This window comes from Butyrivibrio proteoclasticus B316 (genome assembly GCF_000145035.1).
GTDB lineage: Bacteria > Bacillota > Clostridia > Lachnospirales > Lachnospiraceae > Butyrivibrio > Butyrivibrio proteoclasticus.
This window is the reverse complement of record NC_014388.1, coordinates 135172-302358: the sequence shown is the minus strand read 5'-3', so window position 1 is coordinate 302358 and position 167187 is coordinate 135172. Positions and strand designations below refer to the sequence as shown.

Sequence of the window (167187 nt, the reverse complement as noted above, 5' to 3'; positions counted from 1 at the left end):
AAGTCCCCCACAATATGCTAGTTCCCTTTTTATGCACCCTTAACAACACTAATCGATTCCTTTTTAGTTCACTTTTATTAAGTAACAGAAAAAATAACATTCCCTTTTTATTTACTTATTCAATATTATATTCCCTTTTTTGTCACTTACAACCTTATTTTGCCTATATTTTGTGGGTTTGTCAAATATTATATACAAAATTGTGTTGACTTATCTAGTCTATATAATTTATTCCCTTTTTGTGCACCTTTCAAATATTAAACGCCCCTTTATTTCTCTTTTGACTTATTTGGTTTGACCGTTTTAGTTATTTATAATCCCTTTTTATTCACTTTTAGCACCCTTTTTATACCTTTTTACCACAAAAATTATTTTTTGAGACATTTCTATCTTATTATGTCTTTTCGTTCCCTTTTAGTTCACCTATATATTCCCTTTTTGTACACCTTTTAAATAATGCAGCTTAAATTTCCGCGATTTTAAGCGGTTTCTCTGCTTCCTCTTTTCAAAATAATTGGTTGCGCCCTTTTATGTCACCATTCCCTTTATAGTCACCTTAATCAGTTATTTATCTTCCTCTCTCTTTTTACATCAACTTAATGTTCTGATCATAATTCATTATTTATTATTGTTTGTGCTTATTATTGACTAATATACTTAATACTTCATATTATTTCTTTCATATATATAAAGAGTAGGAGCATTATACCTGAATAATGCTCCTACTACTGTACTTCTTTCCTCCTGGCCTCCCCAGACTACTGAAACTTAAAAGATATTTATCTTTATCCATTCCCTTTTATTACACCATCTATTCCCTTTTTGTTCACTTTTAATTATTTATTCCCTTTTTAGTCACCCTTTAAGCCTTAATTGGTCTCTTTTGGTACCTAAAACTATAACTTTACATCCAGCATTATTCATGCCCTTTTTGTTAACCTTTCACCCCTATTTTGACCACTTTTCCATCCCTTTTTATTATCTTTATCATCCCTTTTAGTTCACCTAAAAAAACTATAAACGCAGTATTTATCAGCTTTTGATACATGTATTAATTAATAAGCAATTGTAGTTATATATTTTTAAATAAACAACCAGATTTGTTGTTTATAAAACACTGATCTGGTTGCAATATCTTTTTTGTCATCTAAATGTCTTAAATTTATTGCTCTTTTTCTCTTTCTAGTTTTCTTATATTTGACAATTGTAAGTTATTTATCAAAACAAATGTATTATTTTTTGAATTGAGTTTTTTAGATTTGAAGAATCTAGGGATTGCAATGAAATTTTTCTTGCAGAAATGTATTATTTTGAAATAATGATGATTGTTTTACGAATTTTAAGATTTATTTATATTATTTCTATGTATGTTTACAATGGAACACTAATATATTACATATGATATACGAAATTAATTTTAATAATAATATATACATGTACTTCCGATTAATAAAAAGAAAATTAATTACTTTAATATTAAAAAAGCAATAGATATTTTAATAAAATACAATATCTATTGTTCCTCTTTTTATGTTTATAATAATGGCTGATTGTATTTATATGTATTTTTATTGACCTAAATGGTTTATATTTTCTTTATAATATTTTAATTTATTATATAATAACGCATAATATTATAATATGAATTAATTCTTACAGAATATATGCATAAATACTGTAATATTTTAAAACATAATTATCTTTAAATTTATTTGCTGTTTTTTGATTTTGAGATAAATTTTGCAATCATTAATTATTTAATAGCAATAATATCTTATGCTATCATTTAAGTGCTTATTATATGAGGCTTTTTCTTTGAATTATTTCTTAATTCATTCTTGCATTCTTATTTTTGACGATTTTTATAAATTGTTTACAATATAATAATTCTATTTTTATTATTGTTATGTAACCATTTCCCTGTTTTTACTCTTTAAATTACAAACAAACGACTAATGGTTAAATATGCTGCAATTCTTGATCTATATTAATTATTTTTTCTTCTTTTTATATTCTTGACTACTATTATTTTTATTTGTATCCAGAGGCTTGACGATTTTAGATCTTCTGGTTACAAAGTCCTGGTCTTTGGTATTATGTATAGATGAACTTTCTAGAATAAATTACAAAACATATATAACATATTTATAATATATGAATATTTGCTTTATATTTTAAATATATATAATATTACATATTTAATATATGAGTATTATATCATTTATTTATAATGTATTCAATATAATAACTCTATATATTAATTAATATAAATATAATATTATACATATATGCAATAAAGATATTATATTTAATAAATAATGCAATTATAATGAATAATGTTAATAATGTATATGTGAAATTTAATACCGATATAATATATTACATAAATATAATACATAAAACATATTACATATATAATAATAAATATATATGATATATATAATATGCTAGATATATAATTGAGCCATGAGAAATATATGTTATATAAGATATATTAGAGATATATTATCATGCTTTTAATATATCTCTAATAAGATATATTGAATATAACGATTATAAATAATATTTTGCAGATATAATATATATAACATGTATAATAAATATAAGATATTAAGAAATATGATCTTAAATAATAATAAGAGCTATATAATGCAAAAATAAAAATATATAGGGTGTATATAACATATATATGAATTCGTCTCTCTATAACCAGCGCCTAAGAATAAACAAATACAGAATGTACTGGCTCGCATAATATCAAAACTCAAAGCGATACTATATATGTTATATATAATTAGTAAAAATGTAATGATGATATATTAAATAGATCAGCAAAAATAGGGACTTTTAAAAAACAATTTAAATATAGAATATTGAGAAGGTTATATATAATATATAAATATGTACGAATAGAGAACAAGTATTATATGCTTTTAAGCAATGGAGTATAATAAATATATATATATCATATATAACTAAAACAAGTTTCAAAACAGGCATATATATAACATAAATAACAGCATAATTATCACCATATGGTATATAACAAATATATAATATATTAGGTAAATAATAAATATAATACAGCGAGCTGAAACTTAAAAATGATATATGAGCAATAATAAAAATAACATATATAATATATATAAAATGATAGCATATAAATTCAATTATGATATATGATGCATATTAATTATCTATGTTATATAATATATTTGGATTAAATGTTCCTGACAATAATGATTGATATATAACAAATATATGATATACATTAAACAAATATTTATAATTTATATATCAATTATAACATAAATATTAGATATGTAATATTTAACTTAAAGATGATAAATGAATTATATTAATGATATTTATTATTGAAAGTAAATAATAAATAGAATATAATTACTAAGGATATTAAAGAGAGATATATAAGCTATATATAAGTGGGAGGAGTTATGCGTACAATAGCATTTAGCAACCAAAAAGGGGGAGTAGCCAAGACTACATCCAGCTATGCGATGGCAGTTGGCCTTGCCAAAAGAGGATATAAAGTTCTAGTAGTTGATGCAGATCCACAGGAAAACCTGTCAATGTCTGCAGGAATAGATTTAAATGAAATTGATCCTGATCCGGAAGATATTGAGAAACTTACAGAAGAGCAACAGGACTACTTTTATGAGAATGTACCAGCCAAACTGTTTGAGGTTATGGCTAAGAGGAAGAATATCAATGAAGCTATAATACCAATATCTGAGAACCTTGATTTAATAGTTGGCGGTATAGATTTGGCTTCTGCTGATATGTCTTTTGCTGGTCTTGGAAGAGAGAGACTTATCAAGGAAGCATTTGAAGATCTGGATAAAGAGTATGATTTCTGTGTATTTGATTGCAGCCCTGCGCTTGGAGTTGTTCTTATGAATATTCTTACGGTTGCAGATGAAGTAATAATTCCATTGGAACCAGGAGCATATTCATTACAGGGATTATCCAGACTATACAAATTCATTGATCAGATTCATGACTATACAAATGATAAGCTTAGAGTTGACGGAATCCTTGTCACCAAAGTGAGAAACACGGCAAATGCCAAGATTTGGATTGGAGACATAGAGGAGAAAGCTCAGCTCCTTAACACTAAGGTATATAAGTCCAGAATAAGACTTAATGTATCGGTTGAGGAAGCACAGACAATGAAGATGGATCTATTTGAGTATGCTGGTGGATCTTCAGCTGCAAGAGATTATGATGACTTTATTGATGAATTCTTAGAGGAGGATAAGTGATGGCAAGTAAGGCTGACAGATTAAAAGGCGGAGCAAACAGAGCTTCAACTGGTTTGTTTGCGGGTATGACACCTCTTAATAAAGGTGCTGAGAAAAATGAAACTAAATCTAAGATTGAAAAAGTAAAAAAAGTAGAAGAAGTTTCTGAGATACCGGAGAAAGAGCAGGAAATTACGCCATCAGAGCCAGAAAAGGCTGCAGAATCAAATAAAAATATCGAAAAGGTAGTTCAACCTGTTATTGAGGAAGAAAAAACGAATACAGAGGTTTCTGAGACAAATATAGTTCAGGAAGAGGTACATATAGACAGAGATGAAGTACCTGTAATAGCTGAACAGCTTGGAGAGAAGATTGCAATGGTAAATAACGCTGCGGAAGCAAAAGCCCAGCAGATAATGCCTGAATATCAGACAATTCCGGAAGCAGTTCCGGTTCAGCAGTATATACCGGAGCCTTCAGTACAGCCTTATGTGCAGAATATGCAGATGCAGAATGTTCAGACACCACAGTATCAGCCGCAGACATATCAACAGATTCAGCCACAGAGTATTCCGGTTCAACAATATCAGATGCCTAATAGTTATCAGCAACCTGTTATGCAGCAGCCTGTGATGCCATCATATAATGAGCCTAAGCCAGCTAAAGCTACCAAGCAGGATAAGAGCAGATATGAAAAAGAGAAGTTCTTGCTGCTTGATATCAGAGGATATAGGGATTATGTGGAGCATATGGCCAAAGCCTCTAATATGTCTGCAACTAAGTATATCAGAAGCCTGATCGAACAGGATATGGTTAGAAATATGGATATATATCAGCAGCACAAACAGCTTGAAGAAGCGCTTAAAGCTAGAAGATAATTATTGTAGTAGTCTTTCCATTTCGTCCCAATCGAACATGGAAAGACTTTTTTTGAGCTCTTTTACAAGCTCTGCATCTTCGTTAGCCAGCTTATAGTTTTCAAGACCTTCAATAATCATCTCAGCGGAGTCGTAGTCCATTTGCTCAATTGTCTCCCTAAGAGATTCGTAAGCATCATTAAGATCCTGGCTGGATATAGGCTCTAAATCGCTATTTGACTTAGGATCATCACTAAGCTTTGAAAGGCTATCCTTAAAGGAAAGATAATCATTTATGAGCCTCTGATGCTTTTCTTTAATAAGCTCGATATTATTGCTCTTGCCAGCCATTTCAAGCTCTTCTGCAAGCTTGGATAATTTGCTTGCACCAATTATTCTGGCTGATGATTTAAGTGCATGTACTTTTATTGTGTATAGAGAATAATCGGCATCGGTAAAGGCTTTTTCGAGAACATCAGCATTGTAATCAATAGTATCATGGAACATCTTAAGGCTGGTAATGAATAGAGGAAATCCTCCAGAGGCCTGTATACCTTCATCTACGGAAATATTATCAACATCCTTGAGCCAGGAGAAGTCTTCCGCAGGGGAAGGAAGAGGCTCTTCAACCTTTTTATTATCCTCTGCATTGTAGATTTCTATTATGTCTTTGGGCAGATACTCGTATAGTGTCTGCTCTAACTTTTTGTAATCTATAGGCTTGGACAGATAGCCATTAAAGCCTTTTGAGACATAGAAGTTCGTACCACTTGGTTCGACGTTGGCAGTAAGGGCAAAGACTATCTGGTGGGGATTTAGCTCCCTTATTCTGGCTAAAGTCTCGATACCATCCATTCCAGGCATCATATGATCAAGGAGAATGATGTGGAAGGATTCTTTCTGGAGCAGTTCAAGACATTTTTCTCCGCTGTCTGCAGTCGTAATCTGAGCTTTTGTAGCATCGAGAAGGCCTTTTGCGACAACAAGATTCATAGGATTGTCGTCAACGACCAAAATCTTGGCTTTTTCTGCTATAAATGTCGGAACATAAGGTCCAACCTCAGCGTTACCATCATGCTCAATAAAAGCGCCTATAGGCTCAGAATCAACAATTACCTGATCCAAAGTCAGGATAAAGTCTGAGCCCTCTCCGTAGGTGCTCTCACACCAAAGGCGACCATTCATAAGCTCTGCAAAACGCCTGGAAATATCAAGACCAAGGCCGGTTCCCTGAATGCCGCTGTTTTTTTCTTCGTCAAGTCGTTCATAGGCGGAAAAGAGCTTTTCCATATTCTCAGCTTTGACGCCGATTCCAGTGTCTTTTACCGAGAAGCGGAGTGAGCATTTGTCAGCGTTTTTGGAAGTGACGGTAACAGTGAGTGTGAATCCGCCTTTTTCGGTGTATTTTACAGCATTAGTCAGAAGGTTAAGCACAATCTGCTTGATCTTGCCAATATCACCGTATAAACGTTTAGGAATAGATTCATCGATGTTTGTGTCAAAAGAGAGATCTTTTTCACTGCTCTTAACCCTGATCATGGTAATGATACCGCGAAGACATTCTACGGTATCGTATTCCTGCTCAACGAGGTGCATTTTGCCAGATTCAATCTTAGATATATCTAAAACATCGTTAATAAGCCCCAGAAGCGATTCTGCAGCATTTTTGATATCTACACCGTAATTTATCACAGCAGTATAGTAAGAATCAGGAACATTATCATGGGCTTCTCGTAAAAGAAGCTCATCCATACCCATGATTGTATTGATAGGAGTACGAATTTCATGGGACATATTGGCAAGAAACCTTGATTTTGCAGTATTTGCTCTTTCTGCTTCATCTTTGGCTATGGCTATTTCTTTGTACTGCTTTCTGATAATGGTTGATCTTAGAAAAGCCCATACAATCCATGCAATAAATAGTCCAACTAAAACAAATGAACCTATTTTTACACTAATACGTTCAAAGAATCTAGGCTTCTTGATGATCTTATAGGAATCATCCTGTAATACTTCAAGAGTATCGCTGCTAAGAACTTGGATATGAGCAGTGTAATTTCCGTATGGAAGATCAGTATATTCCAGGGATGTCATATAGCTTCGAAGATTTGTTATACCATCGTCGTTAGCACCCTCAAGTGAAACGTGAACTACAGGATTATTAAGGGTATAATCAAGAATTGCTGGTACTATTTTTACACGATTAGAAGAAGGCGGAATAGTATATACGCCGTTTGAATCAGGAAATATTGGCTGATCATCACTGTAAAGAGCCTGAATATCAGTTTTAACATTGATATCTATATCTGAATATTTTCTGATATTGACTCTGTTAACACCATCTGCCGATGAAATAAAAAGATTTCCGTCAGGAGAAAGATCATTATATGCATTTCTGGTAGGGGTGCTTGTAAGACCGTTATCTACGGTATACAAACGATATTCTATGATGTTATTGGAAAGGACTTCATCAGTATGAAGACGGCATAATCCATAGGCAGACAAAAGCCAAAGAGTGTTGTTGCTGCCGTTAAATACATCAAAGCTTCCGGAGAAGGGATATTCTGTTATATTTGTGATCACGCCATCTTTGATATAGGCTACAGAATTTGAAGTGAAAATCCAATTGACCTGATTTTTGGCATCCCTTTTGATCCTGGGCACAACTGTACTGGTCAAGCCCTCTTTGATGCCAATGTAGGTTACTTTTCCATCTTTTATCACGAAAATACCGCCGCCGTCAGTTCCTATGTAATACTCACCATCAAAACCTTCACTTACAGTCAATATAACGGTATCAAAAAGGCCGTCTTTTTCACTATATACTTTGACTATTCTATCGCCATTAATAACCGCTAAACCGTGGCTGGTTCCGACCAGTATTTGGCCGTCAGTAGTTTCGTAAATATTTCGGATTTCTGGGCTTGGAAGACCGTCTTTTACAGTAAAATTCTTGATCTTACCTTCCTTGGAATAGCGAACAAGGCCTAAATCTTCGTTATAAGTGGCTATCCATAAATTCCGCTTAGAATCTCTTTTAAGGCATCGTACACGGCTATTCTTAATTGGTTCAGTCAGCTTGTCATCCTGAACTTCTGTATAAGTCGATAAGTTAACAATGCGGATACCTGTGTCACTGCCTATATACAGATAGTTATCAATAATGCAATTAGAACTGGAGAGGATGTTGTCGAGACCCGCTCTGGTATTAATGTTTACAAAATTGCTGGTGACTATTTTCATTAGTCCCTGTCTGGATGATGCAACCCAGATATTTCCCTGATAATCCGGGATAACCATTTCTATACCAAGAGTGATTGGAAGATATGTGAGAGCAAATACAGAATTATCGTTCTGGATATATCCGATTTTATTGGCTGAGGCGAGCCAAATACGACCGCAGGCGTAGTTGATCCATCTTACAGAGCCTATGCTCGCGGCGTTAATTTGCTTCATTTGTTTGGTGGGTAACCCAAAATCACCATAATAAACATTACCATCGTTTGTGGCAATATATACTTTTCCTGACGCATTTTCATCAGCGTATATTGTTGTAATAGGGGTTTCAGAGATTTTATCTTCAGTGTAAAAAGATGAAATGACACCATTGTCAATTTTGAAAATATTCCCATTTTTAGTATATCCATAAACAGTTTTGTCTTTATCAGTTGTAAGCCGCAAAATACGATCGTGCTGTATTCTGGAATCTTTAATCATTTTAAAGTTATAGCTTTCGTCAGAATAATATACGCCGTCAGTGGTGCCTATATAGATGTTGTTATATTGATCTTCAGAAAAAGAGCGAATAGAAGTAGCAGTAAGGCCTTTCTTGTAACCGTACCGTTTAATATCGTTATCGCCATTATAAACAACAACTCCGTCACCGTTTGTACCAATCCAGATTTTGCCGGAATGATCTTCATACATAGTTCGTGCGCTTGAAAAGCCTTTTGTTGCATCAAATATAGTGATATTCAGGCCGTCATAGCGAATAACTCCGCTATAGGTGCCAATCCATATGTAGCCCTTCTGGTCGCAGAGAATACAGTTAGCATCAATGCTGTAGTCTCCAAGATCATCTAGAAGCAAGGGATAATAATTGGTATTGGCAATTTGCTTGGTAACAGCATAACCTCCGCCCATTTTGGCAGAAGAACTGTCTGTACTGCTTGCAGACGCAATGGTAGTGGGGAAAAGAGATATAGTTAACAGCGATATTAGAAAAAGAGAAAAGAGTCGTCTCTTACTCATAAAAATTCCTCAAAAAATCTGTGGCATTAAATCGCAACTGACTATATTATACAATTTAAAGCAACGGAAATTAGTTAATTAATAAATTTATAAGAAAGAAATAAGAAAATTAATGAAAAAAGATAAAAAGATAGGGAAATAGAGAAATAGAGAAATAGAGAAATAGAGAAATAGAAAGAGAGTTGTTTGAGGAAAATAAAAAAGTGGCGCCGGCAGATGAACAAACATCTGAACGACGCCACTTTGTTTGGTTATGATTAAATCAATTATTTCTTCTTTCCGTTTACAGCATCCTTGAGAGCCTTACCAGCTTTGAACTTAGGAACTGTAGCTGCAGGAATCTTAATAGCTGCGCCAGTCTGAGGATTCTTACCTGTTCTAGCTGCTCTCTTAGCAGTCTCGAAAGTACCGAAGCCTACAAGCTGAACTTTGCCTTTCTTCTTAAGCTCTTTAGAAACAGCCTCTGTGAAAGCCTTAACTGCCTTCTCTGAATCCTTCTTGGAAAGACCAGTTTCCTTTGCAATAGCATCAACAAGTTCTGTCTTATTCATGGTTTAATACCTCCCTCAAATTGAGTATTTTTTACTACCAAGTAAAATTCTACACCCAATTTATGCACCATACAAGTATATAAAAGCGAAAAAGTGCCAAAAATTATAGCGGTTTTTAGTGCATAATTCTTAAAAACCTTAGAAATCAAGACATTTTAAAAACATTACATAGAAGATACAGTCTCTCTGTAGAGTTTTTTGAAGAAGATAGTTGAAAGTATCAAAGATGCAACCTCTGCAATAGGGAATGCCCACCAAACATTGGAAAGTACACCAGTCTGAGCAAGTAAAAATGCTGCAGGTATGAGTACGACAAGCTGACGTCCGACAGAAACTATTAAAGAGTAAAAGCTTCTGGAAAAAGCCTGGAAAATTGAACCCATTGCAATGCAGACACCTGCTACAGGGAATGAAAGACTTATGATCCTGAGGGCAGGAGTTCCTATTTTGACCATATCTTCTGAGGCGTTGAACAATGTAAGAAGCAAGTCGGGGATAGTTAAAAAGCATATAGTACCAACAACCATGATCGTAACGGCAAGCATAAGGGCAAAACGAAGAGCTTCCTTGATCCTGTCTTTATTGCGTGCTCCGTAGTTGTATGCCAAAACAGGTATAAGACCGTTATTAAGGCCAAATACAGGAAGAAAGAAGAAGCTTTGAAGCTTGAAATAAACACCAAAAACGGCAGTTGCGGTAGAACTGAATGACCCAAGGATAAGATTCATAAGATAAGTCATTACAGAACCAATTGACATCATGAGTATCGATGGTACACCGACAAAGTATATTTCTTTGATAATACGGGCCTTTGGAGCCAAAATCTTCTTAAAACTAATATGAATATCGGTATTAAACTTGAGATTGCAAAACAGTCCGATAGATGCACCTGCAAGCTGACCAAGAATAGTAGCATATGCGGCGCCTGCGACACCGAGAGCCGGGAATGGTCCTATGCCAAAGATGAAGAGCGGATCAAAAATTATATTGATAATTGCACCAGTAGACTGAGAAATCATGCTATAAAAGGTTTTGCCGGTAGACTGCAGGAGTCTTTCAAACATAACCTGGAAAAATACACCAAAGGAGAGACAACAGATAATAGTTAAGTATTGTCCTCCATATATGCGAATAACCTCATTATCTGTCTGAGTTGCGATAAAAGCAGGTGCAGCAAAAAGACCGATAAGAAGAAAAGCTAAAAAGTTAAAAAATGTAAGTAAAAGACCTGTATTAGCAGCTGCATCTGAATTCTCAAATTTCTTTTCCCCAAGGGATCTTGATAACAGAGCGTTAACACCAACACCTGTACCGGAAGCAAGAGCAATCATGAGATTCTGCATAGGAAAGGCGAGAGTAACTGCAGTGAGCGCATCTTCACTGATCTTAGCTACGAAAACGCTGTCAACAACGTTATAAAGCGCCTGCACAAGCATGGAGACCATCATTGGAAGTGACATTGATACAATGAGCTGTTTGACGGGCATTACACCCATTTTGTTTTCTTTTGTGTTCATAAATAATCCTTTTCTAAGTAAATAAGCGATACGAGTCAAAAGTATACCATGAATTGGAATTATAAGCCATAAACGCTAATTAGATAACAATAACATTGTATAACAAATACGGATTAAATATAGGAAATTATTGATTAATATCTGCAGGTCAACTATAATTCCATAAGTTAAAAGAGAGGTAATGATATGTCAATTTACAAATTAAAACCAGCCTGTAAGGATTATTTATGGGGTGGACATAAGTTAGTGGATAATTATAACGTTGATTATGACGGAGAGATATGTTCAGAAGCATGGGTTCTATCTGCACACAAGGATGGATTATCAATAATAACAAATGGTATTTATGAAGGAAAGACTATTCCAGAGGTTATTGCTGCAAAGGGCGCTGAAATTCTTGGAACTGACTGTCAGAAATATAAAGATTTTCCTATTTTGATCAAGTTAATAGATGCAAAAAAGGCTCTTTCTATTCAGGTTCATCCTGACGATGCTTACGCTCTTGAGCATGAGAATCAGTATGGAAAAACTGAGATGTGGTATATTCTCGAGGCAGAGGAAGGCGCATACTTATATCAGGGATTTGAAAAAGAGATTTCGAAAGAAGAATTTGAGCAGAGAATTAAAGATAATACTTTGACTGAGGTTCTACATAAAGAGTACGTTAAGCCGGGAGACGTTGTATTTATTTCTCCGGGAACACTTCATTCAATTGGAGCAGGTCTTGTTATAGCTGAAATTCAGCAGAGCTCAAATGTAACCTATAGGATATATGATTTTGGCCGAGTTGGAGCAGATGGTAAGCCGAGGCAGCTCCATATTCAGCAGTCTATAGATGTAACAAGGCTTGAAAGACCGGAGAAGTACAAATCTCCTGATGAGCATATGGTCAGCTGCGAATTTTTCTGCGTGGACAGCGCAGAAATAAGTGCTTTAAAAGAGTATACATTTGATGTTGATGATAAATCTTTTACCAATATTCTTGTTACAGACGGAGAAGGCACAGTAACATCAGCTGATGAGAGTTTTGTAGTAAGAAAAGGAGATTCCTTATTCATCGAAGCATCCACAGGTGAAGTAAAAATAACTGGTGATATTAAAATTGTAAAGACTATGGTACCATAAATTATAGTGCATGCAGATACCTTTAATGGATATCTGAGTGCACTTTTTTTAGCAATGTTAAGTATAATTTAAGAATTGCAGTAATTGTTGGTGTATTGCAAAAGGTATAAAATTGTACTATGAAACGTACATTTGGAATAATGCTGATAATTGCATACATGGCTGTATTCTTCGTTATACCCTCTTCATTTAAGGTAAATGCAGAGGATTCTTTAGAGCGGCAATTTCACATTCTCTTTATCTCTTCTTATGGCTTTTCTACGGATGGTGTTCCCGACACAATTAAGGGCTTTCAGGATGGAGTAGAAGGACTGAATGTCCAGATCAACTATGACTTTATGGAGGCTCAGCAGTTCTATGGAGCTACAGACATCAGCAATTTTGACAAGTACCTTAGATACAAGATTTTCCTTGTCAGGAAATTTGATCTTATCGCAATTGCAGATGATCCAGCACTTAGATATGCTGTAAACAACAGAAGTAAGCTATTTCCGGATATTCCGATGGTGTTTATGGGAGTAAATAACGTTACAGAGGCTACAACAGCAGCTGCAATGAAAAATGCAACAGGAATAGCTGAAAAGCAGGATTTTGAGAGTAACTATCAGCTTATGATAGCTCTTTTCCCAAATAGAAACAATCTGGTTGTGATAACAGATTCCACAGTAACCGGTCAGGGAGATTATGTGGAATTCATGAAATTTAAGGACAAACACGGCGATTTAAAGTGCAAGATAATAAATACCTCATATTATACTCAAAAGGGCCTTAAAAGGGCTTTAAATGCGTTAGGGGCTGATGATATTATTCTCTTTCTGGATTTTGCCGTTGATGGCGACAAAAATAATTATCCATTATCAAACGCAGCAGATTTTTTAAGTGCAAATACTGAAAATGTTCCGATATTCAGGCTGTCTTCGTCAAATGTGGGGCATGGAGTGCTCGGGGGAATATCCTATTCGTATTATGACTCCGGTTTTATAGCCGGAACAGCGGCCAAAGAGATACTCATGGGCGAGGATCCGGATGATATTCCGCTTAATACAGAAATGATCACAACGCCTTATTTTGAGCAGAAAGCGATGGACAAGTACAACATTAAATTCAGGCAGCTTCCGCAGGGTTCGGTAATTGTAAATGAAAAAGAGAGCTTTGCAAAATTTTATCGTGAAAACAAGCTTTTGAGCAATCTTGTGATGATAATTGCGTTTCTTATGATAGTGATAATTGCGCACCTGTATTACTCAAATAAACGAAGATCAAGGGTAGCAAGAACAGATTTTCTGACTCAGCTTCCAAACAGACTTAAGGTTATGGAACTGTTATCTCAGTTCGAGGCAAATAAGACTCCATATGGATTTATAATGCTTGATGTGGATCATTTCAAGGATATTAACGATACCTATGGTCATAAGGTGGGTGATGAAGTGATCAGGATGGTGGCCGGGAGACTACAGAGTCTGACAGGTGACGGTACCATTTTTGCAAGGCTGGGTGGAGATGAGTTCTGCGCTATTTTCCAGGAACCAACCAGTCAGAGCGCAGTAAGGCTGTGTGAGAGCATTATTGATGTGATGAAGCCTGAATTTGCTACATCTGCATGTATATTACAGATTACAGTCAGTGTGGGATGCGCTTTGTATCCTGAAGACGTGAGTGAGCCTGATAAGTTAATGGAATATGCAGATAAGGCGCTTTATGTTACCAAAGACAGAGGACGAAACGGATATACGTTATTTGGCAGCATAGATAAGACCGGCTGAGTTACGTTTGTAATAGCCGGTGTCAAAAAGCCGAGATTCAATGTTATCAGCTGTTACAACAATGGGTTCCAGAAGGTATGAGGGAACAATCTCCTGCCCATTGAAATAGTCAGTTGTGTTGTAAGTGCATTTAAAGCTCCAGTCAGAGTTTGTAATAAGGCTTTCGGAAGGTGTCTGACCATCTAAAATGGCAAGAGCGAGAGTAACTGTTACAACAGATTCCTCAGTGAGGGCTTTGAACACAGTCATGCCCTGAGTTCCATTTAAGATATTATAAATATTGGCAATATCTGCGTCCTGTCCTGTTACAGCGACAGGATTTTTGGATGTGTAGTCAGATTCAAGGGCTCTGGTTGCGCCGAGAGCTGTGGAGTCATTGGCGCACAGAACGGCATCAAGCTGGATTCCTTCAGGATAATAGGAGTTTAGAATAATCTGAAGGCGCTGCTGAGCAATATCTGTAGACCATTGGGCTGTAGAGGTTTCGTAGAAATTGACCTGACCGGACAATGGTATGAGTTTTCCGGAATCAAGGTAGGGCTTAATGGTGTCCATTGCACCATTATAGAAATAACGAGCGTTATTATCGACAGGGTCGCCCGTGACAAATTCTATGTGCCTTGCTGCGTCAGAATGATCGAGGTCTAATATCCTGATTATGTACTTGGCCTGCAAGACGCCAACCTTGTAATTGTCAAAAGAAACATAGTAATCAACTACATCAGAATCCATAATAAGTCTGTCATAGGCAATGATCTTTACATTTGCAGATCTTGCAATTTCCAAAACGTCTGTCAGGGCAGATCCGTCTACAGCAGCAATGACAAGGAGGTCTGCTCCTTCCTGGATCATGTAGAGAATGTCATCTATTTGCGTATCAATGAGGTTATTGGCGTATCGCAGCATGACTTTACAGCCGTTTCTTTCAAATTGGGTACGCAAATAAGCCCCATCCTTATTCCACCTCTCCAAAAGCTTATCAGGCATGGAAATACCTACGGTCGTTTCGCCATCCTGTGAATGAGTATCGACGACAACAAGCTGCTCTGCGGAGTCGGTAACTTCTGTAGTAGAAGTTGAATGTGGCTTAATTACGGCATAAGTGCAGGCAAGTATTAATATAATTGTCAAAAGAGCTGCAACAATTTTTTTCATGTACACTCTCCGAGCTGGGAAAAAACATCCCTATACAAGATGAGTTTACCACATACAGATGAAAACTTATCTAAATAAAGTCTAAAATCTAAGAAGTGCAGTTTTGCGGGGGATATGCTCAAAATATCGTACTAAGATTTTCTAAAAAAATAATAAAATTTCGACAAATTAATTCGATATTGTAATAAAATAATATGAGGGATAGTTTATTTTCTTATTGTGGAGATGTGGTATGAAAAGGCGAGTTGTATCTGTTCTAATTGCAGGAATCCTGTTTTTTTCCAACATTGGAGTAACTTCTTTTGCTGCGAGCAGCGGGGCAAGTGATGCTTCCAGCGCGGCCAGTGAGGCTGGCACTGAAGGCACGACGAATGCTGAGCAGGATAAAATCAATGATGAGATTTATGGCGAAGAAGGAATCAGCTATTTCAAAATAACTGATTTTACTGAACTGCCTGAAGATATTTCCAATCAAAAGATTCGTGTGGGGGGCAAATTAGAAGATCTGGAACTCCCTGATACTCTGGAAGTTACTGTAGAACCAGATTATGAGCATGATGAGCGAATTGAGAGAGGGCTCGCACAGGAAAGAGAGCGAATCAGAAGAGAAGAGCTTGAAGCTGATGAGGGCTCCAGCAGTAGCTCAGATGAAGGTGATGCTGCCTCTTCATCTGATTCAGAGGATGGCGAAAAGATCATTTTCTTTGATGAAGATGGAACTATTTCTGAAGAGGCCGGAGATTTAAGCAGTGATGAAGATGGACTAAATGAAGACAATGACGATGAAATAAGCACTTTGTATGATGAAGTTGTCCCAGAACCGGAAAATGTCGAAGATAGTTCAGACTCAAATACTGACAATGGCGGAAATGATGAGGAAATTAGTTCTCCTATCGAGAGTGGTTCTGAAGAGCATTCAGATGGAAACTCAGAGGAGGCTACTGATGAAGCTACTGAGGGAGGCTTGATTTCGTGGCTCACACACACATTTAGAAATGCTGCAGTTGCCTATGCAGCTGATATTAAGGATAGCAAGACTACAGATGAAGAAGCGAGCGTAGAACTTATATCTGACGTTGAATGGATTTTGGAACCTGAATATAACTATGGTGTTGAGGAGTTTAGCGCAGATGAAGAGGGTGAGATATATCTTTTTACACCGGTTCTGCTGATACCAGACACATATTATGTGGAAGATGAACTTCCAATCATCACAGTAACAGTTACAGATGATTACTACGCATTCGATAAAGAAACGGTTGTTGACGATGTTAAGATTCGTGTAAGAGCTGATAAGGGAGTATTTCCTGAGGATGCAAGGGTAACAGCCAAGAAACTTGCAGAAGAAGACGAGCAGAAAGTAAAAGAGGTTGTTGATGAGCAGGTAGAAACTGAGAATGTTGTAAAAGAGTATACATTCGACATAACAGTTAAAGATAAAGAGGGAAATGAAGTCCAGCCTGATACAGAAAAGGGACGCGTAGTTGTATCTTTTGAGGCTGCAGAAGTAGAAGACGAGAACCTCGAAGCAGAGGTATATCATATTATCGATGAGTCCAAGGACGATAGAGAACCGGAGGAAGTAGTTCCTGTGGCTCTTGGTGGCGAACGCGAAAAAGAGCGTGTCGTAACTATTTTCGATGAGAACTCTGTTCTGAAGGCTGAAAAGCTTGAGGCTGAGGTTGTCGAGATTGAGGACGTTAAGGTGCTGGCAGCGGAGACGGATGGATTCTCGGCGTATAAGGTGGTGTTTACGGCATCGCTTGAAGAAATAATCAAATTTACAGAAACTGAATTAGTTCAAGCAATAAATCTAGAATATTTATTTGACTTGAAATTTGGTAATGCTGGAGATATCAGTAACGTAAGCGTTAATCCAAATGATGATGATTATTTATTATCAAAAAGGCTAAAGGTTGATACTGCTGATACTAAGAGGAAGCCTGACCCGGAGAATGGTTCTTACGTGATTGATGAGGATTCAGGCGAATGGTGTTTGGTAGTAAAAAGACCCTTCGTTGGTATTGATGATAAAGTAATTAAAGTTACTTATGATGGAAAGCTATATACAGTTTTACTAGAGAATGAAAGTAAAACAGGTGCAGATCCTAAAAATAAAAATTTTCCAACAGCTGTTACGCTTAGTAGTAATAAATTTGAACTACTTATGCCGGTAACGTCTGAAGGAGAAGTGCTGTATCAATGGCAAGAGTCGACTGATAGTACTAATGGAGCCGATGGTAATTGGTCTGATATTCCGCTTGCCAACACAAGACAGTATTATTACTCAGAGAAATCTGGACAGGCATTTGAAAAGGCTGGGCATTGGTATAGATGCGTTTATGATGGGAAAACTAGCCTGGGTGTACAGGTTATTACGCCCAAAACTGACTCAAGAACATGGACTGATCCTTGTGGTTCTATCAATCAATGCTATATAAGCAACGGGACAATTGCTTATACGATAGTAAATGAGGGTGGAACACCGGAAAAAGTTCTGTTCGACCTTGTGGGTACGGATAAATCAGGAAAAAACATGCTCCAGACTACAAGTGGTGGAAATGGTTGGAGGATTTTTAGTAATAAATCCTCCGAGATAAGCAGCGTAGGATACGGTGCCTATCAGTATTTGTTTGATCATATGTACTATAGTTTTACAGATAGTAATACTTTACATATCATGGCAAAACCTGATTTGACCAATGACTATAATTGTTTTGCCATAGGTGCTAATTGTAATATTGGGGATATTTCTGGAAATACAGCGTATGTTTCCCTTGATAAGAATGATAAATTACTATCTGTAGGTATAGTTTCAGCTAAGAGTGATTATGATGCTCAATTTAACGTAAATAATGGAATTGGAGTGCCTTCTCTTTTGCTGGAACAGGGGCAACACTCGAACTTCAAATACTATGTTGGTACATCTACTGACAGTAAGCCGTATCAAAGTGTTAGTGTACCTGATGAATCTAAGACAATGGAAGATATTTTGCCAGCTGTCAGATTTGCGTGGACAGATGTAACTGATGAAGTTGGATTTTCTATGTCTTTTGGAGATGCAACTGCAACTGAGATAATTACTCCTGTAACAAAGACTGGTAATTCCAATTCTCTTAGCCTTAGCTCTAATATCAAGAACTTAAAACTGACAAGTGATGATAGTTTGATAAGTGAAGCACATAAACCTGAGCTAGGAGGAGTTTATGATAAAGTTGAGGTACAATTGAGATTTGCGAGTTCTACATCTACAGGTAAAAGTGCGATTTCTAGTCTTTTACCAAAGAACACGCAATCTTCATCATCGCAGACTTCCACTGGTTCAAGCGTAAATACCACAACCGCATCATACACAGCAGATTATTTTGATGTAAACGTAAAGTCACATAAAAATGACGATAAAACAGGCACAACTATAACGGAGTTAGACAGTAATGTTGTAGTTGAAGTTGCTTATAACTTTGATAAGAAAGGTGATATAAAGGTATATAGATACCATGAAGGAAATGCTATTGAATTAAGTAATAGTACTTCTGGAGATGATGGTACATATCGAATTGATAAAGATGCAGGGAAAATCTATATCTATACTAAGAAATTCTCCACTTATGCGGTAGCATACAAACCAGACATAACATATACGGTAACTTTTAACGACGGAACAAATAAGTGGACTGTAGATGTTAAATCAGGCGAAAAAGTAGCTGCCCCTGAAAGTATGCCTACAAAGGATGGCGTTACTGCTCTTTATTGGTACAAAGGAACTTCAACTTCTACAACCAAACCTACGGCGTATGATTTTAACACTCCAGTAACTGCAAATATGACGCTGAACGCATATTATGGAAAGACCTTCACTGTAACCTTCAGTGGTATAAGTCCTTCAACTACAGTCAAGGTTGCAGAGGGAGATAAGGTAGCCAGACCGGCTGATCCGGTTAAGGAAGGCTATACCTTCAAGGGATGGTATTCTGATAAGACTGCTAAGACTCTTTACAATTTTGATACACCTGTAACCAAGGATCTGACTCTTTATGCGGGCTTTGTGGATGCGAATGGCAGAGATGCAGATGATGAGGATGGTGAAGGGGGCGGAAGTTCACGTGCGCCTGGTACCAGGGATACACTTCCTCCAGTTTGGCTGTGGGTACTGGTTCTTATCGGCGGAGTTGTGGTCTTTAGCTGCAATTTATATGCGCGCGCCAAAGAGGGGAAGGTAAAGTTTTCGCAGAACAAGAATATCCGGAAAATTACCAGAGTTTTCCTCCTTATTGGGCTTGTAATTGTCACTGTAGTAAAGTTTTTGATCAAAAAAGTCAATGAAAAAAAGCGTGAGGTTGCTCTTGGATTAAGCGGCGCTGTAATTTTAATTGCTGCAGGGGTTCTCATTTTTACATCAATCGAGTATCATAAATCTGAGCAGGCATATGGGGATGCCAGTAAGACTTATGTGCAGGAGACACAGAAGATTAAAGAGTCTTCAGTTATGACTGAAGAAGTCAAGAGCGATAATAATGTCTGGTGGAATGAGGCCAGTGTAGAAATGGAGACTCTTACAGAAGAGTATCCTGATGTTATAGGCTGGATTTATTTTGAAAATGAGGATATCAGCTATCCGATAATGTACTCAGGGGACAATACTAAGTATCTGAATACTTCTTATGATGGTGAGAAGGCAAGAGCAGGGGCTATTTTTCTTGATGGTGAGTCCACACCGGATTTCTCTGATCCTCACAGCTTGATTTATGGGCACAATATGCGTGATATGACAATGTTTGGTAAGCTGAGATTCTACAAGACAGATGCGTCATACTATGATGAACATCAGTATTTTCAGATCTTTACCAAAGATGGGGTTTACAGATATCAGATATTTGCTTATGAAGAAGTACCTGACAGTCATGACGTTTTTTGGGTTTACGGCAAGGATCCTGAGGGCATGTGGGAAATGCTTCAGGATATAGAGGGTGGTTCATACCGTCAAACCGGCATAGAAGCTACAGAATCAGACCATGTGATCACTCTTGCGACATGCACGTCAAAAGAGGATAGAAGGCTGATCGTAAGCGCTCTTCGCACGGATGAACATGACTACGAATATGTAGCAAGCAACTAAGTAAGGCATAAAGATTGTGGTGGGTATTGGGAGTATTCATTACGATCTAAGGTATGGGAGTATTGGGAAGAGTTATGATGAAGGTGTTTTTGGTTGAGGACGAGTTTGTCGTCAGAGAGGGGATCAAGAATAACATTAATTGGGAAGCACACGGCTATGATTTCTGTGGAGAGGCATCTGATGGGGAGATTGCTTATTCACTGATACAGAAAGAGCAGCCGGATATTGTGATAACCGATATCAAAATGCCATTTATGGACGGTTTACAGCTCAGCCGTCTGATCAAGGCAGAATATCCATGGATTGAGATAATTTTATTAACAGGATATGAAGATTTTCAGTATGCAAGAGAGGCCATTAGAATTGGCGTCTCTTGCTACCTGTCTAAACCTATAAGCGGTGACAATCTGCTCAAAGAGGTGGATGCGCTTGCAGAGAAGGTTGAGGAAAAGAGGCAGGAAAGAGAAGTCGCACTCCGTTACGAGGCTGAAATGCAGGAGAGAACGGAGCTTGATAAGCTTGAGTTTTTCAGAAATCTCCTGACCGGAGGAAAGAGCTTTCCTGAGCTTTTAGAAGGAGCGAAAAGGCTTGGAATTGATATCTCCGGTCCTTATTATAATGTCGTTATGCTTAACCTGTGGTCAAAAAGGCATGATGCATTTGAATATTCAGGCAGTGTCCTTGAGGCGGAGAATAAGATCCGTGAAATAGCAGGAACAGAAGGAGCGATATTTTTTGATCTGAATGTTGAGGGCATAGCTCTTTTGTTCAGAGGGGAATCGGAAGCAAAGATTACTGAAGCAATTAAGAGGTGCGTAAAAAAGATCGAGGAATTCCTGAATGAATATAATAACATGCGTTATTTTGGCGGAATCGGGCAGTGCGCAGGCAGGATAACTGAGATACCGGATTCGTTCAACTGGGCCAGCAGAGCTTATGCACATATTTATCTGACATCTGATAACGGCTTTTTGTGGGGATCGGAAAAAGAGCTTCATCCTGTCAATGAAAACCTGATCTTGTCAGAAATAGATCCTAAGCATATCGACAGAAGGCATATAAAAGAGTTTCTAAGGCGCGGAGATGAGTCTGAAACTGAGGTGTTCCTGGAAGAATTCTTTAACGGAATGGGCAAAAATGCGATAAAGTCGACTATGCTGCGGCAATATATCGCAATGGATCTGTATTTTTGTGTATCTGATTTCGTTGAAAGCGACCTTGGAGTAGACAGGGACAAGATGGACAGAGCCATGGCAATTCCGACGCCGGAAATACTGGCTGATGAGGACAGGACCAGAGAATATCTGGTTGAAACTATCAAAACCGCTATAGGGATCAGAGATAATAACTATTCCGGCAAATATCATGACATGGTAAAAGATTCACTGGCCTATATAGATGAGCATTACTCAGAAGATGAGCTGTCTCTTAATTCATTGGCCGCTCATGTAAATTTTTCGCCTAATCATCTGAGTGCAGTGTTTAAGCAGGAAACAGGCCAGCCATTTATCAAATATCTTACTGACTACAGGATGGAACAGGCCAAAAGGCTTTTGTGTACAACATCCAAGAAGAGCAATGAGATAGCTCTTTTAGTAGGTTATAAGGATCCACATTATTTTTCGTATTTGTTCAAAAAAACACAGGGCGTAACTACAACACAGTATAGAAGTGGCATGCAGATGGAGGCAGCAAGGTGATATTCGGCAAAAAGGCAAAAAAGCATGACTACAAGCTGGCTAATAAGATTCGTATTTCTTATATGATCTTGCTCATACCAAATCTGATCTTTATGATCTATGCTTTTCACAGTTTTTGGATGACTAATGAGAGATATAAGGATATGCTCAGTTCCGTGGTAGCAGCTAGTGAGTTCAGTCTGGATTTTAAAGAGGATTTTGATTACGAGACATATCTTTTGATAGTTGGAAATGTTACCTGGGAGAATTCCAATCTTCCCACCCTTTTGAGCGATGCAAAGGGCGTTGTTGATGGACTCAAGGATTATACGGATAACCATGATAATCAGAAAAGGCTTGCAAGTGCAGAAAAATATCTGAACAATCTGGAGACATATACAGACAGGATCAAGGAAAATCTGGAATATGAGGACAGATATGAAGCAAATATGCTGATTTGGGAGAATGATGTTCAGATCGTCACAGGTCTTTTGCAGGAAACAATTAATGAGTATATTTACTATGAAAATAAACAGCTTCAGGTGACACAGGCTGAGAACAGGGCATTTTTCAGCAGGGCACTTGAAATATCGTTTGTTATCTTTGCATTCCTGTTGGCATGCATAGTCCTGATATCTCTATGGATGCCGCTTTGGATCACGCGTCCTATCGAGGAGCAGGTAAAAGAGGAGCAGAAGCAGCTCAGGAAAGCGGAATTTGAGCTGTTGCAGGCGCAGATAAATCCGCACTTTCTGTATAATACGCTCGATGCGATCGTGTGGTCTGCTGAGTCCGGCAATCAGAAACAGGTTGTGAGCATGGTTGGAAGCTTGTCTGAATTTTTCAGAGCTTCTCTTAATAAGGGAAAAGAGATAGTTTCTATAAGGGAAGAACTTCAACATGTGAAAAGTTATCTGGAAATCCAGCAGATAAGGTATCAGGATATACTTACTTATGAGATAAATGTGGCAAAAGATATTTATAACTACAGCATACCTAAGATAACAATCCAGCCTATCGTTGAAAATGCGCTATATCATGGCATTAAAAATCGAAGAGGCGGCGGCAAGATAACAATTACCGGTGTCGAGACGGCTGATGGAATTACCATAAATGTCAGGGATAATGGTGCCGGTATGGATGAAACAAGGCTTAAAGAGGTCAGAGAGAGCCTTTTGCAGGATTCTACAGATAAGAGCGTTATATATGGTCTATACAACGTAAATGAACGAATAAGGCTGAATTTTGGCGATGAGTATGGCCTTAGCATAGATAGTAATCTGAACTCCGGCACTGATGTAACTATTCATTTGCCGAAAATCTTAACCGAAAAAGTAAAAAAATGAAACGCTATTAAAAAAGAATAAAAAAATCAACTCTTTTTAATTTATAATTCCATGTCTTTTTTCCTCCTGAAAGCTACAATTAATCTAACTAAGGAATAGGCCTTAGCAACAGATTAAGTTTTTAGGAGGATTTTTGTTATGATGAAGAAAGTGTTGTCAATTCTCATGGCATCAGCAATGACACTTAGCCTTGTAGCTTGTGGAAGTGCTGCGCCAGCAGCTAAGTCAGATGGCGGAAGCGCATCAGGCGGACTTATCAAAGTTGGTATTATCAACAACGACCCTAACGAGTCTGGCTATCGTACAGCTAATGACGCAGATCTTAAAGCTAAGTTCACAGAAGCAAACGGATACGAGGCATCATTTGCTTACAGCTTAAAGAATGACGAGCAGATTCAGTACGCTCAGAAGTTTATCCAGGATGAAGTTGATTACCTTCTTCTTTCTGCAGCTGATACAGCAGGCTGGGATTCAGTCCTCAAGGATGCTCAGTCAGCAGGCATTAAGGTAATTCTTTTCGACCGTACAATTGATGCAGACGCAAGTCTCTATGAGGCTTCAATCGTTTCTGATATGGCTAAAGAAGGCCAGACAGCAGTTGATTGGCTTGCAGGCCAGAACCTTTCTGAGTACAACGTGATCCATATCCAGGGTGTTATGGGTAGTGCAGCTCAGCAGGGACGTAGTGGTGCCCTTGATACTAAGGTAGCAGCAGAAGCTAACTGGAACATCGTTAAGCAGCAGACAGCTGAGTGGAACGCAGAGAAGGCACAGCAGATCGTTCAGTCAGTTATCGATGCAGGCACACCATTCAACGTAATCTATGCTGAGAACGATGATATGGCTAAGGGCGCTGTTGCAGCTCTTGATGCAGCTGGTATTTCACATGGTGTTGGTAAAGACGTTGTAGTTATGGGCTTTGACTGCAATAAGTGGGCACTTGAAGAGCTCCTTGCACAGAACTGGAACTATGATGGACAGTGCAATCCTTTCCAGGCTAGCTACATTGATGACATCATCAAGACTCTTGAGAGCGGCGGAACACTTGCTCAGAAGACAATCATCATGGATGAGAAGGGCTTTGATGCATCAACAATCACACAGGACGACGTAGATACATATGGCATCTAAGTGTACGTAGGATTGCGAGAATAACGAAGTTATGGAGCAATCCGTATATCACGGGGCATATAAAAAATATAAGTTATATAACAAATCAGCGCGGTGCGGCACCCTCTTAGAGGAGAACCGCACCGCTATTTAGTGAATAGGGAAGTAAAGGGACTGGATTATGGAAGAATCAAGAGTACTGGAAATGCGGGGGATATGCAAAGAATTTCCAGGTGTTAAGGCTCTTCAGAATGTAGATTTTTCCCTGAATAAGGGCGAGATACATGCTCTTATGGGAGAAAACGGTGCTGGAAAGTCAACGCTTATTAAGGTTCTGACAGGTGTGTACTCCAAGGATGCAGGTACAATAAACCTTCAGGGCCAAGGGGAAGTTCAGATACATTCACCACAGGATGCGCAGAAGCTGGGTATTAGTACTGTTTATCAGGAAATTACCCTTTGCCCTAATCTGACTGTGGCTGAAAATATGTTTATTGGTAGAGGAGAAGGCTCTTTTACCAACTGGAAAATGATAAATAAGGAGGCAGAACTCCTATTAAAGAAGCTGGATATTCCGGCTAAAGCTACTCAGCAGCTTGCAAACTGCTCAATCGCAGTTCAGCAGATGGTAGCGATAGCCAGAGCTGTTGATATGGATTGTAAAGTCCTGATATTGGACGAACCTACTTCATCGCTCGATGAGCAGGAAGTAGAGAAGCTGTTCGGACTTATGCGTGATCTTAAGGAGATGGGAGTAGGAATCATCTTCGTAACACATTTCCTGGATCAGGTATATGAAGTATGCGATAAGATCACGGTTCTGCGCGACGGACAGCTTGTTGGTGAATATGAAATCAAGGATCTTCCACGTGTTAAGCTGGTTGCCAAGATGCTGGGCAAGGAAATGGATGATCTGTCAGATATAAAGGGTGAAGAAGGCTCATATGAAGGAGCTGACAAGGACGAAAAGGTATTTGAAGCAGAACAGCTTCAGAGTAACGCCGGAATAAAGCCATTTGATTTTTATATTAAAAAAGGTGAAGTTAATGGCTTTACAGGACTTCTGGGATCCGGAAGAAGTGAGTGCGTAAGAGCAATATTTGGCGCAGACCGAGTTATAAACGGAACGGTTAAAGTTCATGGCAAGAATGTGAAGATAAGCAAGCCAATCGATGCCATGAAAAAAGGAATAGCTTATCTTCCTGAGGATAGAAAGGTCGATGGAATCGTCGGAGACCTTTCCGTAAGAGATAACATCATTTTGGCATATCAGGTTCTGACAGGTTTCTTTAAACCATTTAGTAAGCGCCAGGCTAACCAGTTTGCAGATGAATACATCAAGAAGCTCAACATTAAGACTGCATCAGCAGATACACCTATAAAATCACTTTCAGGTGGTAATCAGCAGAAAGTAATTCTTGCAAGGTGGCTTTTGATGCATCCTGAGTACCTGATACTTGATGAGCCTACTAGAGGAATCGACGTAGGAACCAAGGTAGATATTCAGAAGCTTGTATTAGAGCTTGCAAAAGAGGGAATGAGCGTAACCTTCATTTCTTCTGAGACCGACGAAATGCTAAGAACGTGCTCAAGATTAGTGGTCATGAGAGACAGAAAGGTAGTTGGGGAACTATCGGGAGAAGATCTGACCCAGAGCAAGATTATGAGCACTATAGCAGGGGAGAGTAACGTATGAAAAATCAAAATATGCTAAAAAGGATCGTGAGCAATCAGCTCTTTATTCCAATAATTGCGCTACTGATTCTTACGCTTATAAACCTGATAAACGATCCTTCTTTCTTTAAAATTACACTTGTAACAAATAATGCAGGCAATCCTATGTTATCAGGAAGCCTTATAACAATCCTGGACTTTGGTTCTGAGCTTGGTATTCTTGCAATCGGTATGACGCTGGTTACTGCTGCTTCAGGCGGACAGGACATTTCTGTAGGAGCGACAATTGCTATCGCAGGATCAGCTATGTTGAGAATCTTATGCGGTAAGGAAGCTCATCCTGAGACAATTCAGGCACCAATAATCCTTGCTTTTCTGGTTGCCTGTCTTGTTGGAATGGCATGCGGACTCTTTAACGGAACTTTAGTTGCTGTGTTCAAAATACAGCCTATGATCGCAACGCTGATCCTCTTTACAGCCGGTCGTTCAATAGGTGCGTGGATCAATCACAATCAGCTTCCAATAGTTCCGGATCCTAAGTTTGCTTATTTTGGAGGCGTTATCCCGGGAATACCGATTCCTACAACCGTGTTCATAGTGATTGCATGTATCATAGTTATGGCGCTTATTCTCAAGTTTACAAACCTTGGGCTATATACACAGGCTGTTGGTATTAACGAGAAATCTGCCAGGCTTAACGGAATCAATCCTACTGCTATCAAGATTCTGTCTTTTGTAATCCTTGGCTTATGCGTAGCGGTTGCAGCACTTATCAAGGTCAGCAGACTTTCAACCATCAACTATTCTGTAATAGCCAAAGATATAGAGATGGACGCGATCCTTGCTGTAGCACTTGGCGGAAATGCTCTTTCAGGCGGTAAGTTTAATATGTGGGCATCAATTCTGGGTGCATATGTTATCCAGTTCCTTACAACAACTCTTTATAAGTTTGATGTTCAGTCAGATGCTCTTGCAGCATACAAGGCGGTTGTCGTAATCATTCTGGTTGTTTTCTCTGCACCAACAGTAAGAGAAGGATGCAGTAAGTTAGTTAAGAAGCTGTCTCCGGCAAGAAAGGAGGCTGCATAATGAAAAAGACAAGTGAAAAAGGCAGTATATTTACAAGGATAAATGACACGAATCTCCTTCTGATCATTACGATAGTAATATTCTTTGCAATGTATTTAGGAGCAATTATTTTCCAGGGAGGCGGTTTTACCAAGCCTCAGATGTTTTTTAACATCCTGAATGCTAATGCGGCTCTTATCATTACGTCAGTAGGGCTCAGCATAGTAATGATATCAGGTGGTATTGATATCTCGGTTGGCGGCGTTGTGGCGCTTGTATCTATGTGCTGCGCTGTATACCTTGATAAACATAATGGAAGCATTCTTGGTTCGGTATGTATCGCACTCGGTATTGGACTATTATACGGACTGGTTCAGGGATTTTTGGTTGCATACCTTGATATTCAGCCATTTATCGTATCGCTTGCCGGTATGTTTTTTGCAAGAGGTATGACAACTATCGTTAATACAGCACCATTTAACGTAGAAAATCCTGAGTTTGTAGCACTCAAGGATACAAAGATAGTTGTTCCGGGCCTTGGATCATACAGCAGAAAAGGGGTATTTATTCCTGCTTATGTTGAAATTGGATTGATTGTAGCCCTGGTAATTGTGATATTATTGTTTGTAGTGCTTCGCTGGACCAAGCTTGGACGTAGCTTTTATGCAGTAGGCGGCAACAAACAGAGCGCACTTATGCTGGGCATCAATGTTAAGAGAACTAAGTTCCTGTCACATGTTATTTGTAGTCTTCTGGCCGGAATTGCAGGATATGTATATTTCCTTCATGTAGGTTCAGGATCTGCAAGCCATGCAATGGGTATGGAAATGAATGCGATTGCATCTTCAATTATTGGCGGAACAATGCTTACAGGTGGTGTAGGTAATCTGATCGGAACATTTTTCGGAGTATTGTCGCTGTGTACGATCCAGAATATTGTTGCATCAGCAGGACTTGATGATGCATGGTGGACTGGAATTACTATTGCGGCTATGTTGTGTATTTTCCTTATCATCCAGAGTGTTGTAATGGTTCAGAAGCAAAAAGCATTAAAGGGTTAGGATAATCTTTTTATGAATAAATTTGCTAAGTTAGCGATGGGGCTGCTCCTGTCAGTGGCAATGATAGCCGGTTGCGGGAGCAGTAGCATTCAGAAGGATAATGGTGAAGAGACAGCCGAAGAAAAGAACCTTATAACAATAGGTTTTTCTCAGTTAGGGGCTGAATCTGACTGGAGAAGTGCAAATACAGTATCGATGCAGTCCGCCTTTGTACCTGAGGAAGGTTATAACCTCATTTACAAGAACGGTCAGCAGAAGCAGGTTAATCAGATCACTGCTATCAGGACGTTTATACAGCAGGAAGTGGACTATATTGTCCTGGCACCTGTTACAGAGAGCGGCTGGGATTCTGTTCTGGGAGAGGCAAGGGATGCAGGAATTCCGGTAATACTGGTTGACAGAAGGGTAGATGTTCCGGATAAAAATCTGTATTCCTGCTGGGTCGGATCTGATTTTGAGCTGGAAGGGCGCAAAATGGCGGCCTGGATACAGAAATATACAGAGACCATCGGTATGAAAGCTGATGAGCTGCATATTGTAAATATTCAGGGGACAATTGGATCAACTGCACAGATCGGCCGAACAAGAGGACTTGCTAATGCAGCCAGAGAAAACGGCTGGGATCTGATGGCGGAGGTTACCGGAGATTTTACCGAGACCAAGGGCAGAGAGGTAATGTCAGGTCTTTTGAAGCGCTTTGATAATATCAATGTTGTCTATTGTGAGAATGATAATGAGGCGATCGGTGCAATTGATGCGATTGAGGCGGCAGGAAAAAAGGCAGGGCCCAATATCAAAAACGGCGAGATCATGGTAGTTTCCTTTGACGGAGTCAATAAAGAGGCGCTTGATTATGCCAAGGAAGGAAAAATATCCTGCATAGCTGAGTGCAATCCGCTTCATGGCCCAAGAGTAAAGGCACTTGTTGAGATGCTTGTTGAGGGAATGAAACCTGATAAGTTCAACTATGTTGACGAAAAGCTTTTTAGTTCTATTGATGATGTGACAGAAGTTGAAATAGACGGCGTCGTATATCCTGTACAGGATATTGGGGAATAACACAATATATTTTTGGAGACATTTTATCAATATTTTATTTGAAAAATAAACGTATTTGTAGCCATAATATATTTGGTAGTATATTCCTTAAGGAGGCCCTTACTTATGAAAAGAAAAATTCTGATAGCTGATGATACGACCTTTATGAGAGAAATGCTGAAATCTGCGCTTGATCCGGAAAAATACCAGATCATCGGAGAGGCTACAGATGGGGTTCAGGCTGTTGAATTCTATAAGGAAAAGAATCCTGACCTTATGATCCTGGATATCAATATGCCTAAAATGAATGGAATTGATGCGCTAACAGAAGTTATCAAGTATGATTCCAAGGCAAATGTTATCATGTGCTCTGATCAGAAGTATGAGAACATGATCGTTATGGCAATTAAAAGAGGAGCCAAGGATTTTGTGATCAAACCTTTTACAGCTTCCGATGTGATCACTGCGGTTAATAAAGTGTTCGACAATGCAGATGAGTAATTATCTGAATAATAAGATATAATAATAAACCTGCCAGGGATTTGATCCCTGGCAGGTTTTTTGGCTAAAAGCTCATTATCATTATTTTTTGATGCGGTATTTGTCTGTCGCTTCCTTTAAAACCTTCTTGTCTATCTTGCCTTCGGCAATTGTGCTGGCCATCCAGAGCTTGAGTGATTCTACAGTAAGATCGATCTGATCAAGCTGTTCCTGGATCCTGACAAAATCAGGAAGCTCATCCTCAGTAATTTCGCCATCAGCTGTAATGTCGATGAGACGGTCTTTCTGTCTATCGAGAGAATTAAGTGCAGAAAGCATTCCCAAAACTATTTCTGAAAGAGAAGCAGCCTTGACTTCTGGAACGGATTCCTGGCCAATCCTGCATTCGTGCGTGCAATAATAGTTACAAAGCTCGGGCTTCTTGTAGGCTGCGGCCATATCAACAACATCCTCAGGATAAATGGCAGTCTTGCCGGTTTCCATTTTTTCAAGTCGGCTCTCGCTGATAGTTCCGATGAGTTCACTGGCCTGTGCTCTGGTAAGTCCTGCTTCCTCGCGGCTCTCGAAGTAAATGTTCTTATTTTCTCTGATTGATCTTTTTCCCATTAATAATCCCCTTAAAAAACTCTAAAATTGCGCGTTTCCATTTTCTGAATCCCACAACACCTATATCTTATCTTATTTCTATGAAAAAATGAAGATTATTTGAATGATTTATATTACAAATGAGATATAATGAAAAAGGCATGTTAGGCCATGATCCATGATGCTCTCAGGAGCACAATGAGAAAGGAAACTATATGATTACAAGGTATTTGCATGATAATTGGGAAATGCGTAGAACAGACCAGGATAAGTGGTATAAGGCAACTGTTCCCGGGACTGTATATACGGACCTGCTTGATAATGGATTGATGGAAGATCCATATTACAGAGATAATGAGGACAAGGCTCTAAGACTCATGGACTATGATTATGAGTACCGCATGAACTTTGCGCTGCCAAAGGGTGATGAGCTTATGGACTGCGATGAAGTCCTGCTCAAATTTGAGATGCTTGATACCGTTGCAGATATTTATCTGAACGGTAATCTGGTGGACAGTGTATGTAATATGCACAGGACATTTGAATATGGTGTAAAAGACAGTTTAAAGGCCCAAAATGAGCTTAGAATTGTTTTCCACTCTCCTAATGCCTTTATTAAAAAAGAATTCGAAAATGACCCCGTTCTTGGCTCTGAGGACTGTTCCAAGGGATTTCCAAAGCTTCGTAAGGCTCATTACATGTTTGGATGGGATTGGGGCCCAAGACTGCCCGATGCAGGCATCATGAGACCGGTAAGCCTTGTCGGAGTGAAAAAGGCAAGACTATATGATGTATATGTTATACAGGATCATGAGGACGGCAAGGTCACACTTACAGTGGATCATAAGTACAGGGCTGCGCATTGTGCCTTTGAGTCTGCAACTGATTACCGTAATTTATTGAATAAATGCATAACAACTGTTACTGTTACTGATCCTGAGGGAAAAGAGATTGCTACTAATGTAGGCGCTCCATATAGCATAGCTATTGAGAATCCTCAGCTGTGGTGGCCAAACGGATATGGCAAACAGCCTCTTTATACAGTAAGAGTTGAACTTAAGGATAGTGAAGGTGAACTCCTTGATGTTTGGGAGAAGAGAATAGGTCTTAGGACAATGACTATCTCCAGAGAAAAGGATGAATATGGCGAGGAATTCTGTCATGTAGTAAATGGCATTAAGATATTCGCCATGGGTGCTGATTATATTCCACAGGACAATATCCTTAGCAGAGTTAATAAGGAACGTACAAGGCAGCTCTTGCAGCACTGCGCAGATTCACATTTTAACTGCATAAGAGTATGGGGCGGCGGATACTATCCGGAAGATGATTTCTATGATATCTGCGATGAACTTGGACTTGTAGTTTGGCAGGATCTTATGTTTGCCTGCGCTGTATACAGGCTTACAGAAGATTTCGAGAAGAATATTATTGAAGAAGTTTCCCAGAATGTTGAGAGACTCCGTCATCATGCGAGTCTTGGCCTATGGTGCGGCAATAACGAAATGGAGCTCTTTGTGGGACAGGAGCATTGGGGAGCTAAGTTTACGCTCAAATCTGACTATGTCAAAATGTACGAATATCTTTTCCCTAAGCTTCTAAAGACTTTGGATCCACAGACTTATTATTGGCCTGCAAGCCCTTCATCAGGCGGAGGATTTGATGATCCTAACGATGAGAGCAGAGGAGATGCCCATTACTGGGAAGTTTGGCATGGTAATCAGCCATTTACAGCATATCGTCAGTTCCATTTCAGATATCTGTCAGAGTTTGGTTTCCAGTCATTCCCTTCAGTCAAGACGATTGAGACTTTCACCGAGCCGGAAGATCGCAATATCTTTTCCTATGTGATGGAGAAGCATCAGCGTAACAACGCAGCTAACGGTAAGATCATGAACTATATGAGCCAGACATTCCTTTATCCTGAAAGTCTTGAGGAACTGGTATATTATTCACAGCTATTACAGGCAGAAGCTATCAGATATGGGGTTGAACATTTCCGCAGGAATAGAGGCAGATGTATGGGAACGGTATACTGGCAGCTCAACGATTGCTGGCCGGTAGCTTCCTGGGCTTCAATTGATTATGAGGGCAGGTGGAAGGCTCTTCAGTATTATGCCAAGAGGTTTTTTGCTCCAATCCTCATATCCTGCGAGGAGAAAGGCTATCTTGACCAGAGAGTAAGCGTTAATGACGAAGCTGATCCAATCAAAAAGTCCATTAGGCTTAATGTTCAGAATGAAACTATGGACAGCCATGAACTTGAGGTCAGATGGCAGCTGAGAAATTCAAAAGCAGCTGTTATTGAAGAAGGTGCAGAAAACATCACAGTAGAGCCTTTATCTACTAAATGGTTTGAAGAAAAAGATATGGACCAGGCTGATCTTCATGAGAATTATGTGAGCTATCAGGTTCTTGAAAATGGCGATGTTATATCAGAGGGAACAGTTCTTTTCTGCCCTCCTAAGCACTTCAAGTTTGCTGATCCTGAGCTCAAGGTAACTGTTGAAGGCGATGAAATTGTAGTCTCAGCAGAGGCCTATGCTAAGAGCATAGAGATTAGAAATGATAATGATGATCTCTTGTTGTCAGATAATTACTTTGACCTTAATGCCGGTACTAAGAGAGTGCGTATACTTGGCGGAAAACCTGAAGGAATAAGGGTTAGATCTGTAGGAATCAGACTATAACTGCAAGCCAAAAATACTATCAAAATATTATAAAAAATTTACGTTTCGCCGTGCGATGTTATGATAAAATCTTCCTGTGAAAGGAGAGATACGTATGGCAGATAGTAGATCAGACTTAATAAATCAGCTCGCAGCAAGTATGGGGGCAGGAGATTATGCCAAGACAAGATTTGAAGAGTCAAGGTATGATCCGGAAACAGGTACATTGTATTGTGACGGATATGTTATTTCTAAATCCGTTATTGATGAGGCTTTGCAACATTTTAAGCTTATGCAGAGTAAATGTGATATGAATGATCCTGCATCCAGACATATGGCGATGATATATAAAACCGCTATTGAAGGTATAAAAAAGCTTCGAGAGGATGATAAAAAATAATTATAAGAGCCATTTAGGAATTTAGAAAAAATTCCCAGATGGCTCTTTTATATTCGGTAGATATATGAACGGTTTAATGATATTATTAATTTGACGCTCAGTTAACCTACATAATATGGGGAGGTTAGATAATGCAGAATTACAATAAGATTGAGTATTCAGGACACAGTGATGTTATTCTCAGAATTACACCCGGACACTTTGTAACACCACATTCTCATGTAAACTACTACATGGATCTGTGTGATACCAAGGCCAGAATGAAGGAAGCAAGAGCGACAGGAGAGGCACTTGCGGAAATGTATCTGGCTTCTGATGTTATTGACACTATTCTGTGTCTGAATGGCATGGAAGTTGTAGGGGCATATATGGCTGATAAGCTGACACAGGCCGGCATTATCTCCATGAATTCACATAAGACAATGTACATTACTGAACCGGAAACTAATGTTAACAGTCAGATGATGTTCAGAGAGAATAATAAGCACATGATTGATGGTAAAAAAGTGCTGATTCTCATTGACTCTGTCACTACAGGAGGAACTCTTCAGGCTGCGCTTGATTCTGTAAGATTCTACAAAGGAGAGGCTGTTGGGATATCAGCCGTATTCTCTATTGCTACTCAGATTGAGAATACTCCTATCAGAGCTCTTTTCACTAAGAGAGATTTTCCTGAGTATGCAAGCTACAGTCATGATAATTGCCCGCTTTGCAAGTCAGGAGTTCCTGTTGATGCTATTTGTAACGGATTTGGGTACTCAACTGTTTAAAGAAAAATCATAAGAAGTCTGATTCAGAAAAAACTGAATTCTATATTTATTTCCTGCCTGCAGATCATTTGATTCGTATAAATATATATCAAAGATCTGCAGGAGGAAGTATTCATGAAAAGAATTATCGATCATTTCCATTTAGCCATACTCTCAATAGTATTTGCAATTGAAATGGCAATTGATGTGCATAAATACTTAAAGGAGGAAGGCTCCTGCGCATAAGCTGTTTACAGCTGACCACTGCTTGAGCGATCTGCTGTGTTATTATCTTCGGTTAAATCCTGTTTGGCAAAGTGATTGTAGATAGCACTTATTGCAAAGCAGAGAATACCGCTGATAAGGAAGCTGAGTGCATGTCCAAGTGTGTTCTCATAGGTTGTATCGATCATAATGAATTTAACAACACAGATCATAGACAGGATAAGTCCGTAAACACGGAGTTCCTTGGCCCCAAATCTTTTGCTGAATCCTATGATGATACAAACTATAGCGTATGCAAGGATCACGACGCTCGCAATGTAACCCTTTGCATCATAGCAGAATAGCGCAGTAATAAGTATAATTCCATATTTGATTCCTGCATAAAGCTTCTCTTCGCCCTTGCCCTCCATATGATGCTTAAGATTAATGCTTGCAAGAGTAACTGTGAATACAAGGCTGATTCCAATTGCGATAGCGTTATCTGATGAAAGCATATCATAAAGGCCGGTAATCATCCCAATGATATTAAAGGCGTTGAGGAGCTTTAATATGCTCAAATCGCTCTCTCCACTATTGTCCCTGTCAAAGTGTATTAACATCATGGCTGCATTCAGAAGGCCTGCAGGAACTGACATCAGAACCAGTCTGTAATCGTCAGCAATCTCATATTTTCCACAAATAGCGTTCATCATAATGAGAAGGTTGACCATGGTAAATATATAGTAGGATAGCTTGAGCTCTTTGGTATTGTTCAAAATAAAGGCTTCGATTACAAATACAAGAACTGTATAAGCAAAGGCCATGATACTGAATATCAAGGTCATTCCGCCCCACATTTCAATAAGGGCAAAAACAGCAGCTAAAGCAAATGCCTGCCATTTGTAGCATTTGTTGCCGGATTTGATTCCCCAAAGAGCAAGTGGTGCAAGCAGCAGATAAACAATGCCTGTATTATAATATGTTTCGACATAGTTAAAGGCAATTATTGCTACGATCGAAAACCATATACTGATCCATATCAAACTGAACAATGCGTCTTCATTATCAGGATTCTTACGGTCGGTCATTATCATTGCAACTTCTGCAAGTACACCTATAACAAGCAAACCACAAACTCTTGCCATGTCAGGAGCACCTAAACCATTCATAAGTCCATAATAAGTTATTGCCAGAGTAGCGGCACCGGCTAAAGCAAAATATGGACTTGAAGCCTTTTCACAGATAAAGTCTCCAAATGTAAAGTACAAAAATGCAGCCAAAGCAAGAATACTCATAATAACAAATGCTATTATATATGCTGCTCCGCCATCAAAATGAACTCTTAGTACAGCTGTATATTGAGCCAAAATGGCGAGGTTAACGCCAAACTGAAGCTTACGTTGCAGACTATTTTTCCAGAAAATAAACTGATGAGCACCACCCATAATGATCAAATATGCCAGAAGGGGGAGGATGAGTTTTTCACTATCAATTCCGAATGCCATAATAGAAGAAATGACAAAACCGGCGTTGCTGATGATCTGGAACAGCCAATTCTCTTTTCTTGCAAGGAAAAGAACTGCAATACCCCATACGAGCATAAGCACATACATTCCTATATCGCCAATAGCTTCAAAGGATATTCTGGTAACGAGAATAGAGATGTAACTACACCCGATTCCACAAGCTAAAAGTGCAGTATAGAAAGTATTGTCGGGTTTTTTCCTGTGCATGAAATATGCAAAGGCTGAAAGCCCAAGGCTTACGGTAAACATCAAAGTAATCTTGATTCCATCACTTAGATAAGGAATGATGAGGCTGGCAAACAGGATAAGAGCGACAAAAATAAGAACACTTGCCATAATGCTCATAAGATGTTTACCAATCCAGGATTCAGCACTTTCTGAAGTATTTGGCTTGCTGCCGGCGTGATTATATGCTCCGGGCTGTACTACAACCTGTCTGTTATTAGACTGCTGCGGTTGAACAGTTCTGTAAACAGGCTGCTGATATTGTGTTGCCTGTGCAGGCCTCGGCTGAGTCTGGTTATATGGCTGATTAGCCTGTTGATACTGCGGATGTACATTTTGGTACTGAGGCTGTGCCTGAGCCTGCGGCTGTACTTGTCTGTACTGCGGTGTTGTTGGCACCTGCTGATACGGTGTCTGTTGTATCTGCGGCTGTGGATTAACCTGCTGATACTGCGGATTAAACTGAGATTGTGGCTGAGCCTGCTGCGGTTGTTGTTTTTGTTGCATATAACGCGACTGCGTTTGCAGTTGTGCCACGTGAGAACTCTGGCTTTGCTTGATAAGACTTACCATGCTTCGGGTCTTATTTAAGCTGGCCTGGATGTTATTGACCTGAGCCTGAATACTACTGAGCTCATTTTCCAACTCTTCTATTTGTCCCATACACTTTTCTCCTCTTAATAATAAGACGCAGGCATCATAAAGAAGATGTCTGTATCATAATAGTATTACGAACAGTAATAGTTATTATATATCAATAAACAGTATAAAGGCTCAAAATGTGGCACAAATTTAATGTATTAATAAAAAAATCCGGGCTGTTGACCCGGATTTTGTAGTGACAGATGATTATTTATGCCATTCAGTGTGTGCTTCGTTAATATATGGAAGATCATTAAGCGTCTTGCATACATCTGTGATTGCTTCATATGAAGCCTCATTAGCTTCAAAACGGAAGCATCTTTCGTAAGGGCGATTTTTATAACTGCTTGCTGTGATAGCTTCTACCTCTGCAATAATATCTGAAGTAATATCAACATCCTCTGTAAATTCAACTACTATATCTCTTTCTATCTCAGAATTAATAGCTGATTGTACATTTACATTTCCGCAACCAGTTAACATAGCGCAACCAATAAGTGTAACAATAAACAATTTATAGTTTTTCATTTTTTCTTTCTCCAATTTTTATAAAAACTTTATAAACGACATTGAGCAATATAACAGACAGGAAACTGTTTGTAAATATCATTATCAAAAAAACAAAAATTCATTTTTGCGCACATAATATGAAATAAAGTACACCCCTTGCCACTGCTGAAATTGCAGTGTTTTCAGAAGGAAAGTAGTAAGAAAATTTTTTTTTAAATATGTGATGTCGATACAGAAACTCGCGCTACGCTATGAGTTTCCAAAGAGAATTGTCGCATTGAAGGAATAAATCTGAAGTGCGAAATGTTATTTTAGATGATAGAATAAATTAATTGATTTTACGTTAAGGAGACAAGTATGAAAATTAGAAGAGTTTTGGGGTTAGTCACAGGTATGATCAGCGCTATGATGCTGTCTACCAATGTTTATGCAGCTACAAATGAGCTGACAGGGCTTGAAATCGGTGATGAGCTCGCAATGCAGAGGCCTGTAGCCATAATGGTTGATAATGAAAAGAAGGCTCTAGCACACTATGGTACTGCTGAAGCAGATATTGTTTATGAGATGATGAACAGCACTGCAAATGGTAGAGTTACAAGACTTATGTGTTTATACAAGGATTGGGCGAATTTGCAGCAGACAGGAAGCATCAGAAGTACACGTACAACTAATGTGGTGCTTACTGGAGAATATAATGCTGTTTTGATCCATGATGGAGGACCTTTTTATATAAAGAGTTATCTCAAACAGCCTTATGCTACGCATTTAAGCGGTGGTTTTACCAGGGTTAAGAATGGAAAGCCTACTGAGTTTACTGAATATGTATTTGGGCAGGAGCTTGCCGGAAGATTTGCCAAAAGCGGAATTTCTACGTCATATACAATGGCACCTGAGAGAGCAACGCATTTTCTTTTTACTCCGGCAGATACAGATCTTGCGGGAGATGCAGTTGTAAATATAGTAGATTTGAGCGGAATCTTTGTTCACAATAAGAGTAAGCTTTTGTTCAATCCGGGATCAAGGACCTATGACTACTATGAATACGATGCTCAGCATTTTGATGCAGAGGATGCACAGCCACTGACATTTAAGAATGTAATACTTCAGAATACATCCTTCAAACAGCTTGATAAGAATGGTTATCTGACCTATAACGTGGTTGGAAGCGGAAGCGGATACTACCTGACTAATGGTAAGGCAGTTCCTATTAACTGGTCTAAAGGGAGCGAGACGGGAATTACTCATTACTATGACGCTGCAGGCAATGAAATTGCCGTTAACAGAGGAAAAACATACATTGGACTTGTACCATCAGATACATGGGATAAGTTGATTTTTGGATAATTATGAGAAAATCTCGGCTATAAGGTTGTTATAGCCGAGATTTCATATGTTCTATGAGCTTGCGTTTACTCTCTGCAAGTTCAATAGATAGTCTCTTTTCAGGAATATATTTTTTCATATTTCCAAGAATACGCTTTTGATTAAGAGACAGCCTTGCGGAGTAATAGGCAATTTTTTCGTAGTTGCCTTGAGCTCTTTCATTAAATTCCTGGTGTATTTCTTCTACATTTTTGAGAAGAGCTGAAAGGCTGGCTTCTGTAAGTGCAAAATCTGCACCAAATATCATAGCAAGAATAAGTGAAAAGAATATTGTGACATAGGGGTTAAAAAAGCTTCTTGTATCTGTAACAAATGGAATCAGATATTTAACGATCAGAACGCCGGCAATTCCAAAGGCACAGCTGATAGGAACGCAGATTCTTCCCTGAATGTTGAGGGGCATATGACTGTAATCCCACCATCTGGCGTGGAATCTTTTCTCCAGAACCCAGGAGGTTCCAAATTCAGCAACAGCACTACCCAGGTAACATATGATAAAGGTTCCCCAAATTGGAAAAGAGGGGTCAGAAAGAGCGGGGATCAAGCTGAAAACTATCGAAGTAACAACTACACAGGAGCCGTAGATCGGACATATCGGACCGAATAAGAAACCTCTGTCAGCCCATTTCTTTTCTTTGACAGTACAATAGATGGATTCCCATATCCACCCAAGGAAACTGTAGAAGATGAATTCTATAAAATATTGAGCAATTATCATAGAAAAACCTCCAGGTTGTTATATAACATATATGTAATAAATAATTAGCGCCATAGCTCGGCCAGACAAACTCGCTGAGTATGGTTCTCAAAATCCCAGGTATGGCAGGCACCACCCATGCAATAATTGCGGTCCTGACAATCTCTGCAGGTATCATTATCAGCGGCTTTATCTCGTCTGAAGACTTTGAATTCGTTCCGCCATATATCAGAAAACCTGCGCTCATGAATGTTTCCCTGAACTACGCTCGGAGTTCGTTCAATATCAAGGCAGCCAGTTACATCCCCGGTACAGGTAATACTGGCAACTGTTGTGCCGGCCATACAGGTAAAGTACCAGTCTCTGACTTCACGTTCATAATCAAGGCCAAGATAGTGACTGCATCCGTAGCTGACAGGCATATTGTCAGCTCTTTTACCACGTATGAAATCAAATAGAGCCCTCTGATCCGCTATAGTCATTGCGCGCTCAGGATATTGAAGAGCTCTTCCGATAGGCTCAACTCCAAGAATTCGCCAGTGGTCGATATCAAGGCCGTTCATGACCTGGAACAATTCGCCTAGTTCGCCGAGGGTTTCGTGGTTAACTACAGTTGTAACCATTATGGCGTCAAAAGAGCCAATGTCTATCAGGTTCTGAATGCCTTCCATTGCACGTTTGTAGGCTCCCGGAAGTCCGCGAAGGCTGTCATGGGTTTCTTCCAGGCCGTCTATACTGACTGAAATAGTATTCATACCGCATCTTGCAAGCATCCTGGCCACTTCAGGGGTGATCAGAATGGCATTGGAAGTCATTCCCCATTTAAAGCCAAGCTCATGAGCATAACTCATAACTTCTTCAAAACCGGGATACAAAAGAGGTTCTCCGCCAGTGACATTTATTTGTGGAAGATGATCGCTAAAATCCTCTTTGACCTGATCAAGGATTTGTTTCCACTCGGAAGCGGTCATTTCCATGGTCTTAACATCACCGCAGCGGGATCCGCAGTGCCAGCAATGTTCATTGCAACGAAGCGTAAACTCAAAGAACAGCTGATGCAGGATCGGCTGTTCAAAGAGCTGTTTATGTACTTGATATTGAATATCTAAATGAGATTTTTTATAGTTTCTGGTGTTCATACCAAGACCTCAATCATCTATCTGTGACAGGAGGCCCATATACAGTAGGAACCGGCATGTCTTTGGGATTGATGTATTCGAAGTCACCGCTTATAAGAGAAGATGAACTTATGGCCTTTTTGGCATCCTGATCAGATGTACCTTCTATTTTGGTAAAAGATACAGATTCAGAAGATGAATCCTGCTCGGAAACGGAAGATGCGCTTGAAGCTGAAGCATTGTCTGTAGTAGCGTCGGCATCAGAAACGCTATTGTTGGAGCTTCCAGCCAGATCCGGAGATGCCTCTGCAGATGAATTCTGAACGTTGGAGTTATTAAAGCTTCCTTCACTTGTGCTAATTGACATAGTTGCTCCCCCTTCTGTGGTGTCTGATGGTACATATGTTGGAGGGCCGTAGGCTCCGCAGGCTGTCAGGAATAATCCTGCAAGCCCGGCAGTAGTACCTATGACCACTTGCTTTTTGAGCTTTTTCATGTTAAACACCGCCTATACATAAATGATGTAGCTGATAACTTATAAAGAGCTTACTTTAGTAACTAAATATTATCACAATTCTATCATTACGGCCAAAAGGTGGCAAAGTATTTTGCAGATAACATTTCTTTTTTATTACTTTACATATGTAAGGTGTAGGAATAAGATTAATCTGAACTTATAGAAACTATTGTTTTCGCAAATAAGGATATGGCCAGATGAATTACAATATTGATAAAAATGCGCAGGAGCCTGCTTATATTCAGCTCTACAGGTTTTTGGTAAAAGATATTGTGGCAGGAGTGTATGAGTACGGAACAAAACTTCCTTCCAAGCGTGTAATTGCAGCTGAAACAGGAATAAGTGTAATAACAGTTGAGCATGCGCTTACTCTTTTAAATGATGAAGGGTACGTAGAGAGCAGGCCTCGAAGCGGAGTGGTTGTGACCTATAGAAACGAGGATTTTCTTGGAGCAAGAGAGCCGGTGAAGGTTCAGATTTCTGAGACTGTAACGGAAGGGCCAAATACAAGTGATTTTCCTTTTTCTGTTCTCACCAAGACCATGAGAAGAGTAATGCTTGATTATGGTGAGAAGATACTGATCAAATCTCCCAACCACGGTTGTCTTGAACTCAGGAATGAATTATGCCTATATCTTGCGAGGAGCAGAGGGCTTTTGGTCAAACCTGATCAGGTTATAATCGGATCAGGAGCAGAGTATTTGTATGGGCTTATAGCGCAGCTTCTAGGTACAGACAGAGTTTATGCACTTGAAAACCCTTCTTATAAGAAAATCAGGGATGTATATGAGGCTTTGGGAGTAACCTGCGATATGCTGTCTATGACAGGTGAAGGGATATCATCAGATGAACTTAACGAGACCAGGGCAGAAATACTTCATGTTACACCCTTTAACAGCTATCCAAGCGGAGTTACTGCCAGCATTTCCAAGAAACTTGAATATATAAGATGGGCCAAGCAAAGGAATGGTGTTCTTATAGAAGATAATTATGATTCGGAGCTTACTGTATCGAGAAAGGCCGAAGAACCGCTTTTTTCCATGGCCTCGGATGTAGCAGTTATATATCTTAACTCTTTTTCCAGGACCATAGCACCGTCAATGCGTATAGGATACATGGTTCTGCCAGAGTCAATGGTGCAGGAGTTCAATGATAAACTGGGCTTTTATTCCTGCACGGTTCCAATATTTGATCAGTATGTGATTGCACAGCTGCTTAAAAGCGGTGACTTTGAAAGACATATAAACAGAGTCAGAAGACAGAAAAGAAGAGGATAATTAAAACAAAAACAGCACTGCAATGCAGGCAAGCGCAGCAAGAGCTGCTGTTATAGACAGGGCTCTTTTTCTTATGACAGAAATATCCACGTATTTGCCGTTGTAATTAATAGTTTCTATAGTTATATGCTTTCTTTTGCAAGGATTGAAGTTTCTAAATGCATTTTCACTCATGAAGCTACCTCCTCATGGATTAAATTTCGCCACTTTCGAAATAGTTTACTCCATGATTATGTTTTATTTTTGTAGCTCAGATGAAAAAAGCATAACTATATTATTAAACTTTTATAAAGACGGGCACTTTAGATAAAAATTAATTTAGTACTTGATAAATATTAATATCGCTGTTATATTATACATAAAAGTTGCATAAATATACATTAATTGCATAAAATTTTTGTCAGGAGGCTATTATGAAAAAGAAAATTATATCTGTTGTACTTGCATCTCTTTTAACTGTTGCATCACTTGCAGGCTGCGGAAGCGCTGCAAAAGCTGATACTAATAACACAAACGGAACACTTGTAGTTGGAACAAACGCTGCATTTCCACCTTTTGAATATGTAGGTGATGATGGAGAACCTGATGGATTCGATATGGCGCTCATCAAGGCAGTTGGCGAGAAGATTGGCATGGATGTTCAGATCCAGGATATGGAATTTGATTCTCTTGTTTCTTCTATTGGTAGTAAGATCGATGTTGCTATTGCCGGAATGACTGTTACAGAAGAGAGACAGAAGACAGTAGATTTTTCTGAATCTTATTATGAAGCTGTTCAGGCTGTTATTGTTCCTAAGGATTCAGCTATTGCCAATGCAGATGATCTTAAGAATCTTACAATTGGTGTACAGCTTGGAACAACAGGTGAATTTATTGCAGATGAAATTGAAGGTGTTAACGTTTCGGCGTACAATAAAGCTGTAGATGCTGTTAATGATCTTATCAACGGACGACTCGACTGCGTGATCGTAGACAAGAATCCTGCAGAGGTATTTGGAACACAGTATTCTGATAAGGTTAATGTACTGCCTGGTACAGACTTTGATTTTGAGCCTGAGTTCTATGCTATCGCACTTCCTAAGGGAAATACAGAGCTTGCTAACAAGATCAATACAGCAATTCAGGAACTGAAGGCTGATGGTACTTATGATAATCTCGTAAAAGAGTATATTGAGGAGTAATTATTTAGAAATGACTTTATATGAACGTTTTATTGCAGCATTCATAACGGGTGAGAGATGGAAGCTATATCTTTCAGGACTGGGAATAACTTTGGAAGTAGCCTTCTTTGCAGGTATTCTTGGTATTTTGATTGGTACCCTGATGGCACTGATGAAGTTGTCAACTACCGAGGATGGAAGGCCTACTATTCTAAACTATATAGCTTCCGTATACGTAGATGTCATTAGAGGAACACCTAGCGTACTACAGCTTCTCATTATGTGGTTTATCATTATGGCTTCATCCAATAATGGTATTCTTGTAGCTTCTTTGTCTTTTGGCATCAATTCAGGAGCTTATGTTTCCGAGATAGTCCGTGCAGGAATCCTGGCTGTCGACAAGGGACAGATGGAAGCCGGCAGAAGTCTTGGATTATCTAAGGCTACAACTATGAGATACATTATTCTTCCACAGGCTATCAAGAATATTATTCCGCCTCTGGGTAACGAGTTTATTACTCTCATTAAGGAGACAGCTATTGTTGGATATGTGAGTCTTACTGACCTTACACGAGTTGCCAATCAGATCGCATCAAGGACTTATGACGCATTCATGCCTCTTATAGGAGCAGCTGTTATTTATTTCGTGATCATCAAACTGCTCTCTATATTCCTTGAAAAGCTGGAAAGGAGGATGCGCAGAAGTGATAACCGTTAAGAATCTGTGTAAAGAGTTCAAAAATACCGATGGAACTACGACTAAAGTTCTCAAGGGAATAAATTATGAGATCAGTCAGGGTGAAAAAATAGTAATTGTTGGTCCATCGGGTTCTGGGAAAAGTACATTTTTAAGATGCCTTAATTTGATGGAAAGACCATCTTCAGGGCAGATTATATTTGATGGAGTAGATATTACTGAGCGTAAGGTGGATATCAATAAGGTCAGAGAGCGTATGGGAATGGTTTTCCAGAACTTTAACCTGTTTAATAACCTTACTATTATGCAGAACATTACACTGGCACCTGTTAAACTTGGAATAATGAGTGAGGCAGAGGCCAAAGAGAAGGCCAAAAAGCTTCTTGAGAGAGTAAATCTTCTGGACAAGGCTGATGTATATCCGATTTCTTTATCCGGAGGACAGAAGCAGAGAATTGCCATAGTCAGATCTCTTTGTATGAATCCTGAAGTTATGCTGTTTGATGAACCTACATCAGCACTTGATCCTGAAATGGTTGGTGAAGTTCTTGATGTTATGAAGCAGCTTGCAGATGACGGAATGACAATGGTCGTAGTTACCCATGAAATGGGCTTTGCAAGAGAGGTTGCAACTAAGGTTCTGTTTATGGATGAGGGAAATATCCTTGAAGAGAACACACCTAAGGAGTTCTTCGAGAATCCTCAGAGCAAGAGATTACAGGATTTCCTGTCTAAGGTACTGTAATCGCCATTACTGTTTGGCAGAGGAATGAATGATGCTGACACAAGGCGTAAGAACAATAGATAAGGTGCTTGCTATGCTAGAAAATAGCAGGGGAGATTTTGTCTCCGGAGCAGAAATGGCAAGCGGGCTTGGAATATCCAGAAATGCTATATGGAAGGCGATAAAAGAGCTGAAAGTTCAGGGATATAGTATTGAGAGCGTGACAAACAAGGGATATAGGCTCTCGAAAGATAATGACATTATTTCCGCGGAAGGCATTAAGTCGTTTATAAATCCCGATTCGATATGTGCATCTTCTAAGCTCCTTATTTATGACAGCATAGATTCTACTAATGATAAAGCCAAGGAACTGGCCTTTAGAGGGGCAGATCACGGTACATGTATTGTAGCAACCAAACAGGATGGGGGACGGGGAAGAAGAGATCACCTTTTCTTTTCACCCGAGGGAGGCATATATATGAGCGTGATACTTATGCCGGATAAAATTCCCTTTAGCAGAAATGTTCTTATTACGCAGTATATAGGTATTTCGGTTTGTGAGACTATTAAGGAGCTGACCGGGATATGCCCATATATTCAGGGAATCAATGATTTGTATGTAAATGACAGGAAGATATGCGGAATTCTCATTGAATCCGGAAGCGAGTTCGATAGTGACACGCTTCAGTGGATCGTAGTTGGAATAGGTATAAATTTTGATCCTGACATCAAAGAGTTTCCTGTGGAGCTTCAGGATATAGTGACAAGCCTATTTAAGCCGGGCGAGGGTACAATATCCAAGAATGAGTTAATTGCCGGGGTTCTCGAAAAGGTCTGTCAGATAGAAAAAGCTGATGAAAGTAGCGTCCAAAACAGATTGTCAACCTATAGAAGATAACAGGTTGACAATCTGTTTTCTCTTTGCTAGACTATCAAAAGTGTTATGTGTATGTTTAAAAGATTGACTACGCAGGGAGGCTTATAAGAGATGGATAACGTTAAATCACAGAGATTACAGAACGGAACAAAAACACTTGATATTGTTTATTGCGCGATTGGAGTGGCGCTTATAGCTGTGTGTTCATGGATTACTGTTCCTATGACAGTACCTTTTACACTTCAGACATTAGCAGTATTTGCGGTGCTTCTTTTACTCGGAGGAGAGAGAGGAACAATAGCAACACTTGTATATGTACTTATGGGAGCTATAGGAATTCCTGTTTTTGCAGGTTTCTCAGGAGGACTTGGAATTCTTCTTGGCAGCACAGGCGGATATATTATCGGTTTCATATTTATCGGCCTTATCTACATGGTAATGACCAAGGTGTTTGGCAAAAAGCTTCATATTGAGATTATTGCACTTGTTCTTGGACTTATCGTTTGCTATGCATTCGGAACCGGCTGGTTTATGTATGTTTACATGAAGAGTTCAGGACCTGTTGGACTTCTCACAGTTTTATCCTGGTGTGTATTTCCTTTTATCATTCCTGATCTTGCCAAGATGGCAGTTGCGGTTATTATTTCAAGAAGAGTAAGACCGTACATCAAATAATAAGTTTATATTGAATAACAAATTGCATATAAACCTTTAGAGGTACCCTATAACTTGGCAAAATGCGGTTATGGGGTATTTTTCTGTTATTTAATGTGACATTGTTAAAATGTCAGGATTTTTCAGGGATGATAAGCATGCTGTAAAGGGTGACAATAATATATGGATGTTAATCTGCTGATAGGTTATAATCTTGCTGTATATTTTTAGGAAGGTTTTTACTCATGATACGAATAGGTATTGTGGATGATGACAGGGATTCCCGCGTAAGATTAGGGCAGGAAATAGCTGAATATGCATCTGTACATGGAATTGAATATGAGCTGAATGAGTATGAGAGTGCGCTTGCATTTTTAGACAAGAGCCCTGCCGGGTTTGATATGCTCTTTTTGGATATCGATATGCCGGGAATGTCAGGTATGGAACTGGCCGAGAAGATACGTGAGACTGACCATGAAGTAGTTATTATTTTCTGTACTAATCTGCAGCAGTTTGCGATAAATGGCTATAGTGTAGGAGCGCTTGGTTTTATGGTCAAACCTGTCCAGACGTATGCTTTTAATCTCAACATGGAGAGAGCGCTTACTGCTGTCAGTAGGAATCATAGCCGTGATAATAAGGATTCTGAAACTAAATTTGTGTTAAGGGACGGAACGATCTCACGACTGGTAAGTGTGTCAGATATAGATTATATCGAGGTCAGACAACATTATCTTTTATATAATGTCAAAGATAGTACGTCAGGAGCAAGAGTTATGATCAAGAACAGGGGAACAATGCAGGAGGCGGTAGAGAGATTGTCACCTTATGGCTTTTGGCGCTGTTCATCCAGCTTTTTGGTTAACATTAGAAGTGTCACAGCTGTGAGCCGAATGAATGTCTTCATAGGTGATGAACTTTTACCTATAGGGCGTACATTTAAGGAATCCTTTATGGATGCCTTCTCCAGATATCTTGCTAAGAAGGGATGGGAAGATCCATGTCAGTAATAGATTTTATTTTTTCAAGGCAGGTTCCACTTGGCATGTTGTGTGCAGCTTTTTTATTTATGCCCTGGAACAAGAAAAAAAGCAATTTTTACCCGAGGCTGTTAATTGGAGTATTTGCCTTTTTTGCTATCTCGGAAGTCTGTACGAGAGTAAATATAGAGAACAAGGTAAGGCTTCTGATATATACAATACTTCTGTTTGTGCTGTTTTGGCTATGTTATGAAGGAAGCTATATTCACTATATTTTCTATACGACTTGTGCCTATGCAGTACAACATATCTCAAGCAAGCTCACATATATGATAGCTGTGCCGATTTCCATTAAGTTTGATGTTTCAGGATATCCCTTTTATACATCAATTCTGCTGATCACTTCAGCCCTGGTGGCGCTTATAGTCTATATCAAATATACACAGCCCTTTGCCAGACAGGGAGAGCTTCAATTTGATAATGTCAAAATAGTAATGTATTCAGGACTATTTCTCGTTGCGGCAGTTTACCTCAGTGTGTTTCTGGAGGACGGATTTGACCAGGCATCGGCGTCTTATCTGACCAGTTATGTATGCCTGAATGCCTTTTGTATCCTTTTTGCTCTGGCTATTCTGGCGCTTGAGTATACTAACTTTAATACCAAGCAGCTTGAGCAGGAAAACCAGATATTGGCGCAACTGTTGGAATCAGACAAACATCAATACGAGCAGGCCAAGAAGGATATGGAGAAGATCAATATCCGCTATCATGATATTAAACAGCAGTATTCCAAGGCGACCGATGAGGAACGCAGCAAATTGGAAGAGGAGATGGCAGAACTGAATCTTAGGTACTTTACAGGTAATAAGGCTGTTGATATTACTCTGACCCAGAAATCTGCAATCTGTAACGCGGCAGGAATCCAGCTGGTGTGCTCTGCTGATGGAAGTTGTCTTGAGCGTATGAAGCACTATCACATTTATTCTATGCTTGGAAACGCTCTTGATAATGCAATAGAGTGCCTGGAACAGGTGTCAGATCCGGAGAAAAAAGTTATCACTTTGGATATCCATAAGGATAAAAACATGGCAGTTATCAGGGTTGAGAACTATACACCCAACCGACCGTTATTTAAAGATGGAAATCTCCTTACAACCAAGGCAGATGAGCATGATCATGGGTATGGTGTGAAAAGTATACAAAACACGGCAGAGATTTATGGTGGAATTGCACATATATTTGTTGAAAATGAAATATTCTACCTGCTAATTACCATTCCTTGTAGTGAAAATTTAACACTAAATGAAGCCTGATCATAAAAACAGGGGTCGATTTGGATAAAAAAATCCGAGTCGACTCTATTTTTTTGTGTAAATTATGACCTGAATTTGTTCAATTGTGCCAATCTGTTGAATGCCTCATTTTTTTTCCATAGTATGTACTTATAAATATACTTCCGCATGCAGGTGGTGCACAACCTGTCAGGCGGAGGGAGGGAAATAATAACACTTATATTATGGAAAGATGGGGATAAGGATGAAAAAACAAAGCACTAACAAGTCCAGGTTATGGCTTGGACTTGCAGGTTCTGCAGTTATGTTAACAAATCTTGTATTCACAGGAACTGCAATCGCTTTCCAGCAGGAAGGTGAGATCAACCATGCACTTGGTATTGAAGGCGGCGGAGCTACTTATGGTGGCACTGAATTCTCAGATGACGGCGCACTTACAGACGACAGTTATGCAAAATATATAGAAGCTGCTTACAAATTCTGTGAGCAGGAGGAAGAGGAAGGAAGTGTTCTTCTCTATAATAAGGACAATGCTCTTCCATTATCAGATTCAGAGAGAAATGTAACTGCTTTTGGACGCGGAAGCATAGATCCTGTATTCCGTAGTACTGCAGGTGGTTCATCAACAAATAAAGAATACCAGCAGACTCCTGTAGATGCTCTTAAGGGCGCAGGATTTAATGTCAACCAGACAGTACTCGATGCTTATGCTAATGCTCCTGCTGCAGAAGCAAGAAGCGTATCAAGTGTTGGCGAGTACGATTCTTCTATTTTTACATCTGCTGTAGAAAAATCTTATGATTCATACGGTGATGTTGCGTTTGTAACTCTTTCCCGTTTCGCAACAGAGGGTAATGACCTTGCTATGGTAAACAACAAGGGTAAGAGAATGCTTGAACTTGATGATAACGAGAAGGCTATCTTCAAGAGCATCAAGGATTCCGGCAAATTTAACAAAACAGTAGTTATCTTAAACTCAGTATTTGCACTTGAGATGGACTGGCTTGAGGAATACGATGTTGATGCTGTTCTATGGGTAGGTAACCCTGGATTCTACGGTATGCCAGGTGCAATCAGAGTAGTGACAGGTGAAGTTAACCCTTCAGGTCATACAACAGCTACTTTTGCAGCAAATTCTCTTTCAGCTCCATCAGCAGAGAACTTTGGTCTTCACAAATATGACTACGGCACAAAGGCTCCACGTGAAGCAGGTGAGAACTTCGTAAGCTATAACGAGGGTATCTACGTAGGTTACAGATACTATGAGACTCGTTATGAGGATACAGTACTCGGTCGTGGAAATGCTGATTCAGCTGCTGGAGCTAAGGCTTCAGAGTCAGGCTGGAATTATGCTGATGAAGTTTGCTTCCCATTTGGTTATGGACTTTCATATACAACTTATGATTATCACATGGATGATCTTAAGTATGACGAAGCTTCAGATGTATTCAAGGCAACTGTAACAGTAAGCAACACAGGTGCCATGGATGGTAAGGCAACAGTTCAGCTCTATGGACAGTCTCCATATACAGAGTATGACGCTATGAATGGCGTTGAGAAGTCATCTATTCAGCTTCTTGGCTATGACAAGATTGATGTGGCTGCAGGTGAATCTCAGACTGTTGATATCGAAGTTCCGGGATATTTCCTGGCATCTTATGACAGACTTGGTGCTAAGGGTTATATCCTTGATGCAGGCGACTATTATTTTGCTGTAGGTAACGGCGCTCACGATGCTCTTAATAACGTACTTGCATCCAAGTGCGGAGCAGATGTTGAAGGAAAGCTTACTGATGAAGCAGGTAATGTAGTTTCAGGTAATGCTGAAGCTGTTAAGGTTTGGACAGCGCCTAACACAGAAGTTGATACAGTAAAGTATCGCAAATCACGTTACAACAGCGATGTAGAAGTTACAAATACATTTGACGACGCTGATGTTAACTACTGGGTAAATGACGACGAGAAGATCACATATCTTTCACGTTCAGATTGGGATGCAACATATCCTACAACACTTGAGACAATTACAGTTAACGATAAGCTTTATGATGGACTTAACATGCAGACTTATGTCAAGGCAGCTGATGCCAAGCATGTTTCAGACTTCAATCTTGGAGTTAAGCTCGATGAGAAAATTGATTTCATAGATATGAAGGGCGTAGCTTTTGATGATCCTAAGTGGGATGATTTCTTATCACAGCTCACTCTTTCTGAGCTCCTCATCAACATGGGTGATTCTAAGGGTATCAAGGCTGTTAAGGCAGTTAACAAGCCTGGTTGCACAATCGTTGACGGACCTGAGGGAATGAATGGTCAGTTTAAGTATGGTGACCGTCGTAACTGTACAGGTTGGGCAACACTTCCAATCGTTGGCGCTACATGGGATCATGATGTGCAGACAAGATTTGGACAGATGTACGGTGAAGATGCTCTTTATGCATCTATTCCTATCGCTTATGCTCCAGGTGCTGATACACTTCGTTCTCCTTATTCAGGACGTACTTCTGAGTACTTCTCAGAGGATGGTGTTCTTAGCTACTATGCAGCCAAGAACGTATCACATGGTATGCGTACAAAGGGACTTATCGGAACAGTTAAGCACTTCTTCTTAAATGAACAGGAAGCAGGAAGACAGGGTATTTCTACATACGCTAACGAGCAGGCTATCCGTGAAATATACATGAGAGCTTTTGAGGGATCACTTGCTGAGGGAGATTCTCTTGGTGTTATGACAGCTTATAACCGTATCGGTGTTATGTATGCAGCAGCAAGCCAGGGAATTCAGCACATTCTTCGTGATGAGTGGAAATATGATGGATATATCATTGATGACGCTCTTACAGCATCAGATTATTCATCAGCTCCTGAAATGCTCATGGCAGGTAACAATATTTTCTGTCTTGATACAGCAAGACCTACAGAAATTGAGAAGCTTATAAATGATACAGATGATGGAGATCTTCTTCAGAAGGTCCTCGATTCTAACCGTTATATGTACTACATCATGCTCAAGTCCTCAATGGGAGGATCAGGTGATGCTGAGATCGTAGTTTCTGACGCAGCACCATGGTGGCAGATTGTTCTCAGAGTCCTTGATGTAACTGCTGTTGTACTTTTAGTCGGCGCTGTTGTTATGTATGTTCTTCATACATATACCAAGGTTTTTGCAAAAGACAAAAAGATTGCCGCTTAATCAGAATTAATGGAGGATGAATCAATGCTGAAAAGCTTGAAAAATAAGGCCATTGGCAGCTATCTGTGTCTTGCAGCTGCGATTGTGGCGTTAATTACCGGTATTTGCTTTTTAATGACTCAGGAGGTGGCAGCACCTCTTGGTCACAAGGGCCCTATGCCCGGAATGGTACTTCTTGTTGGTGCCGTAGTTTCAATCATAATATTTTTTGTGCCTGTACGCTTTGGTGCTATTATACAGGCAGCGATTTACAATGTAGCTCTTTATCTTGTAGTAGTTCAGCTTTATTTTGTATTCGCTGACGTTATCAACCATGTAACTTTTGCAGGTGGTAATCCTACACTTTGCGTTTTCTACATGGTAGGAACTTTTATAGCAGCTCTTTTATGCGTAATAGCTTGCTTTATGAAGGAGTCTAAGGTTGACGATGAGGTTAGCCTTGGAAAAGACCTTCTTAAGGGCGGAGTTCTTGCAGTAGCATCATGTGCAGCAGTTTTTGGTCTTTCTTTTGTAAATGTTGCTCCTGCAGTAGAGGTTGTTGCAGACGCAGCTGACGTGGAAGATGCAGTAGTTATGAATCTTGCAGATAACTCTTTTGCTAACATGTCAATCGAAGAACTTGCAGCTATTCCACGCGATACATGGGAAGCCAAGGAAGCAAACGGAGAGGTTGCTTATTTCTTTGAAGGTCAGTACACAGAAGGCTTTGCAACTATTGTTGATCCTGCATGCCTTGATATGTACTGTGCAGTAGATGGTTCAATGTACGGCTCTTTCTCAGGACCTACTACATCAGTAGCAAGCGGAAAAGTTGAGTATGTATACGGATATTGGTATAACCGCGATGAAAACGGCGACAGAAACTTTGTTGTTCATATCACCGGTACACTTAATAGCGCAGGAGTAACCCGTGCAGTTAATGTAGAAGGCGGAGAAGACGCTGATGTATTTATCTTCGATACAGAGCACGGTGATTACACACTTGAGGCCAGCCTTAGCTATGGTGTTGGTGGAGGTACATTTACACGTAACATCAACGTTTATGGAATGCCTTATGCCGGAGCTCAGAGTATTGCTATCGATTCTTCCAAGCTTCGCACATTCTACACAGGTGATGCGTTTGATGCAGGCGAGCTTGTTGTTACAGCTGTACGTGCTAATGGCGCTGAGGAGTCAATCTGGAACGGTCGTCTTAACTATGACGGATTTGATTCTACAACTGTTGGAACCAAGAAGGTTACAGGTACTTTCCTTGGACAGTCACAGGAGTTTGAGGTTAAGGTAGAAGAGCTTGTTACTGAGAGCTTTGAAGGTACTTATGAATTAGTTTCAGGAGAGGCTCCTGTAGCTATGGATGCTACGCTTCTCATTGACTATTCACACAAGGTTGTTACTATTACTGCTGCAGACGGTTCTGCTGCTATCTCAGGCACTATTGTTGATGCAAACGACAGCGTAGTTACAGCTTCACTTAATGGAAGTGAGCCTCTTGAAATTGCTCTTTCAGGAGAAGAAGGTGAGAGAAGTGCTATAATTCCGGCCCATGAGGAAGTAGTAAGAGGTTGGACAGGAAGCACAACATATTCAATCGGTGAATGCGGTTTCGGATTGGAATAATCTGAATTAGGTTAGAGGGGATGCAAAAAATTTGCAAATAAAGAGTAGCTCTGCTAGTTAGCAGAGCTACTTTTCGCATACACACATTTTGTGCGATCATAATTGCTTGGATCAGTTACTTATCCAGATTGTCCTTCTCTTCCTTTTTGGCCATGTGCTCATCGTACATCTTCTTGCCGGTTGCTCCAAGAAGAGCAATTATGAGGAGCCACCACCAGCTCATTGTCTTCTGGGTGCTATCAGTAATTGTAGATGCAAGAGCTGTGTCATCATCCAAGATGTCTACAGGATTAGCCAGTGAATCATCAGGGTGAACATCACTATTTGCCTGGAGATTTTCTGAGTTAGCACCAGCTGCAAGAGGAGTAGTACCATCTTCAATCTGTACAGGTGCGGGCTGAACTTCATCGCCGCCTGGCTGAGTTACCTGATCTCCGCCACCTGGCTGAGAAGTCTGGTCATCACCACCTGGCTGAGTAATCTGATCGTCTGCAACAGCCTGAGCCGCTGGAATAATAGGGGTATCAGGTGTATCTACAAGGCTCTGAACAGCAGGTGCTGCAGGAGCTGGAGTAGCTGCAAGAGCTGGAGTAGCATCAGCTATAGTTGTAGGAGTTACTGTTCCTGCATCTGTAGGTGCAACTGTAGGAGCTGAATATGTTGTAGCGGATGCAACCTCTCCGGTAGTAGGAGTAGTAGGTCCGTCAGGTGTAGTAGGAGCTGTTGATGTACCGCCTGTTGCAGGAGTAGTAGGTGCATCAGTAGTAGGTGTTGTTGATGTACCGCCTGTTGCAGGAGTAGTAGGTCCGTCAGGTGTAGTAGGAGTAGTTGGAGTTTCGCTCGTTCCAGGATCAGGTGTGGTAGGAGTAGTTGGAGCTTCGCCAGTTCCGGGATCAGGTGTGGTAGGAGTAGTTGGTGTTCCACCAGTTCCAGGATCTGGTTCCGGTTCAACTTCCGGTTCAGGATCAGGAGTAGGGAATAACTTCTTTAATATCTGATCTGCCTTATCTTTTTTGCCTCTGACAATGATCATCTCATCGATGGCATCTGCAACCTTCTTATCAGCCTCAGCTTTTAATTCCTGAAGCTTTTCTTTGAGCTGAGTCATGTTCATCTGATCAAGACTTGCTGCCTGTGTAGATGTAAGTTCAAGACCAAGATAATCAGCTACACTGTCAACCTTAAGTATCTGTTTAGCTGTCAGATTCCTGTTTGGATTAGTCTTGGCAGCTTCTACAGTCTCCATAGCTGTCTTTAGAGCAGCGACCTGATCAGTAGCTACCTGAGCAGCGTTCTTTGCTTCATCTACTTCTTTTCTGTAGTTGGCGTATCTGTTAACAAGGGCTGCGGTAGTATTATCGCTTATATAATCATTTAGTTTCTGATTATCAGCTAGCAGCCTGCTAACGGTCTCTTCGCTGATTCCATATTTGTCAACTACATTGTCATGAACGTAGCTATATCCATCAGTTCCGTTAAGGACTTTTGTAAGTGTAGCATTATCACCAATTATCAGGCAGTTAGCATCTTTGTAAAGGCCATTAGTGTTAGCCTCTGATGGTGCTGGAACAAGTGTCAGCTCATGCTCTACACCGTTTGCGTCTACAAACGAAGTAAATGCAGGTGTTACACCGACACTGGTACCTGTCTGAGGTCCGGTAAGCTCGCCATGGACGATGAATTTCTTTTCATCACCATCCATGTAGGTGTATACGTTGAACCAGCCTTGCTCTGTGCATCTCTTATAATTATTGCCATGTGTAAGCGGTAAGCCATTTCTCTTGAAATCAGGATTATCTTTGTAATAAGACTTGGCAAGTTCTACAGCTTTCTCATAGTCCTGAACTGAGTTTACTTCTTCAAGAGTCTTTTCATACATTACAATTCCGGTGTCGCCTTCATTTTTACCAATATTCTGGTTATTGAAGTCAGCCTTGGAAATTGAATCCCAGTTAAAGTACTTGGTATCTTTCTGGATGCTTCCATTGTCATCAACATAATAGTATTCGAGTGTCGTATATCTGTGCTCGTAATCTACATTCTTTGGGTCAGGGTTGGAGAATACATATGGATGTGAAGGATCATTAGTTATGATATTCTTTCTAGCGACCTGTGGAAGGTAGTAGTTAACGACAACGTCCTTCATGATATTTCGGCTGTTATCGACATTTGTAGTGAATTTGCCGCTCCAGTTATTTCCACGCTTCTTATTAAGAGTATCTCCATCAGTAGGTGTGGAGGAGTTATCGAGCATATTTTCTACTGCTTCAAGTGCAGCTCCAAGGTTATCTACTTTCTGCTGAGCAGCAGCAACTTCTGCTTCTGCGTCTGCGATCTTTAAGGAAGCCTGATCAATATTATTTCCGAGAGCCTCTTCTTTTTCAGCAAGGGTGGCCTGAGCTTCGTTAAGTTCTTTAATGGCTTTATCGTAAGCTGTAGAAAGTGTGCCGTAATGCTCTTTCTGCAGCTGAACAGTGCTTTCGGCAGTAGTGATAAGCGTTGTAAGATTCTCGATGATCTGTGTAGCTTCTTCTTCTGATTCAGCTTTTTCTATAGATTCAACGAGTTTCTCAGCATCTTTATTTGCATCTGAAACTGTACCGGAGATATTGTTGGCAGTATCTACGATTCCTGCAGGAGAAACAAGTTCTGCAGCAGCGTTTGTAACTTCAGTAACAGCTTCTTTATGTGCTGCGTCAGCTTCTTTATTAGCTTCCTCTGCCTTAGTAAGATTTTCCTTGGCATCAGCGATATCTTTTGCAGCTTCATCATAACTTGTTACTGCTGAATTGACTTTATTGCCCTCTTCATCAGTACTGTCTGTTGCAACTGCAGTAGCAGCTGCTATCAGGTCTTTGACTTCCTGAGTCTGTTTCTGCTCAGATGCACTTGGGGTTCCACTCTCAGAATCGCCATTTAGAATAATATCAGCAGCCTGCTGAACTTCCTCCTGAGCCACAACCTGATTGGTTTCAGCCTGCTGTTCCTGAGCTGGCTGGCTCTGTTCTCCTGAACCTGTATCTTCAGCTGCGGGAGTACTAACGCAGGCATCTATAGCAGTATCAGCAGCACTTTGTACATCTTCAGTTATCGGCTCATATGGAGTTTCAGGCTGCGCCTGTTCTTCTGTAACGCCAGGATTTGAATTATCAAGGCTGTCAAGATTCTCGAGGTTTTCGCTTGCATATGCGGAGACAGGAGATTGCAGCACCATCATTGCTGAAATACCTATTGTGATTGCAGATAATAAATTGTTTTTTTTCATTTTTTTCTCCCTCACTTTCACTCAGATATATCGTAATAATTGATACAAAAATTTAGTTTAAATAGTAGATTTGATTATGAAAAAACGATGAATTACAAGATAGTATAGTCTACTATTAATTTTTTTATTCTAAGTTTATTATACGAGTTTATTATCACATTTAACATCATATTTGCGTTAAATTGTGCAATAAATCACTCTATTTTATTAAAATTGTGTAAAAATCTTGAAAAATTTGTAATCATATTCATGTATAAAAATGTAATGCCTTGCGCTAATTATGATGTTGTATAAAACCTTGACTAATTAAGATAAATGAGTCATACTCGAAGCTTGGTGCTTAATGAATGGAGGTATAAACAATATGGATACATTGCAGATTCTAAGAGATCTTGTAATTATATTAGTAGCTGCCAAATTTTTCGGACTCATTGCCAGAAAGCTGAAAGCTCCGCAGGTTGCTGGTGAAATAATAGCAGGTCTGCTTATAGGGCCGACTCTTTTCAATCTTGTTCAGTCCGGAGACTTTCTCTCAGGAATGGCTGAAATTGGCGTAATTCTTTTGATGTTCAGTGCAGGCCTTGAGACGGACATTGATAAGCTCAAAAAGTCAGGCCTTAAGTCAACAATCCTTGCCTGCACAGGTGTTGCAGTGCCTTTAGTTCTGGGAACTCTTTTGTATATGGCTTTTTACGGCATGGCTGCTCCGGGCTCTGCAGATTTTACAAAGGCTCTTTTTATAGGAACAATTCTGACAGCAACTTCTGTAAGTATTACAGTCCAGGTATTAAAAGAGTTGGGCAAGATTTCTACAGATGTTGGAACGACGATCATGAGTTCAGCGATCATAGATGATGTAATAGGAATCGTAGTACTTACTGCAGTTCTCGGACTTAAAGATCCAAATGCCAATCTGGCTGCTGTATGTATTAAGACAATTGCATTCTTTGCGCTTTCTATAGTAGTTGGAATAGTTGTTTTCATGATCATGAAGAAGATAGAGCAGAGATGGCCTCATACCAGAAGAATACCGATTCTGGGCCTTGCGCTTGCTTTTGCAATGGCTTACGTTGCAGACAAATATTTTGGAGTTGCCGACATTACAGGTGCATATGTTGCGGGAATAATCCTGAGCTCCCTGGATACTTCAGAGTACATCGACAGAAAAATGGATATCAATTCCTACATGATCTTCGGACCAGTGTTCTTTGCAAGCGTAGGACTTCAGACAAATCTCAGATCTGTAGATATGACAATAATAACATTTTCAATAGCGTTTGTTATTGTTGGACTTCTCGGAAAGGTCGTTGGATGCGGACTTGTAGCTAAGTGTCTTAAGTACAATTCATCTGATGCTCTTAAAATTGGTGTTGGAATGATGACACGAGGCGAGGTTGCTCTTATTGTTGCTCAGAGAGGCCTTAAAGCTGATATTATTGACAGTAGATACTTTACAGCGGTAATTCTTTTGATAATTCTTAGTTCTATACTTACACCTATAATTATGAAAGCAATTTATGCTTCAGATGAGAAACGAAAAATATCATAAAAATAGCAAAAATTACACCTATCTGTGGTTGCTACCACAGATAGGTGTTTTTTATGATATAGGAAATTTCTCCGAAATTCCTATATCATAAAAAAACGCTCCGCTATGGATGCGCACTCGCGCGATAGGTAAATGTTGCATAAATGCAACCGCGCTCGGCGCGAGCATGTTGCAAGCAACATGCTTTCTTGTAGATGTCTTTATTTGATCTTGAGTTCTTTGACAAAGTCCAAATAATCAAGACAAGTGTTGCATTTAGGGGCATAATCTATCAGGAGCTTTTTAGCTTCCTGAGCTTCTTTAGTCTTTACACATTCACGAATGACTGTTTTAAAGAGCTTTGTATCCATTTTTTGCGCGATATTCTCGATATTATCTCTTGTTTCCCGCTCTAAATTAGAACGTCCTGAATATCTGACTAGCAGAAGACCTGCTATAGAAAGATCCTTGTTTTGCCTGCGTTTGACAGACATTATTGTGTCATAGAGCTGCTGAATACCCTGCATAGCGTAGGAATCAGCAGTTACAGGAATGATAACCTTGTCAGCGGCGATCAGGCAGTTGTACAGGATGATGTTAAGAGACGGTGCAGTATCTATGACTATGTATTCATAACCCTCAAGGTTATCGAGAGCATCTTTTAGTCTGTAGAACCCTTCAAGCTCGCCATCAAGCATTTTCTCCGCTTTGACAAGAAGTGGGTCTGATGCAACTATATCGCCATTTTCGGTGTGCTGAATTGCTTCGGAAATAGGAAGCTTATCTGAATCGATGATAACATCGTAAAGTGTAGCAACATCTTCAATCTGAGCATTGTAGGTGCTGGTACTGTTACCCTGAGGATCTGCGTCGATCAGGAGGGTCTTATGGTTTCTGCCGATGATCCCGGCAAGATTAGTGGCGGTAGTACTCTTACCAATACCACCTTTTTGGTTGGCAACAACAAATACTGTAGGCATATTATATCTCCCCCTCCCCTTTAGAAATCTATGCTGCCATTGATTTCTTCATTAATAACATAGAAAACCTTGTGCTCCTCAGGCTTGATGTAAACATCTACCTTGGCAATGTCGGCTTCGTTGACACCCCTGGATAACACGTCATTTCTAATTTGCTGCAGAATATCATCCATTCTGCGGTCCATGTTTTGATACTGAACTACAATATTCTTGGACGCTGCTTTGAAACCGCCTGTGGCTTCAATAGCGCGTTCAACACTACTTTTTCTAGCCATTACTGATTCCTCCCCCTGATAATCTGAATAACCACAAAATATATTGTATCAAAACGAAGATAATATAGCTATATTGTTCAGACAAGAAACTCTATATTACGATTTTAAAGAAAACAAAGAATTGGTAGCGGATGTTATTTTTAATCCGGGTGAGTTTTATGAGTATAAGCTTGACAGGAAGAGGGATTCTTTATAAATAATTTATTCTTTTAAATGATTTGAGAAAGAATGTTATAGCAATCTTTAATATATATTTAAGAATAAAAACTAGCGGAATATAGTATTATTTATAGTAGATGATTAGTCATAATGATGATTATGTCTGCAAGGAGGAATACTATGTCCGGAAATATGAAAAACAAACTTCATAAATTTCTGATTGTAGTGCTTACTCTTGCTGTTGCAGGCACAAGTAGTGGATATTCAACTGATACTAAGAAAAATACGGAAGACGCCGAAAACGTAGTAGAATTTGTCCATGAACTTGATGACTATGTTCCCGCCAAGAAAAGTTACAATTTTTACTTTACTTATAAGATAGTTCATCCCTGGTGGGATGCTGTTGCTCTAGGAATGGAAGATGCTCAGAAGAAATATCTTGAAAAGGGCGTAGTTATTACTTATGAATATATGGCTCCAAACGCTGCTTCTTATGAGGACCAGATTAAAAGGTTAGCCCTTGCTGAGAAAGGAAATTATGATGTTATCGGAGTAGATGTGGCAGATGAGGAAAAAATCTCCCCTGTGCTTGATAAAATGGTAGCATCCGGACAAAAAGTCATGACTTTCTCAAGTTCTGATGCGGCACCTGATTGCAAGCGAATTGCTTATGTTGGAAATACACATAATTATCAGGATGGGGCGGATTTAACAGAAGCTCTGTGCCAGAAGCTGGGCTACAAAGGAAAGATTGCTATACTTGTTGGAAGCCATGGAGCACCATGCCATGAAGACAGGGCAAAGGGAGCCAAGGACACTATAGCCAAATATAAAAATATGGAAATAGTAGCTGTAGAGTATGATATGGACTCCATCGATGTGGCGCATGAACTTGCTATAAAAATACTTAAGGATTATCCCGATCTGGATGGCTTTGTATGTTGTAACATGAGTAATCCTGTTGGAACGGCAAGAGCAGTTACTGAGCTTGGAAGTAAGGCGGTAATTGTAGGAATGGACCATGATCAGGAGGCACTTCGGTATCTCAGGGATGGGGTTATATACTGCCTTGGAGTGCAGGATTGCTATTCAATTGGCTTTGATACCCTGCAGGTTGCTGTGAAAATTGCAGATGGTAATTTGCCGGGAGATTTGTTCCCGGATAAAACTGATGAAAATACAACTGTTATTTATCAGGAAGAGGCTGCACCGATGCTGGAAATCTTGTATGGAGATACTTCTCAATGAAGAATAGAAGGATTACTGAAAAGGCAGTTTCAGTAACTGCGGCGATAGGAAGTGTTCTTATCATGGTAATGGTAATCGCCAATACTTATTGGGCTTCTAAACAGGCTATTTCATCCACAAATCAGGCAGTTTCTGCAGTAAGTGCCTTTTATCTGGAATCAATGGCTGACAGACGTGCCAGGACTATTACAAATCTGATCAACAATAATTTTGATTACATGGAAAAGGCTGTAAGCGTCATTGATGATGAACAGATAGAATCGCAGAAAGATCTTAGAGCGGCTATTGGTAGGATGAAGAGGCTCTTGTCTCTTAATCGTTTTGCACTGGTAGACGAGGATAACGTAGTTTACACACAATATACAACATATACCGGTGGTAGTCGGCACGCTTTTTTGGCTGAAGAGAAACTGGAAGGGAAGATGATAAGTACTGTTTTCATCTACGGTTCGTCCAAGGAGTTGTGTCTGGCTATTCCGATAGACAATAAGATAATGGGTAAGCAGTTTAAAGCCTGCTTTGTCCAAATTGATATTAATGATATTGTAGATCTCCTTGCTTTTGATGATCAGGAGAGTACGCATTTTGCTCTTTATTCAACAAATGGGGGAAACCTTTCAGAGACAGAACTTGGTCAATTGATTGGAACCCAAAACATTATTGATGCCACGAAGGGCAATGTTTCGGATGATAAGTGGGAAGCATTTCGTAAAGATTTTGCTGAATCCAAGAAAGGAACGCTTACTTTTACAATAAATGGCGTTGTAGATACTATATGCTATGAACCTGTACCTGATACCGGCTGGGAGCTGGTAGTAATGATTCGTGAGAGTGTTATTCAGGATCAGATCCAGGAGATTAGTGAAAAGAGTCTTGCTACCAATCATTTCCAGATATTGTTCCTGCTTGTTGTAGCTACTCTGTTTTCTGCAGTATTATTCTATTTGTTCAGACGAGTTGCAAATGAAAAACTCGATGAAGAAAAAGAAAACAGCAAAGTTTTCAAGAGCATGGCAAACACGGATTCTTTGACCGGAGTCAGAAATAAACATGCCTACATGGAAACGGAATCTCTCTTGAACAGTAGGATTCGTGAAGGTACTATTGATAAGCTGGCGCTGGTTGCCTGTGATATAAATGGTCTTAAATATGTTAATGACACCAAGGGACATGCGGCAGGTGATCTGTTGATCCAGGAAGCAAGTGCGCTGATCTGTGATGTTTTCAGCCATGGCTCGGTATACAGAACCGGTGGCGATGAGTTTGTAGTTCTTTTGATTGGAAAAGGATATGATACCAGAGGCGAAGTAATAGCTGCTTTTAACAAACAGGTTGAAGAAAACATCGGAAAAAATGGAGTTGTTGTTTCAATTGGTTATTCCACGCTTTTGCCTACCGATGAGCAGTTACATGATGTATTCGAACGAGCAGATCATATGATGTATGATCGTAAAAAAGAGCTCAAGAGCATGGGAGCTAAGACAAGAGAATTTTCGGAAGATGAACCATGATAAAAAGCTGGGTTATAAAAAAAATCATAACTCAGCTTTTTTTGGTGTCTGTTTGCAGAACCTAGTAGGAGAGATTAAACTCTCCGGAAAAATCAGCTTTTTCAAAATCATCGTCTTCAAGATCATTTTCATCTGAGCTGTATGCTTCTGAAGAATACTCTTCTGATTCTGAATAGGAAGAATCGTCATCTCCTCTTATCTGGAAGATAATGAAGTTTGCAATGGCGAGAATCATTCCCATGATACATACAATACCGAAAATCTTTAAGAAGCCCCTGGTGATCATTTTGCTGTTCTCAGCTTCTATTTTTCTAGCTTCTCTTCTTTCAGCGCGGCTTTCTTTCATCTGCTCTCCAACAAAATCAAGAACAGACTTAACAGAACCTGTCATATCGATATTTACATTATCCGCGTGCTCAATTTTGGCATGCTGGATATTGTAATTATTGATAGCTTTTTCAACGATGAACGGAGTTCCGCAAAAAGGACAGGTTGCAATATCAGTTTGTGGATCAACTTCGACTGTACCGCCGCATTGAGTGCAGGAAGCAGGTACTATTTTGACATTTTCAGACATACTATTTTCCCCCAGGAATAGAATTAAACATCAGTATTTATGATAGCATGTTAATGTGACTTCGGTTGAGCGTTAAAGTGAATTTAAGATTTATTTAATATTTTCAGGATACATTTTTATTTGATGGGGATAATAGTATAATTGAGACTACAAGCCGATATAGGCGTGTATGGGAAATATAATCGGGGGTACATGAATGAATAAACAATGCATTGATGAAAAATGGACTTTTAGAAATGGATTTGTTGATTCTCTTGGTGCACTGCAAGAGGATAAGGGGCAGGAGGTTAATCTTCCGCATGATGGAATGATCGGAACGCAGGTTAGGCCAGATGCGCCGGCAAGGTCAGATAGCGGATATTTTGTTGGAGGTCTGACAAATTATACCAAGTATCTGATGATTCCTACGGAATGGGAAAATGAGTGTGTTGGTCTTAAATTTGATGGAGCCATGATGAATGTTACAGTGGATATAAATGGCTACAAGGTTGGAAGCCAGCACTATGGCTATGCGCCTTTTTATGTTGATCTCACAGATTATGTGACATTTGGAAAAGAGAATAGAATAACCGTAAACTGTAATACCAGTATGTACGTTAACAGCCGCTGGTATACAGGCTCCGGTTTATATCGCGGAGTCAGACTTTGCCATGGTTCAAGGGTGCATATAGTGCCGGATGGAGTATTTGTACGCACGAAAGAAGTAGCTGATGGCTATGCATTTCTTGAAGCAGAAGTAGAGGTGGCAAACAGGACACTGGAAAACAGGCTTGCGGAGGTCACACTTACGATTTGTAAGGAGAACTCTGAGGAAAAAGAGTGTGTCGTAAAGCGTGTTATTCAGATTGGCGCAGGCAAGAGCGAAACTGCGAAAATGGCAATAAACGTCAAAGATCCGCTATTATGGGATGCTGAAAACCCATACCTGTACAAGGTTAAGGCAAGTGTAAAGAGTCTTGGCACGTACAGAACGCATTTTATTCAGGAAGAGACAACTGAAACTGATGAAGAGGAGACACTTTTCGGAATCAGGACAATTACAGCTGATTCTATTCGCGGTCTTAGGATAAATGGCAAGACAGTGAAGCTAAAAGGCGGATGTCTTCACCACGATAATGGCCTTCTGGGCGCAGTTTCTCTTTATGCAGCGGAGGAGAGAAAAGTTAAAAAGCTCAAGGAAGAGGGCTTTAATGCTATAAGAACTGCTCACAATCCACCATCTGCAGCGCTGATAGAGGCCTGCGACAGACTTGGTATGTATGTCTTTGATGAAGCGTTTGATGCCTGGGGAATTGCCAAGAGAGGCGGAGATTACAGCCAGTTTTTTGATACTGACTGGGAAAAAGATCTGACAGCTTTTGTAAGACGAGACAGAAATCATCCATGTGTGATCATCTGGTCTACCGGAAATGAAATTCCTGAAAGGGGAGGCCTTGATAACGGCTATGAGCTTGCGACTTCGCTTGCGGAAACCATTAGAAGGCTTGACGGTACAAGACCTGTCAGCAATGGAATATGTTCGCTGTGGAGTGGACTTGACGATGAACTTGTAGGCACTAAGAGTCAGCTTCAGAACACTTCAGAAGGTCTTTTTGACACAAGCTGGGAAACTATAACAGAACCATTCACAAACGGGCTTGATATGGTCGGTTATAACTACATGGAAGAGCTGTATGAGCGCGATCATGAGATGTTCCCTGAGAGGGTTATCCTTGGCTCTGAGAATTTCCCAAAGGAAATAGGCTTTAGATGGCCTATGGTAGAAAGACTCCCCTATGTTATAGGCGATTTTACATGGACCGCGTGGGATTATCTTGGAGAAGCCGGTATAGGAAAAGCTGTCTATGTAGATGAATCAGACACAGCAGTTCAGACCAATGGCTGGTCACTTATGCCGCCATCAGGCTCACCATACCCGTGGAGATGTGCTAACGATGCGGATTTTGATATAACAGGTCATATGATGCCGCAGGGAGCGTATAGAAGCGTTGTATGGGGAAACAGTAAAACACACCTTTTCTCAATGCATCCTGAGACCTTTGGTAAAAAAGAGGCGATGACAATGTGGGGATTTCCTGCATTACTGGGCAGCTGGAATTATTCAGGATGGGAAAAGAAAAACATCAGACTCGTCGTTATCTCTAATGCTGAGGAAGTTGAGCTGTTTGTAAATGGGAAATCTATTGGTAGAAAACCGGTTGGAGTGGAGCGCCCACTGCCGTATTCAGCAAGCTTTGATACTGTTTACGAGCCGGGAGAAGTTGTGGCTGTAAGCTATACTTCTGGCAAAGAGGTGAGTCGTGACAGCCTGGTTACAACCGGCAAACCTGCTAAGATATGTCTTTTACCGGAAAAAAGATCGATGCAGGCTGACGGACATGATCTGATATATGTAGGTGTGGAAATAACAGATCAGGTTGGAAATGTAGTTCCGGATGCGGAAATCAAACTCAGCGCACAAGTGACCGGATGCGCCTCTCTGGCAGGTTTTGGATCTGCTGATCCAAAAACGGAGGATAATTATACAGATGGCGATACTACGAGCTTCAGAGGCCGTGCTATGGTTATTCTCCGAGCCGGATACACCCATGGAAGTTGCACAATTACCGTCTCTGCCGAGGGCATCGGTCATGTGGCTGAATCAGTAGAAGTTCAATAGAAATAATTGTTACTGTTCGATAATACTACAGGCAGATATACTCAGTCTGTAATACCAAAACCTCTCTCATATAGATATGTAGAACTATAGCTCAGGGTACCATCACTGTTTTCTGTAACGTCAGGGACATTAACAGGAAGATGGCCCTGGGCTTTATTTGATCCAAAAACAGTCTCGATGGCAGCAACGATGTTGGCGTTTGTTGCTTTTAAACCGGATCCGCTGTCGGTTTTATCAGTAGGATCTGTGCCAAGGGCAGAACCCATGTAGGCAAGTACAATTGCATCTGCATCCTTATAAATTGCAGCGTCATATGGAAGATTTTCACTTACAAGTATGAATTTTCCGCCGGCAGCATGGATATCATTGATAGCACTTGTTATTCCAATATACTGGGGGCCGCTCTTATCGAGGGCACCATTGCCCGAAGCGTAGGAAAAACCAATTACTACATCGGAAGCCGATATTTTATCTTTCATATCATCTGTATAGTGAAGCTTGACGTCTGCTGATGAATCATAGTAATAGTCAATGTTTATTGTGGCATCCGGAGCAATGAAAGAGCCTTTTTTAAGCTCATCAACTGCGAACTGCAAAGTGGTCGCATCAGCATTTTGCCTGCCAAGAATGAAGATGTTTTTGGTTTCGTTTGAAACCGGAAGAGCATTATCATCATTTTTTACTACTGTAATAGCCTGTCTTGCCATATTCATTTCAGCATCATGGTGATTCTTGGAACCAACAATAGATATGCTGTCTGAGACATTTTTTTCTATATCAGAATTTGCTGCATCAGAATCGTCCAACATTCCATGCTTGGCTTTAAGTGTAAGAATGCGCTGTACGCTTTCGTCAATTCTATCCTGGCTGATTTCTCCGGAAGTAACCTTAGCTCCAATACCAGCAATATAGTCATCATAGAAAGTTGCTGCCTGAGCATTTTTAAGATCCATTGGTAGTAGGAGTATGTCTACACCACTGTTTATGACTTCCGTGGCAATATTTATGCTGTATTCTGCAGAGCCCTTTGCTCCGGGTACAAGGCCCGCGTCATCGATTGCATCCATTTCAAGTGCATCGGTAACAACAACGCCGTCATAGCCCATATCTGTTCTTAATATGTCTGTAATTATCTTTTTGGACATGGTTGCCGGGAAAAAGCCTTGGGTCACACCATCTCCAAAGGTTTTGGGTTCGTCGATAAGAGGATAGGTTATGTGAGCTGTCATTATCATCTCAGCGCCATCTTTGATCGCTGCTTCAAATGGTACAAGTTCAGTCTTTTTGATCTCATCATAGGTCTTTTCAACGGATGGAGTGCCTATATGACTGTCAACGCTTGTGTCACCGTGACCCGGGAAATGCTTATATGTAGCTATGATATTGTTCTCTGAAAGTCCCTTGGCATAAGCTTTTCCAAGCTTAGAGACAAGATCTGGATCATCAGAAAAAGACCTTGTGCCGATAACCGGGTTTGAAGGATTATTATTTACATCTATATCAGGTGCAAAATCAGCATTAAAGCCGAGAGCAGCAAGCTCTTCTCCGAGAATCCTGCCGGTTTCCTCTGCATTTTTAACAGAATCTGTAGTTGCTCCGATTGCCATGTTTCCGGTCATACGGGTTCCGGAAGTAAGCCTTATAACGATTCCGCCTTCTTCGTCAACCGGTGTGAGGTAAGGAATATGCGTCGCCACACCTTCTATCTGACTGTTATTGTCCTGAAGGTCGTGTAATAGTCTTGTCACCTGCTCATTTCCGGTGATATTGGAACCAAACAGGATTATGCCGCCGTACTGGTGGCGCCTTAGAGCCTCTCTTAGCTGTGGAACAGCAGATAGATCAGTAACATTTTCTTCGTTCCAGGTTCGGATTGCCGGGATTATCATTTGCGAGATCTTTTCATCAAGAGACATCTGCTCCATTATCCGGGTGACTTTGGCTTCACCCTTGACAGAAGAGCAGCCAGTCAGGGTATAAGTTCCTGTTAAAAGAGTCAGAGTTAGTAATACTGATAAAATCTTGGAAAACTTTGATTTCATTTTATAGAACCCCCCATTGAGAAAATTGTTGGTAAATTGAACGCCACTGTCCATTTTATCATCTATAAATGCAGATAAAGTTAGTAAGCATCTTATTTTATATAAATTTAAGAGATTTAAGTAATGGGAGTGTTAATTCTTATTTTGCCTCCAGTTCCTGGAGTCTTTGACGGCTTCCTCACGGTCACTGGCGCGGGCATACATGTTGGTGGCAGTAATTGATTTATGACCAAGGCGCTGCTGGAGAATGAGGATATTTTTCTCATGCTTATAAAACTCCATTGCAAAGCTGGAGCGGAGTTTGCCTATACTGATATCATTGCGGTTTAATGAAACGGCTACATATTTTTTGAGCATCTGCTGAATCTCGCGGATAGACAGGCGCTTTCCGGTTGTAGTAGTAAAAAGAGGGGAATTATCAGATGTATCTTCACCGTTCCCTTTTCTTGAGTCTAAGTAGTCCTGTATATACGCTTTGGATTCATCTGAGAAATATATTTTAGTGGTGCTAAGTGAGTTCTTTCTGTCTTTGCGGACTGCCAGAACATAGCACTCGCTTTTATTATCATCTATAAGATCTTCATATATTACTACATCAGATACATTAAGAGCCTGGAGCTCTGATATTCTAAGACCTGTGTCCAGAAAAAGAAAAATGATGGCCAGGTCTCTTTTTTTATACTTCTCATGATATTTGAGCTGGCGACCGGTAAGGCCTGTTCCGGATTTAATGCAGCTTAAAAGTTTCTCCTGTTCTTCAAGATTAAGGTAAGTTACACGGTCATTTTCAGGGATTTCGATGGAGGCTGAGCCTGAAACGGGATTATGTTCCAGCCTTTTCTCTATATTTATAAGATATTCATAAAGGCCGGAAATTGAAGACCTTCTTCTAGCCCTTGTCCTCTCTGAGAGATGCTCACTCTCAGCCATCCACTTGATAAAGTCATTAATATCTGAAGTCTCTATTTGCCTGAAATCATCTATGGACAGCTCTTTAACCTTCTTGTCCAGAAAAGACGGGGCAAATGCAATTAAATAATCCAAAAAGTATCTGATATCAAGGGCATAGGATATCCTTGTTAAAATTGATTTGCCAGAGGTGCCTGAATAGAAGTATTGCTGCGTACATTCAGGCAAATCGGCTGTTATTTTATTTAGCTTTTGAGCATTGGACAGGGCCGGTATTCTTGGTGCCATTATAAGTTCTCCATGAAAATGATAAAGAGCATAAAGTAAACTGCAGAATAATTCAAATTATACGCAAGTATATCTGTATATATTGAATTATAAATACTTTTGAATTAAAAGAAAATGAAATTATAGTTCACTATAGCTCGACTAATTGTTTTTGATATATTGACATCAGATTGCGTACAACCTTATAATCTGAAATTGCGTTTTGTTGTTTTGTATTTTTTAATTGAGGGAAAAATGGAAAAGAAATATCTATTAAATGACATCGTTGCGGCCATGGAAAGCGGCGAGTTACAGGCTTATTATCAGCCACAGTACAACGCCAAACAAGGTGTTATAGGTGGAGCAGAAGCGCTTGTCAGATGGGTCAAAAAAGATGGTACCGTAGTACTTCCTAAAGATTTTATTCCTATTCTGGAAGAAGCAGGACAGCTTTCACTTGTTGACTGGTTTGTGGTAGAAGATGCTTGTAAGACAATTAAACAGCTTGGAGACAGAGCCGTTAGAATAAGCGTAAACTTTGGAAGAGAACACGCCGGAGATGGTCAGTTTATAGAAAAACTTAACAGATTGGTTGAGTCATACGGTATAGATAAATACTATTTGGGAGTAGAAATTACCGAATCTGATGTGGCGGCTGATAAAGAGAAAGTCATGAACTGGGTTCATGATATTGAGCAGGCCGGATACATGGTATCTATAGATGATTTTGGATCGGGAATGTCATCCATGTCCTTTGTTAAGGATGTTCCAGCCCGTATTCTTAAGATAGACAGGTCTTTTCTTAATGATAACTGCCTTACAGAAAAGGGTAAAATTACTCTCGAGTCAGTTTTTTACTTTGCTCACAGACTGAATCTTATTACCGTAGTTGAAGGAGTGGAAACTCAGGAGCAGCTGCAGTTTATAAATACCTGTGACTGTGATTATATTCAGGGATTTATTTTTTCTGAGCCTGTTCCAAAGGGTGATTTTATCACTATGTGCGTAGATGAAGCACCTGTAGAGATTAAGACTACGGATCCATTTGATGATCAATCAGCAGTATTTGAGCAGGTTAGAATTCTAATAGAGTCAGTTTATAAGAAGTTTCCTGTTATAAAATTTGCTAATCTTAGCAAGAATTCTTATACATTTATGAGACGCGAGAACTTTTTAAACTCAGCAATACCTGAGACAGGAACTTATGATGACTGTTTAAGAAGCGTTGTGGATATGACTGTACCTGAGTCAAAAGATGAAATAGAAAAGGCATTTAACAGAAAAAGTCTTCTTGATGCTTATGCTGCCGGTAAAAAACGGGTCCTGCGTATTGCCAATCAAATAGATGAACATGGGAATGTTCATAAAGTAGCTATTGAGGACTACTTTATGGAAAACCCCAGAAGTAAAGATGTATATATTGTTTCATTCCTTCAGAGTCTTGATTTTGAAGATGGAACCTATGTATGAATACGAAGCCCTATTCTTAGCTAAAATGGCTATGGATAGGGCTTTTGTACATTGATAAATGAATATAAATGAAATACAATTGTATAAAAGGCAGTATAATTAAAAGCGTTATTTGGATAATTAATGGGCGATAAGATTCACTACATAGGAGAATAACTGTGGAAAAGTCAAATGTACTTGTTGTAGGTTTCGAAGGTGTAGGAAAATCCACCCTTATTAAAACTGTATTGGGTGATGAGGCTATGAAAAAGGCTCAGGCAGTCAGATCAGGCAGGCCTGAGGATTTCCAGATTTATGAAAATGACAAAGTGCCCTTCAGATTGATTGATACAGTCGGCATTGAGCCGGGACTTTTCAAGGAACAGAGGGCAGTCAACGCGGTCAAAAAGTGGTCAAGTAACGCCATAAAAGCCAGGAGAAAAGAGCACCAGATAAGTGCCATTTGGTTTTGCGTTGACAAATACACATCCAAGCTCTTTCCAAAGACAATCGATTCTTTTGTAGAGGCTGTTGACTATTGGGATGATGTTCCTATAATTGTCGTAATAACGCAGTCTTATGGAGAAGATGATGTTGCCAAGACCAGAGAGATTGTTGAGAAAGCTTTTTTATCCAAGAAAAAATATGCAACCAAGTTGACGGAAATCGTGTCGGTTATAGCCAAGCCTAAGCAGACCAAAGAAGGAGAAGTGATTCCGCCTACCGGAATTGTTGAACTTATCGAACTAACAAATAGCCTCCTTCCTGTCGGATTCCAGGCTTCTGAGAGGGATATAGCCAAGTACCTTTTATCAAGAAAAAGAGCTATGTCACACGCAGTGGTCAGCGTGGCTACACTAGCAGGAATCACCGCGGGCGGAATTGCTATGCCAGTGGTAGACCTTATGCTGCTAAAGCCTACAGAATCTTTGGAGTTAGAATCGATATTTAAAATCTGGGGAATAAAGAAAACCAAGAAGACCAAAGACTTGCTGAAGCTCATGGTGGATATAGGAACAGTCAGTATTACCGGAAAAACGCTTGTTTCGTCGCTTAAGCTGATCCCCGGAATCAATCTGGGGGCGGCTTCAATAAATGCTATTATTTCAGGTACTATTGTCTTTGCGCTTGGGGAAGCTTCAGTTTACATTTTTGAACAGATCGCCACAGGCAAGAAGACAGTTGATGATATCGAATGGGCACAGAAAATTTTACAGGATTCTTTATCCAATACAGTTCTGGATAAGATAGCTTATTCGGCTAAAAAGTTATCTAAGGGTGCGGATAAAACAGAGATTCTTGATTCTGTAGCTCAGGCATTTGCAAAAGGCGCAACAACATAAAATGCATATTGTAGGAACTGCCCGGCGCTATGCGCCGGGCAGTTTTATTGTAGCTGTAGTGCCACGTCCAGGTTCACTTTCGTAACTGATACCGTATTCCGGGCCGAAGTAGAGCTTTATTCTCTGATCAACATTGCTAATACCATAGCCCTTGGTTTCTGCAGTCAGTATATTATCCAAAGTATTCTTATCCATGCCGCAGCCGTTATCCTCAACAGATATGAGAATATTGTCATTATCCCGTTTGATACAAATATGTATCTTTCCGATATAGTTTTCTTTATCGTTATACCTTATGCCATGAACAATGGCATTCTCGACAAGAGGCTGAATTATCAGGTTGATGCTCCTGCATTCAAATAATGATTCATCAACATCATAACTGAATTCAAATGAGTCAGAGTGGAGCATTCTCTGAATTTCGAGATAGGAAAGAGTATTTCTCCATTCATCAGCCAGCCTGGTAGTGCTATGCCCTTTATTAAGCGTTGTTCTGTAAAAGGTCGACAATTGGAGCGCAATGCTGCTGATCTCAGATTGGCCTGAGAGTATAGCTTTGCTGTTTATCATGGATAGACAGTTGTACAAAAAATGAGGATTTATCTGTGATTGGAGCATCTGAAGCCGATACTCCTGTTTGGCAAGCTTGTTGGTATACAGTTCATGGATAGTGCTCTCGAGACGTTTGGCCATGTTGTCAAAAGCACCAATGAGCTTGGCTATTTCATCATTATTCCTGCTTCTGACTGTGACCGTGAAATTATCAGCCTGAATCTGGTCCATATTGTTGGCAAGCTTTTCCAATGGCTCTACCAGATGCTTGGACAGAACAACGCCCAGATACAGCATAGAAATAATGCAAAGCGCGATCATACCCATGATGACCAGAATAAAAGAGTTGGCTGTACTGGTGATAAATTCCTGAGGCCTGAATATAACTATGTTCCAGCCGTGTGTAGCGCTGGAAGAAACTTCCCTGAAATAGCCTGAACCGGCATCATTATCGAGCGTAGCACGTAGATCCTGCTTAAAAAAATCGCCGGCAGGGGCATCCGGGAAAGATGAATGATCAAAGATCAGTTGACCTGCATTATCATATATTCCTATTGCATAATCTTCCTCAAATAGTTTTTGGTAATCTGAAAAAGCATAATCATAGGACAGGGCTATGGTCATGACGTTTTTATATAAATCACAGGGAAGAAGATAGACCAGCAAAAACTTGCCGCTATCCCTGTCAAAAATATAGAAGGGCTTCTGAGCAGAGAGAGCCTTTTCATACCAGCTGTATCCGCTGAGGTCTGTGAGCTGTTTGAGCGTAGTCCCATGAGGATACAGATTAGTCTGAGTATACAGAGTTATCCCCTCTATTTCGGGGTGCATTGCCTGTATCATAAGAAATTTGGAGTCAAAAATCTCAGAATTTGCCAGAAACATTTCATAATTGCTGCTGTAGCTCTTGTCAACTGCAGCCTGTATAGCTTCATCCCAGGCCAGAGTGGTGATGATCCCTTCCTGAAGCGACAGATAATGATCAAGTGAAGATACTGCCTGATCCAGTATATTATTGATATTGGTCTCTTCCTGAGAAACAAGAAGCCTCCTGGACTGTATAGTGCAGAAGGCTCCTAATAGTATTACAGGAATCAGACTAACTATAAAACAAATGATCTGAATTTTATTTCTGAATTTAAGGCTTTGATACCATGCTACGCCTGTTTTCATAGACTCAGCTCTCCATATTTCTCACTTTTTCTGGCGTTTTGCCAAAATGATCTCTGAAACTTTTAACAAAATAGGAATCATTTCTAAAGCCTACACTGAATCCTATATCTGAAATCTTCATATTTGTGGTCAGAAGCATTTCTTTGGCCTTCTCCATGCGGATATTCTTGATATATTTGTTGATCCCGCAGCCTGTTTCAGCTTTAAATATGGTACTCAGATAGCTTGTATTTAAATAGACCATTTCAGCGAGGCTGTTAAGCGAAATATCCTTATTGTAATTGGCCTTTATATATCTTTTGACAAGTTCAACTGAGTGCTTACCCCCGTCTGATTCAAACCTGTCTATCGGAGGCAGCTCTTTCTTTTGATTGGTTTTATCAAGTAGCTTTAAGGTACTGTCCATGGTTTCTTCAAACTCGCCCGGGTCAAGGGGCTTGAGCATATAATTGCAGGCACCTACTGACAGGGCAGTCTTGGCATAGGAAAAATTGTCATAGCAGCTGAAAAAGAGGATCGGAAGCTCTTTATTGTTCTCTCTGGCTTTTTTGGCAAGATCAAGCCCACTTACAAAGGGCATTTCTATATCAGTAAGAAGTACATCTACAGGAGTTCTGTTTAAAATCTCCAGAGCCTGTTTTCCGTTGGAAGCGTGGAAAACGTTAAAGGCATCGGTCAGATTGAGTTTTTGTAGTAAAAAAATAACCAGATCATATTCATTTTTTTCATCTTCAGCTATCAGCATATTATAGGCCATATGCAAATACCTCCAATAATTAATACATTTTTTATAAAGAACATTATAACAGCAAGAATCAGAACTACAATCTATTGTAAAAAAGTCCTAAAAAATTGATACGAATCCAAAAAGATTTATATGTAATATCTAAAATGCCAATGCTACGATATCAATGTCGATACATTAGCTAATGGGGAACAAAAACAATGTAAAGGGAGAAGGCTATGTTAAAGGGAAAGGCAAAAAGACTAATATCTTGTGCTGTACTCTCAACTACCGTACTTGCGATGACAGCATGCGGTAGCACAGGTACAGATACAAATACAGCTGCCGGTAATCAGGCAGCACAGGATAATACACAGAGTACCAACACTCAGGCTGCTGTAGATGCACAAGGAAGTGCTTCCGCAACCGGAGGAGAAGTAGCATTTAAGGGATTTGAACCTTATGAGGAAGAACTTAATATTCACATTGGAAGACTTGCTTCACAGCACACTGTATCAACGCTTCTTCCGGGAGATACTCTTGAGGACAACCCATATACTAGATATGTAAAAGAAAAGCTGAATATCACATTCACTGATGAGATTGAAGCTGCAGATGAAGACTATAAAAACCATATTGCGCTTGCAACATCAAGTGGGGATATTCCTGAAATGTTCACAGTTACCAACTATGACACATTGGTTGACCTTGTTGAGAGTGATCTTCTGTGCGATCTGACAGATGTCTTTAATGAATATGCAAGTGATTATATCAGAGAAATCTATGATTCTTTTGATGGAAGAGGCCTTGATATGGTTACCTTTGATGGCAAGCTGATGGCTCTTCCGGGAACCAACGCTGACAACGGAGTTCCAACACTTTGCTGGATCAGAAAAGACTGGATGGATAAGCTTGGTATTAACCCTGATGAAGACGGAGATCTTTGCGTAACTTATGAGGAGATTGCTGATGTAGCAAGAGCCTTCGTGGATAAAGACGTTTCAGGCAAGGGAACAATTGGTATTGCCATGAGTGATGGCATCGGTGATGCAGAGTGGATTGCCAATGCAAATGGCGGATTTGTAGGAAAATGGCTTGATAATGGTGATGGAACAATTACATGGTCTACATTATCAGATGCAAACAAGAAAAGCTGGGAAATCTTGCATCAGTGGTTCGAAGAGGGCATTCTGGATCCTCAGTTTGGCACAAGAACATATGAGGATGTGACAGCTCTTTTGATCGATAATAAGTGTGGTATCGCATTTGGTGCATGGCATATGCCTGACTGGAGATTCTCCCATGTTAAGGATGCCAATCCGGAGGCTGAGTACATTGCATACACAATTAAGGATTCAACAGGCAAGGTAAACCTTGCACATGAGAACCCTACCAATAACTTTATCGTTGTTAGAAAGGATTATCCTCATCCTGAGGCAGCTGTTAAGATCCAGAACGTTCTTTTCGATGAGCTTGTACATGAGACTCTGGATACAGCTCCTGAAGTAATGTCATTTGTACAGAACGGCGGAGATAACTTTACCAAGCCTGTACAGATTGAGTGCCTGCCATCTACTACCAAGGATGTTTATTATAACGAACATCAGGCAGTACTTAAGGGAGAACTTCTTCCTGAGAACACATCAACAGCAGAGAACAAGAACAGCTCATCTATCATGCTTGAGTACTTGAAAGATCCTGAGCATGTAACAGAAGAGACACGTACAGGATGGTCTTTCTATAACTCCAGAATTGTAGGACTTGGTGCAGCTATCGGCGGACTTAATGCTAATGGCAATGCTAACTGGGTATCACCACTGTATCCTCCTACACTTGAAGCAATGGAGCAGAAAAAAGCAGCCCTCGATACTCTTGAACTCAAAGCATATATCCAAATTGTAACCGGTGAGCAGCCAATTGAGTACTTTGAGCAGTACAAGGCAGACTGGATGTCTTATGGCGGTGCGGATATTATCGCAGAAATGGAAGATTACTACGCTAACAAATAATTAAAATACGGGTGAGTGCAATATGGCTAATAATAATAAAGGTACCAAGATCAGTACTAAAAATATTGCCTCAGAAGTGTTCTATCAGTGCATGATGTTACCGGGCATGGTATTTGTTGTATTATTCAACCTAGTACCAATGCTTGGTGTCATCATGGCATTTCAGGATTACAAGCCTGCGAAAGGATTTCTGGGATCCAAGTTCGTAGGACTTAAGCATTATATCTATCTTTTTCAAATTCCCGATGGATTTAATATATTCAGAAACACACTGGTTATCGCAATAGGTAAGATTGTGATAGGAACGCTGATGGCAATTGTCTTCTCTATTCTGTTAAATGAAATCAGGCATGTGTGGCTCAAAAAGGGTATTCAGACTGTCGTATACCTTCCACATTTCCTGTCCTGGGTTATTCTTGCGACAGCGATCAAGAATCTGTTCAGGCTTGACGGCTTTGTAAATGCAATTCTCGGAACCGGCATCAATTTCCTGGGCAGTAATTCTTTTTTCCAGCCATTGCTCATAGGAAGCGATGTTTGGAAAGAATTCGGCTATAATTCCGTAGTTTATCTTGCAGCATTAACTGCTATAGATCCGGGCCTGCATGAAGCTGCCAAAATTGACGGAGCAAACTGGTGGGACAGGGTGATCCATGTAACTCTTCCAGGGATGCGCTCTGTAATCATACTTATGTGTGCAATGAGCCTTGGAAGTATTTTAAATGCCGGCTTTGATCAGGTTTATAACCTCTATACTGCACCGGTATATGAGACCGGTGATATTATCGACACTTACGTATACAGGGTAGGCCTGACCTCTATGCAATATAGTTTTGCCACGGCCATAGGACTAATGAAGTCAGTCATAGCCTTTGTGCTTATGATGCTGGCTAATCATCTGGCCAAGAAATACACAGATAGCAAAATATTCTGAGAAGGAAAATCATATGAATACAAAGAGAATATCAGGAAAGGCCGGTATTATCTGCATATATGCGATAGTTATTTTCCTGGGATTGTGCTGCCTTTTGCCGCTGTGGTATATCGTGGCTATATCTTTTTCTAAAGCATCTGCTGTAGAAGGAAATATGGTATCCCTTATACCCATAGGCTTTAATACAGTAGCCTACGAGGAAATCCTGACTGACGCACAATACTGGCGCTCCTTTTTAATATCTATTTTGCGTGTAATACTGGCGGTCATCATAAATCTTATTTTGACAGTCAGCATGGCCTACGCGCTTACCAAGAACAACAAACAGTTCCATGGAAGAGATATTTACATGAATATCCTCATTTTTGCCATGCTCTTTAATGGAGGAATGATCCCGACTTTTTTGGCGATAAAGAGATATCATCTGCTGAATTCAATATGGGCATTGGTACTTCCGGGAGCTGTACCTATTTTTAATGTAATACTGCTTATGAACTTTTTCCTTGGAATACCCAAGTCACTTGAAGAGGCTGCAGCTCTTGACGGAGCAAATCCGCTGCAGGTTCTCACAAAGGTATACATTCCATGTTCTGTCCCGGTACTTGCAACAGTAACTCTTTTCAGTATCGTAGGCAGCTGGAATGACTTTTACAGCGGACTTATATACATCACGAGAATAGAGAATTACCCTCTGATGACATATATTCAGAGTCTGACCATAAACATGGAAGAAATAATCAAGCACGGAACCATGGAAGATATTATCAGAGCATCACAGGTATCTGAGCAGAACCTCAATGCAGCCAAGATTGTAGTGGCTGTTATTCCGCTAATGCTCATTTATCCTTTTTTACAAAAGTACTTTATAACAGGAATCGTAATAGGTTCGGTAAAGGAATAAATCTGGAGGAGTTACAATGAATAAAGAACTGAACATTGCGAGGCATCCTGTTTCGGAACCGGGAAATATCATATGTCAGGGAAATTACAGAATTACAATTCTCACCAAGAGATTGATAAGGTTTGAATACAGTAGTGAACAGGTATTTGAAGACAGAGCGACGCAGGTTGTATTAAACAGGGATTTTCCTAAGGTGGATTTTTCTCTTAAAAAGACTGCGGATCGAATTGAGATAGAAACTGATTTTCTGCATGTATACTATGATGGAAAAGAGCCAAGCGCCGAAGGTCTTCGGGTGGAGATAAAAGATAGCAGGTCATCTCATATCGGACACTGGTACTATGGAAAAGAACCCGGTATGGCCGGAAATTTTGGTGGAACAATAAGAACTTTGGATGAAGTAAACGGTAGCTGTCCGATTGACGCAGGACTATTATCAAAAGATGGATGGGGAATACTCGATGATTCCGCCTCACTTGTCATCACGGAGGATGGCTGGGTAGCTGTACGTGAACATTCGGAATCAGATATTTATCTGTTTGGGTACGGCAGTGATTACAAGGGATGTCTGCACGATTTTTATGCTCTTACAGGAAAGACACCAATGCTTCCAAGGTTTGTTCTCGGAAACTGGTGGAGCAGGTATTATGAATACTCAGAGGAGAGCTACAAAGCGCTATTGGAGCGGTTTGACCAGGAAGATATTCCTTTTTCTGTTGCAGTAATAGATATGGATTGGCATATTGTGGATGTTGATCCCAGGTATGGAAGCGGTTGGACAGGTTTTACCTGGAACAAGGAGCTTTTTCCGGATCCCAAGCGGTTTCTGAAACATCTTCATGACAGGGGGATGAAGACTACGCTCAATCTTCATCCTGCGGATGGAATACGTGCCTATGAAGACTGCTATGAGGACATAGCAGAGAAAATGGGAGTGGATATAAGTAGTCAGGAGACAGTTGAATTTGATGCTGCAAATGCCAAATTTATCGAGAATTATCTGGAGTGTGTCTGCCATCCTCATGAAAAAGACGGAGTAGATTTCTGGTGGATAGACTGGCAACAGGGTACTAAGACTGGGCTTAAAGGACTTGATCCACTCTGGATCCTAAATCATTTTCATTACCTTGATAGTGGAAGAACAGGACTGAGGCCTCTGACTTTTTCAAGATATGCCGGACCCGGTTCCCACAGATATCCGATAGGTTTTTCCGGTGATACGGTCATAACCTGGGAATCTTTACAGTTCCAGCCATACTTTACTGCCACGGCTTCGAACATAGGCTATGGCTGGTGGAGTCATGATATAGGAGGCCACACCCACGGATATAAAGACGACCAGCTTGAATGCAGATGGTATCAGTTTGGCGTCTTTTCTCCAATTATGAGACTCCATTCGGAAAAGAATGAGTTTAATGGAAAAGAACCATGGCGCTTTAGAAAAGATATAAGCGAAATAATGAAGAGATTCCTGAGGCTAAGACACGAGCTCATGCCATATCTTTATACAATGAATTACAGAGCTTATAAAAATGACGAGCCAATAATCCAGCCTTTGTATTACAACCTGAAGTGGGACCAGGCCTTTGAGAAGGCACCAAATGAATACTTCTTTGGAACCGAAATGATCGTAAATCCTGTGACAAGTAAGTGCATTGAAGGCATAAATGTTGCCGGAACTACAACATATCTTCCGGAAGGCAGGTTTTATGACTTCTTTACAGATATGATCTACACTGGCGGAAGGACCATTGACTGTTATCGCACACTTGAATCCATACCCCTGTTTGTGCCTGAAGGAAGCATTATTCCAATGACGGACCGAAGAGGAACCAAAGAAGTAAGTTCTAACCCTGATTCTCTTATTATTCATGTTTATGTGGGAAAAGATGGCTCTTTTACCATGTATGAAGATGACAATGAGAGCATGAATTATGTGAATGGGGACGCGGTATTTACGGAATTTATCATGAAGTGGTCTGATGAAAAGAGCTTTTGCATCAAGGCACCAACCGGAAATATAAGCCTTATCCCTGAGAAAAGAGATTATCGCGTCATAATTCATGGTGTAGACATGACTGCATATATGGAAGATATCAATAAGCATGTTAAATCTATTCAGAGAAACACATCTCTTAAGGGAGAATGCTCGTATAATGAGAGCAAAAATCAGCTTATAGTCGATATGGAGGGTTGCGATCCGGATAATGACATTCTCATTACACTTCCTGAGGATACAGGCATTAAGAAGAATGCAGTAAGCGATGTGGTTTTCGAATTCCTGAATCAGGCAGAGATTTCTTTTGCTCTTAAAAAAGATATCTATTGCGCGGTAGAGACCGGAGGTTCTCCAGATCAGATCATGGAAAGCCTTGAGCAGATGAACATTGCAAGTGATCTCTACAAAGCTATATACGAAATAGTATTTGCATATGAATGATTACCGAGAGTTCTTGATAAATATTATCAAGAACTCTTATTGATGTGTATGTTAGCGGGTGCTAACATGTTTTATTGAAATAGTCCGCAAAAATGCGAAAAATATGAGGAGGAGAGCATGAGCTTAAATGAATTAGGAAAAGATAGTCAGGCAATTGTTGAAAAGCTGACAGGAGATGAGAGGTTTATGAGCAGGATAACTTCTATTGGCTTAACACCCGGATGCAGCATTAGAGTGATCAGAAATGATAAAAACAGACCAATGCTGATTTATTCAAGGGATACAATAATTGCGCTTAACAGAAATGAGTGCAAGGGCATTGAAGTTGCGGAGGTGGCAGGATGAGTTCAGCAACTATAGCTTTATTGGGACAGCCAAACTCCGGTAAATCCACACTTTTTAATGCACTGACAGGGCTTCGTCAGCATGTGGGCAACTGGCCGGGTAAAACAGTTGAGAAAAAAGAAGGAAGTTTTTCCTACAAGGGCATGGAGTGTGCCATTGCGGACCTTCCCGGTTCGTATAGTCTTACTGCCAATTCTGATGAAGAGCTTATCACTCGAGAATACATCTCATCAGGGAAAGCAGACGTTGTCTGTATTTTGGCCGACAGCTCACAGCTTGAGAGATCTCTTTTTATGACTGCAGATTACGCAGGTATAGATGTACCAAGCTTTCTTGTGTTAAATATGGCTGATGTGGCTGCAGATCAGGGCAAAACTATAGATGCCAAGGCAATAGAGAAAAAACTGGGCATTCCGGTACTTCTTTTCTCTGCTACGGATGGAAAGAAATATGAGCCGTATTATGAAACTATGGAGAGGGCGGTAAAAGAAAAGTCCAAGATCAACGTAGAAGGGCTTGAGGCAGAATACGAGAAGATAGAGGGCTATAGCCTTTTAAAAGAGCTGATTCCTGAGGGAATGTTTACCGGTTTTACCAGTATGTGGCTTGCGGTCAAGGCTCTTGAGGGGGATGAGCAGGTTCTTTCTGTGCTAAAGAACAAGCTTTCTCAGGAAAACTACAAAAATGTCGTAAATATTTGCAGCGCCAGTCAGGGGGCAATTGCTACAGGAAGCAGCAAGTTTAAGTGGATTGATGAGATACTTGAGGGAAGTGTCAATGCCAAAAAAGAAAACATTGCACTCAGTAAGCTTGATAAAATGTATCTCAGCAAAGTATGGGGCAAACCTGCTGTAGTTCTGACAGTTTTGCTGGGACTTATTTTATCCTTTATCCCGGCTCTTCCGTTTATGGGAGTAGGGGAAGCTATAGGTGCGCTGAAAGCTCCGGTAGCAGCAGCTCTCATACAGGCAGGTGCCCCGGAAGTATTGATTCAGATAATATGCACTGTTGTGATCCAGTCATTTAGCTACATAGTTAAGATGTTGGGCTTTGTATTCGGAGTTACGCTTGTGTTCGGACTTCTTGAGGAAGTAGGCGTAATGGCACGAATTTCTTATGTTTTTGATAACACAATGGGCAAACTCGGATTACAGGGTAAGTCCGTAATGCCTTTCCTTGTCAGCTTTGGATGTACAATGGGTGGCGCAGCCGGCGCCAGAGTCATAGATAACTGGGGCCAAAAGGTTCTCACAATTGCCCTTGCATGGGCAGTTCCCTGTGGGGCAGCCTGGGCGGTAATTCCTATGCTGTCTGCAATATTCTTTGGACCGGGAGCAGTTCTTGTAATAGTTGCAATTCTCTTTACCATGATCCTGCATATGTGGGTAACAGCCAAGATTTTTGGGCGAAAGCTCGTTCAGAAGGCTGACAGATATGGAATGATAATGGAACTTCCGCCATATCATAAGCCCAGAATCGGAGCCCTCCTTCGCTACGTGCTTGGAAGAACAGGTGATACATTTAAGCGAGTTACCAGCGTGGTTCTCCTTGTATGCGGTGTTTTCTGGATTCTCAGTTACACCTTTGTTCCAGGCACACAGCCTATCCTATATCGTATTGGAACAGCTATTGAGCCCGTGACTAAGATTTTTGGCTTGCATTGGCAGTTATTTGTTGCTTTTATAGCATCTGCCGTAGGAAAAGAGGGTGCTATTGGCGTTATTAGTGCTCTTTTTACAGGCGGAAATATCTCAAGTGCCTTTAATGCAGCTATGAGTGGAGCCGGAGCAGCTTCAAACCTCAACGAGATACTCCTTTCAAACGTCTCTAAAGCTGAGGCATTGGCCTTTATATTCGCAATGACCTTCAACATGCCTTGTGTTGTTGCACTTGCTGCAACTTTCCAGGAAACCTATTCAGTTAAGTGGACTGCAAGAATTGCGCTTTATTACACCTTTACAGCATTATTACTTGCTGCGATCGCTTACCATGTTGGGCTACTGATCTTCTGATTGCTGAAGGAGGTAGTGACTAAGGCATGAATGATTTGATTAAACTGTTAAGTGATGGACATGCCAGGACAGAAAAGCTTCTGGCAATTGAACTTCACACAACAGTTGAAGATGTAAAAAGACAAATAGAGTATCTTGAGAATATGGGCATAATCCGCAGGGTGAACTATTCATCCTGTGGATCGGGATGCTCAGATGGTGGCGGCTGCGGAGGAAATTGCAGCAAGTGCGCCCCAAAAGGTGGTTTCCAGAATATGGGAGTCATGTATGAGGTTGTACCTGCAACTCAGAAGAGATTGAATCTTACTTTGTAAAAATGGATATTCTATAGGATACCGAATTTCTTCAGATATTTGATAATCTATGTTAATTTAGATTTATGAGGGAGCAATTAGCCTTGTACCACGTGTTATAGTATGATTATGTGTAAAACATGCCCTAATAAGATGATTTTGTTTTATTAGGGCATATATTGCGTATGGGAAACCTTCACATGATGAAAAAGGCAGTAATCTAAGGGAGAATTATGTTACTAACGATATTTTTGACAATTGTATTTTGTGTTGCAATCACAAATATGATGTTTGCAGCAGTTGTATTTATTCAGGATAAGAAGCTTTTTTCATCAGCTCCTAAGGAATTTCAGAAAGTAATAGTGCCTCGTGAGAAGGAACTGTTTTACGGGGCAAAAGCAATAGGATGGGCGCTTTTAGTATTCAGCTTCATTCTTATCTTTGGTGTGGGAGTAATATCTGTCTGGGACGGGGTAAGAAGTGAGTATTCCTTTTGGCAATTTTTTGTACGTTTTATAGTGATATTCACGGTATATAAACTTTACGACATGATCTGCTTCGATTATTTTTTGCTGATGAAGTTTCACTTTTTCCAATTTTATTTTCCTGAAATAGAAGACGTGGCACAAGGCAGGATATATGGATACAACTTAAAAAGTCAGCTGATAAAGCTTTTGATCATATTCCCTGCGGCCTCTGCTTTGGCAGCGTGGATATGCTCAGGGTTGAGGTGAAGAAGAATTGCTGAGTGAAGATATAGGAGAATTATAATGAAGACAGCAGAACAATATAAGAAGCTGACTATCAGCGAATTTACAAAGGCGGCAGAAGTATATGAGACAGATCATGCCGGAATATACGAAATGTGTAAGGAAGATTATCCATATATTGAAGAGGAACTATCTCATATCAATTATCAGGATCTTTTGGACTGCGGATGCGGTACCGGACCCATGATATCTCTTTTGCATGAAAAGGACAGCTCGAAGCACTATGTGGGACTTGATCTGACTCCCAGGATGATAGAAGTGGCAAGGAGTAAAAAGCTTGCAGGCACAGAATGGATTGTGGGAGACTGCGAGAATCTTCCTTTCGATGATGAGTCTTTTGATGTGATCATTTGCACAAACAGTTTTCATCATTATCCCAATCCGCAGAAGTTCTTTGACAGTGTTAAAAGAGTATTAAGACCTGACGGAAGACTGGTGTTGCAGGACTATACTGCACCAAAAGCTATTCTATGGCTCATGAATCATACAGAGATGCCACTGGCTAACCTTATCGGACATGGCGATGTTGGAGCCTATTCACTTATTCAGATGCAGGAATTCTGTAATAAGTCGGGGCTTCAGATTGAGAAACTTGAGGCAGCAAAGAAGTTTCGAATGCATCTGGTGGCAAGAAAGTGAAAACTTATTTATACGTGTAGAATTAAGCTCTGTTCCTGTAAGGTTATTGTCAATATATATGTAAAATATGCCCTAATAAGATGATTTTGTTTTATTAGGGCATATTTTTTCATATTATTGACCATTGATTTGATTCTGCGTATGCCCTATTGCAGCTCTTTTCATCTATTGAGGGCATACATTGCGTATGGAAAACCTTCACTGGCATCAAAATGTATGCCCTATAGATATAGTTTTTCTTATAAAAGGGCATATTGTGGAGATTATACAGGATATGCTGAGAGCTCGTTTTGGTTTGGCAATCTTGATGTATGGGCTATTTTATTTTTGTCTGAAAAAATGTATGATAATCCATAAGTTGTCGGAAAAAATGTCGGAGGTGGAAGGAGAAGAAGGATATAATGAAGCATTGCGGGACACAGACAATCGAAACAGAAAGACTTATATTGAGGCAATTCAAGAGAGAAGACGCCGATTCCATGTTTAAGAACTGGGCAAATGATGAAGAAGTTACTAAGTATCTGACTTGGCCGCCTCATGGAACGGTGGATGTTACAAAAGAGATTTTGAAACAGTGGGTGGATTCATATAAGGATGAAAAGTACTATCAGTGGGCCATTGTTCTAAAAGAAATAGATGAACCAATAGGCAGTATCTCAGCAGTTGGTATGGAAGAAAGAATAAACATGATCCATATAGGATACTGTATCGGAAAGCTCTGGTGGAATCAGGGGATTACATCTGAAGCATTAAAAGCAGTTATAGAATTCTTTTTTGACAAGGTGGAAGCAAATCGCATCGAATCAAGGCATGATGTTAATAATCCACATTCCGGTATGGTCATGAAGAAATGCGGAATGAAGTACGAAGGTACACTCCGGAGCTCAGATATTAACAACCAGGGACTTAATGATTCCAGTTGGTATGCAATTCTAAGATCAGATATGGCTGAAGATGATGTGGACCGTATGTTAAAAAAGGCGGCACTGTGATGGTTGCAGTTCCCGGATTAATGGAACAACCGCAAGGCGAACTGAAAGTAATTTTTGAGTCATGGGCAGAAGGAGAAGATTCCGAACTTATCAAGACCGCTGCATGGTGGGAAAAACTGTTGAAGAATGAGCGTAAAGGCCGATTGCAGTATCGAAATAAAAGAAGCTGAGTGTTATATATCCATGGAGAGAATGGCTTGAATCAGGACATGAATATGGCTTACGTGATAAGGAGTTTTTGGATAAAGGTTTGTATGATATTTTGAATTTTCATTTAATCTATGTCAGAAAGAACACATCGGTGTAGATCATATCGTGACAGTTGATGTAAAACTGCCTCTATCAGAATATTTCATTTAGTGGCAGTTCAATTTATGCTCGTAGTTCTGCCTATATCACGAGTAATGCTGATACAGGCAGACATAATTAGAGCTGAAAATCTGCCTCTTTTGAGATATTCGCGATACAGGCAGAATATCTAAGGAGAAATAGTCTGCCTATATTTATAAATATTTGATAGAGGCAGAAAGACAGGCTTAAAAAGCACTGCCACTATAAAATAAACTACAATATAGGCAGTACAACCGTGCATAAACCGACTGCCACTATAACAAGTTCCGAAAAAGTAGCAGAACGGAAGCAGCTGCGGAGTCTGAAATATGGGGAAGCTAAGAAATGAAAAATGAAAAGCAACAACCTTCTACAGGCAAGAAACAGGAAATAAAGGTTAAAAACAGTTCTGCGGCTGATGCTCTAAAGAGGGCGCCGGATGAGGTGATAGCAAGAGCTATCCATGATGTATTGTTAAAGCAGAAAGAGGGAAAATAGGAATATGAGTACTGATTTATCAGATATAGGGAAATATACAGGATAAAATGCGCCATAACTTATTGTAATTATCACCAAATTCAGACAATTATTTTTATTGATTATTTCGTTTGTGTAAGCGTTTACATCCAGTATTCATGCGTGTTATGATGTTCTCGTGTTTTAGCTTGGGGAGGCAAAAAGGTAAAAATGGGAGGACAGAAGGTATGATCAAAAAACTGATCAAAAAGGTTGTAATTGCTATCACGACAGCTTCGGTGATAGTAGCTTCTTCTACTGTAGCAACTACGGTGCCTAAGGTAGAAGCAGCATCGAATATCATTTCTGATGGATGGTATTACATTAAGAATATCAACAGTCAGATGTATGTTGAAGTAGCTAATGCATCTGACGCAAATGGGGCAAATGTTCAGCAGTACACAGGTAATGGCAATGCTTGCCAGAAGTGGTATGTTACTAATCTTGGAAGCAATTACATTACGCTTAAAAGTGGCATGGCTGGTGGCCGTATGCTTGATGTCAATGGGGGAAGCTCAGCTAACGGTACAAATATTCAGATCTGGCCTGCAAATGGCAAGGATTCACAAACCTTTAGGGTAGTTAGTATTTCCAGTGGAGTAGTTGCTCTTCAGACAAAGTGCAGTTCTAATAAACAGGCTGTTGACGTGTATAACTGGTCAACAGCAGCTGGCGGGAATATCTCGACATGGGAGTATAACGGACTTGCATGCCAGCAGTTCAAGTTTGAAGCATGTTCAAACGGATCAGGTAACAGCTCAGGAAGCGGCTCCGGATCAGGTAACAGCTCAAGTTCCGGAAACACTAGTGGAAGTACTATTACAGTTAAAAATGGTGGAACTTCACTTTCATCAGCTATCAGCAAAGCAAAGAGTGGAACCACAATTGTAATTGATGGTACAGTTAAGAGTGGTTCGATAAAGCTTCCATCAGGTGTTCATATCACAGGTAAGAACAATGCTACTATCGACTTTTCCTCTACAAGTGGAAGTTCAGGCAGGGGAATTACCATTTCCGGAAGCGGTAGTAAGCTTTCGAACTTTACGGTAAAAAATGCAGCTGATAACGGTATCTTTATAGATGGCAATAACAATACCTTTACAAATGTAATTTGCTGTTACAACAAGGACGCTGGTTTCCAGATCAGTAACGGAGGTTCAAACAATAAATTCTACAACTGTACTTCACACCACAATGCGGATCCAAAAGGTGAAAATGCAGATGGCTTTGCTTGTAAGCTTCACTCAGGGACAGGAAACTATTTTGAAGGTTGTGTTGCTGAGTACAACAGTGATGACGGATGGGATCTCTATGCTGCACACGGCGCTGTAACATTTAAGAATTGTAAGGCGAACTACAACGGATATTGTGACGGGATCTATGGAGATGGTAACGGCTTTAAACTTGGTGGAGTTGATAATAAAACGCCAGGAGTTGCAGCGCACCTTGATCCATTGAACCATGTTTTAGAAGGATGTTCAGCTGTAGGAAACTATGCAAGTGGTTTTGACAGAAATAACCAGAGCGGTGTAGTAACTATGAAAAAATGTACTGCAGACAGTAACAAGAAGTATAATTATAACTGGCCAAAGGAAGGAACTCCTTCTGCTCTTGGTAAAAAAGTTACATTTGGAACTGCAGTCATTCAGGATTGCACATCTAAAAACGGAAAAAATAACATTAAGGGTGCCACATTAAAGGGCAACTGTATTGGGTTTTAATTAAACACATTACTCCTTGGGTTCGAACACGAGGCTATCGCATAGCGCGATGGCCTTTTTTTATGGAATGGAATATACTAAACTTGTGATGATACAGGAGAAGCAGCTTCCTACTCAACGATCACACAGATTATGTTGCGCTTGGCATGGCTGATTATTCCTAAAAGCTAAAAAGGACGAAATATGAGCAGAAAAATTTTGATAATAAATACCGGCGGAACTTTGTCCGCTGTAATGAAAAAGAATGGGCTTATTCCGGGCCTGTCTATTCATGACATGCAAAAGGAACTCAAGATGGTTTCCGGTGATACTGATATTGAGATTGAAGATTTTTGTTCTGTAGACAGTGCCAATATTTTTCCGGAGGACTGGTGTGCTCTGGCGCAGAAGATCAGCGATTGCCGCAATGACTATGACGGAATTGTCGTCATTCACGGAACTGATACACTTGCGTATACATCATCAATGCTCTCTTTTATGTTGAGAAATATTAATATTCCGGTAGTGATCACGGGATCGCAGCTGTCAATTACTAATCCGGTGGCAGATGCTATGGAGAACTGCAGATGTGCTATACACATGGCTGCAAGTCAGATCCCCGGAATTTTTGTGGCTTTTAACAGAAAGGTTATTCTGGGCTGCAGAGCATCAAAAGTCAGATCTCTTAGTTTTGATGCCTTTGAGAGTATTAATTATCCTAATATAGCTACAATCAGCTCTTTGGGTATGAAGATTGAAACTGCAGCTGTTCCGGAGAGGACCGGGATATTCAAATTAGCAAATACATATTCTGATAAAGTTTGCATGATAAAGATGTTTCCGGGAATTCATAGAAGCTTTATCGAATCTATTGCTGAACAGGGGTATAAAGGCCTGTATATCGAGGCTTACGGCATCGGTGGTATGCCATTTCTCAAGCACGATTTTATTGGAGCATTAGATAAAGTTATTCAGAATGGAATGACAGTTGTCGTGGGTACCCAGTGCAGATATGAAGGAACCAAGATGGATGTATATGAGACCGGTAAAAGAGCTATGGCTATAGGAGCACTTGAAGCGCGCGATATGACAGGTGAAGCAGCTCTTACAAAACTCATGTGGATTTTGGGAATGACGGAAGACATTAAGGAAATACGTGACTTCTATTCTATCAATATGGCTGGTGAAATGTCTAAAATATAATTTTAATAACCCACATTCCGGTATGGTCACATTCAATTCAGACATGGCTGAAGATGAAGTGAACCGCATCCAGTTTATACACGATAGAGGAGGTATTATTTGAAAAAGACAATTCGCAGTGTTCTCATTTTTATAACGCTGATTATTATTGTGTTGGTGGGACTTTTGATAAAGCTACGGATACAGACAGGAAGAATCCTTACTGATTATTCATCTATATATAAAGATGATAAATATGGTGCTCCTGTATATGTTGATGGAGTAGAGGTAATAACCCAGGATGTTTCCTGTGGTTATGCTTGTATTGAGATGTTTTCTGCATGGAATGGGGGACATCTGACAGAAGAGGATCTGTACAATGAATATGGCAAGGTCATAACCTCAACAGGAGATAAGTTCTGCGAAGAAATGAACAAGCGCTTTCCGGAGTACACTACGTCTATCCATAAATACATGTCAAACACGGAACTGATAGATGCAGCTTATGAAAATCTGGCAAGAGGAGTACCTGTGCCATTTGAGTGGGCAGCTAAGTATGGTGATGTGTGGACTCTTCATTATTCCCTGCTTGTTGGGATGGATATTCCTAATGACAAGATAACTGTAGCAAATCCTTATGGTTATGTTGAAGAGTTGTCTGTAGATGAATTTTTACAGCGCACAAGTTTTGAAGCCTATGAGAATATGCCTTTTTATTTCAAATTGGCATTTGCTGTAGGGATGTTTGAGAAGAATACAATCTTTACTGTTCACGGATTGAACGGAAACTAAATAACTTTCAGAATAATGAAATAAGCAAATCGGTTTTTCTGGTTAAAACAGGAGGCGCCTCATGAAATTAAATCGCATTCATCATATTGCGGTGATTTGTTCCGACAAAGACACTGCTCTGAACTTTTACCATAATAAGCTTGGCTTTCGAATTCTGCGAGAGAACTATAGACCGGAACGGGATGATTGGAAGATTGACCTTAAGCTCGATGACAGCGAAATTGAACTTTTTATTATGAAGGATCATCCACTCCGTCCTTCTCCCGAAGCTTACGGATTGCGTCATCTTGCTTTCCGTGTAGATAGTGTAGATGAGACCGTCGCAGAATTGGAGTCTATGGGTATCCCTTGTGAACCGATACGACGGGATGCTTTCACGGGTGAAAAAATGACGTTTTTCCGTGACCCGGACGGGCTTCCTTTGGAAATACATGAGTAAACTACTTGTGACAAATGAGATTGGTCTGGCTGAAGTGTTAGCAAGTTCTCCCGGAAAACAATGCAGAACGACAAATCGGTGTTTTATGAGGTGATGATATGGCACGACGTTCGGTATTTGATATGCGTTTTCAAGATATCTACTCTGCATTGATCCAGAAGGCAGAACGTAAAGGAAGGACGATAGAGGAAGTCAAGGAGGTGACTGCCTGGCTCACCGGATACTCGACGGAGCAAATCGATGCTGCAATGAATTCAGATATTACATATGGTGAGTTTTTCTCTGACACACCTGCCTATAATCAGCGTGCGGCTCTTATTACCGGAAAGATATGTGGTATTCAGATAGAGACGATTGAAGATCCTTTGATGAAGAAAATCCGGCAGCTTGACAAGCTGGTGGATGAACTTGCGAAGGGAAAACCAATGGAGAGTATTTTAAGATGAAGTGGAAATGCCCGAAATGCGGTAGGGAGTTCAGTAAACAGAATCAGGGTCATTACTGTATGAAACCGCAGAATATCGAGGAGTACATTGCTGTACAGGATGCACAGGTACAGCCCAGGCTGAAGGAAGTCCGCGACATTCTGGCAGAAGCATTGCCGGAGGCTGAGGAACGCATATCCTGGTCGATGCCTACTTTCTGGAAGGGGAGAAATATCATTCACTTTGCAGCAGCCAAAAAGCATATTGGGCTATATCCGGGTGATGGCGCCACCGAAGCGTTTAAAAAGGAACTGACAGGATTCGATGTGAGTAAGGGGACGATCCGGCTGCCGTATGACCAGGAGTTGCCTGCGGATCTGATCGCAAGAATCGCCAGATGGTGCTATGAGGAGTACAGAAAATGAGCGCAGGAGATCAGGTCATAGACAGTAAGACACATCTGTTCTTTGAGAAACAGCCTGCAACATACAGGTATCGGTAAGGTTTTTCTGGATATGGAGAACATGCTCGTGCTGGCAGATGATGATGGAATCTTTGCTCCTCCATGTCTGATTCTACGCGGGCGATGGTAACCGAAAATGCCGAGGATATTCTTGTGGTGATCTATTGCTTCGAGAATAATATTGATCTTGACGTACTTCTCAGTAAAGCAAGGAATGCATTTGAGAGATTTGCTGCGGCAGAGAACATAGATAGCTGGATTTATATAAATCGGAGCTTGTCGGGCTGAAGTTGGCGTGTTATATTCGAATAAAAACCCTCGAATATCAGCATGATTGGTTTTTTACGAGCTTATTTGCACACAGTCGATAATGATTGTGTGCAAATTTTCTATTCAGTATAATGGTAGAGTCTTTGTTTTCTTAAATAACACATGTAATCATTTGCAGCAGAAGAAATCACATGTTTTTTAAAAAAGTTGTTGACTGTAAACCTTGTTTATAGCCTACAGTTGCTTCATGAATTGAAAATGGAGGTGCATGTATGACAATTAAAGAAGTGGAGCAGCTGTTAGAAGTTCCCAGAGCAACGATAAGGTTTTATGAAAAAGAGAATCTTATAAAGCCAGTCAGAGAAAGTAATGGATACCGTGACTATTCTGAATATGATGTTGGAAGGTTGAAACAGATTATCCTCCTTCGAAAGATAGGCTTTTCGGTGATTGACATAGAGGACGTTCTAGACGAAGCGAGAACTTTGGATGAAGTACTTGAAGAAAATCTGGTAAGACTTGGAAAACAGATTGAAGAACTTAATGGAGCAGTACTGCTTAGTAAACGCCTGAAAAGTGATGATGTGGATATTGCATCCTTCGATGTAGATAAGTATTGGAATGTCCTGGAGGATGCAGAGCGCAGGGGCAATAAATTTATGGACATTGCCAGGGATATAGCAGATACAGAGAAAAAGACAGTATTTAGTTACATGGGTTGGACAGACATGAATGGTAATCTTTATGATTTTCCGAAAAGTGTTATAAAGTTTATCGGTCTTATATTTATTTTGGGAATAGCATGTTTTATCCGTGGTGAATGGACGCTGGTAAACTTTATGTCAGGAGTGACAATAGTAGCAATCATTCTGGTGGAAAGCATTATTCGTATTCCGCTTCATTTTTTTGGAAACAGAAGAAAGGATAAAGAGTGATGAATACGGATAAAAGTAAAAAGATCATAATAATAGTAATTGCAATAGTTGCCGCTATTAGCGCCTTGTGTAGTATTGCAGCTGCGGTTCTTGTAGGCATTTTCGTTGTTGGATCAGTTACTACAAAACCTGAGGTGTACACTGATATAACAAATTACAGGGAATACATGTCGTTTGACGTAACTGATGCAGATTCACAATGGAATAAATGGGGCATTGATGAAAGCATATGGCCTCAGGAGATTACTGATAACATGACGATTGCAGACTATAAGATGGTTTATTATAATCCCTGGGATGCCCAGTACCTTGGCTATCTTGTTGTTGATTATTCTAACGAAGACTATTTAAAAGAGTCGGAAAGACTTAAATCATATCCGTCTACAGATTATATTGGATATTACAGCGTTGAAGAAGAGACGACATATGACTTATTGGCAATAAATGCTGATTCCTACAATGGATTTGTATATGCTCTTACAGATGGAAAGAACAGAATAATCTATGCAGAACAGATATTTTGTAACTATTTCATGGATTTTGATTATGATGAATACATCCCACATGAATATCTGCTGGATGGATTTGATGCATCATCTGATAATCCATATGCTTTAGCACGGAGAAAAGAAATAGATGGTGATGATTAGTTAGCGTCGAAGTATAAGAAAACCGGAGTCAATATGCAACAATATTGTAATTAAAGGCAGATTGGTGGTGCAAGATTTGTCAATTGATGCTTCTGTGAAATCAGCTTTTGAAAGAGGCTATAGAGTAATTATTCCAAAGGGCACCAACTCTACTGTTGATAATGACTACATGGATGCGGAGACAACGTACAAGTACTACAATGAAATGATGTGGCCTAATAGATTTGCGGATTTTGTTTCTTTGGACGAAGCAATTGGAATGATGGAGAGACTATGAACAAACAAGAGATTATTAATATGCTGGATGATTTTCCATATAGCCGCGCTGAATACTGGATAATAACTGGAAGTGCCATGGTTATATATGGAATCCGGGAGCAAACTCATGATATAGATATGGGATGCACATCTAAGATGGCAGATCAGCTTGAGGCAGATGGTTACACTTTTTCCTTAACCGAAAGCGGTAATAGAAAGTTTGAAATTGGAGAATATATAGAGGTATTTGAGAACTGGATCAAAGATAAAACTGATATGGTTGATAACGTTCCAGTCATTTCTATCAAAGGTCTCATTATGATGAAACAGGAACTTGGGAGAGATAAGGACAAAAAAGATATTGCACTGATCAAGGAATATATGAGCACTAAGTTTGAACTTGTCGAGAATGTTTTGAAACCAGAAGATTTTGTGAGGCTTAGAGTCGCTACAGGTTTTGCAGATATTCCTATAGAGCATGCGAAAAAGGCTCTCAGGAATGGACTTATAAATGTCTCTACCTTAAAAGATGGCGAAATTGTTGGAATGGGCAGACTTGTTGGTGATGGTGCGATGTATTGGTATCTGCAGGAAATAGTGGTTTTGCCTGAATATCAAGGTATGGGTATAGGAACCATGATTGTTGACCATCTCGTAGACTATGCTATGAAGAATTCATCTACAGGAAGGTTTACAACCATAGGTGGCGTTTCTGCTAAGGGAAAAGAAGGCTTTTATCAGAAACTTGGATTTGAAGTAATACCTAATGGTATAAGAAAGATGATAGAGATATAGGATTATGTTTCAGTTTTATCTTGCTTAGGGGAGATTACTATGGTGATGGATAAAGATTTTAGAGGGAATGCATATATAGTAAAACACAAAGAAGTATTACTGAATTACAGCGGCGGGTTTGCTGACTTGGCAAATGAGATTCCCAATACGATTGAAACAAGATTTGCGTCTGCTTCCATGAGTAAGACTTTTGTTGCTGTGGGCATCTTGCAATTGATTGAAGCAGAGAAGCTGAAATTTGAAGATACTATCGGAGCAATTCTGGATTTTGATCTTAAACACATCGATCCCTGTGTGACAGTAAGACAACTATTGAATCACACTTCAGGAGTTCCGGACTATTTTGATGAATCAGTTATGGGAGTTATCGGAAAAGTCGTAAAAACCTCTATTGAGGAAGCAAATATGTCTGGAGACAAGGTTAATATAGATTCTCTTGAAGCTATCGCCTTTTGATCCTTACACACATGGTTATTATAAGGTGTCCGGAAGAGTCGGAGAGGCTTTTTCAGATGGAAAGAAGCTCTTTTGATGGACAACAATTTACAATAATGAAAAAGCTGAGGGCTCAACCTTCAGCTTTTTCTATTTCTTTAATATATTCAAAGCCGAAAAGTTCAATCTGATCCAAGACCTTCCTGAATTTTTCGCCCATTTCGCTAAGACTATATTCAACTCTGGGAGGAACTTCGGCATATACCTTTCTGGTTATCAGTTTGTCATTTTCCAATTGTCTTAACTGTCTGGTCAGCATAGCTCTGGTGATGTCCGGAATATTCCTTTCAAGTTCGTTAAAACGTTGTGTTCCTGTACTAAGCTGAAAGAGTATAACTATGGCCCACTTACCTTGAAGGACTCTTTGAGTTGTGGCATAAGGACATTGACCGTAAATGCTTTTCATTAAAATTTTCTCCTTGTATTTCCGCAATAGTATCAAAAATGTGACTATGTATTGTAAATGTTCGTACTTGTTTGAAATTGCCTAAGGGATAAAATGATGATACAACAAACAAAAACAAATATCAAATACATGGAGGAAAACAAAAATGTCAAATTTCAAAAAAGTAAACGTAACAGAGGCTCCTAGAACAGAACTTCATGATGCTCTTGGTTTAACGGGAGCAGAGATAAGTATCAATCATCTTCCTGCAGGAGCAGGTGTTCCCTTTGTACACTCACATAAAAATAATGAGGAAATCTATCTTATTCTTTCCGGAAAGGGTAAGGCTGTAATTGATGGAGAGGATGTTGAAATCGCTAAAGGTGATGTGGTTAGAATTTCACCTGAAGGAAAGAGACAGTTTCTTGCTGCGGAAGATTCAGAGTTAAGCTATGCATGTATCCAAGTCAAGGCAGGTTCAATTGGTGGATTCACTGCAGAGGATGCAGTGATGTACTGATCCTCAAAAGACACCAGCTTTTTCCATAACCATGCCGAGTCTCGCAGTGACGAGCTGTGTGATTCAGAAGGGTGTCGCAAACTGCATCCAACATATGCGGGAATCCAACTCAGAAATGCCTTCGCAAAAATCATGGGGGTAGAAGATATCGGGGTGATTACTTCTGTTGGAGAGCAAAATTCTATTCTCGAAAGAAGAAAAGAAATGATTGAACATGGTTTTGTGTCTGAAAAGTTAAACGTAGGTGTAATAAAGGAAAAACTTGATGAAATTAGGGAGTTTGGTAGAAGACTATAGCAGATGGAACACGTTATCAGATTCAGGTTTTTCGAGATGAATGATAGAACATAAAATCCGAAGTTATGATATGTGTGCTTGACAAAAATACTCCTATATCGTAGTATAAAACTACGATATAGGAGTATTTAATTATGAAGACAAATGGTGGATTTCTTGTTACAAAAATAAAACAGCTGGGTGATCGTATATTTGAAAGGATACTGGCAGAAAAAAACATTGATGCATTTAACGGAGCTCAGGGAAGGATTCTTTATGTCTTATGGCAGGAAGATGGTGTTCCTATTAAAATTATTTCCGAGAAAAGCGGACTTGCAATTACTTCACTTACGACCATGCTTGAGCGGATGGAAAAAAACGGACTGATAAGCCGCAAAACTGATGAAGCTGATAAGAGAAAAACTCTTCTGTTCCTCACAGATAAAGCCAAAGAACTTAAAGAAGCTTATGACTCCGTATCAAATGAGATGGGGAATATTTATTATCGTGATTTTACGGATAAAGAGATTCTTCAGTTTGAAGAGTATCTTAACCGCATCAGGGTAAACCTTGAGGAATGGAGTGACAAATGAGTATTTGTATTAAAGATCAGATTCAGAACATGAATCTTGTTATAGGGTGCACTGTTGGATGTCCGTACTGCTATGCCAGAAACAATACGAGGCGTTATCACATCATAGATGATTTTGAAAAACCACAGTTTTTTCAAGGAAAGCTTCGTATGATGGAAAAGAAAAAGCCGCAGAATTTTCTGCTGACCGGCATGAGCGATCTCTCGGGCTGGCATGAGGAATGGAGAGAGGAAGTCTTTAAAAAGATAGCAGAGAATCCTCAGCACCAGTTTCTTTTTCTTACCAAACGACCGGATCTTCTGTCTTTTGAAACAGATCTTGATAATGCATGGTTTGGCGTTACAGTTACGAGAAAGTCTGAGTTATGGCGTATTGATGCACTGCGGAGCAATGTGAAGGCAAAAAAATATCATGTTACCTTTGAGCCTTTGTTCGATGATCCGGGTAAGGTTGATCTTACAGGCATTGACTGGATTGTGGTGGGAACCATGACAGGTGCAAAGAGCAGGACTGTTAAAACAGATCCCAGGTGGGTTTATTCATTGACAGAACAGGCTCATGAACTGAACATTCCTGTATTCTGGAAAGAAGATCTTGTTCCGATTATGGGAGAAGAAATGATACAGGAAATGCCGGATGCTTTTAACAAAGTGCTGGAGGAACAGAGAATATGGAACAACCAGAAATCAAAGTAAATCATATAGAAACAAAAAGTGTAATGACAAAATCGAATACTCCTATTGGAGGATATTCGGTGAATCCCTATGTGGGGTGTCCCCATGCCTGTAAATACTGCTACGCATCTTTTATGAAACGCTTTACAGGGCATACGGAGGAATGGGGAACTTTCATGGATGTGAAAGACTGGCCTGAAATAAAGAATCCAAAGAAGTATGCCGGCCAGAAGGTGATCATTGGAACAGTTACGGATGGTTATAATCCGCTAGAGGAAACATATAAAAATACAAGAAGACTTCTGGAAGAACTAAAGGACAGTGGTGCGGACATACTTATCTGCACAAAGTCAGACCTTGTACTAAGAGATCTGGATCTGCTAAAAGAGATCAATGAAAATAGCAGACTTACGGTATCATGGTCAATCAATACTCTCGATGAAGAGTTTAAAGATGATATGGATGCGGCAGTAAGCATAGAAAGAAGGCTTGCTGCAATGAAAGAGGTATATGCGGCAGGAATTCGTACAATTTGCTTCATTTCACCCGTGTTCCCGGGGATTACGGATATAGAAGCAATCATAGACAGGACAAAAGATCAGTGTGACCTTGTATGGCTTGAGAATCTGAATCTTCGCGGAGGTTTTAAGGCAGATATCATGAAATACATTTCCGATAAACATCCGGATCTGGTGCCGCTGTATGACGAAATTTATAACAAAAAGAACCGCAGCTATTTTGAAGCGTTGGAAAAGAAAGCAGAAGAGCTGGCTAAAAAGTATGATTGCAGGTTTGTTGATAATGAAACTCCGTATGAGAGAGTAGAGAAAGGACATCCAACAATCGTAGATTACTTTTACCACGAAGAAGTAAGAGGAACTGCCAATAGTGGAAAGAGAAATGTAATACATAATTCTTGATGGAAGAATAAACCGGAAGATAATCTTACAAAAGACAGACAAAGATTTAATGAGTAGAAAGTAAAATCAGAGTATTTTTTTTGATCGCGGTTATTAAAGTTGCCACCAACCGCATACAGTAGCCCTGAGCTTCCGTCAAAGAGCAGAAAATCGTTATTGCTTATGACGAGCACGTGTCAACTGGTTATTTATGCGTTTTTTTAGTTGTTCACGATATTCTGTAGGTGTTAGTCCATAATTTTTTTTGAATAGATAATAAAAATAAGATATGTTCTGAAAACCGCAAGCTTTGCTTATAATTGCAAATGAATTGTTTGAACAATCCATTTCATGTATCGCATGACGAAGACGGAGTTTGTTGATGTATTCTTTTACGGTCAGTGAAGTATTCTTTTTGATAATGCGATGGATATAGCTTTCTGATACGCCGCAGCATTCAGCAATTTGGCTGACATTTTGCAGAGTGGTATAGTTTGCGTCAATATAGTTTATGATTCTTTGGGCGCTGGATGTTTTGACATCACTAACAAATAAGCTGCTATCAGCGCAGTATTTCTTTTGAAATTTAGAGAGATCTATCAGTATTTGTGCAAGAAGCAAGTAGGATGACTCAGAAGTATGGCTCATAGCCTTATTCCAAGTAAGAAGTTTTTTTCTGTAATCTGCAGGAATGAAGATTATTGGTGTTTTAAAGCATGTTAAGTATGTGGAAACAATGTTTGGCTGAAAATATCTATCCAAATACTGCTTTGAAAAATGAATGCAGAGACCTGAGTAATCAGTATTTCCTTCACTGCGATGAGAAATATTGCTTTCAAATAGACATGCAAATCCTTCTTTCACAAGATGTGTGGTATTGCCAATAGTAACAGTTCTTTCTCCGGAAAGCAGTATATATATTTCATAATGGGTATGGTGATGCGAATAAGGCATAGACCATCCTTTTTTTGTTTCTTCATAGGACATTTCAAAGTTTTCATATACAAATGTTCGTTTATCTGCCATGGTATCTTTCTCCTTGTATTCATTGTATTCATTGTATTCATTGTAGCAATGAGTTCAGAATAGCTCAATCAAAAAAATAATAGGTTCAGAATAGTGTATTTCATCATGAAAAGTAAAAGACTTATGATATAGCCAGAATATTTAAGATGGAGGCTATTTCGATGCGAAAAGAATTAATTAACGCAGCAGATAAATATCAAATGAATTGGATAGAGGGAGCTACCGAATGGGGAACAGTAAAGATACCATCACAGATTTCAGTTGATGTATGCTGTCAGGATGAAGAGGATATTATTACAGAGAAATATCTTTTTACTAATATCAGTGATAAGCCGCTTTTTACATCTCTTACGGATATTGGTATTTACACACCTTTTAATGATGATTATTGTGGTTCTGATATTTGTACAAAAATGCGTTGCCACACACATATATATTGTGGAGGAGAGATGTCTTATGTTATGGCTCTTCGCATGGGAGGTGAACCCCCTCACTTGGGGTTGGTACTGACAAAAGGCAGTCTTGCCGGATATAGTGTGGAGAGAGACCTTTCTCGTATCAGTAATGACAGGGGCGATTTTATTATGCATCCAACACCTCAGGTACTGAATCCGGGGGAGTCCTTTGAAATCGAATGGAAACTTTTCTGGCATCAGGGGAAAGAGGATTTTTATCAAAAGATTAATCAGATAAATCCCGGATATGTGGATGTACAGGCAGATCAATATGTTGTATTTGAAGGGGAAGATATAAAGATTTATGTGGATGGTGAAGAAAAACTTTATCAGAAATCTGAAAAACAAGGAGCACATACATTTTGCTTTGAAAAAAATGGGGTAAATGCTAAGTGTGCAGTTAATGTATTACCTGCGTTTCAGGAGCTTATAAAAAATCGAGTAACATATATTGCGGAAAAACAACAGCTTCATAAAGAAAATTGTCCTTTGGATGGTGCATATTTAATCTATGATACAAAAGAAAAACATATCTATTACCGGGCAGAGAATGATTACAACGGGGGACGTGAACGTGTCGGAATGGGTGTGCTGATGGCGGCCTATTTGCAAAGATTTTACGATGAAAAACTGATGGATAGTTTGAATCGGTATCTAGCATATGTGGAAAGGGAATTATATGATGATGAACATTCTTTAGTAGCCAATGATTACGGATATGACAATCATTTTCAGAGATTATATAACTATCCGTGGATGAGTTTGCTTTTCATAGAAGTATATCAATTGAAAAAAGATATAGACTACCTATACAAGGCATATAAGGTGATGAAATCATTCTATGAGCAGGGTGGTGATCATTTTTATGCAATTGCAATTCCGTTGGAGAAGCTTATGAAAAATCTATGGGTAGAAAAGATGTATGCGGAATATGAGGAACTACTTCAATATTTTCGTAATCATTGTGATACTTTCATGAAAAATGACATTTTGTATCCTGCTCATGAAGTTAATTATGAGCAAAGCATTGTTGCACCGGCGGCAAATCTATTATTGGAAATGTATTTGCTTACAGGAGAAGAAAAATACAAAGAAGCCGGAAAGCGTCAATTGGAAATTTTAGAGTTGTTTAATGCTCGTCAACCGCATTATCTTCAGTATGAGGTTGCAATTCGTCATTGGGATGGTTATTGGTTCGGTAAAAAGAGGCAGTATGGTGATACGTATCCGCATTACTGGAGTGCTCTTACAGGAAATGCTTATAGATTGTGGTATCGCATTAGCAAGGATGAACAGTATGATAAGATGTCGGAAGCTTCTTTGAGAGGTGTGCTCAGTTTGTTTTTTGCGGATGGCAGTGCCAGCTGTGCGTATGTATTTCCGGTAACAGTAAATGGTGAGCCGGGGCAGCGATATGATGATTACGCGAATGATCAGGATTGGGGAATGTATTTTTATTTGGTTTCGCAGTGCCATTCATTTCAATAGCTACAGGTATGATGAACCAGACAATCAATTAATGAAACGTTGAGAGTGGTTTATATTCCAGCATAACTGACGAATACGAAGTTCTTTATGATTATAATTGTTGTTGATTCTCAGCCTATAACATGATATGGATGCAATTACAGGCTGAAAATCAACAATGTGAGGAATTATATAGTGAAAGACAGGCATAAATTGATTACAAGACTATTTATAATACTCTTTTCTGTATCTGTTTCTGTAACGGTTATTCCATGTGGAACAATAAATACGCATGGTTTATTTGGAGAAACCATTTCGAGCGTTATAACCGATTACGAAGAAGAAACCGCCATTCAGGAGAGCCATGTTTATGAAAAACGAAAACAGATATCTGGTATAAACATTTATAATAAGTGGCTGGAAATTTGGATATGTATTATGTTAATTGTATTTATCCAATACATGTATAGGCTTCCTAGAGGAGACACGATAGTTACTTATAAAGTTCGAATGAATAATTGATTCTTTCTGCAAATATGTATTGCAGAAAGGAGAAAAAATTGTTTGAGCAAGACTATGTGATGAGACTTATAAATGAAATGGTAAGAGCAGTATTGAAGATTATCTTTAATATAGATACAGCCTCACCATCAGCAGAACTATTAAAAGATTCAGAGGAAGAACAAACGCTTGATGAATTAATCGATATGGTTGACGCTGGGTTTATCAATGAAGCGGAAAACAGGCTTTATGACATTACAGAAGAGCGTAAGAAGCAAGATTTGGAGGTTGCGCTGCTTTTCTATTCATATCTAAATAACCAATCTGATGAGTATCTGGAAGAACACGGTTTCAGTAGAGATGAAGTGAAATCAGGGCTGATGGATATTTCAAAAAGATATGGAGTAGATGGATTTGTCGATGCATTTTTGTATATGTAGTGTTGGCTTTGCGTTTCGCAAAAACTAAAAAAGTTGAAAATTGCGAAATAAATTAAAAATGTTGAGAGACGTTTATATCGGAAGATAATAACTTCAACTCTACTCTCCGTAGGTACCATCATTAGAAAAACTGATTTACAATCTGTGCATGGAGGTGAGAACGAAAATGAACCAATATGTTACAGGTGCAGTTATTAAGGAATTGCGAGAAAAGAACAAGATGACACAGCTTCAGCTGGCAGAAAAGCTGGGAGTAACTGACAAAAGTATCTCAAAATGGGAAAACCTGAGAGGATTGCCGGATATTCTTCTACTGCAACCGTGACGGCCTGTTTTTGATCGATCCGGTAAAGGGGATTGATGACAAGGAAAGCGGTTATGATGATTCTCAAGAGAGAAGAGAACTGGAAAAGGCTGCAGATATGCTGTTTGGATAGTGTGACGGAGGACGGGTAATATGATAAAGCTTTTACATTTGTTCAAGAACTATTACTTGGGAATATCGTTTATAGGTATAGCAGCATTTGTGATACAAGAGATTCCATATATCGTTATGCCATTGATAAAACCTGCATCAAATCCAATCATGAATATGTCGAATGAGATCAAATGGATTGGGACAGTACAGGGAATATTTGGTATTTTGTCTATGATTCTGCTGATGTTGATTGTAAGGGATGATGTTAAACTTATTCCGAAAGAAACAACAAAAGAAAAGATATTCCTTTTTCTTATGATTCTGATGATCCTGATCAACTTCATTGGATGGATACTGTACTATATGGGTTACCAATATGGATGGCTGATAATAATCACTCAGTTTGCCGTTGTTCCGTTGTACTATTTGTTTTTAGGACTTTGGCAGAGAAATTACCTGTTGGCAGGGACGGCAGTTCCATTTTTTGTGATTCATACCATCAATGGGATTATGAATTTTGCCGTTAAGAGATGAACTACCCTCACAGACTCCACTTCGGAAAGGGTAGTTTATAACTATGTGATAGGTCTGAAAGAGGATTGATCAGATAGGTTAGCATACGTATTAAATATCATAAGCAATAGATCACAAATAAGATAAATGAATATGCCCACGTAATTGCCATGTAGTTGTTTATAACGGCTATGTGGCTTTTTTATATTATAAATTAGTTGACAAATGCAACTAATGATTTTATCATTTAAATTCATAGGAGGGCATTCGATGGATAAGGTAAAACTATTTCGAGAAAGTACCAGAGAATTAGAACGTAATCTTGAGAAGCTAAACAGTTCTGATTGCTGCCAATGTACCGTTAATACATCTCAATGCTTTCTGGTTGTTGAGATAGGCAGAAAACCTGGAATATGTGTAAAGGAACTTGCTGAACTCCTTAAGATGGATAAAAGTGCTGTAAGCAGATCTGTAGAAGAGCTTGTTCAAAAAGGATATGTTTTGCGAGAACCTTCAACAAGGGATCGCAGGTGTGTAGTGCTTAATCTGACTGATGAAGGAATGGCAAGATTCAATACAATAGAAAAAGATATGAATATGAAGTTTAAGAGAGTTTTTTCTATGATTCCAAAGGAAAAACAGAGTCAGGTTTTAGAGGCATTAAATATCTATAATGATGCGATAAAAAAAACGGAGGTGGAATGCTGTGATTAGAGAAATGAGAGATGAAGACTGGGGGACAGTAGCAGAGATTTACAAGCAGGGATTAGAAGAGGGAACATCAACTTTTAATACAGAGTGTCCTAGTTTTACTGAGTGGAATGAAGGTCACGTAAAGAATTGCAGGTTTGTTTTTGAGGAAGAAGGGAAGGTTGTAGGTTGGATAGCGCTAAGTCCTTCTTCAAGTAGGTGCGCATATAAAGGCTGCGTTGAAATGAGTGTATATGTAGACAGAAACTATAGAGGTCATGGGATAGGAACAGCTTTGGTAAATACGATTATCCGGGAAGCTGAGAAAGATGGATATTGGAGCATATATTCTGCAATATTTTCAATTAATAAAGCAAGTATAGCCTTACACAAAAAATGTGGTTTTAGGGAAATTGGCTATAGGGAAAGAATAGCTAAAGATCGATTTGGAAAATGGCAGAACACAACTCTTATGGAGTACAGAGCTTCATAATTAGTTTATAGGAGAAGTATTTGAGACGCAGATTCTTTAAATGTCTATCAAATGGATGAGGGGATATTAAAGGAAGACATTGATGCGGCAATAGCATAGATGCACAACTTACAGACTAGTTCATTACGGCTTTTTAAGAGGGAACTTCCAAAGGCCAGATTCCTCATCCCTATGAAATATGACGGAGATATCCCTGTGCCTGACGAAAATGGTAAAACATTGTATTTACCAGAGTGCTTTATTCTGCTACTATGATGATGTTATGATCAAAGGCTCAATTACTAAGAATTTAATTAGATTTGCAATTCCACTTTTCTTCGGTCAGCTCCTGCAACAGCTCTATAACGTTGTAGACTCGGTTGTTGTAGGAAATGTTCTGGGAAAAGAAGCATTGGCTGCCGTTAGTACTACCGGTAGCCTTATATTTTTAATGGTAGGTTTTATAAATGGCCTATTTATGGGTAACAGCGTTATAATTGGCAAAAGATACGGAGCAGGAGACAAGGTCGGAGTATCTATTGCATCACATACAGGTGTTGCTTTTGCGATTGTCATGGGAATAGTAATGACAGTCTGGGGATATTTCTTTACGCCTACGCTCTTAAAGTGGATGGGAACCCCGGCTGACGTAATGCCAAGTTCAGTTCAATATTTTAAGATATATTTTCTTGGTGGACTTGGAAATATACTGTATAGCGCATGTTGCGGTGTTTTTCAGGCAATGGGAGATTCCAGAAGACCTCTGTATTACCTGATCGTCAGCACAGTCCTTAATACGATACTTGATATAGCTTTTGTGAAGTTCTTGGGATTTGGCATTGGAGGAGCTGCACTTGCGACAGTCATAGCACAGTTTGTGAGCGCTGTTCTTGCCTTTGTTAAGCTTACTATGGTGGATGGACCTCACAGGATTTTTATCAGTAAGCTCAAGATGGATAGGGCTACTTTGGGAAAAGAGCTGAGAATAGGCTTTCCTACCGGGATTCAAAATAGTGTTATTGCAATAGGAAACGTAGTTGTACAGTCAAATATCAATGCATTTGGTTCAGTAGCTATGGCAGGCTGCGGAAGCTATTTTAAGCTTGAGGGTTTTGTCTTTTTACCGATCACGTGTATGTGCATGGCTCTTACAACCTTCGTAAGTCAGAATCTTGGCGCCGGAGAGGTTAAAAGAGTCAAGAAGGGCTCTGCCATTGGATGTGCCATTGGCGTAGCCTGTGCAGAGATCATTGGATTTATAGTATTTGCCTACGCGCCTGTACTACTTAGAATGTTTTCAAGTGAAGCAGAGGTCCTTGCAATAGGAACAATCCAGGCTAGGACAGAAAGTCTTTTCTATTGCCTGCTTGCCCTTAGCCACTGCCTGGCAGGGATATACAGAGGAGCCGGTAAGACAACAATTCCTATGATTGTTATGCTATCCAGTTGGTGCCTTCTTAGAATAACGTATATTATTATAATTGTTCGGCTTATTCCGGTAGTAAATGTTATTTTCTGGGCTTATCCGCTGACATGGTCAGTTAGTTCAATAGTTTTTATTATTTACTATTTCAAGGGAAAATGGCTTAAAGTAGCGGAAATCTAAGAGTTATGAGATGACTGTCTGCGAAACATTTTTTAACTGCTAAAACTACTGAATGGAGATACATATGAGATTATTGATTTTTAGACATGGTGATCCTGATTATGCTATAGATGGATTAACAGATAAGGGCAAAGTAGAGGCTGAGCTACTTGCCAGACAGATTAGAAGTTTTGGAATTGATGAGGCATATGTTTCGCCTCTTGGAAGAGCCAGAGCTACAGCAGATTATTCGTTAAAAGAGCTGGGAATGGATGCAGAAGTATTGGAATGGCTTCAGGAGTTCCCGGCGCAGTTTGATCCTAATAAGGCTGATCCGGAAACGAGAAATGCGTATAAAAATGAGCTGAAAGCAGGCGACGATGGGACTTATGAAAAGCGTATAGTCTGGGATATGATGCCATCATACTTTGCTGGTCATTCGGAGCTTTTTGATGTGAAGGGATGGCGTGATAGTAAGCTTTCTAAGGCCTCTAATATGGTAGAAATCTATGATCATGTGACGGAGTGTTTTGACAGATTTCTCCAAGATCATGGATATGAGAGAGCTGGTGACATTTATAAAGTTACAGATGGAAATGACAAAACCCTTGCATTTTTCTGCCATTTTGGAATAACAAGTGTTTTATTATCGAGGCTTTGGAATGTATCTCCATTTGTTCCGCTGCAGTTCCTTGCCACTGCTCCAACATCTCTTACGGAGATTGTGACAGAAGAGAGGGAAAAGGGAATCGCGGTGTTTAGAACACTTAGAATCGGAGATATTACCCATCTGACTATTGGTGATGAAAAACCTTCTTTTTCTGCAAGATTCTGTGAGAGATATGAAAATGAGGATGAACGTCACTGAGATATAAGTTTTTCAATAATACGGTCGCAAGCGAAATTTTTTTGCCCAAAATAATATCCGTTCGTATAAAAAGATGCTGGCAGATAAATGTGCTATCATTTTTATAAAACATATTATTGAGGGGGAAATTATGAAAACAAAACTCATCACTTTACTAATCGCAACAGCTTTAACAGCTTCAATTATCAGTGGCTGCGGTAAGAGCGCAGCTACTAATGTGGAAAGTGCAGCTGAAAATGATGCAAAGGACACTACTGCAGAAACCACAGAGAATATCACCGGTTCAAATGATAGTTCCAAGTCAAATACTTACGAAGAATTAGTAGCTTCTCTTCATGCAGGTCAGTCCTATGCCTACGCTCCAATCTGTCAGGGCGGCGATGCCCTCCTGGTAACAAGCTATACATACGATGATCTTGAAGGGCATATCGCTACATATGAAGCAACTGTTTTTATAGAAAAAGATGGTGCGCTAGAGAAAGTCACAACTGTCCAGACTGCGGGTACAGCATATCCTATTGCCGTAGCCAAAGACAACAGCCTTATCCTGTCAAACCGCAATTCTATACAGAAGGGCTATGTTGACAAGGAAACCGGCAAATATGTGGTAACTGCTGAAGCAAGCATTGATTATTCTAATGTTGAGGCTGAAGAATATCACAACTATCAAAAAGATGTTTCAGATGTTCCTACGGATTCTTCCGTATATGATATGCTCAGTGAGGATTACGGGAATTCTGAAATCCTGAGCTTTACAAGTGCAGGCATTTCTGCAGATGGCACACCGAACTTTGCAGGTGGTGTATATGCAGTGTATGCAGGGGATGACCAGTATAATATCAATAGTTATTTTATATTTGACAGTGAGACTTCAGGTCATACACAGACTCCGGATGGTATCTCAGGAATTCCTTTTGAATATGAGCAAAACGGAGATTCAGTTACTTTCCATTTCGGATCTGCAGACAATGTGACTGAGGGTAAGTTTAATAATGAATATCCATCCTTCCCTACAATAGTTTTTACAGGGGATAATGAATTTGGAGCAGACAAGATCACTCTTACCTGCCTTGGCAATCAGGATCCTGCTACTTTTGACGCTGCTAAATATTACGACAATGACAATAACCTCTACATGCAGGTTAAGAGCTTTAACGAGAACTCTTTTACCGGAGATCTGTGCCGTGAAGAGCGAATCAAAAAGGAATACGTAGAAAACGCAGAAATAGGAAGCAATATTTTCTCTGTTAACGGAACACAGTATACAGCCGTATCCTTCGAAGATGCCAATAAAGAACTTGAGTATGATACTGATGAAGCTTTCAAAAAAGATGTTGTAGGCACAACAAGATTTGACGGTTTCCTTGTAAAGTGCAGCGACGACGATTTCTGCTATGCTCTTGAAAAAGAGGATTATGCTGAAGAATACACAGTTGTCCAGCTGTTCACAGAAGGAAACCAGAGAAAAACCATAGAAGAAAATGTTACCTTTAACATCAAAGAAGATTGCGAAATATATCTTCAGAAGGTAGTTGAAAAAGATGGGACTGCCAATATAGAGACCGAGTACATTATTGGCAGAGAATTTAAAGGTGACAACTATCCCGGATGGTCAGAAGATGCCAAGGAATACTACATGACCGGAGATATGCTCATGGCAATAAGTGTTGCAGACGGTGAATTATACAACGCAGTTCAGGTATATATTCCATAATATCTTTGTCAGTTTAATAACCCTGATTCAAAGGCACGCTATTTAATTGAGCGTGCCTTTTTGTGGAAAAAAACTATTTAGTGATATCATTATGTTAGCTCTTGCTAACATATACTGCGAGGAGGAATTATGAATAATGGAATTTTTGGAAATTAAAGATTTGAAAAAAAGCTTCGGAGCGGGTGAAACCAGGCAGGAGGTCTTAAGGGGAATGGATTTCACTGTCAGTAAAGGTGAATTCTGCGTTTTGTTTTTGCTTGCTTTTAGGCTGCGCTGCGATTATCGTAGTAACTGGACCTTATAATTGGAACAAATATAGAAAGTTTTGGGGGAAATATGAATAGACTATGGTATAAAGAAGCGGCAAAAGACTGGAATAGTGCGCTTCCACTTGGCAACGGATTTATGGGAGCCATGTGCTTTGGTGGAACACTCATTGACCGCTTTCAGCTAAATAATGACAGCATCTGGTGGAGCGGGCCCAGAGACCGTATTAATCCTGATGCAAAAGAAAGCATTCCTGTGATCAGAAGACTTATCCGCGAAGGCAGGATTTCTGATGCGGAGGATCTTGCGAATGAGGCAATGGCCGGTATACCGGAGTATCAGAGCCATTATGAACCTCTTGGGGATTTGTTTATTATTCCAGAGGGAAAAGAACGTATTCAGATTTTGGGAATACGTGAGCATTGGAGCGGACAGCTCAATCGTATTGAGGAAATACCTGATTATAAGCGGGAACTTGATATAGAAAAAGGAATTCATACAGTTTCCTATACCAAGGACGGCGTTAAATTCTGCCGCGAGAGCTTTATTTCCAATGTGGATAAGGTGATGGCCATAAAGTGCCTGGGGTCACGCCTTCGCATTTTTGCTGAGAGAGGTGATCAGTGCGAGAAGGTATATAAACTCTCGGAAAACACACTTTGCATGGAAGGCAGAACAGGAGCGGACGGTGTCAGATTCTGTATGGTTATCCGTGTAGTTAATGGAAACCCTTATATCAGAGGCAGAATGCTCCATGCAGATGATGATGCTGAGATACTCATCGCTTCACAGACTGACTTTTATAATGAAGATCCTGTGGCAGATGCGGTCAGGACCTTGGATGCGGCGCAGAAACTTGGCTATGATGAGTTAAAGAAAAGGCATGTTTGCGATGTGCAGGAGCTGATGGATCGCTGCACACTTGAAATTGATAGTGATAACAGAGATAACATTCCTACAGATAAAAGGTTACAGGCAGTTGCAGAAGGCGGAACAGATAATGGTCTTATCAATCTCTTGTTTGCCTACGGAAGATATCTTCTCATTTCTTCCAGCAGACCGGGAAGTCTTCCTGCAAATCTGCAGGGAATATGGAACGACAGCTTTTCACCTGCGTGGGACAGCAAATTTACTATTAATATTAATGCGCAGATGAATTACTGGCCTGCGGAAGTCACCGGATTATCAGAGCTTCACGAGCCTTTGTTTGATCTGATGAAACGCATGCTTCCAAACGGCAGAAGAGCCGCAGCTGAAATGTACTGTGCGCGGGGATGGATGGCTCATCATAATACTGATATATGGGGAGACTGTGCGCCGCAGGATACCTGGCAGGCTGCCAGCTACTGGCAGATGGGAGCGGCCTGGCTATGCCTTCATATCCTGGAGCATTACCGCTACACTCAGGATGAGAACTTTATGAGGGAATATCTTCCAATGGTAAAAGAGGCTGCTCTTTTCTTCGAGGATTCTCTTATAGAAAACGAGGCAGGTCAGTTAGTTGTGTCACCGTCGGTTTCTCCGGAAAACACTTATGTACTTCCAAGCGGAGAGCGTGGCATGATGTGCGAAGGAGCATCTATGGATGCACAGATTCTGTATGAGCTTTTTAGCGGGCTGATCGGAACAGACATGTTAAGCTCCGAGGAAAAAGAGAGATATACAACCATATTGTGCAAACTTCCAAAGCCTCAGATTTCTGAAATTGGAACTGTTCAGGAGTGGGCTGAGAACTATGACGAAGTTGAAATCGGTCACAGACATATATCCCATCTTTTTGCTCTTTATCCTGGTAAACAGTTCTTTGACAGTGAGGATAAGGATGCACTTTTAAAAGCGGCGCGTGCAACGATTGAAAGGAGAGTATCCCACGGCGGAGGCCACACTGGGTGGTCGAGAGCATGGATCATCAATATGTGGGCAAGACTCTGTGATGGAGAGCAGTGTTATGAGAACATCATGGCACTTGTCAGAAAGTCCATGCTACCTAATCTTTTCGATAACCATCCGCCTTTTCAGATTGACGGAAACTTTGGCCTGGTATCAGGAATTGCCGAGATGCTGATCCAGAGCCATGAGGGTGAAGATAAGCTTTTGCCTGCACTTCCCAAAGAGTGGCCGTCAGGAAAAGTTACCGGCTTGCATACTCGCTCAGGTAAGATAGTTGATATTGAATGGAAAGATGGAAAGGTAATATCTCAGAAATATTATTAATGAAAAGAAGTATAATGATATATGAAACTTTGATAGAAAAGGAGTAAACTCATGAAATTCATATCCTGGAATATAGATTCAATAAATGCCGCACTTACAGGTACAAGTCCTCGTTCAGATTTAAGCAGACAGGTTCTTGATACAATAGCAAAAGAAAATGCTGATATTATTGCCATTCAGGAGACCAAACTTCCTGAAGCTGGAATGAATGCCAAACAGGAAGAGGCTTTGAAGGCTTATTTCCCTGATCATGACTATGTCTATGTCAGCTCCAGAGAGCCTGCCAGAAAGGGCTATGCAGGAACAATGGCTCTTTATAAAAGAGATATCAAGGTAGTAGCCAGTTTTCCAGAAATAGGTGCTCCTGACACCATGGACAGCGAGGGCAGAATGATCACCTTAGAGCACGACAAATTCTTTTTTAACCTGGTATATACACCAAATGCAGGTGATGGTCTTAAGAGATTAAAAGAGCGTCAGGAGTGGGATGTTCAGTACACTAAATACCTGAAGTCTCTTGACGAAGTTAAGCCGGTCATATCCTGCGGAGATTACAATGTGGCTCATGAGGAGATAGATCTTGCAAATCCTGACAGTAATCACATGTCAGCAGGCTTTACAGACGAAGAACGCGCAGGCTTCACTAATCTGCTCAGCGCCGGATTTGTTGATACATTCAGGCATGTACATGGCGACATTCCAAATGTGTACTCCTGGTGGGCTCAGCGCATCAAGACCAGCAAGATCAATAATTCAGGATGGAGGATCGACTATTTCCTTGTCAGTGACAGGATCAAAGACAAGGTTACAAGGTCTGACATGCTGGATTCAGGTGCTCGTCAGGACCATACTCCGATTGCGCTTGAGATTGAGCTGTAAAGATAATATAAAAATTCCTCATATTCCCATCTGATCACAAGAGAAACAAGAGCACAGTGAAAAAAGATGACTTTACTACTCCCGGGGAAAATAGTAAAATAAAGGAAAACGTTTTCCGCAATAAATGGGAGGTAAAGAAAAAAGTGAAAAGAGTAATCATGAAGCACGTTTTTGCTCTTGTAATGGCGGTCATGATGCTGGTGACAAGTGTGTTTGCCGGATTTGGAACGTCCATTACTGCAAGAGCAGATGAGGGAGTTACGCTCAAACTCCACTACCACAGAGAGGATGGAGACTATGCCAAATGGGATGCCTGGATGTGGGCAGATGGTGCAGAAGGCGCCGGATATCCCTTTCAGGATGAGAATGGCGAAATGGTGGCCACTATGTCTGTTCCAGGCGGAGCTACCAAGGTTGGATTTATCGTAAGGACACAGGATTGGGACAAGGATATTGACGCTGATCAGTTCATCGATATATCCGAGGTTGTTTCAGGAACAGTGCATGCCTTTGTCGAATCAGGAGTAGAGGGAGCCACTAAGGAATATGGGGATGATGTGATGACAGGAACAAAACTTAAAACTGCAACCTATGATGGTAAGGATACTATAACAATCGAGCTTACAGGAGAGATAGCTGATTCCTTATTAAGCTCTTTTTATGTAAAAGGACGTCTTGGAGATGTAGAAGTTACCAAGGCGGAGTTAAAAGAAAAGGCTTCAGATAGCCAGTACTTCTACAATCTTACTATAGCTTCTGAGCTTGATAGTAACAGGAATTATCGTGTTGGCTTTGACGGACAGGAATATCCTGTAAACATGCCTATTGTTTATTCAACGCAGGAATTCGAGGACAAATATACCTACGAGGGTAATGACCTTGGTGCAACTTATGCCAAGGATAAGACAGTTTTCCGTGTATGGGCACCTACTGCCGAGGCGGTAACTGTAAATCTCTATGAGTCAGGCGATCCTTGGGAAAAAGACCTTAAGGAAACTGTTGAAATGACAGCAGATGAAAAGGGTACATGGCTTGCAGAGGTATCGGGAGATCTTGCAGGAACTTATTATACATATACTGCGATCATCGATGGATTAAACGTTGAGGCTTGCGATCCTTATGCCAGAACTACCGGAGTCAACGGTAAAAGAGCCATGGTCATTGACCTTGAAGCGACAAATCCTGAAGGATGGGCTGGGGATACCAATCCTCATAGCGGCGAGAAGATAAATGATGCTGTTATATATGAGCTTCATATCCGCGACTTTTCAGTAGATCCTGAGGGAAATATGGTAAATGCCGGAAAATACACTGCATTTACTGAAACTGGTACCAAGACAGCAGGCGGAAACTCGACAGGTGTTGATTATCTCAAGGATCTTGGGGTGACTCATATTCATCTTCTTCCTTTTTATGATTTTGGATCTGTTGATGAAAATGCTACAACTACTGAGAGATTCAACTGGGGCTATGACCCTGTTAACTACAATGTTCCGGAGGGCTCATATTCTACAGATGCCCATGATGGTAATGTTCGTGTCAGAGAAGCCAAGGAAATGGTAAAGGCTCTGCATGACAACGGACTTTCTGTTGTTATGGACGTAGTGTACAACCATGTTTACAGCGGCAAGGATTTCTGTATTAACCGCCTTGTTCCGGGATATTTTTCCAGAATAAATGCTGACGGAACGTATTCGAACGGCTCAGGATGCGGCAATGACACTGCATCTGAGCGCTCCATGGTCAGAAAATACATTGTTGATTCAGTTTGCTACTGGGCTGATGAATATCACATTGATGGATTCAGATTTGATCTTGTAGGACTTTTGGATGTAGATACAATAAATGAGATTGTTTCCAAGGTTCACGAAACTCACCCTGATGTCATTTTCTATGGAGAGGGCTGGAGCATGAACACTGATGTTACCAAGGAAAATATTACCATGGCAACACAACAGTCATCAGAAAAAACTCCAGGTTTTGCCTACTTTAATGACAATATCAGAGACGGTTTAAAGGGAAGTGTATTTAATACTGCAGAAACAGGATGGGCATCAGGCTCCAAGAATGCTGAGAGAGCCATGACTTCTTCATTCCTTGCTACAGAAACCTGGTCCAAGAATCCATCTCAGATAATCCAGTATGCTTCCTGTCATGACAACAACACTCTCTATGACAGAATTGCCATGGCAAGAACAGATCTCGATGAAGAGTCCTGGATCAAGATGAGTAATCTTGCGGCAGCTTTCTACATGACGGCCGAGGGAGTACCTTTCATGCAGGCTGGTGAAGAGATTCTCAGAACCAAGGTTAAGGAAGACGGCTCTTTTGACTCTAACAGTTATAGCTCAGGCGATGAGGTGAACAGCCTTAAATGGGAGACTATCGATGATACTAAATATCAGAAGAATTATGAATTCTACAAGGGACTCATTACCTTAAGAAAAGAGCATCCGCTTTTCAGACTCAGTTCAGGTGATGAAGTAGCTGCAAGAGTTAAAGCAGTAGAGAATCTTGATAAGAATGTCCTTGCCTTTAATATGGATAATTCTGATAAAACAGTCGCAGGCGAACCTGCTGAGCAGATTTTCCTTGCTTTTAACCCCAATATGACTGCTACAACAATTTCATTGCCGGAAGGAAACTGGAATGTGCATGTGAAGGGAACACAGGCTGGAACAGAGGTTCTTGAAACTGTTTCAGGAACACTTACAGTTGATCCTATTTCTGCAGTTGTTCTTGTAAAGGGAGAGAGTGATAAACCTGCAGGAGCCAAGACTCCTGTACTTCCTATTGCTGCTGGGGCTGTAGGAATACTTGCTATATTGGGCGGTATTTTGGTATTTTTGAAAAAGAAGAAATAAGCTTTAATCCAACTTATGATTAGAAATAGGGCGGCTTGTGAGAGTCGCCCGTTTTTTTTTCTATATAGCAATATGTAAGTAGCAATGGACATTTGTGTAAATTAAAATTATTGAGACATCATTGTTTGGCACATTTGTTGTATGAAATGTGCCTTGGCTTACATGGAGGAAGAAAAAATGTGGATTGAGGATGAATACAAAGAAAGTAAAGATAATCCCTTACACAAGGAATTCGGGATATGGAGTAATACCAGATATATTCTTGGTAAGATACTTAAGTACAGGCCGGAAGTAGTGGCTCTTTTATTGCTTGGGATGGTTTGCTCATCTGTTCTTTCTTATTTCTGGGGGATTTTTGGTAAGTATGTAATTGATATTATTCAGGCCGGGCTTACGGAAGAAGAGGCAGTGGGCAGACTTATACGAATTGTTCTTTTGGCAGGAGTTATCGCATGCCTTTTGAACATAGGAAGTGTTTTATCGGATAATCTTATCTGGTATAGATTTATTTATGTGCGTATGCAAATGATCACCGAGAGGATAGCAAGGGTCCTTTCGCTTAAGTATGAACTTATCGAAAGACCTGATGTCCTCGATGTGGCAAGGCGAGCAGAGCAGGCAACAGGTGGAAATATGAACGGCGTCGAAGGCGTGATGCGTTATATGCAGATGCTTCTTACCAGCCTTTTTACTGTAGGGGTCACATTTGTGGCAGTTTTGGTTCTAGACTTCAGACTTATTTTGGCACTGATAGCTCTATGTGTTATTCAGTTTTTGTATTATAGGAAAATAGTCGAAAAGGACAAAAAAGAGGTTTGGGATAAGCTCTCTGATTCCTGGAGAAAAACTGATTATATGGAGAGAGTGACCCAGTATTGTGACCATGCCAAGGAAATCAGACTCTTTAACCTTTCTGAGTTTCTTTCAAAAAAGCAGGAAGATACCTACCGGTATAAGGAAGAAAAATGGGATGTTCATTATGAGCTCTGGTTCAAGAATTCCTTTGTTACTCAGGTAGCAAATGTTGTGATCAAGGCGCTGATATATTCTGTACTGTTTTTTGCGGTATTTACTAAAGATTTATCTATAGGAAACTTTACATTGTTTTTGTCGTTATCTATGGCTTTTTCCCAGGCGCTTTTAGATTTCCTGCAGCGCTTTGGAGATTACAAGAGGGCATCGCTGGAAACGGATGATTTCAGATCCTTTATTGAACTTGAAATAGATGACGATGAAAAAGACTGCATAGAGATTCCGATGGCAGACACATACGAAATTGAATTTAAGAACGTTTCCTACAAGTATGCCAAGTCAGAAACTTATGCTCTTAAGAATCTTAATCTTAAGCTTAAACCTGGTCAAAAACTGGCTGTGGTAGGTCTAAATGGCGCAGGAAAGACTACAATGATCAAACTCCTCCTTAGGCTCTACGATCCTTCAGAAGGCGTTATTACTTTAAATGGCACAGACATCAGAAAATACAGGAGAGAAGATTATTACAGACTATTTGCACCAGTATTTCAGAATGTTGAGATATTTGCTTTTCTCATGTCCGAGAATATCGCTATGCATAGCAGGGACAAGCTTGATAGAGACAAGGTAAAAGAGTGCGCTATTTCTGCAGGTCTTGAAGAAAAGCTTGGTTCTCTTGTAAAGGGAATTGATACGCCCCTTACAAATGTGGTGGAAGATGATGGTATTGATTTATCTGGGGGTGAAAAGCAAAAGCTGGCTCTGGCAAGAGCTCTGTATAAAGGCTCTAAGATAGTTGTTTTGGATGAGCCTACATCCGCTCTTGATGCTATTGCTGAGCAAAGGCTTTATGAACAGTTTGATGAAATGATTGGTGAAAAGAGTGCAGTTTATATCTCGCACAGACTGGCATCTACCAGATTCTGTGACCAGGTTGCCATGTTTGAAAATGGAAGTCTGGTGGAGCTTGGAAGTCACGATGAGCTTATGGAAAAAGGCGGCAAATACGCTGATATGTTTAATGTTCAGGCTCAGTATTACCGCGATAATCCGGAAGAGCAATTAGAAGGACAGGAGGTAGAGAAGGTTGGCTAAATTAGATAAAGACAGTAAAGAAAATGTTTCTACTTTCCATAAGATACGAAAAGTTATAACTCTTTTATTTTCGTCAGCATACAAAAAATACCCGGGATTTTTTATGTGGGAAAGCATAAAGGCAGTTTCGCAGATTCTGCAACCTTTTGTGGCAATCCTGATCTCTCCTCTTATAGTTGATGAGATAGTAGGCGATAGAAATCTAAGCAAATTAATAATTCTTGCAGCAAGCCTTATAATAGGTGAGTTTGTTATTTCGATGATTACCAGCCGAAGTAGCACTGAACTTAATAAATACCAGCAAAGACTGGATGACTATTTTGCAATACTCATGGGAAAACATTCCATGGAACTGGATTATCAGCTGACAGAGGATAAAGAGGCCCTGGATCAGATTGAGAAAGCAAGAACAGGAATGAGCTGGTACTCAGGGGGCGTTTATGGTATCTCAGAAATCTTTTTTATGTTCATTACTAATATAATCAGAGCGATTGGATTTGTCATTGTTATAGCACTGCATGCACCACTTTTGCTTCTTCTTTTGGCTATATATTCACTTGTAAATCTGTACGTTGTCTCTAAGCAGAACAAGATAGAAATTGAAGCCTTTGGAAAGCTTTCAAAGGTAAACCGGCTGTTTGGTTACTTTGGTTGGGATATAGTAGATACAAGGTTTGGAAAGGATATTCGTCTTTATGATGCTCAGAAACTTATGGTGGAGTGCTGGGAGCATAATACAGATAAGAGCAATAAACACTGGAGATGGCAGGCATTAACCCAGCTTCCATATAGTATTGGCGTTAACGTAATATCAGCTATAAAAGGTGCTGCGGCATACTTTTATGTGGGTCTTTTGGCTATAAAGGGAGTTTATGGTATTGGTACCTTTGTGCAGCTTATCAGCACAGAAGCAGCTCTTAACGGAACTTTGAGCGGGCTTGTCTGGAACGTGACGGAACTTATCAAGAATTGCAATTACGCCTATGAGTATGTTTTATTCATGGAATATCCTGAGGCTCTTCCCAAGGGAGAAAAAGAAATTGCTAAAAAGCCTCATGAAATCGAATTCAGGCATGTTTCTTTTTCCTATCCAAAGACAGATAAAAAGATATTGGATGATATTTGTATTAAGATAAGGCCAGGTGAGCACTTGTCTATAGTTGGCTTAAATGGCGCCGGAAAAACCACCTTTATTAAGCTCCTCTGCAGGCTTTATGACCCGACGGAAGGTCAGATTTTACTTGATGGAGTAGATATAAGAGATTACGATTACAGGCAGTATATGCAGCAGTTTGCACCGGTATTTCAGGATTTCAAGCTATTTTCTTTTACTATTGACGAGAATATAGCTTTTGCAAACCCGGATAAGGGCAAGGTTGATGAGTACATCGAGCTAGTGGGACTTAAAGATAAAGTCGATGAGCTTGAAAAGGGTACGCAAACCACTATATTTAAGTACTTTGATGAAAAGGGAATAGAGCCTTCCGGAGGCGAACAGCAGAAGATTGCGATTGCAAGGGCTCTGTATAAGGACAGCCCTGTAGTTATTCTGGATGAGCCTACATCCGCCCTTGATCCATTGGCGGAATATGAAGTATATAAACAGTTCCATACGCTTGTGGGCGGTAAAACAGCTTTTTATATTTCTCACAGATTATCAAGCTGTAAATTCTGCGACAGTATAGCAGTTTTTTCTGAAGGAAAAATTGCTGAGTACGGCAGTCATGATGAGCTTATCAGTATACCATCAGGTATATACGCGAAAATGTTTGAGGCTCAGGCTAAATATTACAGAGATGCAAGCTGATATAGGTGCTTGGCAAGGCAAAAAAGATATTGGGAGGCTTTTGCTTTTATGGATAATAGAAAATGTATTTGGAAAAAAGGTGAAAATGGCGAGAACACATGGATGTGTTTGGTCAAAAAGTTTGACCTTAATAGTGATGCTAATAAGGCTCTGGCCAAAATAGCAGTTGATTCCAAATACTGGCTCTATGTAAACGGCAGGCCCGTGATATTTGAAGGCGGTATAAAACGAGGGCCTGACAGACATTCCATATATTATGATGAAGTTGACCTTGGTGAATTCCTGAATCAGGGGAGAAATACCATTGCTATCCTTGTTTTGTTTTTTGGCAAACAAGGTTTTTCTCACCTGGATAGTGGAAGAGGCGGCCTTGTATTTGAAATGGATATAAATGGAGATACCATTTGCTCAGATGAATCCTGGAAGGTAAAAAAGCATCCGGCATATGTCTCTGCTGATGAAAAAGATGAAAAAAGCAATTTCAGGCTATCGGAGTCTAATCTGTATTTTGATGCAGGCAAAGATATTCCCGGTTGGTATATGCCGGATTACGATACTTCCGATTGGGATAATGCGGAAGTTATCGATGATGCACCTTCATATTGGGGTTCTTTTCATAAAAGAATAATTCCTCAATTAAAGGATTTTGGCTATAAAAAGTACATAAATAGTGATGAGTTAAAGGAACATAAAACCAAGGAAAAAGAAATATTTAAAATGAAGCTTCCCTATAATGCTCAGATAACTCCTGTGCTTAAGGTAATAGCCCCTGCGGGAAGAAGGATAACAATAAAAGCAGACAATTATGTAGATGCGCTATATGATACCAAAAGTGTTATGTCTGTTTATTATACAAAGGCCGGCTATCAGGAATACGAATCCCTGGGATGGATGAATGGCGAGTATATTTATTATGAAATAGATGAAGGCGTTACTATTCAAGAACTTGGATATCACGAAACAGGTTATAATACCGAATTTGTTGGCAGCTTTGTATGTAATGATGCATTCCTGAATAAATTATGGCAGAAATCACTTAGAACACTTTACATCACCATGAGGGATAATTTTATGGATTGTCCTGACAGGGAGAGAGCCCAGTGGTGGGGGGATGTAAATCTTGAAATGCAGCAGATGCTGTACTGCCTTGATGAAAGAGCACTGCTCCTATATAAAAAAGGCGTTGAAATGATGTCCGGTTGGACGTTAGATAGCGGCTATATGTTGACAGTAGTCCCTTCAGGCAAAGATCAGTTTGAACTACCTATGCAAAATCTCGCAGGTATATGGGGATTCTGGTATTACTATAGATATACAGGTGATGCTTCGTTTTTACCTCAGGCATATGAAGCGTCAAAAGAATATTTAAATCTCTTTGAAATGAAGGATGGACTTGTTGTTCATAGAACCGGTAGCTGGGATTGGCCGGATTGGGGCGATAATGCTGATATAGCTCCTATGGAGAACGCCTGGTATTATATGGCATTAGATTCCTTAATTAATATGGCAGAGTTGCTGGGAAAACAAGATGAATCCGGCTCTTTTATCACAAGGAAAAATGACATTAAAAACAGCTATGACAAGAGCTTTTGGAAGGGAAGCTTTTACTATAATAAGACAGATAATGGAAAGCCTGATGACAGAGCCAATGCGCTTGCAGTAATATCAGGGCTTGCAGAACCTGATAAGTATGCTGATATAGTAGAAGTTCTGGAAAAGGCCACAAATTCAAGTCCATATATGGAAAAGTATGTACTTGATGCTCTTTGCATAGCAGGTCGCATAGACAAAGCCATCATCAGAATGAAGACCAGATATAAAGAGATGGTGGATTATGACTACTCAACATTATGGGAGTACTGGAATCAGGATGGAACACTTAATCATGCCTGGTCAGGTGGTCCGCTTATTACTATGTCCAAATATATAGCAGGAATCAGACCATTGGAGGCAGGGCATAAGCGTTTTGAGATAAAACCCTGTCTTGTTGATCTGACAAATGTTAAATGTGATGTTCCATCTGCAAAAGGCCTTATCAGCGTGGAGATATCCAAAGCAGATGACAGATATTGCATGAAACTTAAGATACCAATGGGTACAGAGGCCGATGTATATTTGCCTGTTATAGATCAGAAATCTTTAAGCGATATCGGGTATGAATACTCTTTGACTGCAGATGGTTTTGCTGTATTTAAGTTAAAAGAGGGCGAGTATTACCTTTGATTCATTTAAGTAAACTATTGACTGTGCAAGACTTGAAACTGCATCGTCACACTGGCTGCCGGAGCTTGTTGGTGCATTTATTTCTACAACCATGGAAGGGCTTAATAAGAAGATCAAAGCAGTTGAATCTCATAATATTTTTGCAGAGTTTTTAAATGCGGCATTTATAATCACATGATATCAGTTCAGATGCAGTCAGAGAACTGGAAGATGGCATAATATCAAAGGTGATCAGGCTGCGAGTTCCAGACAATGGACGCTGTACAAAAAGTTCTTGATTATTTCTTCATAACGATCTGCGTCAGCAATGATGTTACGCGTATGATCTGCACCTTCAAAAATGTGCATTTCAGTGTAGCCTTCAGTTGCATTTTCAAGTTCCACAGTATCCTTAACAGGTACTACGCAGTCGCTGTCACCTTGAATGAAGCATATCGGTACTGTGTTGCCATTAAGGCTGTCCTTTGTAAAAATCTTTTTATATGAGTAGCCGAACATAAGGCGGAAAAAGATTACAGCCGGATCAAAAAGTACAGGTGATACGTGAGCTATCTGCTGGGCAAGTTTGCACAGAAGTGAATAAAGAGAATTATAACAACTGTCAGCGATAACAAAAGAGATATGAGGATGGTATTTAAGAGCGGTAAGAGCTGTTACACCGCCAAGGCATTCGCCATGAACGCCGATCTTGATATCATCTCCAAAACGATCAACAGTATCATTTATTACACTGAGAAGATCCTTGCTTTCCTTGATTCCCCAGGTTGATGGAGACTTCTGATTATCACCATGGCCACGAAGGTCAAAGAGAATACCGTTATATCCCATTTTCCTGAATATGTTGAAGTATTTGATTCCTCCAATTCTGCAGTAGGTTGATGAATGAACAAGGATGACAAATTTTTTGGAAGGAACGGCTGAAGGAATATAAGTTGTATGAAGCTCATAGCCGTCAAAAGATTTTATGATATATTCTTCACTTTTCCAGTTCTTATAACCATCAAGAAAATGTCTTCTGTTTTCTTTCTGATAAGCTTTGTTTGGGTCGATGCACTTAACAAGCCCCATTGATCTGGCAAATACAGCACAGACCGAGAGATAAACGATTACTAAAAATATTGTTACAAAAATTACCATATTACGTTTCTTTCCTTGAAAAATAAAATTTCTATTTTCCCCGACAAAGAATAATATCATGAAATTAAAAAAATGCAAATTAATAAATTTCATATATAATCAAAGAGTACCTATAAGATACTTTGTAGTGGCATTTGACGCTGATTACTAATATATTGGGAAAGGATTCACAGGTGAAAACATGGAGAACTTCAAATTTTATGCGCCTACAGAAGTGGTTTTTGGGAAGGATGTTGAGGATCAGACAGGAGAAATAGCTTGTAAATATGGTAGAAAAGCACTTCTTGTCTATGGAAAGGGAAGTGTTATTAAGAGTGGACTTCTCGGAAGAGTCGAAAAGGCTTTGTCTGATTCAGGAATAGAATATAGAGAATTTGGTGGTGCCAAGCCCAATCCTACATTGGAACACGCCAAGGAAGGTATAAAAGAGGCCATAGCTTTCGGAGCAGACATGATAATCGGTATAGGTGGCGGAAGTGCTATAGATACAGCAAAGGCCATTGCTCATGGAACTGCTAACAGTGACCAGGATCTGTGGGCAATCTGGACCCGAAAAGTTCCGCTTACCAAGTCACTTCCTGTCGGAGCAGTCCTTACAATAGCTGCTGCAGGTAGTGAGATGAGTGATTCTGCGGTATTGACCAATGAAGAACTTGGCAAAAAGGCAGGCATCAATACTGATTTTAACAGATGCAGATTTGCCATAGTCAATCCGGCTCTTGGGATGACTCTTCCAAAGAATCAGTTGGCAGCCGGAGTTACAGACATAATGATGCACACCATGGAGAGATACTTTATTCCAGAGAGTCATTGCAATATGACAGATGAAATAGCAGAAGGACTGCTCAGAACAGTTATCACAAACGGAAAGCGTATAATAGATGATCCTTCTGATTATGATGCTATGTGTGAAGTTTTCTGGGCATCCAGCCTTTCTCATAACAACCTTACAGAATGTGGACGAGGCAAGGATTTTTCCGTGCATAAGCTGGGGCATGCTCTGTCTGCGCGATATGATGTGACACATGGAGATTCTCTTTCAGCTGTCTGGGGAGCCTGGGCCAAAGAATTATATAGCGGCGCAGTGCCAAGATTTGCAAGATTTGCAGAAAAAGTATGGGGAATCACTGAAAGTGATGCAGAAAAAGCTGCTCTTATGGGAATAGAAAAAACAGTGGATTTCTTTAAGAGTATTGGAATGCCTGTGAGCTTGAGAGATTTGGGAATTGATCCATCTGATGAAGATTTGGAGGCTTTGTCCCTTGATGCAACTATGCAGGGAGCAGTTAAGCTTTCTAGAATAAGACCTCTTGATGCAAGCGATGTTAAAAAAATCTATCGGGCAGCTTTACAGTAAATGATCCGGGGTGCGTGAGAAAATGTTTTTTCGCGCACCTCTTTTTTTGAAACAATTCTTCCTGCTTTGCTGTATTATTGTTAGGTGAAAAAGTATTGGAAGGGAAAACTTATGAAAAAGAAAATAGTAACTTATTTACTTGTAGCTTCTATGCTGACTGTTACAAATGGTTGTGGCAATACAGTAAAAGAGGCAACTACTGAGACGGGGACTGAGGAGACCTTAGAAAAAACTTCAGTGGAAGCTTCTTCTGAACAATCTACAGAAGAAACTGCTGAGCCGATTGCTGAGAAGCAGAATAAGCCGGAGATAAATGAAGATCTGCTTGGAGCTATAGAACAGCTTGCAGATGGTCAGGAACAGGCTGTCTCCGGAACAGAACATTCTTTTTACGGATGGTATAGTGATGAGTATCTGGAGGGAGAATGGATATGGCCTCAAATAGACAGATCAGCAGATGATATTCTGGAAAAGTTCCGTGCTTCACGTCCGGTTAAGTATCCGGATTCTATCTATGGTGAAGGAGATGTCCTTGGAAGATGGGCTATGGCTACAATCGGTAAAAACAATATTCCTGAGGAAGTCAGAGAAAAAGGCCGTCACATAGGAGCTGCTCACGAATACTGGTTCGGTACTGATATTGCTAATAATTTTAGCAATAATATTCCTACTATGTATGGAACATATTATGCTCTTAAGGATTATTACACTTCCGAGGGCAGAAATAGTGCAGAGTTTTATCAGGAAATGAAAGATGATTGTTGGGGGAGCGATCCTGATAAGGATGCAACTATCAAAAAAATGTATGAAAGCCTCAAGGATGTTATTTCGGACTTCAACAATCTAATTAGAGCACAGCAGTAGGCATATCATATTATTGAATGATGATCACTGAGATAAGAAAATATTTATAGGGAGGATGAGTGAACATGGAACTAAAAAAGGTCACCTGTCCTAATTGTGGCAGTTCAGAAATAGCAAAAATAAATGGAGAGCAGTACAAATGCAATTATTGCAATACTACTTTTTTGATAGATTATGATCAAGAAGATGCACAGATTATAAGTAAGAAGACAGATCTGAAAATACACCGCTCTCGAATGATATTTGTAGCTGTAAGCTTGATATTAGCGCTACTTCTTTTTGGCGGGCTATATCTCAGTAATCAGGATTATACAGAGTCAGAAGCGGTGCAGGAGAGTTCTGCAAAACCGGAGCTTCGTCTTTTGGATACATCAGATATCGAGGCAGGAATTGATCTGTCAGAGTTTACAAAAGCTGCAGATACTTATGCCCAAGATGGTGTCAAGGAAGGCTACACAGGATCCTGGAAGCGAACAGATAAGCCCAGGTTGGTTGGCGAATACTTATTAAATAGCCAGAATGATAATAGACTTATATTCTTTTATGAGTACAGCTGGGGCAAGGATGACGGCGAGTCGGATAAACGCTATGTTCCTATCAGCTTTGATGATATTTTCATGACAGAAGACGGCAGGATCAAATCTGATTATAAACCAAGTGTAGATATGCATCTTGAGTTTTTGGGAAACTATTTTGTATACGGATATTTTGATCTAAGTTCTGCCTACAGAGAGAATATTACAGCACATCCGGAGTATACGGTTACTGAGATTGAAGTAAAGAACAGCGAGGAGGGGGAAGAGATGACAGAATCAGAAGTTATAGAGCTTTTAAAAGAACGTGGATTTACCGACAACCCAATTACAACAGAGTACACAGCAGATGGAGAGATGATAGATAAGAAAGAGGTTGGGGAGTCAGACGAAACTCATCCGTATTATCAGACTATTTTTCTATCTGAAACAGGAGAGTATTGGACTATTATTGTGATGAAGGGCAGCGTAATTGCTAATCCTGTCGGATATAATATGGAATCTAACGCACATGGTGCACAGCTGATCTTGTCAGAATCTGAAGTGATAACCAGTTATGACAGTGTAACTAATTCTTTTTCTGATTCAATTCCAAATGAATCAGAATTAATTGTTAAAACGGTTGATCATATAGATGCTGAGACATTGAATTCACTGACTGTGGAAGACATTGAAGCATTGTAAAGCTGGCTTTATGATCAGTTCAGAAATTCTTAATTGTTTTTTTATACATATAGTATATCTTCCGGGCTTATAATCAATATGTTGTGTAAATTGACTTATGAGGAGGAGATATTGTGAAAAAAAGATTATTAAGTATTATTATGATTTCTTCAATTGCACTTCAGGTTGTAGCATGTGGTGCAGCTGAAACTGCAAGTGCAGAGGGATTGAAGGTTGAGAAAGTTGTTGAAACAGAAGTAACTCAGGAAACAGAGAATGCTGCTGTAGCAGTACAGGAAACTGAGAAACCTGCCGAGGCAGCGACAGATGCATCTATTGAAGCACAGGCAGAACAGGCGACAGATGATACCCAGAAACAGACCTCTGATTTTGAAGGACAGTATTATGCCGGAAAAGGTAACCTGAGCATTACCAAGCAGGAAGATGGTAGCTTCCTCATCGAAGTATGGTGGGGTATAAGCGCTGCACAGCAGGGCGAGTGGGTTATGCACGGCAAATATGACGGTGCTGATACTATTACTTACAATGATTGTGTTAAGCATGAGTACACATTGAAGGATAACGGTGAAGTTGATACTGATGAGACTATCTATACAGATGGAACCGGTAGTATCAAGATTGTTGATAGTAACACTATCATGTGGACAGATGATATGGAGCATGTTGCTGATGACACTCCAATGACCAGATAATGATATTTAAGTGACTAAAGAGCCCTATCTCCGGATAAAGAGATGGGGCTTTTTTCTATAAAAAAAGAGGTATATGAAGTAAAAAAGATACCTTTTTATCATCTATTTCCCTGTGCTAATTTAATAATAGCCTAAGAAAGAGGATTAGATGATCATGAAAAATATTGGGAAAATAGAATTTATCGATAACAAAGGAAGCTTTAAGGTTGAAAAGCCTGAGAATACCAGTTATTTATACTATCCGATAGCCGGTGAAAAGGGGCTTAAGGGATGTGTGACGCCTAAGCTTGGCGGAGATCTGATGGTTGATCAGGAAACCTTTATTTTGGAGCCCGTGAGCGTAGAGAATCTTCACAATAACAGAAATACTCGTAACTTCTGGCTCTGCATGGATGACGGGAAAGTATGGTCAGCAACAGGTTCATCTGCTGAGCAGGAGAATAACAAATTCACTGATAAACAGGATGATAGCCTTGTGACTGCAGGTTTTATGTGGCACAAGGCTATTAGAAGTAATAATGAAGCCGGGCTTACAGCTGAGGTTACTTCTTTTGTGCCGGTTAATACAAATGTGGAAATAATGTCAGTTACTATCAGGAACGATTCGCCTAAGGCTAAGACAATTGTTCCTGTAGCTGCCATTCCTATTTTTGGACGTTCTGCGGATAATCTTAGAGATCACAGAAATGTAACTTCTATGCTTCATAGAATTTCAATTATTCCGGAGGGCATTTTAGTTAAGCCAACCATGTCTTTTGACGAAAAAGGACATCGTGTAAATCATAAGACCTATTATGTGCTTGGTTTTGATGAAAACGGACATGAGCCGGAAAGCTTTTATCCTACAGTTGAAGCCTTTATTGGAGAAGGTGGCAGTTTCCTTAAGCCACGAAGTGTATACTGCCAGAAACCCAGCTTCAAAGCCGGAACCGAAATTGCCGGAATGGAGGCTGTTGGTGGCCTGCGATTTGAGAAATGCGTTCTGACGCCGGGTCAGGAAGCCACATATACTGTGCTAATTGGCGTTGCGGACAATAACGAAGAGATAGAGGATATTTCCAAACTCTACAGGGATAATAAGAACGTAGAAAAAGAGCTTACATATACCAGAGATTATTGGAGAAACAAGGTAAATGTAAACTTCCATACACAGGATAAAGCCTTTGATCAGTTCATGCAGTGGATTGCTTTCCAGCCACTTTTAAGGCGTGTATATGGCTGTTCATTCCTTCCTTATCATGACTATGGAAGAGGCGGAAGAGGATGGCGAGATTTGTGGCAGGATTGCCTCTCACTTCTCTTCATGGAGCCGGGCGAAGTCAGAAATATGATTGTTGCCAACTTTGGCGGAGTGAGAATGGATGGAACCAATGCAACAATAATAGGAGAAGGCCTTGGCAATTTCATTGCTGACAGAAACGGCATCGCCAGAGTATGGATGGATCATGCATTCTGGCCGCTTAGAACTCTTCTTTTGTACATCGAACAATCAGGTGATTATGATATCCTCATAGAACAGGTTCCTTATTTCAAGGATTCTATCGTGCATAGGGGTAATCTTATTGATAAGAAGTTTGAAAACGCAGAGAATAAGCAGCTTGTAAATTCCGATAACAAAGAAATGGTGTATGAAGGAACAATTCTTGAGCATCTTTTGATTCAGAACCTAACTTCATATTATGAGGTTGGAGAGCATAATGTTCTAAGACTCCGCGGAGCAGACTGGAACGATGCTCTTGATATGGCCAATGAGAACGGCGAGTCCGTAGCCTTTTCTTATGCTTATGCGGGAAACCTCAGAGAATTGGCCAAACTTATCAGGAAGTTCTCTGCTAGGTGCAAGGTCAATGCAATATTCGTTGCTTCTGAAATTGCTGCTCTTCTGGATCATGCGCAGACAACCGAGGAAAAGACCAGGCTTCTTGCAGCCTATATGAAGACTGTAGAAGGAAATCTTTGCGGCGAGCAGATTGCTATAGAACTATCGGAGCTTGCTAATAAGCTTGAAAGTCTGGCTGAGAGCTTTACCGAGCATCTTAAGAACCAGGAGTGGATCAAGGGAAGCAGAGGCACCGGCTGGTTTAACAGCTACTACGATAATAGCAAAAGAGCGGTAGAGCGTTATGATGAAGACGATGAGAAAACCCGCATGATGCTCACAGGCCAGGTATTTGCAATAATGGGAGATGTTGCAAGTGATGATCAGATAAAGAAGATCACCAAAGCGGCTGATAAGTATCTATATAAAGAAAGCATTGGCGGATACAGGCTTAACACCGATTTCCATGAGTTCAAGACCGATATGGGCAGAATGTTCGGCTTTGCCTATGGAGAAAAAGAGAATGGCGCTGTTTTCTCACATATGGCTGTAATGTATGGTAATGCACTTTATGGAAGAGGCTTTGCAAAAGAAGGCTTTAAGGCTCTTAACACTCTTTACCAGGCATCCATGAATTATGCGACAAGCCATATTTACCCGGGAATACCTGAGTATTTCAGCGCTGATGGAAGAGGAAAGTATCCGTATCTTACAGGCGCAGCATCCTGGTACTTGCTCACAATGATCACTGAAGTATTTGGAGTAAGAGGACAGGCTGGAAACCTCTCTATTGAGCCGGCTCTTTTGGCAAGTCAGTTTGATAAAGAGGGTAGGGCCGGAATCAGCCTTAATTTTGCCGGAAAAAGATTTGATATAACTATAGAAAATCCGGAAAACCTTGAGGCTGGCACATATAAAATAAAGGCAGCGAGCCTTAACGGAAGTGGAATCGGCCTTGAGGAGGGTAGACTTGTTATTCCAAGGGAAATAATAGATAAACTTGGCAGCCAAAACGAAGTTATTGTGAGAGTGGAATAAAATAGTAGACAATTGTCTGAAAATTTTTGATTTAATACGAGGAAATTGCGCTTTGGCGGCGCAACCATGAATGGATGGAATGGACAAGACCGGGATGGCTTTACGTCTTGTTGAAAACCCTGAAATAATACCAGCAGAAGAGAAAACAGTAATTTGTTATTATAAAGTTTAATACTACAATGGTTAAAAAAGTTATCATGGTATTAAAAATTGGTCAAAATCCAGCTCCACAGCGAAATAAAGTAATAACAAATGCTATTTTTTAGTTGGCATGTTATTATTTCAAAATACATGATAATACTAGTAGAGGGGAAAAGAGTCATTTGTTATTACAGGATTTGCGTATAGCATTTCCAAAAGCAATTACAATAATACAAGAATTGCTCCATCACTTGACAGCTTCATAGAAAGAGATTATACTGACTATAAATACTAAATTAGTCAAAAGGATGTGAAGAGATTTGCCTAAGTCATATTCGGATCAGGAAAGAGAATATATAGTTAAGAGACTTAAGGAGGAGGCTGCAAAGTGCCTATCCCAGTACGGTGTCAGACGCACAACAGTTGATGAACTGGTACAGCGAGTTGGTATTCCCAAGGGTACCTTTTATCTCTTTTATAAGTCCAAAGAGTTGCTTCTTTTCGAGGTGATCCAGGACCAGCATGAGGCCATCAACAAAGAACTTTCTGACGCACTTTCGAAAACAGCAGTCAAGGGCTTTTCTGCGGATACTGTAACGGATCTGATCTTTGATTTTTTTAAAATGACAGAAGAGATGCCAATCTTAAAGCTCCTTGATACCGATGAAGTCGAGCTTTTGGTGCGTAAGCTCCCGCGGGAAGTAGTTGAGGCGCATTTCCAGGACGACACCGACACTATCGAGCAGATGCTGTCCATGTTCCCTATAAAGAAGAATCTGGACGTCAAGGTTGTCAGTGCGGCCTTCCATGCAGTGTATTTTGCGACACTTCATAAGAATGACATCGGCGAGGAGAATTATGATGAGGCGCTTCGCCTTTTGATTTATGGAATTGTTACACAGATGATGAAATGAGTAAATACAGTATATTTCAGTCATAGAGTCCGGTTTTAGCCGGACTTTGATTAGCATTTTATTTGACTATATAATCATATATGGTCAAATAGATGCAAATGCTGAATAGATTCAATCAGGAGGAGACATGATGATAGAGGTTAAAGATCTTAATTTTAGCTACACAAAAAAGCCCTTTATAGAGGGCATGAATTTTGAGGTAAAAGAGGGAGAGATTTTCGGTTTTCTCGGGCCTTCCGGTGCAGGAAAGAGTACACTTCAGAAAATTCTTTTGGGAATGCTGCCCGGTTATAAGGGACTAGCCAAGGTTGGAGGCATTGAGTGCAAGAAGTGCGGCTCAGATTTTTATAGAACCATAGGCGTTGACTTTGAATATTCAACTATGTATGAAAAGCTTACTGCAAGGGAGAATCTGGAATTTTTCTCATCTCTGTATACAGGAGAGAAGCGAAACATCAATGAGCTGCTTATGTCGGTGGGACTGGAGAATGACGGGGATAAGAGAGTTTCAGATTTTTCCAAGGGAATGAAGAGCAGGCTGAATTTTATCAAAGCTCTTGTGCACGATCCAAAGCTCCTTTTCCTGGATGAGCCTACAAGTGGCCTTGATCCTACAAACAGCCGTATGATGAAGGACCTTATCCTTGAGGAAAAGAAAAAGGGCAAAACAATTCTTTTGACGACTCATAACATGCAGGATGCAACTGAGCTTTGCGACAGAGTAGCATTTATCGTGGGAGGAAAGCTCTTTGCCCTGGATAGCCCCCATAACCTGATCATGTCAAAAGGGGCTGCGAAAGTGAGCTACTCCTGGATAGAGAACGGAGAGCAGACAGGCAGCTGCGAGCTGGATAAGTTGTCAGAGGATAAGAAGCTCCTTAGCCTTATCGCAGAGAACCGTCTTAAGTCAATTCACAGCAGCGAGCCGACACTTAACGACATATTCATGGAAATAACCGGGAGGACCTTGGTATGAGATTTGGACGATTACTTGGATGGGATCTGCGATTCCAGGCCAGATATGGTTTTTATCTGTTATATGGATTTCTTACGACTTTTTATACGATCATCCTTTTTGCGCTTCCCGAATCCTGGAAAGAGAAAATGGCTGCGATACTGATATTTTCTGACCCGGCGGCCATGGGACTATTTTTCATGGGAGCTATTATCCTTTTGGAAAAGAGTCAGAAAGTCACTTCATATTTTGCAATCACTCCTTTAAAGGCAAGGAATTACGTGTGGTCTAAAGTTCTCTCATTGTGTGCGATATCACTGGTTGTTGCAGCAGTGCTGGCAATTATCGCAGGCCACAAGCATATACTATTGCTTTTTGCGGGGACATTTCTTGCGAGCGTGATCTTTACGCTATGCGGAATAATTGTGGCTACGAAGATAAGCAGTCTTAATCAGTTTATCTTATTTACTGTTCCGATTGAGATAATTGGGTTTATTCCTGCAATACTGCATCTATTTGGAGTTGGTTCTTTTCCAAAAGTATATCCGGCCAACGTGTGCATGGACCTTGTGATGGGAAAAGTGCCTTCGTTTTTAGGACTTACAGTGACTGTACTTACGATAGTTCTTTTGACCATGGGTGCCAACAAGAGCGTTCTCAAACTATGGCAGGAGCAGGGAGGGATAAAGCTATGAGGGCAATACGACTAAGCTTTTTACAGATGTTAAGATTCATGAGAAAAGATATGATGCTGATGGCTGCAGGACTTGCGCCGTTTCTAATGGGAGCCGCCATAAGGTTTGGAATTCCGCTTATCGACAAGGCGCTAATGGCGATCACCGGGATGACGCAGATTTTGGCCCCCTACTATAGCCTTTTTGATATATTCTATGCGGCAATCACCCCTGCTATGTTCTGCTTTGTCGCAGCAATGGTGATGCTGGAAGAAAGGGATGATCATATAAACAGGTATCTTTTTGTGACGGAACTTGGGAAAATAGGCTACTATATATCACGAATAGTAGCTCCCGCTATTGCAGCTTTCATATTATCTGCAGTTCTACTCCCAATTTTCAGGCTGGAAGTAAGCTCTTTTGCCGAGATATTATTTCTATCGCTATCAGGAACACTTCAGGGAATTATAATTGCACTTCTTGTGGTGAACATATCCTCAAATAGGCTTGAGGGAATGGCGCTAACGAAGTGTTCGTCCCTTTTGATGTTAGGAGCAATGGGGCCATATTTCATAAGTCGTCCCTACAGTCATATTCTCTTTTTCATGCCCTCATATTGGACAGCCCTCGAGATTACGGAAGGTAATGCTATTTATGTATTGCCTACGATGCTGGTTTCGGGAATCTGGATCCTGATCTTATTTAAAACGGAAATATAAATAAAACATGCGTCATACTGGCTGTAGATGCTTTTTGTGATGTTCTATTTTACGAAAATGGATTACTTAAGATTGATGCGGTCATAGGAATTAAGGGAGAATAACGAAATATTTAGGCAGGCTCTGACGATACATATCAATATGGCGTCAGAGCCTTTTTTTGTGATATAGAAATTTCTCCGAAATTCCTATATCATAAAAAATGCAGAATTACAAACGGCTATGATGGGGGAATTGATGAAAAACAATCAAAAAAAGTTTGGGAAACTTGGAAAAATAATAATCGGAGTTCTAGCTGTATTAGGGATATTGTTTCTAATCCTCATGCTTATTCCTGATGATGAAGCTGATGAGTCTTTTACGGAAGGAATACATGAAGAAAATACAGTGACAGACCAGCATGGAAAACCTGCCCAGCAGGCTTTCGGTTCAGGAGATTCCGGATCAGACATTGATCTGGTATCAGTCGGTACAGGCGCCAGGTCTGCTACTGTCATGGTCTATATGAACGGGTCAGATCTTGAAACCAATGCGGGAGAAGCAACTACCGATATTGAAGAAATGATATCCTCCGGCATAGGAGAAAAAGTAAATGTAATTATCCAGACAATGGGAACCAAGGAATGGCAGAATTACGGTATATCATCAAAATCTGCTCAGACCTATAAGATAGAAGAAGGCGGCCTTTCCCTTGTGAGGGATAATCTGGGGCAGCTTGACTGTACAGCAGAGGACACTTTATCTGAATTTATAGGATTCTGCAAGAACAATTATCCTGCTGACAGATACATCATTGTGTTCTGGGATCATGGCGGAGGACCTGTTTACGGGTTTGGCTATGATGAGTGGCAAGACGATGAAGAAGCAGGGTTGACAATCAGCGAAATGGCAAGCGCTTTTTCCCAAAACAGTGATATCCATTTTGATATTATCGGTATGGACTGCTGCATCATGGCAAGCATGGAAACCTGCTATGCCTTTGCACCTTATTGCAAATATGCGTTATTGTCTGAAGATTTTGAATCAGGATTGGGCTGGAGTTACAAGGGCTGGATGAATGCCTTGGAAAAAGATCCCGGAATATCGACTCCGCTTCTTGGTAAATATATTGTTGATGACGTCATTACAGATAATGAAAACAACTTTGGAGGCGATTCTGCCTGTATAGGTTTATTTAATGTATCTACCGCCAAAGATCTTTTTAATGCATGGAAAGCTTATGCTTACAAAAATGAAAATGTCCTTTTAAATACGAATTACAGCAGGATGCACAAAGCCAAAGGCAGAAGTCGGAACTTTTGGGATTTCTGGGGCTTTGATGTAAGTGATGTCACTCTTTCTGATTACTATATCAGTGACATTCTGGCACTTATGGAAAGCATAGACAACAGCAGTAAAGAGGCACAAGACCTTACATCCGCACTGAAAGCTGCTGTGGCATATTATGGCCATACATCTGACAAGAACGAGCTGACAGGGCTTGCGGTATCACTGCCATATGGTGATCCTGATTTTTATGATAAGCTGAAGGGCGTGTACAGAGATATTGGCTTTGATGAAGAATATATCGACTGGCTGAATGGCTTCGTGTCCAGCTACGGGTATGAGGATTACTTCGATTTCGGTAGTTTTGACGACAACTGGGGCGGCTGGGAATCATACGAAGAAGAATATGGCAGCAACATAAGTGGCGGTGGTTCCTGTGAATATGGCTATGACTATGAAAACGATGAGTACGATGATGGCTGGATCTATGATTTTGAGGAAGAAATCTGGTACATGTATGAGGACGATATACTTTATTTGTATGATGATGAGACAGACACCATATTCTATTATGATGAGCAGGACGATAAGATCTATTATTATGATGAAGAAATAGATGACTGGTGCGAAGTAGAAGAATGAAAAATGTAAGAATTAAGACGATCAATTGCCCTATTGTTTTGTTGCTTCGTATATATAATCAGTTGTACAACAAAGATAAATTATTGTAACTGAAAAAAATATTTCGCAACTGACGGACTAAGGAGGAGCAAACATGACAGTTATGGCAATGGAAATAAAAGAACTAAACGTTAAACAGCTAGAAAAAATAACAGGTGGTATGGGACCAGTTACTTCAGGGAAAGGCCCGAAAATTAAGGTAAATTTCTCTAAGAGCGAATATTTAGAACAAAAGAAAAAACAAGAAACTCTTGTAAATAACTGAAATAGCAAAAGGGGCTGTCAATGTGACAACCCCTTTTATTAAAAAAGTTGCAACCGAACCTGTTATAATCTTATTAGGATATTTTTTGCATATTCTTTGAGATGAGGAGGTAACTTTTATGATTATAGCAATGGCCAATGATCACGCTGGAACTCAGATGAAAGAGGAGATAAAAGCATATCTTATCTCGCAGGGCTATGAAGTTAAAGATTTTGGTACATATGATGATAAATCCTGTGATCTGTCAGATTTTGTATATCCTGCAGCCCTGGCAGTTGCCAGAGGAGAATGCGACAGAGGAATCTTTTGCGATGGTGTAGGGTATGGAAGTGCACTTATCGCAAACAAAATCAATGGCTGCTATGCAGCTGTGTGCCAGGATCCTTTATGTGCCAAGCTGGCCAGAGAGCATACTGATTCTAATATTCTTTGCCTTGGGGCGAAGATAATAGGTGGGCTAATGGCCATGGAAGTTGTAAAGACATGGCTAACGACCAGCCCACTTATGGAAGAAAAATACAGGAGAAGAGTGCAGAAAGTATGCGAAATAAACGATAAGCACTGTGTTCCGGTAAAATAGTTTGGGAGAAGGATCAGATGAATTATATAGCAGAAATGAGAAAACATGTTGGCCATGATCTTGTCATGACCGTGGGATGCGGTGTGCTTATAGAAAATGAAAAAGGAGAGGTCCTTCTTCAAAAGAGAAGTGACACAGGAGAATGGTGCGTGCCAGGCGGAGCACTTGAACCCGGTGAGACTTATATAGAAGCAGCGACCAGAGAACTGTCAGAAGAAGTAGGGATAAAGGTATCTGACCTTAAACTGTTTGGTCTTTATTCCGGTGATGACAGGGAGATACATTATCCAAATGGAGACGTAGTATATTCTCTTTCAGTTATCTTTATTACAAAGAGCTTTACAGGAGAAATCTCTAATTCAGATTCAGAAGTACTTGATCACAGATTTTTTGATAAGAATAGTATTCCCAAGGAGCTCTTTTACGCTGATGCAAGACCTATCCTTGATTGGGCAAAAGGGAAAAAAGAGATAACAGTAGAATGAATCTGCCTGACTAATACGTAATCCGAAGGAGAGTAAAAAATGGGGAGTATTGAAGAAGCAAGAGATATTTTTTCCAAAGATCTATATGCAACTGAGCTTTCTGGAATAGAGATTGATGAAATTGGTAAAGACTACGCTAAGTGCAGTATGAAACTTACCGACAAACACAAGAATGCCTATGGTGGAGTCATGGGAGGAGCAATCTATACTCTTGCTGATTTTGCTTTTGCCGTAGCATCAAATTATGAAAAGGAACAGGCAACGGTAAGCCTTTCTTCACAGGCAAGTTTTATGTCTGCAACCAAAGGGAGTATTCTCTTTGCAGAGGCAAAGCTCCTTAAGGATGGAAAAAGAAATAACTTCTTTGAAGTTACCGTGACTGACGATCTGGACAAACTTATAGCTGTAGTTTCCTTCACAGGAGCACATGTATAGTGATACACCTTCTCCAGACAATATTGAAGGACAGTAAAAATTGTATCTTCCGTGATAATCGACTATCCAGATTTCCTGCCTATATCATGGGTGCCCCAATAGAAGCAGTGCTTTTATCACCAGTTATTCTGCCACTATTCAGCTCTCAGCTAATATAGGCATTGTAATTATCAATAGCGGTTCTGCCTATATCCAGTTAACCTAAAATATAGGCATTATTTTTGGGCAGCCATATACTGCTACAAAATGCCACTCCCGGCATAGAGGCAGTTTGCCCTACGTAAAATCAACTGCCTCTAGTGGTAATACCCGGAATATAGGCATGCGTAACTTTAACTTAAAAAAAGTAGTGTGTGAAATTTAATCATTATCCTGGTTATCATCAGTTCCATAAACGTCTACCTGGGATGCCTGTCTTTTATGTTCTTCTTCTATAGCAGCATAGTGTTTAACAGTTGTATTTACGTCTTTATGTCCCAATACATCAGCCACCATATAAATATCACTTGTTTTGTTATAAAGCGCTGTACCATAGGTCCTGCGAAGCTTATGTGGCGTTAGTTTCTGCGAAAGGCCAGTATTCTTACCGTATTTTTCTATCATATGTTGAATGCTTCTTATTGACATTCGTCTATGTTTTAAGGATATAAAAAGAGCTGGATCTTCAGCATTTTCAAGCAGGGTAGGACGCTCGTTTTTGATATAATCCTTCAAAGTATTTCTTATTAATTCGTTTATGTAAAGATGATCCTCATAACCACCTTTTCTTACAATCGTAATGGAATTCTCATTAAAATTGACATCTGCAAGATCAAGCCCAGCACACTCTGACACACGGATTCCTGTATTTAAAAGAAGTGTCACAATAGTCAGGTCTCTTTTGGCAGTAATCTCAGACATTACTCTTGAGTGATAGCTGGCAGAATTAACATTTTCTACGGAATCAATAAGCTTCTGTACCTGTTCAGAATCGAGCCTCCGAATATCTTTTTTCTCTGGATCTTTCTTTTTTACAACTGCTTTAATCGTTGGATCTGCATTAAGATAGTCGTATTTAACCATATATTGGAAGTAATTCCTAACAGCAGCCATTTTTCTGGCAATTGCACGCTCATTAGCTGGCTTTATATTGCCTGTTTTGTCCGGTTTATGGCCTGAAGCAACATAATTTTGAAATTCATTGATATCTTGTGGCCCAAGATTTTCAATTACTTCAAAAGGAATGTTTCGCAGTTCAAGATTTCTACAGATAGGATTCTTTTCTTTCAAATATTTATAGAAAAACAGAATATCCTGTGCATAGTTAAATGCAGTACTTGGCTGATATCTCAACAGACATTCGTCTACAAAACCGTGCACATGCAGAGGTAATGTTGATTTAATATTCTCTGTGTCCTGCCTGCGTTTTTGCTTCAGGGAATTGTAATATGCTGAATTCTCACCCATTTTGCGCCTCCTATAGATAGCATATCACAAAAGGGGAATTTTGTGCAATGATATTTGCGTTAGCAGCACGATCCAGCGGGAGGTGAACCCCCTGTCTGACATCGTTCTTTATTGGCTTTATTTCTTTGTTGGATATGCCGTTAATTCTTCAAACTCATCTACCGGCATAGGCTTGTAGAAATAATATCCCTGCATTTCCTCACATCCAAGACTTCCGAGGAAATCAGCCTGTTCCAGTGTCTCAACACCTTCTGCGATAATAGAAGTTCCAATAGCATGGATCATCTGGACCATGTAGCTAAGTATTGTCCGACCCATCTTTTGGTCACCTGAACCGGTAATAAATCGAAGATCAAGCTTTATGCGATCAAGGATAACTTCTTTTAACATATTCAGTGATGAGTAACCACTTCCAAAGTCGTCCATTTCAACTTCAAAGCCTGCTTCACGAAGTTTGGTTGTTGTTTTGATGATGGTATCGGAGTTTTCGACATATGCGCTTTCCGTTATCTCAATACGAAGTTGACCAGGCAATAGGTTATAGAACTCTTTTAATGTATTAAAGTGGTAGGCTACATCAGGGTTCTTTACTATATCAAGTCTTGATAGGTTTACTGATACACACAGTTGTCTGCCCTGATCATTCCATCGCTTCAAATCCTTACACACAGTGTCCCAAACGTGACAGTCAAGATCATAGATAAGCCCAGCATCTTCCAAAACCGGAATAAATTCTCCCGGAGAAATGTTTCCATCCTTCTTGCTTTTCCAGCGGCAAAGAGCCTCTGCACCAGTTATCATCCCAGTCTTATAGTTGACCTGTGGCTGATACCATACTTGTATTTCCCCAGACTCAATAGCTGCAGGAAGGTGACTTGCGATACCGGCACTTTTCCTTCCCATGTCCCACTGCTTTGGGTTATAAAACTCAAATCCTTCTTTCTTGGATTCTCTGACTTTTCTTTCTGCAATGCGGGCATAATCAAGCATCTTATCCACGTTTATGTCTTTATAGTCTTCAGGCATAAGAACATAAATACCAGAGCAGAGCCTTACAACAAAGTCTTTTCCACGATCGCTAAAATAATTGCGAACAGGAGTCAAAATATATTTTTCATCCTGAAGAATCTGTTCATTGCCGCCAATACATCGAAGGATAACAAAATGATCTCCATCATACCTTCCTATAGCTTCTTTATCGGTAAGTACTTCAAGGCTTCTCTCAGTCCAAAATTTTAACAGCTCATCTCCGGCCTTCCAGCCAAAGCTGTCGTTGATGAACTTAAAGTCTTTTATGTTGTTATAGGATATCGTATACGGTGTATCAGGGTTGTTAGTGAGTAGTTCCTCAACTTTTTTACGGAATCCATTGTGGCTGAGCACACCAGTGAGAGGATCGATATCCTCCATTATCCGCATCTTTTCCTTCTGCTCTTCAAAATATGCTTTCTGTCTTAGGACAATCATTATAACAAGAGCAGCAAAAAGGATAGTCCCAATAATAAGGAAGTACTTATATTGGTAGAGATAGTCTTCAAAAGTATATACATAAAGATCTCTGGTAGTGTAATCAAGGGCTATAGCCTGTTTTTTGGTTTCAGGAATAGCTGCAATTCCTTCGTTCAGAAGTTCAATTCGTTTTTTTCCCTCTGGGGTTTCAAGAGTTCCGGCACGAAAATCCATTGAAAACATGGCAGAAGGCTGTACTTTAAGATCATTATAGGATGGCTTTTGAAGCACATAGCTCCACGCATATGAGTTATGTAAAAGTGCATCTACCTCTTCATTTCTAAGCGCTTTAATGCAATCAGCCATGGAATTGTAAAGGTTTATCGTTATTCCAGGGTATAACTGCTTTACAGTTTCTGCTACTCCGCCCTGTGATTTTAGCATGCCTACTCTGATGGTATTTATGTCAGAAATAGAGTGCTTATCTGTAGTCACAAGGGTAAATGGGGTCTGGATGAGATTGTCCGATACGATGGTCGCTTGACCAGATGCACTTGAAACAGCACTTCCAAAGGGCATAACAAGATCGTACTCAGTACTATCAAGGGCTTCCTTAAGATTTGATTTACTTATAGCTTTGAATGCGACATTGAAACCAGCTTCTTTGGCAGCGGATTCCATAAGATCAACGCCGATTCCTGCAATCTTGCCGTTGTCTTTATCAATGTAAAACATAGGACATCTGTCTACAGGCACACCGACTGTAAATTCTGTAGCAGGAGAATCAGACGAGGCATAAACAGGCGTCAAAAAGACTCCCAGATAGATTACCAGGAAAAGGAGGGCTATGCTGATAGTAGTATGGATCCTTTTTGATTTCATGATACACTCGCCTTATTGTTTGTTCTTTGCTTTAGATACTCACACTTAATTCTAACATTATTATGTTAAAATACGATAAATAATAAATAACAAATCGATAAAGGCGACTTCTAGTATTCCGGCATTGCTAACTTATGCGCATACGAGACTTGAACCAGGGATTCACGGAGCACCATTAGAACATAAAAAAAGTGTTCCGACGCTATATGAGTCATCGGAACACCATAGACCGACGCAGCATGGCATTTCCATCCTTGCAATAGTAACATCCCTTATGTCCTTGTTACTGATAACTTCTGTCAGTTTTTCAGTGTAATCTCCCTCATCCGGTTTGGGACATCCGATCATTGTAAACCTGCCTTGCATCAGAAAAAGAAAAGTATAAAACTTTATTCGACAGGGTAAATGAAACAACAATACTATAAAATTCGAGGCATTTAAGCTCTCTTATGTTTAAAGTGATGCTGTCTGGGTTTGTGCTTAAATGCAACTATGTTTAGAGGCTTTTCATCCTTTTTTGCATAATTCTCATATGCCTTCTTATAGTGTTTCTGTCCGGCCCAGATATCGTCAGCTACAGGCGCCCACTCTTTTGCGTAATCATCACACTTTGCACACAGATGTTCAACACTTTCTTCAGACTCTTCATTGGTACCATGAGCTTCTGATCTTTCGACCATATCCCTTAAAAGAGCCGGATTTTCAAGCATAGGGCACGGTCTTAAATGGTTCTTATTGAAAGGCTGGCCCTTATGGTATTCCATGAAAAGAGGACTTTGAAGCATCTCAAGTATTGAATGTGTATGTATATTGGTGTTGGAGAAGTGGACAAATACGCATGGTTCAGCATCTCCACTTGAATTGATGTGGAAATAGTTTCTTCCGCCTGCGATGCAGCCACCGACAGCTTCACCATCATTCTGGAAGTCCATAGGGAAGAATCCCAGGTCACATTTGACGCTTCTAAGGAACCTTATCTGATCCACCATCTTCTTTCGCTGCTCTACTGTAGGCATAAGCTCAGGAACAGCATTGTTTCCAACCGGCATGTAGTGGAAGAAAAATCCGAATCTAGCACCTTTTTCAGCAATGAACTCGATGAACTTGGGATCAGTCACTGCCTCGATGTTGTTTCTTGTATAGCAGATGGAAGTACCATAAACTATTCCGTACTTTTTGAGTAGATCCATGGCATTCATTACTGCATCATAATGACCAAGGCCACGTCTTGCGTCATTAGTCTCAGGAGTTCCCTCGATAGAAAGCTGGAATGTGAGATTTCCAAGCCTTACAACTTCTTTACAGAAATCCTCATCAATAAGTGTTGAATTGGTATAGATAGAGAACTCAACATCATTGTGCTTTTCTGCCAGTTTCAAGATATCTTTCTTCCTTACAAGAGGTTCTCCTCCTGTCATCATGTAAAGATATACTCCCAGCTCTTTTCCCTGGGTAACGATTTTGTCCATATCTTCAAAAGACAGATTGTGCTTAGGTCCATAAGTACCTGACCAGCATCCCGCACAGTGCATATTGCAGGCGCTTGTAGGGTCAAAAAGAATAAGCCATGGGATATTGCATCCGTATTTTTCCCTGTTTGCCCTGATCATTTTTGTGCCTCTGAAAAATGCCTCATAGCCAAGATTGAGCATCATCATCTTTGCAACATGCGGATCTGTCTCATCTATTACTTTATTCAAAAACTTAACCCATCTGTTATCCGGATCTTTAAATGCCGCTCTTACTTTATCAAGGCTTTCTTTTCTGGCTCCATCTTTACCCCAGAATTTCTCTGCCTGGTCAACAAGCTTAAGATAAGTAGCAGTCCTGTTCTCCGTTTTATCGAGATTTGCAAGGAACCTGTCAATCAGTATGCTAAAAGCCTGTCTTTGTACTTTGTGAGAAATGTTTTTTGCTAATTCCATACTTGTTATGCCTCCCCAAACGATGCTACAATTATTCTGATGTAACAAGTGTAACGCCACAGCATATTAATAACAATGGCTCTACCATCGGACATGACAATATTTCGTTTAAGTGAACCGATGTTACATTCTTGCATTTTTTGTAACGTCGAGAGGGAGAAAAAATGAAAAGCTCAAAAGAATCTTTAACAGAAATGCAAAAAAAAGAAGTTCTGAGGATGAATAATAAGGAGTCCAATCAGCTGACAAGAGAGTGTCTGCAGCTTTCGCTTATGCATCTAATGAGCGAACACCCTTATGAGAAGATCACCATCAGCGAGATAGTACGCCGTGCAGGAGTATCAAGGACGGCGTTCTATCGAAACTATACAGATAAAGAAGATATCCTGCATGAGCTTGGGGATGAAATAATAAAGCGTATAGCGGAGATCAGCGAAAAGCCCGAACTGCACGAAAACCCACATCTGTGGTTCGAAGATATTTTTCGGGCTGTCAAAAACGATAAAGATATAATATCTCTGTTTGACCAAGCCGGAATTCTTCAGAATGAACTCTTTCTTGAAAAAGCGGTCTCAGAGCGGCTCTATCCTACAGCTGACCCAGAAAAGAAGTATCTCAGACTTGCTGCCGAAGCTGCCATTTTACAAATACTCATAAGCTGGTTCAGGGATGGGATGCAGGAAGACGAAAAACAAATGGCTGATATCTGCGTAAATATCTTTGATAACGCTTTGAGCAGACTGCCATAATTAACAAGGACCTCTTCTAACATGAGAAATGATCCTTCCTGGCGTAAACGAAGTAATTCTTGCGCATATGAAGCTTGACCCCGGAATTCCCTTAGCACCAATAGAACATAAAATTCGGATATAATGCTCATTCCAGCAAACTGGAATTGTTAGCACTCTGTCTTATTGCACCGGAGGCATAAAACATAAAATGCAATCGCCAGAAACTGTGATACCACAGACACAGTGACAAGATACACAGGATTCAAATCATACAGGGCACCGAGAAGCCAACTGCCCAGAAACCACGCAATACCAAATCCTGTCTCAAATATTCCGAAACCGGTGCTTCGCATGGAACGCGGGACGATTCCGCTGACAGCTGCTTTCATAATACTTTCCTGCGCACCCATTCCAATCCCCCACAGAATTATCCCAGCTCCGATCAACCAGGCATTTCCAGTCATAAAAACAAAATATGAGAAGAATGTGCTGCATAGTGTGGAAATGATCAGAGCCTTCAGCCCGACCTTATCATAAAGCCAGCCAAAGAATAGTGCAGCAAAGGCATCCACAGCCATTGCCCCAGCATATAGCAGGCTGAGCATGGATTCATTAAATGCTCCGGTATTAGCCGAATGAAGTGTGATCAGGGTGAAGTCTGCAAAGCCAAAAGCAAAAAAGCAGATGGCCGCCATGAACAGAACAAATGACTTCCTGAATTCAAAGCTTGCCGGTTTATCTTCCTGCTTTTCAAAGATCTCCGGATCAGGGTATCTTATCTTTGCTGTCAAAACAAGAGCTATGGTGATCATTGCAGGAACAAGCAGTATCGCAAAAGAGATTCTATATGTTGTAAAAAGGTCGTCTGTACCTTTTACAAGAGCTGTTACAAAAAGCAGTACCGGTCCGAGAAACGCGCCAAGCTGATCCAGAAACTCCTGATAGGCAAAGCCTTTTCCGGTTCCGATCTCGCTTGCCGCAAAGCTTACCAATGTGTTTTTGGCAGGCTTTTTTATCGCTTTTCCGATACGCTCCAGGATCACAAGACCGCAGGCCCAAATCCAGCCATGTTCAGGTACGAGTGCCAGTGCAGGAATCGCCAGAGCCTGTATTACATAGCCTGTGATAACAAATGTCCAGTATTTCTTCGTTTTATCTGCTATAAATCCGGATATGAGCCTTAGTGAATACCCGCACAATTCTCCTATACCGGACACAAATCCGATGGTTGTAGCGGATGCCCCTGCGAGGTTCAGATATTCGCCCAATATGCTTCTGGCGCCTTCATGAGTCATGTCCGAAAACAGACTTACGATTCCCATCAGGGTTATAAATATTATGGCGCCAGACAAAGCCCTTTTTTTATCCATGTTCTACTCCACTAATCCCGATTTGCTTATTTCATTATCCTGAAATTCAAAGTTTTATTATCGTCGCAAGTTTCTTTCCGCATAGAATTCCAAATATGCAGCAACAACAACTCAGTACCACATATAATCCGCCATTCATATATTGTTTCTTCTCAAACAAATTAAAAGCTTCAAGGGAAAATGTAGAGAATGTGGTAAAACCTCCACACACCCCTGTCTTCCAGAAAAGAATGGTATTATCAGATACACTTTCTCGGTTACTGGTAATTCCAACAACGAATCCAATTAGTATGGCACCGAGGATATTTGTAATCAGAGTTAATATCGGAAAATAAGTCTTAACAGGAATCAGACTTATTGCATATCGCGCTACTGCACCCAAGGCACCACCAAGTGCTACAAATAGAAAATTCATATCAACCTCTCTATTGTCATATATACTGAAATTTAAAAAGTATTCTCTGCCTTACTCTTAAGATAGCTATCAGCCTTTTTAAGCATCTCTTTTTTGTTATCATACTCTATGGTATTGATAGCATCTTCAAGTTTAAGAATCTTCAGAGCTTTGACCTCGTCTGGTCTTGTTATGCTCGGAGATGAGTCTTTATACTTAGCAAGGAAATAAACTACCTGCTTTGTCACTCCAGGTTTTTCTGAAAGCGTATACTGTTCGCTTGCTCTAAATTCAGTGTCTAACTCGACTTTCAGATTTGTTTCTTCCTTTATTTCACGAAGCGCAGTTTCTATTTCAGTCTCGCCTTCTTCCATATGTCCTTTTGGAAAGCTGTGAGATCCGCTCATCTCCTCAACTAAAAGATATTTTATTACTCCACCGTCTATAGTGTATACTATTGCCCCGCAAGATTTTTCAAACTTATCATTGAATTCTTTTTTACCCAGTTCCATGTAAATATAAAGAGAAGGATCTTCTCCTAAAGCAATAACATACTCAGGCATTTCTTTCTGAATAAATCCCAACTTACGGTACAAATTTATTGCCTTGGCATTAGCTGGATGGGGATCAACCCACAGATTTTCAGCTCCTTGTTTAAAAGCTTCTTGAATAGAGTATAGTAGCGCCTGCGTTGCAATCCCTCGGCCCCTGGCAAATTCAAATAACTTAATATCCAAAGAAGCATTTTTAGTTTCCGAATCAATACGATATTGAGTCTCACCGCAGTATTTGCCATCTTCAAAAATTGAATAATGATTTTGCTTTGGTCTTGCAGATATGAATCTATCTAACCATTCTCGTACTGCTTCCCCTGTTTCATGCAATCCTCCTGGCCAGATATACTGCATGACGTCTTCATCTGCCCACAGGTTTTGTATATTCTTGATATCATCATATGTTGATTCTTTAATAGTTATCACTTAGTTCAGCCCCTAAATCTTTAGTTTGTCTTAATCAGTTTTAACTGAAATCTAATCAGCGAAATGAATCACTTCTACAGATTATAATGTCCTAATTTTCTCCACAACTTTTTTAAACTCATCATATCTAATTTGCTCAGAAAAGGTTTCATACCCTTATATTTTAATAGTTGAAACAAATAAGGAAAAGCCTTGTCATCAAGGCTTTTCCATTATAAAATCCATCTTTAGTTATCAGTTCTCGAATCGGCGGATTAACAAAAATATTGCGTCTTTGGGCTAACCTTCTAGGATATCCAGCTCATCATCAATAGCTCTGGATACAAACTGGTTTATTGTGATTCCTTCATTGGCGGCGTATAATGCTATTTTCTTGTGCTGTTCGGGTTTAATACGGACATTGAAGGAGCCTTTAAACTCACGCTCAGGCTCTTTACCAATCTTTTTGCAGTAATCCAGGTAATTATCTATACAGTCATGCATTGACTGGGTAAGCTCTTTTACCGATTCTCCATGAAAGTTCAGAGAATCATTGATTCCGAGAACATGACCGATAAAAATCTGATCTTCCTGGTCAAATTCTACCTTTGCATGATATCCGTTGTATTCCATCAGTGAACTTATCATTCTATCTCACCTACTTCCTTTAGAAATGCTATGACCATCTTTACATGATACCTGTACAGCTCATTGCCTGGGTGTGGACCGTCAAATTGAAGGATGCGCTTGGTTTCAACATGATAATAGCCTATTCCTGAGCCTCTTCCGCCCTCGAACTTTTCGCAGCCACATTGCTTCATAAGTGCGTCCAGTTCTCTTATTGTAAAACTTGTCGGTGCGGGTTTTGACAGTATTTTTTCTAGTAATTTTGATTTCTTTGGCACAGTAATTCCTCTTGCAACTATTTTCTAGTTACAATATAACACTTTAGCCCTACCTCGTCAATTCCAACAGAGTAACAGCTAGCATTTCCTTATTTCATACATATCTTCATGTTTCAGATACAATACCTGATATGTCGGTATTATTAGTGTGTTCCATGGATCAGATATATATACTCCGCCTGTAGACGTTGCTGATTTCTTGAACTGGATCCATAGGTCATCTATCATATCTGACATGATGAAAAGTTTAAGATAAACTTTATCTGCTTCAGATTCGCCAATTTCGTAAAAACGTACACCACCTACACAAGTAATATCTTCCAGAGTATATGACCGTAAATTTCTTTGCATTACAGGCCGGATGTTGTGTCCAAGGCAGTCTGCGCTGATAGCATCTGAGCTCTTCTAAGCCCTGCATTATCCATTCTTCTGTTCCGTCTTTATATTTTACCCATGCATTGAACAGAATTTACGAAATAAACAATGAGTGGGCATTTTCCACTAGTTTCTGCATCTCTTCCTGAGTATTCTTAGTTGGATCAAAGCTCTTCATTGTGCCTGATGCCGCATCATAATATAGCGCAGTAATCTGAGGGCTCATATTTCTGGCCGCTTCTGCACGTTCCTTTGCAGCCTGCGATGAGGCCTTTGCAGCAGCAACAAACTTATCAAGCCAGTCTCTTACCTGTTCCCCAGTGTCTGCCGGTGATGTTATGATTTCTGAGAGTTCATCAAATGGCGTTTCAAATATGATCTCATCAGATACTACCAGATCTATTCCTGCCTTTTCAAACTGCTTCTTAAGTGCATTTACATATTTGTCAGTCGAAAAATCCTGTGTCAGATCAATGATAAATTTCCCACTCTGACATGTCATATTAAGCACAAGACCGCTTGAACAGTTTGAATACAGGTGTACCTCATCCACAAGTTCACCCGGCATATCAAACTGACCTATGTAACTTATAAGATAAGTGTCCAGCGCAAGATTTTCCATGAATCCAAGGAGTTTCTGTCTTCCTGCAAATGAATGAAAATGTCCTATGACACTCAGAAGCATATTGATATTATTAAATTCCTTTGCACAGTGATCATGCTCTTTCTGGGCATTGAGAAGCCTTTTATATTTCGCAGCTATTTCACTGTCTGAAAGGTTCTCCTCTTCTCTTCCGTAAGGCAGAGTCATACTCTTAACACAGTTTTTGAAGGTGTCATCACAACCTAATATATGTCTTGCGTCCATAGGGAAATTACTTACTATAGTCTTATCACAGTCTAAAGAAATCTCTTTTATCCCTCTGCTCATCAGTATGCTCAGATATGTGATCGGAGATGCGCCGATGCTCTTGCAGGAATCCATAAACTGCTTCTGTGAAAAACTGATCTCATAACGCCTATGATCATCTTTATTCTTTGTTTCAGGAAGCTTATATCCCTTGTCGGACAGGCCTTCAATCTTCATGCTTTTTCCATTTAGCTCGTACTTCTTTTCACACGGATCAGTAAGTTCGGCTACCGATAGTTCAGATGCCAGCAAGTGATGTTCTTCTCTTATCTGCTCATATTCACCCATGTCAGCATTTTTATAATCACTGTAGAATCTGAGCAATGTCTCGAGAAATGTCTTTGCACCTCTTCCATCTGTAAGCCCGTGATGAAAAGAGAGTTTTAGGCTCTTTTCCCAATATGTAACTCCCATGAGATGATAGTTGTTACTATGTCCGCCCAGTGGGATAAATCCATCTTTGTGATGTGCCTCAAGCTTCATTTCATTCCTTACCGCATAGAAATCTCCATCTTTTTCTATGAATTTGACGCCAAAGTAAGGGTATCTGATGACAGTGTCTGCTATCGCCAGTTTCAGAAGTTCACCATTTATGCCTTCCCTCATCCTGACATCATAAACCTCACTTGGAAGGCCCTTGGATCTGTATAAATAAGGCATTCCAGACAAAGCCTTGTCACCATTTTTAAGTATTGTTTCTACATTCTTATTTTCCGTCATTATGCTTCTCCTGTTATCTCTTTAGCAAGTTCCAGAATTTCAAAGGCATATTTTTCTTTGCCCTTTTTCAGAAGCTTCTTGTATAAAGGATAGTTGATGATGCAGACTGCGGCGCCTACTATTCCCAAAAGTACCCCGATGAACATGAAAATAGCTCCTGTTCCAAATACGCCAAGTCCAAAGCACATTCCTGTACCAAAAATCAATGTCCCAATGATTCCAAGTGTCATGGCTGTTATAAATGCTGGAAGCTTTGCTCTTTCATCAAGCTTTTTTAGCTGTCTGACCTTATTTGTTTCCTTTGGCATGTAATCCTTTGCTACGCTTTCTGCATAAACCTTATCTAAATCGTTCATTGTATTCTTCTCCTTTTTTCCTCTTGTTTGTAATTTTTTATGCAATTTTTCCAGTTTCTTTAAGCCATCTGATCTCGTCACGTATGGTTTCTCTGTATGATCTTGTAGTATAACCAAGTTCCTTACTTGCTTTACTTGAATCAAAGCGGTTGTTTCTTGCAAGATTATAAACAGAGAAAGTTGTCATAAGAGGCTTTTCGCCTGTCTTTTTAGCTTTTTTCTCAAGTATCTTAGCAATGAAGTTTGCTGCTGATATAGGTAAAAAGAACTTCATCTGTCTGCAGCCACTCTCCTCTGAAACAAGCTTTGTAAAATCCTTAAAGCTGACAGGTTCATTTCCAAGTATGTAACACTCTCCGCTTTTTCCCTTATCTGCTGCTCCAATGAGTCCGTCAGCCAGATCCCTTACATCACACAGATTAAAGCTTCCGTCAATTCCGGCGGGCATCTCACCATTGATGATATCAACCAGAGTCTTTGTGGTCTCACCCATTGCAAAGTCCTCAGGTCCGAGGATTCCTGAAGGGTGAACCACACATGCATTAAGCCCTTCCTTTGCAGCCTTGAGCACCACATTTGTTGCCATAGCCTTTGACAATGAATAGCAGCCTTTGATCCTCTCAGGATCAAGCGGGATCGAACCCTCACATTCTCTTATGCTTCCCTTCTCTTCCTCAGGTATTGCTCCTGTTGATGAGCAATAAACGAGCTTTGAAACATTGTGCTCTTTGCACATCTCTATGATATTTTCTGTCCCGCCGACATTTACGTCCATGACTTTCTGGCTGTAGTCGGGATTAACTGTTACGATGCTTGCTATGTGAAGCACGATCACCTCTGTATTTTCAGGCGTGTCAAAGAATCTCTCCAGGTCATCTTTATTACAAAGATCTCCGTATACGATTTCTACTTCTTCCGGAAGATATGCGGCTGACTTATCACCTTCAAGGACAAATGCCCTTACTTTTTCGTTTCTATCAACAAGCTTTCTGCAGACTGTGCTTCCAAGAAATCCTGCTGCTCCTGTTACCAGATACATCTTATTTGTTTGGCTCATTTATCTTTTCCTCTCTTATTTTCAATTTGTTTTTTGCTCTTTGCTTTGAGCTTGAAGTCATTATAGGAAAATGAGCACACAAAAAGAACAACACTTTTTGCAAAATGTGTTGATTTCAGGAGCACAGGTCCCGACACGTTTTGTAAAAAGTGTTGATTTGTAAGTCCGATATTATCAGTTTTTCCTTTATCTCTACTGATGTTAGTAAAGTTTTCTTCGAGTATAACTCACTATCACATTATCCCGACAAACGGGATTTCACGAATCAATGAGCAATACAGTCTCGGGGTCCTTGAGAGGCTGAAAGTATTTTCTCCAAAATATCATTCTGCTTATATGCATGTTCAAAATCATCAAGTTTGTAGCATGGAATATGTGGCTCAAAAGCCAGATCAGCAAAATACAAGGCCTGAAGGCATCTCATCCCAAGGTCTCTGGCAGCAAAAAGCTCCTTTGAACCGCCATCTCCGACATACAGGCATTCCTCAGCTGTAATTCCCAGCTCCTCCATTGCTTTTTTATATATTTCATAATCCGGCTTACATATTCCCTGCTCATATGAAAGTAATGCGACATCTAAGTACGGGAAAATAGAGCTTTTTCTAATAGCATCAGCTTCATCAGAATAACAGTTACTTATAAGTCCAATCTTTATGCCGCGTCTCTTAAGTTCCTGCAAAAGAGCTATAGTATCCACGGGAGTTCGTTCAAATATCCCTTCCAGGTTCTTCCTTCGCTTATCTGAAAGAAGTTTTACGGAATTCTCACTGTAAGCCCCCAGCATTTCAAGAGCTTTCCTTATTCCTTCCTCTATCGTGCAGTTTCCGCAGCTTCTGTCATGCTCTGTGGAATGCCATGCTTTTTTGAAATCCTCAACCGGAATGTTTAAGTCTGTCGCCATGTCTTCGCTAAAATATGTACTCCCGGAAAACATCGAAACAAGCGTTTCAAACATATCAAATATAACAGCTTTAGTCATACCAGGTTCCTTCAATCAAATGTTTTTTGTGTTATTATTCCATTCTCATATCTGTTTACTCACAAAACACCTACAATCAAAGAGATGTAATCTGACACAAAAATAGTGTAAAAATACATATGCCTGTATTAACAGATTTCAGTCAATTCCATGAAATACGCCCCTTCCGAGGATATATCATCCGAAATGGCGTGCAATTTTACAAAGAATATTGCCAACTATTGCCGGAAATATATTATTGAAATACCCAAAAGTCTCTGTATTGCGTTTTCAGAATTCAAAAGCAGATAATTCCACCCTGAAAGCCAAAATCTTTTAACGATTTTTAATCGTTTTGAAGCTTCTTACAAAATGTATCGATGGTAAGGTCATTTTGTTCTGATGGTTTAGCCTTTGGATCGATAAGAATGATGTTGGCATAGAACTCATCTATTCCAATGTAGTCGCGAAGCTTTGCAAAAGCTTTTTCTGCACCGGCTCCACTCTGGCATGCAAAAGCAGATATTCTCTTTCCCTTGAGTGCAGCCTTGTTGTCTTTTACAAATGTCCTGATAGGCGGAGTAAAGGTTCCGGCCCATACAGGGAATCCAATAACCACCTGATCATATTGTGAAAGGTCAACATTATATGGCTCAAGTTCAGGTGTCTCAGCCATTACAGCACTTTTGCCGCCCCAAAAGAACTTCGAAAAGCCCTTATCTGAATAAGCTTTCTTTGGAGCAAGCTTCAAAACATCTGCAGAAAGCTTGCCTGAAATGGCATTTACTACATACTCAGTGTTCCCCTCAAGTGAATAATAAACAATAATTGTTTTCATCTCTTTTCCTTCTCCTTTAACATAGCATCCCGTATTGCCATGGCAATGACTTCGTTTGGAGCTTTCTTAATAGCTTCAGCCTTGGGATTCTCCTTTATTTTGATCTCAGATTTTGCAGTAGTTGCAGGTAATTTCTTCATAGCAGCTATTTCCCGTAATCAAATCTTTTCAAGATACTTCACCGGTACACTTTTTGTCAGCCATACTTTATTTGCTGACAGGAAGAATTCATAACCATCTTTTGTCATTTCCCATGCTTTGACCTTATAGATGACAGGTTTGCCATGACGAGAGCCAACAGTGACAGCAGTGTCATAGTCTTTTGAAAGGTGCACATATAGCCTGGACTTTGGAATAAGGCCTCCTTCATCTATTGAAGCTTCAAACTTTACTGCGCTGCCATGATATAAGATGTCTGGAGGTGTCGCTTTCTCAAGTTCCACATCTACCGGTATGGAATGCCCCTGGTTGGCCCTTATCAGAGTCTTATCTTCATTAAAAGAGTACCTCTGCTTGTTGTCAGTTCTGACAATCTCTTCAAGCATCTCCATATTAAAGTCATGGTCCTTTGAAATACCCGCTATGAGCTCGTCAACATTTGCCCAGCCATGTTCATCAAGTGTAATCCCAATTGCTTCAGGCTTGTGCCGAAGTATAAGTGCTATATATTTACTAATCTCTGTTAAACCCATTTCCCGTTTTCCCCTTATCTAAATCATTCAAAAGCCTTAATGCCAAAAGTACTACCTTTTAATTGTAGCAAAAATCCGCCCACAAAGTGAGCGGATCCATAGGGTATTCTATGTTATTTGTTACTATATTAATACATCGACGATGACACTAGGAAAGCTCTTCTTTTCGAAGCCCTGACCAACACGTTATCATCGCCATAAGGCTGGTCATCATAATCCGGCGTCGCAATTTCTCTTGCCTCCATGCCTTCAAGCTGTCCTTCTGCCCTGATTACGGTAATCTCCTTATCAAGCTGATTCATTATTCTCTTCCCCCTCCAACAAATTCCTTTTTATTTTATCATCTGAGGGAAAAGAAATAACGTCTTGACTTTGTCGATTATGGTAAATTCAAAACCATATAAAACACTACACAGATAACGGCAGTACCTGCAACCATCAGCGCATATGCTACCGGCCACTTACCATCCCTGTTAAAACCATGAACTGCCCTCACCGACTCCACGTCGGAAAAGGGTTTCTGTTATGCCGCATGGCGGCATGAACCTGTAGGATGCTCTATGCATCCTGCAGAACAGGGCATGTCCACTATGCCCCTATCCCATTGGCTTACCTTTGGGAATACTTTCCTTAAGATGTTTGCAGCTCCATTTATGTCTGCATTTGTTATTGTACCATCGTAGTGCCTGTAAAGTCCCCTCTGTATCCGCTTTCCTGAAAAAGTGGGGTTATCCTTCGCATTCTTTTTATACACAGGGATATAGTCTTTTGCAAGAAAGTCTGCCTTTGATGTGTAGCTTTCTTCCGTGAGAACAAACTTTATACCATATTCAGCAAGTTTGTATCTGAGCATGTCTGCAAATATCAGCATTGGTATCTGCACAAAGTTCTGGTTATTGACATGTCCTATACCTATCTCCTGTTTCTGGTATGCATTATGTCCCATCACTACTACATCTACATGGTTATCCCTTGCATAGGCTGCAAGCTGTCTGCTCACCTTATGGAACTGATCCTTTATCCTTCTGTTCCTCTTTTCAGTAAGAGCATTCATCTTTCTTGTCCTGTACCTGTTGTTACATGTCATAGCACAGGAAGAGAGTCTTTTCATCTCTTTGTTGTAAAGCTGGTTGATTGACTTGATCACACCTCCCTTTATCACAAATGGCCTTGCACCAAAAGTGTTTGCTACAGCAGCTATGTTGTCTGTTCCGGGATCGATAGCCATTACTCTCAAGCCCTTCAGATTTGATACGTCCGAAAGGTCAGAGAGGATATCCTTATCAGACATTGGCATTATTCCTTTATCAGGAACAGAAAGAACTACATCCAGGACAAAACTGTTTCCGCTGGGCTTTATACGTACTTCCTTAAGGCACACTTCTTCAGGGAGCTGGCCAAGAGACAGCCTATCCTTTGTCCCCGGTAACTTTAGATACCCATCCTTGATCCTGCATATCTGATTAGTCAGGACAGCTGTCTTGAATGATCCCTGTGACATATATCCCGGCATCTTGGGGCGACCAGTAAATGCCCCAGGATTCCTGCCATATACTTTTACAGCTTCAAAGAAAGACTTATAGTCTCTGAGAAGAAGTTTCAATATCTGCTGATTAGCCTGTGACGGAAGGGCATAGTACGCCTTATCCCTTGTAACCTTTAGCAGATGATCAAGGGCATTATACGAGAGCCACTTGCTGTCACCAAGATATTTGGTCCCCAAAAGGCTATCCCTGACGAGCCTGTAAATCATCATCTGATTGGAGAAAAGAGGCTTGAACAAGACCATTGAATCTACTGCAGACGAATACTGCCTTAAGATGAAATTTGCCCTGTTGTACAGAATGGCTGATGATCTGCAGATGTCCCTGCAATAGTCATAGAGTATGTGGTTTTTGCTTATCCTGTATTGCCTTGTTCTGTACACGGTTGTAAATTCCTTGATAGTATTCTATATTTAGTATTATAGCACACTTTTTAAAAACAGGCAAACATTTGTTCTCTTTAGATAAGGGGTAGATTTATGCAGAAATCGATGCTGGAATCAGATATCCTGAACGAGTACAGAAGAGGCTCACATTCCGTATACAAACTCACATACCATGTAATTTTCGTGACTAAATACAGAAAGAAAGTAATCACAGCTGTCCAAAGAAGTGAGAAATACATATAGAACACACCTTGAGAAATACCTATGGGGAGATTCACCCTTCTGGAGTGCAAGTTACTTCTGTGTCACTACCGGAAGTGTTTCTCTTGATACTGTCAAGAAATACATTGAAGATCAACGAACAGAGGAACACAAACGCAAATACATTAAGACGGGGAAATACAAAAAGAAAAGCTAGTGCGATTCATCCCACAACCGACTTCATCGGAAGGGGTTTTCTCGCACGATATTTATAATAATATCCCTTGGCATTATTAAAAATCCAGGCTGTCACTATTCAGAAGAAAATACTTCATTCCCATGATTACATATCCCTCATCATTTCTCCATGGTTTTGAAGATCCATTTACAAGTACAATTTTCTTGAAAGAGTCAGGAATGTTTCTAAACGAATTGTATTCCTGCTGCTGTTTTTCTTCGGTGGAAAGATCATATGCGACCTGGATATAGTAACGTTGATTTCCCATGTTGGTCACAAAGTCCACTTCCAGTTGCTTTCTCACGCTTTTACCTTCACTATTCTTCTGATTCACTTCCACCACACCAACATCCACGGAATATCCCCTTGCCAAGAGTTCATTGTAAACAACGTTTTCCATAAGATGCGTTGGTTCTTGCTGCCTAAAATTCAATCTGGCATTTCTAAGTCCAACATCAGTAAAATAGTATTTAAGGTTAGCGGCTATGTATTTCCTGCCCTTGATATCATATCTGTTTGCTTTTGATATAAGATATGCTTCTTCCAGAAAATCTATATGAGAAGATATCGTTTTATGTGTATAGCTGCTATGTCTTTCCGTTTCAAAAGTATTCGATATCTTTGTAGGATTAGTGGGAGATCCAATCGCAGATGCAAGTATATTTACAAGCGTATTTATCTCATCCTTATTCTTTATCTTATTACGCTCGATAACATCCTTCATATAAACGTTATCAAAGATGCTTTTGAGATAGTCCATCTTCTGCTTGGCATTATTCATATCAATAAGAGCCGGCAGCCCACCATAATTCAAATACGCATCCCAGGCATCATCGTATTCACCACCAAAAGCAGCATAAAACTCAGCGAAGGTAAGCGGATATATATGTATCTCATCCCCTCTGCCTCTGAACTCAGTGATAATGTCCTTTGACAAAAATTTGGAATTACTTCCCGTAACATATACATCAACATTCTCTATTCTCAGAAGGCTATTTAATACTTCCTCAAACCTATCCATGAATTGAACTTCGTCCAAAAGAACGTAATTTTTCTCGCCATCAAGGATTTTTTCCTTAATGTATCTATAACACGCCTTAGGTTCACGCAATTCATCAGCATCGATACCATCAAGTGCAATCTCAATTATATGATCAGCACCAACACCACTGTTAAGAAGATACTCCTTATACAACTTGAATAATAAAAATGATTTGCCACAGCGCCTGATTCCGGTGATAACCTTTACCATTCCATTATTCTGTCGTTCAATAAGCTTATTTAAGTAGACATCTCTTTTTATCAACATCATATTACCTCTTTTTGCAACTTGACGCATTTTCTGGTAATAGGATAGCTCCGTGCTCAACTTATGTCAATACTTTATTACCATTTTTTGCGTCTTGACGCATTTGGGGGTAATATAAACTCAAAAGCCTCAAGACCACTTTGTCTACAGTCTGAAATATATTTTTGACACCTACATCATTTTATTGAAATCCAGTATCTCTGCACTATCTCGCCATCATCAGTTACAAGCTCATTTTCCAATACACCGCCATTGTTCTGGATTGACTTGGCAGAGCCAATATTATTTTTGTCACAGCAGATTAGTGCCCTATCAATACCAAGCTTTTTGCACTCTTCGAGGGCCAGACCAATCATCTTTGTGGCGTAGCCCTTACGCCTTTCTGATGGTCTGATGCCATCTCCGATATGTCCGCCGCTTTTTAATAGGCCATCATTGAGATAGTGGCGGATATTTACTGCCCCAAGAAGTCTATCTTTCTCGTCATCAAGCAGAAAAAAGGTTGAGTCAGGAACCAGGCCATCTCTGGGATTAGTAAGCTCCAAATGCTCAAGATAATAATCAAAATCGTGATAATCGTTTTTAAAAATGGCCCATGGTGAGTGGTTTGTGTGGTTCTTTTCCTGATCCTTCTTCCACTCATCAATCATTTCTCCCAGTTGTTTCTCGTAGCTCTTTGTTAGCTTAATAAGTTTCAGACTCATACTCTTTCTCTCCTCAATAAATTTCTTTTTCTACAACATTTAGCCACTTGCTAATTTACCCGACAGTACACAGTTCGCCACGGCGAATATATCCAATCTTTTCATAGCAGGCATTAGACGCTACGTAATCTGCATCTGTGTAGAGCATGGGAAGATATCCTTCTGCTCTTGCAAGTTCAGTTACTGTGTAAACCAGATTCTCGGCGTAGTGCTTTCTCCTGCACTCTGGCTTGGTATACACAAGGCTTATGCTGGCCATGTCACCGTTTGGAACATACTTACAACAAGCTGTAGTAATTCCTTTATCTTGCCAAAAGAATGTCCTTCTATCTTCTATACTTTTCTTAGCATTCTGCTCATAGGCGGCTCTATCCATTATATCTATGCCTACTGCGTTGTGGAAACCATCTATCAGGTCAACAAGCTCTTCACAGTCATCCTGGGTGCACTTGTGCAGTTCTCCAGATGCCTTCTCCTGAGGCTCTACGGACTTGGGACAGTCATAGGCATACATATTTTGTCTGATGAATAGCTCTTTTCCCTCTTTTTTAGCCCTATTTATGAAGTATTCAGCCAGTTTATACTTAATATTGTAGTTGTGATTTCCATCAAGAAGGCCGTTTTCTGAAATTACATCGTAAGCAGCTGCCATATCTTTATCCGTAGCATCATCCGGAGTCCAGATCCATACAGGAAATGGCTCTTTTGAGAAGCAGATTATTACTCTCTCATGATCAGATAATATCAGCTTGCAGGGGCCTCCAAGGATGCGACGCAGAACAAAAAACGTATATCTGTCCTGATCCAGGAGCTTATAATCTCTTTCATCAACAAATTTGTCCATAACTATCCTCCTCTTGATATAAATGTCGGGTGCGATTTCCTTGTGATATGAAAAAACCTCATCAAATCTATAGTTTGATGAGGCATCGGTTAAAATATGAAAATGCTAAAAATGTATAAACCTAAGCATTTATCTCGTCCTCATCAAATGCATTAACAATAAATCCCTGATCAAATTTGTTCATGGATTTAATAGTTAGCATTGAATTGACGAGATCAAGTTTTTTCATAATTCAAATCGCTTTCAGAAAATATTTAGTTGTTAGTATAACTTTCTGACAACTGTATGTCAACTTTTTATATGGACACTACTCTGCTCAGATCCGTTTCATCATGCTGGTATCAAGTATTTTAATATTTGACACCGGAAGATCTCAATCAAAATGTTCAGAAAAAGGTTCATTGCATTTAATGTGCAAAACTACAATCTTAAACCGCATAAATACGTTTCCCGAAATCGACTTGTAAGTGTCCACGAAACCAGATGTTTTTGTGAACACGCGACAAATGTCATTAGAAGCCAAAGTGCTGATACTGGGAACCGTAAAAATGGGTACTGTTATATAATACTCAATTGTGGTTTAAACATACTTGAGAGGAAAAAATCAATACATATGGAAAAATGTATCATTCTGCTTGTTTGTTTTATTCTTATTAAGCAAAAGCAATCCTCAGGCTGAAGCAAAATTCATTCCATCAATAGATTTATCAAAATCCTTAAATGCATTTTCTATTAATTCCGTTTTGCTTTTATCAATAGCTTGTCATAGCACTATCGTCAGTAATAAGCTCGTTTCCCTTAATGGGGAAATAGATTATCTTGTTGTGATCATATGTAAGCACTGCACATGCATATAAAAGTGCATATAAAGCTTCCCGGTCACCGATAAGCTCTTTTCCCCATTCACCGCCAACAGCGTTCCAGTGAATACTAGAGGTATTTCTTGGAATAAGTATCGTATGCTCGGCATTTCGCAGCCTAATATGATACTTATCGAACTTTATTTTCAAGCATTGCCTCCTTTGTAGTTATAAACCGGCTTAAGGAGCTTTGTGATCTCAACAGTCTCCTTTACAGCCTCTTTGATGTAATCAATATCCCTGTAGGCAAAGGGTGCCTCATCCAATGTGTCATTGCTGATGCAGCTTGTGTAAATTCCCTTCATGGAAGCCTTAAACTCAGACACTGTGTGACTGGTTGTAACCTTCTCTCTAGATGAAATTCTGCCTGCCCCATGAGGTGCTGAGCTGTTCCACTCATCATTGCCTTTGCCGATTCCAAGGATTACGCCATCTCTCATGTTTATGGGTATGATTACCTCCTGATTCTCCTTAGCGGAGATGGCACCTTTTCTAAGGATAGCTGCTCCATTTGTCTGCTCAATGTAGTTATGGATGCAGCTCTTTTCATCTGTTACCTTCCACTTCATTCCCTTGCAGATTTCCTTCATAATGATGTGACGATTGAGCTCAGCGTATTCCTGAACAACCTGGATATCATGAAGATAGTCTGAAAGAAGCTCATCTGTAAGGTAAGTAAGCTCATATGGAACATTCTCTTTTCCATGCTCCATTAAATACTTGTGTCCTTTGTCCATGTAATACTCTGCAACTTCCTTGCCAAGGTGCCGGCTGCCACTGTGAATGATCAGATATCCCTCTCCGTTCTCGTCTGCATCAAGCTCAATAAAGTGGTTTCCTCCGCCAAGAGTTCCGATACTAAGCATTGCCTTATCATCTCTGATGTGCTTAAAGCAGTTGAGTCTTCCGAGGTCAAAATCTGATGCATCCCTGTGAACAGTGTTTCTTACCTTGAATCCAACCGGAACGTTGTCTCTAATCACTGTATCGAGCTTCTGGAAATCCTTTCTGATCTTTCCAAGCTTTACCATGCTCATACCACAGCCAATGTCGATTCCGATAAGTGCAGGAATTACAGCCTCTTTTACTGTCATGGTAAGGCCTATAGGGCCCACTTTTCCCGGATGAACATCCGGCTGTAAACGGCAAGTAGTTTTCCATAAATTACGGCATTTAATTTTCCAGAAAATGCGGCAAACAATTTTCCATAGTTTGCGGCATTTTATTTTCCATACCGACAGTTACTATAACTATCAGCATTTGTGGGCTCCGCCCACAAATACCGGTAGTATTCTTGATTAAAGAATTGCTGCGTACTTGGGATTGCTTCGCAGTTTAGAAATGACATCTTCTGAGAAAAGCCCGATATACTGTTTAAATAAGCTTTCGCTGATATAAACAAAACGTGAAGGTAGTTCAACTGCGTCACTTACACCTGCGTTGGTTGGCCTTTTTATAGGTTCTTTAGCGGCCTCCATAAAGCTAGTGCCATGCTCATAGGCTTTTCCAAAACAGTCTGTGGTTTGTTTATAATCTTTATTCCTGTTACAAATACGCGCTGCATTCAAATAAAGCAGGCATATATCGCTATTAAACCAACCATAATTACCATCTCCAAAAGTTGACTTATAAAGCATAGCAAGTGAAAGATATATGTCTGGATTATTGGCAGTTGCAAAATGCTCAAAATTCATATCTAGCAAATCAGCCAGTTGATGAAGCAGTGACAGAAGGGCTTCACTTACATATCGATCATATTTGCTGTCATGTATCATCACTGTACGAACCAATTCACGACAACTTGATAGAGAAGAACTTTGAAGGGCGATTTCTTCTATCTTCTGATAATCTCTGAGCCTGCCAAGTACTCCAATGAGCGAGAAATGAATAAGCTCTTTCATATGAATATCGTCACAGTTCTGGTAAGCTTGCTCAAATAGCTTGGCAGCTTCTTTTAATGCAGCAGTTTCATTCTTTTTTCTTTTGTCATTCGATGCAATCATCGAAAGAATCATAGCCAGTCTTTCCTGCAAATGCCATTCGTTTGGAAATTCAGATAATGCTTCTCGAAGAAACTGTTCATGTCTTTTTAATTGCTTTTTATCAGGAATAACTCCTGGCTCCAATAGTCTGTTCGCTTTCTCAATGTATCTTGAAAGAGTACTTTCACGATCATTGTTGTAACCGAACAGCTCATCGATTGAAACATGAAAGTAGTTGGCAATAGCAGGTATCATCTCCATATCTGGATATGCCTTGTTTGCTTCCCATCGTGATACTGCTTGATTTGTTATGCCTAATGCGGTTGCAAGTTCATCCTGTGTTCTTCTGTCTCTTTTACGTAATTCCTTAATTTTGTCGCCTAACATGATCCTCATATTTAATCTCTCCTTAGATGAATTCACCGGTGTGATTTCATTATATCGAAGGATATGTAGCAGACCAATAATCAATTAATTGTTTGATACTAAACTATTAATTTATAAAGCTTCTTATAAGTCAGAAAATATCGAATTCTTCGGAACCATCTGGCAGCAAATCTATTGGACTTGGGGATTCATCTTCGTCAGTCCATCCCATGAGCCCTTTAAGATAAACTTCTTTCTGAGCTTTGGTCATGCCCTTCATTTCCTGTTCGATCTCTTTATCCAACCGATAAACATCAAGGAAATCCATAGGCTCAGAGCCTGTCATGCAGAGATATTTGGAACCGGGATTTTCTCTGGGATTATGACCATCCATTACCCATTTGCGCAGTAATGTTTTCTCATAGTATGTCATAGGAACTTCTTCCTCATATCTTTTCAGCTCCATAGCATTATGATACGCATAGTCTGCCTCAGTGAATTGATAGTTTTCAGGATCCTTCATGAACTCTGCATAATCAAAGAAATAATCCTTGGGATAAAGATTTTCTATGTTAAACCGCTTTCTTTTTGCCATTGTTTTTCTCCTCCGTAACTAAAAATGACTTTCTATTTTCGAGTCTGTAGCTCTTTCCATCAATCTGAATCTTGTCGCATCTGTAGGACAGCCTGTCAAGAATAGCTGTAGCAAGTGCTGCATCCCCTAAAAACTCTGTCCATTCCTCAAAGCCTTTATTGGTCGTGAGTATGATAGATGTCTTTTCCTGCAGGTCTGAAAACAGCTGGAAAAAGAGATTTCCTTCGACAGCTGTTATAGGGAGATAGCCTACTTCATCAACAATAAGCAGGTTTGATGAATATATCCTTTTGACCTTAGCTCGTGAACGACGATCTATATCTTCTGTGCGTAGTACTTTTATCAGTGACTTCATGGTAGTGTAACTGACTTTATAGCCATCCTCACATGCCTGATATCCGAGAGCTATGGCAAGATGAGTTTTACCTACACCGGGTGGTCCTGACAGTATAAGGTTATATAGTCCATCTATCCAGGTCAGTTCGCTAAGCTGTTTGAACTGCTTTGCTGAGATTGCCTTGCAGAATTTAAGGTCAAAATCTTTTAGATACTTTGGATATGGGAATCCTGCCTCCTTTATTCTTTTACTTTTTGCTTTTTCCTATTTGTATAGTATTTCACCATCTGTTACTGAGATAAGAAAATCAAGATAACTGCTGTCATTTTCCTCAGCGTCATGCAGGATTGTTTCAAGTTCATTCCTTGTGTGTATAAGGCCCAGGGACTGACATGCAGCTTTTAACGTTTGTTGCTTATCCATTCACGGTCCTCCTTTCCATTGCGACTTCATAGGTTCGCAGATCCCTTATCCTGGGGGAATTACCCCTGTACTTTTCTGGAATCTGTGCGGTTCGGAGAACCGGTTTATTCTTTTTATCTTCTTCTAGAGAAGACATATATGCTGTAGCACTGGAAAGATCACCTGCAGAATACAGTTCCTGCTCTACACAGTAAACAAGTGCCTTCTGTATCAATGATGCATCCCATTCATCAAAAAGATTTCTGATAACGCCTAGCTGATCCCTGTAGTACCTTCGCTTGTCAACATGTATATGTGCAAGGAATGAATCAGTTTTACCATCGCAGTCTACAAGCAGATCTTTTACTATCTGTTCCAGTTCAAGAATCGTCTTACTTTTATCTCTGTAAGATCGACTGGAATGACCTATCAGTTCACCTTTTCCTGTACAAAGCGGATGTCTGGCATAAAGTACACCAGTATCAGCATCAATGATGGTAATCGTATCACCTTCAGGAATAATGAATACGCGCTTTCCCTGGGTATAGGTTCCTTTTGGTACTCTGTATCTGTTGCTCTTATAAAGAACAAGATTGTCCTTCCTTACCTGATAGGTTATACTTGCTTCAGTAGGCTTAGCAAAGCTGTACTCGGATACCGGGATGAGGTACTCTTTTTCGACTGTAAATACCTCTGCCGGTATCTTTTTTGTTGTCCCGTGTTCTTCAGCATTTCCGGTCCTTTCAAGCCATTCAAGACAAGCTATGTTAAAGCTATCAATGTCATCCAGTATTCGATGTTTTGCGAAGTTATTCTTTGCGTACTTTATGACTGCCTCGATTTTTCCTTTGGACTCCGGATCAGCACCATGACACAAAAATAGCTCAAAACCGGTTGCATTCAGGTAATTCTGAAACCCTTCTGTAAGTATGATATCCCCATGATTCTCACTTACAGCAAGGACCTTATCCTGATCATAGACAATCTCTTTAGGCCTGCCTCCAAAGAATGCGAATGCCTTTATATGAGCTTGAACAAAATCTGCCGTTGTCCACGGCCTGTCCTGCCATAAGATATATTTGTATCTGGAATGGGAAAGTACCATTCCAAAACCGTATACTTTCCTACGGCGGCCTGATGTTGTTTCAAGACTGATCTCGCCCATATCGACCTGGGCCTGTTCGCCCATGGGCAGTTCATCGCCAGCTTCATACTGTCTGGATGTTTCTTGTTTGGGAATATCGTACTCTTTACGGAGTACTTTGACATAGTTGCGGAAGGATCTTTTCTTAAACGGCAGGCTCTTTTGTCCGACGCGTTCTTTAATCCAGTCATAGATCTGTGCTGATGTCATGTCCGGGTACTTTTGCAGGCATGCTACAACATAGTCCCTGTAAATGTCAGCTTTCTTTTTTCTTCTTTGCGCTCTGTTATGATGCGCAGCGAATTCATCCGGTGGCATGTCCCAGTATTTCATCACCGTCTTATAGTCGATGTCGAGACGGAGAGCAACCTGGTTCTTGTTAAAATGATTTCGCTTTAGTTCTTGAATTTTCGCATAGTTCATCCAACTTTTCACCTTTCTTCACCTCCGAATAAAAGTATATCCGAAGGACGAACTATGAAAAATAAAATGCCGTTATTATGGAAATTTAATTGCCGTGGATTATGGAAAATAGTTTACCACTTACACCGGCATAACTCTAATATTGCTGCCACTTGCAGCCTCAGTGTCACATATCATCTGTACCTGTGCGATTGCATACTGATCCACATTTCCATCAGTCTCATCCCCAACGCACATGATAAGGGCATCTGAGTATTTTCCTTTTACTGGTATCAAAATAAAACCTCTTTCTTTTCTACCAGAGGCTTACATTTGTCCTACCTTTCTTTTGGCCCGGAAATACAATCTGATCGATTGATCAGAATAAAAGACGGCGGACAATCATGCCTCTGTCATTTATGCTGTTGATAGTTACGTTAGTTGTCTGGTGTTTCATGATCGTCCTCCTTTCTTGAAATTCATTTAGAATCATGAAAAACTTTGTTTATTGTTTCTGATAATACACTATCATATATATCGGACATTATATGTCCATGTCAACAATTATTTCAAATAATTTTTTTCATTCTTTGCAATTATCAGTAATACTCTTTAGTTCCAGTACACCCACATCAAGGATGTTTGCCTGTATAAACAACTCCTGCTCTACGTGTCCTATCTTGCCCTCTATCTGGACATGTTCGCCCTCTGATAATTCCTCAAATATATATTCCAGACACATATTTTGAATTTCGGATCGCTTATTTCGTCTCACCAAGTCATAATATTTCCCGGTTACAGACTGGCGAGCAGTATTATATTTGGAATCTGCGTCAACCAAATAGAAATTGGCATCCCCAAATTCATCGCTTAGATATGACATGTCAATGTACTGGTCAAAAAGATTCTAGCCATCGAAGTCCATCCAAAAGGTCCTATATTTATGTTTACTGCCCTTTTCAGCATTGCTTTGTGGTGCTGGCATTCTTTTATGAAATCTGCTTTGTCTTATCATAGATGCTTTCGATGCAATGTAATCTTTATCATATGTGAATTGTCAAGGTGCTCCAGTCTCAAAAGAGGCTGGGGTATATTTTATGAGCAAAAGCCCTTGCACCTGTTAACATGCATTGCGGGATAGTGCAATCCGCCGGATTATTTTGCGCTTAGTGCGCCCAGCAAAGGGCATGGCATTTAATGGGTGGAAATCCCATTTGGTAAGGTCTAGCCAACCACCAATAGCGACCTTGAACATGCGTTGGTAACAGCGTAGGTTAAGCGTAGGAAGTTAGGCGATAGGGTCATAAGGCATGTTAGCCCCGAAATAAATTAAGATGGTGTGCCGACGTAATTAAGCGATGCGGAAGGCAACACGCGTGCAATTGCTAATGGCGAAGATTGCCGCGACGCCACGGGGTTGAGAGTCAGCCATGTCGCACAATGGTGTCATGTCAACTGGGGAGAGCCTGTGACTTCCATATCAGGGCAAGTGTGAAGCCCCTAATGTATAAGTGGTATGCCCGACAACTCACGAAGGAGGGCAAATGAGTCATAGGCAGTCGGATGGCCGCATAGTACCGATGAAGGAGGGCAATGCCTCTGGAGGGAAGGCGAGAAAGGGCTATACCTCAAAGCCCTGCCATGCAAAGCTATATCTTTGAGGAAACATTATCCATACACAGAGGTGGAACAATAATGTTAACGAAATTGGAGAGAATATCGCAATTATCAAAAGAAAACCCTGAAATGGTCTTTACTTCCATTGGACATCTCATTGACAAGGAAATGTTAATGGAATGTCACAATAAGATGGAAAAGGATAAAGCCGTAGGAATCGACGGAGTAACAAAAGAGGAATACGGGAATAATCTTGATGAGAACCTTGATAGGCTAATAGCGAGTCTGAAGAAGAAATCATATAGGCCACAACCTGCAAAGAGAGTTGAGATACCAAAGGGAAATGGAAAGACCAGACCTTTAAGTATCTACTGTTATGAAGATAAGCTGGTACAAGAAGCGCTTAGGCGCATATTGGAAGCAGTCTTTGAACCTCATTTCTATGAGGAGATGATGGGATTCAGGAACGGCCGTAGCTGTCATATGGCACTAAGAAAACTAAATTCTATGATTGAGAAACAGAAGACAAACTATATACTTGACGCCGATATTAAAGGGTTCTTCGACCATATCGACCATAGATGGGCAGTCAAATTTGTAGAGTCAAGGATTAAAGACCCGAACGTTATACGACTGGTTAGGCGGATGCTGAAATCAGGGATAATAAAGGACTTTCAATATGAGGAAACAGAAGAAGGTAGTGGACAAGGGTCGGTCTGTTCACCTGTCATAGCAAATATATACATGCATTACGTATTTCTGTGGTGGTTCAATGATGTTGTTAAGCCACAGTTGAGAGACTATGCAGGGGCGGTAGTTTATGCGGATGACTTTGTTGTATGCTTTCAGTACAAAGATGAAGCTGAACAATTCTACAAAAGGCTGAAACACAGAATGGAATACTTTGGACTGGAACTGGAAGAAAGCAAGAGTCGGCTGATTGAATTCGGTAGATTTGCCGAAAGAGACAGGCGAAACAGAGGGCAGGGAAAACCTGAAACCTTCGACTTTCTGGGTTTTACACACTACTGTTCCAAGAGTCGGAACGGGAAGTTCAGGGTGAAGAGGAAGACTAGCAAGAAAAAGTTCACAAAGAAATGCAAAGAAGTCAATCGATGGTTGGCTGATATGAGAACCTTGCCGTTACAGGAAATCATTAAGAGAGTGAACAGCATGCTAGTTGGATATTTCCATTACTACGGGATCACTGACAACTCAAAGGCTATATCTGATTTTAAATATATAGTACGAAAGCTTCTGTTCAAGTGGCTTAACCGCAGAAGCCAGCGGCGAAGTTATAACTGGGGCCAGTTCAACGATATGTTGAGAGACTACCCCCTTGCAACGCCCAGAACGTACGTCAGTATCTATGAATGATGGTTGTTGAATAATTTACTTTGCAAGGAGCCGGATGCGAGAAAGACGCACGTCCGGTTCTGTAGAGGGATAAGGGGAGAAATCCCCTTATCTACTCGACCAATGTAAAGCAGCCTTACGGACTTCTTCCTTTTGCTGCGCTCTTGTTGACCAACAAAAAAACTCCCTAGAAAGGGAGTTTTTTACCAATAAGATGAACAGAATCTTTTCCTACATCGAGGTTACGCAGTTATAAGCTTAGAACCTTTGCTTCTGTTACACTTCCAACAGAGAGTCTGCAGGTTATCTTCTTTTGTGAGACCGCCTTTTGCAATAGGAATAATGTGGTCTATCTCAAGAAGAAGGTTTGGCTCTGCGTGAGTTGAATTTCCGCACTGGCAGCATGTATAGTTATCACGCTCTTTTACCTGAGTCCTTAATTTTGATGTCATAAGGGCTCTTTGCTCTTTTGCAAGAGCCTGGGTTGTGAGCTTGCTTTCAAGACGGTTGATAAGCTCTGTGATATTTTCCTCATTCATAGGAACAGTAAATGAACGTTGCGCCATACCGCCATCGCTTGTATAAGCAAATTTATACTCAACGTTCAGAACAGCTTCATCAATTACTGCAAGACCTAATCTCTTATAAAATCCGTCTTCATCATTCTTTAGAACAAATTCAGGTACATTCTGTATATATTCATCATAGTCCTTTTTGTAGTTTTCTATGATCTCTTTGGCTTCTTTTAAAGTCTCAAGCTCTTCGATCAAAAGCTGCAGCTTCTCTATCTGAGACTTGTACTGGCTCTTGTTTGGATAAAAGTATTTAATGACATAATCCATAGGATTATTTTCTGCGCTT

General features: G+C 40.0%; 147 protein-coding genes and 3 pseudogenes (1 of these 150 only partly in view). 96 read left to right on the top strand and 54 right to left on the bottom strand.

Annotated elements, in window-relative coordinates; genetic code table 11:
- Positions 1–3455: 3455 nt before the first annotated feature.
- Together BPR_RS16325 and BPR_RS16320 are read left to right on the top strand one after the other, a co-directional pair.
- Positions 3456–4283: a ParA family protein gene (locus BPR_RS16325; RefSeq protein ID WP_013282591.1), complete on the top strand. Its 828-nt coding sequence runs from the start codon at positions 3456–3458 to the stop codon at positions 4281–4283.
- Positions 4283–5140 carry a hypothetical protein gene (locus tag BPR_RS16320; protein WP_013282590.1) on the top strand — a complete coding sequence of 286 codons (858 nt, stop codon included), beginning with the start codon at positions 4283–4285 and terminating at the stop codon, positions 5138–5140. Before BPR_RS16325 ends, BPR_RS16320 begins: the two co-directional genes overlap by 1 nt.
- Here the strand turns inward: BPR_RS16320 and BPR_RS16315 are convergent, their stop codons facing one another.
- From BPR_RS16315 to BPR_RS16305, 3 genes are all read right to left on the bottom strand, one after another.
- Positions 5141–9370 carry a hybrid sensor histidine kinase/response regulator gene (locus BPR_RS16315; protein WP_013282589.1) on the bottom strand — a complete coding sequence of 1410 codons (4230 nt, stop codon included), beginning with the start codon at positions 9368–9370 and terminating at the stop codon, positions 5141–5143.
- 266 nt (positions 9371–9636) lie between these two features.
- Entirely contained in the window at positions 9637–9921 is a 285-nt protein-coding gene (locus BPR_RS16310) for an HU family DNA-binding protein (RefSeq protein WP_013282588.1), read from the bottom strand.
- A gap of 164 nt (positions 9922–10085) precedes the next feature.
- Positions 10086–11438, bottom strand: coding sequence for an MATE family efflux transporter (locus tag BPR_RS16305; RefSeq protein WP_042258358.1), 1353 nt, complete (start codon positions 11436–11438; stop codon positions 10086–10088).
- A gap of 186 nt (positions 11439–11624) precedes the next feature.
- Here BPR_RS16305 and BPR_RS16300 point away from each other — a divergent pair, with 186 nt between their 5' ends.
- A complete protein-coding gene (locus tag BPR_RS16300; RefSeq protein ID WP_013282586.1) occupies positions 11625–12563 on the top strand; it encodes a type I phosphomannose isomerase catalytic subunit in 939 nt (312 codons plus the stop codon).
- Between the two features lie 119 nt (positions 12564–12682).
- Positions 12683–14326, top strand: a complete 1644-nt coding sequence (locus tag BPR_RS16295; RefSeq protein WP_013282585.1) for an ABC transporter substrate binding protein — start codon at positions 12683–12685, stop codon at positions 14324–14326.
- On the opposite strand, the gene BPR_RS16290 is transcribed toward BPR_RS16295, so the two are convergent.
- Positions 14297–15481: a substrate-binding domain-containing protein gene (locus BPR_RS16290; RefSeq protein ID WP_013282584.1), complete on the bottom strand. Its 1185-nt coding sequence runs from the start codon at positions 15479–15481 to the stop codon at positions 14297–14299. The two genes, BPR_RS16295 and BPR_RS16290, sit on opposite strands and share 30 nt — an antisense overlap.
- A 232-nt stretch (positions 15482–15713) precedes the next feature.
- On the opposite strand from BPR_RS16290, the gene BPR_RS20130 reads away from it, so the two are divergent.
- From BPR_RS20130 to BPR_RS16245, 9 genes are all read left to right on the top strand, one after another.
- The gene (locus BPR_RS20130; protein ID WP_013282583.1) at positions 15714–20597 is read left to right on the top strand and encodes a class B sortase; all 4884 of its coding nucleotides are present in this window, start codon (positions 15714–15716) and stop codon (positions 20595–20597) included.
- A gap of 53 nt (positions 20598–20650) precedes the next feature.
- Complete coding sequence (locus BPR_RS16280) at positions 20651–22297, top strand: response regulator (protein ID WP_013282582.1); 1647 nt, start codon at positions 20651–20653, stop codon at positions 22295–22297.
- On the top strand, positions 22294–23622 hold the full coding sequence (locus tag BPR_RS16275; RefSeq protein ID WP_013282581.1) for a sensor histidine kinase: 1329 nt from the start codon (positions 22294–22296) through the stop codon (positions 23620–23622). The genes BPR_RS16280 and BPR_RS16275 overlap by 4 nt, the downstream gene beginning before the upstream one ends.
- Positions 23623–23760: 138 nt before the next feature.
- Positions 23761–24753, top strand: coding sequence for an ABC transporter substrate-binding protein (locus tag BPR_RS16270; RefSeq protein WP_013282580.1), 993 nt, complete (start codon positions 23761–23763; stop codon positions 24751–24753).
- 160 nt (positions 24754–24913) lie between these two features.
- Entirely contained in the window at positions 24914–26428 is a 1515-nt protein-coding gene (locus BPR_RS16265; protein WP_013282579.1) for a sugar ABC transporter ATP-binding protein, read from the top strand.
- Entirely contained in the window at positions 26425–27495 is a 1071-nt protein-coding gene (locus BPR_RS16260; protein WP_013282578.1) for an ABC transporter permease, read from the top strand. Before BPR_RS16265 ends, BPR_RS16260 begins: the two co-directional genes overlap by 4 nt.
- Positions 27495–28535: an ABC transporter permease subunit gene (locus tag BPR_RS16255; RefSeq protein ID WP_013282577.1), complete on the top strand. Its 1041-nt coding sequence runs from the start codon at positions 27495–27497 to the stop codon at positions 28533–28535. Before BPR_RS16260 ends, BPR_RS16255 begins: the two co-directional genes overlap by 1 nt.
- A gap of 12 nt (positions 28536–28547) precedes the next feature.
- Entirely contained in the window at positions 28548–29594 is a 1047-nt protein-coding gene (locus tag BPR_RS16250; protein ID WP_013282576.1) for an ABC transporter substrate-binding protein, read from the top strand.
- 105 nt (positions 29595–29699) lie between these two features.
- Entirely contained in the window at positions 29700–30074 is a 375-nt protein-coding gene (locus BPR_RS16245) for a response regulator (RefSeq protein ID WP_013282575.1), read from the top strand.
- Positions 30075–30155: 81 nt separating this feature from the next.
- Here BPR_RS16245 and BPR_RS16240 read toward each other — a convergent pair whose 3' ends face one another.
- A complete protein-coding gene (locus BPR_RS16240) occupies positions 30156–30680 on the bottom strand; it encodes a helix-turn-helix domain-containing protein (protein ID WP_013282574.1) in 525 nt (174 codons plus the stop codon).
- A gap of 194 nt (positions 30681–30874) precedes the next feature.
- Between BPR_RS16240 and BPR_RS16235 the strand changes: the two genes are divergently transcribed.
- The 3 genes from BPR_RS16235 to BPR_RS16225 all read left to right on the top strand — a co-directional run bounded on the left by BPR_RS16235 (position 30875) and on the right by BPR_RS16225 (position 34498).
- Positions 30875–33349: a beta-mannosidase gene (locus BPR_RS16235; protein ID WP_013282573.1), complete on the top strand. Its 2475-nt coding sequence runs from the start codon at positions 30875–30877 to the stop codon at positions 33347–33349.
- A 94-nt stretch (positions 33350–33443) separates the two neighbouring features.
- On the top strand, positions 33444–33728 hold the full coding sequence (locus BPR_RS16230; protein WP_013282572.1) for a hypothetical protein: 285 nt from the start codon (positions 33444–33446) through the stop codon (positions 33726–33728).
- Positions 33729–33859: 131 nt separating this feature from the next.
- Positions 33860–34498, top strand: coding sequence for a phosphoribosyltransferase family protein (locus tag BPR_RS16225; RefSeq protein ID WP_013282571.1), 639 nt, complete (start codon positions 33860–33862; stop codon positions 34496–34498).
- A 230-nt stretch (positions 34499–34728) separates the two neighbouring features.
- On the opposite strand, the gene BPR_RS20125 is transcribed toward BPR_RS16225, so the two are convergent.
- Together BPR_RS20125 and BPR_RS16215 are read right to left on the bottom strand one after the other, a co-directional pair.
- Positions 34729–37095 carry a DUF2157 domain-containing protein gene (locus BPR_RS20125; protein ID WP_013282569.1) on the bottom strand — a complete coding sequence of 789 codons (2367 nt, stop codon included), beginning with the start codon at positions 37093–37095 and terminating at the stop codon, positions 34729–34731.
- 186 nt (positions 37096–37281) lie between these two features.
- Positions 37282–37602 carry a hypothetical protein gene (locus BPR_RS16215; RefSeq protein ID WP_013282568.1) on the bottom strand — a complete coding sequence of 107 codons (321 nt, stop codon included), beginning with the start codon at positions 37600–37602 and terminating at the stop codon, positions 37282–37284.
- A gap of 339 nt (positions 37603–37941) precedes the next feature.
- On the opposite strand from BPR_RS16215, the gene BPR_RS16210 reads away from it, so the two are divergent.
- A complete protein-coding gene (locus BPR_RS16210; protein WP_013282567.1) occupies positions 37942–38928 on the top strand; it encodes a DUF3048 domain-containing protein in 987 nt (328 codons plus the stop codon).
- Positions 38929–38956: 28 nt separating this feature from the next.
- On the opposite strand, the gene BPR_RS16205 is transcribed toward BPR_RS16210, so the two are convergent.
- The 3 genes from BPR_RS16205 to BPR_RS16195 are packed head-to-tail and all read right to left on the bottom strand — an operon-like array spanning position 38957 to position 41278.
- Positions 38957–39685, bottom strand: a complete 729-nt coding sequence (locus BPR_RS16205) for a putative ABC transporter permease (protein WP_013282566.1) — start codon at positions 39683–39685, stop codon at positions 38957–38959.
- Between the two features lie 44 nt (positions 39686–39729).
- On the bottom strand, positions 39730–40803 hold the full coding sequence (locus BPR_RS16200) for a radical SAM/SPASM domain-containing protein (RefSeq protein WP_013282565.1): 1074 nt from the start codon (positions 40801–40803) through the stop codon (positions 39730–39732).
- A gap of 13 nt (positions 40804–40816) precedes the next feature.
- Positions 40817–41278: a hypothetical protein gene (locus tag BPR_RS16195; protein WP_013282564.1), complete on the bottom strand. Its 462-nt coding sequence runs from the start codon at positions 41276–41278 to the stop codon at positions 40817–40819.
- A 218-nt stretch (positions 41279–41496) separates the two neighbouring features.
- Between BPR_RS16195 and pdxR the strand changes: the two genes are divergently transcribed.
- Positions 41497–42576 carry a MocR-like pyridoxine biosynthesis transcription factor PdxR gene (gene pdxR, locus BPR_RS16190; RefSeq protein WP_013282563.1) on the top strand — a complete coding sequence of 360 codons (1080 nt, stop codon included), beginning with the start codon at positions 41497–41499 and terminating at the stop codon, positions 42574–42576.
- Here pdxR and BPR_RS20810 read toward each other — a convergent pair whose 3' ends face one another.
- Complete coding sequence (locus tag BPR_RS20810) at positions 42577–42750, bottom strand: hypothetical protein (RefSeq protein WP_013282562.1); 174 nt, start codon at positions 42748–42750, stop codon at positions 42577–42579.
- Positions 42751–42989: 239 nt separating this feature from the next.
- Here BPR_RS20810 and BPR_RS16185 point away from each other — a divergent pair, with 239 nt between their 5' ends.
- The 9 genes from BPR_RS16185 to BPR_RS16145 all read left to right on the top strand — a co-directional run bounded on the left by BPR_RS16185 (position 42990) and on the right by BPR_RS16145 (position 53770).
- Positions 42990–43757 carry a basic amino acid ABC transporter substrate-binding protein gene (locus tag BPR_RS16185; RefSeq protein WP_013282561.1) on the top strand — a complete coding sequence of 256 codons (768 nt, stop codon included), beginning with the start codon at positions 42990–42992 and terminating at the stop codon, positions 43755–43757.
- A 10-nt stretch (positions 43758–43767) separates the two neighbouring features.
- Positions 43768–44454 carry an amino acid ABC transporter permease gene (locus tag BPR_RS16180; RefSeq protein WP_013282560.1) on the top strand — a complete coding sequence of 229 codons (687 nt, stop codon included), beginning with the start codon at positions 43768–43770 and terminating at the stop codon, positions 44452–44454.
- On the top strand, positions 44441–45178 hold the full coding sequence (locus tag BPR_RS16175; protein WP_013282559.1) for an amino acid ABC transporter ATP-binding protein: 738 nt from the start codon (positions 44441–44443) through the stop codon (positions 45176–45178). The genes BPR_RS16180 and BPR_RS16175 overlap by 14 nt, the downstream gene beginning before the upstream one ends.
- A 28-nt stretch (positions 45179–45206) precedes the next feature.
- The gene (locus tag BPR_RS16170) at positions 45207–46055 is read left to right on the top strand and encodes a biotin--[acetyl-CoA-carboxylase] ligase (protein ID WP_242662253.1); all 849 of its coding nucleotides are present in this window, start codon (positions 45207–45209) and stop codon (positions 46053–46055) included.
- Positions 46056–46145: 90 nt separating this feature from the next.
- Entirely contained in the window at positions 46146–46709 is a 564-nt protein-coding gene (locus BPR_RS16165) for a biotin transporter BioY (protein ID WP_013282557.1), read from the top strand.
- A 224-nt stretch (positions 46710–46933) separates the two neighbouring features.
- Positions 46934–47698: a LytR/AlgR family response regulator transcription factor gene (locus BPR_RS16160; RefSeq protein WP_013282556.1), complete on the top strand. Its 765-nt coding sequence runs from the start codon at positions 46934–46936 to the stop codon at positions 47696–47698.
- Positions 47689–48981 (top strand): ATP-binding protein, encoded by a 1293-nt coding sequence (locus BPR_RS16155; RefSeq protein WP_013282555.1) that lies wholly within the window; start codon positions 47689–47691, stop codon positions 48979–48981. The genes BPR_RS16160 and BPR_RS16155 overlap by 10 nt, the downstream gene beginning before the upstream one ends.
- Positions 48982–49204: 223 nt before the next feature.
- Positions 49205–52153: a beta-glucosidase gene (locus BPR_RS16150; RefSeq protein WP_013282554.1), complete on the top strand. Its 2949-nt coding sequence runs from the start codon at positions 49205–49207 to the stop codon at positions 52151–52153.
- Positions 52154–52177: 24 nt separating this feature from the next.
- Positions 52178–53770: a bacterial Ig-like domain-containing protein gene (locus BPR_RS16145; RefSeq protein ID WP_013282553.1), complete on the top strand. Its 1593-nt coding sequence runs from the start codon at positions 52178–52180 to the stop codon at positions 53768–53770.
- A gap of 115 nt (positions 53771–53885) precedes the next feature.
- Here BPR_RS16145 and BPR_RS20805 read toward each other — a convergent pair whose 3' ends face one another.
- Positions 53886–57035 (bottom strand): ATP synthase F0 subunit B, encoded by a 3150-nt coding sequence (locus tag BPR_RS20805; protein WP_013282552.1) that lies wholly within the window; start codon positions 57033–57035, stop codon positions 53886–53888.
- Positions 57036–57399: 364 nt separating this feature from the next.
- Here BPR_RS20805 and BPR_RS16135 point away from each other — a divergent pair, with 364 nt between their 5' ends.
- A complete protein-coding gene (locus BPR_RS16135; RefSeq protein WP_013282551.1) occupies positions 57400–58584 on the top strand; it encodes a cation:proton antiporter in 1185 nt (394 codons plus the stop codon).
- Positions 58585–58784: 200 nt separating this feature from the next.
- On the opposite strand, the gene BPR_RS16130 is transcribed toward BPR_RS16135, so the two are convergent.
- Both BPR_RS16130 and BPR_RS16125 read right to left on the bottom strand, forming a co-directional pair.
- The gene (locus BPR_RS16130) at positions 58785–59543 is read right to left on the bottom strand and encodes a ParA family protein (protein ID WP_013282550.1); all 759 of its coding nucleotides are present in this window, start codon (positions 59541–59543) and stop codon (positions 58785–58787) included.
- 20 nt (positions 59544–59563) lie between these two features.
- Positions 59564–59818, bottom strand: coding sequence for a DUF6465 family protein (locus tag BPR_RS16125; protein ID WP_013282549.1), 255 nt, complete (start codon positions 59816–59818; stop codon positions 59564–59566).
- A 339-nt stretch (positions 59819–60157) separates the two neighbouring features.
- On the opposite strand from BPR_RS16125, the gene BPR_RS16120 reads away from it, so the two are divergent.
- The gene (locus tag BPR_RS16120) at positions 60158–61225 is read left to right on the top strand and encodes a substrate-binding domain-containing protein (RefSeq protein ID WP_242662252.1); all 1068 of its coding nucleotides are present in this window, start codon (positions 60158–60160) and stop codon (positions 61223–61225) included.
- Positions 61222–62736: a sensor domain-containing diguanylate cyclase gene (locus tag BPR_RS20120; protein WP_052301848.1), complete on the top strand. Its 1515-nt coding sequence runs from the start codon at positions 61222–61224 to the stop codon at positions 62734–62736. The genes BPR_RS16120 and BPR_RS20120 overlap by 4 nt, the downstream gene beginning before the upstream one ends.
- 61 nt (positions 62737–62797) lie before the next feature.
- On the opposite strand, the gene BPR_RS16110 is transcribed toward BPR_RS20120, so the two are convergent.
- A complete protein-coding gene (locus BPR_RS16110; protein WP_013282546.1) occupies positions 62798–63313 on the bottom strand; it encodes a hypothetical protein in 516 nt (171 codons plus the stop codon).
- 196 nt (positions 63314–63509) lie between these two features.
- Between BPR_RS16110 and BPR_RS16105 the strand changes: the two genes are divergently transcribed.
- Positions 63510–65972: a glycoside hydrolase family 2 TIM barrel-domain containing protein gene (locus tag BPR_RS16105; protein WP_013282545.1), complete on the top strand. Its 2463-nt coding sequence runs from the start codon at positions 63510–63512 to the stop codon at positions 65970–65972.
- Between the two features lie 41 nt (positions 65973–66013).
- Here the strand turns inward: BPR_RS16105 and BPR_RS16100 are convergent, their stop codons facing one another.
- Complete coding sequence (locus BPR_RS16100; protein WP_013282544.1) at positions 66014–68014, bottom strand: glycoside hydrolase family 3 protein; 2001 nt, start codon at positions 68012–68014, stop codon at positions 66014–66016.
- Between the two features lie 132 nt (positions 68015–68146).
- Positions 68147–69211 (bottom strand): tyrosine-type recombinase/integrase, encoded by a 1065-nt coding sequence (locus tag BPR_RS16095; protein WP_013282543.1) that lies wholly within the window; start codon positions 69209–69211, stop codon positions 68147–68149.
- Between the two features lie 234 nt (positions 69212–69445).
- Between BPR_RS16095 and BPR_RS16090 the strand changes: the two genes are divergently transcribed.
- Both BPR_RS16090 and BPR_RS16085 read left to right on the top strand, forming a co-directional pair.
- A complete protein-coding gene (locus BPR_RS16090; protein WP_013282542.1) occupies positions 69446–70660 on the top strand; it encodes an EAL domain-containing protein in 1215 nt (404 codons plus the stop codon).
- 158 nt (positions 70661–70818) lie between these two features.
- Positions 70819–71982: a GTPase gene (locus BPR_RS16085; RefSeq protein WP_013282541.1), complete on the top strand. Its 1164-nt coding sequence runs from the start codon at positions 70819–70821 to the stop codon at positions 71980–71982.
- Positions 71983–72009: 27 nt separating this feature from the next.
- Here the strand turns inward: BPR_RS16085 and BPR_RS16080 are convergent, their stop codons facing one another.
- Together BPR_RS16080 and BPR_RS16075 are read right to left on the bottom strand one after the other, a co-directional pair.
- Positions 72010–73707, bottom strand: a complete 1698-nt coding sequence (locus tag BPR_RS16080) for a sensor histidine kinase (RefSeq protein ID WP_013282540.1) — start codon at positions 73705–73707, stop codon at positions 72010–72012.
- Between the two features lie 4 nt (positions 73708–73711).
- On the bottom strand, positions 73712–74464 hold the full coding sequence (locus BPR_RS16075; RefSeq protein ID WP_013282539.1) for a response regulator transcription factor: 753 nt from the start codon (positions 74462–74464) through the stop codon (positions 73712–73714).
- A 206-nt stretch (positions 74465–74670) separates the two neighbouring features.
- On the opposite strand from BPR_RS16075, the gene BPR_RS16070 reads away from it, so the two are divergent.
- From BPR_RS16070 to BPR_RS21585, 23 genes are all read left to right on the top strand, one after another.
- Positions 74671–76440: an extracellular solute-binding protein gene (locus BPR_RS16070; protein WP_013282538.1), complete on the top strand. Its 1770-nt coding sequence runs from the start codon at positions 74671–74673 to the stop codon at positions 76438–76440.
- 22 nt (positions 76441–76462) lie between these two features.
- Entirely contained in the window at positions 76463–77374 is a 912-nt protein-coding gene (locus tag BPR_RS16065) for an ABC transporter permease (RefSeq protein WP_013282537.1), read from the top strand.
- A gap of 13 nt (positions 77375–77387) precedes the next feature.
- Positions 77388–78275 (top strand): carbohydrate ABC transporter permease, encoded by an 888-nt coding sequence (locus BPR_RS16060; RefSeq protein WP_013282536.1) that lies wholly within the window; start codon positions 77388–77390, stop codon positions 78273–78275.
- 16 nt (positions 78276–78291) lie between these two features.
- Positions 78292–80715 (top strand): glycoside hydrolase family 31 protein, encoded by a 2424-nt coding sequence (locus tag BPR_RS16055; protein WP_013282535.1) that lies wholly within the window; start codon positions 78292–78294, stop codon positions 80713–80715.
- 117 nt (positions 80716–80832) lie between these two features.
- Positions 80833–81060: a FeoA family protein gene (locus BPR_RS16050; RefSeq protein WP_013282534.1), complete on the top strand. Its 228-nt coding sequence runs from the start codon at positions 80833–80835 to the stop codon at positions 81058–81060.
- On the top strand, positions 81057–83072 hold the full coding sequence (feoB, locus tag BPR_RS16045) for a ferrous iron transport protein B (protein ID WP_013282533.1): 2016 nt from the start codon (positions 81057–81059) through the stop codon (positions 83070–83072). The genes BPR_RS16050 and feoB overlap by 4 nt, the downstream gene beginning before the upstream one ends.
- Before the next feature lie 26 nt (positions 83073–83098).
- Entirely contained in the window at positions 83099–83386 is a 288-nt protein-coding gene (locus BPR_RS16040) for a hypothetical protein (protein WP_013282532.1), read from the top strand.
- Between the two features lie 212 nt (positions 83387–83598).
- Complete coding sequence (locus BPR_RS16035; protein ID WP_013282531.1) at positions 83599–84099, top strand: hypothetical protein; 501 nt, start codon at positions 83599–83601, stop codon at positions 84097–84099.
- 36 nt (positions 84100–84135) lie between these two features.
- On the top strand, positions 84136–84774 hold the full coding sequence (locus BPR_RS16030; protein ID WP_013282530.1) for a class I SAM-dependent methyltransferase: 639 nt from the start codon (positions 84136–84138) through the stop codon (positions 84772–84774).
- Positions 84775–85175: 401 nt separating this feature from the next.
- Positions 85176–85766 carry a GNAT family N-acetyltransferase gene (locus BPR_RS16025; RefSeq protein ID WP_013282528.1) on the top strand — a complete coding sequence of 197 codons (591 nt, stop codon included), beginning with the start codon at positions 85176–85178 and terminating at the stop codon, positions 85764–85766.
- A 675-nt stretch (positions 85767–86441) separates the two neighbouring features.
- Positions 86442–86594, top strand: coding sequence for a hypothetical protein (locus tag BPR_RS20800; protein WP_013282527.1), 153 nt, complete (start codon positions 86442–86444; stop codon positions 86592–86594).
- Between the two features lie 206 nt (positions 86595–86800).
- Positions 86801–88333 carry an RICIN domain-containing protein gene (locus tag BPR_RS16020; protein WP_013282526.1) on the top strand — a complete coding sequence of 511 codons (1533 nt, stop codon included), beginning with the start codon at positions 86801–86803 and terminating at the stop codon, positions 88331–88333.
- Positions 88334–88516: 183 nt separating this feature from the next.
- On the top strand, positions 88517–89515 hold the full coding sequence (locus BPR_RS16015) for an asparaginase (protein ID WP_013282525.1): 999 nt from the start codon (positions 88517–88519) through the stop codon (positions 89513–89515).
- 99 nt (positions 89516–89614) lie between these two features.
- Positions 89615–90286 (top strand): C39 family peptidase, encoded by a 672-nt coding sequence (locus BPR_RS16010; protein ID WP_013282524.1) that lies wholly within the window; start codon positions 89615–89617, stop codon positions 90284–90286.
- Positions 90287–90347: 61 nt separating this feature from the next.
- Positions 90348–90725, top strand: coding sequence for an SMU1112c/YaeR family gloxylase I-like metalloprotein (gene gloA2 / locus BPR_RS16005; protein ID WP_022767537.1), 378 nt, complete (start codon positions 90348–90350; stop codon positions 90723–90725).
- A gap of 98 nt (positions 90726–90823) precedes the next feature.
- A complete protein-coding gene (locus BPR_RS16000; protein ID WP_013282522.1) occupies positions 90824–91171 on the top strand; it encodes a DUF2200 domain-containing protein in 348 nt (115 codons plus the stop codon).
- Positions 91168–91575: an iron chaperone gene (locus BPR_RS15995; protein WP_013282521.1), complete on the top strand. Its 408-nt coding sequence runs from the start codon at positions 91168–91170 to the stop codon at positions 91573–91575. Before BPR_RS16000 ends, BPR_RS15995 begins: the two co-directional genes overlap by 4 nt.
- Before the next feature lie 140 nt (positions 91576–91715).
- Positions 91716–91901, top strand: coding sequence for a hypothetical protein (locus BPR_RS21125; RefSeq protein WP_013282520.1), 186 nt, complete (start codon positions 91716–91718; stop codon positions 91899–91901).
- Positions 91902–92155: 254 nt separating this feature from the next.
- Positions 92156–92818, top strand: a complete 663-nt coding sequence (locus BPR_RS20115) for a MerR family transcriptional regulator (RefSeq protein ID WP_013282519.1) — start codon at positions 92156–92158, stop codon at positions 92816–92818.
- Entirely contained in the window at positions 92818–93468 is a 651-nt protein-coding gene (locus tag BPR_RS15985; RefSeq protein ID WP_013282518.1) for a hypothetical protein, read from the top strand. The genes BPR_RS20115 and BPR_RS15985 overlap by 1 nt, the downstream gene beginning before the upstream one ends.
- Positions 93469–93544: 76 nt before the next feature.
- Positions 93545–93745, top strand: coding sequence for a cysteine hydrolase family protein (locus BPR_RS15980; RefSeq protein ID WP_330367361.1), 201 nt, complete (start codon positions 93545–93547; stop codon positions 93743–93745).
- Positions 93742–94521 (top strand): GNAT family N-acetyltransferase, encoded by a 780-nt coding sequence (locus BPR_RS20110; protein WP_051526003.1) that lies wholly within the window; start codon positions 93742–93744, stop codon positions 94519–94521. Before BPR_RS15980 ends, BPR_RS20110 begins: the two co-directional genes overlap by 4 nt.
- A gap of 45 nt (positions 94522–94566) precedes the next feature.
- The gene (locus tag BPR_RS21585; protein ID WP_330367360.1) at positions 94567–94977 is read left to right on the top strand and encodes a serine hydrolase domain-containing protein; all 411 of its coding nucleotides are present in this window, start codon (positions 94567–94569) and stop codon (positions 94975–94977) included.
- Between the two features lie 112 nt (positions 94978–95089).
- On the opposite strand, the gene BPR_RS15965 is transcribed toward BPR_RS21585, so the two are convergent.
- Complete coding sequence (locus BPR_RS15965) at positions 95090–95422, bottom strand: winged helix-turn-helix transcriptional regulator (RefSeq protein WP_013282515.1); 333 nt, start codon at positions 95420–95422, stop codon at positions 95090–95092.
- Positions 95423–95567: 145 nt separating this feature from the next.
- Here BPR_RS15965 and BPR_RS15960 point away from each other — a divergent pair, with 145 nt between their 5' ends.
- The 5 genes from BPR_RS15960 (at position 95568) to BPR_RS15945 (ending at position 98384) form a co-directional block, all read left to right on the top strand.
- Positions 95568–95921, top strand: coding sequence for a cupin domain-containing protein (locus BPR_RS15960; protein ID WP_013282514.1), 354 nt, complete (start codon positions 95568–95570; stop codon positions 95919–95921).
- Positions 95922–96053: 132 nt separating this feature from the next.
- Positions 96054–96218 (top strand): hypothetical protein, encoded by a 165-nt coding sequence (locus tag BPR_RS20795; RefSeq protein WP_013282513.1) that lies wholly within the window; start codon positions 96054–96056, stop codon positions 96216–96218.
- A gap of 134 nt (positions 96219–96352) precedes the next feature.
- Entirely contained in the window at positions 96353–96790 is a 438-nt protein-coding gene (locus BPR_RS15955) for a radical SAM mobile pair system MarR family transcriptional regulator (RefSeq protein WP_013282512.1), read from the top strand.
- Positions 96787–97485, top strand: coding sequence for a radical SAM mobile pair protein A (locus BPR_RS15950; RefSeq protein ID WP_013282511.1), 699 nt, complete (start codon positions 96787–96789; stop codon positions 97483–97485). Before BPR_RS15955 ends, BPR_RS15950 begins: the two co-directional genes overlap by 4 nt.
- Entirely contained in the window at positions 97461–98384 is a 924-nt protein-coding gene (locus BPR_RS15945) for a radical SAM mobile pair protein B (protein ID WP_034451194.1), read from the top strand. The genes BPR_RS15950 and BPR_RS15945 overlap by 25 nt, the downstream gene beginning before the upstream one ends.
- A 153-nt stretch (positions 98385–98537) precedes the next feature.
- Here the strand turns inward: BPR_RS15945 and BPR_RS15940 are convergent, their stop codons facing one another.
- Entirely contained in the window at positions 98538–99389 is an 852-nt protein-coding gene (locus BPR_RS15940) for an AraC family transcriptional regulator (RefSeq protein ID WP_013282509.1), read from the bottom strand.
- A 161-nt stretch (positions 99390–99550) separates the two neighbouring features.
- Here BPR_RS15940 and BPR_RS15935 point away from each other — a divergent pair, with 161 nt between their 5' ends.
- The 17 genes and pseudogenes from BPR_RS15935 (at position 99551) to BPR_RS15860 (ending at position 120833) form a co-directional block, all read left to right on the top strand.
- The gene (locus BPR_RS15935) at positions 99551–101332 is read left to right on the top strand and encodes a hypothetical protein (protein WP_013282508.1); all 1782 of its coding nucleotides are present in this window, start codon (positions 99551–99553) and stop codon (positions 101330–101332) included.
- Positions 101333–101506: 174 nt separating this feature from the next.
- Positions 101507–101833 (top strand): hypothetical protein, encoded by a 327-nt coding sequence (locus BPR_RS20990; protein WP_042258352.1) that lies wholly within the window; start codon positions 101507–101509, stop codon positions 101831–101833.
- A 38-nt stretch (positions 101834–101871) separates the two neighbouring features.
- Entirely contained in the window at positions 101872–102252 is a 381-nt protein-coding gene (locus tag BPR_RS15925; protein ID WP_013282507.1) for a DUF6483 family protein, read from the top strand.
- Between the two features lie 166 nt (positions 102253–102418).
- Positions 102419–102577 (top strand): helix-turn-helix transcriptional regulator, encoded by a 159-nt coding sequence (locus BPR_RS15920; protein WP_013282506.1) that lies wholly within the window; start codon positions 102419–102421, stop codon positions 102575–102577.
- A gap of 132 nt (positions 102578–102709) precedes the next feature.
- Positions 102710–103204, top strand: coding sequence for a hypothetical protein (locus tag BPR_RS15915; protein ID WP_013282505.1), 495 nt, complete (start codon positions 102710–102712; stop codon positions 103202–103204).
- A gap of 249 nt (positions 103205–103453) precedes the next feature.
- Complete coding sequence (locus tag BPR_RS15910) at positions 103454–103897, top strand: MarR family winged helix-turn-helix transcriptional regulator (protein ID WP_013282504.1); 444 nt, start codon at positions 103454–103456, stop codon at positions 103895–103897.
- Between the two features lie 4 nt (positions 103898–103901).
- Positions 103902–104366, top strand: a complete 465-nt coding sequence (locus tag BPR_RS15905; protein ID WP_013282503.1) for a GNAT family N-acetyltransferase — start codon at positions 103902–103904, stop codon at positions 104364–104366.
- A 208-nt stretch (positions 104367–104574) separates the two neighbouring features.
- Positions 104575–105951: an MATE family efflux transporter gene (locus BPR_RS15900; RefSeq protein ID WP_242662249.1), complete on the top strand. Its 1377-nt coding sequence runs from the start codon at positions 104575–104577 to the stop codon at positions 105949–105951.
- A gap of 64 nt (positions 105952–106015) precedes the next feature.
- Positions 106016–106798: a histidine phosphatase family protein gene (locus tag BPR_RS15895; protein ID WP_013282501.1), complete on the top strand. Its 783-nt coding sequence runs from the start codon at positions 106016–106018 to the stop codon at positions 106796–106798.
- A 130-nt stretch (positions 106799–106928) separates the two neighbouring features.
- On the top strand, positions 106929–108512 hold the full coding sequence (locus tag BPR_RS15890; RefSeq protein WP_042258349.1) for a hypothetical protein: 1584 nt from the start codon (positions 106929–106931) through the stop codon (positions 108510–108512).
- A 136-nt stretch (positions 108513–108648) separates the two neighbouring features.
- Positions 108649–108762 (top strand): annotated as a pseudogene (locus BPR_RS20455) (ABC transporter ATP-binding protein); the annotation flags it as partial.
- A gap of 86 nt (positions 108763–108848) precedes the next feature.
- Positions 108849–110993 (top strand): glycoside hydrolase family 95 protein, encoded by a 2145-nt coding sequence (locus BPR_RS15885; protein WP_013282499.1) that lies wholly within the window; start codon positions 108849–108851, stop codon positions 110991–110993.
- A 51-nt stretch (positions 110994–111044) separates the two neighbouring features.
- Positions 111045–111872 carry an exodeoxyribonuclease III gene (locus tag BPR_RS15880; RefSeq protein ID WP_026663212.1) on the top strand — a complete coding sequence of 276 codons (828 nt, stop codon included), beginning with the start codon at positions 111045–111047 and terminating at the stop codon, positions 111870–111872.
- Between the two features lie 143 nt (positions 111873–112015).
- On the top strand, positions 112016–114736 hold the full coding sequence (gene pulA, locus BPR_RS15875; RefSeq protein ID WP_013282497.1) for a type I pullulanase: 2721 nt from the start codon (positions 112016–112018) through the stop codon (positions 114734–114736).
- Positions 114737–114913: 177 nt separating this feature from the next.
- The gene (locus BPR_RS15870) at positions 114914–116803 is read left to right on the top strand and encodes an ABC transporter ATP-binding protein (RefSeq protein ID WP_013282496.1); all 1890 of its coding nucleotides are present in this window, start codon (positions 114914–114916) and stop codon (positions 116801–116803) included.
- The gene (locus tag BPR_RS15865; RefSeq protein ID WP_013282495.1) at positions 116796–118610 is read left to right on the top strand and encodes an ABC transporter ATP-binding protein; all 1815 of its coding nucleotides are present in this window, start codon (positions 116796–116798) and stop codon (positions 118608–118610) included. Before BPR_RS15870 ends, BPR_RS15865 begins: the two co-directional genes overlap by 8 nt.
- Before the next feature lie 48 nt (positions 118611–118658).
- The gene (locus tag BPR_RS15860; protein WP_013282494.1) at positions 118659–120833 is read left to right on the top strand and encodes an alpha-L-rhamnosidase-related protein; all 2175 of its coding nucleotides are present in this window, start codon (positions 118659–118661) and stop codon (positions 120831–120833) included.
- 231 nt (positions 120834–121064) lie between these two features.
- Here BPR_RS15860 and BPR_RS15855 read toward each other — a convergent pair whose 3' ends face one another.
- On the bottom strand, positions 121065–121970 hold the full coding sequence (locus BPR_RS15855) for an alpha/beta hydrolase (protein ID WP_013282493.1): 906 nt from the start codon (positions 121968–121970) through the stop codon (positions 121065–121067).
- Positions 121971–122151: 181 nt separating this feature from the next.
- Here BPR_RS15855 and BPR_RS15850 point away from each other — a divergent pair, with 181 nt between their 5' ends.
- The 14 genes from BPR_RS15850 (at position 122152) to BPR_RS15790 (ending at position 136072) form a co-directional block, all read left to right on the top strand.
- Entirely contained in the window at positions 122152–123327 is a 1176-nt protein-coding gene (locus BPR_RS15850; RefSeq protein ID WP_013282492.1) for an iron-containing alcohol dehydrogenase, read from the top strand.
- Between the two features lie 111 nt (positions 123328–123438).
- Entirely contained in the window at positions 123439–124191 is a 753-nt protein-coding gene (locus BPR_RS15845; protein WP_013282491.1) for a hypothetical protein, read from the top strand.
- A 65-nt stretch (positions 124192–124256) separates the two neighbouring features.
- Positions 124257–125408, top strand: coding sequence for a hypothetical protein (locus BPR_RS15840; protein ID WP_042258346.1), 1152 nt, complete (start codon positions 124257–124259; stop codon positions 125406–125408).
- 113 nt (positions 125409–125521) lie between these two features.
- On the top strand, positions 125522–126100 hold the full coding sequence (locus BPR_RS15835) for a hypothetical protein (protein WP_013282489.1): 579 nt from the start codon (positions 125522–125524) through the stop codon (positions 126098–126100).
- Between the two features lie 148 nt (positions 126101–126248).
- A complete protein-coding gene (locus BPR_RS15830) occupies positions 126249–128957 on the top strand; it encodes a GH36-type glycosyl hydrolase domain-containing protein (RefSeq protein WP_013282488.1) in 2709 nt (902 codons plus the stop codon).
- A 461-nt stretch (positions 128958–129418) separates the two neighbouring features.
- Positions 129419–130012 (top strand): TetR/AcrR family transcriptional regulator, encoded by a 594-nt coding sequence (locus tag BPR_RS15825; protein WP_013282487.1) that lies wholly within the window; start codon positions 129419–129421, stop codon positions 130010–130012.
- Positions 130013–130142: 130 nt separating this feature from the next.
- Positions 130143–130988, top strand: coding sequence for an ABC transporter ATP-binding protein (locus tag BPR_RS15820; RefSeq protein WP_013282486.1), 846 nt, complete (start codon positions 130143–130145; stop codon positions 130986–130988).
- Positions 130985–131662: a fluoroquinolone export ABC transporter permease subunit gene (locus tag BPR_RS15815; RefSeq protein ID WP_013282485.1), complete on the top strand. Its 678-nt coding sequence runs from the start codon at positions 130985–130987 to the stop codon at positions 131660–131662. Before BPR_RS15820 ends, BPR_RS15815 begins: the two co-directional genes overlap by 4 nt.
- Before the next feature lie 38 nt (positions 131663–131700).
- Entirely contained in the window at positions 131701–132360 is a 660-nt protein-coding gene (locus tag BPR_RS15810) for an ABC transporter permease (RefSeq protein WP_242662248.1), read from the top strand.
- A gap of 237 nt (positions 132361–132597) precedes the next feature.
- Positions 132598–134268 (top strand): clostripain-related cysteine peptidase, encoded by a 1671-nt coding sequence (locus tag BPR_RS15805; protein WP_042258341.1) that lies wholly within the window; start codon positions 132598–132600, stop codon positions 134266–134268.
- 133 nt (positions 134269–134401) lie between these two features.
- Positions 134402–134572 (top strand): bacteriocin, encoded by a 171-nt coding sequence (locus BPR_RS20635; protein WP_013282482.1) that lies wholly within the window; start codon positions 134402–134404, stop codon positions 134570–134572.
- Between the two features lie 118 nt (positions 134573–134690).
- A complete protein-coding gene (locus BPR_RS15800; RefSeq protein WP_013282481.1) occupies positions 134691–135152 on the top strand; it encodes an RpiB/LacA/LacB family sugar-phosphate isomerase in 462 nt (153 codons plus the stop codon).
- Between the two features lie 17 nt (positions 135153–135169).
- Positions 135170–135637: an NUDIX hydrolase gene (locus tag BPR_RS15795; protein WP_026663196.1), complete on the top strand. Its 468-nt coding sequence runs from the start codon at positions 135170–135172 to the stop codon at positions 135635–135637.
- A gap of 39 nt (positions 135638–135676) precedes the next feature.
- Positions 135677–136072: a PaaI family thioesterase gene (locus BPR_RS15790; protein ID WP_013282479.1), complete on the top strand. Its 396-nt coding sequence runs from the start codon at positions 135677–135679 to the stop codon at positions 136070–136072.
- A gap of 360 nt (positions 136073–136432) precedes the next feature.
- Here the strand turns inward: BPR_RS15790 and BPR_RS15785 are convergent, their stop codons facing one another.
- The 4 genes and pseudogenes from BPR_RS15785 to BPR_RS15770 form a co-directional block, all read right to left on the bottom strand.
- Positions 136433–137518, bottom strand: a complete 1086-nt coding sequence (locus tag BPR_RS15785; RefSeq protein WP_013282478.1) for a tyrosine-type recombinase/integrase — start codon at positions 137516–137518, stop codon at positions 136433–136435.
- A 117-nt stretch (positions 137519–137635) separates the two neighbouring features.
- Positions 137636–139849 carry an EAL domain-containing protein gene (locus BPR_RS15780; protein ID WP_013282477.1) on the bottom strand — a complete coding sequence of 738 codons (2214 nt, stop codon included), beginning with the start codon at positions 139847–139849 and terminating at the stop codon, positions 137636–137638.
- Between the two features lie 225 nt (positions 139850–140074).
- Positions 140075–140203 (bottom strand): annotated as a pseudogene (locus BPR_RS21665) (4Fe-4S ferredoxin); the annotation flags it as partial.
- A gap of 83 nt (positions 140204–140286) precedes the next feature.
- Positions 140287–141774: a radical SAM protein gene (locus BPR_RS15770; protein ID WP_013282476.1), complete on the bottom strand. Its 1488-nt coding sequence runs from the start codon at positions 141772–141774 to the stop codon at positions 140287–140289.
- A gap of 164 nt (positions 141775–141938) precedes the next feature.
- Between BPR_RS15770 and BPR_RS15765 the strand changes: the two genes are divergently transcribed.
- On the top strand, positions 141939–142523 hold the full coding sequence (locus BPR_RS15765) for a TetR/AcrR family transcriptional regulator (protein ID WP_013282475.1): 585 nt from the start codon (positions 141939–141941) through the stop codon (positions 142521–142523).
- Between the two features lie 149 nt (positions 142524–142672).
- Here BPR_RS15765 and BPR_RS15760 read toward each other — a convergent pair whose 3' ends face one another.
- From BPR_RS15760 to BPR_RS15695, 15 genes are all read right to left on the bottom strand, one after another.
- Positions 142673–143875: an MFS transporter gene (locus BPR_RS15760; RefSeq protein ID WP_013282474.1), complete on the bottom strand. Its 1203-nt coding sequence runs from the start codon at positions 143873–143875 to the stop codon at positions 142673–142675.
- A 46-nt stretch (positions 143876–143921) separates the two neighbouring features.
- Positions 143922–144290 carry a fluoride efflux transporter CrcB gene (gene crcB, locus BPR_RS15755; RefSeq protein ID WP_013282473.1) on the bottom strand — a complete coding sequence of 123 codons (369 nt, stop codon included), beginning with the start codon at positions 144288–144290 and terminating at the stop codon, positions 143922–143924.
- 32 nt (positions 144291–144322) lie between these two features.
- Positions 144323–145249: a GNAT family N-acetyltransferase gene (locus BPR_RS20105; protein WP_013282472.1), complete on the bottom strand. Its 927-nt coding sequence runs from the start codon at positions 145247–145249 to the stop codon at positions 144323–144325.
- 279 nt (positions 145250–145528) lie between these two features.
- The gene (locus tag BPR_RS15740; protein WP_196805226.1) at positions 145529–145861 is read right to left on the bottom strand and encodes a type II toxin-antitoxin system HicB family antitoxin; all 333 of its coding nucleotides are present in this window, start codon (positions 145859–145861) and stop codon (positions 145529–145531) included.
- 11 nt (positions 145862–145872) lie between these two features.
- On the bottom strand, positions 145873–146133 hold the full coding sequence (locus BPR_RS15735) for a type II toxin-antitoxin system HicA family toxin (protein ID WP_013282470.1): 261 nt from the start codon (positions 146131–146133) through the stop codon (positions 145873–145875).
- Positions 146134–146211: 78 nt separating this feature from the next.
- Positions 146212–146484: a hypothetical protein gene (locus BPR_RS15730; RefSeq protein WP_042258333.1), complete on the bottom strand. Its 273-nt coding sequence runs from the start codon at positions 146482–146484 to the stop codon at positions 146212–146214.
- 118 nt (positions 146485–146602) lie between these two features.
- Positions 146603–148138, bottom strand: a complete 1536-nt coding sequence (locus tag BPR_RS15725; RefSeq protein WP_013282469.1) for a hypothetical protein — start codon at positions 148136–148138, stop codon at positions 146603–146605.
- Positions 148138–148494: a hypothetical protein gene (locus BPR_RS15720; protein WP_013282468.1), complete on the bottom strand. Its 357-nt coding sequence runs from the start codon at positions 148492–148494 to the stop codon at positions 148138–148140. Before BPR_RS15720 ends, BPR_RS15725 begins: the two co-directional genes overlap by 1 nt.
- 37 nt (positions 148495–148531) lie before the next feature.
- The gene (locus tag BPR_RS15715; protein WP_013282467.1) at positions 148532–149551 is read right to left on the bottom strand and encodes an NAD-dependent epimerase/dehydratase family protein; all 1020 of its coding nucleotides are present in this window, start codon (positions 149549–149551) and stop codon (positions 148532–148534) included.
- A 265-nt stretch (positions 149552–149816) separates the two neighbouring features.
- The gene (locus tag BPR_RS15710; protein WP_013282466.1) at positions 149817–150530 is read right to left on the bottom strand and encodes an HAD family hydrolase; all 714 of its coding nucleotides are present in this window, start codon (positions 150528–150530) and stop codon (positions 149817–149819) included.
- A gap of 325 nt (positions 150531–150855) precedes the next feature.
- Positions 150856–151347, bottom strand: coding sequence for a flavodoxin family protein (locus tag BPR_RS15705; protein WP_013282465.1), 492 nt, complete (start codon positions 151345–151347; stop codon positions 150856–150858).
- Positions 151344–151487, bottom strand: a complete 144-nt coding sequence (locus BPR_RS20790) for a hypothetical protein (protein WP_154649890.1) — start codon at positions 151485–151487, stop codon at positions 151344–151346. The genes BPR_RS15705 and BPR_RS20790 overlap by 4 nt, the downstream gene beginning before the upstream one ends.
- 18 nt (positions 151488–151505) lie before the next feature.
- Complete coding sequence (locus BPR_RS15700; protein ID WP_013282464.1) at positions 151506–152039, bottom strand: RNA 2'-phosphotransferase; 534 nt, start codon at positions 152037–152039, stop codon at positions 151506–151508.
- 128 nt (positions 152040–152167) lie between these two features.
- Positions 152168–152341, bottom strand: a complete 174-nt coding sequence (locus tag BPR_RS20785; RefSeq protein WP_013282463.1) for a hypothetical protein — start codon at positions 152339–152341, stop codon at positions 152168–152170.
- A gap of 221 nt (positions 152342–152562) precedes the next feature.
- Complete coding sequence (locus tag BPR_RS15695) at positions 152563–153966, bottom strand: RNA-guided endonuclease InsQ/TnpB family protein (protein WP_013282462.1); 1404 nt, start codon at positions 153964–153966, stop codon at positions 152563–152565.
- A 96-nt stretch (positions 153967–154062) separates the two neighbouring features.
- Here BPR_RS15695 and BPR_RS21660 point away from each other — a divergent pair, with 96 nt between their 5' ends.
- Complete coding sequence (locus BPR_RS21660; protein WP_408606970.1) at positions 154063–154212, top strand: transposase; 150 nt, start codon at positions 154063–154065, stop codon at positions 154210–154212.
- Positions 154196–154387 (top strand): transposase, encoded by a 192-nt coding sequence (locus BPR_RS21655; protein WP_408606969.1) that lies wholly within the window; start codon positions 154196–154198, stop codon positions 154385–154387. Before BPR_RS21660 ends, BPR_RS21655 begins: the two co-directional genes overlap by 17 nt.
- A gap of 76 nt (positions 154388–154463) precedes the next feature.
- On the opposite strand, the gene BPR_RS15690 is transcribed toward BPR_RS21655, so the two are convergent.
- From BPR_RS15690 to BPR_RS15645, 12 genes and pseudogenes are all read right to left on the bottom strand, one after another.
- On the bottom strand, positions 154464–155717 hold the full coding sequence (locus BPR_RS15690; protein WP_042258331.1) for an ATP-binding protein: 1254 nt from the start codon (positions 155715–155717) through the stop codon (positions 154464–154466).
- Between the two features lie 176 nt (positions 155718–155893).
- Complete coding sequence (locus tag BPR_RS15685; RefSeq protein WP_013282460.1) at positions 155894–156421, bottom strand: GNAT family N-acetyltransferase; 528 nt, start codon at positions 156419–156421, stop codon at positions 155894–155896.
- A 55-nt stretch (positions 156422–156476) separates the two neighbouring features.
- Positions 156477–157265 carry a GNAT family N-acetyltransferase gene (locus tag BPR_RS15680; protein ID WP_013282459.1) on the bottom strand — a complete coding sequence of 263 codons (789 nt, stop codon included), beginning with the start codon at positions 157263–157265 and terminating at the stop codon, positions 156477–156479.
- A 752-nt stretch (positions 157266–158017) separates the two neighbouring features.
- Positions 158018–158275 carry a hypothetical protein gene (locus tag BPR_RS15675; protein ID WP_013282458.1) on the bottom strand — a complete coding sequence of 86 codons (258 nt, stop codon included), beginning with the start codon at positions 158273–158275 and terminating at the stop codon, positions 158018–158020.
- Positions 158272–159303: an RtcB family protein gene (locus BPR_RS15670; RefSeq protein ID WP_275450184.1), complete on the bottom strand. Its 1032-nt coding sequence runs from the start codon at positions 159301–159303 to the stop codon at positions 158272–158274. Before BPR_RS15670 ends, BPR_RS15675 begins: the two co-directional genes overlap by 4 nt.
- A gap of 120 nt (positions 159304–159423) precedes the next feature.
- The gene (locus BPR_RS15665; protein WP_013282456.1) at positions 159424–160503 is read right to left on the bottom strand and encodes a helix-turn-helix transcriptional regulator; all 1080 of its coding nucleotides are present in this window, start codon (positions 160501–160503) and stop codon (positions 159424–159426) included.
- 121 nt (positions 160504–160624) lie between these two features.
- Complete coding sequence (locus tag BPR_RS15660) at positions 160625–161068, bottom strand: hypothetical protein (protein WP_013282455.1); 444 nt, start codon at positions 161066–161068, stop codon at positions 160625–160627.
- Positions 161046–161651: pseudogene (gene istB, locus BPR_RS15655) on the bottom strand (IS21-like element helper ATPase IstB); the annotation flags it as partial. The gene BPR_RS15660 and the pseudogene istB, both read right to left, overlap by 23 nt.
- Before the next feature lie 18 nt (positions 161652–161669).
- Positions 161670–161828 carry a hypothetical protein gene (locus tag BPR_RS21380; RefSeq protein WP_013282453.1) on the bottom strand — a complete coding sequence of 53 codons (159 nt, stop codon included), beginning with the start codon at positions 161826–161828 and terminating at the stop codon, positions 161670–161672.
- Entirely contained in the window at positions 161821–163386 is a 1566-nt protein-coding gene (istA, locus tag BPR_RS15650) for an IS21 family transposase (protein WP_013282452.1), read from the bottom strand. Before istA ends, BPR_RS21380 begins: the two co-directional genes overlap by 8 nt.
- Before the next feature lie 108 nt (positions 163387–163494).
- On the bottom strand, positions 163495–163650 hold the full coding sequence (locus BPR_RS20780) for a hypothetical protein (protein ID WP_013282451.1): 156 nt from the start codon (positions 163648–163650) through the stop codon (positions 163495–163497).
- Between the two features lie 286 nt (positions 163651–163936).
- On the bottom strand, positions 163937–164236 hold the full coding sequence (locus BPR_RS15645) for a hypothetical protein (RefSeq protein ID WP_167531179.1): 300 nt from the start codon (positions 164234–164236) through the stop codon (positions 163937–163939).
- 710 nt (positions 164237–164946) lie between these two features.
- Between BPR_RS15645 and ltrA the strand changes: the two genes are divergently transcribed.
- Complete coding sequence (gene ltrA / locus BPR_RS15640; protein ID WP_013282450.1) at positions 164947–166347, top strand: group II intron reverse transcriptase/maturase; 1401 nt, start codon at positions 164947–164949, stop codon at positions 166345–166347.
- A 221-nt stretch (positions 166348–166568) separates the two neighbouring features.
- Here ltrA and BPR_RS20100 read toward each other — a convergent pair whose 3' ends face one another.
- Positions 166569–167187, bottom strand: partial view of an HNH endonuclease gene (locus tag BPR_RS20100; protein ID WP_013282449.1) — the final stretch only. 1160 nt of this gene lie beyond the right edge of the window; only the last 619 of its 1779 coding nucleotides appear in the window; its start codon lies beyond the right edge, outside the window — the gene reads right to left on this strand; its stop codon occupies positions 166569–166571.

Excerpts from the sequence above, each read along its gene's own strand:
- BPR_RS16325 (WP_013282591.1), top strand. The coding sequence starts at position 3,456 with ATGCGTACAATAGCATTTAGCAACCAAAAAGGGGGAGTAGCCAAGACT.
- BPR_RS16320 (WP_013282590.1), top strand. The coding sequence starts at position 4,283 with ATGGCAAGTAAGGCTGACAGATTAAAAGGCGGAGCAAACAGAGCTTCA.
- BPR_RS16315 (WP_013282589.1), bottom strand. The coding sequence starts at position 9,370 with ATGAGTAAGAGACGACTCTTTTCTCTTTTTCTAATATCGCTGTTAACT.
- BPR_RS16310 (WP_013282588.1), bottom strand. The coding sequence starts at position 9,921 with ATGAATAAGACAGAACTTGTTGATGCTATTGCAAAGGAAACTGGTCTT.
- BPR_RS16305 (WP_042258358.1), bottom strand. The coding sequence starts at position 11,438 with ATGAACACAAAAGAAAACAAAATGGGTGTAATGCCCGTCAAACAGCTC.
- BPR_RS16300 (WP_013282586.1), top strand. The coding sequence starts at position 11,625 with ATGTCAATTTACAAATTAAAACCAGCCTGTAAGGATTATTTATGGGGT.
- BPR_RS16295 (WP_013282585.1), top strand. The coding sequence starts at position 12,683 with ATGAAACGTACATTTGGAATAATGCTGATAATTGCATACATGGCTGTA.
- BPR_RS16290 (WP_013282584.1), bottom strand. The coding sequence starts at position 15,481 with ATGAAAAAAATTGTTGCAGCTCTTTTGACAATTATATTAATACTTGCC.
- BPR_RS20130 (WP_013282583.1), top strand. The coding sequence starts at position 15,714 with ATGAAAAGGCGAGTTGTATCTGTTCTAATTGCAGGAATCCTGTTTTTT.
- BPR_RS16280 (WP_013282582.1), top strand. The coding sequence starts at position 20,651 with ATGGGAGTATTGGGAAGAGTTATGATGAAGGTGTTTTTGGTTGAGGAC.
- BPR_RS16270 (WP_013282580.1), top strand. The coding sequence starts at position 23,761 with ATGATGAAGAAAGTGTTGTCAATTCTCATGGCATCAGCAATGACACTT.
- BPR_RS16265 (WP_013282579.1), top strand. The coding sequence starts at position 24,914 with ATGGAAGAATCAAGAGTACTGGAAATGCGGGGGATATGCAAAGAATTT.
- BPR_RS16260 (WP_013282578.1), top strand. The coding sequence starts at position 26,425 with ATGAAAAATCAAAATATGCTAAAAAGGATCGTGAGCAATCAGCTCTTT.
- BPR_RS16255 (WP_013282577.1), top strand. The coding sequence starts at position 27,495 with ATGAAAAAGACAAGTGAAAAAGGCAGTATATTTACAAGGATAAATGAC.
- BPR_RS16250 (WP_013282576.1), top strand. The coding sequence starts at position 28,548 with ATGAATAAATTTGCTAAGTTAGCGATGGGGCTGCTCCTGTCAGTGGCA.
- BPR_RS16245 (WP_013282575.1), top strand. The coding sequence starts at position 29,700 with ATGAAAAGAAAAATTCTGATAGCTGATGATACGACCTTTATGAGAGAA.
- BPR_RS16240 (WP_013282574.1), bottom strand. The coding sequence starts at position 30,680 with ATGGGAAAAAGATCAATCAGAGAAAATAAGAACATTTACTTCGAGAGC.
- BPR_RS16235 (WP_013282573.1), top strand. The coding sequence starts at position 30,875 with ATGATTACAAGGTATTTGCATGATAATTGGGAAATGCGTAGAACAGAC.
- BPR_RS16230 (WP_013282572.1), top strand. The coding sequence starts at position 33,444 with ATGGCAGATAGTAGATCAGACTTAATAAATCAGCTCGCAGCAAGTATG.
- BPR_RS16225 (WP_013282571.1), top strand. The coding sequence starts at position 33,860 with ATGCAGAATTACAATAAGATTGAGTATTCAGGACACAGTGATGTTATT.
- BPR_RS20125 (WP_013282569.1), bottom strand. The coding sequence starts at position 37,095 with ATGGGACAAATAGAAGAGTTGGAAAATGAGCTCAGTAGTATTCAGGCT.
- BPR_RS16215 (WP_013282568.1), bottom strand. The coding sequence starts at position 37,602 with ATGAAAAACTATAAATTGTTTATTGTTACACTTATTGGTTGCGCTATG.
- BPR_RS16210 (WP_013282567.1), top strand. The coding sequence starts at position 37,942 with ATGAAAATTAGAAGAGTTTTGGGGTTAGTCACAGGTATGATCAGCGCT.
- BPR_RS16205 (WP_013282566.1), bottom strand. The coding sequence starts at position 39,685 with ATGATAATTGCTCAATATTTTATAGAATTCATCTTCTACAGTTTCCTT.
- BPR_RS16200 (WP_013282565.1), bottom strand. The coding sequence starts at position 40,803 with ATGAACACCAGAAACTATAAAAAATCTCATTTAGATATTCAATATCAA.
- BPR_RS16195 (WP_013282564.1), bottom strand. The coding sequence starts at position 41,278 with ATGAAAAAGCTCAAAAAGCAAGTGGTCATAGGTACTACTGCCGGGCTT.
- pdxR (WP_013282563.1), top strand. The coding sequence starts at position 41,497 with ATGAATTACAATATTGATAAAAATGCGCAGGAGCCTGCTTATATTCAG.
- BPR_RS20810 (WP_013282562.1), bottom strand. The coding sequence starts at position 42,750 with ATGAGTGAAAATGCATTTAGAAACTTCAATCCTTGCAAAAGAAAGCAT.
- BPR_RS16185 (WP_013282561.1), top strand. The coding sequence starts at position 42,990 with ATGAAAAAGAAAATTATATCTGTTGTACTTGCATCTCTTTTAACTGTT.
- BPR_RS16180 (WP_013282560.1), top strand. The coding sequence starts at position 43,768 with ATGACTTTATATGAACGTTTTATTGCAGCATTCATAACGGGTGAGAGA.
- BPR_RS16170 (WP_242662253.1), top strand. The coding sequence starts at position 45,207 with ATGATGCTGACACAAGGCGTAAGAACAATAGATAAGGTGCTTGCTATG.
- BPR_RS16165 (WP_013282557.1), top strand. The coding sequence starts at position 46,146 with ATGGATAACGTTAAATCACAGAGATTACAGAACGGAACAAAAACACTT.
- BPR_RS16160 (WP_013282556.1), top strand. The coding sequence starts at position 46,934 with ATGATACGAATAGGTATTGTGGATGATGACAGGGATTCCCGCGTAAGA.
- BPR_RS16155 (WP_013282555.1), top strand. The coding sequence starts at position 47,689 with ATGTCAGTAATAGATTTTATTTTTTCAAGGCAGGTTCCACTTGGCATG.
- BPR_RS16150 (WP_013282554.1), top strand. The coding sequence starts at position 49,205 with ATGAAAAAACAAAGCACTAACAAGTCCAGGTTATGGCTTGGACTTGCA.
- BPR_RS16145 (WP_013282553.1), top strand. The coding sequence starts at position 52,178 with ATGCTGAAAAGCTTGAAAAATAAGGCCATTGGCAGCTATCTGTGTCTT.
- BPR_RS20805 (WP_013282552.1), bottom strand. The coding sequence starts at position 57,035 with ATGAAAAAAAACAATTTATTATCTGCAATCACAATAGGTATTTCAGCA.
- BPR_RS16135 (WP_013282551.1), top strand. The coding sequence starts at position 57,400 with ATGGATACATTGCAGATTCTAAGAGATCTTGTAATTATATTAGTAGCT.
- BPR_RS16130 (WP_013282550.1), bottom strand. The coding sequence starts at position 59,543 with ATGCCTACAGTATTTGTTGTTGCCAACCAAAAAGGTGGTATTGGTAAG.
- BPR_RS16125 (WP_013282549.1), bottom strand. The coding sequence starts at position 59,818 with ATGGCTAGAAAAAGTAGTGTTGAACGCGCTATTGAAGCCACAGGCGGT.
- BPR_RS16120 (WP_242662252.1), top strand. The coding sequence starts at position 60,158 with ATGTCCGGAAATATGAAAAACAAACTTCATAAATTTCTGATTGTAGTG.
- BPR_RS20120 (WP_052301848.1), top strand. The coding sequence starts at position 61,222 with ATGAAGAATAGAAGGATTACTGAAAAGGCAGTTTCAGTAACTGCGGCG.
- BPR_RS16110 (WP_013282546.1), bottom strand. The coding sequence starts at position 63,313 with ATGTCTGAAAATGTCAAAATAGTACCTGCTTCCTGCACTCAATGCGGC.
- BPR_RS16105 (WP_013282545.1), top strand. The coding sequence starts at position 63,510 with ATGAATAAACAATGCATTGATGAAAAATGGACTTTTAGAAATGGATTT.
- BPR_RS16100 (WP_013282544.1), bottom strand. The coding sequence starts at position 68,014 with ATGAAATCAAAGTTTTCCAAGATTTTATCAGTATTACTAACTCTGACT.
- BPR_RS16095 (WP_013282543.1), bottom strand. The coding sequence starts at position 69,211 with ATGGCACCAAGAATACCGGCCCTGTCCAATGCTCAAAAGCTAAATAAA.
- BPR_RS16090 (WP_013282542.1), top strand. The coding sequence starts at position 69,446 with ATGGAAAAGAAATATCTATTAAATGACATCGTTGCGGCCATGGAAAGC.
- BPR_RS16080 (WP_013282540.1), bottom strand. The coding sequence starts at position 73,707 with ATGAAAACAGGCGTAGCATGGTATCAAAGCCTTAAATTCAGAAATAAA.
- BPR_RS16075 (WP_013282539.1), bottom strand. The coding sequence starts at position 74,464 with ATGGCCTATAATATGCTGATAGCTGAAGATGAAAAAAATGAATATGAT.
- BPR_RS16070 (WP_013282538.1), top strand. The coding sequence starts at position 74,671 with ATGTTAAAGGGAAAGGCAAAAAGACTAATATCTTGTGCTGTACTCTCA.
- BPR_RS16065 (WP_013282537.1), top strand. The coding sequence starts at position 76,463 with ATGGCTAATAATAATAAAGGTACCAAGATCAGTACTAAAAATATTGCC.
- BPR_RS16060 (WP_013282536.1), top strand. The coding sequence starts at position 77,388 with ATGAATACAAAGAGAATATCAGGAAAGGCCGGTATTATCTGCATATAT.
- BPR_RS16055 (WP_013282535.1), top strand. The coding sequence starts at position 78,292 with ATGAATAAAGAACTGAACATTGCGAGGCATCCTGTTTCGGAACCGGGA.
- BPR_RS16050 (WP_013282534.1), top strand. The coding sequence starts at position 80,833 with ATGAGCTTAAATGAATTAGGAAAAGATAGTCAGGCAATTGTTGAAAAG.
- feoB (WP_013282533.1), top strand. The coding sequence starts at position 81,057 with ATGAGTTCAGCAACTATAGCTTTATTGGGACAGCCAAACTCCGGTAAA.
- BPR_RS16040 (WP_013282532.1), top strand. The coding sequence starts at position 83,099 with ATGAATGATTTGATTAAACTGTTAAGTGATGGACATGCCAGGACAGAA.
- BPR_RS16035 (WP_013282531.1), top strand. The coding sequence starts at position 83,599 with ATGTTACTAACGATATTTTTGACAATTGTATTTTGTGTTGCAATCACA.
- BPR_RS16030 (WP_013282530.1), top strand. The coding sequence starts at position 84,136 with ATGAAGACAGCAGAACAATATAAGAAGCTGACTATCAGCGAATTTACA.
- BPR_RS16025 (WP_013282528.1), top strand. The coding sequence starts at position 85,176 with ATGAAGCATTGCGGGACACAGACAATCGAAACAGAAAGACTTATATTG.
- BPR_RS20800 (WP_013282527.1), top strand. The coding sequence starts at position 86,442 with ATGAAAAATGAAAAGCAACAACCTTCTACAGGCAAGAAACAGGAAATA.
- BPR_RS16020 (WP_013282526.1), top strand. The coding sequence starts at position 86,801 with ATGATCAAAAAACTGATCAAAAAGGTTGTAATTGCTATCACGACAGCT.
- BPR_RS16015 (WP_013282525.1), top strand. The coding sequence starts at position 88,517 with ATGAGCAGAAAAATTTTGATAATAAATACCGGCGGAACTTTGTCCGCT.
- gloA2 (WP_022767537.1), top strand. The coding sequence starts at position 90,348 with ATGAAATTAAATCGCATTCATCATATTGCGGTGATTTGTTCCGACAAA.
- BPR_RS16000 (WP_013282522.1), top strand. The coding sequence starts at position 90,824 with ATGGCACGACGTTCGGTATTTGATATGCGTTTTCAAGATATCTACTCT.
- BPR_RS15995 (WP_013282521.1), top strand. The coding sequence starts at position 91,168 with ATGAAGTGGAAATGCCCGAAATGCGGTAGGGAGTTCAGTAAACAGAAT.
- BPR_RS21125 (WP_013282520.1), top strand. The coding sequence starts at position 91,716 with ATGTCTGATTCTACGCGGGCGATGGTAACCGAAAATGCCGAGGATATT.
- BPR_RS20115 (WP_013282519.1), top strand. The coding sequence starts at position 92,156 with ATGACAATTAAAGAAGTGGAGCAGCTGTTAGAAGTTCCCAGAGCAACG.
- BPR_RS15985 (WP_013282518.1), top strand. The coding sequence starts at position 92,818 with ATGAATACGGATAAAAGTAAAAAGATCATAATAATAGTAATTGCAATA.
- BPR_RS20110 (WP_051526003.1), top strand. The coding sequence starts at position 93,742 with ATGAACAAACAAGAGATTATTAATATGCTGGATGATTTTCCATATAGC.
- BPR_RS21585 (WP_330367360.1), top strand. The coding sequence starts at position 94,567 with ATGGATAAAGATTTTAGAGGGAATGCATATATAGTAAAACACAAAGAA.
- BPR_RS15965 (WP_013282515.1), bottom strand. The coding sequence starts at position 95,422 with ATGAAAAGCATTTACGGTCAATGTCCTTATGCCACAACTCAAAGAGTC.
- BPR_RS15960 (WP_013282514.1), top strand. The coding sequence starts at position 95,568 with ATGTCAAATTTCAAAAAAGTAAACGTAACAGAGGCTCCTAGAACAGAA.
- BPR_RS20795 (WP_013282513.1), top strand. The coding sequence starts at position 96,054 with ATGGGGGTAGAAGATATCGGGGTGATTACTTCTGTTGGAGAGCAAAAT.
- BPR_RS15955 (WP_013282512.1), top strand. The coding sequence starts at position 96,353 with ATGAAGACAAATGGTGGATTTCTTGTTACAAAAATAAAACAGCTGGGT.
- BPR_RS15950 (WP_013282511.1), top strand. The coding sequence starts at position 96,787 with ATGAGTATTTGTATTAAAGATCAGATTCAGAACATGAATCTTGTTATA.
- BPR_RS15945 (WP_034451194.1), top strand. The coding sequence starts at position 97,461 with ATGGAACAACCAGAAATCAAAGTAAATCATATAGAAACAAAAAGTGTA.
- BPR_RS15940 (WP_013282509.1), bottom strand. The coding sequence starts at position 99,389 with ATGGCAGATAAACGAACATTTGTATATGAAAACTTTGAAATGTCCTAT.
- BPR_RS15935 (WP_013282508.1), top strand. The coding sequence starts at position 99,551 with ATGCGAAAAGAATTAATTAACGCAGCAGATAAATATCAAATGAATTGG.
- BPR_RS15920 (WP_013282506.1), top strand. The coding sequence starts at position 102,419 with ATGAACCAATATGTTACAGGTGCAGTTATTAAGGAATTGCGAGAAAAG.
- BPR_RS15915 (WP_013282505.1), top strand. The coding sequence starts at position 102,710 with ATGATAAAGCTTTTACATTTGTTCAAGAACTATTACTTGGGAATATCG.
- BPR_RS15910 (WP_013282504.1), top strand. The coding sequence starts at position 103,454 with ATGGATAAGGTAAAACTATTTCGAGAAAGTACCAGAGAATTAGAACGT.
- BPR_RS15905 (WP_013282503.1), top strand. The coding sequence starts at position 103,902 with ATGAGAGATGAAGACTGGGGGACAGTAGCAGAGATTTACAAGCAGGGA.
- BPR_RS15900 (WP_242662249.1), top strand. The coding sequence starts at position 104,575 with ATGGTAAAACATTGTATTTACCAGAGTGCTTTATTCTGCTACTATGAT.
- BPR_RS15895 (WP_013282501.1), top strand. The coding sequence starts at position 106,016 with ATGAGATTATTGATTTTTAGACATGGTGATCCTGATTATGCTATAGAT.
- BPR_RS15890 (WP_042258349.1), top strand. The coding sequence starts at position 106,929 with ATGAAAACAAAACTCATCACTTTACTAATCGCAACAGCTTTAACAGCT.
- BPR_RS15885 (WP_013282499.1), top strand. The coding sequence starts at position 108,849 with ATGAATAGACTATGGTATAAAGAAGCGGCAAAAGACTGGAATAGTGCG.
- BPR_RS15880 (WP_026663212.1), top strand. The coding sequence starts at position 111,045 with ATGAAATTCATATCCTGGAATATAGATTCAATAAATGCCGCACTTACA.
- BPR_RS15870 (WP_013282496.1), top strand. The coding sequence starts at position 114,914 with ATGTGGATTGAGGATGAATACAAAGAAAGTAAAGATAATCCCTTACAC.
- BPR_RS15860 (WP_013282494.1), top strand. The coding sequence starts at position 118,659 with ATGGATAATAGAAAATGTATTTGGAAAAAAGGTGAAAATGGCGAGAAC.
- BPR_RS15855 (WP_013282493.1), bottom strand. The coding sequence starts at position 121,970 with ATGGTAATTTTTGTAACAATATTTTTAGTAATCGTTTATCTCTCGGTC.
- BPR_RS15850 (WP_013282492.1), top strand. The coding sequence starts at position 122,152 with ATGGAGAACTTCAAATTTTATGCGCCTACAGAAGTGGTTTTTGGGAAG.
- BPR_RS15845 (WP_013282491.1), top strand. The coding sequence starts at position 123,439 with ATGAAAAAGAAAATAGTAACTTATTTACTTGTAGCTTCTATGCTGACT.
- BPR_RS15840 (WP_042258346.1), top strand. The coding sequence starts at position 124,257 with ATGGAACTAAAAAAGGTCACCTGTCCTAATTGTGGCAGTTCAGAAATA.
- BPR_RS15830 (WP_013282488.1), top strand. The coding sequence starts at position 126,249 with ATGATCATGAAAAATATTGGGAAAATAGAATTTATCGATAACAAAGGA.
- BPR_RS15820 (WP_013282486.1), top strand. The coding sequence starts at position 130,143 with ATGATAGAGGTTAAAGATCTTAATTTTAGCTACACAAAAAAGCCCTTT.
- BPR_RS15815 (WP_013282485.1), top strand. The coding sequence starts at position 130,985 with ATGAGATTTGGACGATTACTTGGATGGGATCTGCGATTCCAGGCCAGA.
- BPR_RS15810 (WP_242662248.1), top strand. The coding sequence starts at position 131,701 with ATGAGAAAAGATATGATGCTGATGGCTGCAGGACTTGCGCCGTTTCTA.
- BPR_RS15805 (WP_042258341.1), top strand. The coding sequence starts at position 132,598 with ATGAAAAACAATCAAAAAAAGTTTGGGAAACTTGGAAAAATAATAATC.
- BPR_RS20635 (WP_013282482.1), top strand. The coding sequence starts at position 134,402 with ATGACAGTTATGGCAATGGAAATAAAAGAACTAAACGTTAAACAGCTA.
- BPR_RS15800 (WP_013282481.1), top strand. The coding sequence starts at position 134,691 with ATGATTATAGCAATGGCCAATGATCACGCTGGAACTCAGATGAAAGAG.
- BPR_RS15795 (WP_026663196.1), top strand. The coding sequence starts at position 135,170 with ATGAATTATATAGCAGAAATGAGAAAACATGTTGGCCATGATCTTGTC.
- BPR_RS15790 (WP_013282479.1), top strand. The coding sequence starts at position 135,677 with ATGGGGAGTATTGAAGAAGCAAGAGATATTTTTTCCAAAGATCTATAT.
- BPR_RS15785 (WP_013282478.1), bottom strand. The coding sequence starts at position 137,518 with ATGGGTGAGAATTCAGCATATTACAATTCCCTGAAGCAAAAACGCAGG.
- BPR_RS15780 (WP_013282477.1), bottom strand. The coding sequence starts at position 139,849 with ATGAAATCAAAAAGGATCCATACTACTATCAGCATAGCCCTCCTTTTC.
- BPR_RS15770 (WP_013282476.1), bottom strand. The coding sequence starts at position 141,774 with ATGGAATTAGCAAAAAACATTTCTCACAAAGTACAAAGACAGGCTTTT.
- BPR_RS15765 (WP_013282475.1), top strand. The coding sequence starts at position 141,939 with ATGAAAAGCTCAAAAGAATCTTTAACAGAAATGCAAAAAAAAGAAGTT.
- BPR_RS15760 (WP_013282474.1), bottom strand. The coding sequence starts at position 143,875 with ATGGATAAAAAAAGGGCTTTGTCTGGCGCCATAATATTTATAACCCTG.
- crcB (WP_013282473.1), bottom strand. The coding sequence starts at position 144,290 with ATGAATTTTCTATTTGTAGCACTTGGTGGTGCCTTGGGTGCAGTAGCG.
- BPR_RS15740 (WP_196805226.1), bottom strand. The coding sequence starts at position 145,861 with ATGGAATACAACGGATATCATGCAAAGGTAGAATTTGACCAGGAAGAT.
- BPR_RS15730 (WP_042258333.1), bottom strand. The coding sequence starts at position 146,484 with ATGCAAAGAAATTTACGGTCATATACTCTGGAAGATATTACTTGTGTA.
- BPR_RS15725 (WP_013282469.1), bottom strand. The coding sequence starts at position 148,138 with ATGACGGAAAATAAGAATGTAGAAACAATACTTAAAAATGGTGACAAG.
- BPR_RS15720 (WP_013282468.1), bottom strand. The coding sequence starts at position 148,494 with ATGAACGATTTAGATAAGGTTTATGCAGAAAGCGTAGCAAAGGATTAC.
- BPR_RS15715 (WP_013282467.1), bottom strand. The coding sequence starts at position 149,551 with ATGAGCCAAACAAATAAGATGTATCTGGTAACAGGAGCAGCAGGATTT.
- BPR_RS15710 (WP_013282466.1), bottom strand. The coding sequence starts at position 150,530 with ATGACTAAAGCTGTTATATTTGATATGTTTGAAACGCTTGTTTCGATG.
- BPR_RS15705 (WP_013282465.1), bottom strand. The coding sequence starts at position 151,347 with ATGAAAACAATTATTGTTTATTATTCACTTGAGGGGAACACTGAGTAT.
- BPR_RS20790 (WP_154649890.1), bottom strand. The coding sequence starts at position 151,487 with ATGAAGAAATTACCTGCAACTACTGCAAAATCTGAGATCAAAATAAAG.
- BPR_RS15700 (WP_013282464.1), bottom strand. The coding sequence starts at position 152,039 with ATGGGTTTAACAGAGATTAGTAAATATATAGCACTTATACTTCGGCAC.
- BPR_RS20785 (WP_013282463.1), bottom strand. The coding sequence starts at position 152,341 with ATGAATCAGCTTGATAAGGAGATTACCGTAATCAGGGCAGAAGGACAG.
- BPR_RS21660 (WP_408606970.1), top strand. The coding sequence starts at position 154,063 with ATGCAGAAATCGATGCTGGAATCAGATATCCTGAACGAGTACAGAAGA.
- BPR_RS15690 (WP_042258331.1), bottom strand. The coding sequence starts at position 155,717 with ATGTTGATAAAAAGAGATGTCTACTTAAATAAGCTTATTGAACGACAG.
- BPR_RS15685 (WP_013282460.1), bottom strand. The coding sequence starts at position 156,421 with ATGAGTCTGAAACTTATTAAGCTAACAAAGAGCTACGAGAAACAACTG.
- BPR_RS15680 (WP_013282459.1), bottom strand. The coding sequence starts at position 157,265 with ATGGACAAATTTGTTGATGAAAGAGATTATAAGCTCCTGGATCAGGAC.
- BPR_RS15665 (WP_013282456.1), bottom strand. The coding sequence starts at position 160,503 with ATGAGGATCATGTTAGGCGACAAAATTAAGGAATTACGTAAAAGAGAC.
- BPR_RS15660 (WP_013282455.1), bottom strand. The coding sequence starts at position 161,068 with ATGGCAAAAAGAAAGCGGTTTAACATAGAAAATCTTTATCCCAAGGAT.
- BPR_RS21380 (WP_013282453.1), bottom strand. The coding sequence starts at position 161,828 with ATGGATAAGCAACAAACGTTAAAAGCTGCATGTCAGTCCCTGGGCCTT.
- BPR_RS15645 (WP_167531179.1), bottom strand. The coding sequence starts at position 164,236 with ATGTCATATCTAAGCGATGAATTTGGGGATGCCAATTTCTATTTGGTT.
- ltrA (WP_013282450.1), top strand. The coding sequence starts at position 164,947 with ATGCCTCTGGAGGGAAGGCGAGAAAGGGCTATACCTCAAAGCCCTGCC.